General features: G+C 51.1%; 184 protein-coding genes, 1 tRNA gene, 1 other RNA gene and 33 pseudogenes (1 of these 219 only partly in view). 180 read left to right on the forward strand and 39 right to left on the reverse strand.

Annotated elements, in window-relative coordinates; translation table 11 throughout:
- Positions 1 to 23: 23 nt before the first annotated feature.
- The 7 genes and pseudogenes from A0V43_RS04060 to A0V43_RS04080 all read left to right on the forward strand — a co-directional run bounded on the left by A0V43_RS04060 (position 24) and on the right by A0V43_RS04080 (position 9,538).
- Positions 24 to 359, forward strand: coding sequence for a hypothetical protein (locus tag A0V43_RS04060; RefSeq protein WP_063192436.1), 336 nt, complete (start codon positions 24 to 26; stop codon positions 357 to 359).
- Positions 360 to 609: 250 nt separating this feature from the next.
- A complete protein-coding gene (locus A0V43_RS20165) occupies positions 610 to 1,461 on the forward strand; it encodes a phospholipase D-like domain-containing protein (protein WP_236930914.1) in 852 nt (283 codons plus the stop codon).
- Positions 1,458 to 3,689, forward strand: coding sequence for a DEAD/DEAH box helicase (locus A0V43_RS04065; RefSeq protein WP_236930915.1), 2,232 nt, complete (start codon positions 1,458 to 1,460; stop codon positions 3,687 to 3,689). The genes A0V43_RS20165 and A0V43_RS04065 overlap by 4 nt, the downstream gene beginning before the upstream one ends.
- Before the next feature lie 24 nt (positions 3,690 to 3,713).
- Positions 3,714 to 3,854, forward strand: a complete 141-nt coding sequence (locus tag A0V43_RS20170; protein ID WP_236930916.1) for a hypothetical protein — start codon at positions 3,714 to 3,716, stop codon at positions 3,852 to 3,854.
- Positions 3,855 to 3,859: 5 nt separating this feature from the next.
- Entirely contained in the window at positions 3,860 to 4,684 is an 825-nt protein-coding gene (locus A0V43_RS04070) for a DUF4391 domain-containing protein (protein WP_063192437.1), read from the forward strand.
- A complete protein-coding gene (locus tag A0V43_RS04075) occupies positions 4,635 to 6,581 on the forward strand; it encodes a site-specific DNA-methyltransferase (protein ID WP_063192438.1) in 1,947 nt (648 codons plus the stop codon). Before A0V43_RS04070 ends, A0V43_RS04075 begins: the two co-directional genes overlap by 50 nt.
- A 3-nt stretch (positions 6,582 to 6,584) precedes the next feature.
- Positions 6,585 to 9,538, forward strand: a pseudogene (locus A0V43_RS04080) (type III restriction-modification system endonuclease).
- Between the two features lie 612 nt (positions 9,539 to 10,150).
- On the opposite strand, the gene A0V43_RS04085 reads toward A0V43_RS04080, so the two are convergent.
- The 3 genes and pseudogenes from A0V43_RS04085 to A0V43_RS04095 all read right to left on the reverse strand — a co-directional run.
- Positions 10,151 to 11,899 (reverse strand): ABC transporter ATP-binding protein, encoded by a 1,749-nt coding sequence (locus A0V43_RS04085; RefSeq protein WP_063192439.1) that lies wholly within the window; start codon positions 11,897 to 11,899, stop codon positions 10,151 to 10,153.
- Complete coding sequence (locus tag A0V43_RS04090) at positions 11,889 to 12,719, reverse strand: MerR family transcriptional regulator (RefSeq protein WP_033004934.1); 831 nt, start codon at positions 12,717 to 12,719, stop codon at positions 11,889 to 11,891. The genes A0V43_RS04085 and A0V43_RS04090 overlap by 11 nt, the downstream gene beginning before the upstream one ends.
- Positions 12,720 to 13,355: 636 nt before the next feature.
- Positions 13,356 to 13,699: pseudogene (locus A0V43_RS04095) on the reverse strand (DDE-type integrase/transposase/recombinase); the annotation flags it as partial.
- Positions 13,700 to 13,865: 166 nt separating this feature from the next.
- Between A0V43_RS04095 and A0V43_RS04100 the strand changes: the two are divergent.
- From A0V43_RS04100 to A0V43_RS04125, 6 genes and pseudogenes are all read left to right on the forward strand, one after another.
- Entirely contained in the window at positions 13,866 to 15,707 is a 1,842-nt protein-coding gene (locus tag A0V43_RS04100; protein ID WP_060787979.1) for a sigma-54-dependent Fis family transcriptional regulator, read from the forward strand.
- Between the two features lie 227 nt (positions 15,708 to 15,934).
- Positions 15,935 to 16,859 (forward strand): annotated as a pseudogene (locus A0V43_RS04105) (thiamine pyrophosphate-dependent dehydrogenase E1 component subunit alpha).
- Between the two features lie 28 nt (positions 16,860 to 16,887).
- The gene (locus A0V43_RS04110; protein ID WP_020753733.1) at positions 16,888 to 17,922 is read left to right on the forward strand and encodes an alpha-ketoacid dehydrogenase subunit beta; all 1,035 of its coding nucleotides are present in this window, start codon (positions 16,888 to 16,890) and stop codon (positions 17,920 to 17,922) included.
- Between the two features lie 82 nt (positions 17,923 to 18,004).
- Positions 18,005 to 19,276 (forward strand): dihydrolipoamide acetyltransferase family protein, encoded by a 1,272-nt coding sequence (locus A0V43_RS04115; protein WP_063192441.1) that lies wholly within the window; start codon positions 18,005 to 18,007, stop codon positions 19,274 to 19,276.
- A gap of 79 nt (positions 19,277 to 19,355) precedes the next feature.
- A pseudogene (lpdA, locus tag A0V43_RS04120) lies at positions 19,356 to 20,776 on the forward strand (dihydrolipoyl dehydrogenase).
- Between the two features lie 288 nt (positions 20,777 to 21,064).
- Entirely contained in the window at positions 21,065 to 22,123 is a 1,059-nt protein-coding gene (locus A0V43_RS04125; protein ID WP_063192442.1) for a 2,3-butanediol dehydrogenase, read from the forward strand.
- Positions 22,124 to 22,168: 45 nt separating this feature from the next.
- Here A0V43_RS04125 and A0V43_RS20175 read toward each other — a convergent pair.
- Positions 22,169 to 22,379, reverse strand: a pseudogene (locus A0V43_RS20175) (IS1634 family transposase); the annotation flags it as partial.
- A gap of 119 nt (positions 22,380 to 22,498) precedes the next feature.
- On the opposite strand from A0V43_RS20175, the pseudogene A0V43_RS20180 reads away from it, so the two are divergent.
- The 9 genes and pseudogenes from A0V43_RS20180 to A0V43_RS04170 all read left to right on the forward strand — a co-directional run.
- Positions 22,499 to 22,630: pseudogene (locus tag A0V43_RS20180) on the forward strand (restriction endonuclease); the annotation flags it as partial.
- A 490-nt stretch (positions 22,631 to 23,120) separates the two neighbouring features.
- Positions 23,121 to 23,951 (forward strand): TetR family transcriptional regulator, encoded by an 831-nt coding sequence (locus tag A0V43_RS04135; RefSeq protein ID WP_164834590.1) that lies wholly within the window; start codon positions 23,121 to 23,123, stop codon positions 23,949 to 23,951.
- Between the two features lie 219 nt (positions 23,952 to 24,170).
- Positions 24,171 to 24,242: transfer RNA gene (locus A0V43_RS04140), tRNA-Arg, on the forward strand.
- 171 nt (positions 24,243 to 24,413) lie between these two features.
- Complete coding sequence (locus A0V43_RS04145; protein ID WP_128577970.1) at positions 24,414 to 24,929, forward strand: CDI toxin immunity protein; 516 nt, start codon at positions 24,414 to 24,416, stop codon at positions 24,927 to 24,929.
- Entirely contained in the window at positions 24,907 to 25,266 is a 360-nt protein-coding gene (locus tag A0V43_RS04150) for a hypothetical protein (protein WP_128577971.1), read from the forward strand. The genes A0V43_RS04145 and A0V43_RS04150 overlap by 23 nt, the downstream gene beginning before the upstream one ends.
- A gap of 303 nt (positions 25,267 to 25,569) precedes the next feature.
- Positions 25,570 to 25,767, forward strand: a complete 198-nt coding sequence (locus A0V43_RS04155) for a PIN domain-containing protein (RefSeq protein WP_236930917.1) — start codon at positions 25,570 to 25,572, stop codon at positions 25,765 to 25,767.
- On the forward strand, positions 25,733 to 26,425 hold the full coding sequence (locus A0V43_RS20185) for a hypothetical protein (RefSeq protein ID WP_236930918.1): 693 nt from the start codon (positions 25,733 to 25,735) through the stop codon (positions 26,423 to 26,425). The genes A0V43_RS04155 and A0V43_RS20185 overlap by 35 nt, the downstream gene beginning before the upstream one ends.
- Positions 26,426 to 26,817: 392 nt before the next feature.
- The gene (locus tag A0V43_RS04165) at positions 26,818 to 28,332 is read left to right on the forward strand and encodes a malate:quinone oxidoreductase (RefSeq protein WP_206501597.1); all 1,515 of its coding nucleotides are present in this window, start codon (positions 26,818 to 26,820) and stop codon (positions 28,330 to 28,332) included.
- Between the two features lie 201 nt (positions 28,333 to 28,533).
- Positions 28,534 to 29,168 (forward strand): annotated as a pseudogene (locus A0V43_RS04170) (YpiB family protein).
- 81 nt (positions 29,169 to 29,249) lie between these two features.
- Here A0V43_RS04170 and A0V43_RS04175 read toward each other — a convergent pair.
- Positions 29,250 to 30,377 carry an NAD(P)/FAD-dependent oxidoreductase gene (locus A0V43_RS04175; protein ID WP_063192447.1) on the reverse strand — a complete coding sequence of 376 codons (1,128 nt, stop codon included), beginning with the start codon at positions 30,375 to 30,377 and terminating at the stop codon, positions 29,250 to 29,252.
- Positions 30,378 to 30,630: 253 nt separating this feature from the next.
- Positions 30,631 to 31,470: an MBL fold metallo-hydrolase gene (locus tag A0V43_RS04180; RefSeq protein ID WP_063192448.1), complete on the reverse strand. Its 840-nt coding sequence runs from the start codon at positions 31,468 to 31,470 to the stop codon at positions 30,631 to 30,633.
- A gap of 356 nt (positions 31,471 to 31,826) precedes the next feature.
- Here A0V43_RS04180 and A0V43_RS04185 point away from each other — a divergent pair, with 356 nt between their 5' ends.
- Positions 31,827 to 32,084 (forward strand): hypothetical protein, encoded by a 258-nt coding sequence (locus tag A0V43_RS04185; protein ID WP_015374580.1) that lies wholly within the window; start codon positions 31,827 to 31,829, stop codon positions 32,082 to 32,084.
- Between the two features lie 131 nt (positions 32,085 to 32,215).
- Here A0V43_RS04185 and A0V43_RS04190 read toward each other — a convergent pair whose 3' ends face one another.
- Positions 32,216 to 32,974 carry an SDR family oxidoreductase gene (locus A0V43_RS04190; protein ID WP_020755091.1) on the reverse strand — a complete coding sequence of 253 codons (759 nt, stop codon included), beginning with the start codon at positions 32,972 to 32,974 and terminating at the stop codon, positions 32,216 to 32,218.
- A gap of 168 nt (positions 32,975 to 33,142) precedes the next feature.
- On the opposite strand from A0V43_RS04190, the gene A0V43_RS04195 reads away from it, so the two are divergent.
- The 4 genes from A0V43_RS04195 to A0V43_RS04210 all read left to right on the forward strand — a co-directional run bounded on the left by A0V43_RS04195 (position 33,143) and on the right by A0V43_RS04210 (position 35,437).
- Positions 33,143 to 33,613 (forward strand): DUF2935 domain-containing protein, encoded by a 471-nt coding sequence (locus A0V43_RS04195; protein WP_063192449.1) that lies wholly within the window; start codon positions 33,143 to 33,145, stop codon positions 33,611 to 33,613.
- A 65-nt stretch (positions 33,614 to 33,678) separates the two neighbouring features.
- Positions 33,679 to 33,996: a YbjQ family protein gene (locus A0V43_RS04200; protein ID WP_033017392.1), complete on the forward strand. Its 318-nt coding sequence runs from the start codon at positions 33,679 to 33,681 to the stop codon at positions 33,994 to 33,996.
- A 191-nt stretch (positions 33,997 to 34,187) separates the two neighbouring features.
- The gene (locus A0V43_RS04205; protein ID WP_011230902.1) at positions 34,188 to 34,496 is read left to right on the forward strand and encodes an ArsR/SmtB family transcription factor; all 309 of its coding nucleotides are present in this window, start codon (positions 34,188 to 34,190) and stop codon (positions 34,494 to 34,496) included.
- Between the two features lie 17 nt (positions 34,497 to 34,513).
- Complete coding sequence (locus A0V43_RS04210) at positions 34,514 to 35,437, forward strand: cation diffusion facilitator family transporter (protein ID WP_063192450.1); 924 nt, start codon at positions 34,514 to 34,516, stop codon at positions 35,435 to 35,437.
- Between the two features lie 31 nt (positions 35,438 to 35,468).
- On the opposite strand, the gene A0V43_RS04215 is transcribed toward A0V43_RS04210, so the two are convergent.
- On the reverse strand, positions 35,469 to 36,356 hold the full coding sequence (locus A0V43_RS04215; protein WP_063192451.1) for a LysR family transcriptional regulator: 888 nt from the start codon (positions 36,354 to 36,356) through the stop codon (positions 35,469 to 35,471).
- A gap of 241 nt (positions 36,357 to 36,597) precedes the next feature.
- Here A0V43_RS04215 and A0V43_RS04220 point away from each other — a divergent pair, with 241 nt between their 5' ends.
- The 9 genes from A0V43_RS04220 (at position 36,598) to A0V43_RS04260 (ending at position 47,541) form a co-directional block, all read left to right on the forward strand.
- A complete protein-coding gene (locus A0V43_RS04220; RefSeq protein WP_063192452.1) occupies positions 36,598 to 38,421 on the forward strand; it encodes an assimilatory sulfite reductase (NADPH) flavoprotein subunit in 1,824 nt (607 codons plus the stop codon).
- Between the two features lie 26 nt (positions 38,422 to 38,447).
- Positions 38,448 to 40,169, forward strand: a complete 1,722-nt coding sequence (cysI, locus tag A0V43_RS04225; protein WP_063192453.1) for an assimilatory sulfite reductase (NADPH) hemoprotein subunit — start codon at positions 38,448 to 38,450, stop codon at positions 40,167 to 40,169.
- 358 nt (positions 40,170 to 40,527) lie between these two features.
- Positions 40,528 to 41,994, forward strand: coding sequence for an alpha-ketoglutaric semialdehyde dehydrogenase GucD (gene gucD / locus A0V43_RS04235; RefSeq protein ID WP_063192455.1), 1,467 nt, complete (start codon positions 40,528 to 40,530; stop codon positions 41,992 to 41,994).
- A gap of 134 nt (positions 41,995 to 42,128) precedes the next feature.
- Positions 42,129 to 42,353: a PDDEXK family nuclease gene (locus A0V43_RS20685; RefSeq protein ID WP_250637084.1), complete on the forward strand. Its 225-nt coding sequence runs from the start codon at positions 42,129 to 42,131 to the stop codon at positions 42,351 to 42,353.
- The gene (locus tag A0V43_RS04240; protein ID WP_250637085.1) at positions 42,316 to 42,711 is read left to right on the forward strand and encodes a Uma2 family endonuclease; all 396 of its coding nucleotides are present in this window, start codon (positions 42,316 to 42,318) and stop codon (positions 42,709 to 42,711) included. Before A0V43_RS20685 ends, A0V43_RS04240 begins: the two co-directional genes overlap by 38 nt.
- Before the next feature lie 561 nt (positions 42,712 to 43,272).
- Positions 43,273 to 44,220, forward strand: coding sequence for an ABC transporter permease (locus tag A0V43_RS04245; RefSeq protein ID WP_044744720.1), 948 nt, complete (start codon positions 43,273 to 43,275; stop codon positions 44,218 to 44,220).
- On the forward strand, positions 44,213 to 45,163 hold the full coding sequence (locus A0V43_RS04250) for an iron chelate uptake ABC transporter family permease subunit (protein ID WP_063192456.1): 951 nt from the start codon (positions 44,213 to 44,215) through the stop codon (positions 45,161 to 45,163). Before A0V43_RS04245 ends, A0V43_RS04250 begins: the two co-directional genes overlap by 8 nt.
- Positions 45,157 to 45,912, forward strand: coding sequence for an iron ABC transporter ATP-binding protein (locus tag A0V43_RS04255; RefSeq protein ID WP_063192457.1), 756 nt, complete (start codon positions 45,157 to 45,159; stop codon positions 45,910 to 45,912). Before A0V43_RS04250 ends, A0V43_RS04255 begins: the two co-directional genes overlap by 7 nt.
- A 669-nt stretch (positions 45,913 to 46,581) precedes the next feature.
- Entirely contained in the window at positions 46,582 to 47,541 is a 960-nt protein-coding gene (locus A0V43_RS04260; protein WP_063192458.1) for a siderophore ABC transporter substrate-binding protein, read from the forward strand.
- A gap of 38 nt (positions 47,542 to 47,579) precedes the next feature.
- On the opposite strand, the gene A0V43_RS04265 is transcribed toward A0V43_RS04260, so the two are convergent.
- Positions 47,580 to 48,308 carry a coiled-coil domain-containing protein gene (locus tag A0V43_RS04265; RefSeq protein WP_063193802.1) on the reverse strand — a complete coding sequence of 243 codons (729 nt, stop codon included), beginning with the start codon at positions 48,306 to 48,308 and terminating at the stop codon, positions 47,580 to 47,582.
- A 171-nt stretch (positions 48,309 to 48,479) separates the two neighbouring features.
- Between A0V43_RS04265 and A0V43_RS04270 the strand changes: the two genes are divergently transcribed.
- The 6 genes from A0V43_RS04270 to A0V43_RS04295 all read left to right on the forward strand — a co-directional run bounded on the left by A0V43_RS04270 (position 48,480) and on the right by A0V43_RS04295 (position 60,774).
- Positions 48,480 to 52,241: a bifunctional RecB family nuclease/DEAD/DEAH box helicase gene (locus A0V43_RS04270; protein ID WP_063192459.1), complete on the forward strand. Its 3,762-nt coding sequence runs from the start codon at positions 48,480 to 48,482 to the stop codon at positions 52,239 to 52,241.
- 409 nt (positions 52,242 to 52,650) lie between these two features.
- Positions 52,651 to 54,597 (forward strand): MotA/TolQ/ExbB proton channel family protein, encoded by a 1,947-nt coding sequence (locus A0V43_RS04275; protein ID WP_063192460.1) that lies wholly within the window; start codon positions 52,651 to 52,653, stop codon positions 54,595 to 54,597.
- A complete protein-coding gene (locus A0V43_RS04280) occupies positions 54,594 to 55,265 on the forward strand; it encodes an OmpA/MotB family protein (RefSeq protein WP_055359051.1) in 672 nt (223 codons plus the stop codon). The genes A0V43_RS04275 and A0V43_RS04280 overlap by 4 nt, the downstream gene beginning before the upstream one ends.
- On the forward strand, positions 55,262 to 56,542 hold the full coding sequence (locus A0V43_RS04285; RefSeq protein ID WP_063192461.1) for a hypothetical protein: 1,281 nt from the start codon (positions 55,262 to 55,264) through the stop codon (positions 56,540 to 56,542). Before A0V43_RS04280 ends, A0V43_RS04285 begins: the two co-directional genes overlap by 4 nt.
- Positions 56,487 to 59,111 (forward strand): DEAD/DEAH box helicase, encoded by a 2,625-nt coding sequence (locus tag A0V43_RS04290; RefSeq protein ID WP_063192462.1) that lies wholly within the window; start codon positions 56,487 to 56,489, stop codon positions 59,109 to 59,111. Before A0V43_RS04285 ends, A0V43_RS04290 begins: the two co-directional genes overlap by 56 nt.
- 226 nt (positions 59,112 to 59,337) lie before the next feature.
- Positions 59,338 to 60,774 (forward strand): site-specific DNA-methyltransferase, encoded by a 1,437-nt coding sequence (locus tag A0V43_RS04295; RefSeq protein WP_063192463.1) that lies wholly within the window; start codon positions 59,338 to 59,340, stop codon positions 60,772 to 60,774.
- A 102-nt stretch (positions 60,775 to 60,876) separates the two neighbouring features.
- Here the strand turns inward: A0V43_RS04295 and A0V43_RS04300 are convergent, their stop codons facing one another.
- Positions 60,877 to 61,188: a hypothetical protein gene (locus A0V43_RS04300; protein ID WP_063192464.1), complete on the reverse strand. Its 312-nt coding sequence runs from the start codon at positions 61,186 to 61,188 to the stop codon at positions 60,877 to 60,879.
- 264 nt (positions 61,189 to 61,452) lie between these two features.
- Positions 61,453 to 62,961 carry an NCS1 family nucleobase:cation symporter-1 gene (locus tag A0V43_RS04305; protein ID WP_063192465.1) on the reverse strand — a complete coding sequence of 503 codons (1,509 nt, stop codon included), beginning with the start codon at positions 62,959 to 62,961 and terminating at the stop codon, positions 61,453 to 61,455.
- Positions 62,962 to 63,305: 344 nt separating this feature from the next.
- Between A0V43_RS04305 and A0V43_RS04310 the strand changes: the two genes are divergently transcribed.
- The 8 genes and pseudogenes from A0V43_RS04310 to A0V43_RS04345 all read left to right on the forward strand — a co-directional run bounded on the left by A0V43_RS04310 (position 63,306) and on the right by A0V43_RS04345 (position 73,734).
- The gene (locus tag A0V43_RS04310; protein ID WP_013523519.1) at positions 63,306 to 64,196 is read left to right on the forward strand and encodes a nitrilase-related carbon-nitrogen hydrolase; all 891 of its coding nucleotides are present in this window, start codon (positions 63,306 to 63,308) and stop codon (positions 64,194 to 64,196) included.
- Positions 64,197 to 64,270: 74 nt separating this feature from the next.
- Positions 64,271 to 65,620, forward strand: a complete 1,350-nt coding sequence (locus A0V43_RS04315) for an NAD(P)-dependent oxidoreductase (RefSeq protein ID WP_206501583.1) — start codon at positions 64,271 to 64,273, stop codon at positions 65,618 to 65,620.
- A gap of 19 nt (positions 65,621 to 65,639) precedes the next feature.
- The gene (gene preA, locus A0V43_RS04320) at positions 65,640 to 66,929 is read left to right on the forward strand and encodes an NAD-dependent dihydropyrimidine dehydrogenase subunit PreA (protein WP_063192466.1); all 1,290 of its coding nucleotides are present in this window, start codon (positions 65,640 to 65,642) and stop codon (positions 66,927 to 66,929) included.
- A gap of 18 nt (positions 66,930 to 66,947) precedes the next feature.
- On the forward strand, positions 66,948 to 68,363 hold the full coding sequence (gene hydA / locus A0V43_RS04325) for a dihydropyrimidinase (protein ID WP_033012436.1): 1,416 nt from the start codon (positions 66,948 to 66,950) through the stop codon (positions 68,361 to 68,363).
- 78 nt (positions 68,364 to 68,441) lie between these two features.
- A complete protein-coding gene (locus tag A0V43_RS04330; RefSeq protein ID WP_011230920.1) occupies positions 68,442 to 68,672 on the forward strand; it encodes a hypothetical protein in 231 nt (76 codons plus the stop codon).
- Between the two features lie 305 nt (positions 68,673 to 68,977).
- Positions 68,978 to 70,604, forward strand: a pseudogene (locus tag A0V43_RS04335) (PucR family transcriptional regulator).
- Between the two features lie 283 nt (positions 70,605 to 70,887).
- Positions 70,888 to 72,353 (forward strand): annotated as a pseudogene (locus A0V43_RS04340) (CoA-acylating methylmalonate-semialdehyde dehydrogenase).
- Positions 72,354 to 72,382: 29 nt separating this feature from the next.
- Positions 72,383 to 73,734: pseudogene (locus A0V43_RS04345) on the forward strand (aspartate aminotransferase family protein).
- Between the two features lie 228 nt (positions 73,735 to 73,962).
- Here A0V43_RS04345 and A0V43_RS04350 read toward each other — a convergent pair.
- Positions 73,963 to 74,532, reverse strand: coding sequence for a Uma2 family endonuclease (locus A0V43_RS04350; protein WP_063192467.1), 570 nt, complete (start codon positions 74,530 to 74,532; stop codon positions 73,963 to 73,965).
- A 212-nt stretch (positions 74,533 to 74,744) separates the two neighbouring features.
- On the opposite strand from A0V43_RS04350, the gene A0V43_RS04355 reads away from it, so the two are divergent.
- Positions 74,745 to 75,731 (forward strand): NADPH:quinone oxidoreductase family protein, encoded by a 987-nt coding sequence (locus tag A0V43_RS04355; RefSeq protein WP_063192468.1) that lies wholly within the window; start codon positions 74,745 to 74,747, stop codon positions 75,729 to 75,731.
- Positions 75,732 to 75,930: 199 nt separating this feature from the next.
- On the opposite strand, the gene A0V43_RS04360 is transcribed toward A0V43_RS04355, so the two are convergent.
- Complete coding sequence (locus tag A0V43_RS04360; RefSeq protein WP_063192469.1) at positions 75,931 to 76,842, reverse strand: glutamate biosynthesis transcriptional regulator GltC; 912 nt, start codon at positions 76,840 to 76,842, stop codon at positions 75,931 to 75,933.
- Between the two features lie 125 nt (positions 76,843 to 76,967).
- Here A0V43_RS04360 and gltB point away from each other — a divergent pair.
- From gltB to A0V43_RS04385, 5 genes and pseudogenes are all read left to right on the forward strand, one after another.
- Positions 76,968 to 81,526 (forward strand): annotated as a pseudogene (gltB, locus tag A0V43_RS04365) (glutamate synthase large subunit).
- A gap of 143 nt (positions 81,527 to 81,669) precedes the next feature.
- Complete coding sequence (locus A0V43_RS04370) at positions 81,670 to 83,154, forward strand: glutamate synthase subunit beta (protein ID WP_063192470.1); 1,485 nt, start codon at positions 81,670 to 81,672, stop codon at positions 83,152 to 83,154.
- 79 nt (positions 83,155 to 83,233) lie between these two features.
- Positions 83,234 to 83,830, forward strand: a complete 597-nt coding sequence (locus tag A0V43_RS04375; protein WP_060787954.1) for a phosphatase PAP2 family protein — start codon at positions 83,234 to 83,236, stop codon at positions 83,828 to 83,830.
- 176 nt (positions 83,831 to 84,006) lie between these two features.
- Positions 84,007 to 85,005: a coiled-coil domain-containing protein gene (locus A0V43_RS04380; protein WP_063192471.1), complete on the forward strand. Its 999-nt coding sequence runs from the start codon at positions 84,007 to 84,009 to the stop codon at positions 85,003 to 85,005.
- 417 nt (positions 85,006 to 85,422) lie between these two features.
- Entirely contained in the window at positions 85,423 to 87,516 is a 2,094-nt protein-coding gene (locus A0V43_RS04385) for a GDYXXLXY domain-containing protein (protein WP_063192472.1), read from the forward strand.
- Between the two features lie 24 nt (positions 87,517 to 87,540).
- Here the strand turns inward: A0V43_RS04385 and A0V43_RS04390 are convergent.
- Together A0V43_RS04390 and A0V43_RS04395 are read right to left on the reverse strand one after the other, a co-directional pair.
- A pseudogene (locus A0V43_RS04390) lies at positions 87,541 to 88,413 on the reverse strand (fructosamine kinase family protein).
- Positions 88,406 to 89,137 carry an NAD-dependent deacylase gene (locus A0V43_RS04395; RefSeq protein WP_063192473.1) on the reverse strand — a complete coding sequence of 244 codons (732 nt, stop codon included), beginning with the start codon at positions 89,135 to 89,137 and terminating at the stop codon, positions 88,406 to 88,408. The pseudogene A0V43_RS04390 and the gene A0V43_RS04395 overlap by 8 nt, the downstream one beginning before the upstream one ends.
- A gap of 347 nt (positions 89,138 to 89,484) precedes the next feature.
- Between A0V43_RS04395 and A0V43_RS04400 the strand changes: the two genes are divergently transcribed.
- Positions 89,485 to 90,036, forward strand: coding sequence for a DJ-1/PfpI family protein (locus A0V43_RS04400; protein WP_063192474.1), 552 nt, complete (start codon positions 89,485 to 89,487; stop codon positions 90,034 to 90,036).
- On the opposite strand, the gene A0V43_RS19685 is transcribed toward A0V43_RS04400, so the two are convergent.
- Entirely contained in the window at positions 90,005 to 90,427 is a 423-nt protein-coding gene (locus A0V43_RS19685; protein WP_164834591.1) for a hypothetical protein, read from the reverse strand. The genes A0V43_RS04400 and A0V43_RS19685 overlap by 32 nt on opposite strands.
- Between A0V43_RS19685 and A0V43_RS04405 the strand changes: the two genes are divergently transcribed.
- The 6 genes from A0V43_RS04405 (at position 90,396) to A0V43_RS04430 (ending at position 96,579) form a co-directional block, all read left to right on the forward strand.
- Positions 90,396 to 91,832 carry an NAD-dependent malic enzyme gene (locus tag A0V43_RS04405; RefSeq protein ID WP_063192475.1) on the forward strand — a complete coding sequence of 479 codons (1,437 nt, stop codon included), beginning with the start codon at positions 90,396 to 90,398 and terminating at the stop codon, positions 91,830 to 91,832. The genes A0V43_RS19685 and A0V43_RS04405 overlap by 32 nt on opposite strands.
- 146 nt (positions 91,833 to 91,978) lie before the next feature.
- Entirely contained in the window at positions 91,979 to 92,734 is a 756-nt protein-coding gene (locus A0V43_RS04410) for an SIS domain-containing protein (protein ID WP_063192476.1), read from the forward strand.
- 79 nt (positions 92,735 to 92,813) lie between these two features.
- Complete coding sequence (locus tag A0V43_RS04415; protein WP_063192477.1) at positions 92,814 to 93,044, forward strand: glycosyl hydrolase-related protein; 231 nt, start codon at positions 92,814 to 92,816, stop codon at positions 93,042 to 93,044.
- Positions 93,045 to 93,503: 459 nt separating this feature from the next.
- Positions 93,504 to 94,241, forward strand: coding sequence for a CAP domain-containing protein (locus A0V43_RS04420; RefSeq protein WP_063192478.1), 738 nt, complete (start codon positions 93,504 to 93,506; stop codon positions 94,239 to 94,241).
- Between the two features lie 190 nt (positions 94,242 to 94,431).
- Positions 94,432 to 95,697 (forward strand): MDR family MFS transporter, encoded by a 1,266-nt coding sequence (locus A0V43_RS04425; protein ID WP_015374630.1) that lies wholly within the window; start codon positions 94,432 to 94,434, stop codon positions 95,695 to 95,697.
- Positions 95,698 to 95,856: 159 nt separating this feature from the next.
- Positions 95,857 to 96,579, forward strand: coding sequence for a zinc ribbon domain-containing protein (locus tag A0V43_RS04430; RefSeq protein WP_236930920.1), 723 nt, complete (start codon positions 95,857 to 95,859; stop codon positions 96,577 to 96,579).
- On the opposite strand, the gene A0V43_RS04435 is transcribed toward A0V43_RS04430, so the two are convergent.
- Complete coding sequence (locus A0V43_RS04435) at positions 96,569 to 97,231, reverse strand: SIMPL domain-containing protein (RefSeq protein WP_063192479.1); 663 nt, start codon at positions 97,229 to 97,231, stop codon at positions 96,569 to 96,571. The genes A0V43_RS04430 and A0V43_RS04435 overlap by 11 nt on opposite strands.
- A 20-nt stretch (positions 97,232 to 97,251) precedes the next feature.
- Positions 97,252 to 97,380 (reverse strand): hypothetical protein, encoded by a 129-nt coding sequence (locus A0V43_RS20770; RefSeq protein ID WP_013145587.1) that lies wholly within the window; start codon positions 97,378 to 97,380, stop codon positions 97,252 to 97,254.
- Between the two features lie 160 nt (positions 97,381 to 97,540).
- Between A0V43_RS20770 and A0V43_RS04440 the strand changes: the two genes are divergently transcribed.
- Positions 97,541 to 98,185 carry a 5-bromo-4-chloroindolyl phosphate hydrolysis family protein gene (locus A0V43_RS04440; protein ID WP_013145586.1) on the forward strand — a complete coding sequence of 215 codons (645 nt, stop codon included), beginning with the start codon at positions 97,541 to 97,543 and terminating at the stop codon, positions 98,183 to 98,185.
- Between the two features lie 2 nt (positions 98,186 to 98,187).
- Positions 98,188 to 99,378: a toxic anion resistance protein gene (locus tag A0V43_RS04445; protein ID WP_206501585.1), complete on the forward strand. Its 1,191-nt coding sequence runs from the start codon at positions 98,188 to 98,190 to the stop codon at positions 99,376 to 99,378.
- 229 nt (positions 99,379 to 99,607) lie between these two features.
- Here the strand turns inward: A0V43_RS04445 and A0V43_RS04450 are convergent, their stop codons facing one another.
- Positions 99,608 to 100,120 carry a YndM family protein gene (locus A0V43_RS04450; protein ID WP_060788300.1) on the reverse strand — a complete coding sequence of 171 codons (513 nt, stop codon included), beginning with the start codon at positions 100,118 to 100,120 and terminating at the stop codon, positions 99,608 to 99,610.
- Between the two features lie 292 nt (positions 100,121 to 100,412).
- On the opposite strand from A0V43_RS04450, the gene A0V43_RS04455 reads away from it, so the two are divergent.
- From A0V43_RS04455 to A0V43_RS04480, 6 genes are all read left to right on the forward strand, one after another.
- On the forward strand, positions 100,413 to 100,607 hold the full coding sequence (locus A0V43_RS04455; RefSeq protein ID WP_020755559.1) for a YozQ family protein: 195 nt from the start codon (positions 100,413 to 100,415) through the stop codon (positions 100,605 to 100,607).
- A 260-nt stretch (positions 100,608 to 100,867) separates the two neighbouring features.
- Positions 100,868 to 102,232, forward strand: a complete 1,365-nt coding sequence (locus tag A0V43_RS04460) for an ISLre2 family transposase (RefSeq protein ID WP_063192480.1) — start codon at positions 100,868 to 100,870, stop codon at positions 102,230 to 102,232.
- 240 nt (positions 102,233 to 102,472) lie between these two features.
- Positions 102,473 to 102,880 (forward strand): VWA-like domain-containing protein, encoded by a 408-nt coding sequence (locus tag A0V43_RS04465; RefSeq protein ID WP_063193805.1) that lies wholly within the window; start codon positions 102,473 to 102,475, stop codon positions 102,878 to 102,880.
- A gap of 175 nt (positions 102,881 to 103,055) precedes the next feature.
- Positions 103,056 to 104,357: an ammonium transporter gene (locus tag A0V43_RS04470; protein ID WP_063192481.1), complete on the forward strand. Its 1,302-nt coding sequence runs from the start codon at positions 103,056 to 103,058 to the stop codon at positions 104,355 to 104,357.
- Positions 104,358 to 104,375: 18 nt separating this feature from the next.
- Entirely contained in the window at positions 104,376 to 105,428 is a 1,053-nt protein-coding gene (locus tag A0V43_RS04475; RefSeq protein WP_063192482.1) for a DUF294 nucleotidyltransferase-like domain-containing protein, read from the forward strand.
- Positions 105,421 to 106,149: a 3'-5' exonuclease gene (locus A0V43_RS04480; RefSeq protein ID WP_013523550.1), complete on the forward strand. Its 729-nt coding sequence runs from the start codon at positions 105,421 to 105,423 to the stop codon at positions 106,147 to 106,149. Before A0V43_RS04475 ends, A0V43_RS04480 begins: the two co-directional genes overlap by 8 nt.
- A gap of 160 nt (positions 106,150 to 106,309) precedes the next feature.
- On the opposite strand, the gene A0V43_RS04485 is transcribed toward A0V43_RS04480, so the two are convergent.
- Together A0V43_RS04485 and A0V43_RS04490 are read right to left on the reverse strand one after the other, a co-directional pair.
- Complete coding sequence (locus A0V43_RS04485) at positions 106,310 to 106,780, reverse strand: PCYCGC motif-containing (lipo)protein (RefSeq protein WP_442899719.1); 471 nt, start codon at positions 106,778 to 106,780, stop codon at positions 106,310 to 106,312.
- Between the two features lie 230 nt (positions 106,781 to 107,010).
- A complete protein-coding gene (locus A0V43_RS04490) occupies positions 107,011 to 107,985 on the reverse strand; it encodes an ABC transporter substrate-binding protein (protein ID WP_013145575.1) in 975 nt (324 codons plus the stop codon).
- A 200-nt stretch (positions 107,986 to 108,185) separates the two neighbouring features.
- Between A0V43_RS04490 and A0V43_RS04495 the strand changes: the two genes are divergently transcribed.
- From A0V43_RS04495 to A0V43_RS04530, 8 genes and pseudogenes are all read left to right on the forward strand, one after another.
- The gene (locus A0V43_RS04495) at positions 108,186 to 109,235 is read left to right on the forward strand and encodes a FecCD family ABC transporter permease (protein ID WP_128577974.1); all 1,050 of its coding nucleotides are present in this window, start codon (positions 108,186 to 108,188) and stop codon (positions 109,233 to 109,235) included.
- Positions 109,183 to 110,235, forward strand: coding sequence for a FecCD family ABC transporter permease (locus A0V43_RS04500; protein WP_020756817.1), 1,053 nt, complete (start codon positions 109,183 to 109,185; stop codon positions 110,233 to 110,235). Before A0V43_RS04495 ends, A0V43_RS04500 begins: the two co-directional genes overlap by 53 nt.
- Before the next feature lie 12 nt (positions 110,236 to 110,247).
- The gene (locus A0V43_RS04505; RefSeq protein ID WP_063192484.1) at positions 110,248 to 111,060 is read left to right on the forward strand and encodes an ABC transporter ATP-binding protein; all 813 of its coding nucleotides are present in this window, start codon (positions 110,248 to 110,250) and stop codon (positions 111,058 to 111,060) included.
- A pseudogene (locus tag A0V43_RS20980) lies at positions 111,060 to 111,795 on the forward strand (IucA/IucC family C-terminal-domain containing protein). Before A0V43_RS04505 ends, A0V43_RS20980 begins: the two are co-directional and overlap by 1 nt.
- Positions 111,792 to 113,897, forward strand: a pseudogene (locus A0V43_RS04515) (putative bifunctional diguanylate cyclase/phosphodiesterase); the annotation flags it as partial. The pseudogenes A0V43_RS20980 and A0V43_RS04515, both read left to right, overlap by 4 nt.
- Positions 113,898 to 113,983: 86 nt before the next feature.
- Complete coding sequence (locus A0V43_RS04520) at positions 113,984 to 114,286, forward strand: DUF5634 family protein (protein WP_033005359.1); 303 nt, start codon at positions 113,984 to 113,986, stop codon at positions 114,284 to 114,286.
- A 48-nt stretch (positions 114,287 to 114,334) separates the two neighbouring features.
- A complete protein-coding gene (locus A0V43_RS04525; RefSeq protein WP_020754740.1) occupies positions 114,335 to 114,796 on the forward strand; it encodes a GNAT family N-acetyltransferase in 462 nt (153 codons plus the stop codon).
- 135 nt (positions 114,797 to 114,931) lie between these two features.
- Positions 114,932 to 115,558, forward strand: a complete 627-nt coding sequence (locus A0V43_RS04530) for a histidine phosphatase family protein (protein ID WP_063192485.1) — start codon at positions 114,932 to 114,934, stop codon at positions 115,556 to 115,558.
- A 205-nt stretch (positions 115,559 to 115,763) separates the two neighbouring features.
- Here the strand turns inward: A0V43_RS04530 and A0V43_RS04535 are convergent, their stop codons facing one another.
- Genes A0V43_RS04535 through A0V43_RS04545 form a run of 3 tightly spaced genes read right to left on the reverse strand, consistent with a single transcriptional unit; the run spans position 115,764 to position 118,108 of the window.
- Positions 115,764 to 117,158, reverse strand: a complete 1,395-nt coding sequence (locus tag A0V43_RS04535) for a nucleoside recognition domain-containing protein (RefSeq protein ID WP_063192486.1) — start codon at positions 117,156 to 117,158, stop codon at positions 115,764 to 115,766.
- Entirely contained in the window at positions 117,127 to 117,861 is a 735-nt protein-coding gene (locus A0V43_RS04540; protein ID WP_015374649.1) for a FeoB small GTPase domain-containing protein, read from the reverse strand. Before A0V43_RS04540 ends, A0V43_RS04535 begins: the two co-directional genes overlap by 32 nt.
- Entirely contained in the window at positions 117,854 to 118,108 is a 255-nt protein-coding gene (locus A0V43_RS04545; RefSeq protein ID WP_013145563.1) for a FeoA family protein, read from the reverse strand. The genes A0V43_RS04540 and A0V43_RS04545 overlap by 8 nt, the downstream gene beginning before the upstream one ends.
- Before the next feature lie 237 nt (positions 118,109 to 118,345).
- On the opposite strand from A0V43_RS04545, the pseudogene A0V43_RS04550 reads away from it, so the two are divergent.
- From A0V43_RS04550 to A0V43_RS04585, 9 genes and pseudogenes are all read left to right on the forward strand, one after another.
- Positions 118,346 to 120,333: pseudogene (locus A0V43_RS04550) on the forward strand (acetoacetate--CoA ligase).
- A 176-nt stretch (positions 120,334 to 120,509) separates the two neighbouring features.
- Complete coding sequence (locus A0V43_RS20200) at positions 120,510 to 121,205, forward strand: GAF domain-containing protein (RefSeq protein WP_236930923.1); 696 nt, start codon at positions 120,510 to 120,512, stop codon at positions 121,203 to 121,205.
- A gap of 20 nt (positions 121,206 to 121,225) precedes the next feature.
- Positions 121,226 to 122,728 carry a helix-turn-helix domain-containing protein gene (locus A0V43_RS04555; protein ID WP_236931010.1) on the forward strand — a complete coding sequence of 501 codons (1,503 nt, stop codon included), beginning with the start codon at positions 121,226 to 121,228 and terminating at the stop codon, positions 122,726 to 122,728.
- 109 nt (positions 122,729 to 122,837) lie between these two features.
- Entirely contained in the window at positions 122,838 to 123,698 is an 861-nt protein-coding gene (locus A0V43_RS04560; protein ID WP_063192487.1) for a 3-hydroxyacyl-CoA dehydrogenase family protein, read from the forward strand.
- A gap of 68 nt (positions 123,699 to 123,766) precedes the next feature.
- Complete coding sequence (locus tag A0V43_RS04565) at positions 123,767 to 124,546, forward strand: enoyl-CoA hydratase/isomerase family protein (RefSeq protein ID WP_063192488.1); 780 nt, start codon at positions 123,767 to 123,769, stop codon at positions 124,544 to 124,546.
- Positions 124,547 to 124,699: 153 nt separating this feature from the next.
- A complete protein-coding gene (locus tag A0V43_RS04570; protein WP_013145558.1) occupies positions 124,700 to 126,052 on the forward strand; it encodes an MFS transporter in 1,353 nt (450 codons plus the stop codon).
- Between the two features lie 111 nt (positions 126,053 to 126,163).
- Positions 126,164 to 126,559 carry a DUF3237 domain-containing protein gene (locus A0V43_RS04575; RefSeq protein ID WP_236931011.1) on the forward strand — a complete coding sequence of 132 codons (396 nt, stop codon included), beginning with the start codon at positions 126,164 to 126,166 and terminating at the stop codon, positions 126,557 to 126,559.
- Between the two features lie 28 nt (positions 126,560 to 126,587).
- On the forward strand, positions 126,588 to 128,129 hold the full coding sequence (locus tag A0V43_RS04580) for a class I adenylate-forming enzyme family protein (RefSeq protein WP_013145556.1): 1,542 nt from the start codon (positions 126,588 to 126,590) through the stop codon (positions 128,127 to 128,129).
- A gap of 18 nt (positions 128,130 to 128,147) precedes the next feature.
- Positions 128,148 to 129,326, forward strand: coding sequence for an acetyl-CoA C-acetyltransferase (locus tag A0V43_RS04585; protein ID WP_013145555.1), 1,179 nt, complete (start codon positions 128,148 to 128,150; stop codon positions 129,324 to 129,326).
- Between the two features lie 155 nt (positions 129,327 to 129,481).
- Here A0V43_RS04585 and A0V43_RS04590 read toward each other — a convergent pair whose 3' ends face one another.
- A complete protein-coding gene (locus tag A0V43_RS04590) occupies positions 129,482 to 130,261 on the reverse strand; it encodes an IclR family transcriptional regulator (protein ID WP_013145554.1) in 780 nt (259 codons plus the stop codon).
- 215 nt (positions 130,262 to 130,476) lie between these two features.
- Here A0V43_RS04590 and A0V43_RS04595 point away from each other — a divergent pair, with 215 nt between their 5' ends.
- The 8 genes and pseudogenes from A0V43_RS04595 to A0V43_RS04625 all read left to right on the forward strand — a co-directional run bounded on the left by A0V43_RS04595 (position 130,477) and on the right by A0V43_RS04625 (position 137,897).
- Positions 130,477 to 131,571 carry a cupin domain-containing protein gene (locus A0V43_RS04595; protein WP_063193806.1) on the forward strand — a complete coding sequence of 365 codons (1,095 nt, stop codon included), beginning with the start codon at positions 130,477 to 130,479 and terminating at the stop codon, positions 131,569 to 131,571.
- A gap of 176 nt (positions 131,572 to 131,747) precedes the next feature.
- Positions 131,748 to 132,745 (forward strand): annotated as a pseudogene (locus A0V43_RS04600) (AMP-binding protein); the annotation flags it as partial.
- Between the two features lie 87 nt (positions 132,746 to 132,832).
- Entirely contained in the window at positions 132,833 to 133,237 is a 405-nt protein-coding gene (locus tag A0V43_RS20870; protein ID WP_335339943.1) for a class I adenylate-forming enzyme family protein, read from the forward strand.
- Positions 133,238 to 133,259: 22 nt separating this feature from the next.
- Positions 133,260 to 135,146 (forward strand): MFS transporter, encoded by a 1,887-nt coding sequence (locus A0V43_RS20210; RefSeq protein WP_236930925.1) that lies wholly within the window; start codon positions 133,260 to 133,262, stop codon positions 135,144 to 135,146.
- A 47-nt stretch (positions 135,147 to 135,193) separates the two neighbouring features.
- Complete coding sequence (locus tag A0V43_RS20215; RefSeq protein ID WP_335339944.1) at positions 135,194 to 135,592, forward strand: MFS transporter; 399 nt, start codon at positions 135,194 to 135,196, stop codon at positions 135,590 to 135,592.
- A 23-nt stretch (positions 135,593 to 135,615) separates the two neighbouring features.
- On the forward strand, positions 135,616 to 136,839 hold the full coding sequence (locus A0V43_RS04615) for an FAD-dependent monooxygenase (protein ID WP_063192489.1): 1,224 nt from the start codon (positions 135,616 to 135,618) through the stop codon (positions 136,837 to 136,839).
- Between the two features lie 15 nt (positions 136,840 to 136,854).
- Positions 136,855 to 137,281 (forward strand): annotated as a pseudogene (locus A0V43_RS04620) (acyl-CoA thioesterase).
- A gap of 25 nt (positions 137,282 to 137,306) precedes the next feature.
- Positions 137,307 to 137,897: a hypothetical protein gene (locus tag A0V43_RS04625; RefSeq protein WP_013523582.1), complete on the forward strand. Its 591-nt coding sequence runs from the start codon at positions 137,307 to 137,309 to the stop codon at positions 137,895 to 137,897.
- Between the two features lie 68 nt (positions 137,898 to 137,965).
- On the opposite strand, the pseudogene A0V43_RS04630 reads toward A0V43_RS04625, so the two are convergent.
- Positions 137,966 to 138,903, reverse strand: a pseudogene (locus tag A0V43_RS04630) (amidohydrolase family protein).
- A gap of 163 nt (positions 138,904 to 139,066) precedes the next feature.
- Complete coding sequence (locus A0V43_RS04635; protein WP_063192490.1) at positions 139,067 to 139,864, reverse strand: IclR family transcriptional regulator; 798 nt, start codon at positions 139,862 to 139,864, stop codon at positions 139,067 to 139,069.
- 228 nt (positions 139,865 to 140,092) lie between these two features.
- Between A0V43_RS04635 and A0V43_RS04640 the strand changes: the two are divergent.
- The 15 genes and pseudogenes from A0V43_RS04640 to A0V43_RS04700 all read left to right on the forward strand — a co-directional run bounded on the left by A0V43_RS04640 (position 140,093) and on the right by A0V43_RS04700 (position 152,589).
- A pseudogene (locus tag A0V43_RS04640) lies at positions 140,093 to 141,567 on the forward strand (aldehyde dehydrogenase).
- Between the two features lie 21 nt (positions 141,568 to 141,588).
- Positions 141,589 to 142,440, forward strand: coding sequence for a 2-keto-4-pentenoate hydratase (locus tag A0V43_RS04645; protein ID WP_128578074.1), 852 nt, complete (start codon positions 141,589 to 141,591; stop codon positions 142,438 to 142,440).
- A complete protein-coding gene (locus A0V43_RS04650; RefSeq protein ID WP_063192491.1) occupies positions 142,391 to 143,290 on the forward strand; it encodes an acetaldehyde dehydrogenase (acetylating) in 900 nt (299 codons plus the stop codon). Before A0V43_RS04645 ends, A0V43_RS04650 begins: the two co-directional genes overlap by 50 nt.
- A pseudogene (gene dmpG / locus A0V43_RS04655) lies at positions 143,287 to 144,311 on the forward strand (4-hydroxy-2-oxovalerate aldolase). The gene A0V43_RS04650 and the pseudogene dmpG overlap by 4 nt, the downstream one beginning before the upstream one ends.
- A 1-nt stretch (position 144,312) precedes the next feature.
- The gene (locus A0V43_RS04660) at positions 144,313 to 145,098 is read left to right on the forward strand and encodes a 2-keto-4-pentenoate hydratase (RefSeq protein WP_013145541.1); all 786 of its coding nucleotides are present in this window, start codon (positions 144,313 to 144,315) and stop codon (positions 145,096 to 145,098) included.
- A 16-nt stretch (positions 145,099 to 145,114) separates the two neighbouring features.
- Positions 145,115 to 145,309: a 4-oxalocrotonate tautomerase gene (locus A0V43_RS04665; protein WP_013145540.1), complete on the forward strand. Its 195-nt coding sequence runs from the start codon at positions 145,115 to 145,117 to the stop codon at positions 145,307 to 145,309.
- Positions 145,310 to 145,327: 18 nt separating this feature from the next.
- Positions 145,328 to 146,182 carry a DODA-type extradiol aromatic ring-opening family dioxygenase gene (locus A0V43_RS04670; protein WP_013145539.1) on the forward strand — a complete coding sequence of 285 codons (855 nt, stop codon included), beginning with the start codon at positions 145,328 to 145,330 and terminating at the stop codon, positions 146,180 to 146,182.
- Between the two features lie 229 nt (positions 146,183 to 146,411).
- Positions 146,412 to 146,615: a hypothetical protein gene (locus tag A0V43_RS20220; protein WP_236930927.1), complete on the forward strand. Its 204-nt coding sequence runs from the start codon at positions 146,412 to 146,414 to the stop codon at positions 146,613 to 146,615.
- 35 nt (positions 146,616 to 146,650) lie between these two features.
- Positions 146,651 to 147,247: an ABC transporter substrate-binding protein gene (locus A0V43_RS20690; protein ID WP_250637095.1), complete on the forward strand. Its 597-nt coding sequence runs from the start codon at positions 146,651 to 146,653 to the stop codon at positions 147,245 to 147,247.
- Positions 147,244 to 147,639, forward strand: a complete 396-nt coding sequence (locus A0V43_RS20695; RefSeq protein WP_250637086.1) for an ABC transporter substrate-binding protein — start codon at positions 147,244 to 147,246, stop codon at positions 147,637 to 147,639. Before A0V43_RS20690 ends, A0V43_RS20695 begins: the two co-directional genes overlap by 4 nt.
- A 155-nt stretch (positions 147,640 to 147,794) precedes the next feature.
- Complete coding sequence (locus A0V43_RS04680) at positions 147,795 to 148,655, forward strand: branched-chain amino acid ABC transporter permease (RefSeq protein ID WP_013523592.1); 861 nt, start codon at positions 147,795 to 147,797, stop codon at positions 148,653 to 148,655.
- A gap of 1 nt (position 148,656) precedes the next feature.
- Positions 148,657 to 149,646 carry a branched-chain amino acid ABC transporter permease gene (locus tag A0V43_RS04685; protein WP_063192492.1) on the forward strand — a complete coding sequence of 330 codons (990 nt, stop codon included), beginning with the start codon at positions 148,657 to 148,659 and terminating at the stop codon, positions 149,644 to 149,646.
- Positions 149,643 to 150,398, forward strand: a complete 756-nt coding sequence (locus A0V43_RS04690) for an ABC transporter ATP-binding protein (protein WP_013523594.1) — start codon at positions 149,643 to 149,645, stop codon at positions 150,396 to 150,398. The genes A0V43_RS04685 and A0V43_RS04690 overlap by 4 nt, the downstream gene beginning before the upstream one ends.
- Positions 150,391 to 151,101: an ABC transporter ATP-binding protein gene (locus tag A0V43_RS04695; RefSeq protein WP_013523595.1), complete on the forward strand. Its 711-nt coding sequence runs from the start codon at positions 150,391 to 150,393 to the stop codon at positions 151,099 to 151,101. Before A0V43_RS04690 ends, A0V43_RS04695 begins: the two co-directional genes overlap by 8 nt.
- Positions 151,102 to 151,128: 27 nt before the next feature.
- Complete coding sequence (locus tag A0V43_RS04700) at positions 151,129 to 152,589, forward strand: aldehyde dehydrogenase family protein (RefSeq protein ID WP_063192493.1); 1,461 nt, start codon at positions 151,129 to 151,131, stop codon at positions 152,587 to 152,589.
- A 119-nt stretch (positions 152,590 to 152,708) separates the two neighbouring features.
- Here A0V43_RS04700 and A0V43_RS04705 read toward each other — a convergent pair whose 3' ends face one another.
- Both A0V43_RS04705 and A0V43_RS04710 read right to left on the reverse strand, forming a co-directional pair.
- Positions 152,709 to 153,476, reverse strand: a complete 768-nt coding sequence (locus tag A0V43_RS04705; RefSeq protein WP_013145532.1) for an IclR family transcriptional regulator — start codon at positions 153,474 to 153,476, stop codon at positions 152,709 to 152,711.
- 181 nt (positions 153,477 to 153,657) lie between these two features.
- Positions 153,658 to 154,419, reverse strand: a complete 762-nt coding sequence (locus A0V43_RS04710) for an IclR family transcriptional regulator (protein WP_013145531.1) — start codon at positions 154,417 to 154,419, stop codon at positions 153,658 to 153,660.
- A gap of 175 nt (positions 154,420 to 154,594) precedes the next feature.
- Between A0V43_RS04710 and A0V43_RS20225 the strand changes: the two genes are divergently transcribed.
- The 9 genes from A0V43_RS20225 (at position 154,595) to A0V43_RS04750 (ending at position 162,175) form a co-directional block, all read left to right on the forward strand.
- Positions 154,595 to 155,305, forward strand: a complete 711-nt coding sequence (locus A0V43_RS20225; protein ID WP_236930929.1) for a phenylacetate--CoA ligase family protein — start codon at positions 154,595 to 154,597, stop codon at positions 155,303 to 155,305.
- A gap of 130 nt (positions 155,306 to 155,435) precedes the next feature.
- Entirely contained in the window at positions 155,436 to 155,870 is a 435-nt protein-coding gene (locus tag A0V43_RS20230; RefSeq protein ID WP_236930930.1) for a phenylacetate--CoA ligase family protein, read from the forward strand.
- A gap of 32 nt (positions 155,871 to 155,902) precedes the next feature.
- A complete protein-coding gene (locus A0V43_RS04720) occupies positions 155,903 to 157,129 on the forward strand; it encodes an FAD-dependent oxidoreductase (RefSeq protein WP_063192494.1) in 1,227 nt (408 codons plus the stop codon).
- 15 nt (positions 157,130 to 157,144) lie between these two features.
- A complete protein-coding gene (locus A0V43_RS04725; protein ID WP_063192495.1) occupies positions 157,145 to 157,573 on the forward strand; it encodes an acyl-CoA thioesterase in 429 nt (142 codons plus the stop codon).
- The gene (locus A0V43_RS04730; protein ID WP_063192496.1) at positions 157,573 to 158,520 is read left to right on the forward strand and encodes a fumarylacetoacetate hydrolase family protein; all 948 of its coding nucleotides are present in this window, start codon (positions 157,573 to 157,575) and stop codon (positions 158,518 to 158,520) included. The genes A0V43_RS04725 and A0V43_RS04730 overlap by 1 nt, the downstream gene beginning before the upstream one ends.
- Positions 158,511 to 159,011, forward strand: a complete 501-nt coding sequence (locus A0V43_RS04735; protein ID WP_063192497.1) for a DinB family protein — start codon at positions 158,511 to 158,513, stop codon at positions 159,009 to 159,011. The genes A0V43_RS04730 and A0V43_RS04735 overlap by 10 nt, the downstream gene beginning before the upstream one ends.
- Before the next feature lie 16 nt (positions 159,012 to 159,027).
- Complete coding sequence (locus A0V43_RS04740; protein WP_063192498.1) at positions 159,028 to 160,152, forward strand: cupin domain-containing protein; 1,125 nt, start codon at positions 159,028 to 159,030, stop codon at positions 160,150 to 160,152.
- A 74-nt stretch (positions 160,153 to 160,226) separates the two neighbouring features.
- A complete protein-coding gene (locus A0V43_RS04745) occupies positions 160,227 to 161,567 on the forward strand; it encodes an MFS transporter (protein WP_013523605.1) in 1,341 nt (446 codons plus the stop codon).
- Positions 161,568 to 161,593: 26 nt separating this feature from the next.
- Positions 161,594 to 162,175: a hypothetical protein gene (locus tag A0V43_RS04750; RefSeq protein WP_013523606.1), complete on the forward strand. Its 582-nt coding sequence runs from the start codon at positions 161,594 to 161,596 to the stop codon at positions 162,173 to 162,175.
- A gap of 466 nt (positions 162,176 to 162,641) precedes the next feature.
- Here the strand turns inward: A0V43_RS04750 and A0V43_RS04755 are convergent, their stop codons facing one another.
- Positions 162,642 to 163,070, reverse strand: a complete 429-nt coding sequence (locus A0V43_RS04755; RefSeq protein WP_063192499.1) for a hypothetical protein — start codon at positions 163,068 to 163,070, stop codon at positions 162,642 to 162,644.
- A 158-nt stretch (positions 163,071 to 163,228) separates the two neighbouring features.
- Between A0V43_RS04755 and A0V43_RS04760 the strand changes: the two are divergent.
- From A0V43_RS04760 to A0V43_RS04880, 27 genes and pseudogenes are all read left to right on the forward strand, one after another.
- Positions 163,229 to 164,199, forward strand: a pseudogene (locus A0V43_RS04760) (ABC transporter ATP-binding protein).
- Entirely contained in the window at positions 164,196 to 164,969 is a 774-nt protein-coding gene (locus tag A0V43_RS04765; RefSeq protein ID WP_063192500.1) for an ABC transporter permease, read from the forward strand. Before A0V43_RS04760 ends, A0V43_RS04765 begins: the two are co-directional and overlap by 4 nt.
- A gap of 2 nt (positions 164,970 to 164,971) precedes the next feature.
- Positions 164,972 to 165,760 carry an ABC transporter permease gene (locus A0V43_RS04770; RefSeq protein WP_063192501.1) on the forward strand — a complete coding sequence of 263 codons (789 nt, stop codon included), beginning with the start codon at positions 164,972 to 164,974 and terminating at the stop codon, positions 165,758 to 165,760.
- Positions 165,761 to 166,126: 366 nt separating this feature from the next.
- The gene (locus A0V43_RS04775; protein ID WP_063192502.1) at positions 166,127 to 166,516 is read left to right on the forward strand and encodes a MerR family transcriptional regulator; all 390 of its coding nucleotides are present in this window, start codon (positions 166,127 to 166,129) and stop codon (positions 166,514 to 166,516) included.
- Positions 166,513 to 168,061 (forward strand): annotated as a pseudogene (locus tag A0V43_RS04780) (class I adenylate-forming enzyme family protein). The gene A0V43_RS04775 and the pseudogene A0V43_RS04780 overlap by 4 nt, the downstream one beginning before the upstream one ends.
- Positions 168,062 to 168,156: 95 nt before the next feature.
- On the forward strand, positions 168,157 to 169,836 hold the full coding sequence (locus tag A0V43_RS04785) for an acyl-CoA dehydrogenase family protein (protein ID WP_063192503.1): 1,680 nt from the start codon (positions 168,157 to 168,159) through the stop codon (positions 169,834 to 169,836).
- A gap of 241 nt (positions 169,837 to 170,077) precedes the next feature.
- Positions 170,078 to 171,441, forward strand: a pseudogene (locus A0V43_RS04790) (ISLre2 family transposase).
- A gap of 353 nt (positions 171,442 to 171,794) precedes the next feature.
- Positions 171,795 to 173,629 (forward strand): annotated as a pseudogene (locus A0V43_RS04795) (monovalent cation:proton antiporter family protein).
- Between the two features lie 57 nt (positions 173,630 to 173,686).
- The gene (locus tag A0V43_RS04800; RefSeq protein ID WP_063192504.1) at positions 173,687 to 174,610 is read left to right on the forward strand and encodes an alpha/beta hydrolase; all 924 of its coding nucleotides are present in this window, start codon (positions 173,687 to 173,689) and stop codon (positions 174,608 to 174,610) included.
- Positions 174,611 to 174,753: 143 nt separating this feature from the next.
- Complete coding sequence (locus A0V43_RS20235; RefSeq protein ID WP_250637087.1) at positions 174,754 to 175,836, forward strand: GGDEF domain-containing response regulator; 1,083 nt, start codon at positions 174,754 to 174,756, stop codon at positions 175,834 to 175,836.
- A complete protein-coding gene (locus tag A0V43_RS20240) occupies positions 175,803 to 176,360 on the forward strand; it encodes a response regulator (RefSeq protein ID WP_250637088.1) in 558 nt (185 codons plus the stop codon). Before A0V43_RS20235 ends, A0V43_RS20240 begins: the two co-directional genes overlap by 34 nt.
- Positions 176,361 to 176,495: 135 nt before the next feature.
- The gene (locus tag A0V43_RS04810) at positions 176,496 to 176,885 is read left to right on the forward strand and encodes a response regulator (RefSeq protein WP_063192505.1); all 390 of its coding nucleotides are present in this window, start codon (positions 176,496 to 176,498) and stop codon (positions 176,883 to 176,885) included.
- A 25-nt stretch (positions 176,886 to 176,910) separates the two neighbouring features.
- On the forward strand, positions 176,911 to 179,298 hold the full coding sequence (locus tag A0V43_RS04815; RefSeq protein WP_164834605.1) for an ATP-binding protein: 2,388 nt from the start codon (positions 176,911 to 176,913) through the stop codon (positions 179,296 to 179,298).
- 183 nt (positions 179,299 to 179,481) lie between these two features.
- Positions 179,482 to 180,149: pseudogene (locus A0V43_RS04820) on the forward strand (SOS response-associated peptidase).
- 13 nt (positions 180,150 to 180,162) lie between these two features.
- A complete protein-coding gene (locus A0V43_RS04825; protein WP_063192507.1) occupies positions 180,163 to 180,567 on the forward strand; it encodes a thiol-disulfide oxidoreductase DCC family protein in 405 nt (134 codons plus the stop codon).
- A gap of 59 nt (positions 180,568 to 180,626) precedes the next feature.
- The gene (locus A0V43_RS04830) at positions 180,627 to 181,025 is read left to right on the forward strand and encodes a hypothetical protein (RefSeq protein ID WP_063193807.1); all 399 of its coding nucleotides are present in this window, start codon (positions 180,627 to 180,629) and stop codon (positions 181,023 to 181,025) included.
- Positions 181,026 to 181,260: 235 nt separating this feature from the next.
- Positions 181,261 to 182,781 carry a bifunctional ADP-dependent NAD(P)H-hydrate dehydratase/NAD(P)H-hydrate epimerase gene (locus A0V43_RS04835; protein ID WP_063192508.1) on the forward strand — a complete coding sequence of 507 codons (1,521 nt, stop codon included), beginning with the start codon at positions 181,261 to 181,263 and terminating at the stop codon, positions 182,779 to 182,781.
- A 314-nt stretch (positions 182,782 to 183,095) separates the two neighbouring features.
- The gene (locus tag A0V43_RS04840) at positions 183,096 to 183,539 is read left to right on the forward strand and encodes a GNAT family N-acetyltransferase (protein WP_033006629.1); all 444 of its coding nucleotides are present in this window, start codon (positions 183,096 to 183,098) and stop codon (positions 183,537 to 183,539) included.
- A 252-nt stretch (positions 183,540 to 183,791) separates the two neighbouring features.
- Positions 183,792 to 185,449: pseudogene (locus A0V43_RS04845) on the forward strand (IS1634 family transposase).
- A 143-nt stretch (positions 185,450 to 185,592) separates the two neighbouring features.
- Positions 185,593 to 186,312: an IclR family transcriptional regulator gene (locus tag A0V43_RS04850; protein ID WP_063192509.1), complete on the forward strand. Its 720-nt coding sequence runs from the start codon at positions 185,593 to 185,595 to the stop codon at positions 186,310 to 186,312.
- Positions 186,309 to 187,001 carry a 5-oxoprolinase subunit PxpB gene (gene pxpB / locus A0V43_RS04855; protein ID WP_063192510.1) on the forward strand — a complete coding sequence of 231 codons (693 nt, stop codon included), beginning with the start codon at positions 186,309 to 186,311 and terminating at the stop codon, positions 186,999 to 187,001. The genes A0V43_RS04850 and pxpB overlap by 4 nt, the downstream gene beginning before the upstream one ends.
- Complete coding sequence (locus A0V43_RS04860) at positions 186,994 to 187,965, forward strand: 5-oxoprolinase subunit C family protein (protein ID WP_063192511.1); 972 nt, start codon at positions 186,994 to 186,996, stop codon at positions 187,963 to 187,965. Before pxpB ends, A0V43_RS04860 begins: the two co-directional genes overlap by 8 nt.
- The gene (locus A0V43_RS04865; RefSeq protein WP_063192512.1) at positions 187,962 to 188,732 is read left to right on the forward strand and encodes a 5-oxoprolinase subunit PxpA; all 771 of its coding nucleotides are present in this window, start codon (positions 187,962 to 187,964) and stop codon (positions 188,730 to 188,732) included. The genes A0V43_RS04860 and A0V43_RS04865 overlap by 4 nt, the downstream gene beginning before the upstream one ends.
- The gene (locus A0V43_RS19690; protein WP_164834606.1) at positions 188,729 to 188,887 is read left to right on the forward strand and encodes a hypothetical protein; all 159 of its coding nucleotides are present in this window, start codon (positions 188,729 to 188,731) and stop codon (positions 188,885 to 188,887) included. The genes A0V43_RS04865 and A0V43_RS19690 overlap by 4 nt, the downstream gene beginning before the upstream one ends.
- Positions 188,888 to 188,998: 111 nt before the next feature.
- Positions 188,999 to 189,970, forward strand: coding sequence for a YbgA family protein (locus A0V43_RS04870; protein WP_063192513.1), 972 nt, complete (start codon positions 188,999 to 189,001; stop codon positions 189,968 to 189,970).
- 320 nt (positions 189,971 to 190,290) lie between these two features.
- Positions 190,291 to 191,973 (forward strand): long-chain fatty acid--CoA ligase, encoded by a 1,683-nt coding sequence (locus A0V43_RS04875; protein WP_063192514.1) that lies wholly within the window; start codon positions 190,291 to 190,293, stop codon positions 191,971 to 191,973.
- Positions 191,973 to 192,953, forward strand: coding sequence for a phosphotriesterase family protein (locus A0V43_RS04880; RefSeq protein ID WP_063192515.1), 981 nt, complete (start codon positions 191,973 to 191,975; stop codon positions 192,951 to 192,953). The genes A0V43_RS04875 and A0V43_RS04880 overlap by 1 nt, the downstream gene beginning before the upstream one ends.
- Positions 192,954 to 193,171: 218 nt before the next feature.
- On the opposite strand, the gene A0V43_RS19695 is transcribed toward A0V43_RS04880, so the two are convergent.
- Complete coding sequence (locus A0V43_RS19695; RefSeq protein ID WP_155467694.1) at positions 193,172 to 193,342, reverse strand: hypothetical protein; 171 nt, start codon at positions 193,340 to 193,342, stop codon at positions 193,172 to 193,174.
- Here A0V43_RS19695 and A0V43_RS04885 point away from each other — a divergent pair.
- The 5 genes from A0V43_RS04885 to thiE all read left to right on the forward strand — a co-directional run bounded on the left by A0V43_RS04885 (position 193,332) and on the right by thiE (position 198,504).
- Positions 193,332 to 195,011, forward strand: coding sequence for a DUF6044 family protein (locus A0V43_RS04885; RefSeq protein ID WP_063192516.1), 1,680 nt, complete (start codon positions 193,332 to 193,334; stop codon positions 195,009 to 195,011). The genes A0V43_RS19695 and A0V43_RS04885 overlap by 11 nt on opposite strands.
- Before the next feature lies 1 nt (position 195,012).
- A complete protein-coding gene (locus tag A0V43_RS04890) occupies positions 195,013 to 196,035 on the forward strand; it encodes a glycosyltransferase family 2 protein (RefSeq protein WP_063192517.1) in 1,023 nt (340 codons plus the stop codon).
- Between the two features lie 169 nt (positions 196,036 to 196,204).
- Positions 196,205 to 197,014, forward strand: a complete 810-nt coding sequence (gene thiM / locus A0V43_RS04895; RefSeq protein WP_063192518.1) for a hydroxyethylthiazole kinase — start codon at positions 196,205 to 196,207, stop codon at positions 197,012 to 197,014.
- Positions 197,015 to 197,032: 18 nt separating this feature from the next.
- Positions 197,033 to 197,833 (forward strand): bifunctional hydroxymethylpyrimidine kinase/phosphomethylpyrimidine kinase, encoded by an 801-nt coding sequence (gene thiD, locus A0V43_RS04900; protein ID WP_063192519.1) that lies wholly within the window; start codon positions 197,033 to 197,035, stop codon positions 197,831 to 197,833.
- Between the two features lie 5 nt (positions 197,834 to 197,838).
- Positions 197,839 to 198,504 carry a thiamine phosphate synthase gene (thiE, locus tag A0V43_RS04905; RefSeq protein ID WP_063192520.1) on the forward strand — a complete coding sequence of 222 codons (666 nt, stop codon included), beginning with the start codon at positions 197,839 to 197,841 and terminating at the stop codon, positions 198,502 to 198,504.
- A 90-nt stretch (positions 198,505 to 198,594) separates the two neighbouring features.
- On the opposite strand, the pseudogene A0V43_RS04910 reads toward thiE, so the two are convergent.
- Positions 198,595 to 198,780: pseudogene (locus A0V43_RS04910) on the reverse strand (acyltransferase family protein); the annotation flags it as partial.
- Positions 198,781 to 198,933: 153 nt separating this feature from the next.
- Between A0V43_RS04910 and A0V43_RS04915 the strand changes: the two are divergent.
- A complete protein-coding gene (locus A0V43_RS04915) occupies positions 198,934 to 200,043 on the forward strand; it encodes an RNA-guided endonuclease InsQ/TnpB family protein (protein ID WP_063192522.1) in 1,110 nt (369 codons plus the stop codon).
- Positions 200,044 to 200,132: 89 nt separating this feature from the next.
- On the opposite strand, the pseudogene A0V43_RS04920 reads toward A0V43_RS04915, so the two are convergent.
- Positions 200,133 to 200,486, reverse strand: a pseudogene (locus tag A0V43_RS04920) (acyltransferase family protein); the annotation flags it as partial.
- 107 nt (positions 200,487 to 200,593) lie between these two features.
- On the opposite strand from A0V43_RS04920, the gene A0V43_RS04925 reads away from it, so the two are divergent.
- The 4 genes and pseudogenes from A0V43_RS04925 to A0V43_RS04940 form a co-directional block, all read left to right on the forward strand.
- Positions 200,594 to 200,809 carry a hypothetical protein gene (locus A0V43_RS04925; RefSeq protein WP_236930932.1) on the forward strand — a complete coding sequence of 72 codons (216 nt, stop codon included), beginning with the start codon at positions 200,594 to 200,596 and terminating at the stop codon, positions 200,807 to 200,809.
- The gene (locus tag A0V43_RS04930; protein ID WP_063192523.1) at positions 200,755 to 200,934 is read left to right on the forward strand and encodes an H-type small acid-soluble spore protein; all 180 of its coding nucleotides are present in this window, start codon (positions 200,755 to 200,757) and stop codon (positions 200,932 to 200,934) included. Before A0V43_RS04925 ends, A0V43_RS04930 begins: the two co-directional genes overlap by 55 nt.
- A 108-nt stretch (positions 200,935 to 201,042) precedes the next feature.
- Positions 201,043 to 201,213 carry a twin-arginine translocase TatA/TatE family subunit gene (locus A0V43_RS04935; protein ID WP_011231011.1) on the forward strand — a complete coding sequence of 57 codons (171 nt, stop codon included), beginning with the start codon at positions 201,043 to 201,045 and terminating at the stop codon, positions 201,211 to 201,213.
- A gap of 167 nt (positions 201,214 to 201,380) precedes the next feature.
- Positions 201,381 to 201,950 (forward strand): annotated as a pseudogene (locus A0V43_RS04940) (YitT family protein); the annotation flags it as partial.
- 201 nt (positions 201,951 to 202,151) lie between these two features.
- Here the strand turns inward: A0V43_RS04940 and A0V43_RS04945 are convergent.
- A complete protein-coding gene (locus tag A0V43_RS04945; RefSeq protein ID WP_063192524.1) occupies positions 202,152 to 203,513 on the reverse strand; it encodes a S8 family peptidase in 1,362 nt (453 codons plus the stop codon).
- Positions 203,514 to 204,008: 495 nt separating this feature from the next.
- Between A0V43_RS04945 and A0V43_RS19700 the strand changes: the two genes are divergently transcribed.
- Positions 204,009 to 204,149, forward strand: coding sequence for a hypothetical protein (locus A0V43_RS19700; RefSeq protein ID WP_164834607.1), 141 nt, complete (start codon positions 204,009 to 204,011; stop codon positions 204,147 to 204,149).
- A gap of 74 nt (positions 204,150 to 204,223) precedes the next feature.
- On the opposite strand, the gene A0V43_RS04950 is transcribed toward A0V43_RS19700, so the two are convergent.
- Together A0V43_RS04950 and A0V43_RS04955 are read right to left on the reverse strand one after the other, a co-directional pair.
- Positions 204,224 to 204,580 (reverse strand): hypothetical protein, encoded by a 357-nt coding sequence (locus tag A0V43_RS04950; protein WP_442899708.1) that lies wholly within the window; start codon positions 204,578 to 204,580, stop codon positions 204,224 to 204,226.
- Positions 204,581 to 204,624: 44 nt separating this feature from the next.
- Complete coding sequence (locus tag A0V43_RS04955; RefSeq protein ID WP_063193809.1) at positions 204,625 to 205,728, reverse strand: histidine kinase N-terminal domain-containing protein; 1,104 nt, start codon at positions 205,726 to 205,728, stop codon at positions 204,625 to 204,627.
- Between the two features lie 224 nt (positions 205,729 to 205,952).
- Between A0V43_RS04955 and cysK the strand changes: the two are divergent.
- From cysK to A0V43_RS04980, 3 genes and pseudogenes are all read left to right on the forward strand, one after another.
- Positions 205,953 to 206,875, forward strand: a pseudogene (cysK, locus tag A0V43_RS04960) (cysteine synthase A).
- Positions 206,876 to 207,796: 921 nt separating this feature from the next.
- A pseudogene (locus A0V43_RS20875) lies at positions 207,797 to 208,415 on the forward strand (AbrB family transcriptional regulator).
- A 45-nt stretch (positions 208,416 to 208,460) separates the two neighbouring features.
- Positions 208,461 to 209,099 carry a Bax inhibitor-1/YccA family protein gene (locus A0V43_RS04980; protein ID WP_063192529.1) on the forward strand — a complete coding sequence of 213 codons (639 nt, stop codon included), beginning with the start codon at positions 208,461 to 208,463 and terminating at the stop codon, positions 209,097 to 209,099.
- 55 nt (positions 209,100 to 209,154) lie between these two features.
- Here A0V43_RS04980 and A0V43_RS04985 read toward each other — a convergent pair whose 3' ends face one another.
- Both A0V43_RS04985 and A0V43_RS04990 read right to left on the reverse strand, forming a co-directional pair.
- Positions 209,155 to 209,958, reverse strand: a complete 804-nt coding sequence (locus tag A0V43_RS04985; RefSeq protein WP_063192530.1) for an ABC transporter permease subunit — start codon at positions 209,956 to 209,958, stop codon at positions 209,155 to 209,157.
- Positions 209,939 to 210,841, reverse strand: a complete 903-nt coding sequence (locus A0V43_RS04990; RefSeq protein ID WP_063192531.1) for an ABC transporter ATP-binding protein — start codon at positions 210,839 to 210,841, stop codon at positions 209,939 to 209,941. Before A0V43_RS04990 ends, A0V43_RS04985 begins: the two co-directional genes overlap by 20 nt.
- Before the next feature lie 175 nt (positions 210,842 to 211,016).
- Here A0V43_RS04990 and A0V43_RS04995 point away from each other — a divergent pair, with 175 nt between their 5' ends.
- The 15 genes and pseudogenes from A0V43_RS04995 (at position 211,017) to A0V43_RS05065 (ending at position 227,433) form a co-directional block, all read left to right on the forward strand.
- Complete coding sequence (locus A0V43_RS04995; protein ID WP_063192532.1) at positions 211,017 to 211,604, forward strand: TetR/AcrR family transcriptional regulator; 588 nt, start codon at positions 211,017 to 211,019, stop codon at positions 211,602 to 211,604.
- Between the two features lie 63 nt (positions 211,605 to 211,667).
- Positions 211,668 to 212,464, forward strand: a pseudogene (hyi, locus tag A0V43_RS05000) (hydroxypyruvate isomerase).
- The gene (locus A0V43_RS05005; RefSeq protein ID WP_063192533.1) at positions 212,461 to 213,366 is read left to right on the forward strand and encodes an NAD(P)-dependent oxidoreductase; all 906 of its coding nucleotides are present in this window, start codon (positions 212,461 to 212,463) and stop codon (positions 213,364 to 213,366) included. The pseudogene hyi and the gene A0V43_RS05005 overlap by 4 nt, the downstream one beginning before the upstream one ends.
- Positions 213,354 to 213,632, forward strand: coding sequence for a hypothetical protein (locus tag A0V43_RS05010; protein ID WP_063192534.1), 279 nt, complete (start codon positions 213,354 to 213,356; stop codon positions 213,630 to 213,632). Before A0V43_RS05005 ends, A0V43_RS05010 begins: the two co-directional genes overlap by 13 nt.
- Complete coding sequence (locus A0V43_RS05015; RefSeq protein ID WP_063192535.1) at positions 213,610 to 214,932, forward strand: FAD-binding oxidoreductase; 1,323 nt, start codon at positions 213,610 to 213,612, stop codon at positions 214,930 to 214,932. The genes A0V43_RS05010 and A0V43_RS05015 overlap by 23 nt, the downstream gene beginning before the upstream one ends.
- Complete coding sequence (locus tag A0V43_RS05020) at positions 214,932 to 216,293, forward strand: (Fe-S)-binding protein (RefSeq protein ID WP_128577977.1); 1,362 nt, start codon at positions 214,932 to 214,934, stop codon at positions 216,291 to 216,293. The genes A0V43_RS05015 and A0V43_RS05020 overlap by 1 nt, the downstream gene beginning before the upstream one ends.
- Positions 216,290 to 217,735 (forward strand): FAD-linked oxidase C-terminal domain-containing protein, encoded by a 1,446-nt coding sequence (locus A0V43_RS05025; protein WP_063192537.1) that lies wholly within the window; start codon positions 216,290 to 216,292, stop codon positions 217,733 to 217,735. The genes A0V43_RS05020 and A0V43_RS05025 overlap by 4 nt, the downstream gene beginning before the upstream one ends.
- A 109-nt stretch (positions 217,736 to 217,844) precedes the next feature.
- Positions 217,845 to 220,028, forward strand: a complete 2,184-nt coding sequence (locus tag A0V43_RS05030) for a malate synthase G (protein ID WP_063192538.1) — start codon at positions 217,845 to 217,847, stop codon at positions 220,026 to 220,028.
- Positions 220,029 to 220,216: 188 nt separating this feature from the next.
- The gene (locus tag A0V43_RS05035) at positions 220,217 to 221,434 is read left to right on the forward strand and encodes an NAD(P)-dependent malic enzyme (protein WP_011231030.1); all 1,218 of its coding nucleotides are present in this window, start codon (positions 220,217 to 220,219) and stop codon (positions 221,432 to 221,434) included.
- A gap of 11 nt (positions 221,435 to 221,445) precedes the next feature.
- Positions 221,446 to 221,916: pseudogene (locus A0V43_RS05040) on the forward strand (fumarylacetoacetate hydrolase family protein); the annotation flags it as partial.
- A gap of 175 nt (positions 221,917 to 222,091) precedes the next feature.
- On the forward strand, positions 222,092 to 222,877 hold the full coding sequence (locus A0V43_RS05045; protein WP_033025320.1) for an IclR family transcriptional regulator: 786 nt from the start codon (positions 222,092 to 222,094) through the stop codon (positions 222,875 to 222,877).
- A 245-nt stretch (positions 222,878 to 223,122) separates the two neighbouring features.
- Entirely contained in the window at positions 223,123 to 225,399 is a 2,277-nt protein-coding gene (locus A0V43_RS05050) for a DEAD/DEAH box helicase (RefSeq protein WP_063192539.1), read from the forward strand.
- 83 nt (positions 225,400 to 225,482) lie between these two features.
- Positions 225,483 to 226,748: a ribonuclease H-like domain-containing protein gene (locus A0V43_RS05055; RefSeq protein ID WP_063192540.1), complete on the forward strand. Its 1,266-nt coding sequence runs from the start codon at positions 225,483 to 225,485 to the stop codon at positions 226,746 to 226,748.
- Between the two features lie 93 nt (positions 226,749 to 226,841).
- Positions 226,842 to 226,976, forward strand: coding sequence for a hypothetical protein (locus A0V43_RS20775; protein WP_011231035.1), 135 nt, complete (start codon positions 226,842 to 226,844; stop codon positions 226,974 to 226,976).
- Positions 226,977 to 227,187: 211 nt separating this feature from the next.
- Positions 227,188 to 227,433, forward strand: a complete 246-nt coding sequence (locus A0V43_RS05065; protein ID WP_025950050.1) for a CotD family spore coat protein — start codon at positions 227,188 to 227,190, stop codon at positions 227,431 to 227,433.
- Between the two features lie 42 nt (positions 227,434 to 227,475).
- On the opposite strand, the gene A0V43_RS05070 is transcribed toward A0V43_RS05065, so the two are convergent.
- Positions 227,476 to 227,670 carry a hypothetical protein gene (locus A0V43_RS05070; RefSeq protein ID WP_014195685.1) on the reverse strand — a complete coding sequence of 65 codons (195 nt, stop codon included), beginning with the start codon at positions 227,668 to 227,670 and terminating at the stop codon, positions 227,476 to 227,478.
- Here A0V43_RS05070 and gpsB point away from each other — a divergent pair.
- The 4 genes from gpsB to A0V43_RS05090 form a co-directional block, all read left to right on the forward strand.
- Positions 227,669 to 227,965, forward strand: coding sequence for a cell division regulator GpsB (gene gpsB / locus A0V43_RS05075; protein WP_063192541.1), 297 nt, complete (start codon positions 227,669 to 227,671; stop codon positions 227,963 to 227,965). The genes A0V43_RS05070 and gpsB overlap by 2 nt on opposite strands.
- Positions 227,966 to 228,064: 99 nt before the next feature.
- An RNA gene (gene rnpB / locus A0V43_RS05080) (RNase P RNA component class B) lies at positions 228,065 to 228,461 on the forward strand.
- Positions 228,462 to 228,608: 147 nt separating this feature from the next.
- Positions 228,609 to 229,751 carry a THUMP domain-containing class I SAM-dependent RNA methyltransferase gene (locus A0V43_RS05085; RefSeq protein WP_063192542.1) on the forward strand — a complete coding sequence of 381 codons (1,143 nt, stop codon included), beginning with the start codon at positions 228,609 to 228,611 and terminating at the stop codon, positions 229,749 to 229,751.
- 122 nt (positions 229,752 to 229,873) lie between these two features.
- Positions 229,874 to 230,686, forward strand: partial view of an ATP-dependent DNA helicase gene (locus A0V43_RS05090; protein WP_063192543.1) — the 5' end (the start) only. It continues 1,125 nt past the right edge of the window; the window shows 813 of its 1,938 coding nt (coding positions 1-813); it begins with the start codon at positions 229,874 to 229,876; its stop codon lies off the right edge, out of view.

Raw genomic sequence — 230,686 nt, forward strand, 5'->3', positions numbered from 1 at the left:
TATATAATAAGGGGATCGTATGAGTGAAAAAATTTTTTGTGGAGGTTTTGTGGGCGTTTGTCATGTTCACGTTTTCTCTCTCTTTGTTTAGTGATTTTGCCTTTGTCATTGCCATTTTACCGTTTGCGGCATTGGCTATTTTTCTTATATGCGCAGTGACAGAAGTGTTTGTTTCTTATTTTGAGAGAAGATGGGGAGTGAAGTGGGGGTGGACAGTTGTTTTAGGAATTGCAATGGTTGCGTCGCTTCCTTTTTATCCGTCTGTTGTCTTTATGATTCCCATTTATATTGGGGCAATGGGGTATTATGCAGGGAGGCGACTATTTCCTAAATTTTGTAGAATGCAAGGAAAAGCGTAATCATTCACTTTTTTGCACCCTCCCGACGAAAATCGGGAGGATTTTTTGCGCCCATCGTCGATGAAGAGGCTGGATCTCTTGCTCCTTGACGTCAAGTTCGATCAACTCGTTCCTAGATCGAAACAGAGCCCTCGTTCTTAAGCTGTGTCTATGATAATCAATCTATAGTTTCGACAAATTTCAACAACATCCTACCAGTTGTTTTCGTAAAATAAAACCATAAAGAAAAGAAACAAGGAGCCATTCGTGCATGAAGACAAAAGGGATGATTGACAACAGACAAAACGGTCTAGTCGGCGATGCGTTGAAAGCGCATATCACAAAAAGCAGCAAACTATCGATTGCGGCGGCGCATTTTACGTTATATGCGTTTGCAGAGTTGAAAAAAGAGCTGGCGCAAATCGATGAATTTCGCTTTATTTTCACAGAGCCTGCCTTTGTGAGCAGCGACCGCCCACTCAATGAATGGGTGAAGAAAAACGAAGCGGCGCTGTATGGAGTGGAGGAAGAGCGGAAATATAAAATCGAACTCAACCAAGCATATATAGCAAGGGAACTGGCGAAATGGCTGAAACAGAAAGCAAGGGTGAAATCGGTCGTCAACCAGCGCATTCAAGGCAGCTTATATCATGTACGAAATGAGGACGGGTCACAAATCGGTTTGATCGGCGGAGCGCCGTTTTCCAGTCCAGGGTTAGGCTACAGCAATTCCTCCCATTTTTATTTTACCCATGTGCTGGATGATCAAGATTCCAGCGCCCAGCTGCTTCGCCAATTTGAGGCGATTTGGCAAGATGAACAGGCGCTGCAAGATGTGAAAGAGGAAATGTTGCGGCGTTTGGAAATGATGCATCGAGAACATCCGCCAGAGTTGATTTACTTTGTCACACTTTATCACCTGTTCAAAGATTTTTTAAAAGAAGGAACAAACTACGAAACGTTGCAGATAAGAACCGGATTCCAAAATACGGTGATTTGGAACAAACTTTACGATTTCCAGCGCGATGCGGTCATTGGCGCCATCAATAAGATCGAAACGTATGGGGATGCATCATCGCTGACAGTGTTGGGCTCGGAAAAACGTTCGAAGCGTTGGCGGTGATTAAATATTACGAACTGCGCAATCACCGCGTTCTCGTGTTGGCGCCAAAAAAATTGCGGGAAAACTGGGCGATTTATCGGTTAAATGATCGGCGAAACATTTTAGCCGCAGACCGCTTTTCGTATGACTTGCTCAATCATACCGATTTATCGCGCGAACGCGGCTACAGCGGCGATATTAACTTAGAGCATGTCAACTGGGGAAACTATGACTTGGTTGTCATTGACGAATCGCATAACTTTCGCAACAACGATCCGCGCCACGATCGGGTGACGAGATACTCCCGATTGATGAACGATATCATGAAAGCGGGGGTGAAGACGAAGGTATTGATGCTTTCCGCCACCCCTGTCAACAATAAGCTTGATGACTTGAAAAATCAAATTGCCTTTATTACAGAAGGAAATGACAAAGCATTGGCGGAAACAGCGAACATCAAAAGCATCAGCCAGACGATCCGCCGCGCCCAGTCGCAATTTAACAAATGGAGCCGGCTTCCCGAAGAAGAACGGACGACCGAGCGGCTGTTGGATATGCTCGATTGGGACTATTTCGCTTTGCTTGATTCGCTGACGATCGCCCGTTCGCGCCGTCATATTGAAAAATATTACAACGTGGACGCTATCGGGCCGTTTCCGACGCGTCTAAAGCCGATCAATCTGAAAGAAAAAATCGACAGCAAAGATGAGTTTCCGCCGCTTGAGAAAATCAACAACGACATTTTGCGGCTTCGCATGGCGCTCTATTCGCCGATGCAATACGTGCTGCCGCACAAAAGAGCGGACTATAGCGAAAAATACGACACAAAGGTCGCAAACGGCCGAGTGTTTAAGCAAACCGACCGCGAGCACAACCTTGTTTATTTAATGAAGTCGAATTTGCTGAAGCGGTTGGAAAGCAGCGTTCATTCGTTTTCTTTGACATTGCAAAACATCATCCAACAAATCGACGAACATCTCGAGAAAATCGACCGTTGCGATGGGAGTTCTGGGACAATTGGCGAGATGGACGAGATCGATGCGGAAGATCCGGAATTGGAAGAGGCGTTGATTGGCTCGAAAGTCAAAATCTTTTTGAAAGACATGGATTTGATCCGTTGGAAACAAGATTTGCTATACGACCGGGAGATTTTGCTAAGGCTGCTTCACCAAGCGCGGAACGTAACGCCGGATCGCGATCAAAAGCTGTTGGCGTTGAAACGATTGATCGAACAGAAAATCAAGCACCCGATTAACGAACAGAACAAAAAACTGCTCATTTTCACCGCTTTTGCCGATACGGCAAACTACTTATACGAGAATTTGCATCAATGGGTGCAAACCCAATTTGGCTTGCACTGTGCGGTCGTGACGGGCGCTGATCGGCCGAAAACGACATTGAAGATGAAGAAAGTCGATTTCAACCATGTGTTGATGAACTTTTCGCCCGTCTCGAAAGAGCGCGATAAAGTGATGCCAGAAATGAAGGACGAAATCGACATTCTCATCGCCACCGACTGTATTTCCGAAGGGCAGAACTTGCAGGACTGCGATTATCTCGTCAACTATGACATCCATTGGAATCCGGTCCGCATCATTCAGCGGTTCGGCCGCATCGACCGCATCGGCAGCAAAAACAAACAAATCCAGCTCGTAAACTTCTGGCCATCGATTGAGCTTGATGAGTACATTCAACTTGTCAACCGGGTCAAGGGCCGAATGACCATTTTAGATATTTCAGCGACTGGCGAAGAAAACGTCATTGCCGACAACAGCAACGAAATGAACGACTTGGAATATCGCCGCAAGCAACTGGAAAAATTGCAAAATGAGGTCATTGATTTGGAGGATATTTCTGGAAATATATCGCTGACCGATTTTACTCTCGACGACTTCCGGATGGATTTGTTGAAATTTATGAAAGAACATAAGGAAAAACTCGAACAGGCTCCGCTCGGACTTTTCAGCATCACCGCCAATCAAAATGAAACACTGAAAGACGGAATTCAGACGGGCATCATCTTCTGCCTGAAACAAACGGCGCCGACGGCATCGGCGCATGAACAAAACGCGCTTCATCCGTATTACTTAGTGTATGTTCGGGAAGACGGCACGGTGTTGTATAACCATGTCCACGTAAAGAAAGTGTTGGATTTATACCGGTCGCTTTGCAACGGCAAAAAAGACGTTGAATGGGGCTTGTACAAGGCGTTTTACCAAGAGACGAAAAACGGAAAAGACATGGGGTGATACAAGGCCCTGCTGGAAAAAGCGGTGGAAGAGATCGTCGGCAAAATCGATCAGCAACTAACATTGAACATATTTAGCCTTGGGAACTTGGACAGCTTAGTCACGAACGCCAACACGAGTTTGCAAGATTTTGAGATCGTTTCGTATTTGATCATTAAAGGGTGAGGATCATGGCCGCATCCGCATTTTATGCTACAATAGGGCTGGACGAGCGCGTCCGCCCGTTGCATAAAAAGCTCGATAAAAAAATGTTTTACGATTATGCGGATTTGACGAAAAAAGAAAAGGACTATATGACGAAAGACATCGAGCGGATCGAGCTGACGTATTTGTTGACCTCAGGGATCATCAACATTCAGCCGTTCGTCAACGACGACTACCATTACGAAGGGGTTATGTTTATCACCGTTCGGCTGCGGACAAAATCAAAGGATGCGCACGTTTCCGTGATCGGGGAGATCATCCAAAAAACAGTGCCCAACCCAACCGTTATCGTGTTTGAAAAAGAAGGAAACGTTCGAATTGGGACATGCCGCAAGCGGCTGAACAAAAACGATCGGACTAAAACCGTGGCCGAAGAATGGGCGTATACCCCGTGGTTTTCACTCGATCATGATGACGAGACGGTCAAGCAGTTTCTTCGCGCCGTTCATATGACGAAGCTGTCGTTCGCCAACTTTTTTCGGTTTTATCAAGACATCCATCTGGCGGTGCAGGCGTTCCAGCACGCCAAAGCGGTCGGTGCGTTTTACATCGCCGCTGATGAACAATCCAAACAGCTCGTCGCGCAAATCGAACAGGCGGAAGTTGAAATCGCAAAATGGAAAAACGAAATCAAAAAAGAAACACAGTTTAATCGAAAAGTGGAATACCATATGAAAATTCAACAGCTAACGAAGCAAATCGAACAATGGAAGCAACAATTGCGCGGAAAGGAGCAGCACGATGGAGAAACTGGACGGAAAGTCGCTCGACCTTGTCAAAACAAACATTGAAGCGTTAAAGCAGCTATTCCCGGAAGTTGTCACGGAGGGGAAAATCGATTTTGACAAATTGAAGCTTGTTCTAGGCGAAGAGATCGAAACGCGCAACGAAAAGTACGAATTCACCTGGCACGGCAAAACACAAGCGATGAAACTCGCCCAAACGCCGTCCACTGGCACCTTGCGGCCGGACAAAGCGTCAAGCAAAAACTGGGAGACAACGGAAAACTTGTATATTGAAGGCGACAATTTGGAAGTGCTGAAGCTGTTGCAAAAATCGTATTTCGGCAAAATCAAAATGATTTACATCGACCCGCCGTACAATACGGGGAAGGATTTTGTGTATAAAGATGATTTTCACGATAACATTAAAAATTATAAAGAAATAACTCAACAAATGGCAAAGGCTAATACGGAGACGAATGGTAGATTCCATACAGATTGGTTGAATATGATGTATCCGAGATTGAAATTAGCAAGGAATTTATTAAGAGAGGATGGCGTTATTTTAGTATCCATTGATGATGTTGAATATGCAAATTTAAAAAAGATTTTGGACGAAGTATTTGGACAAGAAAATTTTGTAGGTAGTTTTATTTGGAGTGCAGGAAGAAAAAACGATTCTAAATATATATCAATCTCACATGAATATATTCTTTGTTACTTCAAAAATATGGAATTTGTAAGAGAACGTGAAATTGTATGGCGAGAGAAAAAAGAAGGGTTGAAAGAAATATATGATACTGCTCAAAAGCTACTAAAGGAATGTAATGAAGATTATAAATTAGCTTCTAGGTTATTAAAGGAATGGTATAATTCACTGCCAGATAATCATCCTTCCAAACAACATAAACATTATAATTGTATTGATGAGAGAGGTGTGTATTTTCCTTCAGACTTGTCTAAACCAGAAGCAAATGGTGCAAGATATGAAATTTTGCATCCTGTTACTAATAAACCTGTTAAACAGCCAGCAGGTGGCTGGAGATATATGAATAAAGAAAAAATGTTAGAGTTAATAAATAACAACCGTATTCATTTTGGAGAGGATGAAACCACTATACCATGTTACAAACGTTACTTATTTGAAAGTGAGTACCAAGTTCCATACAGTGTTTTTTATCAGGATAATAGAAGCGCTTCAAAGAGATTGAAAGATTTATTTGGAAAAAAAGTATTCGATTTCCCTAAAGATGAAAATATAATAAAAAAATTAATTAGTATTGCTTCATATGCCCAAGAAGGTGCAAATAGTTCGACTAATGATATCATTTTAGATTTCTTCTCCGGCTCCGCCACAACTGCCCATGCAGTCATGCAGTTAAATGCGGAGGATGGCGGCAATCGCAAGTTTATTATGGTCCAGCTGCCGGAAAAAACGGATGAAACGTCCGATGCGTATAAAGCGGGATATAAAAACATTTGCGAAATCGGCAAGGAACGCATCCGCCGTGCGGGGGAGAAGATCGTTCAAGAAACCGGAAAGACGGATTTGGACATCGGCTTTAAAGTGTTTAAGCTCGATTCCTCCAATATCAAAGAATGGGATCCGGACTTTGACAACCTCGAACAAACGCTTTTCGATTTGCAAAACAATATTAAGGAAGATCGGACGAAAGAAGATTTATTGTATGAGATTTTGCTGAAAATCGGGCTGCCGTTGACGGTGCCGATTGAGGAAATCGACTGCGGCGGCAAAACGATTTACAACGTTGCCTATGGTTCCGCACTTATTTGCTTGGAAGACGAAATCGATCTTGACCTTGTTCAGGAGATGTTGAAACACCGTTCTGAGCATATGCCGCCGAAAGTCATTTTGAAAGAATCCGGCTTTATGAGCGACGCGGTGAAAACGAATGCCTTGCAAACGTTGAAAAAGCACGGCATCACGGATGTTAGGAGTGTATAACCGATGAAGCTGAAGTTTCACGCGGATTTGGACTACCAACGGCGCGCGATTGAGTCGGTGGTGCAAATTTTTAAAGGGCAGGAGATGAGCCAGTCGAACTTCACCGTTTCATACGGCCCTGATGCGGGAATAGTTCAAACGGAATTGGGCGTTGGGAATCGCCTCGACCTGACGCCTGAGGAAATTTTAAAAAACGTTCAAGACGTCCAAGTGAGAAATGGCCTGCCGCGCAGCGAGCGGCTCGACGGCATGCATTTTACGATTGAAATGGAGACGGGGACGGGGAAGACGTACGTCTATTTGCGGACGATTTATGAGCTTCATAAACATTACGGGTTCAGAAAGTTTGTCATTGTCGTCCCGTCCGTGGCGATTCGCGAAGGGGTGTACAAGTCGCTGCAAATCACCCGCGACCATTTTGATGAACTGTATGACCGCACGCCGGTTGAGTACTTTATTTATGATTCGCAAAAGCTTGGAGAAGTGCACAATTTTGCGACGGCCACCACGATTCAAATTATGATCATCAATATCGATGCGTTTCGCAAAAGCTTCGAAGACCCGGAAAAGGAGGATAAAGCGAACGTCATCCACCGTCCGAACGACCGCTTGAATGGCTATCGCCCAATCGAATTTATCCAACAGACGAACCCGATTGTCATCATCGACGAACCGCAAAGCGTCGATACGACGCCGAAGTCGAAGGAGGCGATCGCGTCGCTCAACCCGCTTTGCACGCTGCGCTACTCGGCGACGCATGTGGATAAATACAATATGATATATCGCCTCGATGCGGTCGATGCGTACAATCAAAAGCTTGTGAAAAAAATTGAGGTCATGTCTGTCCGCTCTGAGCCGTCGTTCAATGTGCCGTACATCAAACTTGTCGAGGTGAAAGAGCGGAAAGCGAAACTTGAGCTCGATGTCGAGTCGCGCGGAAAGGTCAAGCGAATGACGAAAACGGTCAAATACGGCGATGACTTGTATGACGTTTCGGGGGAGCGCGAACTGTACCGCGGCTATATCGTCGAGCAAATCGATTGGACGGAAGGAAATGAAGCGGTTGAAATCAACGGCTATCGACTCGGTGTGGGCGACGCGATTGGAGATGTCGATGACGATGCCATCAAGCGGTATCAAATCCGCAAAACGATTGAAGAGCATTTAAATAAAGAATTGTGGCTTCGCCCGCGCGGGATTAAAGTATTAAGTCTGTTCTTCATCGACAAAGTCGCTCATTACCGTGATTATGATCAAAACGGCAATCCAATCAAAGGAAAATATGCGGCGATGTTTGAGGAAGAGTATCGGAATTTAATGCAAAAGCCGAAATACCGTCCCTCTGGGAAGATCCGGGCATTGACCATGATATTGAGAAAGTGCACAACGGTTATTTTGCACAGGACAAAAAAGGCCGGTTGAAAGATACGAAAGGGAATACAGAGGCGGATACGGACGTATACAACCTTATTATGAGAGACAAAGAACGGCTGCTCAGCCTCGATGAGCCGCTCCGCTTCATTTTCTCTCATTCCGCACTCCGTGAAGGATGGGACAACCCGAACGTCTTCCAAATTTGCACGTTGAAAGACTCGTCCGGCACGTACGTATCGAGGCGCCAGGAAATCGGGCGCGGATTGCGGTTGGCTGTCGATCAAAACGGAGAGCGGGTGCATGACGATCATGTCAACATATTAACGGTGATGGCGAATGAGTCGTATGAAGAATTCGTCGCTACGTTGCAAAAAGAGATTGAAGAGGATACGGGCATTCGGTTCGGCAAAATTGAAAAGCATGTCTTTGCGAAACTCATCTATTTGGACGAGGCGACGGACGAGCCGGTGCAAATGGGTTATGATTTATCATTGAAGCTGTATGAGGAATTAAAACAAAATGGCTATATTGACAAACAGGGCAAAGCAACGGAAAAGCTCAAGCAGGCCATTGAAGACTACGACCTCCGTTTAGGCGACGAATTCCAGCCGTGGCGGTCGTCCATCGTGAAAGAGATCAAACGCCATTTGCAAGCATTGCCGATCAAAGATGGGACGAAAAAGAAAAAAGTCCATGTCAATATGGCGGTTCTCAATCAAGAAGAGTTTCGGCAATTGTGGGACAAAATCAAATACAAAACCGTCTATTCAGTCGATTTTGACAGCGAACAGCTCATTGACTTGTGCATCGCCGCCATTCAGGAAATGAAGCCCATTGAAAAAATCCGCATTGTCAGCCGGAAAGGACGGGTGGAAATTGATCATGTGACAGGCGTACAGGCTCAGGTGGTCAGCGAAAAAGTGGAGGATTACGTGAGCTTGCACCATACTCTTCCCGATGTCATCACCGAGCTGCAAAACCGGACGAATTTAACGCGGAAGACGATCGTGCGCATTTTGACCGGCTGCAAGCGGCTCGATGATTTCAAAAACAATCCGCAAAAGTTTATTGAAGAAGTGGCGAACATCATCCAGCGCCAAATGAGGCTGTTGCTGAAAGATGGCGTGAAATATTACAAAATTGGTGATGATGCGTATTACGCGGTTGAGCTGTTCCAAAACGAAGAGCTGCTCGCCTATTTGAACGACAACGCCATCCCGAGCGAAAAATCGCCGTTTGACCATATCCTTTACGATTCCGATGTGGAAGAGCGGTTCGCCAAACGTTTTGAACACGATGAGAACGTAAAAGTGTACGTCAAACTGCCGAACTGGTTCAAAATTGACACCCCAATCGGCTCCTACAATCCCGACTGGGCGCTTGTCATTGAGAAAGACGGGGAAGAAAAACTGTACTTCGTCCTTGAGACGAAAGGGCAGGAATGGGAGGATGAGCTGCGTCCCGGTGAGGCAGCGAAAATTGCCTTCGCCCGCAAACACTTCCAAGCCATCGGAACAGACGTCGAATTTATCGGACCGGAGAATGATGTCGAGCGGTTTATGTTACGAGCCTTAAGCCGTTGAAGGTGGGGACAAAACAGAAGCCAAGCGGGCTTCTGCTTTGTCTTAGCATCACATTATGAATTGACCCGGTTGAATGCAAAATCTTTGAGACATCCAAGAGCACATTCCCGAGCAGCAACAGGGCGCTAGTGTATTGCACACTTAGAGAAATAGGAGTTGATAAAAAATGAGCTTCAAAGCGGAAGCGTTGCGAGTTTTCATCGCTTCGCCATCAGTGTAGAAAAGGGAGCGGCACCGCACCGCTCTTTTTGTATTTTTTGGTCGGTCGACAAAGTTCGACGGCAATGTTTTACAAAAATTGATACAATCAAATTGAACGTGTTGCCTATAGTGGGGAGCTGATTCATTGTTTCAGCTTCTGTTTTTGGAAGAATGGTTGCTTCACAGAATGAATCCTTGACACGCAAGGGGAGCAAAGAGGGTTGCACCTATGGACATCCGCATTCGTAAGATCTTGGTCTTCCACCATTGATTGACCGGCGGGGTGCGGTGGACTCTCAATGCCAACCTCCTGCTGGTGTTGGCGTTCAGTGGCTCACAAAGTCCTTTGTTCTTCCTCTTGTTAAGGTGCGAAATGTGAGCTGGAAAGTCGGTGAGTATATGGCTACCTAATTACCTTTTGCCTTGGGAAAACTGATGGGTGACCAGCTTTTGATATAAACGATGGGTAGCCAGCAATAATTCATGGTTTCCCTGTCCAGTAATGCGCCCGTCTTCGACAACGAAGATCGTGTCTGCATCGGTGACGGTAGAAAGCCGATGGGCAATAATCAACGTCGTTCGACCTTTCATCACGTTTTTCAGCGCTTCTTGCACTAGGCTTTCTGAGTCGCTGTCCAAGTTAGAAGTGGCTTCATCTAATAGCAGGAGTTTTGGGTTTTTTAAGATGGCTCGAGCAATCGCAATACGTTGTCTCTGCCCCCCTGAAAGCTTGATTCCTCGTTCGCCGACTTCTGTTTCATAGCCATTCGGCAATTTTTGAATAAATTCGTGAGCGTTGGCCAGCCGAGCGGCCTGTTCGATTTCTTCATGCTCAGGCATGCTTTCGAATCCATAACAAATATTTTCTCGAATGGTGCTTGACAAAATGGGAATATCTTGAGAAACGTAGCTAATCGCTTGTCGCCATTTTTGTAAATCGATTTCATGGATAGGTATGTTTCCTAACAAGATTTGTCCCTCGTCTGGCAGATAAAAGCGTTCAATCAGTGAAAAAATGGTGGTTTTTCCGCCGCCGCTGGGGCCAACAAAAGCGTAAATTTTGCCTGGCTCAATAGTAAAATGAATGCCTTTTAGCACCGGTTTATCTTGATGATAAGAAAAGGAAACATGTTTGAACTGCAATGTTTGATTGAAGTCGGGTTCTTTTTGTGAGCCCAGCAGTTCCCGTTGCTCTTGAAAGATTTCATTAATCCGCTCTGTAGCCCCCAATGCTTTTTGAAAGGTGGTGAAAAAGGAAGCTGTAGCAGTGAAAGGCATGACAATTTGAAAAATATAAATGATGATGGCCGCAAGCTCTCCCGCCGTCAAATGCCCAGATGCAACCCGGGCGCCGCCATAACCGACAATGATCACGACAACGAGCATCATGACGGTGGCAATCATCGGTGAGATGACCGCATAGACTTTCGCTTCTTTCAAACCGAAGTTCATTAAATTTTTGATCTCTTGATCTCCTTTTTCTGCTTCCATGTGTTGACCGTTATAAGATTTCACGAGACGGATATCTTGCAAGATCCGGCCAAGATGTCCCGAAAACTTGGCCAGTTCATCTTGCGTGCGCAAAGAAATTTGATGCATCTTTCTTCCCAACGGCATGATGATGAGCATAGCAGCGGGAACGGCCAAAAAGATAAAGAGAGTAATTCGCCAATCAATCATAATCAGTAAAATGATGGAACCGATCACAGAGACGATGCCACTAAAAAATGTGACGAGATGGTTGGAAATAAGCAATTTGATGACTGCTGTATCTTGAGTAATGCGGCTCATCGTTTCCCCCGATTCATAGCGGTCAAAAAAGGAAACAGGCAAATGAAGGATGTGGTTCCATAATCGACTTCGAATCTGGGCTACTAGAGCTTCTCCGGCATACGACATGAGATAAAACGAGATGCCGCCTGCCGCCGTTTGAACGAGAAAAGCAGATAAGAGCCAAAAAATTTGTTGCCACTTCATTCCGCCATGGGCTAAGAGATCAATAAAGTCTTTCGCAAACAGGGGGATGATCAACCCAGCCCCGCTTTCAATCAATCCAAGAATGAGGGCGAAAGCAATGAGCGATTTGTTCAATTTTCCTTGTTTGAGCAAATACCAAAATGGTTTTGGACTGCCTTGTTTCGTTTCGATCCTATTTTTCATATCCACTGTTCTCTCCTTCCTTTGATTCCTTCATATCTATACCCATGTGCTCAAGACGTTGCATGTAGTCATCCATCGCTTGTTCAAGCCACTGCGTCTCTTCTTTGGAAAAGGGGAGGGGACTAAGAACATCCCATTCTTCTTTCCACTCAAAAGAATCCCATTGGTTCTGGTTAAGTAGCTCGGTAATCTTTTCAACGGTCTCCAAGCTCAAAAGACCAAAAGTAGAGCGCAGGAACGTTTCAATCATGTGCTGTACGTCAGGGTGGTCGGCGGGGAGTCCGTACAGTTCGTGAACTTGTTTGACGAATTGGGCATAGGATTTGATCATTTCGTTCTCTTTTTGCTTGAGTTCTTCATTATGGAAAATGGCATCAACCGTTTCTTGGTCTAGGTAATGTGTCATCAATCGTTTTTGATCATCTTCTGTTTGAATGCTGCGGATTAAGCTCATCAAGAGAAGGCTGTCAATTTCTCCTTCTTCCTCTAAAAGGGTGATGGCATATTCAATGGCTTGAATGGATCTTTCTAACTGTCTTCGTTTCTGTTCTAGCATGTTTTTTTCCAGCATCAACGTTTCTTTTAAGGTAAGGTCGTATGTTGGTTGGTGAATATATTGTCGAATCTCTTCCAAGCTAAGCCCAATAAACTTCAAACTCATAATTTTGTGCAATTGAAGAATGTCCTCTTCCGTATAGATTCGATGTCCTGATGACGGATCTTTCGTTGGCTGCAGCAGTCCAATTTCATCATAATACCGCAATGTCCGGATGGATACACCTGTCTTTTTGGCGATTTCGCCGATCGAATACGTCTCCATGACAGTTGTCCTCCTTCTTTCTTTTGCTAGTCTCTCCCTTATCATACACCCTAACGCAACTGGAGGTTCAAGAGGGAATTGCTTAAAGGAAGGCGGATCGCTCCGCCTTTGTGAATGGATTGATACACTGGAGATCATGTTGCACGATATAAAATACCTGAATCCGTGATAAAGACGCGTTCAAACTGCCAAGAAAACTTGATCAATCAACAAATATTGCACTCGGGGTTCTTCACCTGATAGGTGAACATTCGGAATGGAGTTGATACTTTGGCATGATTGGGTTTTCCAACATTTTTAATACACTTCTGTCACGGATTCGGGACATGAAAATAGTGCAGGAAATCATCACAAAAAGGGATTGATGGATCATTCAATATAACTAACACCGAAATCAAAGTTGACTTCCATCCGTCACGAATTCAGGTTTAAAAGTCAAGTACATCTTTTGGTAATTAACTAATTTATGTATAATTTTACAATTTTCAACAATTTTTTTTGCAACGATTGGTACAATCGAATTGAATGAGATTTTTGTTGTAGGAACGAAAGAGGGGATGATCACCAGGGCAACGATTGCAAAGCGGATTTCGTGCCGGCATTGTTTGAAAAAGAAAACGACACAAATCTATGAAGTCCGCCATTGTTGGCGTACAGGTGTAGGAGTAGGGCACCTAGTAGCGAGGGCAGGTCAACGAATCCGGAGCACGGTGTTTCGCATTGGCGCGGCGCTCTATGGACCGCGAAGGACGGACGTGTTGCGACTCGTAGTCTGCCAACAGCTTCCGGTAATCAAGGATTGCCGGCACACCGATGATCGGAAGGTCATCGACCTGGAGTTTCCGGTACGGTTTTTGGATGGGTTCGTCCAAGTCCTCGAGATTCAAGGATTTTCCCAATATCACACCTATCAAATACACAATGATTTGATATTGGGTCTTGATGATTTCGAGCAAATAGGCTAATAATTGAGGTAACAAAGCTTGTCACTCCTTTGTTTTGGCTGTTTGGTGTCGTTGCTTCATGATGGCCGAAAATAACGAGGGGTGGCCAGCTTTTTTCTTCCGACCGTTGAAATTCAAAGAGAAAGCGTGAGTATGGAGGATGAACTTTTGACAATACCTAACGATATGCCGGGGGATGACGATGAATGTGATGGATCCATCGAAGCGGGAAATTTGGCGTCGGTTTGTCCAAGAGGGAACGTTAGATCAAGCGAGAATAAGCAAAAGAATTGAAGAGTCGTGGTATCTTTGCCGCCAGAAAAACGTGGATCCTTATGATGGGAAAGGGAAAATGTTTTTGACTGGCCGTTTATTGCTGGAAAGAAGGGAAAAAAATCAAAGGTTGCTCCGTTGTGCTGTTCCGATTTTGGAGAAGTTGCAACAATTATTTCAAGAAATTCCTGCGATTTTTCTCCTTATCGATCAAGAAGGGTATGTGTTGTGGGCTAAAGGACATCAACAGGCGATGAAAAAGGCGAAAGAAATCAATTTTTTAGAGGGAGTCAAATGGACGGAGGAGGAAGTCGGGACGAATGCCATTGGTACAGCCTTAAGGACGAGAGAACCGATTGCGGTTGTCGGACTCGATCACTATGCAGTTGCTTCCCAACAATGGGTTTGTTCCGCGGCTCCGATTTACGATGAAAACAAAGAGTTTCTTGGTATCATTGATATGTCCTACCCAATCTATCACGGTTTGTCCGACGCTCAAGACTATGTACTTGCCACGATTGTCGCCGCCTCCTACACCATTGAGCAGCAACTGCGAATCCAACAGAAAGAAAATCTATTGGAACTTTTCCGCCACGGTTTTCAAATGGAAGATTCGGCTTCTTACTCAGTTGTATGTGATGATCAAGAGAACATTGTGTGGGCCAATCATCGCTTGCGTTCATTCTGTTCCAGCATCATCGACCAGCCGTTGCAACAATTTTGCCAACGAACGTGGAAAGTCTTCTCCAAAGTTCCCATTTTTTCTTCAGTTTACGGTCATCTTATCGGCTATAAAGTAACTTTGCAAAAAGCACAAGACGAGGAGGCTTTTTTTTGCTCCCTGCCATCATTCCGCTTTGACGGGGTGATTGGAACAAGTCCGTCTTTTGCTGCTGTGTTAAGAAGTTGTTCTAAAGTAGCGAAAACGGATGCAACGGTTTATCTCTCAGGGGAAACAGGGACAGGAAAAGAGTTGATTGCTCGGGCGATTCATCAAAACAGCCTGCGGAAGGATGGCCCATTTGTCGCCGTCAATTGCGGAGCGGTTCCGAAAGAGCTCATCGGGAGCGAATTGTTTGGGTATGTGGAAGGGGCGTTTACTGGCGCAAAGCGGACAGGGTATATGGGAAAATTTGTCCAAGCTCACGGTGGAACGCTTTTCCTAGACGAGATCGGTGAAATTCCACTAGAAATGCAAGTAGCTTTGTTAAGAGTGTTGCAAGAAAGAGAAGTCGTGCCAATTGGCGGAACCAAACCGATTTCTGTTGATGTTCGGGTCATCACAGCCACACACCGCGATTTGTATGAGTTGGTAAAGGAAGGGAAGTTGCGAGAAGATCTGTTTTATCGTTTGCATGTATATCCGATCAAGCTCCCAGCGTTAAGGGAGCGGAAAGAGGATATCCCGTTTTTTGTTGACTACTATTGCCGAAAAAACGGTTGGAATGTTTGTTTGCCTAATTCAGTGATGAACTTATTGATGGACTATTATTGGCCTGGGAACATCAGGGAATTATTTAATGTGTTGGAACGAATGAGAATTGAGTATGGAGAGGCAGTCCCCCCGATTTCTGGAATAAAGTCAATGCTTGTAGCGTTGAAGAACGACGAGAAGGGAAGAGGCGAGCTTACCTATCGGGAGCAGGTGGAAAAAGAACAAATGATGAACATGCTTGAAGAGACGAAAGGAAATATTAGCAAGATGGCGGAGCTATTAGGCATTTCTCGCAGCACGTGCTATCGCAAGCTGAAAAAGTACAAATTGATTTGAAATAAAACAAAATGACACAGATTGATGCAAAGGGGTAAAAAAGAGGGATATGAAGCATTTAAGAAAGCGCTTACAACAAGGGGGTGTAAGCGCTTTTTTGTTGGCATGGAGTTTGCTTTAGATAAATAACGAAACTACTTAAAACAAAGGGAGGTTTCTGTATGGCTGTTGCTCGATCACAATCCATCGTTCTTACGAAAGAAAAGGCTAAATGGATGTATCAGAAAATGCAGGAAATTCGCCAATTTGAGGACAAGGTGCATGAAATTTTCAGCAGGGGAGTGCTGCCTGGTTTCGTTCATTTATATGCGGGGGAGGAGGCCGTGGCGGTAGGGGTTTGCGCCCATTTGACGGAAAAGGACTACATTACGAGCACCCATCGCGGACACGGACATTGCATCGCTAAAGAATGTGATGTCAACGGAATGATGGCTGAAATTTATGGGAAAGCGACGGGGTTGTGCAAAGGAAAAGGGGATCGATGCATATCGCTGACGTTTCCAAGGGGATGCTTGGCGCGAATGGCATCGTTGGCGGAGGATTTCCTCTCGCTGTCGGAGCTGGACTGACGGCAAAACTAAAGAAAACAGGATCTGTCGCCGTTTGCTTCTTTGGAGACGGGGCAAACAACCATGGCACCTTCCATGAAGGAATTAATTTGGCGGCCATTTGGAAATTGCCGGTCATCTTTGTAGCCGAGAACAATGGATATGCGGAGTCGACTCCGTTTGAATATGCATCCAGTTGCCGAAACATTGCCGACCGTGCTGCGGCATACAACATTCCGGGGGAAGTTGTCGATGGCAAGGATGTCATCGCTGTATACGAGGCGGCAAAAAGAGCCATTGAACGAGCTCGCAACGGCGAGGGCCGACCTTGATCGAATGCAAAACATATCGAAACTATGGGCATTTTGAGGGAGATGCACAAACATATAAGTCATTGGAAGAGAAGCAAAAACATTTGCAAGAGTTGGATGCCATTGTGAAGTTTCGCGAGTATCTCCTTGTCAATCAGTTATGTTCTGAACAAGAGCTCGCAGAGATCGAACAAAGCGTCGCCAAAGCGATTGAAAAAGCAGTGGAGTTTGCCGAAAACAGCCCGTTTCCGACGGAAGAAGATTTGTTGCGAGATGTCTATGTTTCTTATTAAAACAGAAACGGTTTAGGAGGGAAACAGAATGGCGAGAACGATTTCTTTCTCAGCGGCGCTGAACGAAGCGATGAGACTAGCCATGCGAAAAGATGAACATGTCATTTTGTTGGGCGAAGATGTTGCGGGAGGCGCAACAGTCGATCATTTACAAGACGACGAAGCTTGGGGAGGGGTCATGGGAGTCACGAAAGGGCTCGTGCAGGAATTCGGCAGGGAACGCGTATTAGATACGCCGATTGCCGAGGCCGGGTACATTGGAGCGGCGGTTACTGCGGCGGCAACGGGTTTAAGACCGATTGCGGAGTTGATGTTTAACGATTTTATCGGCAGTTGCTTAGATGAAGTAATGAACCAAGCGGCCAAACTTCGCTATATGTTCGGCGGAAAAGCGAAAGTGCCATTAACGATTCGGACGATGCATGGCGCTGGATTTCGGGCGGCGGCGCAGCACTCGCAAAGTTTGTACGCCCTTTTTACCCACATTCCAGGGTTGAAAGTTGTCGTTCCTTCCACTCCTGCCGACGCTAAGGGTCTTTTGCTTGCTTCGATTTTTGATGATGATCCTGTCATCTTTTTTGAAGATAAAACGCTCTATAACATGAAAGGAGAAGTGGAAGAAGGGTTTTATACGATCCCATTCGGAATAGCGGATATTAAAAGACAAGGCGATGATTTAACGATTGTCGCTATCGGCAAGCAAGTGCATACCGCCTTGAAGGCGGCAGCGATATTGCAGGAAAGAGGCGTTGAAGCAGAAGTAATTGATCCACGGACATTGTCCCCGCTTGATGAGAACACGATTCTGTCGTCTGTAGCGAAGACAGGACGGCTCATTGTTGTTGACGAGGCGAATCCTCGCTGCAGTGTCGCTGCTGATATTTCGGCTCTTGTAGCAGACAAAGGGTTTGACTATTTGGACGCGCCTATTAAAAGGATTACTGCTCCGCATTGCCCTGTGCCATTTTCACCGGCATTAGAGGATCTTTACTTGCCGACGCCGGAGAAGGTACTGCGTGCTGCGGCGGAAATTATAGGAGACGAAACGATTGTGCCAGTATAAATGATAGAGCGTGTTGCCTTGGTTGTACGCGGCAACACGCGTTCTTTGCATTGTATTTATTTGAAAAAGGGGGAGAGAAAACGTGGCCGTTGAGATTATTATGCCAAAGCTAGGAATGAGCATGGAAGAGGGAACGGTGGTAGAGTGGCTGAAGAAAAAGGGAGATCCAGTGAAAAAGGGAGAATCGATCGTCGTCATTAGTTCTGACAAAATCGAAAAGGATATCGAAGCGCCGCAAGACGGAGTATTATTAGAAATTATTGTTCAACAAGATGAAACAGCGGAAGTAGGGAAAGTGATTGGTTACATCGGACAAGAAGGTGAAGTTTTGAAGGAAGCTGACCGTGAATCGGTAGCAATCAGTATGAAAGAGGAAATCGAGGCAATATCCGAAACTATGTTACGGGTTTCTCCTGCTGCTCGAAAATTAGCACATGAAGCGGGAATAGATTTGCGTCGTGTTTCAGGTTCAGGACCAAAAGGGAGAATTACGAGAGCAGATGTAGAAAAGGCTATTCAAACTAGACAGGCGTCTTCACAACTAGAAAGCGAGGAGCAAAGGTTTACACAAATAAATAAGGAAGCCATCAACACATCAGAAAGTATAAACCTTAAGAAAAAAATGTCGGGACAAATAAGTGAGATGGCAATAGAACAAAAAGACGTTACGGTAAAACCGATAACAGGTATGCGGAAAGTCATTGCAACAAGAATGTTTGCAAGCCTTCATCAGACAGCTCAGCTGACCATTCATATGAAAGCAGATATTACAAAATTAATAGAAGTGAATGAAAATATAAAAAATGAATTGCGCGATGAGTCAACGATCAAATTCACGATTACTGATTTTATTGCTCGCGCAGTGATTTTATCACTGCGAACACATAAGCAAATGAACAGTCTTTATCAAGACGGACGTATTTATACGTATGATTCTGTTCATTTAGGAATTGCCGTTGCAGTGGAAAACGGCCTCGTTGTTCCAGTCATCCGCTATGCGGAGAAGCTTTCTTTAAAAGAAATTTCGCAAAAAATTAAGGAATTAAGTACCAGGGCAAGGGAGGGGGCATTAAGCAGTGAAGAAATGACAGGTTCGACGTTCACGATTACAAGTTTAGGAGCTTACGGTGTAGAGTTTTTCACACCAGTACTGAACCCTCCGGAAGTAGGGATTCTTGGGGTAGGGACTGCCGAAGATGTTCCTGTTTTGGTAGGAGACATTGTTGAAAAGAGAAAAAAATTACCGTTAAGCTTGACATTTGACCATCAAGTGATCGACGGAGCGCCTGCAAGTCAGTTCCTTGGTATGGTGAAGCATTATTTGGAGAATCCATATCAATTATTGTATTCATAATTTTGGGCGGCATGGCATGAGATATGGTGTTGAGAATGAAGCCGTTGGATGAGGAAATAGGAGATGGGAGAGTAGCGAAATGATAACTAGTGATTTTGCAATCGCAACGGAAACACTTATTGTTGGAGCAGGTCCGGGGGATATGTAGCAGCCATCCGAGCCGCGCAATTAGGTCAAAAAGTAACGATTGTAGAAAAGGGAAAACTTGGTGGAGCATGCTTAAACGTAGGATGTATTCCATCCAAGGCCCTTATTTCGGCAAGTCATCGTTATGTGATGGCAAAACATTCTGAAAAAACGGGGGTTAAAGCGGAAAATGTCACGGTTGACTTTTCAAAAGTCCAAGAATGGAAAACCAGCATTGTAAAAAAATTGACCGATGGTGTTGAGGGACTGTTGAAAGGGAATAACGTCGAAATTGTCTATGGCGAAGCATATTTTGTGGATGCGAACACGGTGCGTATTATGGCAGAAAACCATGTACAAACATATGAATTTCAAAACGCGATTATTGCGACAGGCTCGAGGCCAGTTGAACTGCCTAATTTTCCATTTTCGAAGCGTGTTATTGATTCCACTGGCGCTTTGAACTTGCCGGAAATCCCGAAATCGCTTGTGGTGATCGGTGGCGGTTATATTGGTACGGAATTAGGGACGGCATATGCGAACTTCGGAACGAAAGTAATCATTGTAGAAAGCGCAGATGAAATTTTACCGGGATTCGAAAAACAAATGAGCGCGATTGTGAAACGGCGATTAAAGCAAAAAGGAGTCGATATTTTCACCAATGCTTTTGCCAAAGGGGTTGAGGAGCGTGAGGATGGTGTGACAGTGACATTTGAGGTAAAAGGGAAAACAAAAAAGGTTGCTGCCGACTACGTTCTAGTCACAGTAGGCCGATGTCCGAATACAGATAAAATTGGTATAGACAGAATCGGTGTGAAAATGAACGACCGCGGTTTCATTGAAATAGACAAACAATGTCGTACGAGCGTGCCGAATATTTATGCGATCGGTGATATCGTACAAGGGCCACCGCTGGCTTATAAAGCCTCTTATGAAGGAAAAATAGCTGCTGAAGCGATTGCGGGTTTTCAATCGCAAATCAGCTACTTAACTATGCCGATGGTTGTCTTTTCGAATCCGGAGTGCGCATCTGTCGGTTATTTTGAACAGCAAGCGAAAGAGAAAGGGATTGATGTAATGACAGCGATCTTCCCTTTTGCAGCTAACGGTCGAGCTCTTGTTTTAGATGAAACGGACGGGTTTATGAAGCTTGTTGTCCGCAAGGAAGACAACGTCGTTATTGGGGCACAAATTGTTGGTCCACACGCCTCAGACATGATTGCAGAGTTATGCCTTGTAATTGAAGCAGGTATGACAGCAGAAGATATCGTTGTAACGATTCATGCTCACCCAACATTGGGGGAAATAGCGATGGAAGCAGCTGAAGCAGTTCTTGGTACGCCTATCCATATCATAAATCGTAGAATGAGTTAATGAATGATACTTATGAATAAAATAAAGGTTCATCACCAAATTTTGTGATTTAGTGACAAAAAAGAGAAGGCACTGACGAGATCCTGGCAATAATGTTAGCGGTGAAATCAACACCGTCAAGAAAGCACTTGACTGTTTCCATTCTACCAACTTCAAGGTCTGTATACGGAAGAAGGATGTTGACTGATGAACCCATTTCATCCAGATAACATGTTTCTAGGATTGATTGGAAATCACAGAAAATGGTGAAGACTCAAAATAAATTATACGAGGAGTGTTTTAATATAGATGAAAGCGGCAAGATGGTATAATGCCAAAGATATTCGAGTCGAGGAAATTCCAGAGCCGAAAGTGGCGAAGGGGCAAGTGAAAATTAAAGTGGCGTACTGCGGGATTTGCGGGTCTGATTTGCACGAATACTTGGTCGGGCCGATTTTTATACCTGTAAGTGAACCACATCCGCTTTCAAAAGATAAAGCACCGATTGTGATGGGGCATGAATATGCAGGGGAGGTAGTAGAAATCGGTGAAGATGTGACAAATGTAAAAGTGGGCGACCGCGTGTGTGTAGAACCAATTTACAGTTGTGGTGAATGTGTCTCTTGTAAAAAAGGACATTACAATGTTTGTGGAAAATTGGGGTTTATAGGGCTATCTGGAGGGTATGGAGGATTTGGGGAATACAGTGTTGTTCCTGTCAATATGGTGCATAAAATTCCCGAGCAAATGTCTTGGGAACAAGCGGCACTGGTTGAACCTACTGCAGTTGCTGTCCATGCTGTTCGTCAAAGCACGTTGAAAATTGGGGATACAGTTGCTGTATTTGGAACAGGCCCCATCGGTTTGCTTGTGATTCAGGCAGCAAGAGCGGCGGGTGCAAGTAAAATTATCGCAACAGAAGTTTCGCCTGAACGTCAAGAGTTTGCCAAAAAAATAGGAGCGGATATCGTCATCAATCCGCTAGAAAATGATGTTGTGCACGAAATCAAGCGCCATACAGATGGGTTAGGAGTAGATGTGTCATTTGAAGTTGCTGGAGTAAATTCAACGTTAAACACAGCAATTCAATCCACGAAAAGAGAGGGAAATGTAGTAAATATCAGCATTTGGGAAAATACAGCAAATATTCCATTGAACAATCTCATTTTGACAGAAAGACAAATGACAAGTATAATTGCGTACCGTAACATTTTTCCTAACGTCATTCAGCTAATTGCGAACGGTCAAATAAAAGCGTTGGACTTAGTCACCAAAATTATCAGTTTAGATGAAATCGTATCAGAAGGCTTTGAAGCACTAACAAAGAATAAAAATCAAATTAAAATTTTGGTTAATCCATTCTTATAATGAGCTGCAATAAAGGGGCAACTTGTGGCCGTTCGCGCACTTCTACGGGCGTTCTAGGGCGATGAACAGCCGCATCCGGCGCTGAAAAAACGGTAGATCACCAAGGACAAGGGAAGTAGACCGCCCAACACCCATCAACCCGTTCTAGTTTTTTGACATCAATCTCGTCGGTGAAGAAAGGCACTTTGAGAAATGAGCTCATTTCTACCGAGACTTGTGCTTTATACAACTTCAAGATTTCTTAGGCAGCCATCGTTGGACTTCCTATTTTCTCATGCCTGTTGGTCAAGATCGATGCTAGGCGCAACTGATAACAGCGTCTCCATCTCGGGTCTGTCCCTTTTTGTGGCCGCCCGCGCTGTTATGGTAAAATGGGTTGCTAGGTACAACTCCGTGAAACTGATTGATTTAGAAGAATTAGTAAACTTGCTTGTCCATTGGTACGAGAACATGCCCAGCGATGCGAGAGCGCTGCTTCCGCTGCAGAAAATGTATGTGCCTGAATAAAAGCCGTTTGGGGCCGATTTCCCGTTTGCTGGATGTTTTCCCTATTCAGGGGATTTCTGTTAAGGGCGAGGATTTCGTCGTATTGACTTGGATGGAACACACAAGCGAAAAACGGAGAGCTTTCCCAGCTCTCCATTTTTTCGTACATGCAGGATTTCGGCCTTATGTTCACGAATGATATCCCTTATTGTTGGTTTCCTCCGTGAGGAACCGTCCTTTCCACGATGGGAACGATTCCGCCAAGGATGTTGATGATGACAAACGGCCAACCGTTCGTCGTGCGGATGGGGCTCCCTAAGGACGCTGATCAAGTTGCGACGTTTGCAAAGGCGGTGGCGGGAGGGGCGTCTTGCCTGCGATCGGAGCGAAAGCAACTGTCAGGGGCCGCAGCGAACCTTCGTGTTGCCGTGCAGATGGGGCGCCTCGTAGAAATGCAGGGGCAATAGGCGGTGTGTGGCTGTAAAGATGACGTTTCTGTGGGGGATGAGTGGTGTCAATCGTCACCTATACGTTCTATTCCATTGCCTCGGAACGAGGCGGGATTCGGCTGATCGATGCGGATTGGAGCGATCAGTGGGGATGGATCGTTGTGCAAAGAAGCCGCCGACGGTTGGAGTGCGTCGTGAATGGAGCTGTTCTCCGTCCGGACGTCTCTGTGCGCTTCCCCATTATTCGCTGGGTCGACAGCGAGCGGTTTTTGCTGGCGGATGCGAGAAGCCAAGGGAAGCGTGATAATGTGTTTTTGCTCGATCTGCATGGCCGTATCCGACATTCCTTTTGCGGCGGCGATGGGATAGAAGACATTGCGGTGGGGAAGGAAGGGATATGGATCGGCTATTTTGATGAAGGAGTGTTTGGCAAAGGAGTTTCGGCGGAAGGATTGGTTTTGTTTCGCTTGGACGGTTCCTCAGCATTCAAGTATCATTCCCATTTGACGGACCGTCCAATGATCGTGGACTGCTATGCGATGTGCAAAGGAAAATCATCGACCTTGTGGCTTTTTCCTTACGACGATTTTTCGCTGATTCAGGTGGATCCTGGCCAAAAGACGGTGCAGAGATACAAAGCGCCCGAGCAGCTGCGCGGATCAACCGCTCTATGTGTGAGGGGGAACTATGCGTATTTTGGCCACAGCTATCGTGCAAAGGAGGAAGTGTACAGCTGGGATATCAGAAGCGGAGCGCTGGAGAAAATCGGGCGTCTTCATGGGGCGGTTCGAGGACTGGGGCCGAAGGAAACGAACCACTTTGTGAGTGTCGAGGATGATGCCGCGAGGGTGCATAGGATTCTCAATCCAGACGAATACGGGACGTCATGGTAAGATGATCGTGGCTGTTTTTCCGCATCGGGCAAGACGTTTTGGGCAGGCGATTTGAACGTTCCGCGGGAAAACGTGGGTCGATCCAAGCCGACGAATCCAAATTGCCGGGAGCGAAGAGCGAACTTTGGAGAGATCGGGGTTGGAGTTCTCTATTTTGTTTTTCTATCAGCTATTGAATTTTTAGGTGCAGATGGATAGAATGAAAAAGGAGAGCCATATGGCCCGTAGCTCAGTGGATAGAGCGTCGGTTTCCTAAACCGTGCGTCGGAGGTTCGAATCCTCTCGGGGCCGCTATGTGGATCCGACTCGTTTGGATCGGAATTTCTACATCTCTTGGTACGACTGCGTTTGCAGTCGTTTTTCATTTTTTGGGAATCCGATGGGGTGAACATCATTCTTATTGAGGCAAGGAATGTAGAGTGGCGCTCACGTTGAGTTCAATTCAATGCATGTGGAAAAGACATGAAAATATATACAGTACATACAGTGGCATCGAACAATATTGAAGCGGGGGCAAACATGACATTATTTGAAGAGTGTGTTTATGCAATAGGTCATGGGAACTTGAGGATTTTAACGAGCGGGGAAACCGAAACATATTTTGATTATTTATGCACATTATTCCCGATCTTGCCTTGGGGGAGAATCGATTGGGAAAAGGTATCGGAAAAGAAACACATAAAGCATGCATCGGAAGTAGTTGATTGGCTGCGGCAAAGGGGAATTGATCATTACGATGTGATTGTGCTATGGAATTATTCTGATAACCCTGGCATCCAGACGACATTAGAGAGAGTTCTGCATGCTATTGATGATGTGGTGGCAGTGGGGTCAGACACTTTTATTCTTTGCCAACATGGAGAGTATGCAATCGAATGTTTTCATGATGGTGTTGTGACGATCGGTGTTCCTGAAAAGAAGAGGCATTTTCATGCTGGAGAGGAGGGGGAGTCAAATGATCATTGCCAACAACTATAAAGAAATCAAAGACCATTTTGACTTCACAGATAGCATTATAACGGATATCAAGTGGAACAATCCGTTAGATTTGTCTATCACAATCGACTATTATTGGGATGTACAGGAGAATAGAGAGGAAAATAGAACATTCGTGTTGCATTTTACGGATTGCTTGGCTGTAGAGTACAAAATGTGGAAGGAAGTCATAGAAATGTCGAGGGAGGATCTCCATTTTGACAGCTTGTTTACCATGATTCGCTTCGAACATGCAGCAGCAGATTCAAGCGGATTTCAGCATTTTCGTATCTATACCTTTGATTATACAGAGCCGTTGCTGCAAATTATTTGCAAGTAGGTTCAGCTGGAAGAAGTGTAGGTCATTGTTGTCAGGGGGGTAATGATCGCTTTATTTTGGGTAAAGAAAAGGCGGATCGCTCCGCCTTTTTGCATGGATTGACGCACGGGACATAAGCTTCTCGGGGCCAACTGGCTCAATGCGAATGGCCTGTTCATCTCAACTGAGGGATTTACATGCACCGTTTTTCCAATTATAATGATATTTAGAATAACCGCTGCCGTTCGGATGGATGGCAGGTCAAGAGAGGGGGCGGCATCGCCGCTCCTTTTGTATTCATTGCCATGGACGGGAGGGAATGCTTTGTATTCGCGAATTGCCTTATTCGGGGACAGTGATTTTTTGCCCGCGTTGCAAATCGCCCAATCAGAAGGAGTGCATATCACCCTTTATTATTCCGACGGCAATGATGAGATTCGCCCGCACGATGAACTGTTAGATCTTGTCGATGACAGGAAAGTAATCGATGCGGAATTTCTCCACAGCATTCGACGGGAATGAGAAGGCGATTGTGTACAATTGTTATTTCCTAAGGGCGCTTTTTTTCGATTTCAGCCGCCTGTTTGAGAAATGCCACCGCAACATTGCACCAATTGCTCTCTTCAGCTGTGAGGCCCTCAGCAATGAACTTTCCGTGTTTTCAATGGTGTTTCCCTTTGGCGAAGTGTTGCAGTTTCGCTTTTCCCTGTGGAGCTGTGCAAGCAACACTATGGAAGTGATTCAAACGCATATACCGCACCAATGGATATACAACGCTGAACCATTCATCAACCCATACAACGGCAAGATCAGCTATGACTATTCCGGTGAAGTGAGGAAAATGAAGAAGGAAGAGTTTGCCGAGCTTGTCCGATCGTTGGGGAGAAGTAAGGGCTCGCGATTTTATTGTTCTCCGTTAGATGAGTTGTTAAACAACGTTTACATTGATCAATGGGTGCCGACGTATATGTCTAACTATGGAAAGCGTTGGGTGACATACTGTGACTTGCTTAGGGAAACATTTGATCAATGGAAGTACAGCCACTTTGAGATTTATGACGAGGACGGGAATGAGGTCAATGAAGATCTCAACTTGCAACTTGATGAAATATTCGAAGATTTTTTAGAGAATACTTCGCACGAGCCATTTGTTAGAGAAATTGAAAAAACGATTGCCTAATACGATGGATGTCACCTTGAAATGTTTCGGGTGTAGATGGCTTATATGACGCTTTGGCGGCATGGAGCCGTCTTTTTTGCTGCTATAAAATGTGTTTTTCATCAGCCTTCTTGAAAAATCTCTGCGTTTTTTCTCGAGATGGTGGCGAAATATTCAACGATTTTGTAAAATTATTATGAAGGGCGATGTTGGGATGGCTGTGTTGATGTCATGAATATGCAACGGTGCATTGAATTATATTAATATATTTTTGTTCAAATCAATAATAGTGATATACTATTAACCAATTGTGTTATAATAAATGTTGGAATCGCCCTCAAAACGAAAGGGGTATCGGCGACATTGTTTCGAGCGATCGCTCGATGCTCTTTTACAACTATTCATGGATAGGGATGGTAAATATGGGCAACAAACAAGGAAAAACGGATGTCATCTTAATCGGCGCCGGCATTATGAGCGCGACGTTGGGGACGCTCTTGAAGGAATTGGCGCCAGAGTGGGACATTGTCGTCTTTGAAAGACTGGAAGAGGCAGGAGCGGAAAGCTCCAACGAGTGGAACAACGCCGGGACCGGGCATGCGGCGCTTTGCGAGTTGAACTATACGGTTGAGAAGGCCGATGGGTCGATTGACATCGGCAAAGCGATTAAAATCAATGAGCAGTTTTACGTCTCTTTGCAGTTTTGGGCTTATTTGGTCAACAGTGGTATTCTTCGTGACCCGAAAGATTTCGTCCGTCCGCTGCCGCATATGAGCTTTGTGCAAGGGGAAGACAATGTGGCGTTTTTGAAAAAGCGGCACGAAACGATGGCGGCCAATCCGCTGTTCAAAGGGATGGAGTTCACAGATGATCCGAAGAAGCTGGCCGAATGGGTGCCGCTCATGATGGAAGGGCGGGTGGTGGACGAGCCGATCGCGGCGACCCGCATCGAATCGGGGACGGACGTGAACTTCGGGGCGTTGACGCGCCAACTGTTTGAACATTTGAAACGGAAGAACGTGGAGATCCGCTACCGCCATCATGTCGAGGATATCAAACGGACAAGCGACGGTTTATGGGAGCTGAAAGTGCGGAATTTGGATACGGGCGCCGTGGAACTTCATGCGGCCAAGTTCGTCTTCATCGGGGCCGGGGGAGGCAGCCTCCATCTGTTGCAAAAGTCCGGCATTCCTGAAGGGAAGGGAATCGGCGGCTTCCCGGTGAGCGGGTTGTTTATGGTGTGCAACAATCCCGAGGTCGTCGAGCAGCACCATGCGAAAGTGTACGGCAAAGCGAAAGTCGGCGCGCCGCCGATGTCGGTGCCGCATTTGGACACGCGGTTTATCGACAATCAAAAGATGCTGCTGTTTGGGCCATTTGCCGGATTTTCGCCGAAGTTTTTGAAAAACGGATCGATGCTCGACTTGTTCACTTCAATCAAGCCGCATAACGTCTTGACGATCTTGGCGGCGGGCGTGAAAAACATGTCCTTGACCAACTATTTGATCCAGCAAGTGCTGTTGTCCAAAGAACAGCGCATGCAAGAGCTGCGGGAATTCGTCCCGACGGCGAAAAGCGACGAGTGGGACATCGTCGTGGCGGGTCAGCGCGTGCAAGTGATCAAAGACACGGAAGCTGGCGGCAAAGGAACGCTGCAGTTCGGCACGGAGGTCGTCCATGCGGCAGATGGCTCGATCGCGGCGTTGCTCGGCGCTTCGCCAGGCGCATCGACGGCGGTTCATGTCATGCTTGAAGTGATGGAGAAGTGCTTCCCAGAACGGATGAACGAGTGGCGGGCGAAAGTGAAAGAGATGATCCCGTCTTACGGCGAGTCGTTGATGAAAAATGAAGCGCTGCTGCGGCAAGTGCAAGCGTCTACAGCGGAAGCGCTCGGATTGAACGGCCACTTTGCGATGCAGTTGGCGTAGGCCTATAGGTTTTAGCGGCTTAAAGAAAAGCTGAGTGCTCGTTGCTTGGAAGGAGCAGCCGCCTGGAAATGAAGGGCGGCTGTTTTTCTATTTCGTTTGCCGCTTGGTGTCGGAATGAAAGGGGCCTTGCCCTGTGGTTTTCAGATGCACGGCGGGGCGCAATCAAGTATACTGGAAAACAAAGACGTGAATGGAATAGCAATGGATCATCGAGGCTTGTTGAGACGATCTTGCGCTGCGGCCGCTGTTATCTTCCATGGAGAAGCAGTTGAAGGGGGTGAGGCTATGACGAGATGGGTGTCCTATTCAGAAAAGCGGCAGTTCTTAACAACGTTTTTGCAGCAGCATCGTTTGAAGCATCCCGATGCCCGATTTGTGCTGCAATACTTGCTTCAACACCCCATTTGCTTGAGAACGTCCATTTTACGGAAACCGAGCAAAAGCAGGCGCGGTGGCTGATCATTTCGACTGCGATGGCGGAGGAGGACGGGCTTGTGTTTTATCGGCGCGGTCAAAAAAGCACGAGCCTTGCCTCGATTATGGGTGATTTGGCGCTGCATCCGAACGAGCCGCTTTATTTGACGCTCCATTTTCCTGGAAAGGCAAGGAATTTTTCGTACCTTCGCCTCATTGATCACCAAGCGTTGGAAAATGTCAGGCGGCACGAGCGGCATGAGAAAATGGCGAAGGCGGCCGAGCAAGTGTTGGATGAGGCGCTGAAACGGCACGAACTGTCGAGGCTGAAGCTGCAAATCGATCAGGCGCTCGATCGCAAAGATATGGAGCTGTTTCATAAGCTGACGGAACAGCTGAAAAAATATGAAGGACAAAGCTGACGAAATGCAGTCCGCTTTGTCCTGAACCCCAGAAAGGGAAGTCAACGGCTGCAAGGTCTGTCGTGGGTTTCCCTGTCCTCCTCATGGAACGATCGGCGCGACGGCGCTTGCGACGTCGTAGTCGCTTTGGTCGAGTTCCGTCGGCAGGCCGATGACGAGTTTCGCCAACTCTTTTCCGACATACGGGCCGACGGTGAGGCCTGAGGAGCCGAGCCCGTTGGCGATATACACCTCAGAAAAGCCCGGAAGCGGTCCGAAGACAGGGAGAAACCCAGGCGTGCGCGGGCGGAACCCGACCCGCGTTTCCACGTAGGTGCAAGCCGACAGCCCTGGCGCGACGGCGAGCGCTTTGTCCAGTATTTCGTGGATGCCGCCTGCGGTGGCGCGGATGTCCATGCCTGCTTCATCTTCATGGGTCGTTCCGATGATGATTCGCCCTCCAGGGAAGGCGAGCATATACTGATTGTTCGGCGGCATGACGACCGGCCATCGGCCGGTCTCGCCTGCCAACCATTCGAGATGAACGATTTGTCCTTTTTGCGGGCTGACGGCAAACCGAACGCCCAGCGGTTCGAGCAGTTCGCCAGCCCACACGCCGGCTGTGACGATGACCGCTTCGGCCGTGTATTTCGCTCCATTGACTTCCACGCCGATGACGCGGGAGCCTTCAAACAGGATCCGGGCGTTTCCACGGATGTAGGCGGCGCCAAGCTTTTGGGCCGCGTTTGTGAGGGCGTCCCGCACCGCCCGGCCGTTCACTCGGGCGGCGCCGCTCACATATAGGGCATGATGCTCACCGCCAAGCGGCGGAAACAGCTCCTTCGCCTCATGGGGATGAAGCCGCACGATCTCTCCCATTTCCGGCGCGTCTTCGCGCCGTTTGCGAGCGCGCTCCTCCATTTGTTCCAGTTTCTGTTCGTCTGTATGCAGGCAAAGCGCCCCGACGCGCGCATAACCGGTGTCCGTTTCCCCGAGCGCTTGCAGTTCTTCGATGAGGGAGGGGTAAAACTTCGCTCCGTTTTTGGCCAATCGGTACCATTTTTGGTTGCGGCGCTGCGACAGCCAAGGGCAGACGATCCCCGCCGCCGCATCGGTCGCTTGGCCTTTGTCGCCGCGGTCGATGATGATCACGTTTGCGCCTTCCTTGGCCAAATGGTAAGCAGTCGAGGCGCCTAAAATGCCAGCTCCAATGACGATGTATGACTTCATTCCCTGACACCTTTTCTGCGTTTTTCTCTATTAGCATACCATACACAGCATCAATCGGGAACTGCAGCTGCCTGCCTGAACAGCCGATGGGCCGTTTAGCACCCAAAGATGCAACTGTTCATGGCAAGGGAAAAGGGCGACATGGAAGACAACGAGAGTTGGGGGAGGCGGCGGCAGAACAGAAAACAGCAACGCCAGGCGTAACAAGGCTGCCCCAAGACGCCATATCATAGCCATCTCGAGCAGCCCCGTCTCAGCCCGCTTGTTTCGTCTCATGTTCCTGAATGACCGACCGGATGATATGGAGCGAGTCCCATTCTCCACCCGAGAAGAAGACGATCGGGTATTTTTTCGGAAACAAAAGGGTCTGGATTTGTTTGGGCGGTGTTCCGTTTTCGTATAAATCGATGATCGTCCCTTGCAGTTCAAGCAAATAGTCAAGCTTCCGCTGCAAGGCCTCGCGCCCGTTCGGGAGATAGCCCGCATGGGCGCAGAAGACGTCGCCGAAATCGTATGTCAACACGTGTTGCAAGGAGGCGATGATCGCCGGGATGTTTTCCTCGCGCAAGATGACTTTCGTTTTCTCTTGACAGTACAAGTCGCCGCTGAACAATTGCCCCGTTTCGCGGTTCAAAAACGCCACATGGTCGATGGAATGGCCCGGCGTCGGGATGACGTCCCACGTTGCGCTTCGCGAGGAAAACGTCGCGCCGATCGGTTTGGCAACGAACGGGTCGCGCTTGCCCCAAAACACTTTTCGGTATAGCGGATAGTCCGCCTTTTGCTGGCAATAATGGATCATCGGTTCGTTCATGTAGATGGGCAGACCCATCTTTCGCTGCAAAAATGCCGCGCATCCGGTATGGTCTTCATGATAATGGGTAACGACGACTTGATCGATGTCTTGTTGTTGAAAAAATGAAGTGAATTCGTGTTCCATCGATTTGGCGCCGGTGTCAATCAGCACCCCATCGATGACAAAGCAGCGGACGGTGAGGCGGACGCCTTGAAACGTCGCCGTTCCTTTGGCGATATGCACGTTTTGAACCACTTCTGTTTCAAACCGTTTTTTGATCACTTTCTCGATCAGCATGGCGAACGGGCCTCCTTATTGGTGTGAGGATGTTGTTACCATTATACCACAACAGAATGAATGTTCATTCATTTGTTATTGGCGTTTCACACCCATCATGTGCTTGATGGGATGGAGAAAAGCGATGCTACAGTTAAGCTTACTTCAATCAAGCGTCTGTGAATATCCCCTCTTTTGGGGATTGAACGTTTGATCAAAAGGAACGATTCGGAAATATGCAGGGGATGGTTTTGCGCAACTTGTATGATAAAATGATAGAAGATCGTATCGGAATGCGGATGCAATGGATGGACATTTGCGCCGACGCCTCCAATGGAGGATCGTCCATATTTCCGACAGGTGAGAAGGGGATGTTCATGAAAACCGTTATTCACGCTTTCGTCATTTCGATCATCGTTCATGTGGTGTATTTGGCATCCACCATCGGCATAGGATATTGGAAAACGAAGCTTTACAAGCCCGATGTGGAGAATGCTTGGGAGAAAGCGGCCATGCTGCAAAATGAAGTGGTGTTTGGCCACACGGGGTCGCCGATTTTGTATTTGGTGTCGTTTGTTGGAGTGGCGGCGGTCGTTGCTTTGGTAATGCATGTGTACCAAATGGTTCGCGGCTGACAAAAAGGAAAAGGAAAAAGCCGGTCCCGAAGGGGAACGAAGCCTGTTGGGGCGGCTTTTCCTTTTCTGTTTTGTTTCTGAAAGATCTATCTCGCCTATAACCGAAAAGGTGGGTGGCAGCAGTGTCGTTGTCAATACGCTGTCCAGCCGGCATCGGCAACGATCACAGCGCCGTTTAGAAAACTGGCATCGTCGGAAGCTAAAAACAAGGCGATGCTGGCGATTTCTTCCGGCTCGCCTGCACGAGGGTTGAGAGCCGCACCTGCCATGGCCCTCTCCATTCCGAATGGATTGGGCGCAGTGATCGTGGCGCCGATGTTTGTACTGACGCCCCCCGGTGCGATGGCGTTGCAGCGGATACCTTCTTTTGCATATTGAAATGCCACGTTTTTCGTCAGTCCAATGACAGCATGCTTTGAAGCAGTATAGGCGGCTCCGGCTCGCGAGCCATAAAGTCCGCCAACGGAGGCGATGTTGATGATCACCCCGCTTTTTTGGGGGAGAAAAATGGATAGTGCTTTACGAGTCGTACGCATGACGCTTGTTACATTAACCGCAAACACTTTCTCCCACAGCTCGTCCGTCACCTCGGCAGCAGGAACAAAGTTGTCCATAATTCCAGCATTGTTGACTAAAATGTCGAGTGAGCCGAACGCTTGCAACGTCTCATCGATTAATCGTTCCACATGTTCCTTATTAGCGACATTGGCGGTGATGCCGATAGCTGTTCCACCGTTTTCTGTAATCTCTTTGACCACAGCAGACTGCCCTTCTTCGTGAATGTCTGAGACGACTACTTTTGCTCCTTCTTTGGCAAACAACAGTGCTATCGCTTTTCCCATCCCTGAGGCGCCTCCAGTAACAACGGCAACTTTTCCCTCTAATTTCATAGCGCAAGCTCCTCCCTAATTTCAAAACATTATCTTTTCCATTTTGTACCCATGCGCTTGTCTTTTGTCACAGGAAAGATCAAAATATTTTTCTAGTTTATATTAGTGCATACTTCCACTGATCGATCCATACATTGAAAGAAGAGGGGAAACAGGGAGGGAAAAAGCGTGCAATTCTACTACGGCCCACACATGCCGCTGCGCGTTTTGGATGAGATTGAATTCTGGAAGCACCAAGAGGAAGAACATACGGTCGTCATTCGCGAGCTTGCGTCTGGATTGGAAGCGCCATATGTAGAAGCGTTGAAAAAATGGGAGGAGGCGCTTTCGGCTACGCATCAGCACGCGGTCCGTTACATTGAATCGGTTATTCGGGCCGGCCATTATGTTCCGGAACAACTGCATCAACAAGTGCTCCATTTTGTGTCGTACTGCTTAGAGCAGAGCCTTCAGTTCATCGAATTATGCCGGCACATCAAAATCCGCAGCAAAGCCGTCAGCCAAAACCCGACCGCCAAGGTGGTGCTCGATCACATCATTCGCGAATCGGAGTATTTTGTCGGCATCGCGCAGTTGTTGCTGTACGGTGCTCATTCGGCATTGGCTGCAATGCGGACAGATTCATCGGCGACATCATAGATGCAATGTAGTATAATCGAATTGGGGTTTCTACCTATTATGATGAGCCACGAGGGGACATAGCTGTGATTGTCACGACCACCAATACCATTGAGGGAAAAGAAATTGAAGAGTATTTGGGCATCGTAGCGGGAGAGGTCATTTTGGGCGCCAATGTCGTCCGCGATTTTCTCGCCAGCATCACCGACATCATCGGCGGGCGGAGCGGAACGTATGAAAGCAAGCTGGCCGAAGGGCGGGAGATGGCGATCAAGGAGATGGTCAATAAGGCGAGAAGCCTTGGCGCCAACGCCGTCATCGGGGTGGATCTCGATTTTGAAACGCTGCGCGACGGCATGATGATGTGCATTGCGACTGGGACGGCGGTGCGGGTGAGATCGTAATGGGAAAGCAGCGGGTCTATCGGCCCCTGCTTTTTTTGCTTTGCTGGCTGCCGTTGTGGAGGTGTCAGTGCATCGGCTGTTGATGCTGATTGGGTTTTGCGGCTTGAAATAGGATTGACAGAAGAAAAAAAGCGGTTTATGATTCACATATATGAACAAATGCTCATATATTAAAATGTGAGGGAACAGCCATGAACGCAGAGGATCATTCGTTTTTAGATGAAAGTGTGATTGAGGAAGTGTCACGGATCTTTAAAGCGCTGGCGGATCCGACGCGGATGAAGATGTTGTATTTGTTGTCGCAGGAAGAATGTCATGTCGGCCATATTGCGGAAGTGCTCGGCATGTCGCAATCGGCGGTTTCCCATCAGTTGGCGCTGCTTCGGACGCTGCGGCTTGTGAAATATCGCCGTGAGGGGAAGATGTTGGTTTACTCATGTGATGACGAACATGTCATTTCGTTGCTAAAGCAGGCGATTGATCACGCACAACACCAATAAGTAAGGAGAGAAGATGGATGCATCATCACGCGCACGGCCATTGCGATCACCATCACGGGCATCATCACGGCAGAGAAGGAAATCAAAAAGGGCTGGCGATTGCCCTCGGTGTAACGGTCGGGATCATGGCGCTCGAGTTTGTCGGCGGGCTTGTGACGAACAGCCTTGCTCTTCTTTCGGATTCGGGGCATATGCTGAGCGATGCTGCTTCGCTTTTGTTAAGTCTGTTGGCGGTGTGGTTTGCGGCGAGGCCTGCGTCGCCGAAGAGGACATATGGATTTTACCGGTTCGAGATTTTAGCGGCGCTCGTAAACGGGGTTGCGTTGGTGGGGATTGCCGCTTGGATTATTTGGGAAGCGGTCGCGAGGTTTGTGAATCCACCTGCTGTCGCGAGCGGGCCGATGATGGCCATTGCTGTCATAGGGTTGCTGGCTAATTTGGCAAGCGCTTGGGTGTTAATGCGCAAAGGGGATGTCAAAGAGAACGTCAATGTCCGCAGCGCCTATCTTCATGTGCTTGGCGATGCGTTAGGCTCGGTCGGGGCGATCGCGGCGGGGCTTGTCATCTGGCTGTTCGATTGGTACGCGGCTGATCCGCTCATTTCCATTGCGGTGTCGGTGCTGATTTTAAAAGGGGCGTTGGCCGTGGTGAAACAGACGGTGCATATTTTAATGGAAGGAACGCCGGCGGCGATTGACCATGGGGAAGTAAAAGCGGCGCTCTCCGGCATTGATGGCGTGATCGATGTGCACGATTTGCATATTTGGACGATCACCTCGGGGCTTGATTCGTTAAGCTGCCATTTGCTCATTGAGGAAGGTTGCGATGGGCAGGCGGTTTTGCAGCGGGCGATTGATTTGGTCGAAACGCGCTTTCACATTCGCCATGCGACGATTCAAATCGAAATGCCGCATATTCGCCATGGGGAGATGGAAGTATAGGGGAGGGCTGCCAAGCTTCTCCCCGTGTTTTTTAGGATCTCCAATTGTGTTGCAACGTTTCAAGGAAGATACGTACATTTTGCTTGTTTTCCATAATCGGTGCACAAATATAGGAAAACATTCGGTAAAACGGCGGATGGTTCAGGTGAACAATGGACAGGTGGCCGTGCTCGATATCGCGGGCGACGACGCTGCGCGACAGCAAGGACAGGGCGTTGCCGTTGATCAGCGTTTCTTTAATGCCTTGGTTGCTGCTGATGATCATGAGCGATTGGATTTTCAGCCCGTTCGAGCGGATGAAATGGTTGAAATATTCCCTTGTTCCCGACCCGACTTCGCGCGCCACCCATGCTTCGTTTTGCAGCTCGGCGATCGTGACCTCCTCTTTTTGCGCCAGTGCGTGGCGGTTGGAGGCGACGATGACAAGCTCGTCTTGCATGAACGGATGAACGGACAGTTCTTTTTCGTTCGTTTGTCCTTCGATTAAGCCGATGTCGACTTGGTACGATTTGACGAGTTCGACAATTTCTTTTGTGTTGCCGATCATCACCTCAAGCTCCAACTCTGGATAACGCTTTTGGAAATCGGGCAAAAGCGGCGGCAAAATATACTCCCCAATCGTAAAGCTGGCGCCGATGGTCAATTTGCCTTTCACTGAGTGATGGTGCTCCAAAATGTCTTGCTTCGTTTGTTCATAAAGCGCCACCATTTGTTTGGCGCGGTCGTATAGGAGCTCGCCGGTCGGCGTCATGCGCAGCCGCTTCGGGGAGCGGATGAACAGTTTCGTTTGAAACTCTTTTTCTAAATTTTTGATGTGCAAGCTGACGCTTGGCTGCGACAAATGGAGAATTTCCGCTGTTTTTGTGAAATTTTTCACTTCCGCCAATGTAATAAATGTTTTCAGTTCGTCATAGTACATCTTCGTTCCTCCTGCCCATCGCTCGATCGTTGTTGCAGAGAGTATCTATTATAAAAATTAATAGTTTCAATAATTTATATTTATTTTACTAATGTTTTGTTTTGCGGTAAAGTGTAAATATGATATCTTCGATAAAGTATACTTGCCTTATAGGAATAATGGAGTTTGACGCTCGTTCTGTCGTTGAGACCGAAACGACGTCAATCGTTCCATTTTATTTTATATTGTGAGGTGGACACCGTTGCAGCTGCAAGTAACCAACAGTCCGTTTACCCAGGAGCAGATTGAGCTCTTGAATCGTTTGTTGCCGACGTTGACGCCGTCGCAAAAGCTTTGGCTGAGCGGGTATTTGGCTGCTGCCGAGGCGGCGGTTGCCGTTTTGGATGCCGAAGCGCCAGCGCTGTTTGCTGGAAGCAGCAAACCGGTTTCGAAAGAAGTGACGGTATTGTACGGCTCGCAAACCGGCAATGCGCAAAAGTTGGCTGAGAAAGCCGGCAAAGCGCTCAAAGAGCGTGGGTTTGAAGCGAAAGTGTTGTCCATGCTTGATTTTAAGCCGAATGAATTGAAGAAAGTCGAGACGCTGCTCATCGTCGTGAGCACGCATGGGGAAGGCGATCCGCCAGACAACGCGGTGTCGTTTTACGAGTTTCTCCACAGCAAACGGGCGCCGAAGCTGAATCATTTACGCTTTTCCGTCTTGGCGCTTGGCGATACGTCGTATGAACACTTTTGCCAGACGGGGAAAGATTTTGACAAGCGGCTCGAGGAGCTCGGGGGAGAGCGGTTTTATCCGCGCGTCGACTGTGACGTCGACTACGAGGAAGCGGCGGCGAAATGGCTTGACGGCGTGCTTGGCGTGCTGAGCAAAGGTGCCAATGCCGAGGCCGCGCCAGTGTTGTCGGCCGCTGCGGCCGTGCCGAAAGCCGAGCCGACAGTCGTCTATTCGCGGAAAAACCCGTTCCCGGCTGAGGTGCTGGAAAACATCAACTTAAACGGCCGCGGATCGAACAAAGAAACGCGCCATCTCGAATTGTCTCTTGAAGGATCGGGGTTGAAGTATGAGCCGGGCGATGCGCTTGGCATCTTCCCGAAAAACGATCCGGAGCTTGTCGATCTCATCATTCACGAAATGAAATGGAACCCGGAAGAAACGGTGACGATCGACAAAGACGGGGAAGTGCGGTCGCTCAAAGAAGCGCTCACGTCCCATTTTGAAATCACCGTGTTGACCAAAGCGCTGTTGCAAAAGCTGGCGCCGCTTTCGAAAAACAGCGAGCTTCAAGCGCTCGTCGCCCCAGGCAATGAGGCGAAGCTGAAAGAATACGCCAAAGGCCGCGACTTATTGGATGCGTTCCGTGACTTCGGCCCATGGGACGCCACTCCGCAACAACTCATCTCTATCTTGCGGAAAATGCCGCCGCGCCTGTATTCGATCGCGAGCAGCTTAGCGGCCTATCCAGATGAAGTGCACTTGACGATCGGCGCGGTCCGCTACGAGTCTTACGGCCGCCTGCGCAAAGGGGTGTGCTCGACGTTCTGCGCCGAACGCGTCCAAATCGGCGATACGTTGCCGGTCTTTGTGCAGCCGAACCCGAACTTTAAGTTGCCGAAGGATCCCGACACGCCGATCATTATGATCGGTCCAGGCACCGGAGTGGCGCCGTTCCGCGCCTTTATGCAGGAGCGCGAAGCGACGGGCGCGAATGGAAAATCGTGGCTCTTTTTCGGCGACCAACATTTTATGACCGACTTCCTGTATCAAACGGAATGGCTCGCTTGGCTGAAAAGCGGTGTGCTGACCAAAATGGACGTCGCCTTCTCGCGCGATACGGAGCGAAAAATATACGTTCAACACCGGATGCTCGAGCGAAGCAAAGAACTGTTCGGCTGGCTCGAGGATGGCGCTGTCGTCTACGTATGCGGCGACAAACAACACATGGCGCGCGACGTCCATCAGACGTTGATCGAGATTATCGAAAAAGAAGGCGGAATGAGCCGCGAACAGGCGGAAGCGTATGTCACCGAGATGCAAAAGCAAAAACGATACCAACGCGACGTCTATTAATCTCAAAAGAAGGAGTGGGATCGAAAATGGCGAAAGTCGTGTTAAAAGCGCCGGACGGACCGCCAAGCGATGTGGAGCGCATCAAGCAGGAAAGCCGTTACTTGCGCGGCACGCTCGCGGAAACGATGGAAGACCCGCTCAGCGCAGGAATTCCAGAGGATGACAACCGGTTGATGAAATTCCACGGCAGCTACTTGCAAGACGACCGCGACGTGCGCACCGAGCGGCAAAAACAAAAACTGGAGCCTGCATACCAGTTCATGGTTCGCGTCCGCACGCCGGGCGGGGTGGCGACGCCGGAACAGTGGCTTGTCATGGATGAACTCGCCCGCAAATACGCGAACGGCACGTTGAAGCTGACGACGCGCCAGGCGTTTCAACTGCATGGCATCTTAAAATGGAACATGAAAAAAACGATGCAAGCCATTAACAATGCGCTCATGACGACGCTTGCGGCGTGCGGCGACGTCAACCGAAACGTCATGTGCAACCCGAACCCGTACCAATCGGAAGTGCATGCGGAAGTGTACGAATGGGCGAAGCTGATCAGCGACCATTTGCTTCCGCGGACGCGGGCGTACTACGAAATTTGGCTGGACGACGAGAAAGTGGCGGGCACGCCGGCGGTTGACGGCGAAGAAGAGCCGATTTACGGACCGACGTATTTGCCGCGGAAGTTTAAAATCGGCATCGCCGTCCCGCCGTCGAACGACGTCGATGTGTTCTCGCAAGACATCGGGTTCATCGCCATTGTCGAAGACGGCAAGCTTGCCGGGTTTAATGTCGCCATCGGCGGCGGCATGGGGATGACCCATGGGGACAAAACGACGTATCCGCAACTGGCGAAAGTGATCGGCTTCTGCCGGCCGGATCAAGTGGTCGAGGTGGCGGAGAAAATTATGACCGTTCAGCGCGACTACGGCAACCGCTCATCGCGCAAACACGCCCGCTTCAAATACACCATCGATCGGCTTGGGCTGGAAGCGGTGAAAGAAGAAATTGAGCGCCGCCTTGGCTGGAAGCTCGGCGAAGCGCGCCCGTACCATTTCGAGCATAGCGGCGACCGCTATGGCTGGGTCGAAGGCGTCAATGGGACATGGCACTTCACACTCTTTGTCGAAGGCGGCCGCGTCAAAGACTACGACGATTACAAACTGATGACGGGCTTGCGCGAAATCGCGAAAGTCCATACCGGCGATTTCCGGTTGACGCCAAACCAAAACTTGGTCATCGCTAACGTCACGAGCGAGAAAAAGCCGGAAATCGAGGCACTCATCGCCGAATACGGCTTGACCGATGGCCGCCGGTACACCGCCTTGCGCCGCAACGCGCTCGCCTGTGTCGCCTTGCCGACGTGCGGCTTGGCGATGGCGGAAGCGGAGCGCTACTTGCCGAAGCTGCTTGATAAAATCGAGGAGATTATCGACGAAAACGGTTTGCGCGATGAGGAAATCACGATCCGCATGACGGGCTGTCCGAACGGCTGCGCCCGCCACGTGCTCGCCGAGATTGCCTTCGTCGGCAAAGCGGTCGGAAAATACAACATGTACCTCGGCGCTGCGTTCAACGGCACGCGCCTTGGCAAACTGTACCGCGAAAACATCGGCGAGGAGGAAATTTTGCGCGAACTGCGCGTCCTCCTATCCCGCTATGCGAAAGAGCGTCTTGACGGTGAACATTTCGGCGACTTCGTCATCCGCGCCGGCATCGTCAAAGAAGTGACGGATGGGACGAATTTCCATGATTAAGGTGGTCAGGGTGAAATGGAAACCAGCCTCTCCTGGTTTAGGGGAGGTTGGTTTTTTGTTGCTTTCATGCAATGGCTTCGGTGTTTTGTTCATTGTAGCCGCATTCAATCTATATGAGGTTGTAATAAAGGATTTCCGATCTCCATGTCCTATTCTTTATCACTTGAAAAGCTGGCACGGTGACAAAAAGAGCGAACAATGCCATGTAAAAAAATTGCAACTTATATAATTCACAAAATATTTCGACTATATTATAGTAGTGTTATGAACTTGTATTTTTCAGATCATGACCAAGGGCAAACATTTTTTCCGAGATCGTATGCAGCGATCACGTGAATGGAAAGGGGGAGAAGATATTATGAAGATGGGAACAGAAAAACAAACATACTTGAACTACATCAATGACGAGTGGATTCATTCCTCCACTGGAAAAATCGAAGCCAGCCTTAACCCAGCCAACATCGATGACATCGTCGGCTATGTCCAAGAGTCCGGTGCGGAAGATGTGAACGCCGCGGTGGAGGCGGCGCGGCGGGCGCAGGCGGCATGGCGGAAGCTGTCCGGCCCGAAACGCGGAGAGTATTTGTTCCGCACGGCGGATCTCTTGGAGAAACGGCTTGACGAGATCGCCGAAACGATGACAAGAGAAATGGGAAAAACGCTCCCGGAAGCAAAAGGGGAAGTGCAGCGGGGAGTCAATATTTTGCGCTACTACGCTGGGGAGGGGATGCGATCCATCGGCGAGGTCATTCCATCCACGGACAGCGAAGCGTTGATGTTTACGACGCGCGTGCCTCTTGGCGTGGTTGGGGTCATCACGCCGTGGAACTTTCCAGTCGCCATTCCGATTTGGAAAATCGCACCTGCCATCGTCTATGGAAACACGGTGGTGTTTAAGCCGGCGCAGGAAACGGCGGTCACGGCAGCGAAAATCGTGGAATGCTTTGACGAGGCGGGGCTGCCGGCCGGTGTGGTGAATTTGGTGACAGGCAAAGGATCGATCATCGGCAATGCGATCGCCGAACATCCCCACATTCACGGCATCACCTTCACCGGCTCCAATGAAGTCGGCAAAACGATCGCCCAAAAAGCGGTGGCCCGAGGGGCGAAATACCAGCTGGAAATGGGCGGAAAGAATCCGGTGATCGTGCTCGAGGACGCTGATCTTGATCGCGCCGTCGAGGCAACAATCAGCGGCGGGCTGCGTTCCACGGGACAAAAATGCACGGCGACAAGCCGTGTGTTCGTCCAGCGTACCATCTATGATCAATTTAAGGAAAAATTGTTGGCAAAAGTGAAGCAGCTGAACATCGGCAATGGACTCGAGGACGGCGTTTGGATGGGGCCGTGCGCCAGCCAAAAGCAGCTCGAGACGGTCCTTTCTTATATCCAAAAAGGAATCGAAGAGGGGGCGACGCTCGTTTACGGAGGCCAACGTTTGACGGATGGGGAACGGGCAAAAGGGTTTTATGTGCAGCCGACCATCTTTGAAAACGTGTCGCCCGACATGACGATCGCTCGCGAGGAAATTTTCGGGCCGGTGTTGGCGTTAATCAAAGTGGATTCGCTGGAAGAAGCGCTTTCTCTCGCCAATGACACACCGTTTGGATTGAGCGCCTCGATTTTCACGCAAAATATCGGCAAGATGCTCGCGTTCATCCAAGACATCGAAGCCGGGCTCGTCCGGATCAATGAAGAAAGCGCAGGAGTCGAACTGCAAGCGCCGTTTGGCGGGATGAAGCAGTCGAGCTCCCACTCGCGGGAACAAGGGCGCGCGGCCATCGAGTTTTTCACGGCGATGAAAACGGTGTTGGTCAAAGGATAAGAAATGGAGCAAAGTGCGCTGCCGTTTAGGCAGGGCGCTTTTTTTAGCGTCAAGCCATTGGCGAAGGCGATTGTCGGCGAGCAAACGGTTTGCTTACAATAGAAGAAAGAGCATGTGCAGGGAGGGAGAGCGGCATGAGCCAATCAGGCGAGCAACGCCGGTATACGCTCGGCGAGTTCTTTTCTTTAGCTGGAGACGAGCGGATGGAGCTGTACGAAGGAACGATTGTGTTGATGTCTCCAGCTCCTTATGAACATGAAGGTGTAGTGGCCAATTTGATCGCCGAGTTTCGCATGGCGTTAAAAGGAAACTCCTTGTCTTGTGTTCGGCAGCAACCTCCAAGTCGTCTTTTTGTTTGAGGATGAACAAAAAGGAACGAAAAATGTAACGGTGATGCCCGACCTATCCATTATTTGCGATCGAACGAAACTGCGCCAAGGTCGGTGTTACGGCGCCCCCGACCTGGTGGTGGAAGTGTTGTCGCCAAGCACCGCCCACAACGACCGGCTGCTGAAGCGTCATTATTATGAGAAAGCGGGGGTCCGCGAGTACTGGCTTGTCGATTATCAGCACCAGGTGATGGAAAAATACGTTTGGCAATCGGGGACGTTTCAGCTAGAAGACGTGTACGATGCAACTAACGGGGCGGCTGCATCGACCACGTTTCCCGAGGTGCGCTTTTCCGTGAAGGAGATTTTTGCGTTTTTGACGTCGTGAAGAGCGGTGAAGCTGCGTACAAAATAACAACAAACACGTTTCGCTCCAAAAGTCTGCTGTTGCTTGGCTGACAGAAACGCTTAGAAAAAGGGAGAAATAGCTTTTTTATTTGTGGAAGGTGCCTTGATAGATCAACATTTCTAGAGAGAGGGATATTCCAGTGGAAGAGCTTCCTTCTTTTTTTGTTGATATAATGAAAAGAAAATAAGAAATGGGTAAAAAAATATTGACAATGATAATTTTTATCAATTAGAATATGATATATGAAAATGATAATCCTTCTCTTTTTAGAGGTTTGGGCGGGAACATGGTTTTCAAAAGAATGGAGTGAGATGTGGTGGCCGCATGCGGACAGAATGGCTTGACTTGAAAAGAACAGCGATTGAGGAGATGCCAGCCATCTTGGCGGTGCTGGTTGCTTCTCAACACAAGCAGAATTTATCTTTTTAATTAGGAAAGATAATCAATATCATAATTGCGCCTGTAAAGCAATTGAGTCTGGACATGGCATCGTCATTCGACTTGTATGATGGGATAGAACGGAAGACAGGATGAGAAAACATGAAAAAATGGATGGTGCTCTTTGTTGTTTTGGCTGCGGCATCATTGTTTGTCGGTGTGCATGATTTATCGCCTCGCGAGCTGTTCGCCGGCGACCGTGAGGCGTGGGAAGTGTTTTTAATCAGTCGCTTGCCGAGGCTCATCAGCATTCTGATCGCCGGGTCAAGCGTGAGCATTTGCGGCTTGATCATGCAGCAGTTGAGCCAAAACCGATTTGTGTCGCCGACGACGGCGGGAACGATGGATTGGGCGCGGCTTGGCCTGTTGGTGTCCATGATTGCATTCGCTGCCGCAGGGCCGCTTGTGAAGGCGGCTATTGCCGTTGTGTTTGCGTTTGCGGGGACGCTGCTGTTTATGACGGTTTTGGATCGTGTGAAGTACAAAGATTCGATCTTTATTCCGCTCATCGGCTTGATGTTTGGCAATATTGTCGGTTCTGTCACGACGTTTTTGGCTTATAAATATGATTTGATTCAATCGATGTCCGCATGGATGCACGGCGATTTTTCCGTTATGATGCAAGGACGTTATGAAATGCTGTATGTGAGCGTTCCGCTCATGGCAATCGCTTATGTATACGCCAATCGGTTTACGATCGCCGGCATGGGGGAGGAGATGGCGACGAACTTAGGGGTTCGCTACCGTTCGATTGTCTACACTGGTCTCCTCATTGTCGCTGTTGTTTCTGCTGTTGAGGTGTTGACGGTTGGGACGCTGCCGTTTTTAGGGCTGATCGTTCCGAACATCGTCACGATGTATTATGGGGATCATTTGCGCAAAGTATTGCCGTTGACAGCCATATTTGGCGCTTTGTTTGTGCTGATTTGCGATGTATTTGGCCGAGTCGCCATTTATCCATACGAAATTCCGATCGGCTTGACGGTTGGAGTAATCGGAAGCGGTGTCTTTTTATATTTGCTCGTAAGGAGAACGAAGCAGTATGTCTAATCGGATGAAAGTGGTTGTGCTCGTGGTATTGGCGCTCGGATTGATCGTGTTGTTTTTGTTTACACACTTGCGAGGGGATTTTGACTATGTGTTGCGCTCGCGGAGCGAAAAGATTGTCGCGATGGTGCTTGTCGGTTGGGCGGGGGCGGTTTCGACCGTCTTATTTCAGACGATGACCAATAATCGTATTTTAACTCCAAGCATTATCGGGCTTGATTCCGTTTATATGCTTGTGCAAACCGCGGTGGTGTTTTTGTTCGGTTCGACGACGTTGACCATGATGGGCAACACCTTGCACTTTCTCTTGTCTGCTGGGTCGATGATCGGTTTTTCAGTTTTATTGTATTCGTTTTTGTTTCGCCGTGAAGGGCAAAATTTATATTTCATCTTGCTTGTTGGGATGATTCTCGGTACGTTTTTCCAAAGTTTGACGTCTTTCATGCAATATTTGATTGACCCAAATGAATTTTCCATCATTCAAGATCGAATGTTTGCGAGCATCAACAATATAAAAACAGACTTGCTTTGGCCGGCAGGCCTGCTCATTGCGGATGCGACATTGTATACATACCGTCATCTTCACGAGTTGGACGTGCTGTCGCTCGGCAAAGATCATGCGATCAATTTAGGCGTGGCGTATGAAACGGTCGTCAAACGGCTGCTGATGATTGTGGCGGTGTTGGTGTCGGTTTCGACCGCGCTTGTTGGTCCCATCATGTTTTTCGGATTGATAGTCGCCAATGTGGCGTATGCGTTTTTTCAAACGTATGAACATCGTTATTTGCTTGCAGGAGCGGCGCTGTTCGGCATCATCGCCCTCGTTGGCGGCCAGCTGGTAGTCGAGCGAGTGTTCACCTTTTCGACGACGTTGTCTGTCATTGTTAACATGGTCGGAGGCGTCTATTTTCTATACCTTTTGTTAAAGGAGCGAAAAGCATGGTAGAGGTGAAACAAGTATTGAAGCGATACGGCGGGAAGACCGTGATTGACCGTGTATCTTTATCTGTTCCGCGCCGCAAGCTCACATCGCTCATTGGCCCGAACGGGGCGGGGAAAAGCACGCTTTTGTCCATGATGAGCCGCTTAATTCCGAAAGATGGCGGGGAAATCTGGATTGAAGGAAAGGAAATTGCTCGTTATCGGACAGAAGAGTTGGCGAAAAAAATTTCCATTTTGAAGCAATCCAACCATATTACGGCTCGCTTGACGGTAAACGAATTGGTGTCGTTCGGTCGCTTTCCGTATTCGCGCGGCCGCTTGACGCGCCAAGATCGCGACTATGTGCGTGAGGCCATCCGCTATATGGAGTTGGAGTCATTGCAAGACCGCTATATGGACGAGTTGAGCGGCGGACAGCGGCAGAGAGCTTATATCGCGATGGTGTTGGCGCAAGATACGGATTATATTTTCTTGGACGAGCCGTTGAACAATTTGGATATGAAACACGCCGTGCAAATGATGAAAGTGTTGCGCAAGCTGGTCGATGAGCTTGGCAAAACGATCGTGATGGTGATGCACGATATTAACTTTGCCTCCTGTTACTCCGATTATATGGTCGCGTTAAAAGATGGAGCGGTCGTCTGTGAAGGGGATGTTTCATCGATCATGCGCGATGAAGTGCTTCGCGGCATTTATGATTTGGATGTGCGCGTGCAGACGATTGAAAATCGGCGCATCTGTGTGTATTTTTAGCAATTTTCCATGAGAAAGCGTCCATCTTGACTAGTGAAAAAGCGGGCTGTGGAAGCCTATGGGCCTGCTTGGTGAAGAGCTCCGTCTCGGATTCAAACATGGGACGGGGAGACGCGATCAAAGTCAAGTATGTCAACTACCCCCACTTAGCTAACGCTTGAAGTGGGGGCTTGCAACTCCCCAGAAGTACAAGCGGACTTCGTCCTCCTTCCTTGACTTGGGGTTGCATCAGGGCAGGTTGACAACTACCCAACGACGCAGGTCATGCCTGCATCGTTACCGATTCTCTCGGTGTGTCTGTTGGCAGTACTTGGCTTCCACACACAACAGACGGATCTACGCTCGATGTTTTACGGTTACAACGTTTCCTGTAACCAACTCCATACATCGAGTAGCAGTTATTGGAGTGCCTTTATTAAACGGTTTTCTCCACGCCTTTATTATATCATACACAAAAGAAAAGGGGAACGCGCATTCCTCTCCCACTTACTCCCTTTGGTCGTTGAAGTGGGAGTCTCCTGCGCGAAATAGGATGAAGAAGATTCCAATTAAGTAAAAAATGGTTGAGCCGGCTTTCATGTTGACATCGGCAAGAAAAGGCGCCCCTTGTCGAGTGAATACGAAAGCCGTCAACATATAATTTGAATTTCCAAAGGGGGGGTATAGCCAATGAAACAGCGTTGGCTGATGGTAGTGGTTGCTTTGCTTCTTGTCGTACTGGTTGCTTGCGGCAATAAGGAGAATACAAGCAACGGAGCAAGTGGGAAGAATGACGAGAAGAAAACGGAACAAGCCGAGGAAATGACGATCAAGCACCAGCTTGGAGAGGCGAAAGTCAAGAAAAATCCAGAGAAAGTGGTTGTCTTTGATTTCGGAGTGCTAGACACCCTTGATAAACTAGGCGTGAAGGTGACAGCTTTGCCGCAGATGAACGTGCCGAAATACTTGGAGAAATATAAAAGCAGCGACTACCAAAACGTCGGCAGCCTGATGGAGCCGGATTTTGAAAAATTGAGCGAAATCAAGCCGGATGTCATTTTTATTTCCGGTCGTCAAGCAAATTTGTATGACAAGTTGAAAGAGATTGGCCCAACTGTTTATATAGGGATTGACACTCAACATTATTGGGATTCGTTTACAAACAATATGAAGTTGATCGGGCAAATGTTTGGCAAAGAAAAAGAAGTAGATGAGGAACTGGCCAATATTGAAAAACAAATCGAAGAAGTGAAGGCGAAGGCTGCAGACAAAAAAGCGCTGATCATTTTGACGACCGGCGGGAAAGTGAGTGCGTATGGCAAAGGTTCACGCTTTGGGCTCATCCATGATGTGCTCGGCGTGCCAGCCGCAGACCCGAATTTGAAAGTGACGAATCCTCATGGACAAAGCGTATCATTTGAGTATATTGCCGAGAAAAACCCGGATTACTTGTTTGTCATTGACCGCGACGCCGTTGTAGAAGGAAAGCCGACAGCGAAGCAAACGATTGAAAATGCGCTTGTGAAAAAGACGAAAGCATATCAAAACGGTCACATTGTCTACTTGGATCCAAATTATTGGTATCTCTCAGGCGGCGGATTGACGTCGGTGTCGGAAATGATCAAACAGGTGGAAGAAGGATTGAAATAAAAGGACAGGCGGGCTTAGGCGGCCCGCCTGCTTTATCGTCATAAAATGATATTCTTAATTTTGTAGATTTCCCGTTCGTGTTCGATGACTTTGTTCGAGAGGAAGGTGATGTCAAGTTTGATGTTGTTCAACTGTTCGGTGAATGATTGGGCATGGGAATCGACTTTTTTCTCTAAGGCGTCGAGTCTTTGGTGGATGGAAGAGACTTCGCCGTGAAGTTTATGCACGTCCATCGCGAGGGCGTCGAGTGCGGCGTCGGTTTCATCCTGGCGGTGAAGAAGAGCAGACATCAGATCATACAGCTCTTTTTGGCCAGCTTTGATATGGGCTTGTTCTTCTTCCAACCGCTTTTGGCCTTCAAGGAGAGCTTGCTGGATCCGCCGGAATTCTTCTTGTTCTTTTCGCATTTCTTGCTGTTCTCTTCGGATCTCCTGCTGTTCTTTCCGCATTTCTTGCTGTTCTCTTCGGATCTCCTGTTGCTCTTTCCGTATTTCTTGCTGTTCTCTTCGGATCTCCTGCTGTTCTTTCCGCATTTCTTGCTGTTCTCTTCGGATCTCCTGCTGCTCTTTCCGCATTTCCTGTTGTTCTCTACGGATTTCCTGTTGCTCTTTCCGCATTTCTTGTTGTTCTCTACGGATTTCCTGTTGCTCTTTCCGCATTTCTTGTTGTTCTGCTTCCAGCCGTTTGTGGCTTTCGACGAGGAGGTGCAGCGTGTTCTCGATATGACCAAGGCGGTTGAACAACTGCAAGAGGATCTCTTCGCTCATGGTTGGCCCCTCTTTCATTCTAATTTCCTTCATTATAGCACATATGTTCTTGTCGAACAAGCACGAATGGTGTATATAGGAAAGCGTACAAACATATGATACAATGAATAAACAAACTGACAAGTCCCAGTGCGGATGTCGGGTAGTATGTTTTTAGAAAGGGATCGATGTATGCTTTACGTTTCTCCTGCCAAAATCGCAAGCTATTTTTATCATGAGTGCGAGCGGAATTTTTATTTTCAGTCGTTGGCGAAAGAACGACGCGGCGAGCTCGATGTGCCGGAAGAGCTGTTTGAGCGGCCCGCGGTGCATCAGAGCGTGCTGCGCCGAGGGGTTGAGTGGGAAGAGGAAGTGATTACGACCTATTTGGCCGGCCAGGTGAAGATGGGGAAGCGAGAGCCTGGCGCACCGATTTCCCACTGCTATTTGGATGGAGAGGAGACGATCCGCGAGCTGAAGCAGCCGAGCAAGCGCTATTTATACCAGCCGACATTGATCGCGCCGCCGCGCTTTTACGAACGGTACGGGTTGGATCTGAAAGTGATCCGATTTGCGGCGTGTCGTCCGGATTTGATTGAGTGCATTCCGGGGCAAAACGGCTTTGTGTTCCGCATCATCGACATCAAATCATCCGACGTGTTGAAGCTTTCCCACCGCGTGCAAACGGCGCTGTACGCGTTGATGTTGTCCTCGGTGTTAGAGGAGCACGGTGTTAAGGGCAGCGTCGATTTGCGCGAAGCCGGGATATGGACGTACAAAACCGAGCAGCCGCAGCTGACAGATATCGGACAGCTGCTTCCGTTTCTTGAGCAGTTTTTGGCTAGCGAATTGACGGCACTGGCCGAAAAGCAACTTGATGAGCTGTTTTGGCACTTGGATTACCGTTGCGAATGGTGCCCGTTTTACGATTATTGTTTAGACAAAGCGCGGGAACAGTCGCATATTTCCCTCGTTCCGTACTTATCGAGCCATGCGTCCCGCTTTATTCGCGAGCGGCAGCTGCCTGAGACGATCGACGAGTTTCGCCAACTTCTTGAGCGTCAAGAAACGAGACACGTCCTAAAACAAAACGCTGGATTGGCGCGTCAACTTCGGCGGCTTGAAGCGCAGCTTGAGGCGATTGCGGAGGAAAAGGTCGTTCCGTATGACCAGGCGGTGACGCATATGCCGATATGGGAAGACATCCGTCTGATTCTCACCGCGCAACGCGATCCGTTGACGGGCAAGATCGCGGCGGCATCGCTGTACCGTGTTGGTGGAACAGATGTGTTTGGAACAGGGTCGGAAATGCATCATGTTATCGCCGGTTCGTTTGAGGAATGCGACGCGGTCGGCCGAAAGTTTGCCGATGCGCTGGACCGCCTGCTTCAGACGGTGCACGATTACAACCGAGCGCGAGAGTGGCGGGCGCAAAAGTCCGTGCAGGCGTATGTCGCCGACAACTATGAATGGGACAATGTGCAGCAGCTGCTTCAAGCGCTTTTGTTGGATCCAGACTATAACGAAAAAGCCGTTCGGTTGCTGTCGTATTTCCATAGCAGCGTGCTATCAAGCGCCAGCGATCATCCAGATGAAATCGTTCCGCTTCCTGTCGTTGTGCTGACAACGGCTGTGAGCCAGCTGTTCGCCTTGCCGACGCATGTTGCGTACCGTCTTGAAGACTTGTCGCGGTATATTGCGGCCTACCATGATTCGCCGTTTCTGTACTCGGCGAGCGAGCGCTTTTCGTTCCGCTTGACAAACGCCATGAAACTGGATGTGCTACATGATGCCTGGCAAACAGGGGACATGGAAAAACGACAAGCGGTCGAGAAGGAGCTGAGCCGCCGCCTTTGGGCCGCTCACAGCATCATTCAAGGCATCCGTGCGTGGGCCGAGAGCGTCCATCCTTCACCGCTTATTGTCTGGCCGGAAAAATTTGCGTTTCCTCATTCGGCTGATTACCGTGATCCGCTTGTGTCCAAGCTGGCGTTTATGGCGCGCTACGAGGCGCTATTAAACTACTTGGATATTCGCCAAAAGCGCCTGCTTCCGCTTTCGGAGCGGCTTGAGAACGGAGTGACGCTTCATGTCACGTACCTTGGCGGCGATCGGTTCCGATTGAACAACCGCCAGGCGCTTGAAGCGATCGACCAGAAGGCGAGCTGGCTTTTGACGGAGTGCAATGAGGAAGGGGAAAAGGCGCAACAGACGTTTCCTGATCATAAGTACGCCAGTGAATGGAAGACGCCCCAACGGGTCAATTTGTACTTTACCCGCATTCGCGCCATCGAAGATAATGGCAAGACAGCTGAACTCGAGCTCGAGTTGCCCAAATGGCTCGACCGGTTCCCGCTTGTGGAAGGAGGGGAGTATTGGCTGTCGCTTCGGCATGCCGATTTTACCACCCAGCGCGTCTTGCAGGCGTTGCAACAGTTGGACGAGGACAATCATCGCATCTTGGACTTAGTTCGCGATCCGATTCGCTATCGGAAAACGTTTCGTCCCAACTGGGATGCAGAGGAAGTCAAGGCGCTTCTCCGCCGAAGCGGGTTGACAAAAAGCCAGCGTCAGGCGTTTCTCCACTTTCTCCGCCATACGTTGACGCTCGTCTGGGGGCCGCCTGGCACCGGGAAAACGCATTTTATTGCCGTTGCTCTTCGGTTGCTGATGGAAATGTATGAAAAACGGGGGCGGAGGCTTGCCATTCTTGTTTCGGGCTTCACCCATGCGGCGATCGAAAACGTTCTGCGCAAAATTCAGGAGCTTGCGCCGCGGCGCAGCGTCCATATCGCGAAACTTGGCGAGATTCAGACGGAAAACGCCAAAGGAATCGCCGAGGTGGCAGACCTTGACCTTCTCGGATGGTTTGGCAGCGGCGGCCATCGGGTGCTTGGCGCCACGCTGTACGGCATTCAAAGGGCATATGAAAAAGGCTGTCTAGAAGAGTTTGACGTCGTCGTTCTGGATGAAGCATCGCAAATTCGCGTCGCCGATTCACTGTTGGCGCTGCGCCATGTCAAAAAAGCAGGCCGGCTGCTCATTGTCGGCGACCATTTCCAGCTGCCGCCAATCATTCAAGGGGCGTATGCGGCCGCAGAAGGGGAGCCGCCTTTGTTCGACTCGATTTTCCGCCTGCTGTTTGACGCGGATGTGGAGAAGCGGTATACCCGCCAACTGACGGACAATTTCCGCATGAATGAGGCGCTTTGCCGCTACCCAGCCGAGCGGATCTACGGCTCCGAGTACACGGCGTTCAACCGGCAAATTGCCGAGCAAACGTTGGCGCTCGCCGATGCCCCAACTGCCGATGAATGGGTGGAAGCGGCGATCGACCCTGACTATCCGCTTGTCGTCTGCACGTATGACGGCGTGTACGGTGCCCAAGAAAACGAGGCGGAAGCGCGCTGGGTGGCGAGCATCGCGAAGGTGTTGCGGGAACGGCTTCTCGACAGCGAGGAAAAACGGTACGATGACTCATCAGAAGGCGACCAAGCGTTTTGGCGCCGCGGGCTGTTTATCATCTCGCCGCATCGGGCGCAAATCCGCGCCATTCGCCGTGAGCTTGAACACCAAGGACTGCGTCCGCCGTTTTTCGTCGATACGGTTGATAAAATGCAAGGGCAAGAAGTGGATGCGGCGATCATCAGCTACGGCGTCGCCGATCCGGAACTGGCTGTGATGGAAGGGGAGTTCATCTACAGTTTGAACCGCCTCAACGTTTCGCTCACACGGGCGCGGAAAAAGGCGATCCTCTTCCTCTCGCGCCAACTCATGTCGCCGCCGCTTCAGGTGATCGGCAACGAGGAATACCGTGAAGGAGTCAACTTTATGGTTGGGCTTGAGCAGTACGCTTTACGTCATGGGGAAGCGCAAACGTTTATGGTCGACGGTGTTGCGCTGCAAATGTACCGAGTCAGTCGTCCGAAGATGGAAAACATGGACACTCTATGAAGCTGCTGAGTTTGACAGGAAAAAAGGATGAATCAAGGCGCTGTTCAACTTGAGAAATTCTTTGATGCATCCGAGAATCCCCCATTTTCTTGCTCAAAAACCGCATAAACAGTCGCCATCCGCCATGTCGCCTTCTCCGTTTGTTGGCTCGTTTTGTTTTCTGTGCCGGAGGAGGGAGGGCATGGCGATTTTTTTTTGGACGGCCAAGTCATCTATATAATTGTTATTTTGTTACATATTGCCGATAGGTCGTAACGCCTGTAAAATGATTTTGTAAGAATCGGAGAGAAGAACGCTTTTTGCCATTCCAGTGAATAATCAGATGAACAGCGAAGGGGACGAATGGAACGGATTGGATTTTTCTTAGCAACAGATGACTTTACACAATAGAAAGCGCGGGTGAGGGACGTTGTATACCGTTTTTGAGACGTTGTTTTCCTTGATTAACAAAATCGGAAATGAAGGTTTTACTGATTTGTTTCTTTATTTTCAGTTTAGTTTGTTTTTGGTGATGGCTGTTTGGCAGTTTGTCCGCATTCAAAGGGAGATTGCGGTGATGAACCAGTTGAAGCCAAAGCTTTTGGAATTAAACCGTCCTTTAGATGGAAGCGTCTACGAGATTGATCAGGCCATTCACAATCTTTTTGCCCAAGTGAAAAAGTCGAAATATAAAGAACTTTGGGAGCGATATTATAATCGCGTATCGCAGAAAAATGAGGATGAGCGCATTAATGTAGAGCCGTTTTTTGGATTTGATGTGATGTACCATCATATGGGCTACCGAACATTGATGGACATGGGGGCGGGCATTCACGTCAGTCTCGGTGTTCTTGGCACTTTCGTTGGTCTCTCAGTAGGATTGGCTCAATTGCATGTCAGTGATACAGAAATGTTGCGGTCTGGAATTGATAGTTTAATAAATGGGATGAAAGTCGCCTTTTACACTTCTGTATGGGGCGTGTTGCTTTCTTTAATATGGACGATGTTCGACCGCTGGATCAGTGGCGTGCTTGAGCGCAATATCGACTGGCATTCCGAGCGGCTTGACTTTTTGCTTAGCACCGATGATGAGGAGCTGTTTCTTAACCGTTTAGAAAAGTTATCACGCCACCAGGCTGACCATCTGAAGACGCTGCTGACTGATGCGCTTGAAAGGGCGATGCAGCCGATCGCTCTATCGCTTCAGCAGTCGCACGGCAGCCTGCAGCAAGCGTTCGGTCAGCTTCATGACCAGTTCGCCCAGCTGCATGAAGGGATGGAGACGCAGGCGAAGCTGCTTGAGTCGCAAATTGAGTTGACAAAAAGTACAAGCGCCGATGTGACGAGTCGGCTTGTTGATGAGATTACAGGCGGGACACAACAGTCGATTGGAAAGTTTAGAGAGTTTGTCCAACAATCGCAAGTGCTTCACTCAGAAATGATGAAAACGATTGAGTCATTCACAAGCCGTTTTGCTTATACGGAAGAGCGGCAGGCGATGACGCTTGAGCGGACGGAAAAAATGTTTGCGCAATTTGAAAAGATGGTTGGAGAACTTGAGCTGATGAAGGACAGCTATCAAAAAACGGCAGGCATAATGAACGGATTAGGAGAAACGTTTTATCAGTTGCAGCAGCTGACAAAAGACCATCTCCCAGTCCAACAAGAAGTGATGCGGAGCAACCAGTTGCTCGCTCAAAAATACGACGATCTGGTGGAGCGTTTTACCCACTTTAATGCGCAGGTCGAAACGCATTACAGCCAGTTGCTCGAACAGCTTGTTCATGCTGCATCTTCCCTTTCCGCGTCCTTTCAAACGATGGCGAACAAGTTTGAGGAGTCTCTCCGCATTCAAAAAGAATCGCTGCATGATTCGCAGCAGCTGCTCGGCGATGTCCAGTCGGCTGTGGCGGCGCTGTCGCCGCTTGTTCCCGAGTTGCGTGAAACGTTTGACCGTGTTCGGGAGCTGAAGGAGCAGCTGCTTGAAATGCAGGAAGCGCAAAAACAGCTTCTTCCAGAGCTTGTGCAGCTGCGCACGCAAACAAATGAAACGGTGGAGGAAGCATTACAAACAACGAAAGTGTACATGCATGAGATGACAGAGCAAATCGCGACGCTGCAGCAAAACTGGGCGATGACGAAAGAACAGTTGGCGAAGATTACAGAAGCCCTTCATCTTTCAATGAAAGATTTTGCGGAGAACATTGACAGCGGTTTGAGCAAAACGTATCAACACTTTGATGAGACGTTGACAAAAGCCGTTCAGGAAGTGAGCGGGCTCGTTTATCAGTTCAGTGAAGTTCAGAGCGATTTCATTGAGAATATGGAAGACTTAGTCGATCATCTGGATAAATGGAAAGCAGGGGCTTCAACATGAAATATCGGAGACGGACGGAAGTTAATTATTGGATGTCCTATGCGGATTTAATGAGCGCCATGTTGATGGTGTTTGCCTTGTTGTTGATGTTTGTCATCCTTGACTACCGTGAATTGTTAGAAGAGAAAGAAAAACAAATTGAAGAGGTTGTCAGCGTCAAAACGGAGATCATTCGGGCTTTAACAGAAGCGTTTAAGAAGTCGAATCTAGCCATTGAGATTGATCAGCAAACAGGAGCCATCCGCTTTCCCGGCAGCATTTTGTTTGAATCGAACTCGGCGGAAATTTCTCCGGAGGGGAAGGCGTTTTTGCAACAATTTATTCCTAAGTATATGGGGATTTTATTGCAGGATCGGTTTAAAGATGAAATTTCAAGCATCATTATCGAAGGGCATACCGACCGAAATGGGACGTACATGTACAACATGTCTTTGTCACAGCGACGGGCATACGCCGTTTTAGAATATATTTATAGCAAAGAGTTTCCGAATTTTAAAGAGCGGGAGCTGTCGAAAAAGTACATTACCGCAAATGGCCGGAGCTTCAGCAATCCGCTGACGGATGAAAACGGCAAGTATGATCCTGACCGATCACGCCGGGTTGAATTTTTATTCCGTCTTAAGGACGATGAAGCAATTAAAGCCATTGAAAAGTTGGTGAACGAATGAAGTATGAGTATGAACCAGTATTGCTGAAACGATGGCTGCGCGAAGTGCGTCCACCTCTTTTGGGGAAAACAATGGAAAACAGCAATGAGAAATATCGGGGCGTGCTTGAACGGTTGTCGGACCAGTTTGCAGGGCTAGTCGATGCACCGGCTTCGGCATTCGAACAATGGGTCAAACAGTTGTCGAGGCGGGAAAAGCTTCTTTTGCCAAACTTATATAAAAAAGAGCTTCCGGAAGAGATGAAAAAAGCGATGATTGATGTGATCCAGCAACACGTTCGGCATGAGCGCCGCCTTTTTCGTGTGTTGGTCGATGTGGTGTATGAAACATGTGATTTGGATGAAATTTGGAAGCTTTTACGCTATGCTTATGCCTCTCATATCGAAAAAATTGAAAAAAGAATGGAAAAAGAAAAGAGCGAAAAATGGCGGCGTTATTTGTCAAGCAAAGACCCGATTGTATATTTGGCGACGACGGCATATGAAAGCGAGAAAGGCATTTTAGAGGAATTGGAGACGTTTTATTTAACGAAAAATTTCCCGTTGTTTAAACTCGTGCTGATGGAAATTTTCCAGCTGGCCGATGAATCGTTTTTTCTCAAAGAACAAGAGTTGTACCGGGATATGTTTGTTTCTTCGACAAATGAGCAGCAACAAAAAATGGCGAACGCATTGATCAAAAAGTGCAAACTGAATCATGTCAAGCCGCTCGGAAGATTGATATTTGAAAAGTTGCAAACGTATCACAGAAAACCAATGCTATGGAGATATGTCGGGGAAGAGGAAAAGCGGCGGTTTGCCCAGTGGATTATGAGGTTGGAATTGAAAGACTTTTTTGGCGGCGTGAATAAAAACCATGAACGGTTTCAATATTGGGAAAAGTTTATTCCAAAGCTAGAGGATGTCGTTGTGACGGATGAACGCACGACGTTGATTATGTATTTTCGTGACGTTGTCATTATGGAAGTGCTCGGAACTGGGGCGGTTTATATTTACCGCACCGACGTATTCCAGCGCCATTTTCAGCCAAAAATCGACCGGATGCTCGCCGAACGCGAGCGGTTTGCCAACAAGGCGTGGCGAAAAGTGCGGGAAGTGAAACGAACCGAGCTGATGGATAGAGATTTGACAATTCCAGGCGGCTGGCTGCGCCATAACGGTGGGTGGCAATGGAAATTTGATGAATGGCTTCGCCGCGAACTCGGCTGGGAGGTAAGAAGGGATGTTCTTCTTCAAAAAGAAACGGAAAATGATGAAGGCAGTTTTGACGCCGAATGAGGATGGGATTCATTTTTCGTTTCAGTTGCATGACGGCAAAACCATCGCCGAACTGAAGCTGCCTATGGCCAAAGAAGACATCGAAAAATATTACAAAGTGCAAGGATTTCAGCAGTATGTCGCTTGGGAGGAGCTTTACGACTCGGGCGTCCTTGTCGATTCGACTTTGCCGTACAGCGAGTATTATGAATTGCTTAAAGACGAAAGCGCCAAAGAAGTGCTCCAACATTTAGGGCTTCCCGTTGTCGAGGAGCACGTGAGCGGAAAGCTCTCACTTCGTTCGTTGCCGCATGAAGCGGACTTAGTTTTGCAACTGTTTGATGCAGGCGGGCGCAACTTAGATCGGGTTGGGAAGCAGGCCGGGGCGATTTATGTGCTGCCAGACCGTCTCATGCTGCTCCCGGAACGCGTATATCGGCTGAAACAAGCGCTTTTGGGATCGTACGAATCAGGATATGAAAAAATCGGCATTTGCCAACAGCTGGCCAACGAAGCAGGAATTGAACTTGAACACTTTTTACAAAACGAAACGTATCACGTCGTTGATGCGTACGATATAGACGTTGCTGTGCACCGCCATGACCATATCGAGCTTGTCGTTAAAGGACGAAATGAGGAGGAAACCCGCCATCTTCAACGACTGCAACGGGTCAGCAGCATAAAAAAAGGCCATGGGCGCAGCCGTTTCGTCAGCACGGAGCAGGTTCATGCTGATATGATGCATTTGCAGCAAAAACGGCATATTACGGGAGAAGAAGTGCCGCTGTTTTTGGAAAATCCGGCGGCCGTCTTGCCTGAGCATGATTATTTATTTGATTTGGACCAGTTTTCAGAACGTGTCCGCGGCCTTATCCCGATTGAACGGGTTCGCCCTTTTTTTCATGAGCGGACCGGAATGCAATGGTTTGATGAGGAGAGCGGGCATACCGTTCCGTACGATGAGACGTTTTTGCGCGAACTGATGGAAAAATATCCGGATCAGCAATATGTCGAATACAACGGCAAATGGATTTACCTAGATCCTTTATTGCGCCGGAAGTTGCTGCAGCTGCCGAAAGACGCCGATGAAGCGTTGAAGCGCCGGTATATTCTTGATATTAAAGATAACGAAGAACAACTTGAATACAAGATGGACAGCGCCCAAGGGGCACCATGCCGGCGCTATCCGGTTCCATCCGGGCTGCAAGCGGAGCTTTTTCCGCATCAAATCGAAGGCTTTGAGTGGCTCTGTCACTTGGCAGAGCAAGAAAGGGGCGGCCTGCTTGCCGATGATATGGGGCTTGGAAAAACAATTCAAGTCATTGCGTTTTTGCTGCATCAAAAAGCAAATGGGCGGTTGAAGCCGACGTTGATCGTCCTGCCGATAGCCCTTATTGAGAACTGGGTGGCGGAAATCGAAAAGTTTGCCCCAAGCTTGTTGGACGGTTTATATATTCATAAAGGAAGAGAGCGGTTGGCTTCGTCGCAGCTCATTTCACAGTTTGATATCGTTTTGACAAGCTATGACACGCTCAAAATGGACCAGCTTCTGTTGGGGAAAATTGAATTTCAGGCGATTATTTGCGATGAGGCGCAAAACATTAAATCTCATACTAGCCAGCGCTCACGCGCCATTCGCGCCATGCAAGGACGTTTCCGTTTAGCGATGACCGGCACGCCGGTCGAAAATAGTTTAGACGAACTTTGGGCGATTATGGACTTTGTCCAGCCCGGTGCTTTAGGCTCTCTAAAAGAATTTCGCTTCCGCTATGCAGAAACGTCGGACTATGATGCGTTGCTTGTGGCCCTACAACCGTACTATTTGCGCCGCACGAAGCAACAAATTCTCGATGGCCGTTTGCCTAAAAAACACCTTGTTCCGCCGATTTATGTTGAAGCTTCACCCATACAGAAGGAAATTGCCCGGTCAATGTTGGCCACAAAAGAGATGGGTCAGGTCGCCATTTTGAATATGATTACGAGACTTCGTCAACTGTACGGCCATCCGGGTGCGGTTATTCCGAAATATGAACAGCTCTCTTATCAAGAAGTGCCGAAGCTGAAAGAAACGATGCACATCATTGAAACGATTCGGCAAAAGGGAGAGAAAGTGCTCATCTTTACTGAATTTCGCAAACTGCACTTTCTTTTAAAACGAATCTTTATGGAGACATACGGCATTTCTGTTCCAGTGATTGATGGCGATGCGAAAAATCGGCAATTGATTGTCCGACGTTTTAATGAAATGCAAGGCTTTGGCATTATGATTTTATCCCCAAAAGCGGCCGGCGTCGGCTTGACGATCACAAGTGCCAACCATGTGATTCATTACACACGATGGTGGAATCCAGCGGTCGAAAATCAAGCAACTGACCGTGCATATCGCATCGGCCAGCAAAAGGACGTGTATGTCTACCATATTATTACGAGGGACAGTTCCCACTTTCCGCAGGGGACAGTAGAGGAATTGATGCATGAATTGCTTGAAAGCAAGCGCCATTTAGCCGAAAATGTCATTATTCCGTTTAATATGAGCGAGATCCAGCAAGCGGTCGCTGAGAAGGTGGTGGGGCGAAGACAGCTTGTGTAAAGAGCCGTTTTCGTGTCCGATCGGCGGATTTTCTTGTCTGACAAGGGAATCGCTCCGTATGAAACGTTCTACGCTCCGCTTCCGTTTGCAGGAGGCGGGGATATTTTTTAGCTAAGAGTTGTGGCAGGAAAACGGTTTGCCATGGCGAAATATTGGAAATACGATCTCTTTTTCGTGGACAAAAAACGTTGCGGACAAGATGGCGGAGGGGGAGGGAGGGCGTGCCATGGCAAACGTCGGTGGGAGAAGGAAACAGGTAGCGGATGCAAGGCTTGAAGCGGTAAAGAAGCTCTTTCCGGAAGCGGTGGTGGACGGGGACATCGATTGGGATCGGTTGCGGAAGGAACTCGGCTGTGGGAGCCGGGAAGAATCGTATGAGTTCACATGGCCAGGGAAGGCGGAGGCGAGGCGGCTCGCCGAAACACCTGCGTCCGGAGTATTGCGGCCGGATCAGGCAGCGAGCAAACAGTGGGAGACGACGAACAATTGGTATATTGAAGGGGATAACTTAGAGGCGTTAAAGCTGTTGCGAGCAACGCATGCAGGAACCATTCAAATGATTTACATCGACCCGCCGTACAACACCGGGAAAGTGCTGACGTATAAAGACCATTGGCGCCAAAAGAAGAGCGCGCCAGCTCGTAGGAAGGATATAGAGGAAGCGCGCGCTCATGCCGACTGGCTCAACATGATGTACCCGCGCCTTTGGGTGGCGCGGGAGCTGTTGGCTGAGACGGGGGCCATCTTTATCTCCATTGATGATACGGAGCAGGCGAATTTGAGAAAAATGTGCGATGAAATTTTTGGCGAGCGAAATTTTGTCGCCACGTTCATTTGGCAGCGGGCGTTTTCGCCTGTGAATATGAACAAGTTCGCCTCGCGCAACCATGACTTCATCCTCTGTTACGCGAAAAATATCGATCGCCTGGCTTGGTACGGCTTGCCGCGCCATCCGGAAGCGGACGGGCGGTATGCCAACCCAGACAATGACCCGCGGGGGCCGTGGACGTCAGGAGATTTGTCGGTCGGTCCGCCGATTCCGGAAAAAATTTATGACATCGTGACCCCGGGTGGCCGGGTCGTTTCTCCGCCGAACGGGTATTGCTGGCGGGTGACGAAGGAGCGCTTCACCGAACTGGTGGAAGACAACCGCATTTGGTTTGGCAAAGACGGCAACGGGGTGCCGCGCCTGAAGCGGTTTTTAAGCGAAGTGAAGCCGACGGTGACACCGCTTACGATTTGGACGCATGATGAGGTGTCCCATTCGCAGGAGGCGAAAAAAGAGCTGAAGGAGCTGTTCGATGGGCTGGCGGTGATGGATTACCCGAAGCCGGTGAAGCTCATTCAGCGCATGGTGGCGCTGACAACGAAGGACAATGACATCATCCTCGACTTTTTTTCCGGCTCGGCGACAACGGCCCATGCCGTCATGCAGCAAAACGCAGAAGACGGCGGCCGGCGGTCGTTTATAATGGTGCAGCTTCCCGAACGGCTTGCGGAAACGTCCGAGGCGTATCGGGTGGGGTTTCGGACGATTTGCGACATTGGCCGCGAGCGCATCCGCCGCGCGGGGGAGAAAATCGTTTATGAAACGGGGAAGACGGAGCTTGATATCGGCTTTAAAGTGTTTCGGATTGAGAGAACAAACCAGCCCGCTCGCTAGGCGAACGGGCTGCTTTTCGATTCGGCTGATGAAAAGCGCTTTGGTAAAGCAGGCGTTGCGTCTATGTTCCGAGTCCCTGATGTCCGTTGTTTCAGGCGCTTTTTACAATGACGCCGCAGCCCAACGGTCATTGACAAAGACGTCGTACTCCGCAGCGATCGTTTCTTTGAGCTCCGCTAAAGACGGGATGCCGTCGGCGAACATGTAGGTGTCAAGGCAAATGAGGGAGTATTCGTCGCCGGGATCAAATACGATGGTGACGACTTCTTCCGTTCCGGCGTCCACTTGCCGGACGGTGTCGCCGTCTTCCGGCTCAACGAGTACGTTTTGGTATGTTTCACGAATCACGTAGTAGCCTTCCCGCAATTGTTCAGTGAATAGATGTTCGATGTCCGTCAGTTCGTGGACGATCATTATTTAAGTCCTCCTAACTTGTGAAATCATTCTCAATGTCAGTATATAACGTAGTCGCTGTCGATATAATAGATGCCGTGGAAAGTTCGAAAAGTTGTCATGTTTGCATGCCAAGCGTAGATAAGGTTGGGTGCAGGATTGATAAGGGAAAATAGCAGCTTCCTGCAAAAAGAAAGCGCCCTCGTGGGAGGGCGATGTCAACGTTTAACCAGTGACACTGCTTGCCTTCTGTCATGGATAGGCTGTTTAGGTGTAAATGATTCATTATTTTGCGATTTCTGTCGGACTGTTATGTTTTGAATCGAAAAGGGTGATTTGTTCATACTCGCCTTCCTTTAATACGCTTTGGTCGTTTTTCATTAAGTAGGTGTAGACACCAATTGCAATGAACAATCCAAATGTCCACGCGTTGTCCCAAAGAAAACGAAGTGGCGGTATGAATAAACCAAGTACAGGAATAACGACTCCCACAATCAGTGCGTACACTCCGTTTTTGTTAAACCCATTTGCATAATTGTAACGGCCATTCGGTTTGTACAGTTCTTTTAAGTGCAACTGTCTTCGGCGAACGAGCCAATAGTCCGCAATAGCAATGCCGTCAATGGGTCCAAGCAAAGCGGCGTATGTGCCAAGCCAGCCGAATATATAATTCCCAAAGTTGGACATAATATACCATGGCTGCAATAAAATAGCGAATAGTCCTGTGATAATCGCGCCAATTCCAAATGTAATTCGCTTCGGATATAAATTTTCGATCGCTCGGGCAGGGGCAACCACGTTGGCACCCACATTAATAGTTACAGAAGAGATGACAATAATAATAGTCCCTAATAGAATGACAAATGGGGGAAATTTAGCTAACAGCTGCACGGGATCCCAAATGGCTTGACCAAAAATCACAATGGTTGCTGAGGTTACGGCAATTCCGATAAATGAAAAAACAGTCATTGTAATAGGCAAGGATAAACTTTGGGCGACCATTTGTGATTTCTGACTCTGTGCGTATCGGCAAAAATCAGGGATGTTTAATGCCAATGTGGCCCAAAAGCCGATGACGCCAGTTAAAGAAGGGAAAAAGACTTTCAAAAATTCACTGGTTGTTTCGAACTTAGAAGGAGTCTCTAAAATCGGTCCCCATCCTCCGGCGTTCGTAAATGCCCAAATGAGCAAAATGATGGAAGAAATCCCGACAACAGGTGCAGCCACTGCGCTTAGCTTTTTGATGCCTTCTGGGCCTCTATAAGCAACGCTGATATTTAAGATCCAAAATAATGCAAATACAATGGCTGTATGTCCCGGTAAATTCCCCCACGAAGAGAATGATGCCATGAGTAATGTGTCAATGGCTTCTGTTCCGATCCACGTATTGATTCCAAACCATCCGGCTGCTACAAGGGCCCGGGCTAAAGTGGGAATATGGGCGCCTTTATCTCCAAACCAAAGCCGAGCAAACACAGGATAAGGAATCCCGAATTTTGTTCCTGCATGAGAGTTTAATAAAATCGGAATAAGGACGATCACGTTCCCCAGAAAAATGGTACCAACAGCTTGCCACCAGTTCATTCCTAAAGCAATCATGCCGCTGGCCATGGTGTATGAAGGAATGCATAAACACATTCCAATCCACAATGTAGCAAAATTGATTCCTTTCCATGAATGTTCTTGCCTTGTTGTCGGACGCAAGTCATCATTCCATAAAGGACTTCCACTGACTTCTTGTGCGGCTTCCTCCGTCAAGACCACAATCCCATTGTGTTCAATTTGTGTTTTCATTCATATCCCCTTTTTTAAAAATCCAGTGTATAAAAGAGAAATTTAAGAAAATTCTATCTATAATATGTACATTTTTCATTATACGATTTGTCAAATAAGAAAAAGAGAAATCTATTCATTATGTAAAATGTGTAACTATTCCTCACATTTTGATGTTCTCAATCCTAGGGAGCAACTTCGTCTAGCTGTATATTTATTTCGCTGAAATTTACATAGTGAACAATCAATGTTTTCTATTATTTAACAAAGTGTATAATGAAAAGCTGGTGATTTACTATGTAGAATATTCTTAAAGTTCAGCCTAATTGTGAAACCAGATAAAATGAAGAAGGAGTGATTGGAGCATGGCTGATCAAGTGACCATTGGTTTGATCCAAGCTTCTCATAATGTGCATGGGGACGAGCCGGTCGAGGTTCATAAGGAAAAGGCGATTGAAAAGCACGTCAAGCTTGTCAAGGAGGCAAAAGATCGGGGAGCACAAATCATCTGTTTGCAAGAGATTTTCTATGGCCCGTATTTCTGCGCCGAGCAAAATACAAAATGGTATGAGGCGGCGGAAGAAATTCCAAATGGTCCGACGACCAAAATGTTTCAGGAAATAGCAAAACAGCTGGGGGTAGTGATCGTTCTACCGATTTATGAAAGGGAAGGAATTGCTACTTACTATAATACGGCAGCTGTCATTGATGCCGATGGAACCTACTTAGGAAAGTATCGCAAACAGCATATTCCGCATGTCGGGGTAGGAAACGAGGGCTGTGGATTTTGGGAAAAATTTTATTTTAAGCCTGGAAATTTAGGCTATCCGGTATTTGATACCGCATTTGCCAAGATCGGCGTTTATATTTGTTATGACCGTCATTTCCCAGAGGGAGCGCGAATTTTAGGACTAAAAGGCGCTGAAATTGTGTTCAATCCATCCGCTACGGTAGCAGGTCTCTCCGAATATTTATGGAAACTGGAACAACCGGCTCATGCCGTTGCCAATGGCTATTACGTGGCTGCCATCAATCGGGTTGGATATGAAGCACCGTGGAACATGGGAGAGTTTTACGGGCAGTCTTACTTGGTTGATCCTAGAGGGAACTTTGTGGCCATGGGCAGCCGTGATCAAGATGAAGTGGTGATTGGCGTCATGAATAAGAAGATGATTCGGGAAGTGCGCGATATTTGGCAATTTTACCGTGATCGTCGTCCGGAAACCTATAGTGAAATGACGGCTTTACTTCCATAGAAAGCAACGAGAAAGGGGAGGAGGGAATGACTCTATTCCCTTTCTTTAAAAATGACGCGTGGAGGGGGATGGAGATGGAGCAATCACGTTTGGAAAAGAACTTTGAAGAAGTAGAGCCTGGCTTGACAGATCGAGAAGCAATGGAAGAAGCGAATCGATGTTTGTACTGTTATGACGCTCCTTGTATTCGAGCTTGTCCGACAGGGATTGATATCCCCGCTTTTATCAAAAAAATTGCTTCTGGGAATGTAAAAGGGTCAGCGAAAACCATTATGTTGTCAAACCCGGTTGGCGCCAGTTGTGCAAGAGTGTGTCCGACAGAGGAATTATGTGAAGGGGCTTGTGTTTTAAATCATTCTACAAAACCCATTATGATTGGAAAATTGCAGCGATATGCGACCGATTGGGCGATCCGAAATAAAGAAGTGGTATTCCAAGCGGGACGAAAAAATGGAAAAACAGTGGCGGTTGTCGGCGGCGGCCCTGCTGGATTATCATCGGCCAGAGAACTAGCTCGTCTTGGGTATGAAGTGACCATTTTTGAAGCGGAGAACCAAGCAGGCGGGCTAAACACGTATGGCATTGTTTCTTTCCGCCTCCCTAAAAATATCTCGTTGTGGGAAGTCAATCAAATCAAAAGCTTAGGCGTGCAAATCCGCACGAATACAAGGGTTGGTAAGGATATTGAAGTAAACGAGCTCCTAGAAAATTATGATGCTGTTGTTTTAGCTGTTGGCATGGGGAAAGTGCCAAAGTTAGGAATCCCGGGAGAAGATTTGGACGGAGTATATGATGCCATTGAGTTGATTAAAGAGACGAAAACAAAACCGTTGACTGATCGGCTGGTGGGGAAAAGGGTAGTTGTGATAGGTGCGGGAAATACCGCGATTGATGCAGCTACCTGTTCGGTGCGTCTAGGAGCGGAAAATGTAAAAATTTTATATCGCCGGACGAAAGAAGAAATGACAGCTTATGAATTTGAGTATGAGTTTGCCAAACAGGATGGTGTCGAATTTCGCTGGCTAACAGCACCCAAAAGGATTATTGGCGACAGTAAGGGCAAGGTTACTCATGTTGAATGCGTTCGGATGGAATTGGGAGAACCAGACGCTGATGGCCGCCGCCGCCCTCTTCCGGTTGAGGGATCGGAATTTATTATGCCGGTTGATGTTGTCATTAAAGCCATTGGGCAAGAGCGCCATATCGAATTGATTGAAGCTTTTGGATTAGAGCATGATCATGGCGTAGTCAAGGTGAATCTTGAAACTTATCAAACGTCAAATCCGAAGGTGTTTGCTTGTGGGGATGTGATTTTTGAAAGAGGAAAAGGCGAAGCGATGGTGGTGGTGGCAGCGCAGCAAGGGAAGGAAGCAGCTTACGGGATTCATCGATATTTGACAAAGGCAGTAAGCGAAACGGCCTAAATGAGAGGAGGGAACGGCAATGGCTGATTTAAGCATTAACTTAGCGGGAATCAAGTCCCCCAATCCATTTTGGCTCGCTTCCGCCCCTCCCACCAATTCGGGGTATCAAGTGCAAAGGGCATTTGAGGCGGGTTGGGGAGGAGCGGTATGGAAAACATTAGGGGAACCTATTTTGAATGTATCGTCCCGATTTGCGGCAATCAGTTTTAACGGACAGCGAGTCATGGGCTTTAACAATATTGAATTAATCACGGATCGTCCTCTTGAGGAAAATTTAAAGGAAATTTATGAGACGAAAAAACGTTTTCCTGACCGGGCTGTCGTTGCTTCTTTGATGGTCGAGCCCAAGCGCGAAAAATGGCATGAGATTGTGAAGCGAGTAGAAGATGTGGGCGTGGATGGGTTGGAACTCAATTTTGGCTGTCCGCATGGAATGGCGGAACGGGGGATGGGATCGGCATCAGGTCAAGTGCCAGAATTGGTCGAACGACAAACATATTGGGTCAAAGAGGTGGCACGCACCCCTGTCATTGTCAAATTAACTCCTAATATTACCGATATTACGGCGACCGCTGAAGCGGCTGCCCAAGGCGGGGCAGATGCCATCAGTTTGATCAACACAATCAATAGTCTCATGGGGGTGGACTTAGATACGTGGAATACGATTCCACATGTAGCAGGAAAGGGGGCGCACGGGGGATACTGCGGTCCAGCAGTAAAACCCATTGCTTTAAATATGGTGGCCGAATGCGCGCGACACCCGCGTATCCGCATTCCGATTTCGGGAATTGGCGGGATCTCCAATTGGAGAGATGCCGTTGAGTTTATGTTAATGGGAGCGACAGGAGTTCAAGTGTGCACGGCGGTTATGCACCATGGGTTTCGGATTATCGAGGATATGATTGAAGGGTTGAATCACTATCTTGATGAAAAAGGAATTGCTTCCGTAATGGATATTGTAGGGAAATCAGTGTCAAAGTATTCTGATTGGGGAGATTTGGACCTCAATTATAAGGTTGTGGCGCGAATTCATCGTGAGCGCTGTATTCAGTGCAATAAGTGCTACATTTCTTGTGAAGATGCTTCCCATCAATGCATTGAGCGTCTCGTAGACGAAAACAGAAAAGAATATTTAAAAGTGCGCGAAGAAGATTGTGTAGGATGCAATTTATGTTCCATCGTCTGTCCGGTTGACGGAGCGATTGAGATGGTCGAAGTGCCAAGCGAACATCCCTCGATGACATGGAATGAACGGCAAGTGGCCCTTGGCCGGCTAAGCGGTTGCAGTGTGGATATCAAATCATTATAAATGAAGGAGGGTATCATGATGACAAAATTGATAAAAAATGGAACAATTGTCACCGCTACAGATATATATGAAGCCGATCTCCTCATTCAAGATGGGAAAATTGCAGTAATCGGGAGAAATTTAGATGAGAGCGGAGCGGAAGTGATTGATGCTACAGGTTGTTATGTGTTTCCAGGAGGCATTGATCCGCACACCCATTTAGATATGCCGTTTGGCGGCACTGTGACAAAAGACGACTTTGAGTCGGGGACGATTGCCGCCGCATTTGGCGGGACGACGACCATTATTGATTTTTGCTTAACGAATAAAGGTGAGCCCCTGAAAAAAGCGATTGAAACTTGGCATAACAAAGCGACGGGGAAAGCGGTGATCGATTACGGGTTCCATTTGATGATCAGTGAAATAACGGACGATGTGCTTGAAGAGCTTCCAAAAGTGATCGAAGAAGAAGGAATTACCTCCTTTAAAGTATTTATGGCGTATAAAAATGTGTTTCAAGCTGATGATGGAACCTTGTATCGGACGCTAGTCGCGGCAAAAGAACTCGGAGCGCTTGTCATGGTGCATGCCGAGAATGGAGACGTGATTGACTATTTAACGAAAAAAGCCTTGGAGGACGGGCATACTGATCCGATTTATCATGCATTAACGAGACCTCCAGAGCTAGAAGGAGAAGCGACGGGGCGCGCCTGTCAATTGACAGAACTCGCCGGTTCGCAATTGTACGTCGTTCATGTATCGTGTGCTCAAGCGGTAGAGAAAATTGCTGAAGCGCGCAATAAGGGGTTGAATGTATGGGGCGAAACTTGTCCCCAGTATCTGGTGCTCGATCAGTCCTATTTAGAAAAGCCGAATTTTGAAGGTGCTAAATATGTATGGTCACCGCCGCTTCGTGAGAAATGGCATCAAGAAGTGCTATGGAATGCCTTGAAAAACGGCCAGCTGCAAACGCTCGGATCTGACCAATGCTCATTTGATTTTAAAGGCCAAAAAGAATTAGGAAGGGGAGATTTTACCAAAATCCCAAATGGTGGTCCTATTATTGAGGATCGGGTGAGTATTCTTTTCAGTGAAGGAGTGAAAAAAGGGAGAATTACCCTCAACCAGTTTGTTGATATTGTATCAACAAGAATCGCCAAATTGTTTGGTCTATTCCCGAAGAAAGGAACCATTGCCGTCGGTGCGGATGCGGATTTAGTCATTTTTGATCCAACGGTTGAACGGGTGATTTCAGCCGAAACACACCATATGGCTGTGGATTATAATCCGTTTGAAGGGATGAAAGTAACAGGGGAACCTGTGTCGGTTTTATGTAGAGGAGAATTTGTGGTACGTGATAAACAATTTGTCGGGAAACCGGGGTACGGCCAATATGTTAAACGCGCGAAATATGGGGCGCTAATGGCCGACCAAGATGTGGTGAAAATGTCCTAACGTAAATAAATCATTGAACACTAACAAGCTGTGCCTGGCGGTAAGGATGCGGGTCACGACGAGAAGCGGGGGTGTGTGATGACTTACCATCAGTTTCTACGTGAGCGAGAAAAGATCGATTACTTAATTGAACAAGGATACTATATGAAAAGCGTAAAAGAAAATTTAAGCGGATCGTTTGTTGAATTTGAGAAAGAAGACTCTTTGTCAGAAACAAGAGATATCCAAACACTGCATATTACAAACGCTGATGCACGCAAATATTTTTCGTCATTATTAATCCGCCAGCTCAGAAAACACCACGAATAGAGAGAAGAGCGATGCACATCGCGATAAGCGCCGGAACGAGTTCCTCTATATATCCTCAATCATTATAGAGGCAGGGCCGGCGCTTTGATTTTCATGAAACAGAGCGCGAATCGCCTAAATGAATGTCACATCTCATAACATAAAACGAGATCGATGATGTTGCTTTTTGTATAATGAAACGTAGAAGGCCATATATAGCCAAGCCGTTACATAAAAATTTGTGATAGAAGCAGGAGCGACCGTTTACGCTGCCTAATATTAAAATGGCATTGCCATGATTGGTGTAAGGGAGTGAAACAAAGTGTATGAAGACTCCTACATTAACGGTTTCTGATATTCTAAAGCGGAAACATTTTGAACATGTTGAAGTGGTTGCAGGGCATAATGGGCTCAACCGCACTGTAAAATGGGTTCATGTTGTCGAGGTTGCGAAAATCCATCATCTGTTAAACGGAAAAGAGCTGATTTTATCTACTGGGTAGGATGGAAGGAAAATAAGGAACTGTTTCGATCGTTTGTAGAACAGCTTATCAACTGTGACGCTTCGGGATTATGTATTGAAATCGGTATGCATACTCCTTCTGTTCCGCAAGAAGTAATCGATTTAGCGAATGCGCATCACTTTCCGATCATTCTCTTTCTCAAAGAAGTGCCTTTCGTTGAGATCACCCAAGACATCCACACTTATTTAATTAACCAACACTATGAAATCATCTCCGGACTAGAATCATATTCACAGCAATTAAACAAAAAATTACTTTCAATGGACCATTATAGTGAAATTTTAAAACTATTGCACCACTATTCGGGACATCAAGTGGTTTTTAAAATAAACGGCAGAGAGGTGGAGATATTTCCTAAATATAGCAAAACATTTAAGGAAGAACAGTTGATAGTTGACGACAACGCAGCTTCCAAGAAAAGAGTGGCCACCCAACCGATCCAATTTCTCGGGAATGAATATGCCGAGCTATCCATTGTATCAACCGGAAAGGAAATCAGCGAATTTGATCTGCTGATTTTGGATCGTACGGCAACTGCGCTGGCACAGCATCTGCTTCGTGATTTGTATGTCGATGAAAAAAAGAGAGTAGAAGAAAATGAGTGGTTGAAAAGCTGGCTAGAGGGAGAGCATCCCATTGAAAATGTGTTTAGTTATTTGGCTGAGTATGGGCAGAGCCAAATCCAAAAGGAGGGACAGTGCTTGTTGTCCGTTTTAAATCTTCAATGAAGCAATGCTCGAATTTAGACATGATTTATTTTAAAATGCTATGCCGGACGATTTTTGAACAACAAGGTTTTTCGACATTTCCTGTCGATTTTCACAGCAGCATCGTATTTATTATGATCAATAACAGGGAAATGAAAACATGGAAAAGTCGAATGAAAATAGGACTGAATTCTTTGCTTGAATCGGATTATATTCAAAAGAAGAAATTACCTCAATTTGTTGTCGGGGTCGGAAAATTTATCGAAAATGTTTCTCATATGGACAAAAGTTATCGGACGGCTTTAGAGACGATCAAAATTCAACATCATCTTGGCGGCAGAGCCAATAGCTGTTTTTATGAGGATTTGCATATCTATCGAATTATTTCCCTTATTCATAAATACAATGATTTGTATGAAGTTGTCATGGAATACTTAGAGCCTGTTCTTCAATACGATGAAAAATATAATGGAAACTTGTTGGAAACGTTAAAGGTATATTTGGCGTGTAACGGTTCAAAAAAAGAAACCGCACAAAGACTATTTGTCGTTAGGCAAACGCTGTATCATCGAATCCAAAAACTAGAGTCGCTTTTAGGAGAGGATTTTATGAATCCGGAAAAACGGCTCGCTATTGAGTTTATGATCAAGGCATATGAATATTTACAATCGCAAAGTATGGAAAACAAATATGTGCAGCATGATCGGTTGCGAAGATTGTAAGTAAGAAGTCTCCCCCCTGAGAAGCGAAAAGCAGAAGATGCCGTAGGCTTCTAGGGGATTTCTTTCGTAAAAACATCCATGAGCAATTTTTTGCTCTCCACCGACATGAAAATCTCAGTCCAAGGCGCGCACATTTTCAAAATTTGGTCACATTGTGGAATAAATAGGCTAATCGCTTTTACGCTTTGTCTAGTGAAGGCAATCAAAAACTGGAGGATAATTTTGTGTAACAATACAAAATATTTAGATCATGAACAAAGATAGGAATAAGGAGGAGAATCTGATGTCCATCACCAAACCGGAAACAACGGTTCTCAAAAACTATATCGGCGGACAGTGGGTGGCATCGAGTGGCACAGAAACGCTAGAAGTCCCGAACCCGGCGACTGGGGAAGTGTTGGCGCGTGTTCCGATCTCAACCAAAGAGGATGTCGATCAAGCGGTGCAAGCAGCCAAGAAAGCGTTTGCGACGTGGAAAGATGTCCCTGTTCCCAAACGAGCGCGGATTATGTTTTCATTTCACCATTTGTTAAACCAGCATCATGAGGAATTAGCGGAGCTTGTCGTACAGGAAAATGGCAAAGCGTATAAAGAAGCGTACGGAGAAATTCAACGGGGATTGAATGCGTGGAGTTTGCGGCCGGCGCTCCGACTTTGCTGATGGGGGAATCGCTGTCGAATATTGCGGAAGAGATTGACTCGGAAATGTTTCGTTATCCGTTGGGAGTTGTGGCAGGGATCACTCCGTTCAACTTCCCCATGATGGTGCCGCTTTGGATGTTCCCGTTGGCGATTGTGTGCGGCAATACGTTTGTATTGAAGCCATCGGAACGGACGCCCATTTTGGCCAATAAGTTAGCAGAACTGTTTACGGAGGCAGGTGCCCCTCCTGGAGTGCTCAATGTCGTTCATGGAGCGCATGAGGTGGTCAACGCCTTGATTGATCATGAGGATATTCGTGCGATTTCATTTGTCGGTTCACAGCCAGTGGCCAAGTATGTGTATGAACGGACAGCAGCGCAAGGCAAACGAGTGCAGGCGTTGTCGGGGGCGAAAAATCATCATATTGTCATGCCAGATGCGGATGTAGAGACGGCCGTACAACATGTGATCAGCTCAGCGTTTGGCAGCGCGGGCCAGCGTTGCATGGCTTGCAGTGCAGTCGTGATTGTCGGGGAAAACGAAACGTTCGTCCGTCGGTTGAAACAAAAAGCGGATGAGTTGATTATTGGGAATGGTATGGATCCGGAAGTGTTATTAACCCCGGTCATTCGGCAGTCTCACCGTGAAAAGGTGCTAGGCTACATTCAGAAGGGGATTGAAGAGGGCGCGGTATTGCTGCGCGATGGGCGAAAGGAAATGGATGATAGACCCGAAGGCAATTTTTTAGGTCCCACGATTTTTGATTATGTCACCCCGGATATGACGATCGCGAAAGAAGAGATCTTCGCACCTGTATTAAGTTTGCTGAGGGCCAATGATTTAGATGAAGCGCTCAGCTATATTCGGAAGTCTCGGTATGGGAACGGGGCGACGATTTATACAAAGGATGCGAAGGCCGTCCGGAAATTCCGTGAAGAGGCCGATGCGGGGATGTTGGGCATTAACGTCGGCGTGCCGGCGACGATGGCGTTTTTCCCGTTCTCTGGCTGGAAAGATTCGTTTTACGGCGATCTTCATGTGAATGGAAAAGATGGCGTGAATTTTTACACGCGCAAAAAGATGATTACTTCCCGGTTTGATTTTTAACCTGTGTTGGATGAAAGGGGCAGAGAATCATGCAAACTGAACAAACCCACCAACTGTGGCTTGACAAAGACGACCGATATATCTGGCATTCGATGAAGCCGTATAACCCACAAGCAACGCTGATTGCGGCCGAAGCGAAAGGCTGCTGGGTGACGGATGCAGCTGGACACCAGTATTTGGATGCGATGGCCGGGCTCTGGTGCGTCAACGTCGGCTACGGGCGCGAGGAACTCGCCGAAGCGGCGTATGAGCAGCTGAAGACGCTGGCGTATTTCCCGTTGACGCAAAGCCACTTGTCGGCGATCGAGCTCGGGGAAAAACTCAATGAACTGTTAGGCGATGAGTATGTGATTTTCTTTTCCAACAGCGGGTCGGAAGCAAACGAAACGGCGTTTAAAATCGCCCGCCAATACCATCAGCAACGCGGGAGCATCATCGGTACAAAATCATTTCTCGCTACCGGGCGTACCATGGGAATTCGATGGGGGCGCTCTCAGCGACCGGACAGGCGCAGCGGAAATACAAATACGAACCGCTCGCCCCAGGTTTCATCCACGTGCCGCCACCGGATGTATACCGCGACCCGGATGCGGCGGACGATCCGCGCCGACTGCGGGCGGTAAAGGCCATTGATGATGTCATGACGTGGGAGTTGAGTGAAACGATTGCGGCCGTCATTATGGAGCCGATCATCACCGGGGGCGGTGTGCTCATTCCTCCGGACGGGTATATGAAAGCGGTCAAAGAAGTGTGTGAAAAACACGGGGCTTTGCTGATTGTCGATGAAGTCATCTGCGGCTTCGGCCGGACGGGAAAAGTGTTCGGATTTCAACACTACGGCGTCAAGCCGGACATCATCACGATGGCAAAAGGCATCACGAGCGCCTACTTGCCGCTGGCGGCAACGGCGGTTCGGAAAGAGATTTACGAGACGTTCAAAGGAACAGGCGAATACGACTATTTCCGCCATGTCAATACGTTTGGCGGCCACCCGGCTTCGTGCGCGGTGGCGCTGAAAAACATCGAGATTATGGAGGAAGAGCGGCTGTTTGACCGCTCGCGCGAGGCAGGGGAATGGCTGTTTGATGAGCTCAAAACGAACTTGGCCGGCCACCCGCATGTTGGCGATGTGCGCGGCAAAGGGCTGCTTGTCGGCATTGAGCTTGTCGCTGACAAGGCGACGAAAGAGCCGCTCGATGTGTCGCTTGTCAATCAAGTGATCCATCGATGCAAAGAGAACGGCCTCATCATCGGCAAAAACGGAACGACAGTCGCCGGATACAACAACGTACTCACGCTGTCGCCGCCGCTTTGCATCACGGATGATGAACTTTCGTTTGTGGTCCGCGTCTTGACCGGGGCGCTAGCGGCCATTCAATAAGAAGAACGACAAACGTCAGCCGGATCGACAGGCTGGCGTTTTGTTTGCTTTTGCACGGCCATTCGGAAACACATAGAAGCAGGCGGTTATTGCGAGGGCTGAACGTTCTTTTGCTTATGCGATGGTGCTTCGGGATGGGAGATTCTTAGGAGCACCTGCCCGATCATCGATTTCTGTGTGTTTGACACAAGACTGATGATGAGTATGTCATGCTGAACAAGGGCTGTTTTAACCCCATTCCAATACATGCGCTAATGGAATCGCTAAGTCTTGAAATTGTGCGGAATGCAGCGTGTCTTGTTGCCCGTATGTGGCATGCCGTTGATAGGCTCCTTCGTGCAAATAGTACACATGAATCATTTTATTGGCCGTATCAACGATCCAATATTCCGCAATGCCATAGTGTTGGTAAGTGTAAAATTTTTCGTTGTAATCTTTTAAAGCGGTTGAAGGTGATAAGACTTCAACAACCAGTGCAGGCGCTCCGTAACACCCTTTTTTGACAATTTGTTTTTTATTGCAAATGACGGCAAGATCGGGTTGGACAATGTCATCAGGGGTTTCATATGTTTCCTTTTTGCTAAGGAATACATCAAACGGCGCCATAAAGACATAACAATGTTTGTTTTGGAAAAAATGGCGCAAAGCAAAATACAATTCTCCGACGGCAAATTGATGTTCCGAAGATGGAGCAGGCGTCATATTATACGCTTTTCCATTTATCAGTTCCCAGCGGCCTTCCCACGTTTCCCAGTCAGCGTACGTGTAAATTTTGTTCGAGTCAGGGATATTGCCCATTGTTCCACCCTCTTTCATTTTAAAGATACGCTTGTTTACAGTGTACCAAAAGAAATCAAGGAAGTGTAGGGAGGACCTTTCATTAGACGTTTATTCATCGTTCGCTTACGCCCACAGGTGGAAGTGAGGGGCTTTTTGGTTCAGAAAAGGAATCTAGCGTTTGGTTGTCGAATGACATGAGAGAAGAATGCATGAAGAAAGGGAGAGGAATGATGTCCGCATTTCAAGCGTTTGTCGTCAACAAAACCGAAACAGAATTTACCGCCGGCGTGCAGACGATATCCATGGATGATTTGCCGGAAGGAGACGTCGTTGTCCGCGTCCATTATTCAAGCGTCAACTACAAAGATGGATTGGCGTCCATTCCGGACGGCAAAATTGTGAAAACGTATCCGTTCGTGCCGGGAATTGATTTGGCCGGGGTGGTTGTCTCGTCGCAACATCCGCGCTTCCGCGAAGGGGACGAGGTGATTGCGACTGGCTATGAAATCGGCGTGACGCATTTCGGAGGCTACAGCGAGTACGCCCGGCTGCATGGCGATTGGCTCGTGCCGCTGCCAAAAGGGTTGACGTTGAAAGAAGCGATGGCGATCGGCACGGCTGGGTTCACGGCGGCATTGTCCATTCACAGGCTTGAGGAGCATGGGTTGACGCCGGAACGCGGACCGGTGCTTGTCACGGGGGCGACAGGCGGCGTCGGGAGTCTGGCCGTATCGATGCTCGCCAAGCGCGGCTACACGGTGGAAGCGAGCACAGGCAAAACGGCGGAGCACGACTATTTGCGCGCCCTCGGCGCCAAGGAAGTGTTGACGCGCGAAGACGTCACGGCTGAACGCATTCGTCCGCTTGATAAGCAGCGCTGGGCGGCGGCGGTCGACCCGGTCGGCGGCCGGACGCTGGCGACGGTGTTAAGCCGCATCCGCTACGGCGGAGCGGTGGCGGTGAGCGGGTTGACAGGCGGCGTCGAGGTGCCGACAACCGTCCATCCATTCATTTTGCGCGGCGTCAGCTTGCTTGGCGTTGATTCCGTCTATTGTCCAATGGATTTGCGTTTGCGCATTTGGGAGCGGCTCGCTGGCGACTTAAAGCCGGATTTGGAGCGGATTGTTCAAGAAATTTCGCTCGCTGAATTGCCGCAAGCGCTTGAGCGCATTTTGCGCGGCGAGCTGCGCGGCCGGACGGTCGTGCGGTTAGGATGACGTTCGGACGCAATCTAACGGAAGCAGCGTCCGAACTTGGTGCTCTCCACATCTTCTTTATTGAATGATCCTTGATGAGTGAAGGCGCCGGAAAGGGTAAGTGTGTAAAAGAAGAAAGGAAAGACGCAGAGTGAAGCACCTGCGTCTTTTTTTTGTGATCTCGAACCCGTTTTTCGACGTGAGCGTAGGCGGGGAGCGTTCACCCCCGCAATTGATACCGCTCGAGCTCCGCGAAAAAGTCTTTCACAAACCGGTAAAACACTTTCACCGACGGAGCGAGTTCGTGGTGGTCGGAAATGATAATGCCGACGTTGCGCTTTACTTGCGGCATCTCGATTGGCACTTTGGCGGCGTAGCGAAGAAGGCTTTCCCACAAGGCGCTTTCCGGCAGGAGGGTCACGCCGATGCCAGCGGAGACAAGCCCTTTAATGGCATCGAGATCTTCGCCTTCCGATGAAATGTTGGGCGAAAATCCGGCTTGGTGGCAAGCGTCAATAACGATTTGATGCAAAATGTATCCTTTTGGAAACGTTACAAATGGATCATGGCGCAGTTCGTTCAATACGATCCGGTCGCGGCGGGCGAGCGGATGGCTGTTCGGCAGGAGGGCGGCAAACGGTTCGGAAAACAAAATTTCTCCTTTAATGCCGATTTCACGAACCGGAATCGGTCCGAGAAAGGCAAGGTCGATTTCCCGTTTTTTCACCGCTTCGATTAAATAATAGTACGACCCTTGGCGGAGATGGAACGAGACGTTTGGGTGTTCCGCTTTAAAGGCGGAGATGACCATCGGCATCATGTGGCTTGCCAGGCTTGTCGGAAACCCGATTTTAATCGTTCCGCGTTCCGGGTCCAAATACTCTTCGATTTGTTGCTTTGCATCCTCGACCGCCTTTAACACCGCTTCGGCGTGCGGCAAAAAATGGCGGCCGATCGGGGTGAGCTTCACGTTTCGCCCTTCCCGTTCAAACAGCTGCACGCCAAGCTCCGCTTCGAGGTTGGCAATTTGCCGGCTGATCGCCGACTGCGCGACATGGAGGGCGTCGGCGGCTTCGGAGACGTGTTCGCGCCGGGCGACTTCCACGAAATATTGCAGTTGCCGCAGCTCCATTTTTCTCCCTCCTTTTGATTGATCGCAAAAAGAGATGGATTTTATCTAAATTATATATTGTTTATATTAATTTTGAAAACTACAATGAATATTACAGACAATTCGGAACGGGAGGGGAAGGCAGCATGAAACACTACGGATTACCGGAAGCACAAGGGCTGTATCGCCCGGAATTTGAACATGATGCATGCGGGATCGGGTTTTATGCTCATTTGAAAGGAAAACCGTCACATGACATTATCGAAAAAGCGCTCCATATGCTTCGCCAGCTTGAACACCGCGGCGGACAAGGAAGCGATCCGGAAACAGGTGATGGCGCGGGCATTATGACGCAAATTCCGCATGAGTATTTTCAAGCGGTGTGCGGCGGGATGAACTTGCCGGAAAAAGGGCGCTACGGGGTCGGGATGTTCTTTTTGCCGGAAGAGGAAGCGAAACGGGCGTACTATGAATCGATGTTCAATGAGATCGTCGCTCAAGAAGGGCAACGGCTGCTCGGATGGCGGACAGTTCCAGTTGATCGTGAAAAGCTTGGCAAACTGGCGCGGCAAAGCCAGCCGTTCATCCGCCAAGTGTTTGTCGCGGCAAGTGATGACGTGGCTGATGAGTTGGCGTTTGAACGGAAGCTGTATGTGATCCGCAAACAATTCGAAAAATGTGTGGAACACAACGAGTGCTATGTAGCGAGCTTCTCGAGCCGGACGATCGTGTATAAAGGGCTTTTGACGCCGGAACAAATCGATGCGTTTTATTTGGATTTGCAAGATGAACGGTTCCGTTCGGCGTTTGCCCTCGTGCACTCGCGCTTCAGCACGAACACGTTTCCGAGCTGGGAGCGGGCCCATCCGAACCGCTACTTGATCCATAACGGCGAGATCAACACGCTGCGCGGCAACGTCAACTGGATGACGGCGCGCGAGAAGCAATTTGTGTCGGAAGCGTTCGGCGCGGATTTGGAAAAAGTCGTGCCGATTTTGGATACGAACGGCAGCGATTCGTCGATTTTGGACAATGCGTTTGAATTTTTCGTTCTCGCTGGCCGGAAGCCGGCTCATGTCGCCATGATGCTTATTCCGGAACCGTGGTTTTGGGATGAGCAGATGGACGGGGCGAAAAAGGCGTTTTACGAGTACCATAGCTGTCTCATGGAGCCGTGGGATGGACCGACGGCGATTTCGTTCACCGACGGCAAGCAAATCGGCGCCATTTTGGACCGGAACGGTTTGCGTCCGGCCCGCTATTACGTCACCAAAGACGACTACATTATTTTCTCATCCGAAGTCGGCGTCATTGATGTCGACCCGAACAACATTTTATATAAGGAACGGCTGAGCCCGGGGAAAATGCTGTTGGTTGACCTCGAGCAAGGGCGCATCATCTCCGACCAGGAAATCAAGGAAGAAATGGCTCATGAAAAGCCATATTGCCAATGGATCAACGAGCAAATGATCACGCTTGGCGATCTGGAAATTCCGGAGGACGTCGAAGCGCCGAAGCAGCTTGTCAAGCTGCAAAAAGCGTTCGGCTACACGTTTGAAGATGTGGAAAAAACGATTTTGCCGATGGCGGCGGAAGGAAAAGATCCGACCGGCGCCATGGGCATGGACGCGCCGCTTGCCGTGCTGTCGGAGCGGCCGCAAAGTTTGTTCAACTACTTCAAGCAGCTGTTCGCCCAAGTGACAAATCCGCCGATTGATGCGATCCGCGAATATGTTGTCACCTCGACGATGACGTTGCTTGGCAAAGAAGGGAACATTTTGCATCCGGATGCCAAAGCGGCGCGGCGCATCCGCCTTGAGACGCCGCTGTTGACGAACGAGGAACTGGCGGCGTTAAAAGCCAATCCGTATCCGGAGTTTGCCTGTGTGGTGCTGCCGACGCTGTTTACGGATGATTTGAAACAGGCGCTTGATGAGCTGTTTGCCAAAGCGGATGAAGCGATCGAAAACGGGGCGGCGCTTCTTGTGCTGTCCGACCGCGGCGTCGATGACACGCATGTGGCGATTCCGGTGTTGCTGGCGGTAAGCGGGCTTCATCAACACCTTGTCCGCAACGGGACGCGCACAAACGTCAGCCTGCTGGTCGAAAGCGGCGAAGCGCGGGAAGTGCATCATTTTGCGGCGCTCATCGGCTACGGGGCGGACGCCATCAACCCGTACTTGGCGCTCGAGACGATCCGCCAAGCGTCAGAAAACGGCACGATCGCCTTGTCTTACCGTGAAGCGGTGAAAACATATATCAAGGCGGCTGTTGACGGCGTCGTCAAAGTGATGTCGAAAATGGGCATTTCGACGGTGCAAAGCTACCGCGGCGCGCAAATTTTTGAGGCCGTCGGCATCGGCAACGATGTCATTGAGGAATACTTCACCGGCACGGCGTCGCAAATTGGCGGCATCGGGCTTGCGGAAATTGCAAAAGAAGCGAAAATGCGCCACGAAGCCGCTTTCGGCGCGCGGCATGAAGACGATGTGCTCGATACGGGCAGCGAGTTGCAATGGCGGCGCAACGGCGAACATCACGCGTTCAACCCGAAGACGATCCATTTGCTGCAGTGGGCGTGCCGGAAAAACGATTACAACCTCTATAAACAATATTCGAAACTGGCCAATGAAGAACAGTTGACGTTCTTGCGCAATTTGTTCGATTTCGATTCGAGCCGGCAACCGGTGCCGATTGAGGAAGTCGAACCGGTCGAGTCGATCGTCCGCCGCTTTAAAACAGGGCCATGTCGTTCGGTTCGATCAGCCAGGAAGCCCATGAGGCGCTGGCGATCGCCATGAACCGGATCGGCGGAAAAAGCAACAGCGGCGAGGGCGGCGAAGACCCGGCCCGCTATGTGAAAGATGAAAACGGCGACTGGCGCCGCAGCGCGATCAAACAAGTGGCGTCCGGACGTTTTGGCGTAAAAAGCCATTATTTGGTCAATGCCGATGAATTGCAAATCAAAATGGCCCAAGGAGCAAAACCGGGTGAAGGTGGCCAGCTTCCGGCCAATAAAGTGTATCCGTGGGTCGGCAAAGTGCGCGGCTCAACGCCGGGAGTCGAGCTCATTTCCCCGCCGCCGCACCATGACATTTACTCGATCGAAGACTTGGCCCAGCTCATTTACGATTTGAAAAACGCCAACAAAGACGCGCGCATCAGCGTCAAGCTCGTCGCCAAGGCCGGCGTCGGCACAATCGCGGCTGGCGTGGCGAAAGGGAACGCCGATGTCATCGTCATCAGCGGCTATGACGGCGGCACGGGTGCGTCGCCGAAAACGAGCATCAAGCATGCCGGCTTGCCGTGGGAGCTCGGATTGGCGGAAACGCATCAGACGCTCATGTTGAATGGTTTGCGAGACCGCGTCGTCTTGGAAACGGACGGAAAATTGATGACAGGACGCGATGTTGTCATGGCCGCTTTGTTCGGCGCTGAAGAGTTTGGGTTTGCGACGGCTCCGCTTGTCGTCTTAGGCTGTGTCATGATGCGCGTCTGTCATTTGGATACGTGTCCGGTCGGCGTGGCGACGCAAAATCCGGAGCTGCGCAAGAAATTTACCGGCGAGCCGGATCATGTCGTCAATTTCATGTATTTCGTCGCTCAGGAAGTGCGGGAAATGATGGCGGAACTCGGATTCCGCACGATCGACGAAATGGTCGGCCGCGTCGATATTCTGAAAGTGAGCGAGCGGGCAAAAGCGCACTGGAAAGCGAAACATCTTGACTTGTCCCGCCTCTTGTATCAAGTCGATGGCCCGCGCACAGGCAGCAGAGGGCAAAACCATCGAATGGAAGAGACGCTCGACTATACGGAAATTTTACCGGCGGTGCAGCCAGCGCTTGAGCGGCAGGAGCCGGTCGAACTTCACCTCGCCATCCGCAACGTCCACCGCACGGTCGGGGCGATGACAGGAAGCGAAATCTCGAAGCGCTACGGCGAGGAAGGGCTGCCGGATGATACGATCCGCCTCCATTTCACCGGATCGGCTGGGCAAAGCTTTGCGGCGTTTGTGCCGAAAGGGATGACGCTTGAGCTCGTCGGCGACGCGAATGATTACGTCGGCAAAGGGCTTTCCGGCGGCAAAGTGATCGTCCGTCCGCCGCATGAGGCGCCGTTTGCCGCGGCTGACAACGTCATCATTGGCAACGTGGCGTTTTACGGGGCTACAAGCGGCGAAGCGTACATTCGCGGCCGCGCTGGGGAGCGGTTCTGCGTCCGCAACAGCGGCGTCCATGCTGTTGTCGAAGGCGTCGGCGACCACGGCTGTGAATATATGACCGGCGGCCGCGTTGTCATCCTCGGTTCGGTTGGCAAAAACTTCGCCGCCGGCATGTCCGGTGGGATCGCTTACGTTCTTGCCGATGAAGACAGCTGGCAGCAAACCGCCAACCTTGAGCTCGTCTCATTTGAGCGGCTCGAAGACGAGGAAGAAATTCGCGACGTGCGCCGGATGATCCAAAACCATTACCGCTATACAGGAAGCCCGCGGGCTGCATTGGTGCTCGACGAGTGGGACGATTACGTCCGCCGCTTCGTCAAAGTTATTCCGCGCAATTACAAACTGATGATTGAGACGATCGAAACGCTCGAACAGTCCGGGCTTTCGCACGAAGAAGCTGTCATGGCGGCGTTTGAAACGGTGGCAAAACAGAAAAAAGCGGCTGTCGGCGGCGTCCATCAGCTGCAAGCGGTGGCGAAGTAACGCTGTGGCTTGCGATTGGCCGCGAAGTGACGACGCCGCTTCGGCTCCGCGGCTTCGCGGGGCCCGCTTTTTGATCGGCCAACAGGCGGGAAGGCCGCATGAGAGAAGAGAGGATACGTACGGAAAGAAGGAGGGGAACCATCGTGGGAAAAGCAACAGGATTTATGGAATATGCACGCGAGGAAGAGAAAAAGCGCGATCCGCTTTCCCGTCTTGATGATTGGAAAGAATACACGCAGCCGTTTTCCGAAGACGTGCTGGCCCGCCAAGGTGCCCGCTGTATGGACTGTGGCACGCCGTTTTGTCATATGGGATTGGAGCTAAACGGCCTTACCTCGGGGTGTCCGGTGCACAACTTGATCCCGGAATGGAACGATTTGGTGTACCGAGGCCGCTGGAAAGAAGCGCTTGATCGTTTGTTGAAAACGAACAACTTCCCGGAATTCACCGGCCGCGTCTGTCCGGCGCCGTGCGAGGGGTCATGCACGGTGGCGATTTCCGACCCGGCGGTTGCCATTAAAGGGATTGAACGGGCCATTATTGATAAAGGGTTTGCCGAGGGATGGGTGAAACCGCGCATCCCGAAGACGCGCACGGGGAAAAAGGTGGCCATCGTCGGCTCCGGTCCGGCCGGGTTGGCCTGCGCTGACCAACTCAACCAAGCCGGCCATTCGGTGACGGTGTATGAGCGGGCTGACCGCATCGGCGGCTTATTGATGTACGGCATTCCGAATATGAAGTTGGAAAAAGAAGTGGTCGAGCGGCGGGTGCGTCTGCTCGAAGAGGAAGGCATCACGTTTATTACGAACACCGAAGTCGGCAAAGATATTACGGCTGACGAACTGCGTGCTCAGTACGACGCCGTCGTCTTGTGCATCGGTGCGCAAAAGCAGCGCGATTTGGCCATTGAAGGCCGGGAGCTTGAGGGTGTCCATTTTGCGATGGATTATTTGACCGGCGTGACGAAAAGTTTATTGGATTCGAATTTTGCCGACGGCCAGTTTATCGATGCCAAGGGAAAACGTGTCATTGTGATCGGCGGCGGCGACACGGGGGCCGACTGCGTGGCGACCGCGCTGCGCCAAGGCTGCAAAAGCGTCGTCCAGTTCGGCAAACACCCTGCCTTGCCGGACAAGCGCCCGGACGATAATCCGTGGCCGCAATATCCGCTCGTCTTTACGCTTGACTACGCGTATGAAGAAGCAAAAGCGAAATTCGGCGCCGACCCGCGTCAATATTGCATTCAAACAAAGAAAATCGTTGGCGACGAGCACGGCCGCGTGAAAGAGCTGCATACGATTCAAATGGAAAAAATCATCGATGAAAACGGCAAAGCGATCTTTAAAGAAATTCCGGGGACGGAACAAGTATGGCCGTGCGATTTGGTGTTTATCGCCATCGGGTTTGAAGGGCCAGAGCAGCCGTTGTTGAAGCAGTTTGGCGTTGAAACGGCCAACAACAAAGTGAAAGCCCCATACGGCAAATATACAACAAACATCGAGGGCGTGTTTGCCGCCGGCGACGCCCGCCGCGGCCAAAGCTTGATCGTCTGGGCCATCCATGAAGGCCGAGGGGCGGCTCGTGAAGTCGATCGGTTCCTGATGGGAGAGACAAAGTTGCCGTGGTGATGGATCCCTCCTTAAAAAGCACCGCTTTTTAAGGAGGATTTTTTGTTTTTCTGGAAAAGAAGATATAAGGAGGAGAGTGATGCTCAGCATGAATCGACGATTATGGATCGCTGCGGCTATGAGTCTTGGCCTTTTTTTGCTTGTTTGGACAGGCGTGGCCGCTGGATGGACGGAGAGAATGGATGAAGAGGGGCTGCGTCTGTTTGATTATTGGAATTGGCTTGACCCGTTTACGTTTCTTGGCAATGGAAAGACGATTGGCACCATCAGCATTATGCTTGTCATTGGTTTATGGTTTTTTCGCCGCGACGTCTACGGAATGGCGTTGGTTGTAATCGCGGTCGGCGGGGGATATGGCATCAATGAGTGGCTAAAACATATCATTGGACGGCCTCGACCTCCTCATGCTGAAATCGGGGGATTTAGTTTTCCGAGCGGTCACGCGATGATCGGGACGATTTACTTGTTGCTTTTGGCGTACTTTTTGGCGCAAACACGCCCGAAGCGCGGCGAACGGGCCGCGATTTACGGCGTTTTTGGAGCGCTTGCCCTGTTGACTGGCTTAAGCAGGTTAAGTCTGCAAGTGCATTATCCATCTGATGTGCTTGGTGGGTTTTTGCTCGGGGTTGCCTATGTATCAGCCTGCCTGGCTCTTTACCGTAGGTTCACTCGCTGAAGCGGATTTTAGAACATGGACAAAAAACGATTTTTGTTTTGATTTCGCGCGGTGAAAAGCAAATTTTGCGGCTTTGTGTTGAGCTTTGCCGTTGTCGAAATTAGGGAGAAAATCTCTTTTTCTATACTATCGCGTTGACCGAGACAATGATACAATGGGGAAAAGGAGGTGAAACGATGGAGCAAGCCGAACTCGTGCAAATGATGGCCGAACTGCTTGACCAAAAGCTCAATCCCATTCACGTGCGGCTCGATCGGATCGAAGGAAATGTCCGAGCGCTTCAAGAAGGGCAGACGCGCCTCGAAGGCGAGGTGCAAGCGCTCAAGGAAGGGCAAGCGCGGCTGGAAGGAGAAGTGCAAGCGCTCAAGGAAGGGCAAGCGCGGCTGGAAGGAGAAGTGCAAGCGCTCAAGGAAGGGCAGATGCGCCTTGAAGGCGAGGTGCGGGCGCTCAAAGAAGGGCAAGCACGCCTCGAAGGAGAAGTGCAGGTGCTCAAGGAAGGACAGGCGCGCTTGGAAGGCGAGGTGCAAGCGCTCAAGGAAGGGCAGGCGCGCTTGGAAGGCGAGGTGCAAGCGCTCAAGGAAGGGCAGGCGCGTTTGGAAGATGAAGTGCAGTTGTTACAGAAGGGACAAGCCCGCTTGGACCAACGGCTTCACCGGGTTGAGGAGGATGTGCGCACATTAAAAGTGGATATGAACGCGGTCAAAGGCGACGTTCAAACACTGAAAGCCGACATGGACGCGGTCAAAGGCGACGTTCAAACACTGAAAGCCGACATGGACGTGGTCAAAGGCGACGTTCAAACACTGAAAGCCGACATGGACGCGGTCAAAGGCGACGTTCAAACACTGAAAGCCGACATGGACGCGGTCAAAGGCGACGTTCAAACACTGAAAGCCGACATGGACGTGGTCAAAAGCGATGTGCAAACATTGAAGGAAGGACGGCAACGGCTTGAAGGGAAAGTTGAACGGGTCGAAGAAAAAGTTGACAACCTCACACTAGAAATGCGGAGCCACTTTCGCTATATCGAGAACATGCTCCATAAGCATCAGGCCGCTCTTGACATGGCTTCGCGGCAGTTCTCTTCGCAACAGTCATCGATCAACTATTTGATCAAAAAAGTGGCAGAGCATGATATGGACATTTTCCACTTAAAAAATGATCTCCAACCATAGTGTCCTGTACTGCAATAAAGAAAACAGTCTAAAGGGTGAGCGGCAACTAGGAAAATGCGATGGAATAAGGCGTGTTTTCACTGGTCTTCTAGAAGGCCGGTGAAAAACGGCTGCCACGAGCAAATCAGCGGCATTTCACCAAAAAAAGAAGGCTGATTTCGCAAGGCTTCTCTAATTGAGAAAAAGATGGAATAGCGGTATTTTGTACTAAATCACCGGCCCTCTAGAGGGCTGGTGAAAAACGACCGATTTCGCCGAACCCGTTGCTTTCGGCTGAAAGAGAAGCGTTGATTTTACAGGACTTCTCAATTTGAGAAGAGATTCCGTTTTCCGCGATTTTTCACTAAATCACCAGCCTTCTAGACAGCTTTTTCAGCATATGTTATAGAAAAGATCAAGTCACAAGGGGGAAGCGATATGGCGGCCCGTATCGTAAAAACGGGGTATGCGTTGGCGTTTTTGTGCATCATTGCCGGCATTGTGTATTTTTTTGCCGCCAACTGGCCGGAGATGGGGCGAGAGGCGAAAGTCGGGATCAGCATCGGCGTGATGGCGGCATTTTACATCGCAAGCGCGGCGCTTTGGGGCCGCCATCGTTTCTTAGGGCGCTGGATGCTGATCGGCGGGGTGTTGTCATTTGGCATTGCGTTGGCGCTGCTCGGCCAAATTTACAATTCGCATGCTGACAGTTATTGGCTGTTTCTTGCCTGGCTTGCGCCGACTGCTGTGCTGGCGTCACTGACAAAAGAACGGGTGCTGTCCGTGATCGCGATTGGGTTGCTGCAGCTTGCGTGCTGGTTTTATTATTTTCCGTCCGCTTATCGGATTGAGTGGACGGAATGGTCTTCGTTTGGCGTGCTATCGTTATTCGTGATCGTAAACGGTGTTCTTTTTATTTTCGTTCGGACACCGCTCATGGCTTGCTTGGCTTACATGGCCATGCAAGGTTGGCTGCTTGTGATTGATGTAACCGGTTTTTCCTATGGGCGCGACGCATGGTGGCCATACGTTTATGCGGCGTTGCTTGCTGGGCTTCTTTATTATTTTCTTGTCATCGCCAAGCAGCGGCTGTATGTGTTGTTGACGAGTTTGTTTGCCGGGCTGTTTTTGTTGATTCAATACATTCGCCTGCTCGCTGATCATTTTGAAACGTGGTTGCTTCTTATTGGGCTTATGGCAGCCGCTGCAGTGCTATACGGCGGCGTTGTGCTATTGCGGCGGGCTGGGCTATTTTCAGCGGAGACGAAAGCTGGAAGGCGGTTTTTGGCGGTGTTTCAAGCGATTGTCACGCTCGCGGCTTCGGCGTTGGCCATACAAAGCCTGCTTGGCTTGTATTTCCTTTGGACAGAGTCATGGTCTCCTTACGTGCTCTTTTTCATTTCCATCTTTGGGTTTGTCGTTCCTGCCTCATTTGGTCGGCGTTGGAATCCGGTCGTTCGTTATACACTGCTGGCTGTTGGCTATGGGCTCGGGGTGGCGATGGCGTGGGAGGTCTCGCGGTCGGCTCTGTTCCTCTATGCCATTGGGCTCGCGATTGGCGTCATCGGATCATCAGACAGCGGAGTGCGCCGGTTGACGACGGTGGCGCTGACGGTCTATTTAGGGATCGCCTTAAGTTCGGTGATGGATGACGGCCGGAAGGTGTTGCTCACCTTGGCTTTGGTCAGCGGCGGGTTGTATGCGTATGGCCGTTTTCGCGGAACGCCGTTTCTCACTCCGCTTGTCTTGGCGTTCGGCGCGCTTGGGATCGCGACAAGCGTTGATGTGTTTGCGGCTGATGGACTGTACGTGACGTTGAATATCGCCATGATTTTAGCGCTTGCCTTCTTTCTTTTCCACGGTCGGCAACTGGAGCGGAAGACCGCTTGGGTGTACACAGCGCTTTATCTCGTGCTGAAATATTATGAACTGGCATGGAATTTGCTTCATAAATCGGTCAGTTTGTTGGCGGCGGGAGCAGTGTTGCTCGCATGGGCGGTATGGCTTGAGAAACGAAATGGCTTCACATGGGGGCGGGGCGTGCGCTGGGGGCGGCGCGTTTCGTTGTTGACGCTCATAGTCGTGATCGCTCAATTTTCATTTTTAGGCTATACCGTGTGGCAAAAAGAGCGATTGCTGCGATATGGTGACGTCGTAAAGCTGGAGCTTGAGCCGATCGATCCACGTTCCATGCTGCAAGGGGATTATATTCAGCTTCGGTACGATATTTCCACCATTCCGTCGCTTGACGGAAGCGGACGGGTGCAAGTCGGGCTGCGAAAAGGAGAGGACGGGGTGCACCGTTTGGCTGGCGTATATATGGTCAATGGGGAAAAAAGGCCGGGATACACGCCGCAACCGGGGGACGTGATCATCACCGGTACGTTTCACGGCCCGCAAGTCGTGTATGGCATTGAATCGTATTTCATTCCGGAAAAAACGGGGATGAAACGGCAAGAGAATGTTCGGTTTGCCTATGTGCGCGTGAGCGAAAACGGTGATGCGCTGCTCGAAGCGATCCGTGCTGAATAAGGATGGCGGGGGAAGCAGGAAAAACTACTCCCCCGCGTAACGATCCAGCACGCGGTCAACAGCGCTGCCGTATGTTTCGCCAAATAAATTGAGATGAACGAGCAAGTAAAACAGCTGGTAGAGTGGTTTTCGGTCATGATAATCAGCCGAGAGCGGCATAAGCTCGCGATAGCTGTCGTAAAATCGGGATGGGAAGCCGCCAAACAGCTCGGTAAACGCGATCTCAAACTCATGATGGCCATATAAAACAGACGGATCGATCAAATACGGCACTCCGTCTGGCCCTGGAATCCAGTTGCCGCTCCATAAATCGCCATGCAAAAGCGACGGAAAACAGTCATCTGGGAGCCATTGGTCAAGCCGCTCGAGCAGCCATTCGAGACGTTTGCGCTGCTTGGCGGGCAGGAGGCCTCTTGCCGCCGCTCGCGTCATTTGTGGTCTAAGGCGGGCGTCGCGGTAATAGTCGGGTCAGCGGCCGTACCAGCCGTTGCGCTGCGGCAGCGTCCCGATATAGGTATCGCGGTCAAGGCCAAACGCCGGTCCGCGGCATTGATGGAGGCGGGCAAGGCCGTGGCCGAGCTGTTCGGCCGTCTGTTCCGTTTCTGCTCCTTCGACCCATTCCAAGACGAGTCAGCTCCAATCGTCCGCTTCCCCGAAGCCGAAGGTATGCGGAACGTTGATGGCGCGTGCTTGCCTGATCAGCTCGAGGCCCATCTGTTCGGCAGCGAAAAATCCACTCGGCGGGAAACGTTGCATTTTGATAAAGTACGTTTGTTTGCCGCTTTGGACGCGATAGACGTCATTGATGTCGCCGCCCGAGACGCGGCGCCAATGGCGGATGGGGGAGTGGTCGCCGATCGATTCGAGCGCCATTTGCAACATGATTTCTTTAGTCATGGTTCACCTCCGCCAATTGCTCATTGAGCTCGTTCAGCACTTCGCCGATTTTCCGGCCGTGAATGACAGCGTCGGCGAGATCGTCCAAGTCAGTCGGCTCCCAATTGATGATGACAAGCTTCGCACCGTTTCGTTTGGCGACAAGCGGCAGTTGATTGGCCGGCGACACTTGCAGGGAGGAGCCGAGCACGAGGAATAGATCAGCCTGTTGGGCAACCTTCCATGCTTCCGTGATGGCTTTCTCCGGCAACGGCTCGCCAAACAACACGACCGACGGGCGCAAAACTCCGCCGCATTCGCACGTCAACACACCGTGCAAATAGACAAAGCTGGGCTTTGATTGCCCGCACCGCTGACAATGGACGGTGCGGAGCGAGCCGTGAAGTTCGATGACGCGTCGGCTTCCCGCTTCTTGATGAAAGCCATCGACATTTTGCGTTACAATCGTCTGCACGATCCCGCGCCGCTCCCAATCGGCCAACAAGCGGTGTCCGTCGTGCGGCTGGCACTGTTGCAACGTGCGAATGCGATATTGGTAAAACTCGACGAACGATTCACGGCGATGATGCAATGCATCGATGGTCGCGAGTTCGCTCGGATTGAAACGCGCCCACAGCCCGGTGCGCGGTGAACGGAAATCGGGCAGCCCGCTTTCCGTTGACATGCCGGCGCCGGTCAGCACGACGGTTCGGCGCGAGGCGGCCAGCCATGAAGCGATGGACATGTTTGTTTCCCCCTTCATTTTATGATGAAAGTTGAAGATTTCACATTTGTAGCTTTAATAGAGCTGTTTGATCGACTATCGGGAGATCGAATACCGCTGCCCCCCACATTCATGCATGGAACTGATAATCGGGAGGCGGGTGGTTGTTCGATCTCCCAGCACGCCAAGGCTTGCCTCGAGCAGCGGAGAAAATAGACAAACTGCTTTTTCTCTGTAGTAAAGCATCTTTTCGTTTCGGCAAAAGGGTGAATCCAATAATAAGAAGTTCGACAATCATTTTGCTTTTCCTTTCCGTCCATTTCCATTATGATAAAAGAGAAGGAAAAAATGGACAAGGAGGCAGGAACATGAGCAAAAAGGTGTTGATCATTACCGGCGACGCTGTTGAGGCGCTTGAAGTATACTATCCGTATTACCGCTTGCTTGAAGAAGGTTATGAAGCGACGATTGCCGCGCCGAAGAAAAAGAAACTGCATACGGTCGTTCACGATTTTGCTGACTGGGATACGTACGTGGAAAAGCAAGGCTATTTGATCGACGCCCATGCGTCGTTCGCCGAAGTCGATCCGGCGCAATACGACGGATTGGTCATTCCGGGCGGGCGCGCTCCGGAGTACATTCGCCTTGATGAGAACGTGCAGCGCATCGTTCGCCATTTCTTTGAGGCGAATAAGCCGATTGCCGCCATTTGCCACGCCTCGCTCATTTTTGAAACAATGCCGGATTTGCTGAAAGGACGGAGTTTGACAGCGTATATTGCCTGCAAGCCGGGGGTTGAGGCGCTAGGAGCGACGTATGTGTCTGACCGTACAGTCCACGTTGACGGCAACCTCGTCTCCGCCCATGCGTGGCCGGATTTGCCGACGTTTATGCGTGAATTTCTCCGCTTGCTTCAATAAGTGGAAGAGAATGGCCTCCCTTTGGGTGAAAGGAAGGGAGGCCGTTGTTTTGTTGTGTTCCCGACCGTTTGCCGTTCAGACCAACCGTGTGGGGCGGCAGGACAGATGGTTGCTTGGCGACCTCCATTTTGTTCCGTGCTTTGATTGCCCAATAGATGCCGAATGGGATGGCCGCACCGGTGGCGAATTCGAAAATGGACCGCATAGCCCCAAGCCTAAACGCAATGCGGCGGTAAGCAAGAAGCGGCCGCGGAAAAGAGGTTGATGGAGGATAAGGGTTGTCTTTTTCCCATTCATGAGATAACATTTGTACCATAGAGTGTCTTACCATGAAATAGAGAAAAGGAAGGCGGTTATCTATGGCATTACCAGGCGGGGCAGCCATGAACATTACGATTCGTCTCCAGTTCGAAAAAGATATCGTTTCGTTCAGCGATATCGCCGCCGCAATCGGCAAAGCGGGCGGGGACATTGTCGGGATTGACGTCATTTCGTCAAGCAAAGTTCACACGGTGCGCGATATTACCGTCAGCGCCCTTGACACGAAGCAGTGCGATTTGATCATTGAGGCGCTGAAAAAAATTCGCGGCGTCAAAATTGTGAACGTTTCCGACCGCACGTTTTTAATGCATATCGGGGGAAAAATTGAAACAAATTCAAAAATCCCAGTGAAAACGCGCGACGACTTGTCGCGGGTGTACACGCCGGGCGTGGCGCGCGTCTGCACGGCGATTGCCGAAGATCCGCGCAAGGCGTATTCGCTGACGATTAAACGGAATACGGTCGCCGTCGTCTCGGACGGCACGGCGGTGCTCGGGCTTGGCGACATCGGTCCGTATGCGGCGATGCCGGTCATGGAAGGGAAAGCGATGCTGTTTAAACAGTTTGCCGGCGTCGATGCGTTTCCGATTTGTTTGGATACAAAAGACACGGAAGAAATCATCCAAATTGTGAAAGCGATCGCCCCGGCGTTTGGCGGCATCAACTTGGAAGACATTTCAGCGCCGCGCTGCTTTGAAATTGAGGCGCGTTTGAAAGAAGAGCTCGACATCCCGGTGTTCCATGACGACCAACACGGCACGGCGGTCGTGCTCTTGGCCGGGTTGCTCAACGCGCTGAAAATTGTCGACAAAAAGCTCGAGGACATTAAAGTAGTTCTCACCGGCATTGGCGCCGCTGGCATCGCCTGCACGAAAATTTTGCTCGCTGCCGGCGTGCGCAACATTATCGGGGTCGATCGTCATGGCGCCATCCACCGCGATGAAACGTACGAAAATCCGTATTGGCAAGAATATGCGAAAATCACGAACCCGGATAATCTGAAAGGGAGCTTGTCCGATGTCATCGCCGGCGCAGATGTGTTTATTGGCGTTTCCGCTCCGGGCATTTTGAAAGTGGATGACGTGAAAAAGATGGCGCGCGATCCGATCGTGTTTGCGATGGCCAATCCGGTGCCGGAGATCGATCCGGAACTGGCTGAGCCGTACGTGCGCGTGATGGCGACCGGGCGTTCCGACTATCCGAACCAAATTAACAACGTCCTTTGCTTCCCAGGCATTTTCCGCGGTGCATTGGATTGCCGGGCGAGAGAAATTAACGAGGAAATGAAGCTCGCTGCCGCGAAGGCGATTGCCTCTGTCGTGACGGAGGATGAATTGAACGAAACGTACATCATCCCGAGCGTGTTTAACAGCAAAGTCGTCGAACGCGTCAGACAAGCGGTCATCGAAGCCGCTTACCGCACTGGGGTGGCGCGGAAGGACAATATCCCGGTTGGCGGATATACAGGGCAGTAAAGCAAGGAATGCGATGGAACCGACGGACGGCTTCCTTATATAGGGGAAGCCGTTTTTTTGGCTGCAGGAGCGGGTCTAACCGTGGCTGCGGCGGGCTAAATCTAGTTTAGGGATAGGAAACCAAGCGCTTAAGGGGCGAATGGCCGATGATCGATCAATATTTCCAAAAAATCAATGAACGTCTGGAACTCGTTTTAAGCCATGAAAAGGACAATCTAAAAAAGGCCGCCCATATGGTAAGCGAAGCGATTCAAAACGGCGGAATCGTTCAGTTATTCGGATGCGGCCATTCCCATATTTTGATGGAGGAAGTGTTTTACCGGGCGGGAGGGCTTGTTCCGGTGAAACCGATCTTTGTCGAGCCGCTGATGCTTCACGAAGGGGCGGTACGGTCGTCAATGTTGGAGAGAATGAATGATTTCGCACAACATTTTATCGATCATGAGGATATCCGTCCTGAAGATGTGTTTTTTGTGTTGTCCACATCGGGGCGCAATCCGGTTCCGATTGATGTGGCGTTGGCGGCAAAAGAGAAAGGAGCGTATACGATCGCGATTACATCTTTGGAATATTCGAAGAGTCAACCGTCGAGGCATAAGAGCGGTCGGTTATTGTATGAAGTGGTGGACTTGGTGATTGACAATCATTGTGTGAGAGGAGACGCGATTTTAGCTCATCCGAATGTTTCCGTTCCATTTGCCCCTACTTCGACCGTGATCGGCAGCGCGATTTTAAACGCGATTTTTGCCAAGGCGATTGTTCATATGGCGGAAAATGGAATAGAACCGCCGATCTTTTTAAGCGGCAACATTGAGGGGGCGGATGAACATAACCGCCGATGGGTGGAGAAGTATAAAGCGCGCATTCCGGTGTTGGTTGAGGGGCATCAACTATCGCAATAGAAGAGGCGCTCTATAGCCAATCGCCATCCGTTCTTGTTAAAATAGTAGCAAACGATGAGACGGTGGGGGATGGAGATCGATGCGCTTTGACGAACGGGTGCGGCTGTATGCCGATAAGCTCCTCTTTTACAATTCAACGCCAACGATAACGACGGCGGCGTTCCAATGGAACAAGCCGTTCTCGGGCGTTTTTCGCACGAATCTCAACGAGGAGCTGCTTGACTCGCTCGCGGCGGACGAATGCGGAACGTTTGCGGTCGAGGTGAAGCCGAACGAAGTGCAAACCGTGCTTGTCGTTGATAAAGAATAAAATGGTCATCAAAGCTGGGGCTTGCAACCCCGGCTTTTTCTGTTTGATACAACAGGAGAAACATGATCATCTGTTTTGTAACACAGCTGTAACAATTGTTAAATGAAATGGTTCAAAAAAGAGGCTGTCAACTCCCTTTTTCCTAGAAAAATGTGGGCGGCTAGAATAATAGAGGGGAAAAAGGAACGGCAATTAGTGAAAGGATGCCGCTTCCAATCGTTGCGGCCGCCGTGATGGGAAGCGAACTGGCAATGAAAACTAGCGCTTTGTTTTCCGGGTGTTGCCAGCCTGCGTGTTTTTCCATTTTAGCCCAAAAATATTACAAAAAACCCGTGTTATAATGAGGGCGAAGGCAAGGGAACAACGAAACCGTTCCTCTTCAAATCTCATCGTGTAGGCATGACTGACGGACGCAAGATCTCTGAAACTTTCAAATAGAGGATACAAGGAGGAATTCCGATGAAGAAAAAAACGTTAGCAACGATCGCCGCTTCGGTCGCGCTCGTCGGCGCTTCATTCGCGGCAACAGGAAAAACGGAAGCAGCTGGGACGACGTGTCCGACAGCGAATGCGTATCAAGTAAAATATGTCAGCACAAACGTTCAAGATTTTGAGAAATGGCTGCAACAATACTTCCCGTTCGTGTCGTTCCAACCGGTAAAACCGGCAACCCAACAACCGGCGGCAAAACAGCCAACGACAAAACCGCAGGCGCCGGCAACGGTCAAACAGCCAGCGACGAAACCGGCTGCGAATACGCAAGCATCGGCAAAAACGCCAGCAACGGCGCCAAAGACAACAACACAACAAACAACCGGCTTAAACGCCTATGAGCAACAAGTCGTTGAACTGACGAATAAAGAGCGGGCAAAATACGGCTTGCCGCCGCTTCAAGTTGACTTGGCCCTCAGCAAAGTCGCCCGCGAAAAATCGCGCGATATGGCGGTGAAACACTACTTCTCGCACAACAGCCCGACGTACGGTTCTCCATTTGAGATGATGAAAAAATTCGGCATCTCGTACACGGCTGCCGGGGAAAACATTGCCAAAGGCCAACGCACCCCGCAAGAAGTGGTCAATGCGTGGATGAACAGTGAAGGCCATCGGGCAAACATTTTGAACAAAAACTTTACGCATATCGGCGTTGGTTTTGAAGAAAATGGATATATTTGGACACAGCAATTCATCCGCAAGTAAGAGACAAACGAAATGCAAGTCGAGGGTGTCCCAACAGGATCGGGACACCTTTTTTATATAGTCATGAAACAAGAAAAACACCCTTTTGGGTCAGCCCTTTTTTATTTGAAAAATATTTCTCCGATCCCCTATCAAAATATGATATAATTTCCAAAGAAATTCGAAAGACGAAAGATTAGGGGGACAGCGGATGCGAATACGCGATTGGGACCGCAACCTAAAAGTGCGCCTGTTTGGCGAGGCGCTCATGAATACGACCTTTTGGATGTTTTTTCCGTTTATATCGATTTATTTTGCCGATGCCTTTGGCAAAGAGACAGCGGGGTTGTTGTTGATTGTTTCGCAGTTGTTCTCGGTCATCACCAATTTAATGGGCGGCTATTGTGCTGATGTATTCGGACGCAAGCGGATGATGGTGTTATCCGCCTACGGACAGGGGGCGGCGTTTTTCGTTTTCGCCTTGGCCAGCTCCCCTTGGTGGTCGTCGCCGTTTGTTGGATTTCTTAGTTTTACGCTGGCTGGCATTTGCGGGTCATTTTATTGGCCGGCGAGCCAGGCGATGGTGTCCGATGTGGTTCCGGAGAAAGACCGGAGCGATGTGTTTGCTGTGTTTTACACATCCATCAATATTTCGGTTGTCATCGGCCCGACAATTGGCGGTCTTTTTTATGCTGAGCATCGGTTTGCCTTATTGCTTTTGGCGGCATGTTCATGTTTTGCGATGGCAACACTGCTCTCCAAAACGTTGCGTGAGACGGCGCCTCTAGCCGCAGCCGGCCAACAAAGGAGAGGGACATGGCAGTCTTTTTTGCGCACGCAGTTCAAGCAGTATGCCATCATTGTCCGCGACCGTGTCTTTTTCCTGTTTATCGTTGCTGGAGTGTTGGTGGCACAAACGTTTACACAGCTTGACTTGCTGATCCCGGTATATACAAAAGAAACGGTCGAAGCCGAAACATGGGCAGGATGGACGATTGACGGCGCGAGCGCCTTTAGTTGGCTCATTGCCGAAAACGGTCTGTTGGTCGCACTATGCACGGTGGCTGTGACGCGTTGGATGTCTCGCTACTCGGAGCGGCAGGCGTTTGTCGGTTCATCCCTCTTATACGGCATTTCGATGTGGCTGTTTAGTCAAACGTCTTCGCTGCTCGGATTGATCGCGGTCATGGCGCTGTTTACGCTGGCTGAGCTGATGACAGCTGGCTTGCAGCAGTCGTTCATTTCCCGCTTGGCTCCGGAGGTGATGCGCGGCCAATATTTTGCCGCCGCCAGTCTCCGTTTTACGATCGGGCGGATGTTGGCGCCGCTGTCGCTCGTCGCTGCGGAATGGATCGGCTATGCATGGACGTTCGTTGTCCTTGGGATGCTGGCGCTAGGAAGCGCGGCCTTATACGCCTGGATGTTTCAACAAGTCGGGCGGCGAATGGAGCGACCGAACGCTTCGTTTTTGCGATAATGGGCGGTGCAAACGGCTATCCGTTTTTCGCTCAGGCGGGTATAATAAAAAGCGCACCGTTGTTCGTGTAACATATATTCCCTGTCTCTGACATAAAGTGGAACTAGACAGCGAGAAGGAGAGGGGAAGCGCTCATGAAACCGCGCGTGTTCGAACCGGATGCCATTGAGGGGAAACGGGAAGCCGCGGCGGTCAGAACGGCGCCGCGGCGTTGGCGCGCAGCGAAAAGAGGCAGCAAGCGCGCGTTTTGTCTCGGGAAAAGAGGAGAAAAAAGCAATACCGTCTCATCGGCTGGCTGCTTGTCGCCATCGTCGTTCTGTGGGGGCGAGCACGCTTCTTTGGAGCGGGTATGGGGCGTTGAAGACGGCCGCGAGCCGAGAAATGGCGATTATGCGCTTAAAAGATGCGATCGAAGACCGCGATGTGGCCGCTTTGCAGGCGATGCTGCGGGTGACGGAGGAAACAGTGCCGATCAACGAGAAAACGTTGGCGCCGTTGTTCGCGTATGTGGAACGGCACCCAGAAGCGTATGAACAGCTAGATCGGGAGTTTGCCCGCCAGCGCAAGAGCGGCCACGTGTATATTAAGGGATTGACATCTCACCCGCCGGTGTTTACGATTCACGTGTTTGAGGACCGGTATGTGTTTGAGCCAGCCCTCTATTTTCTCCATGTGCGCGTCGATGATCCGGAGGCGTTGCTTGTCGTCAATGGGGTGAAAACGGAAGAGGAGGCGACGAAAGACCCATTTGTCAAAAAAATCGGCCCGTATTTGCCGGGCGCGTACGCTGTAACCGTCGTCCATTCGAATGGGAAAAAGAAAACCGTCCGCGTCGAGCTGTTTGGCGGCGCCCGCGTCCATGAAGTCGATATCACGAAATGAACGAATAAGCAAATACCGCTTCCACGACGGCGGTAATGACAACATCTTGCGTCTGCACAGGCGGCGCTGATGAGGAAACGCTGAGAACAGCCGGACCGTATGGCGACGGCCGGATCGATGACTGTTCTTTCAGTTCAATCGGCGTGTCATAAAGAGGCAAGCTGAGAGCGCGGGCGATGGCCAGCGCTTTTTCTTTGGCGTTTTTCACGGCCAACGCCAATGCCTGCTGGTAATGGGCTTGTTCGTTTGCTAGACGGAATTCCAAGCCGCGAGCGAGGTTTGCTCCATGGGCAACGGCCGCCTCGTAAATGGCGCCGGCTTTTTTAGGGTCGCGGACGGTGATTTCAAGCCAATGTTCGACTCCATAGCTGGATAATACGTCGGCTCCATTGTGATGTTCGTATTGGGGATAGATGGAAAACGCCGTCGTCTCCAAATCTTCTGTTTGCACGCCAAGCGCCTTGAGTGCTCCAATGACTGCGTCGGTGCGTTTCGCGTTGTCAGCAAGCGCTTCTTGAATATGGACGTGTTCGGTGCGCACCCCGATCGCAATGAGGACGGTGTCTGGCTTGGCGCTGACTGTCCCTTGGCCGGTGACGGTCAGTGCGGCGCGGGAGGCGGTTGGCGGTGTGGGGCGGTGCCAAGGCTGCATCGTGTTCCCTCCTTCTGCTGTTAGGCAGTTTTTTTGTCATCATCCGCCGCCTGCCAATAGTAGACGCGCGGCAGTCCGGCATAGCACCAATATTCTTTCAACAGCGAGATCGCGACAAAGGAGACAAGCTGCCAATTGATCGCTTTCATCCCGATTCCCCTTTCGATGGCCCTGTTACTATAGCCTATTCGAAGCGGCCATTGTCCTATGCGCGCCGTCCAGTTGGCGATGAAACTTCTTTGGGCGCTTGTACGTATCATGGAATGGACATGCTATAATGAAAGAAAAGATTAAAGAAGGAGAGGGACCATGAAGCAGCTGCTTCGTACGATATGGCGTTGGTTTGTCTCATGGAACGCAGGGGTCATCGTCGCGGTGATCGTATTCATCGCTGCTGATTTTCGCTTTTGGCCTTCGATTTTATCCGGAATGGGGGCGATGTGGGGGGTGTCCGCCATCATGAAAAGGCGGCATCATCGCCTGCCGGCTGATGTGTCCGCTGAGGAGCTTGTCTACGTTCGCAGCCAGCTTGGCGAAGCGCGCGCGTTATGGAAGCGGCTGCGTCGCGCTCGCTATCGGCTTCGTTCTGTGGTGATGTGGCAAACGGTTTCCCGGTTGAGTGCCATCGTCGATCGAATCATTCGCGCCATCGAGCAACAACCACATCAACTGCGCCTCGCCCAGCCATTTTTCTTAAACGAATGGCCGACGGCGGTGGAGATGGTGGAGAAATACGTTTATTTGGCACAACAGCCGGTGCAAAGCGCCGATATGGCAAAAGCGTTGCAGGAGACGGAAAGAGTGCTTGACGAGCTGACTTCAGCGGCTGAACGGCAGTTGCTTGAGGTGTTATCGAACGACATCTGGTCGCTGCAAACGGAAGCGAAATGGCTCGAGCGATCGCTCCGACAATCGGATGGGCTTCGTCTGCCGCTGTCAAAGAAAGGAGAATGACGATGGACGAACGGAATCACGGGATGGAACCGACGGATTGGCTGCAAGGGCTGGAACGGACAAGTTCCCTTGATGAGCTACTTGCAAAGCCGTTTTCTTCGCCGGCCGAACCGCGGCTCAAGGAGGAAGAAAAGCCGGCGCGCGCGCTTGATGCGTTGAAGCCTGAGCATCGGGAAAAAGCGCTTGCGCTCGCCAAACAAATCGACCCGGCCAACCATCAGGCCGTCTTGCAATACGGTGTGGCGGCGCAAGCCGAGCTGTCGAAGTTTTCTCATGCGATTTTGCATCATGTGCAAACGAAAGACGCTGGGCCGGTCGGCGAAGTGATCAGCGAACTGATGGCCAAAATTAAGGAGGTCAACCCCGATGACCTAATGCCGGCGAAAAAAGGGTGGCTGTCCCGCTTGTTCGGCGCAGTGGCCAAGCCGCTGCAAGAGATGGTGGCGAAATACCAAAAAATCGGCGTTGAAATTGACAAAATCGCTGATCGGCTTGAGAAGCACCGGCATTTGTTGCTTCGCGACATCATGATGCTTGAGACGCTCTATGAAAAAAACAAAGACTATTTTGAAGTGCTCAATATTTATATTGCGGCAGCGGAATACAAACTCGAAGAGCTGCGGACGAAGACGATTCCAGAAAAGCAAGCGGAAGCGGAGCGCTCCGGCGACCAAATGGCATGGCAAGAGGTGCAAGATTTGCGGCAGTTTGCCGATCGGCTTGAGAAGCGGGTGCATGACCTAAAGCTCAGCCGGCAAGTGACGATCCAGACTGCGCCCCAAATCCGCATGATTCAGCATATGAACGAAACGCTTGTCGAGCGGATTCAATCGTCGATTTTGCATGCCATCCCTCTTTGGAAAAATCAAGTCGTGATTGCTTTGACGCTGTTTCGGCAGCAAAGGGCGGCTGCGGCGCAAAAGCAGGTCGCCGAAACGACGAATGAGCTGTTATTGCGCAATTCGGAGATGTTAAAAACAAACAGCATTGAAATCGCCAAGGAAAACGAGCGTGGCTTGGTTGATATCGAAACGTTGAAGCGAACACAAGAAAATTTGATCGCTACGCTCGAAGAAACGTTGAAAATCCAAGCGGAAGGTCGATTAAAGCGGCAGCAGGCCGAACGCGAGCTGGCGGCGATGGAAGCGGAATTAAAACAGACGCTGCTTGCGCTGAAACGACCGGAGCAATAAGGGCGGATAGGAGATTGCCCTGTTTCGGCTTGCGGCCAAGCGGTCGATGGATCCGTCCATGGCTGTAGAAGAAAGCGCCAGAAAATCAAAGAGCCTCATGCGAAACGGGTGTCTAGCGAACGAGAAGACACCCGTTTTTTTCACTTGCCATCCGTTTGGTTTTGAACGGGAGGAGGACGGACTGTCAACTGAAGCGGCCGGCATCCCGGCTGTGCAGCCTCCATTTTCTTTATAGAATAGGGGGATGAGGAGGCTCTTGACCGTACCGATCATTTTCTTGTTCCGCTCGTTCACGATCTTTGTCATCCGGACGGGCGGCGCGGACGTCAAACTCTTCCGCCGCCTCCGTTTGCCATTGGCGGCCGATGAGCGGAGCGTCTTTTTCACCGTGCTCGACAGTGACAAATCGCAGCACATAGGCGTGAAACAGCAATTCCCCCATCGCCGCAAGCAGGGCGGAAAAAAACGCCGCGCTTAATATGGCGGCGCCGGCGATGTCATAAAACGCGCCGATGCCGATCCATACCGCTACAAACACAAGCCCAAAATCGGCGATCGTCGCTGAGACGTTGCCAAGGCGCCGCAGAACGTACAAGTCGCCGAGCGCATAGGCGACAAGCGTCAGCCAAAGGCTAAACCATAAAATCTCTGCCGATGAAATGCGCAAAAACAGCGGTAAAATGGCAAACATCACCGTGGTGGTCAGCAAATATTTCAGCACTAACGCAAGCAAATGTCTCATTGGGATTCGCCGCCTTTATTCTGCTGGATGGTTTGGTCCTTCCAATTTTTTATCGCCGTATCCCGGCTGTTTTTCCCTGTCTTTGTCCGGTTGTTGTTTTTTTTCTTGTTGTTCAGGGCTGTTGTTTTGCTTTGGCTGTCTCATTAGCCATCATCCTCTCTTTCCATTTGTTTATCGTTAGTTTGCCGCGTTTGTCTTGATGTATACATACATGATCCATAAACTTCCTCTTTTTATTTCCCCCCCTGTTCTACATTAATATAATGAACGGCATGAACAAGGAGGAATACAGATGGCGGAAAACAAACAATCGCTTGAGATGGCTTTACAGCAGTATGTCCCGTCGAATGATGAGGCAGCTTCGTTTCTTGGTTCAGCATTGGCTGAAACACATGAACAAGTGAGCGATATGTACGCGGAGGGAACCATCGAGGCCACGATCGAACACAAAAATGGCTCAGACATCCCCCTTTCTCCGCGGGAGTAAGAAACGTCAAGGAGCTGTTCCTTGGCGTTTTGGTTGATGTTTGTGAAACGGGAGGGGAAAAAGGAAAGAAGTGTGAGTAAAATATTTGTGGGTGACATTCCGAAATGATCCCCGACGAGGGTTGCGAACTTTTGTTCGCGACGCTCGTCGGGGCCACCAAGCGAAGCGCGGTAGAACAAGCAAATGTCATGCAAAAAGGACTCTCTCCCTGCTATGATGGTGATTGTCAACATCAACCGAAAACAGGAGGGAGAGAGTCCATGAAACATCTTACCACAGAATGGCCTTTATTAAAAGAGTTGGAGGAACAATTGTTGAGAACTCTTCAAAAGGTGTTCGCTGTCTTGTTGGCGGCCCTTTTGGAGGAGATCGATCAACAACTGGCGGAAGCGCGGGACAAGCGCCGGTATCAGCTGAAAGACAAACGGCCGACTACGATCCAAACGCTGTTTGGGGAAGTGACGTTCCGACGGAACTACTACTATGATCGACAAACGGGGGCGTATACGTTCTTGCTGGATGCCGAACTGGGCTTTGATGGAGCGCAGTCGATCAGCCCTTGCCTCGAGGAAACGGCGGTCGAGTTGGCCGTCGAGTGCTCTTCCTACCGCAAAGCGGCTCGCACGCTGGAGTCGATCGTGGGGTATGCGGTCCTCAGCCACGAGGCGATTCGCCAACTGGTGCTGGAGGCCCCTGTCTCGCTGCATCACCCTGTTTCCAAACGGCACGGCCGGGTGCTGTTTGTGGAGGCCGATGGACTGTTTATTTCCCGCCAGGGGAAAGGGAAACGGGCGAAAGAAGAGAAAATCCTGGCGGTTCACGAGGGATGGAGACGAAACGGGTCGCAGCTTGAGCTGGTGAACCGGCGCCACTACCTCCATGAAGGGACGGGGGACGTGTGGGAACAGTTTGAGGAGTGGCTGATGAAGGAATATGCCTATGATCCGTGCCAAGACCTGTTGGTCATCAACGGCGACGCGGCGTCGTGGATCACGGCCTGCCGGGAGTATTTTGGGAAGCGGGCGTGCTTTCAGCTGGATCGATTTCATGTGGCGCGGGAGCTGCGTCAGTGTCTGTCCGGCCATCCGCGTTGGCGGGAGGTGCGGAAGAAGCTGGCGAAACAAGATGAAGAAGGGCTTCTCGTAGAGCTGAACAGCGCGGTCGGCACGTTGGAGGACGAAGCGAAAGAGAAGCAGCTGGCTGCCATGATCCGCCGGATCGAGTCGATGCCGGGATGCATCCGGGACTATCGGGGGTGGCTGTCGGAGCAAGGGGTGGAGACGACCGGCATGCGTCCGATGGGCCATGCGGAGAGTGTGATGAGCCGGTTTGCGCATCGGGTGAAATCCCGCCGCAGCTGGAAAGACCAAGGGCTTCGGGCGTTTCTGAGGGCGATGGCAGCCCGAATCGACGGGATCGGGTGGAGAAAGGGACGGTGGGAGGAGCAAGAGCCCCAGTCGACCGTCTCGGCCTCAACAAAGTCCAAGCGGATCGAACAGGCCAAACGGAAGGCCGGACAGTTGTGGGCGGATGTGGTGCGTCAGAATATACCGTGTCTGCAACAGTCATCCGGGACGCCGATCCATCAAGCGTTGTCGGCGCTCCGGGATGGTGGTTGGGTGTAAAAAAATGGAATATCGTATCATCGTCTCAAGATGAGGGATGAGAGTCCGAAAGCGCTTACGATATGAATTCCTGAAAATGGTTCGCTAACTAGTGATTGACAACGCCCGTAGTGAATCGAAAAAATGTTCTCCACAAAGTCTTGACTGACTCAGGAAAGAAAAACAGTTCGTACTTTCCCCCATCGTCGTCTATACTAGTAGTGCGCACGGCGATTCACCGATATAAGGGGGATGATCATCGTGAGATGGCAGCGGGCTTTATTGGCGTTGCTCAAAGAGCGGAAAGACCATTCCATCGCGTTGGCGATTGACACGTCGAACCGCCCGGCGCGGCCAATGCTCATTCAAAACATTGTGAAGCTGTTTGAAAAGCTGCGCCCGGACACGCTGCTCGTCCAAGCGGATTTTAAAATTCGCGATGTATCTCCGGTTGGCGTGGCGACGATTCAATATTTCAAGCACGGGAAATCGTCGTACACCGAAGTGCTGGAATGGGCCGCTGCGCAAAAAATCGATACGTTGTTTTACATCACCGATGTAACCGGCTATTTTTATGAAGAACTCGAAGTCGACTATGAAGTGTTTTGGCTTGTGCCGGACGATTATATGCCGCGCGTGCCGTTTGGCAAGCCGATTCGCGTGGCGTAACACTGTGAGGAATGCCCTTCGTGATGAAGGGCATTCTCTTTTTGTTAGGAAATTTAACAAGTTTTTTGTGAATGAAACCGATTACAACCAAAAACAGACATTGCTTTTGGTGTATTTGTGTTATATATTATGACATATAAAAGGAATGATAAATAACAAAAAGGGGGATGCGTAAATGGATGAAAAAACGTTGACGCTTGGGCTGGATGCCCTCTGGGTCATGCTTTCGGCGGTGCTCGTCATCGGTATGCAGGCAGGGTTTGCTTTGCTTGAGGCTGGATCAACGCGCATGAAAAACTCCGGGCATGTGGCTGGCAAACAAATTTTAAGCTTTGCCATCGCCTCATTGGCGTTTTGGGCGTTCGGCTTTGCTATTACGTTTGGGGCTGGGAATAGCTTCATCGGGACGGAAGGATGGTTTTTAAAAGAAGGAAAAGGAACGTTTGACTCGTTGTCGTGGGCGAATGTGCCGCTCGAGCTCAAATTTTTATTCCAGCTCGGCTTTGCCGGCGTGTCGCTGGCCATCGCTTGGGGCGGCTTCGCTGAGCGGGCGAAACTGTCTGTTTATTTTCTTTTCGGCACGATTTTTACGATCGCCATTTACCCGGTGATCGGCCATTGGGTGTGGGGCGGCGGCTGGCTTGGGAAAATGGGAATGCAAGATTTCGCTGGTTCGACCGTTGTCCACTTGCAAGGCGCGATTGCGGCGCTCATCGCCACGGTCTTGCTTGGCCCGCGCATCGGCAAGTTCAATAAAGACAAGACGCCAAACGTCATTCCGGGGCATAACCAAGTGTATACAGTCATTGGCGGATTGATTTTATGGATCGGCTGGTTTGGCTTTAACGCTGGCAGCACGATGGCGGTTGGCGACGGATTTTTCGGCTATGTCGCGCTGACGACGAATTTGGCCGCCGCGGCGGGAGCGATCGCCGCGATTGTGACGGCGAAAATTTTGGTCGGCAAAGCGGACATTCCAGCGATGGTCAACGGCGTGCTCGCGGCTTTGGTTGCCATTACCGCCGCGTGCGCGTTTGTCGAACCGTGGGCGGCGGTTGTGATCGGTGCAGTGGCGGGGTCGTTTACGTTCTGGACGTCCATCTACTTTGAACGCAAAGGGATTGACGATCCGATTTATGCTTTTTCCGTCCACGGTGTCGCTGGCATTATTGGCACGATTTCAACCGGGTTTTTCGCCTCGCCGCGTTTAGTCGAGATCACGGGCATCGGGAAGGCTGGACTGTTTTACGGGGGCGGATTTGATCAGCTGATTGTGCAAACGGTCGGGGTGCTCGGCGCTGCGGTGTATGTCGCTGCTGTTTCGTTTGTCATCTTATATGCCATGAAGAAAACGATCGGGCTGCGTGTCACGGCGGAACAAGAAATTTCAGGTCTTGATATTAGCGAGCACGGCTCTTATGGCTATCCGGAACAGCTCGATCCGGCATATCAGCCCAAGACCCTCGCCCAGCAGTAGCCAGGAGGGTAAAAGGTGATGGAATTATTGGCGGCACAGGTGGTCGAGCGGCTCAACCAAGCCGAGTCGGCCGCCGAACTTCGTTTTTGTCATGATGAACTGGCGCGCGAACTGCGGCGCTGTCTAGCATCTGAACAAATGAAGCAGCTTGCAGGCGACATCGTTTGTGTGCATGAAGCCATCCTTCGCCGCGCGTTTTTCCTTGCGGAGCGGGAGACGATGAAACGGTCGGTCGGCATTCGTCCCCCGGCGTGGTGCTGGTATGTGATGGGAAGCATCGGCCGACGTGAGCCGACGATTTGGACGGACCAGGACCACGGCATTTTATTCGACTGTCCTGAGGAAGAGGAGGCGGCTTGTTATGAATTCATCCGCCATATGGCGGAGGTTGGGGTGGACATGTTGCATGAGGCTGGGTATCCCTACTGCTCCGGTTACGTGATGGCGACGAACAAGCGGTGGGCGCAGTCGGTCCGCGGTTGGGAGCAACAACTTTCTTCCTATTTCGAAAGCGGGTGGCCGAACGACATTCGTTTTTTGTTGATCGCGATGGATATGCGGCCGCTTTATGGAGACGCCGAACTGGCCGAGGCGGGGAGGCGGACGCTGTTTGCCGAGATCGCTGACCGGCCGCCGCTGTTGGCGCGTATGGGGGAGCACGTTCAATTCCCTCCGGTTCCGCTCGGTTGGCTGGGCAACGTGCAAACGGAGCGATGGGGGCCGCACAGTGGGGCCGTTCATATGAAACAAAGCGGCTACGTGCAACTCGCCAACGCCTTAAAATGGTTAGCCTGTTTTGCGCGAGTCCCAGCGGCGGACACGGCAGAGCGGCGGCGGGCGCTTGAGGCGGCGGGCGTATTGACGGCACCGCTTTCCACCGCCGTTGGCGAGGCGCTGTCTGTTTACTATTCGATTCGTCTCAAGTACAGCACCGAGGCGAGGGATGGTCGTGAATATGTGTTATGGCGGACGCTTGAGCGGACAGAGCAAAAGCAGCTGAAGCAAGCGATGCGCACCGCAAAACGGTTGCAGCGCTTTGTCGCCCGGCGGGTGGCTCGCATTCATGCATGAGCGGCACCGTTTTTGGCAGCGGGCGCTCCGCTTGTTGTCGCTTGGCGTTCCGCGCGAGGCATCATCCGCCTTATTTGGGCATGACCATTCGCTGCAACAGGAAACATGGCTTCGCTCGCTGCAAAAGGAAAAACAGCACATCATCGATTGGCATGACCGTTTGACTGACATCCCGTTTGTCATCATCGATATGGAAACGACCGGCTTTTCCCCGGAGCAAGGCGATGAAATTTTGGCCATGGCGGCGGCGAAAACGGTTGGAGGAGTCGTGACCGATGCGTACATGACGCTCGTCAAGCCGGAAAAGCCGATTCCGGAACATATTTCCGCCTTGACCGGGATTGAGGCGAAGGATGTGGTGTTCGCTCCGCCGCTTGCCGAGGCGCTGCGCACGTTTGTGCCGTTTATTGCCGCCGGCGTCTTAATTGGCTATCATATCGGTCATGATTTGGCGTTTTTGCGCCATGCCCTTTGGCGTCATTATCGGCAAAAATGGAGCGGACGATTTGTCGACTTGCAGCCGATGATGACGCTGATCGGCCATTCGTGCCCGACGTTTGACGATGCGTTAGCTTGTTACGGCATCCGCTGCCCGCGCCGCCATACGGCGGATGGCGACGTCGAAGCGATGGCGAAGCTATGGGCGATCTTGCTCGATGAATTCCGACAGCGCGGCATCGACACGCTGCATGATCTGTACGCCGCGCTCAGCCGGTGTTGATGTTGCCCAAGCTGAGAAGCCTTTGGCGATTGTCTTTGGCAGGGAAACTCAAGTTTCAACAACCTGTATTGACCAATAAGCAATGAATGCTCGATGGAACAAAAAAAGAGGGATGGCTGCAACGAAAAAAGCGCCAAACTTGGCGCTTTTTTCGTTGGGATTAGAACGGCTTTGTCGGCGTCGGTTCGGCGTAGCCTTCTTTATATTTTTCATCGATCATATGCCGAATGTCTTTGATCGATTTCCCTTGATCGTAAGCGGCGATCGATTCAGCGGCGATGTCGAGGCAGACGCCACATTTGGTCGCATGATCATCCCAGACGACCGAGCCGTCTTTTTTATTTTCATACACAAAGCAGTCATAATTGTTCTTATGGCCAGCCGATTGCCCGCAGCCGCAATAGCAAGGGATATTCTCAAGCAGCTCGCGGTGTTCGGCTGCCTGCTGGTACAAGACCGCCATCTCTTCTTCAAACGCGCTCAAAAAGCTTGGCAAATGCTCGATCGATTTTGTTGTTTCGCGAATATCGCCAGTGGCGGTTTTCGTTATATGCGAATGGCTTTGTTCTTGGCTGTTGCCATCTGCGCAGCCTGACAGAAGAACGCTAAACGACAACATACATGCCGCCATCCATACTGGGCGTCTCAAATTTCTTCTTCCTTTCTTTTTGGTCGTTTCCTGGCTCGGTTATTGACAGTTTGAATGTATCATACTTTGTCTTGGGCGGCAACCATCTTGTAGCTAGGCGCGCTGTGCTCACCATTCCGGCATAAAAATGGCTGATCAAGGCAGTGCGTTTTCATAAGAAAAAAAGAAGACGATGCAAAGGAAGAAGAGGCTTTGCATCGCCTTTCACTGCATTACTGGCCTTGCAGAAAATATTTTTCAATATCATCCAACATCAAGTGGGCCGCAAGTACTCCGCCAGCCGTGTTCCAAATCGTGTCGCTCACTTTGTACACCTTGCCTTGTTTCGCGACGTTTAAGTTTTGAAAGAGCGGGTCGTTGATCCATTCTTTTTCAAGTTCGCTCGCTTTGCCGTCCCCCGTCTCATATGTAAAGTAGAACAGGATGTCGCCATCCATTGCTGGAATGCGTTCTTTCGTCACGCCGGTTTCCGCAAAGTCGTTTACGTTTTGCGATTCCGGGCGGGCGAAGCCAAGTTGATCCAAAATGACGCCGGAGAACGAGTCTTTATGGTAAATGCGCACGTCGCCGGCCATAAAGCGGACGATCGATACTTTCATCTTCAGCTTGTCGCCAAGTTTTGCTTTTAAGTCTTCAATGCGTTTGTCATATTCAGCAATGATTTGTTTCCCTTTTTCCTCTTGGTTCACAGCTTTCGCATACAGCATAAAGTTGTCTTTCCAGTTGCCGCGCAGCGTTTCTGAGAACACGGTCGGGGCGATTTGGTTCAACTGTTCATAAATTTTTTCATGGCGCAGTTTGTTGCCGATAATCAAATCTGGTTTCAAGGCGGCGATCGCTTCCACGTTCGGCTCTGACTCCAAACCGAGCTCTTTGACGCCTTCCATTTTATCTTTAATATGGTCGTACCACGGATCGCCCGTCCACGATTTGACGGCGCCGACTGGTTTCACGCCTAGCGCGAGCAGCGCTTCCGTTCCTTCGTTCGTTAAAATGACGACTCGTTTTGGCGTTCCTTTGATTTCGGCCGTGCCCATGGCGTGTTCGACCGTGTAGCTCACTTCCGCTTTCGCCCCATTGTTTTCCGCTGGTTTGGCTGTTTTTTCTTCCTGCTTTCCGCCGCAGCCGGCAAGAAGCAGGAGGGAAAGGATGAAGGCGGAAAGAAGGGTGAGATGCCTTGATTTCATTAGCTAATCCCCCTTTGAATTTGATAATGAATTTCATTTACGTTGATATAATAAATAAAATTGAGAATCATTGTCAACTATAAATGAAAAAAATGATAAAAAAATCATAAGAAAATGCGAAAAAACATTGACGATGAGAGTCATTATCAAATAGACTTGACGATAGAGATATAGAGAATGAAGCAAGGGAGATCTCAGAGATGCTGTCGACAAACCGTCAAAAAATGGTTGGCCTCATCGGTTTGCTGATTGTGCTGCTTGCCGCCATGTGGATGAGCATCGTTTGTGGATATACCGACACGAGTTGGCGGCAGGCGATGGCGGCTCTTATCGACAATAACGGATCGAACGCCCATTTAGTCGTGGCGACGGTTCGGCTGCCGCGAGCGTTGATTGCGGCAGTCGTTGGCGCAAGCCTAGCGATGGCTGGGGCGCTCATGCAAGCGCTGACGCGAAACCCGCTCGCTTCGCCAGGCATTTTCGGCATTAACGCCGGGGCCGGTTTTTTCATTGTTGTGATGGTCACCTTTTTTTCCATTTCTTCATTGCAAATGTTGTCATGGATCGCGTTTATTGGGGCGGCGGCCGCGGCGGCGATCGTGTTTGTGATCAGCGCCGCAGGGAAAGACGGGCTGACACCGCTGAAGATGACGCTTGCCGGCACGGCGGTCGCGGCTTTATTTGCCTCGCTGACGCAAGGAATGCTGGCGATGAATGAAAAAGCGCTTGAAGAAGTGCTCTTTTGGCTGGCCGGGTCGGTCGCTGGCCGGAAGCTCGAGTTGTTGACGGCCGTTTTTCCGTATTTGGCGGCCGCCTGGGCTGGGGCCATGCTGCTGGCGCGCCATGTCAACATCTTAATGATGGGAGACGATGTAGCGAAAGGACTCGGACAGCGAACGAATTTGATCAAGGCTGCCGCCGTTCTGTTAGTCGTGCTGCTGGCTGGCGGATCGGTCGCCGTCGCCGGTCCGATCGGCTTTATCGGTATCATGGTGCCGCATATGGCGCGGGCGTTGGCCGGCGTCGACCACCGCTGGCTGCTCCCGTATTGCGCCTTGCTCGGCGGGATTTTGCTTCTTATGGCCGATATTGGGGCGCGCTACGTTCTGATGCCGCGCGAAGTGCCGGTCGGCATCGTCACCGCCTTGCTCGGCGTTCCATTTTTCATCTACATTGCCCGCAGGGGATCGCCGCAAAATGAAAAAATACATCACGGTCCGAATGGGAAAACACATCTCGTTTTTCTATGACAAAAAAGCTGTTGCGGTGCTCGCCGCGCTCATAGCAGCGGCCGTCTTCCTTTTCGTTATCAGCATTGGCAGCGGCGAAATGCGCATGTCCCCGCTTGAGGCCGCTGCCGCGCTGTTCGGATACGGAGAGGAAATTCATCAGACGGTGATTGTGACGTTCCGCCTGCCGCGCGTATTGGTTGCCTGGATGGCGGGGATGGCGCTGGCTGTCGCCGGCGCGGTTTTGCAAGGAATGGTGCGCAATCCGCTCGCTTCACCGGATGTGCTCGGCATCACCGGCGGAGCGGTGGCCGCGGTTGTTGGCTTTTTGGCGCTGTTTAGCGATGAAAACAACTCTCTCACCGTCAGCATCCACTGGCTGCCGCTTGCCGCCTTTCTCGGCGCTACGGCCGCTGCTTGGCTCGTATATATGCTGGCGTGGAAAAACGGCCTCGCCCCGCTTCGGCTCGTGCTTGTCGGCATCGGCGTTTCTGCGCTCATGCAGGCGTTGACGACACTGTTGATGATCACAGGACCCATCTATCGGGCGAGCCAGGCAAACGTGTGGATTACGGGCAGTGTGTATGGTGCTTCTTGGCAACACGTTTCGCTCATGGCGCCATGGGTCATCGGACTGCTCCTTGTGGCGATGTTGGCCGCGCGGCATGTCAATGTGCAGGAGCTGGGCGATGAGCTGGCGATTGGGCTTGGCGGGGCGGTCGAACGGCAACGGCTAGGACTTGTTTTGCTTAGCACCGCGCTCACCGGCGGCGCGGTCGCTTTCGCCGGCGGCATCGGCTTTGTCGGGCTGATGGCGCCGCATATGGCGCGCCGCCTTGTCGGTTCGGCGTTTGGCGCGCTTCTTCCGACCGCTGCGCTGTTAGGCGGTGTGTTCGTCATGGGGGCGGATTTGGCTGGGCGGCTGCTTTTGGCGCCGACGGAAATTCCGGCCGGAGTGTTTACCGCGGCGATTGGAGCACCGTATTTCATTTATTTATTGTACCGAAGTCGGAAATTATAAGGAGGGATGCGCATGCATGGGTTGCAGGCGAAAGAGTTGACGCTATCCTATGGCGAGGCGATCGTGATTGACCGGTTGCATTTGACGATTCCGAAAGGAAAAATCACGGTGTTCATCGGCGCGAACGGCTGCGGCAAGTCGACGTTGCTGTGCGCCTTGGCCCGGCTGCTAAAACCAACAAGCGGCGCTGTGCTGCTGGATGGAAAAGAAATCGCCAAACAGCCGACAAAAGAAATCGCCCGCCGGCTCGCCATTTTGCCGCAGTCACCTGTCGCTCCGGAAGGACTGACCGTTTTGCAACTTGTGAAGCAAGGGCGCTACCCGTATCAAACGTGGTTCAAGCAATGGAGTGACGAAGATGAGCGCGCCGTTGCGCGCGCCTTGGCGGCCACAGGGCTGAAAGAGCTTGCCGAGCGGCCGGTTGATTCGCTGTCCGGTGGCCAGCGCCAACGCGCACGGATTGCCATGACGCTGGCGCAAGAAACAGACATCATCTTGCTTGACGAGCCGACGACGTATTTGGATCTCGCGCATCAAATTGACATTTTAGATTTATTGTTTGAGCTGAATGAAAAAGAACGGCGGACGATCGTCATGGTGCTTCACGATTTAAATTTGGCGTGCCGCTATGCGCATCATCTCGTCGCCATTCGCAACAAAACGGTGTACGCCGAAGGGAAGCCGGAGGATGTCATTTCCCGCCAGCTCGTGAAAGATGTGTTCCAAATGGATTGCCAAATCACGTATGATCCGCTCTTTGGCACTCCGCTTTGCATTCCGTACGGCAAAGGGCGGCGCATCCTACAGAAAGAAGGCGTATCGTGATGAGGTTAAGTGAAGAAGAAGTGAAAGCGTTGGAAACGTACCGTTTTTCGAGCGAAGCTGCTGATGTCTCGTCATCGATGTTGTTGGCCTGGCTGCTGAATGATGACGGGCAGCTCGCGAAGTATGTGGCGCACGTCCACGCCGAGATGGGGCGGCAAACGACGCGGTTGCCGCTTCGATGCTCGTCAAGCGCCTAAGCTTTTTGGCGCCGATGGCCTTATACGCCATGTCGGTGTGGAACAAGCGGCTTGTGCTCGATCCTGAGCGAATTTGGCTTGATACGGACGGCGAAGGGGAAATGTGGATGCCGCGCTTTCGCCTTGCGTCGCCGGAAGCGGAGATGTGCGGCATTGAGCGCAGCCGCTGGCGCGAGCAAGCCGTTCGCGACGTGTTCGCCGGCTTGTTCGCTCCGCTCATCGCTCGGTTGCGGCGTCTGACGCGCGTATCGCCGCTCGTCTTATGGGAAAATGTCGCGATTTACGTGTATTGGGTATATGAACGTTGGCTTGAGGATGAGTCGCTTGCCCCGGTCGCCGACCGGCTGCGCGATGATTTTTATTTCCTTGTTTATGACGCAGACGGCCGCCTGTTTGGCCAAAAAGACAATCCGCTCCGTCGCTTTTGGAAAGGCGCGAGCGGCATGCAGCGGACGACGTGCTGCCTGTACGTGAAAACAAATGGGGAACGTGCTGTCAAACGTGTCCCATTCGCGCCCGCCAACGGCAAACCGGGTGACCGGAAGGCCGCCGGCGGGCAGTTCCATATTTTTGACAAAATGTTTGCGAAATTTGTTGATTTTTGTCGTGATTTTCGTGAAAATGGAAGTGTGGACATCGCTTATTTTGGTGAAACGGCGAGGTAGCTTGCATGGACAAATATACGGCCTTTTTTCATCACTTCACAGAAGCAGTGGTCATCTTGAATTTGCAAGGCGTGATCATTTACAACAATCCGGCTTTTGCCGGCTTGGCGCTGAGTGAAGAAGAACAGAGGACGCTGTCCGTCGAAGGACGGGCGTTGGTTGAACGGGTGAAACAGCGCCCGGCTGCCTTTCGCTGGGAGTTGCTTGACGGCTTATTGGTTGCGGGCGTGTCGCCGATCATCGGTGAAAACGGACAGACGGCCGCTGTCCTATGCGTTCTTCGCCGCCAAGCGGAGGAGCGCGGCCTGCAAGCGCGGCTTGCCGAAGCGGAACGGCGTCTGCAGCTGATTGTTGAGCATTCGAACGATTACGTGTTGATTTTTTCTCCTAATCGTGAATTGTCATACATTCCGCCGTCATGGAAGCGAAAAACAAACAAGCGTCTTCCAGTGTCATACGAAGAGGTGCTGACGTTTGTCCACCCTGATGACGCCCCGGTCGTGGCACAAAAATTGGCTGAGCTGTACGATACATACGAAACGCAATCCGCCGAATTTCGCAAGCAAGGCGAGAAAGGCGAATGGGTTTGGATGGAGGCGCAAGGGAAGGCGATCATCGATGAAGCGGGGACGCTCGATTGCGTCATTGTGACCGTGAAAAACATCAGCGAGCGGAAGCGGTACGAAGAAAAGCTCCGTCAGCTTGCCTATTTCGATTCGCTCACGGGCATCGCCAACCGCAGCTATTTCGAGCGGCATATTCATGAGCTGATCGCGAGTCAGACGCCGTTTGCTCTTTGTTATTTGGATTTTGACAAATTCAAATGGATCAACGATCATTTTTCCCATCAAGCCGGCGATTATTTTTTGCGCGAGGCGGTCAAGCGCGTCGAGCGGGCGTTGCGTCCCGGCGACTTTTTTGCCCGCATCGGCGGTGATGAGTTTGTTCTCTTGCTGCCAAACATCACGAAAACGGAGATGACCACCTTGGCCGAGCGGCTTGTCAGTTCGTTTCACGAGCCGTTTTATTACGACAAACAGCTCATCCAATCGACCTTATCGATCGGCATCGCTTTTTTCCCGAAAGACAGCGATCGGATCGAGCAAGTGATGAAATACGCTGATCAAGCGCTGTACGAAGTGAAAGAGCGGGGGCGGAACGGCTATGCCTTTTATCGCCCGACCGAGCATCGGCAGGCGGTGATCGAGCAAGATTTGCCGTTTGCTATTATGCGCGGGCAGTTGTATTTATGCTATCAGCCGAAAGTGCAGCTCGCGAAAGGAAAGGCGATGGGGTTGAGGCGCTGTTGCGCTGGCGCCACCCGGCGCTTGGCGACATTCCGCCGCTCGATTTCATTCCGTTGGCGGAGGAAAGCGGGTTTATTTTTGAAATTACATTATGGGTGTTGGAACTGGCGTGCCGCCAAGTGAAAGAATGGGAAAGAAAATTTCCCGGACTGAAGTTAGCGGTTAATTTATCGCCGTTTTTGCTCAACCGCCCCGAACTTGTCGAGCATGTGAAGCGCATTTTGCGCGAGACGGGGCTTGCGCCTAACCGGCTCATTTTGGAAGTGACGGAGAGTGGATTGATGGAAAACATTGAGACCGGCAGGCACATTTTAACCGAACTGCAGCGACTTGGCGTACAGGCGGCGATCGATGACTTTGGAACCGGTTTTTCATCATTGGCTTACATCCGCAATTTGCCGGTGTCGCTGTTGAAAATCGACCGCAGTTTTATTCAAGGCATTGCGGAAAACTCGAAAGATGCCACGATTGTCGATACGATCATTCATTTAGCCAAAAGTTTGGATATTGAAGTGTTGGCGGAGGGAGTCGAGACGGAGTCACAAGTGGCGCTTCTTTCGCAAATGCATTGCGACTATGCGCAAGGATTTTATTTCAGCCGTTCGCTTGAAGCGGAAAAGCTGCAACAATGGCTGGAAGAACACAACCGCAACGCTTGCGGCGAACCGCCGGCGTAGCCGATCTTTTCCGTTCATTCTTTTCCTCGTTTTTCCGCACACTAACATTGAGCATGGGCAAAGAGGAGGAAACGAAGATGGAATTTGCGCCAAGAAGCGTTGTGATCGAGGAGTTCATCGACACGCTCGAGCCGATGATGGAAGCCTATGGACTCGACCAAGTCGGCATTTTTGAAGAGCATGGTGAAGGCAATCGCTATTATGTCGGCTATACGATCAACAAAGACGATGAGATGATCACCATTCACATGCCGTTTGTAAAAAACGAACGCGGTGAACTGGCGCTTGAGAAGCAGGAATGGACCGTTCGAAAAGACGGTCGGGAGAAAAAAGGCTTTCATTCGCTGCAAGAGGCGATAGAAGAAGTGATTCATTCATGACAAGCGGCCGGGCTCGGCCGCTTTTTCGCCATCGAAAGGGAGAGGAGCATGATTGCGGAACTTCACATAACAGACGACGAAACGGCTGCTGCGGTGCTGCACCTACAACGGCGCGCGTATACGATCGAGGCGCAGCTCATCGGCAGCAAGGCGCTCCCGCCGCTTCGCGATACGATCGCTTCTCTGCAACGATGCGGCGAGCGCTTTTTCGGCTATTGTCAAGGCGGGCGGCTCGTTGGGGCGATCGCCTATGAGCGAAGCGGCCCGACGCTTCACCTTTGCCGGCTGATGGTCGATCCGGATTGTTTCCGCCAAGGGATCGCCAGTGCGTTGCTTGCCTTTGTCATCAAGCAAGAGCCATCGGCATGCGAAATGGTTGTAACGACCGGCAGCGGCAACACGCCGGCCATTCGTTTTTACAAACGTCATGGGTTTCAAGTGATTGAGGAGAGGGAGACGCCGGAAGGAATCAGACTGACAAAGCTTGTGAAAAGGAATATCAAAAGCTGAACATTACTTGTGTCGAGGCGCTAGGTCCGGCGGCCGCGTTGCCAACGGCATTCAAGCGGCAGTGGAAACGGACAATAGCGAATCGGCTGCACTTCGTCTGTAGTAGATTGATAGAGGGGAGACGTACGGAAGGATATGACGACAACATTGTATTTAACAAGACATGGGGAAACAAAGTGGAACGTCGAAAAGCGGATGCAAGGCTGGCAAGACTCGCCGCTCACGGAAAAAGGGCGGCAAGACGCCATGCGGCTTGGAAAGCGGCTTGAAGCGGTGGAATTGGCTGCGATTTACACAAGCACAAGCGGCCGGGCGCTTGAGACGGCGGAGATTGTCCGCGGCGGGCGGCTCATTCCGATCTATCAAGACGAGCGGCTGCGCGAGATTCATCTTGGCGATTGGGAAGGAAAGACGCATGACGAGATTCGGCAAATGGATTCGGTTGCGTTCGACCATTTTTGGAACGCGCCCCACCTGTACGCTCCAAAGCGTGGCGAGCGGTTTTGCGACGTGCAGCAGCGGGCGCTTGAAGCGGTGCGGCGCATCATCGAGCGGCACGAGGGAGAAACGGTGTTAATCGTCACTCACGGCGTCGTGCTGAAAACGCTCGTGGCGGCGTTCAAAGGCGCGCCGCTTGACCAGCTTTGGGCGCCGCCGTATATGTACGGCACGAGTGTGACGATTGTGGAGGCGGATGGGAAGGGGTTTTGCGTTGTCGTGGAAGGGGACGCATCCCATGTGGAGGAAGTAAAAGAAGTATAGAGGGTTGGTGAGTTAGTTCAAAAGGTTGCTGATCTCAGGCATTTTGTAATGGGAGAAAGCTCTGTGAGATCGTCTTTCTTTTTGGCGAGATATCGCTTGGTTTGCACGTGACCGTCCATATTCATCGGCCTTATCATGGATGGAGGTTTCATTTAATTAAAAAAACAGCCCCGTTTCCCTCGATCGGGAAGCAGGGCTGCGTCGTTTATACGAGCCCGAGCCATCTCGCCAGCTGTGCGGTCGTAAAGGTGACCGCAATGGCAATCGCTGTCGGCAAGGCAAAGGCGACGAACGTCCATTTCGCGCTTTTCGTTTCTTTGTAAATGTTGACGAGCGTCGTGCCGCATGGGTAGTGAAGCAGGGAAAACAGCATCATATTGAGGGCGGTGAGCCACGTCCAGCCGTGGTCGAGCAAAATTTGTTTTAGAGAATGCAGGCCATCGACTTCCGTGAGCGCCCCCGCGGATAAATAGCCCATCAGCAAAATCGGCACGACAATTTCATTGGCTGGCAAGCCTAAAATGAACGCCATCAAAATGTAGCCATCCAATCCCAATGCTTTGGCAAATGGGTCAAGCCAGTCGGCTAAATACGCCAGCACGGTCGTATCTCCCACGTGAACGTTGCCGAGCACCCATGTCAGAATGCCGGCCGGCGCCGCAACCGTTACCGCCCGTTTCAGCACATAGAGTGATTTGTCGAGGGTGGCCCGGATGATCGTCTCCATGATTTTCGGGCGTCGGTACGGCGGCAGCTCCAACGTGTAATGGGTCGGAATGCCGCGCAAGGCCGTCTTGGATAAGACCCATGAAACGGTCAACGTGACGACGATGCCAAACAACACCATGGCGACGACCACACCCGCCGTAACGAACGTTTTCCATCCGCCTGTATAGCCGGCTGCCATAAATAAGGAGGAAAGCAGGATCAGCGTTGGCCAACGTCCATTGCAGGGGACGAAGTTGTTGGTCAAAATGGCCAGCATTCGTTCGCGCGGTGATTCGATAATGCGCGTCGACATGATGGCCGCCGCGTTGCAGCCGAAGCCCATCGCCATCGTCAACGACTGTTTGCCGTGTGCGCCCGCCTTTTTAAACAGCCGATCCATATTAAAGGCGACGCGCGGCAAGTAGCCATAATTTTCGAGCAAAGCGAATACGGGAAAGAAAATCGCCATCGGCGGCAGCATCACGCTGACGACCCAAGCCGTGCCGCGGTATAGGCCAAGTACAATGAGGCCGTGCAACCAGTCGGGGGCGTGAATCGCTTGAAAGGCCATGGTGAGATACGTTTCGATCGTTCCGAACAAGCGGGCGAGCGAATCGGAAAATACGTTGGCGCCGGCGATCGTCATGTAAAGGACAGCGGCGAGAAGCGCCAGCATAATTGGAAATCCCCACCGCTTCGACGTGACGATCCGGTCAATTTGTTCCGTTCGATCGCATTTTGCGACCGCTGTATGCGTGACACATTCTTGAGAAAGCGCAGCTGACGTTTGGAAAATGGCAGAAACGATCTGTTCACGCGTGTCAGCCGGTGCTAATGACTTGGCTTCTTTCATTAGCTGGTCAAACTGATTTGACAGATCCGCAGCAGGCATACGCGTTCCCCTCCTTGATCAATGGTTGCGGCGGTTGTTTCAGCGCTTGAAGCAGCGATGTATCGCCGTCAAGGAGACGAAGAGCGATCCAGCGAGCAGGATACGTGTCTCCCATTACGTCTTTCACGAGTGGAAGAAGTTTGGCAATGCCTCGTTCGATTTCCGGGCTGTACCGGATGGAAAGCGGATTGGTGTTGATGCGGCCATGCGCCATGGCATCCACTGTATCAAGCAGTGCATCGATTCCTTCCCGGTTGCGGGCCGAGATCGGCACGACCGGCACGCCGAGTTTGGCGGCTAATTTTTTTGTATGGATATGAATGCCTTTCTTTTTCGCTTCATCCATCAAATTGATAGCGATAATGACGCGGTCGGTCATTTCCAATACTTGAAGCGCTAGATTCAAGTTGCGTTCTAATGCCGTAGCGTCGACCACAACGATCGTAACGTCAGGACGTTGAAACAGGAGAAAATCCCGCGCCACCTCTTCATCGGCTGAATTGGAATAGAGCGAATACGTTCCCGGCAAGTCGACGATCCGGTACAATGTGCCGCGGTGGCGGCATTCTCCTTCGGCATGAGTGACCGTTTTCCCGGGCCAGTTGCCGGTATGTTGGCGCAGGCCCGTTAAGACGTTGAACAACGTGCTTTTGCCGGTGTTCGGATTTCCCATTAAGGCAATCGTATACGTCATATCAGTCATGGTGGATCTTCTCCCCGTAAATATAGTCGCTTTCTTCTTTCCTTAATGCGATCGTCGTTCCACAAACGCGATAGGCGGTCGGGTCGCCAAGCGGGCTTCTTTGTCCAACCTTCACTTCCCCGCCGGGTACAAATCCCAAATCAAGCAACCGCCTTTTTAACATAGGATCAGGAACATCAACCTTTTCGATGCGAAATCGATCGCCCGGTTTCATATCGGAGAGGCGGCAACGTTTTCCTTGTGCCATAAAAGTTTCCCTCCGTTTAATATTTTTTACTAAAGACATTTTTTTTGCTTAGACCAACTTTTGAATTTATCATATTCCAGTTGCCTCGCTGTTGTCAACAAATTTGTTTCATCTTTTTCTGACAGAGTTGTCGAACCAACAACTATTCAAAACAGTAGGAAATCATGTTATCATATGAATAGTCTGAACAAATTATCGGCAGAAAGGCGGTGACGGCGTCCATTGACGCACGATGAAATGAAAGCGATTACGGAAGGGACGATTCTTTGGCAGCCGACGGAGGAACAAATCAAGAGCTCCAACCTTTATCGATATATGGAGTGGTTGAGAGAACAGAAAGGGCTCTCCTTCTCTTCGTACCGCGAGCTATGGACATGGTCAGTCGAGGAGCTTGAGTCATTTTGGGAAACGGTTTGGGAATATTGTGGTGTTCAGGCGGCAACGCCATATGAGTGCGTGCTGCGGGAGCGGAAGATGCCAGGGGCGGAATGGTTTCCAGGCGCTGCGCTCAACTATGCGAAACATATTTTCCGGCATGCGCGCGCCGACCGCCCGGCCATCATTTTCCGCTCGGAACGCGTGCCGTACCGGGAAGTGTCCTGGCAGGAGCTCGGTGAAAAAACGGCGGCGATCGCCAAAGCATTGCGAGCGATGGGAGTGAAGCGCGGCGATCGCGTCGTCGCGTATATGCCGAATATCCCCGAGACAGTGATGGCGTTTTTGGCGTGCGCCTCGATCGGCGCCATTTGGTCCAGTTGCTCGCCGGATTTTGGCGCCGGCAGCGTCATTGACCGGTTCGCGCAAATCGAGCCGACCGTGTTGTTTGCGGTCGACGGCTGCCAATACAACGGCAAAGAATTTGACAAAATGCCGGTCGTATCCGAATTGCGCGCCAAGTTGCCGTCATTGAAAAAGACCGTGCTGCTTCCGTATTGGCGCGGGCAGATGGAGGCTCCGGATGAGGGCGTCGTGCTGTGGGATGATGTCGTGGCGGACAAGGCGGAGCTCGTCTATGAAGGCGTTCCGTTTCGTCATCCGCTTTGGATTTTGTATTCCTCGGGAACGACCGGCTTGCCGAAGCCGATTGTCCAAGGGCATGGCGGCATTTTGCTTGAGCATTTAAAAGCGCTCACGATTTCCGAAAACTTGACGAAAGACAGCACGTTTTTCTGGTTTACGACGACTGGATGGATGATGTGGAACTTTTTGATCGGCGGGTTGCTGGCCGGGTCGACCATCGTGCTTTATGACGGCAGTCCGACGTACCCAGACGGCAATGTCTTATGGGATCTTGCCGAGAAAGCAGGCATCACCCATTTCGGCACGAGCGCGGCGTTTATCAACATCTGCATGAAGCTCGGCCTGAAGCCGAAAGAGCAATATGACTTATCGAAGCTCAAAGCCGTGCTCTCGACCGGCTCGCCGCTGACGGTCGAAGGGTTCGCTTGGGTGTATGAAAATGTCAAGGACGATATTTGTCTCGCGTCATGCAGCGGGGGAACGGATGTGTGCACCGCGTTTGTCGTCGGCTCCCCCATTTTGCCGGTGCGCGCCGGCGTCCTCTCGTGCCGCGCGTTGGGCGCGGATGTGCAGGCGTTTGACGAAAACGGCCGGCCGCTTGTCAATGAAGTCGGTGAACTTGTCATCACAAAACCAATGCCGTCGATGCCGCTCTTTTTCTGGAACGATCCAGACGGCGAACGGTATCGGAACAGCTATTTTGACACGTACCCGGGCGTCTGGAAGCACGGCGACTGGATTAAAATTGACGAACAAGGGGATGCGTCATTTACGGCCGCTCCGACTCGACGATCAACCGCGCCGGCGTCCGCATGGGCACGAGCGAAATTTACCGTGCGGTCGAAGCGGTCGACGGGGTGCTCGAGAGTCTTGTGGTTGACTTGGAAATGATGGGCAAGCAATCGTTCATGCCGCTGTTTGTCGTCCTCAAGCCGGGCGCAGTGCTCGATGACGAGCTGAAAGAACGCATCCGCCAATCGATTCGGCAGCACGTCTCGCCGCGCTTTGTTCCAGATGAAATTTACGAGGTGAAGCAAATTCCGAAAACGCTAAACGGAAAGAAAATGGAGATTCCGATCCGGAAACTGCTCTTAGGCTTCCCGCTCGAAAAGGCAGTCAACCCAGGCTCAATGGCCAATCCAGAGGCGCTCGACTTTTTCCTCGAGCTGGCGAAGACGCTGGCAGCGAAGACGCAGATAAGCTGAAGTCCTTTTCTTGAAACGTGCGAAAGGTTGTTATTAAGTGACGGCGCTTAATAACAACCTTTCTATGTCTAAGACACTCCTTGGCTCATAAGATAAGCCATTGATGTTGCTGGAAGACTTTCTTGAGAGGACGCAAAAATGTAATGCATCAATATTTCTAGGAGGAGGCAAGCACCATGGACGAAAACAAGCGGCAAAAACTGATGAAAAAAATTGAAAATCATTTGCGGACAACAGCGCGGAAACTGGTGAAGTTTAATACGGAAGGGGAAGCGCTGCAATACTTGGTGAACTCGTTTCGTGAGGAACTAGAGTGCGACTTGATTGCGATTGTGCTAAAGGAAGGAGACCATGTTGTTCCGACGTTATATCAAGGAGATTTTCAGCGCGGAATCCCCCATCCCCCGATCGCAATGGCCAATTGTTTGCCGCGGCTGTTTGAAGGAAGCACAACATTTCAAGAGGTGGAAGAGGACAGCCCGTGTTTGCTGATCGAATTGTTGAGGAAAAACGGTATTAAAACGTGGTTCAGCGTTCCCATTAAGGATCAAGAAAGCGAATATGGCATTTGCATGATCGGATTTCGCCGTTATGTTTCTTTGCTGGCCGAGGCGAGGCAACTGTTTGACGATTTTGGCGAAGATGTCGCACTGGCCATTACGGTCGCTCGGAAAAAGGAAACGCAGCGGCGAAAAATGGTCGGTCTCGAGTGGCTTGCTCAACACTTTTCGCTCGATACGCCGCTTGAGCAGTTTGTCGACAAAATCGTTGAACGGGCGGGCAAGGGGACGAATGCGGGCGGCGCCTGTATGTATTTATACAGAGAAGAGGACAACAGCTTCGTTGTTCATCCCCTTTATACGGCAAAGTAGCGAGTCCGAAACAAGTGATGATGAAAAATAACTATCGGGTCAGCGATTATTTCCCCTTCTTGGAGAGACCAGGAGGGGATGAGTTAACGGTGCCGCTTGTTGTCAACTTCAAAACGATCGGCGTCTTGCACGTCGAACGGAAAAACGAAGGGACATTTACAAAAGAAGATGCCGAGGTCTTGGACATGCTGGCGAACTACGTGGCCGTGATGCTGGAAAATGTCCGGCTGTACCAACAGGAGCGGGATCATACCAACCGCTTGCGTTTCCTGCTTCAATACCAACAAAAATTGATGAAAGAAACGATTCGACATGAAGATTTTCACGGTATTACAAAAACAGTAAGCCACATGTTTGATAAAGCGGTCATCGTGTTTGACCGTTTTATGAGGCCAATTGCACATGAACGAAGTGGGCTGAGCGGGCAACAGCTGCAACAAATTGCGAAGCAGGCATTTAATCAAGTGCTAGGGCAAAGCCGTATGGGCGGGCATATCCAGCTCGAAGGATTATCAGATTTATCGATTGCGGTTTGGCCGATTCATAACGGCGGAGATGCGGTCGGCTATTTGGCCATTGAGGCATCTCCAAACGAAATGGATGATTTTTTTCTTCTTGGCGTCGAGTTGGCCCGCAATATTTTTTCGATCCAATTTATGAAACAAAAGCTCGTGTTTGAGACAAAAGAGCAGCTGAAAGACAGTTTTTTGCATAAGTTGTTGGCCGCGGAAATCGAAGATGAAGAGAGCATCATCCAGTACGCCAATGTATTTCAATGGAACATTTTCGAAGAGCATCGGCTTGCTGTGTTGCACTTGCAGATGGATGAATCGAACGGGACGGTTGATTTAGTCAAACAAAATGCGGAGAAGACGGTGCTCTGGAACCGGCTGAAAGTGCGAATTGCCGCCGAGGACTCCAGCTTGTTGTACGGAGCTGTTGAAGACCAATATATTTTGATCGCCCCAGCGGCAAGAGAAAGAAAGAAGCCGGAGAAATATTGGAGCGAATGGCATCAGCGGATAAGCCGATGGATCAACGAAGAGAAGACGTCGTACCGTGTCTTTTTAGGGATCGGTGGAAAGGCCTCGTCGATTGGAGATTATTATGTTTCCTACCGGCAGGCGATGCAGGCGCTGCAAGTGATGATCCGCAATTTTCCCGGAAAAAGCGTGGCGTTTTTTGATGAACTCGGGGCGTATACGGTATTGCACCATTTAAAAGAATTAGAGGCCGCGAAGCTTTTTGTCGACAAATACCTTGGTCCGTTGCTCCGGCATTCCGTGGGGCGGAATGCCGACTGGCTGCAAACGGTGCGCGTATTCCTTGATTGCAACGGCCATTTAACGGAAACTGCTGAAAGGCTGTACATTCACCGCAGCACCCTTCAATATCGTTTGGAAAAGATTGAAGAAATGCTCGGTTTTTCTTTGCAGGGTGCAGAGCAGCGGTTCAACTTGATGATGGCGTTGAAATTATACGACTTATACGGTCTACCTTCCGCCAAAATGCTGAAAAGATAAGCATGTTTTCCTGCATGATGCAGGTATTTTTTTATTTTCACCTTCTTTATAATCAATAGCAAAGATAGTATAGAAAATTCAAAAAAATAAATAAAGGAGGACTTGTTGAATGCTATCAACGATCGGAGTCGTAGGAGCAGGCACGATGGGAAGCGGCATTGCCAACTTGGCCGCTTTATCGGGATTTGACGTGATACTAGTCGATATTGATGAGCACATGTTGCAAAAAGCGCGCTCGCGAATGGAAGCGTTTATGGACAAAAGCATCGCCAAAGGGAAAATGACCGCCGAGCAAAAACATGAAGCGCTCGAAAAGGTGAAGGCGTCGACCGATTTGCATGACATGAAGCAGGTGGATGTTGTCATTGAAGCGGTCATCGAAAATATGGATGTAAAAAAAGAGATTTTCTCCCGGTTGGACAACATTGCACCGGAACACGCTATTTTAGCGACGAACACGTCATCGATGTCCATCACAGAAATCGCTTCTGCCACCAACCGTCCAAGCCAAGTCGTCGGCATGCATTTTTTCAATCCCCCGCAGCTGATGAAACTCGTTGAAGTCGTACGCGGATACAAAACAAGCGATGAAACGGTCGAACAGGCGAAAGAGCTTGCCCGAAAGCTGAACAAAGAACCGGTTGAGGTGAAGAAAGATTCCCCGGGATTCATCGTCAACCGCATTATGATCCCTCAGTTCATCGAAGCGATCCGCCTTGTTGAGGAGGGAGTGGCTTCGATGGAAGATATCGATAAAGCAGTGACGCTCGGCTTGAACTACCCGATGGGACCGTTTACGTTGCAAGATTTTGCCGGAGTCGATATCGGCCTTCATGTCATGGATTATTTTTATCAAGAGTTTAAGGATGACCGATTTGCTGCTCCTTTGTTGTTGAGACAACTTGTCCGGGCAGGAAGGCTCGGCCGAAAAACAGGAGCTGGGTTTTATGATTACGATGATGCTCCATAAGGGGAAACGGCGATGCTCGCTATACACCACAACTACATCGCTAAAAATTCTAGGAGGAGGAATGAGTCGTGAATTACGAATTTTTGCAATGTGAAATTGAAAACCGAGTGGCGATTGTATCCATCCACCGCCCTCCGCTCAATCCGTTGAATACAAAAGTGTTTCAGGAGCTATCTGCCTTGATCGATGAGCTCGAAGCCAACCAACAAGTAGGGGCGATCATCATTACGGGAACAGGGGAAAAAGCGTTTGTCGCTGGAGCGGATATTCATGAAATGATGAATCTCGATTTGGCTAGCATGATGGAAATGAACAAAATTTCGCGGACGACGTTTTCTAAAATTGAAAACGCATCCAAACCGGTGATCGCGGCCGTGAACGGATTGGCGCTCGGCGGAGGCTGCGAATTGGCGCTCGCGTGCGATTTGCGCATTTGTTCCGAGAATGCGAAGTTTGCGTTCCCGGAGATCAATCTCGGCATTATCCCGGGAGGAGGCGGGACGCAGCGGCTGCCGCGCATCGTCGGTCAGGGGGTGGCGAAAGAATTGCTGTACTTCGGTGAAATGATCGATGCCAAGCGGGCGCTTGCCATTCATTTGGTAAATAAAGTCGTTCCAGCTGACGAACTTTTGCCAGCAGCGAAAGAATGGGCTGAAAAATTGGCGCAAAAGCCAGCCATTGCCATGCGCATGTTGAAAGAAGCGGTCAACACGGGAGTCAATGTGGATTTGCAGTCAGGGCTGATCGTGGAAACGGCTTGCTTCGGGAACGCGTTTGCGACCGAGGATCGGAAAGAAGGAATGCGGGCGTTTGCCGAAAAGCGGAAGCCGGTGTTTAGTGGAAAGTAGATATGGTCAGTAACGGAGAACAGGGTTATTAAGCAAGTTCTGACCCGGATAGATGTTCATTGCCTTTGGGGAACGAATCCGGTCTTGACTAGCATCCCAAAGCGGTGGATGACAAGAGCAAAAACGTAAATATATTTGAGGGAGGGAACCCATGTGAAACAAATTCATCCGGCTGATGTGATTGACAATAGCCCGGTCCGTTCATTCCATATTTGGCTTATGATTTGGCTGTTTCTCGTGATTACGCTTGATGGGTATGATGTTGTCATTTATGGCGCTTCGGTTCCTTTATTGATTCAAGAGTGGGGGATTTCAGATGTCACAGCTGGTGCCATCGGTAGCTATACAGTCATTGGAACAGCTATTGGAGCGGTATTGTTTGGCATGCTAGCCGATCGAATGGGACGCAAAAAAATTATCTTGTTGACTACATTTTTATTTGGCTTTTTTACCTTCCTTGCCGGTTTCGCTCCAAATCCAATTTTATTTACCATCTCTCGGGTTATTGCTGGGCTTGGTCTTGGCGGCGTTATGCCCAATGTCATTGCGCTAGCGACAGAAATGTTTCCAAAACGAGTTCGCACAGCCGTTGTTGCCTCGATTTTTTGCGGTTATTCAGTTGGTGCTATTGCCGCTGCGTTGACGAGCCGGGCGCTTTTGCCGACGGTTGGGTGGGAGTCCATCTATTGGATCGGGGGTGTTCCGGTATTATTCCTTCCGTTTTTAATGAAAGGTGTTCCCGAGTCGGTTGGTTTTCTTCTAGAAAAGGGAAGGGAAGGGGAAGCACGAAAAATTCTTGCTTTGATTGATCCTCATATTAGTCATGATGGTGTGGTTGAACTAGTCAAGCCTGAAAGAAAGACTCAAGTCTCTTTGCCTATCGTGAAATTATTCACGGAGAATCGGGCGTTTAGCACCGTGATGTTTTGGTTATCTTGCTTCAGCGCATTTGTTCTCATTTACTCAATGAACACATGGCTTCCCCGGTTGATGATGAAAGCAGGGTATGATTTGAGTTCCAGCCTTGCATTCACCGCTGTAATGCAAATCGGGGCGATCGTGGGCACTATAGTTTTCGGTCCGTTAGTGAATAAATGGGGATTTAAGAGGGTGCTTGTTCCTTTGTTCTTCTGTGGAGCGGTCGCTTTATCGCTGATCGGTTTTATGAGCAGTACAATCGTTGCTTTTGCACTGATTGCCATTATTGGAGCTGCCTCAGTAGGTGTCCAAAACATTGCCAATGCATTTGTTTCTCAATATTATCCGGAAGCGATGCGGTCTACTGCTTTAGGGAGCACGATGGCGTTCGGCAGAATTGGTGGCATTGTTGCACCGACATTTGTTGGGGTTTTGCTGTCCCTTAACTTGCCGCCTCAATATAATTTTGCTGCTATCGCAAGCGCCGCGGTATTAGGGGGCCTTGCCGTGTTGCTCGTGCAAGAAAAGTATGCAATCTATCGCAACGAGCAAGCGAAGACAGAGAGTGGGCAAGTGACTGTTTCATGAACAAAACTGCTTTGTAGAGACGGAGAAGGCCAATTTCATAGAAAGAAGGGAACAACCATCCGATTTGAACATATATTTACTGCTCACATTAAGGTTGGAAAACCGATTGAAATAGGAGATGTCGGATATGGGCACCGAAGAGTGATCCCCATTCTCGGTGGAAGTTTTGAGGGACCTTTAATGCGGGGAAAGGTGTTGCCTGGAGGGGCGGACTATCAATTGATTCGGAGAGATGGGGTAGCAGAGCTGCTCGCCCATTATGTGATCGAGACGGATGATGGGGTGCCTATTTATGTTGTCAATAAAGGATACCGACACGGGTCGAAAGAAATCATCGATAAAATATTCCGCGGCGAAGATGTGCCGCGGGACTCTTATTATTTTAAAACGACCCCTATTTTTGAAGTGAAAAGCGGACGATATGATTTTTTGAATAAAATGGTGTTTGTTGGGGAAGGAATTCGAAAGCCAACGGAAGTGGAAATCACGTTTTATCAAGCCGGTTAACTTTTGAAAAACGGAGGGACGGGGAGAGATGGAAACCGTTCGTGTTTTGTCTGTTCCTCAACTATTGGAACGAGCTGCGGTGGACAATCCATCCAAAGAGGCCATCTATGACCTGCGGCGCCGAATCACCTACGGTGATTTGCACAAGGAAGTCCACCAGTTGGCATCAGCTCTAGTCTCGCTCGGCATCAAGCAAGGGGATCGGGTGGGCGTTTGTTTGCCGAACTGGTTGGAAACGGTCCAACTATTTTTTGCCATCTCCCAAATTGGAGCGATTGTTGTTCCTTTTAATCCGAAATATCGACAGCACGAAGTTGAACATATTATAAAAAATTCTGGAATGAAAGCTGTTTTTGTATGTGAGGAAATCGAAAAGCATATCGGATTGAGTTTCATTGGAACCAGTGTTGATCAAATTATTACGGTTCGGTTTGTCAAATCAGGCTTCCTTTCTTTGGAACAGCTTATGGCCTATGCAACTGATCAATCGTTTCCCATGGTGACGATTGATCCGCAACATGACCTGTTTTGTCTTTTATACACGTCTGGTACGACTGGAGCGCCAAAAGGAGTGATGATTACTCATCGCGGCATCGTCCAATCAGGTGTGGCGATTGCCGACAGCTTGAGGTGCAACCAAGATGATGTGTTTCTTATTTGTACGCCGATTTTCCATGTGTTCGGCATGGCGTGCAACTTGATGTCCGCTGTATACAGCCAGGCAAAAATGGTGCTGCAGGAAAGGTACAGCCCAAGAGAGGCGCTGCGGCTTATCGAAAAAGAAAAAGTAACGATTCATCATGCTGTGCCGGCAATGCTTCATATGGAGTTAAACGTATTGAATAGTGAGTCATTCGATTTGTCGTCATTGCGCGCAGGAATGACGGGAGCGGATGTTTGTCCGTTGGAGACGGTAAAAGCGATACGTGAGAAAATGGGAATGACGTTATGCATATCGTTCGGGACAACGGAGACTGGCTCTGTTACGATCACCCCGTTTGAGGCAGAAGAAGATCGAATATTTGAAACGGTCGGCAAAGCGTTGGAAGGAAATGAAGTGAAGATTGTCAATGAACGGAGAGAGACGCTTCCACCAGGGGAAATTGGGGAAATCGCCTGCCGAGGGTTTGGTGTCATGAAAGGATACTACAACATGCCGGAACAGACCGCCGAGGTGCTTGATGAGGACGGTTGGTATTATACTGGCGACCTTGGGATGATGGATGAATACGGATATATTCGATTTATCGGACGGAAAAAGGAGCTTATCATCCGTGGAGGGTACAACATTTATCCGAAAGAGATCGAAACGATTTTGCAGCAGCACCCAGTCGTTTTCGCCTCGGCAGTAGTCGGCTTGCCTGACCCAGTATTAGGCGAATCAGTTTGCGCTGTTATTCAACCCAAGGAAGGCGTTCATATAACCGAGGCAGACATCATCGAGTTTTTACGTCCATTGGTTGCGGACTATAAACTTCCAAACAAAGTTGTTTTTGTTGATCAATTCCCGACGACGGCGAGCGGAAAAATTCAGAAGGGGAAATTAAAAGAAATGTTAAAAGAATATTGAATATTTGGGAGGGAGAATATGTCTACGGATATTGTGTTGATTGAAGGAGCACGAACGCCATTTGCTAAATTTTGCGGTTCGTTTCGTGAAATCTCCGCGACCGATTTAGGAGCTATTGCGGCGCGGGAAGCGATGAAAAAAGCAGGAATCGAGCCAGAAGAAATCGACCATGTTGTATTTGGCAATGTCCAGCAGTCAAGCCGGGATGCTCACTTGCTTGCTCGCCACGTCGGCTTGAAGGCCGGGGTGCCCATCGACGTGCCGGCTGTGACGGTGAACCGGTTGTGCGGAACGGGACTCGAGACAATTATCATGGCGGCGCGCTTTATTTTAACCGGAGAATCGGAAGTGGTGTTGGCGGGAGGCACTGAAAACATGAGCCAAGTGCCGCACGTCATCCGAGGCATGCGCTGGGGAGCACCATTAGGCAGCCCAACGGTGGAGGACTGGGTGTGGGATGGTCTGTATGACACAGTTGGCGGCTGTAGCATGGCTATAACAGCAGAAAATTTAGCGAAAAAATATGACATTACGCGCGAAGAGGCTGACCAACATGCCCTCCGCAGCCATGAACGGGCGCTTACGGCAATGGCCAATGGGTATTTCCGCCAAGAAATTGTCTCCGTCACCGTGCAAGGAAAAAAAGGAGAAATGATCGTTGACACCGATGAGCATCCGCGGAAGACCAGTTTGGAGCAGTTAAGGGCGCTTCAACCGCGCTTTCTCGAAAACGGAGTCGTGACACCAGGCAATGCCAGTGGGATGAACGACGGTGCGGCCGCGGTTATTGTCGCCTCGGGGGACTATGCTGCCAAGCGCGGATTGAAACCGCTCGCCCGTCTCGTTTCGTGGGGCATCGTCGGAGTTGAACCGCAGTATATGGGGATTGGCCCTGTTCCAGCGATTCGCCAGGCACTCGACAAAGCGAATTTATCAATTGATGACCTCGACTTGATTGAAATCAACGAAGCATTTTCAGCCCAATATTTGGCTTGCCAGAAGGAACTGGGATTTGATGATGACAAAGGCAACGTCAACGGTGGGGCGGTCGCGCTTGGCCATCCATTGGCAGCTTCAGGAACGCGCATCACGTTGACACTCGTTTATGAGTTGAAAAGAAGAGGAAAGAAATACGGTGTTTCTTCACTATGCATCGGCGGCGGCCAAGGCATTGCGGCGATCTGGGAAAGACTGTAATGGGTTAAGAGATAAACACAAAAAGAACTGGACAGTGCTTTTACAAGGGAAGTCGAGGAGCAAATGATCGCAACGGCGGTTTTTCCATATGCAACAGGAAAAACCGCCGTATTTTATTGTTGCATTAATTTCGGGGACGAGAAACAGCTTCCTAATTAGGAAGGGGAATAGGAAAGATGCCCGAGTCGTTTCGATATATGTTGGGCTGTGCTGACTGTTTGGCGGATCAGCTCAGGCAGTGTTTCCACCATTTTAAATGTGGCGCCGGCCAGCCCGATGGCGCCGATGATGCCAGTTCGATCAAAAACGGGCGCGGCGACCGCCGTAAAACCGATAAATGTTTCGTCTTTATCGACAAAAAATCCGTCTTTGCGAATGAGACGCAAACGTTCAAGAAATTGATGCTTGTCCACGATCGTGTTCGGCGTATGGGCCTCCAATGGATATTTTTCGAGAATCGCCTTTGCCTCTTCATCGGGCAAGTATGCCATGATGGTTGTTCCAAGCGCCCCGTAATGCAGGACGCGCCGGCGCCCGATATATGAGCGTGGCTGAAAGCCTTCGTCGCTGTCAAGGCGGATGACGTATTGCAAGCTGTCTTGTTGGCGCACAGCAAATAAGACTGTATAGCCTGTTTGGGACTGCAAGTCATGCAAAAACGGTTCCGCCTCGCGTCGCATATCCAGGTTTTCGAGAACGATTCCACCGTATTCGAGCATTTTATAACCGAGGCGGTATACGTTTTCCTTTTGATCGTAATGGATCAGTCCTTGCGTTTCGAGCGTCCATAACAGGCGGTAAACAGTGGCTTTCGCTAGTTTTGTTTTCGTAACAATCTCTTCAATAGAGAGGTCAGGGCGTTCAAAACTAAAACAGTTCAAGATTTGAACCGCGCGTTCCACTGAACGAATCGTCTCCACATTTACCTTTCTCATGATTGTGCTCCTCTGTAGCGATTTCGTTTTCAACACTCATTGTAACATAAAGAGATAGCCGATGCCCAGGTTAGAGAGAAGATGAAGTGTTATTTATTTTTATATTTTAAATAGTTTGACAAATATCTGGTTTTGTTGTATTATTTAAATTGCAAAAATGAATTATTAATTCACTATACGAATTGAGGGGAGAGAGGATAATGGAGGACACAAAAATGAAAGCGTTTGACCGTCTTAATGAAGAATTGGAGAAAGTGTATTTAGGGCCGTTGTGGGAGAAGCTTGGCAAAATGGTGACGCCTGAGCCTGATCACGAGGTTATGCCGTATTTGTGGAAGTGGGAGACGATCCGTAAGTATTTGCTCGAGGCTGGAGAGTTGCTTCGCTTAGGGAGAGAGAGCGAGCGTCGAGTCATTTATTTGCAAAATCCATCGCTATTGAAACAAGGTCTAATTGGTTACTCGACCAACACACTGTACGTCGGAGTGCAGCTGTTGTTGCCAGGCGAAGTGGCGCCTGCGCATCGCCATAGTCAATCGGCGATCCGATTCATTATTGAAGGAGAAGGGGCCTATACGGCCGTCGATGGCGAACGAACATATATGGAGCGCGGAGATTTGATTTTGACACCGGCATGGACGTGGCACGATCACGGCCATGAAGGGACGGAACCGGTTATTTGGATGGATGGCCTCGATGTTGGGCTGGTAAGAAACTTTGCTGGTTCGTTCTTTGAGCCGTATTCTGAAGATGTATTTCCTGTTTCTGGTCCTCACAACGGTTCAACGTTTAAATATGCAACGGGGGTGTTACGTCCGGTTTCCGACCGGAAGCGAAAAGGCTATCCTTCTCCGTTGATCGCCTATAAATGGAAAACAACGAAACAAGTGCTTGAGAACTTGTCCAAGCTTGATCCTGATCCGTATGACGGCTATGCGGTTGATTACATTAACCCGTTGACTGGGGGATCAGCGGATTTGCGCATTGGAACGACGATGCAAAAATTAACCCCTGGCATGCACACAAAGGCGCACCGCCATGTTCACAGCGCCGTGTATCACGTTCTTGACGGTGAAGGATACACGATAATCAACGGAGTCAAATTTGAATGGGCGAAAGGCGATTTCTTCATTTTGCCGCCTTGGAGTTGGCACGAGCATGTCAATACAGGAGCGGGAGACGCCCATTTATTCTCCATTAATGATTTGCCGATCATGGAGCGCCTTGATTTGGAGAGAGAAGAAGCGTATGACAAAAACGGCGGCTATCAATCTATCATTGATGTATTCGAGCCTCTCTCTCGAGTTTAACATATATACCGTTTTTCCAAGGTGCGCCTGGCGATTTTAAATGATCCAGATGATTTGATTTGGCGTCTGTGTAAGCCAATCAAAAAGAGGGGGTTGTATAGGTGAAGGTCCAAATGCCGAATATGGTGCAGGACATTGTTGAGCATGCAGTGGCGCGTTATGGGGATAAGACCGCCATGATTGATGAGGAACATGCACTGTCTTTTGTGGAAGTGAACGAACGATCTTTGCAGCTGGCTGAGCGGTTGAGAGATTTGGGCGTGCAGAAAGGCGACGCCGTGGCAGTACAGCTACCGAACAGCTGGGAGTTTGTGGTGGTCCATTTAGCTTTGGCGCGCTTGGGAGCCGTCATGGTGCCTGTGAACTTAGTGTATCGGCAAAAAGAGCTGTCCTTTATGTTTTCGTTTGCCCATGTAAAAGCAGTCATTTCCATTGATCAATGGAAAGGATTCGATCATGCAGAAATGATGGAATCACTCCGTCAGATGATTCCGACGTTGCAACACATCATCATCGTTGGGGGAAGAAAGCAGCCCGATCATTATAGCTTCGATGCGATGCTGACAGGAAACGGACTTTCGGCGGATCACGGCGAGGTTTCCCCGGACGATCCAATGATGATGTTGTTTACATCGGGAACGGAGTCTGACCCGAAAGCCGTCATCCATACGTATGAGACATTTATTCCTGCCCATTTGCACAATGGGCAGGAATATGGATTGACGAGCGATGACGTCATGCTTTGTTTGACGCCGATGAGTCATATGTTTTCTTTGCCGATGATTTTAATGGGCCTTTATAGCGGAGCTACTCAAGTGATGTTATCGCAATTTTCGGTTGAGCGTGTTTTAGATGCTTTCAGCCAGCATGGAGTCACCTTTTGTGTAGCTGCACCTGCCCATTTGATTGATATATTAAAAGGAACGGATGAGACAAAGGTATATCCATCAAAACTACGTCTAGTCTTAACAGGGGGACAAAAATTCCGGCTTGGATGGTCGAATCGTTCCGTCAGCGTTTCCGTTGCAGCATCGTTGCCCAATGGGGGATGACGGAAATTGGAGCGGGATCGTTTACGCGACCGAATGATGCGCCACATCTCGCTTCTGATACGGTCGGCCGGGCGTGCCCGACGGGGGAAATCGGCATTTTTGACGAGAACCACAGGCCATTGCCAAACGGGCAAGTAGGGGAGATTGGTTTTCGCGGTCGTTCGCTGTTTAAAGGATATTATAAAAATGAAGCCGCAACTCAGCAATTCATGACGAAAGAAGGTTTTTTCCTCACTGGAGACTTAGGATGGAAAGACGAAAAAGGATACGTTCATTATGTCAGTCGAAAAAAGGACATTATCAACCGTGGTGGACTGAAAGTGCACGCCGCAGAAATTGAAGAAGTTTTGCTTTCACATCCGCATATTCGTCAAGCGGCAGTGATCGCAGTTCCAGACGAACGGCTCGGAGAGCGCGGCTGTGCGATCGTGTCCTTGAAAGAAGGAACAACGTTTTCACTTGAGGACATGCAGCAATATTTGCTTAAGGCGGGAATGGCAAAATATAAATTACCGGAATATTTAAAAATCATCAGCGAATTGCCGACGACAGCATCGGGAAAAGTAAGCAAAGGAATGTTGCGGAAGCAATATGCCCAGATGGAAGTCAAGTAGAGAAAAGGAGTGGATAAATGATATGAAACTAGCACTGTTTGATGACTTTCAGCTCGGAGTTATTGTCGATGATGTCATTTATGAGATTGGGAGCCGATTGTTCGGGCATCTTCATCAAGGTGTCAGTTTCTGTCCGATGACGCAGCTGATTGCTGAGTTTGATGTCTATCGTCCAGAAATCGAAAACCATTTGCACGAATGCCCGGCTTATGCACTAGCAGATGTTCGGTTGCGCCAGCCAGTGAAAAAACCAGGGAAAATTGTCGCCGCTCCCGTCAACTATGTGTCCCACCAAAAGGAAATGAAAGTGGAGCATACGGCAAGGGGGCTCGGTTTTTTCTTGAAAGCGCCTTCTTCTATCATCGGACCTGGTGACACGATTGTTTTGCCCGATCCGAACCGCCGTTTTGACCATGAGTTGGAACTCGCATTTGTTATCGGAAAGACGGCGAAAAACGTCAAGGCGGAAAATGCCTACGAGTATATATTTGGTTACACAGGGTTGATTGATGTCACGTTGCGCCCGGATGATGTGCATCATGAGGAACGTTGTTTGCGCAAATCGTTCGATACATTCACTCCGATGGGGCCGTGGATCGTAACGAAAGAGGAGATTGACGACCCGAACAACGTCAATATGGTGCTGACAGTCAATGGAGAAGTTCGGCAGAAAGTCAATACAAAAGAAATGATTTGTTCTGTTGCCGAGCTTGTAGAAATTTATTCGCACATTATGACGCTTGAGCCGGGTGATGTCATTACGACAGGGACGCCGGATGGCGTCGGACCGATTCATGACGGGGATGTCATCCGCATGGAGATTGAGGGGATCGGGGTTATTCCGTCCACGTCGCCTTGGCTTCCCGCACGGCTGCATTGCGATAAAGGTAAGGGGGGATTGTTCATGGAAAGAGGATGGGAGCGGTACCATACTGTGTGGTTAATGCTCTTTTTGGGATGGGTTGTTTCCTACATTGATCGAACATTGACGGGACCTGTCGTTACATGGATGATTGAAAACAAAGTTGAGTTTTTGGCGGAATCGTCCAATCCCCACGCGCTTGGAGGTTTGCTTGGCAGCTTGTTTTTCGCCGGGTATATGCTTACGCAATTCCCCGGCGGATATTTCGGCGACAAGTTTGGCTATCGTGTCATCGTCATCATCAGCATTATATGGGCCGGTGTGACGACGCTGTTGACTGGATTGGTCGGTGGTTTGGTGGCGTTTATCGCCTTGCGTGTGCTTACGGGGCTTGGGGAGGGTGTCTTTTATTCGAACGACCGTTCCTTGATCACCCAAGTGACGCCACCGGAAAAAGTCGGGCTTGGGATGGGCGTTGTGCTGACCGGCCTTACGCTTGGGTTAACGATTGCGACAATTGCTACTCCATATGTTATTCAACTGTTTCAGCCATCGATGGGGACGCATGCATGGAAAGCGCCGTTTTTGCTTATGGGAGCCATTACGCTTATCGTCGGCGCTATGATGTACAAATGGATGAGGCCGGACGGTTTTGCAGTGCAATCGGAGTCGTACGGTCCACCAGTGGGGCGACTGTTGCAAACTTCTTTCTTATTCTTGATCATCATTATGACTTTGTATTATGCCACGAATGCTATGCAATTATCGCCAGCGACGATCGGCCTCGTTTTGACGGCGCTGGCGGTGCTGTATATCGTGTATATTTATAAAGCAAAGAGTGAAGAAGTCGGGCCGATCCTAAAAAGCCGCAACCTATTGTTTCTATATCTTTCGTTCATTCCGGTATTATGGCATCTATGGTTTTATGGATTTTGGTCAGTGGCGATTGTGCAAGATTTTGGGGGAGGCACGCTCGTTTCAGCGGCGTTAATTGCTTCGTTTAATGCTGTTGCAGGTCTCATCGGCTTTCCACTTGGGGGAGATTAGCTGACCGATTTGCTGACGGAGTCAACGGAAAACGTAATGTATTGGCAGTGTTGACGGGGCTGCTGACTGTCTTCATTTTCATCTTTGCCTTTTATGTAATGTCAGGAGGCAGCAATCCGGTAATCATGTCTCTTATTTTATTTACTTCCGGGGTGTTCTTTTTTGCGCTTCAACCGGTCAACCATGCCCTTACAGCTGACTTTGCTCCGCCAAAATATAGAGGTGCGGCGTTTGGGATGCTGAATTTGTTCTCCGAAATTGGAGCGTTATTAGCGCCGGTGATTTCGGGAGCCATGCGCGATCATTCAGGAAGCTGGGGAAGTGCATTGTTGCTTGATGGTATTTTAATGGCAGCGAGCTTACTGCTTGTCATTGCTGTAAAGCCTAGTTTAGAAGGTAGACTAACTACTGTAATAAACGCCCAAGAAACAGATGTAAACCATTGAAGTTGACGAAAGGAGATATTTGCATGACAGAAAAAACAAATAAACGCCCTGTTCTCGTTGTCGGGGCAGGACCGATCGGATTAACTGCGGCCTTGGCATTGCGTCATTTCGGACTGCCGGCGACGGTGATCGAGGCGGAGCCAAAAGACCGCCTCCGGCCGGGGAGCCGTGCGATCTACTTCCATAAGGCGACGTTGCAACATTTAGAGGATATTTTCCCTGGGTTGGGCAGGACTTTTGCTGAACACGGCGTCGTATGGCCGATCAAGCGCACTTTGTTCCGCGGCAAGGAGGTGTATATGAAGCGGTATCCGGCTCCTGATCCGAATGCGCTTCCACCGTTTACAAGCTTGCCGCAAGTCGAGGCGGAGAAGTTTTTGTATCAAGCCTGCCTGGAGGCAGGGGTCGAATTCGTCTGGGAGACGCCGGTTGCCGATGCCAAAACCGATGAGGAAGGAGCCACTGTCATCACGGCATCTGGCGAACAATGGTCGTGCGATTATCTCATTGCGGCTGACGGGGCTCGTTCGACTGTCCGCCAGTCGGTCGGCATCGAAATGGAAGGGCCGCGGACGAAAGACTACTTTGTCGTCGTGGATGTCAAAGAAGATGAAGCCGATCCGCTGCCGCTTGAGCGGGTGTTTCATTACCAGCATCCGTCTGTGGGTGGACGCAACGTTCTCTTTGTACCGTTTGCCGGCGGGTGGCGCATTGATTTGCAATTGCTTGACGGCGATGATCCGGAGCAGTTCGGCAGTGTGGACGGCGTGAAGCAATGGCTGCCGAAAGTGATGCCGGAAAAATATGCCGACCGCATTACGTGGGTGTCGACGTACCGCTTTTTCCAGGTGGTTGCGAAGTCGCTCACTGACCGCCATCACCGTGTGCTGTTGGCTGGCGAAGCGGCCCACCTGTTTGCTCCGTTCGGGGCCCGCGGCATGAACTCCGGCGTGCCGGATGCGATTATGGCGGCCAAGGCGATTCAGACGGCGTTGCAGGCCAACACGCGCGAAGAAGCAAAAGCAGCCATTGCGGCCGCTGCGAATGAGCGCCTGATCGCGGCGCGATACAACCGCGATTGTGCGGGGATGGCGTTGGAGCACATTCAAGGAACGGATCCAGCGATCAATATGAAGCGGGAAGTAGCGGCTTCATTGGCGCCGATTTTGCCGCGTCTTGGCAAATGGCTTGATGAAGGGCCGTACGGGCCGAAATCGGGGCCGCCGCAGCTGTCAACGAAATATTGACGAGGAGGAATTGCGATGGAGTATTCTTTCCGAGTCCATTGGGGAGATACGGATGCGGCTGGCATTGTTTTTTACCCGAATTTTTATAAATGGATGGACGAAGCGACGCATCATTTTTTTGCTGAACTTGGCTATCCAACAACAATAACTATTTGAACAGAAGATAGGATTGCCGATTTTGGAGGCCAAATGCCAGTTTCGCTTCCCGTTAGTGTTTGGTGAAGAAGTCCGTATTGATTCATCGATTACGGAAGTGCGGGAGAAGGTATTTCAAATTGTCCACGAGTTTTATGAACATGAAACAGTGGTTGCTGTTGGGTATGAGATGAGAGCATAGGCATCATTTGCTGATGGGAGGCCAAAAGCTGTTCCGATTCCTACTAATGTGAAACAAGTGTTGGTTGAACAGTTGTCTTCTCGTTCAGTAGAGTCTCAGACATAGTTCTAAAACAACTAGGAGGAGAATCATGACTACGTTGTGGCAGATGGAAAAAGAGAAATATGGCCCGCGGACTGAGCAAGTGATTTCTGTCCTTTCTGGACTGTTAAACATAGATTGGTTTGTTAATGCAGGCACTCCACATTATCGGAAAGAGGCAGAAGAAGCGATTCGTGAATGGATGGCTAGTTTTGATTTGAAGCAGTATCATTATCATATCCATTGGCTAGAAGAAGGAACGATTGTCCCTTCTTTAGCAAAGATGAACTTGGCGAAAAGCCCGTTATGGCGCTCTTTGTTTCCCATCCCGGAGCACATGAAGCAAGCGACGGCTGTTGCAGGGAGAGAAGGATGTTTGACCAGGCTGGTCGACGAAGTTCCAGCCCGTTTATTTCATCATTGTTTTGATGCGGCGTATCGTGCTTTCCATCAATACGGCTCATCAGTGGTAAAGACGGCTGTCTGCTCGGTCATGTATATCGGTGGAATGGCTTGCGCCTGGGAATCTGTTGCCGACCTTGACGGATGGGGATCAAATCCGTTTCGGGCGCTTCTGCGCGTATTTGAATATGGGCATTGCCCGTTAGGCATGGGTGATGAACAATTATATCTATTTTAGGCTTTAGACGACGCATAGCCGCAGCACAAAAGGGGCGAGACGAACATCTGCCCCCTTTTGTTTTTTTACTATGACAAGCTTAAGAAAGCTTGGATGGATTCAAGGCTTGGCTGTACAGGCGGCCATTGTGATAAGTCGAACGGAAAATCCGAGCCTGGAAGCACCCGATCTTGGCCGACGAGGTCGATCAATAGCTGCAGCACGCGATGATCCCAAACAACGGTGTCAAACCAAAAGCGGCGCAAATAGTCGGTTGGTGGGGCTTGCAGTAAAGAAGCCACCGGTTGCCATACGTCATACCCTTTTTGTAACCGTCCAATTTGATAAGGAAGAAAGCCGCCGCCATGGGCCAATAAAATGCGGACGTGCGGGTAGCGATCGAGCCAGCCGCCAAGCAGCAAGTCAGTAGCGCAAATGGTCGTTTCCCAAGGGACGCCAATCAAATTTGCCATTCGCCGTCTTTTTAGGCGTGGGTCGTCGCAAAGAAGCGGATGAATGAACAGAATAGCGCCTAGTGCATTGGCTTCTTCCCAAAATGGAATAAACGAATCATCGGTGAGAAGCTTCTGTTCGACAGATGGTCCGATGATCGCCCCTTTTAACCCGTTTTTCATCGCTCGCCGTAATTCTAAAGCTGCCTGTTCTGGGTCATTGAGCGGCACGGTCGCCAAGGCCGATAAGCGATCAGAATGGGTTGCGGCCAATCGGCATAGCGCATCGTTGTAAAGGCGCGCCAGTTCGTTGGTGACGGCGGCTTCCGCGTCATATAAAAACAGCTGCGGAATGGGAGAGAGGAGCGAATGGGAAACACCCGACCGCCGTTGCGCCTCGAGATAAGCATGAAGATCGATGAATTCCTCCTTTAGGCGAAACCCCCACTGACGGTTGATGGTCAACATCTTTTCCTTGTCATCCCAATGAACAGAGATATGGGTTTGTTCCTCTTTCAGCCACCGCATCACTTCGGGGGAATGAAATGCGTATGGATATCAAAACATTTTTCCATTGCTTTTTCTCCTCTCTAGAAAGGCTGGCGAAAAACAATGATTTCTTGAAAATCATCGGTTCGTGAATACAACCAAAGGCTTTTTCTGCACTGTTTTTCAGTTATTAGAGAAATAGAGAAAGTATTTGATGGTTCTCTGTTAAATCATCGGCTCTCTAGACCATTATGTCGACTGCCTCGTTGACGAGGGCGGCGGCCAGTAGCCGATTTTTTCCGAAATCTCACTTGCTGCGCGTTTTACTTTGGCGATGACTGTAGGATCGTATGGATGAAAACGGTGAACTGGTCCGATTACGCTGAGAGCGTAGGCGACTTTTCCAGTGTAGTCGCGGATCGGCGCCGCGATGGAAGCGACCCCTTCGCGGAGTTCCTCGATGCTGATGGCATAGCCTTGCCGGCGAATGGCATGCAATGCCTCGCGCAATATGCGAGGATCTGTCATCGTGTTCAACGTGAATTGGGTCAATCCATGCTGGATGTAGGCCTCAATGTCCTCCTCTTTTTGGTGGGCGAGCAGCACTTTTCCTGAGCTTGTGCAATGAAGCGGATTTCGTCGGCCGACGTGTGAAAGAGCTTGGACAGGCTGACGGCTTTCGACCCGGTGGATGTAGATCACGCTCTGGTCGTCAAGCATGGCAAGGTGCGCCGTTTCCTGCAAGTCGTCAACCAGCTGTTCCAGTATCGGTTGCGCTTCCCGGTTGATTTCTAAATGAGATGTCAACACCGTGTTCAATTGCAAAATAGTCAAGCCCAGCCGATATTTTTGCGTTTCCGGATCTTTTGTCACGAACCCTTCGCTGGCCAATGTGTGAAGAAGACGGCTGACCGTGCTTTTTGACAATCCAAGGGAAGAGGCTAATTCCGTCACTTTTTTTTCCGGTTCATCCAGTGAGAAGCTGCGCAAAATGCGAAGAGCATTTTTGACGGATGAAAGCAAATAGTCTTCGGCAGTGTGCTTCATTGAGTCTATCCCCTTTTTGATAGTTTCATATAAAAGAACAATATTTCTTATATCATAACATATTAAGAAGGTATTTTCAGATATTTACGGAGAAAAAATAAAAAAATTTTTTGATAGTTTCATATATAAGAACATCAATGTTGTATACGGGACAATAGGTTGTTATGATGGGATAAAAGATTTCTAATTTTTCGATTTCTGCAGACTTGATGAAGGAGGAAACGATGAATGAAAACAGAAGTGGTAGCCAGCGAGAAAGTGAAGGCATTTGACTGCCAACATTTCATCAACGGGCGGTTTTTGCCTTCACAAAGCGGCAAGATGTTTCAAAACATTAATCCCGCTACGGGGGAAGTGATCGGCACCGTCTGTGAAGGGGGAAAGAAGAGATTGATTTGGCGGTGGCCGCTGCAAAAAGGGCGCTTAGCGGACCGTGGAAGAGAATGACGACTGGGGAGCGGATCGCAGTTTTGCGCCGTATCGGCGATCTCATTTTAGAGCGCAAAGAGGAACTGGCTCGCCTCGAGTCGCTCGATACGGGGAAGCCATACTCTCTCTCCCTCACGTTGGATATTCCGCGGGCAGCGTATAACTTCCACTTTTTCGCCGACTACTTGCGATCGGTCGGCACGGAAGCGTATCAGACCGATGAGGTGGCCATCAACTATTCGATCCGCCGACCGGTCGGGGTCGTCGGACTGATCAATCCGTGGAATTTGCCGTTGCTGTTGTTGACGTGGAAGCTCGCCCCGTGTTTGGCAGCCGGGAACACGGCCGTCATCAAGCCGGCGGAATGGACGCCGCTCACCGCAACTGTATTGGCCGAAATTTGCAAAGAAGCCGGGGTGCCGGATGGCGTTGTGAATGTTGTTCATGGCTTTGGTCCGGATTCGGCAGGGGCGGCGTTGACTGAGCACCCGGATGTTGACGCCATTACGTTCACTGGAGAGACAACAACTGGAAAAGTCATTATGGCGGCGGCGGCGAAATCATTGAAAAAGCTGTCTTACGAGTTGGGAGGGAAAAATCCGAACATCATTTTCGCCGATGCGGATTTGGACGAAGCGATCGAGACGACGTTGAAATCGAGTTTTATGAACCAAGGGGAAGTGTGTCTGTGCGGGTCAAGAATTTATGTAGAGCGGCCGCTTTATGAACAATTTTTGCAAAAGTTTGTGGCCAAAACGAAAGAACTCGTTGTCGGCGATCCGTTTGATCCGAGAACAAATGTCGGCGCGCTCATCAGCGAAGAGCATTACGAACGGGTGATGAGCTACATCGAGCTGGCGAAGGAGGAAGGCGGTCGTATTTTAACCGGTGGAAAGCGGCCGGACGGCTTGGATCAAGGATATTATCTTGAACCGACGATTATTGTCGGTGTCAACCGAAATTGCCGCATCGTCCGCGAAGAAGTGTTCGGACCGGTCGTGACGGTCATGCCGTTTGACGAAGAAGAGGAAGTGATCGCCCAAGCGAACGACACCCACTACGGATTGAGCGCGACGATTTGGACGAACGATTTGCGTCGGGCGCACCGGGTGGCGGCGCGCATTGAAGCCGGAATCGTTTGGGTCAATACGTGGTTTTTACGTGATTTGCGCACACCGTTTGGCGGTATGAAACAAAGCGGCATCGGGCGCGAAGGCGGCATGCATAGCTTTGAGTTTTATACAGAATTGACGAACATTTGCATTAAGCTTTAGCCGCGATGGACGAAAGAGGTGATGACGGTGAAGAAGTGGGATGATTGCGCCGAGTTGCTGCTGGCTGCTGAGAGGGAGAGACGTCCTCTCTCTCCTTTGACGACACTCGATTCGGCGCTGACCGTGTATGACGCCTATCAAATTCAATTGCGGACGATCAAACAAAAAGTAAAGGAAGGGCGCCGGATTGTCGGCAAGAAAATCGGATTGACCTCTAAGGCGATGCAGCAGCTGCTTGGGGTTGACCAACCGGATTACGGCCATTTGCTTGATGATATGGCGGTGGAAAACGGCGGGGTTGTTTCGTGGGAGCGGGTGCTGCAGCCAAAGGTGGAAGCAGAAATTGCGTTTGTCTTAAAACGTGACTTAGTTGGCCCGCGCGTGACTGTCATTGACGTGCTGCTGGCGACGGATTATATCGTTCCGGCGCTGGAGATCGTTGACAGCCGCATTGCCGATTGGAACATCCGTCTTGAAGATACAATCGCCGATAACGCTTCATCGGGACTTTACGTTTTGGGGGAAAAACGGTTGTCTGTTCATGCTGTTGATATTGCGCAAATCGGCATGGCGCTCTACCGAAACGGTAAGCTGGCCAACACCGGTGTTGGGGCCGCAGCGCTCGGGCATCCTGCGTTTTGCGTCGCTTGGCTGGCAAATAAGCTCTATGAATATGGAAAAGAGTTGAAGGCGGGAGAAGTGATCTTATCCGGAGCTTTGTCGGTAGCGGTGAGCGCCGAGCCCGGCGACGTGTTTTTCGCTCGCTTTGCCCATTTGGGGAAGTACGGGTCGAGTTTGCGCCATAAACAAGGGAGGAAAAACCGTGGAGAAGATCAATGTAGCAATTCTTGGTTCTGGGAACATCGGGACTGACTTGATGTTGAAGCTTGAACGTTCGGATGTGTTGCAGTTGACAACAGTAATTGGGATCGATCCTCAATCGGAAGGGCTGCGTCTAGCAAAAGAGAAAGGGTATCACGTCATTGACAGCGGCATCCAAGCGTTTTTGGAGCATCCCGAATGGGCTGATTTCGTCTTCGACGCGACGTCGGCGAAAGCGCACATCCGTCATGCCAAACTGTTGAAGCAGGCTGGGAAGGTCGTCTTTGATTTGACTCCTGCGGCCGTTGGACCGTTTGTTGTGCCGCCTGTCAATATAACGGAACATTTGGAAGAGACCAACATTAACTTCATCACATGCGGTGGACAGGCGACGATTCCGATTGTCCACGCCATTGGGCGCGTGCAGCCGGTTGCTTACGCTGAAATTGTTGCGACGATTTCAAGCAAAAGTGCAGGGCCGGGAACAAGAGCGAACATTGATGAATTTACGGAAACGACTGCTCAAGGGCTCGAAAAAATCGGTGGGGCGAAGCGCGGAAAAGCCATCATTATTCTCAATCCGGCTGAACCGCCCATTTTGATGAGAAACACAATATACGCACTTGTCGAAGGGGAGAAAGCAGCGGCGCGGGAAATTTGCGACTCGATCGAGGAAATGGTAGAAACGATCCGCTCGTACGTTCCCGGCTATCGGCTCCGCACGAGTCCGATCATTGAAGGAAATCAGGTGACGGTCATGGTTGAAGTGGAAGGAGCGGGTGATTATTTGCCGAAGTACGCTGGAAACTTGGATATTATGACCGCCGCTGCGGTGAAAGTGGCGGAGGAAGTGGCGAAGCATCGATTGTCGAAGTTGTTGGCTGAGGAGGGGAAACGATGAAGCGAGCCATTACCATTACAGAAGTGGCATTGCGCGACGGCAGCCATGCCATCGCCCACCAATATACAACAAAACAAGTGGCCACGATCGCCAAAGCGCTCGATGAAGCGAACGTTCCGTATATTGAAGTGTCACATGGAGACGGTTTGGGGGGATCTTCGCTGCAGTATGGCTTGTCGCGGACCGATGAATTTGAGCTGATTGAAACAGCTGTGGCGGTTTGCCGGCAGGCCAAAATTGCGGTGCTTCTTCTTCCAGGCATCGGGACGGTCAAGGAATTGAAACAGGCCGCCCGCTTAGGAGCGAAAATGGCGCGCATCGCGACCCATGTGACGGAAGCGGATATTTCGGCCCAGCATATTGCCGCGGCAAAAGAGCTTGGTATGGAAACGGTCGGGTTTTTAATGATGGCGCATACGGCGCCTGTGGAGGTGCTTGTTCATCAAGCGCAGCTTATGGAAAGCTACGGGGCGGACGTCGTCTATGTCGTCGATTCAGCCGGTGCTCTCTTGCCGCATGAAGTGAAAGAGCGCGTTCGTGCATTAAGGGAAAGCCTTGAAATTGAAGTCGGTTTTCACGCTCATAACAATTTATCATTGGCGATGGCCAATACATTGGCCGCGATTGAGGAAGGAGCGACGCGCGTTGACGGCAGTGTCCGCTGCCTGGGGCCGGTGCCGGCAACACACAGACGGAAGTGCTGGTCGCGGTGTTGGATCGGATGGGCATTCCGACCGGCATTGATTTGTATAAAATGATGGATTTAGCTGAGCAGCTTGTGGCGCCGATCTTGCCAAAAGCTCAGGAGATTACGCGTGACAGTTTGACGCTCGGATATGCTGGCGTCTATTCAAGCTTCCTTCTTCACGCGCAGCGCGCCGCCCGAATGTTTGGCCTCGATGCTCGCGATATTTTAATTGAACTCGGCCGGCGGAAGGTTGTCGGCGGGCAGGAAGATATGATCGTCGACGTCGCTGCGGAAATGGCGCGTCCAAAAGCGGCTGTAGGAGAGGGGGAGTAAAGTGACTTCTCTTGACTACGAAAAACTCGCTATGGAGCTTTTGAACGCTGAGCATGAGAAGAGAGAAATGGTTCGTCTCACAGTCCAATATCCAAATATGACGGTCGAAGAAGCGTACGCTATACAAGAACAACTCGTGGCGATGAAACAGAAAGACGGCTATCGGATCATCGGCCCGAAAATGGGATTGACGAGCGCTGCGAAAATGGCGCAAATGGGGGTGAACGAGCCGATCTACGGGTATGTGTTTGATTATATGGTCGTCCCTAACGGAGGGACGGTGGCCATGAACGAACTGATCCATCCGAAGGTGGAAGCGGAAATCGCCTTCATTTTAAAAGAGGATGTCCGAGGGCCGAATATTGACGCGACGGACATTTTAGCGGCAACGGAGTATATCATCCCAGCGCTGGAAATTATCGATAGCCGCTATGCTAACTTCGAGTTTGCCTTGCCGGATGTGATTGCCGACAACGCTTCCTCATCTAGGGTCGTATTCGGAAGCCGCCTCGTTCCTCCCGTCTCCCTTGAACTCGACTTGCTGGGAGTGAGTTTATCCATCAACGGTGAAGGGAAGGCGTTCGGCGCTGGCGCGGCGGTGTTGGGGCATCCGGCCAACGCGATTGCCATGCTGGCCAACATGTTGTCCAGAAAAGGAAAAGGATTGAAAGCGGGGGAAATCATTTTAGCCGGAGCGATGACAGAAGCTGTCCGTTTTGTGGCAGGGGATGTTGTGTTTGCCCAGTTTGAGCAATTAGGAACGGTTTCGTTCCGATCGACAGATTGATGAAAGGATGAGCCGCATGCCGATTGTTCATATTCATCTGCTCGAAGGAAGGCCGGAAGAAAAGATTAAAGAAGTGATTCGCGAAGTAACCGGTACAATCAGCGCTGTTTTAGGTTCGCCCAAGGAAAACGTGCGGGTGATCGTATCAGAAGTGCCGAAATCTCATTGGGGTGTCGCCGGCATCCCAATGTCAGATAAACAACGAAAATGAAGAGGGGGACAAATCACGATGAGTTTGGAATTAGCCATGCTTGTGCCGCATACGCCGAGAATGTGTTTTGAGGATCGAACTCCTGAGTTTCAACATGAACTCGTCAAAGGGATGCACGAAGTGGCGAAAATCATCGAGCAAGTCAAACCGGATACTCTTGTTTTGATTTCTTGCCATTGGATGTCAAGCTTCGACCATTTTGTCGATGCTACACCAAGACATAAGGGGGTATTGACCGCCGTAGAATGTCCTGATTTGATTGCCGATGTCCCTTATGATTATCCAGGGGATGAAGAGCTTGGCAAACAACTTGTAAAGGCGGGGAAAGAAGCCGGGCTTCGGGTCGTTGAAGTCAATGACCCGACCTACATTTGGGATTACGGGACGGTTGTTCCGCTCCGCTATTTAGCGCCGAATGAGGACATCGCCGTCATCAGCCTATCGGTGACGTGGGCGGCGAACTTGGAAGAAACGTACACATGGGGGCAAGTAATCGGTAAAGTGCTGCGCGAAAGCAAAAAAAAGACGATGTTTGTATGTAGTGGTGCACTGGCGCATAATCTCGTCCGTCGGCCCGAGGCGCTGCCGACATTGGCCGAGCAGGCATTGGATCGGCAATTTTTGCAATACTTACAAAGCAATAATGTGCAAGCCGCCTGGAACATGCTTCCACAGTACGCGCGTGCAGCGGGTGTTGAATCCGGAGGGCGCCACCTGGCCGCCTTGCTCGGTGTCATTCAGGAAAACTATCAAAGCCGTTATTATGGGTATGGTCAATCATCTGGCAGCGGGAATGTCGTGATGACGTTTGAACCTGCTCCTGCTCAGTACAAGATGGTGTACATTCCTCAACAGACTACACAGCACTCGTGAACGTAGCTTCATTAGGTTTTCTACTAAAAAAGCAAACTCATTTTGTTTCATATAGAGGAGTACAACGCTTTCATATGCAACAACTTTTGCATTAATATAATAGTTGTAATTTTTTAAATATTTACAATATATTACGTGGCATGCGCTAGGGAGGGATTCCGATTTTTTGATTGCAATCTATTCATTTGACAAAAAATGAAAACGCTTTAATAACAAAGGGGCGAGAAGAATGAGGAAAACGAAAGGGATTTGGAAACGGGCAGCGGGGGTGATGGCGATGGTCGCCCTGCTCATGACAACGGGATGCGCGCAAAGCAGCACATCGAGCGGATCCGGTTCGGATGACAAAGGAGGAGGTTCTGGGGGATCGGTCCAAATCGGTTTTATTCTTTCCCAAACCGGTACGTTTGCGCCTCTGTCCGAGGGATTGTAAACGGCTTCCGATTGTATTTGGAGCAACATAACGGGATGCTTGGCGGGAAGAAAGTCGAAATGAAGGTAGAAGATGATGAAGCGAACCCACAGGTGGCTTTGCGCAAATATCGGCAACTCGTTCATGGGGAAAAAGTTGATATCCTGGTAGGGCCGATTTCTTCAGCGGTTGCGTATGCATTGCGTGATGAAGTCGAAAAGGATAAAAAAGTGCTAATCGATGCCAACGCTGCTGGTGATGACCTTTCGTGGAGCAAAAAGAGCGATTACGTCTATCGTGTCTCGTTCTCGAACTGGCAAAACGGCAGCAGCACCGCGAAATATTTAGCAGAACAAGTAGGCAAAAAAGCCGTTATCCTTGCGCCGGACTATCCAGCCGGAAAGGAAGTGCTTCGGGCGTTCAAGGCTGCCTTTGAAGCGGCGGGCGGAAAAGTCTTGAAAGAAATTTATCCGAAATTGAACACGAACGACTTTGCTCCGTATCTTCAAGAGGCATCAGCGGAAAAGCCGGATTTCATTTACGCGTTCTTTACTGGAAGCGACGGTATTCGGTTTATTACCCAGTATAAAGAATTTGGTTTAAAAGGGAAGATTCCGTTGACAGGCCCCTGGAGTTTGGGGATGAGCTTTTGACTCAGCCGACTGGTGAAGCGGCTGAAGGAATCATTGCCGGCATCAACTATTCACCGTATTTGGATAATGAACAAAACAAACAATTTGTTGAAGCTTATAAAGAGAAATATGGGAAATTGCCAAATATTTTTGCCGTCGAAGGATATGACTCAGCGGCAGCGATTGATCAAGCAATAAATAAAGCTGGGAGTTTAAACTCTCAGGATTTGATTAAAATCTTGAAAGGCATTTCTCTCGATAGTCCGCGTGGCAAAATTACGATCGATCCGGCAACACATAACCCGATTCAAAATTTCTATATTTCAAAAAATGTTTTAAAAGACGGTGCAATTGTTCCTCAAATACTTGAGACGGTAGAGAATGTAAAGATGCCTGAGGCCTCGCCGTTTTAATTCATCAACAAGGAGGAGATGATCGTCTCCTCCTTGCTAAAAAATTAGTGATGGAACTTAATTTTTTCTGAACAAAGTATGACATATTTTGAAACAGTCAAGTACAACTTCTGAATGAAGATGCTAAAAATTTAGAGAAAAAGGTGGGATCAGGGGTGTCCGCCATTTCAGCACAGTTGTTGACAGGAGTGGCCTATGGGATGCTCTATTTCATGATTGCTGCTGGTTTGACGATTATCCTTGGGGTCATGAATGTCGTAAATCTTGCCCATGGAACGTTGTTTATGCTTGGCGCTTATATTGCGTTTACTTTTATCAATGAAGAACTAAATTTTTGGATTGCCTTATTTCTAGCTGTCTTTCTGACAGCTATATTCGGATTATTCCTGGAAAAATGGCTGATTAAGCATGTATATGGCAAAGAGCTTGAACAAGTGTTGCTGACCTTTGGGTTAAGTTTCATCATTGCCGATGCTGTTGAATGGATATGGGGAACGGAGATGCACACGCTTCCTGTACCAGATTTGTTGAGCGGATCATTATCCATTGGAGACACGGCGTTTCCGGTTTATCGGCTATTTGTTGTCTTTATTGGCTGCCTATTGGCTTTGTTGCTATGGTACTTGGAAACGAAAACGCGTATTGGGGCGATCATTCGTGCAGGTGTGGACGACCGTGCCATGGTTAGCGCCCTTGGCATCAATGTTGGGCTCGTCTTTACCGGGGTATTTGCGTTTGGGGCGGCGCTGGCAGGATTGAGCGGCGTATTGGGCGGGCCGTTGATCGGCATGTATACGGGAATGGACAGTGAGATTCTCGTCACGTCTCTCATTGTCGTCGTTATCGGCGGTTTAGGCTCATGGAAGGGCTCGTTTATTGGAGCGATTGCCATCGGAGTGATTGAAACGCTCGGAAAGGTATGGTTCCCGTCTTTATCGATGTTGACGGTGTTTCTCATCATGATGATTGTCCTCATCATCCGTCCGCAAGGATTGTTCGGAAGAGAGGTGGCATAGAGTGAAAAAGCTGTTGCTTGGCGTTGTGTTGCTGATTGCTCTTGTTTTCGCTATGCCGCTTGTTCTGTCCGATTTCGGGATCAATTTGGCGACGGAGATTTATATCATGGCGATTTTTGCAATGAGCCTCGGGTTGATCATGGGCTATGGGGGAATGGTGTCGCTTGGGCATGCCGGCTTTTTTGGCATCGGCGCTTATACGGTTGCGGTCATTGGTCAGCATGTAGCGAACACATACTTGCTGCTTCTGTTGTCCGTTGTCATTTCCGGGCTGATTGCCTTGGTCACCGGAGCTGTGTTTATCCGTACGTCCAAATTTTACTTTTTGATGATTACCCTCGCATTTGGACAATTGCTGTATGTTTTGTTTTGGCAATTAAAGCCTTGGACAGGCGGAGCAGATGGAATGTCCGTTTCCGCTGTCATGAATTTTGGTTTTGGAGAAATTGTGTCTCCAAATGCTCTCTATTATGTGATGGGGATCGCTTTTGTCATGTCTTACTTTCTTTTGTATCTGTTTGTGGGATCACCGGCCGGAAAGATTACGAGAGGTGTAATGGAAAATGAGGCACGGATGAGCGCTCTCGGTTATAACGTTCGAGTCTACAAACTTCTCGTTTATACATTGTCGGGATCATTGGCGGGACTGGCTGGTGCGCTTTATGCCTATTTTAACGTCTTTGTTTCACCGGATTTATCCAGCTGGATGTTTTCTGGGCAAGTGATGGTGATGGTGATTATCGGTGGAGTCGGCACGCTGCTTGGACCGGCGCTTGGGGCCAGCGTCTTTGTTTACTTGCAAAATTTTATGAGCACGTATACCGAACGATGGCCGATGATCATGGGGGGACTGCTTGTCGTTCTTGTTCTTGCTGGAAAAGGAGGACTTATTCATTGGCTGCAACACGGAAGGCGTTTTTTGGTTTTCCGCAAACAGACAGGTAAAGCGGTTTCGCAACAACCGGTAAAGAAGGGGGAGGCAGTCCATTGAGTCTGCTTAAAGTAGAAAACATTAGCAAATCGTTCAAAACGCTGCAAGTGTTGCGCAACGTTTCTTTGGAGGTGGGCCCTGGAGAGCGCCATGTCATCATCGGTCCAAATGGTGCAGGGAAAACGACTCTTTTCCATTGCATAACGAACATTCTGCCTATTGATGCCGGTGCTGTGTATTTGGACGGAAAAGAGATCAGCAAACTTCCTGCCCACCGCCTTGTCCATTTAGGGATATCGCGGACGTTTCAAAAAAACAACCTATTTGGCGACTTGACGGTGGAAGAAAATATTCATTTGGCGCTCGCAGCGAAAAAACCGTATCGGTACGATATTTTTTCGCCCCTGACCGTCCGGTCCGATATACGCAAGGAAACAAACGATATTTTGGAGCAATGGGAAATTGCCGATCGCCGTCATGTAAAGGTGAAACATCTTTCCTATGGGGAGCAGCGATTGCTTGAAGTGTTGTTGGCCATGGCCAGCAACCCGAAAGTTCTTTTGCTTGACGAACCGACATCCGGAATGTCGCCAGCGGAAACGGCGCAGACAGCGGCAATGATTCAAAAATTGCCCCGTTCTATAGCGCTAGTGGTGGTGGAACATGATATGGATGTCGTCTTTTCCATTGCGGACCGCATCACGGTTCTGCATCATGGGGAAGTTATCTTAAGCGGATCGCCAGACGAGATTAGAAACAATGAGATGGTTAAGAAAATTTACTTCGGGGGAGGAGCGAAACAACATGCTTGAGCTTCAAGATGTTCATTCTTATTACGGAACAAGCTACATTCTTCAAGGAGTGAGTTTTTCTGTTCCACAGGGAAAATGCGTCGCCCTGCTCGGGCGAAACGGAGCAGGAAAAACGACCACCATCCATACAATTGTCGGGTTGCATAAAGCAAAACAAGGAAGCATTCGGTTTAAAGATCAACCGATTGAATCGCTTCCTCCCCATCAAATTTCCCGCCTTGGCATTGGCTTCGTGCCGCAGGGGAGAAGAATTTTTCCGTCGCTGACGGTAAAAGAAAACTTGACGATGCCGGCGCGGAAACGAAAGCAGGAAGGCCGCGGCCATTGGGGGCTGGAGAGAATTTATGAATTGTTCCCTGTCTTAAAGGAACGGGAAAACAACTTCGGCACACAGTTATCAGGCGGCCAGCAGCAAATGCTGGCCATCGGGCGGGCGCTGATGACCAATCCAGAGTTTTTATTAATGGATGAACCATCTGAAGGATTGGCTCCGGTCATCATTGACCAAGTTGGGGAGATTATCGTTCAGTTGAAAGAGGCGGGGTTGTCGATTTTAATTGTGGAGCAAAACATCTCCCTAGCCTGCAAGGCAGCAGATGTAATCTTAATTATGAATAAAGGAAAAATCGTATGGAGCGGTTCGCCGGATGAATTGATGGTCAATGAAGATGTCCAGCATAAGTATTTGGGGGTTTCGGCTTGAGATAATTTGCTAAGGAGTGAAAGAAAAATGGAACGTTACGAACAATGGAACAAAAGCTTTATTAATGGAGAATGGGTAGAAGGAGAAAGCGGCCGCACCTATGATATTTTGAATCCGTATGATCGGTCGGTTGTTGCCTCTGTCCCGTTAGCGACAGTTGAACAGCTTCACCGTGCGTTTGAAGCGGCAGGTGAAGCGCAAAAGGAGTGGGGGCGCTCCTCAGCTGCTCAGCGAAAAGAAGTATTGCACAAAGCGATGGAATATTTACAAGCAAATCGTGAGGAGATCGTCGATTTGATTGTTCGCGAAACAGGGGGCACTTTATTGAAGGCGAATGTCGAGTTTCATTTGGCTCTCGAGCTCTTCGAAGAGGCGTTGCATTATGTCGATGAAGTGCGGACTGTGAGAGAGGTGCCTTCGAATATAGAGGGGAAAGTCAACTACATCTACCGATTGCCATTGGGTGTGATTGCTTCCATTTCTCCTTTCAACTTTCCATTAAACTTATCGCTGCGAACGATTGTGCCGGCGATCGCTCTGGGCAACACTGTTGTGCATAAACCTGATATTCAAGTCGGGCTTGTCGGGGGAGTGGTGATCGCCCGAGCGTTTGAGTATGCCGGGCTGCCGAAAGGGGTATTGAACGTTTTGTTAACCGACATTGATGAGATTGGTGATGAGATGTTGACCAACCCACACCCACGCCTCATCAGCTTCACGGGGTCGACGGCGGTAGGCAGACGAATTGGGGAGATCGCCGGCAGACAGTTAAAACGAGTGGCGTTGGAATTAGGAGGAAACAGCCCATTTGTCGTTTTATCTGACGCCGACGTAGATCAAGCGGTTAATGCGGCTATTTTCGGGAAATTCATTCACCAAGGACAAATTTGCATGATCATCAATCGCATCATCGTCCACGAGAGCAAGTATGACGAATTTGTTGAGAAGTTCGTGCAAAGAGCGGCTGTGCTCCCGTGCGGCGATCCGCGCGATCCGAGCACTGTGATCGGACCGATCATCAACGAAAAGCAAATGCAAAAGGCGTTGCAAATGATCGAAGAAGCAAAACGAGAAGGTATTCGAATGGCTTTGGAAGGAAAGCGAATCGGTAATGTGCTGACCCCGTATGTATTTGTGGATGTCGATCCAGCGAGCAAGCTCGCTCAAACAGAGTTGTTTGCCCCCATTGCTGTGGTGATTAAGGCGAGAACAGACGAAGAGGCGATCGCTATCGCCAACCAAACGGAATATGGGCTCAGTTCCGCCATTTTTACAAGTGATGTTGAAAAAGGAAAAGAATGGGCGCTGCAAATTGACAGCGGTATGACACATATTAACGATCAAACGGTCAATGACGCTCCGAACATTCCGTTTGGCGGCAATAAAGCAAGCGGCCTAGGCCGTTTTGGAAACCCATGGGTGGTCGATGAATTTACGACGGTGAAATGGGTGTCCGTGCAGACGAAGGCAAGAACGTATCCGTTTTAATAGAGAAAAGCCTGGGAGATCGGGTTTAGTCGGATCTTCCAGGCTTTTTGTGATGATACGGCAGCTGTTCATCTTTTGGTCATTGGTTGCACTTATTTAGCAGAGAGGGAGAGAACCCTTTAGTCATAATATCCGAGCAGCAATGAAATGTCTCGGGCGGCTTGGCAGGCGAGCTCAACCAGCCGGAGAATGTTTGTTTGAGTGATCCGCTGATTCGGCCCGACGATGCTGACGGCGGCGACAACATCACCGGAATAGTCACGGATCGGAGCGGCGATGCTTGTCGCTCCTTCATGCAGTTCGTCGATGCAGACGGCGTACCCTTGCTGGCGGATGGTGGCTAACTGGCGGATGAACTCGTTACGGTCAGTCACCGAGTTCGGTCCGTATTTTGGCAGCCCGCGGCGGAGAATGCTTTCTACTATCGATTTCGGACTGAACGCTAGAATGACTTTTCCTGAGCTTGTGCACGTGCACGGGTTGCTTCGGCCGATATGAGAGAGCAGGCGCACTGGGTGTGGACATTCGATTTTGTATAAGTAAACGATTCGGTCGTCTTCCAACACAGATAAATGAACAGCTTCATTAGCTTTCTTCATCAATGATTCCAGGATCGGAACAGCGTCCTTAAATATTTCAGTATGCAGATCAATCACTCCACTTAAATGCAAAATAGAAAGGCCAAGGCGGTATTTGCGTGTTTTTTTGTTTTGCTCGAGAAATCCTTCCTTTTCTAATAGGGTGGCTAGTCGGTGAACGGTCGTCTTGTGCAGCCCGAGTCGTTGAGCCATCTCTGTAACGCCCAGCTCCGGTGTTTCAACAGAAAATAAGCGTAAAATGCGCATCCCGTTTTTGACAGAGGAAAGAGTATCCGCCGCTTTTTTCAAGTAAGACACCTCCTCTTGGTTTTCATGCCAACTGTATAAGTTGCGATAAAGAGTTTCCGATTGTTCGATTCTGTTTTTCCTTCATACAAGTCGACTTTGATAGAATGCGGCGGGCGCTTTGCTGGATGTAAAACAAAGTTCAACTTATATGTGCTTGCTCTATAAAATTTGGAGGACAGCTTTACAGTTTGGCAGAAATCGCATGGGCTGTTTGCATGACAAGCTGTACGAGATGAGGGATGGAACGGTCGTTGATGCGTTGGATCGGTCCAGCGATCGAAACAGAATAGCGCACCTCCCCATTGCGGTGGCGGATCGGGGCGCTGATTGACGTCACCCCTTCATGAAGTTCTTCTCGGCTGATGGCATAGCCTTGTTGTTTGACTTGTGCGAGTTTTTCTAGAAGTGCAGACGGTGAGGTGATCGTTCTTGGTGTAAACGCTGGGAGTCCACGGGCGATGATGCGGTCGATCGTCTCTCTTGGTTGATAAGCGAGAATGGCTTGACCGGTACTCGTGCAAAACGCCGGGTTTTTTTTGCCGACGTAAGAAAGAAGACGAATCGGATGATCGCACTCTACTTTGTGCAAATAAATGACATCAGCGCCGTGCAGGGTGGCGATATGTGCGCTTTCTCCTGATAGCGAAACAAGTTCTTGCAAGAAAGGGAGAGCGATCTGGCAAATCGGAAATCGGGAATGAATGATTTTTCTCATTGCCAATAAAGAAGCACCGAGGGAGTATAGGTTGGTTTTCGCGTCTTTTTTGACAAATCCCTCGCTTTTTAACGTTTGCAGCAGCCGATGGGCGGCGCTTTTGCTGATATTCAGCCTTTCGGAAATATCGGTGATGCTAAGTTCTGTTTCATCCATCGAAAACAGTTGCAGCAGTCTTAAGGCATTTTCTAATGACGAAAAAGACGTTCGAGTTTTGCGAACTTCCATGAGTTGCTCTGCCTCCTTCGTTTAATAAGAAATCGTTTTCAAAAAATCTCACCATGTTTCGTATAGAGGAATACAAAACTTTTATACGGGACAATAATAGTATAACATAACTTTCAGAACGTTTTAAATATTGTAAATGTGATTAAAGAAAATAGAAAGAGGGATCGAAAAGCGAATGGAGTTGTCGGTTCGAGAGATGGAGCTGAGTTTGAAACAGTATCAGCTTCATAAAATCAATGAATTGCTTGTTTTTGTCACTCAGTTTAATGAGTTTTACAGGGAGAAGCTTCGCGATATTTGCTTGCCAATCCAAACCATGGATGATTTTCGGAAGTTGCCTTTTACAACGAAAGAAGAGCTTGTGCAAGACCAACATCTCTACCCACCGTTTGGTCGGAATCACTGCTACCCGGAAACGAGCTATGTCCGCTACCATCAAACATCCGGTACGTCCGGCAAGCCGCTGAAAATTTTGGATACGGAAGAAAGCTGGAACTGGTGGCGGGATTGTTGGGTGGAAGTATTGAAATCAAGCGGAGTGACAAACCGCGACCGCTTGTTTTTGGCGTTTTCGTTCGGACCGTTTATCGGTTTTTGGTCTGCCTATGAGGCGGCGAAAAAAATGGGAACGCTTGTCATCCCCGGAGGCGGCCAGTCGTCGAAGGAGCGGTTGTCCAGCATGATTGAAAACCGGGCGACCGTATTGCTTTGCACGCCGAGCTATGCCCTTCATTTAGCCGAGGTGGCTGAGGAAATGGGCATCGATTTGCCATCGAAGCCGATTAGAGCCATCATCACCGCAGGAGAGCCGGGCGGGTCGGTGCCGTCAACGCGGGAGCAAATTGAAACGCGATGGGAGCGGCCGTGTACGATCATGCCGGGATGACGGAAATGGGAGCGTACGGCTACTCATGTTCGGCTCGCAACGGGCTTCATATTAACGAAGCACAATTTTTAGCAGAAATTATTGATCCAGAAACATTGCAGCCGGTGAAGGAGGGGAGCGGGGGGAGCTCGTGCTTACCAACTTCAGTCGTTACGGTTACCCACTTATTCGGTATCGGACGAGAGATATCGTGCTTTGTTCGTCAGCGCCATGTTCTTGTGGCAATCCGTATCGCTTTTTGCCGGGAGGGATTATTGGACGGGCTGACGACATGGTTGTTGTTCGTGGCGTCAACATTTTTCCATCGTCGATTGAAACGATTGTTAGGGAATTTATGGAGATTAAAGAATTTCGCATTGTCTATTACACAGAGCACGAAATGAATCAAGTAAAAGTGCAAATCGAGTCGGAAGAGGATGTCGGGCGGCGTTTAGCTGACCGTCTCAGAGAACGGATTGGCATTCGAATTGATGTCGAACGCGTCCCATCGGGATCATTGCCGCGTTTCTCTATGAAAGCGAAGCGAATTATTGACGAGCGCACTCGTCCGCAACAAGTGAGCTGACCATGATAGGGAAATGGAAAGGAGAAGAGACGATGAACCAACCAAACGTTCAACGGCGCCCTGTTCTCGTTGTCGGGGCAGGACCGATCGGATTAACTGCGGCATTGGCATTGCGTCATTTCGGATTGCCGGCGACGGTGATCGAGGCGGAGCCAAAAGACCGCCTCCGTCCGGGGAGTCGGGCAATCTACTTCCATAAGGCGACGTTGCAACATTTAGAGGATATTTTCCCTGGGTTGGGCAGGACCTTTGCCAAACACGGCGTCGTATGGCCGATCAAGCGCACCTTGTTCCGCGGCAAGGAGGTGTATATGAAGCGGTATCCGGCTCCTGATCCGAATGCGCTTCCACCGTTTACAAGCTTGCCGCAAGTCGAGGCGGAGAAGTTTTTGTATCAAGCCTGCCTGAAGGCAGGGGTCGAATTCGTCTGGGAGACGCCGGTTGCCGATGTCAAAACCGATGAGGAAGGAGCCACTGTCATCACGGCATCCGGCGAACGATGGTCGTGCGATTATCTCATTGCGGCTGACGGGGCTCGTTCGACTGTCCGCCAGTCGGTCGGCATCGAAATGGAAGGGCCGCGGACGAAAGACTACTTTGTCGTCGTGGATGTGAAAGAAGATGAAGCCGATCCGCTGCCGCTTGAGCGGGTGTTTCATTATCAGCATCCGGCTGTGGACGGGCGCAACGTCCTCTTTGTGCCGTTTGCCGGCGGGTGGCGCATTGATTTGCAATTGCTTGACGGCGATGATCCGGAGCAGTTCGGCAGTGTGGAAGGCGTGAAGCAATGGCTGCCGAAAGTGATGCCGGAAAAATACGCGGATCGCATTACGTGGGTGTCGACGTACCGCTTTTTCCAGGTGGTTGCGAAGTCGCTCACTGACCGCCATCACCGTGTGCTGTTGGCTGGCGAAGCGGCCCACCTGTTTGCTCCGTTCGGGGCCCGCGGCATGAACTCCGGCGTGCCGGATGCGATTATGGCGGCCAAGGCGATTCAGACGGCGCTTCAGGCCGACACGCGTGAAGAAGCAAAAGCAGCCATTGCGGCCGCTGCGAATGAGCGCCTGATCGCGGCGCGATACAACCGCGATTGTGCGGGGATGGCGTTAGAGCACATTCAAGGAACGGATCCAGCGATCAATATGAAGCGGGAAGTAGCGGCTTCATTGGCACCGATTTTGCCGCGTCTTGGCAAATGGCTTGATGAAGGGCCGTACGGGCCGAAATCGGGGCCGCCGCAGCTGTCAACGAAATATTGACGAGGAGGAATTGCGATGGAGTATTCTTTCCGAGTCCATTGGGGAGATACGGATGCGGCTGGCATTGTTTTTTACCCGAATTTTTATAAATGGATGGACGAAGCGACGCACCACTTTTTCGCCAGCCTTGGGCGTTCGACGTGGAAGTTGTTTCAAGAAGAGCGAATCGGCATGCCGATTGTCGAAGCAAAATGCGTATTTCATGCCCCGCTCTTTTTCGAGGATCAAGTTTGTGTCAAATCGGCAGTCGCTGAGCTGCGGGAGAAATCGTTTCGCATCCACCATCAGTTTTTTCGAGGAGGCCAGCTTGTGGCTGAAGGATATGAAGTGCGCGTGTGGACGACGTTTGCCGGAGACAGACCGAAAGCTGCTCCCCTTCCAGCCGAGCTTCGCGAAAAGATGAAAAGAGAAGGGGCAATGATCGGATACAAGGAGGGATCATGATGAAAATCATCAACTACCGATTAGGGGATGTGGTGCGTGCTGGGTGCATCGTTGAAGACAAGGTCATCGACCTTCATCAAGCGTATGTGGCTCGGCTTCGAGCCAAGGGATGCCCGCGTGCCGAACAGCTCGCCGCGGCGCTCGTTCCGCCCAATACGATCGAGCTGCTCGAAGGCGGGGAAAAAAGTCTAGAAGAGGCGCAAAAGGCGGTGGAATTTGCTTTGGAAAACGGGCTGGTGATCGACCGGGCCAACGTCAAAATCGAAGCGCCGATATTAAAACCAAACAAAATTGTTTGCGTCGGTCACAATTACCGTGAACACATTTTGGAAATGAAACGGGAACTGCCGGAATACCCCGTCATCTTTGCCAAATTTAGCAACACGATCATCGGTCCGGAAGATAACATTCCATTGCCACCGATCACGAGTCAGCTCGATTACGAAGCGGAGTTTGCCTTCGTCATTGGCAAGCGGGCGCGGAATGTCAAGCAGGCGGATGCGCTCGAGTATGTAGCCGGATATACGATTGTCAATGATGTGACAGCAAGAGATCTGCAGCGGAGGACGATCCAATGGCTGCAAGGAAAAACGCTTGATGGGAGCGCACCGATGGGACCGTGGCTTGTTACGAAGGATGAAATTCCGGACCCACATTCGCTCGAAATTTCATTGAGCGTTAACGGGGAAGAGCGGCAGCGGTCGAATACGAAAAATTTGGTGTTTAACGTTCATTATCTTGTAGAGTTTTTGTCGCATATCATGACGCTTGAACCAGGAGATGTCATTTGCACAGGAACTCCGGGCGGTGTAGGGGTCGCCCGCAATCCGCAAGTTTTTTTGCAGCACGGCGATGTCGTGCGCATTGAGGTAGAGCGCATTGGCGTGCTCGAAAATCGCGTTGCCGCTGTGCCAAGTCAGGTGGAGGTGGAGTCGTCATGCCGTTGATTAAGCAATATCGGCGAGAAATCAAAGAAACCGTGGAGAGGATCATTCAAAAAGTCAGCTCATTGACGGAGGAGGTGATCCGCTGGAAGCCGTCTGCTGATGAATGGTCGATCATGGAAATTCTTTGCCACGTCGAAGAAGTGATCGGCTATTGGACAAGGGAGCTTGTACGCGTCATTCAAGCCGGCGGCGGGGAGTGGGGCCGGGGGCTCAATGATGAAGCGAGGCTGGCGGCGGTTCGTCAAGCAGACTCTCGCACTGTCAGCGACGTCATCCATGGGATTAAGAAAGCAGCGAAATTTGCGGATGAACAGCTGGAACGGTTGAGAGATGATCAGTTGGCTCTTGAAGCCCCACATCGCAACCCGAAATTTGGCGTCAAGCCGATGACGTTTTTAGTCGAGCATTTTTTGACCGAGCATTTGGCCGGCCATTTGCGGCAAATTGAACGAAATTTAGGCAAACATGAGGCCGCTCAATCAAAACAATGAGAAAGGGGAAATTCATGTGGCGGAAAAAAATCCTTTTTTCCAAAGCAAAGAAGTGAAAGAGTTTACGAAAAAAATTGAACAATACCATTTAGGTCCGCTTTGGGAAGCGATTCCGGACTTGATGCATAAAGAGCCGAGACCGGAAGCGGTGCCGTACTTATGGAAAGGAGAAACACTCCGCAAGCTTCTTTTAGAGGCGACGCAAATTTTCACGCCGGAACGGGGTGGCGAGCGGCGGGCCATTTACTTGCAAAACCCGGGGCTTAAGCAGCGCCAGCCGTGGGGATGGGCGTCAACGACTAACACACTATATGCGGCTGTCCAGCTTATTTTGCCAGATGAAACGGCGCCGTCCCACCGTCATACGCAAAATGCGATGCGGTTTATCACAGACGGAAAAGGGGCGTATTCGATCGTCCAAGGCGAGCGGTTGTTCATGGAAGAAGGCGACTTTCTCATCACCCCGGGCGGATTATGGCACGGCCATAGCCACCCGGGTGAGGAGCCGATGTTCTGGATGGATTGCCTAGATATTCCGTTTATTTACTCAACAGGTGGAACGTTCTTTGAACCGTATCCAGAAGGTATCGAGCAGCCATCGCTTCCAGATGACTACTCGGCGCGCAAGTATCGCGGCGGCATGGTTCGGCCGATCGGCGACCGAAAGCCGCAAGTCGCACCGCTTGGATTGTACAAGTGGAAACAGACCGAAGCGGCGCTGACAGGATTGAGCGATTTTGAACCGGATCCGTACGATGGCATCGCCGTCGAGTACATCAATCCGTCCAATGGTCAGACAGCCAATCCGAACATCGGTGCATGGATGCAAAAACTGCCGGTTGGCTATCATTCAAAGGCGCACCGCCACACGTATTCGGCGATTTACCACGTGTTCAAAGGCGAAGGATATACAGTCATCAACGGTATTCGGTTCAACTGGACAAAAGGCGATTATTTCGTCATCCCGAACTGGGCTTGGCACGAGCATGTGAACACATCGAATGAAGATGCACTCCTCTTCTGCGCCAACGATTTGCCGATTATGGAAAAGCTCGGGTTGCAGCGAGAGGAAGCGTACCCGAATAACAACGGATATCAATCGGTCGTCGGGGAGTTTGAGGCGGAGGTAGTGCGTAGCTAGATCATTGTTCCCCTGTGGTTGTGAATTGCTACAGGGGATTTCCCTTAATTTGTTTTGAAAGAAGGAATGGAAAGATGGCAAGGGAAATTCACATTAATCACTGGATTGATGAGCAACCGTTAAATCGGTTTCACATAAGTTTATTGTTTATGTGTATGTTGATTATCATTGCTGATGGTTATGATATGTTTATGTTTGGTGCCATCGTCCCGTCTCTCATGAAGGAGTGGGGGATAGGACCAGTTGAAGCGGGGGCGTTGAACAGCTATGCGTTGATCGGCATGATGATTGGGGCGATGATTTTTGGACCGTCAGCAGACAGATTTGGACGTAAAAATGTGATCCTTCTATGTTTTTGCCTCTTTAGCTTATTTACGTTTACGTCCGGATTTTCCCAAAGCAGCACATCATTTGGAGTTCAGCGTTTTTTTGCTGGGCTGGGATTAGGCGGGGTAATGCCTAATCTTATTGCACTAATGACAGAGTATACTCCAAGCAAATGGAAAAGTACACTAGTATCCATTATGTTTAGCGGCCATGCGTTTGGTGGCATTATTGCCTCTGCGGGAGCTATTTATTTAATTCCTCATCTTGGGTGGAGGGCAGTCGTCTGGTTAGGATTGATTCCTCTAGTTTTTCTTCCATTTTTCTATCGGAAGATGCCAGAATCTGTTTATTTTTATCTTCGCCATCACCAAACCGATCGGTTGCTCTCGGTATTTCGTCGCCTCACTCAACAAATGATATCGGATGATGAACAAATTCAATGGGTGGAGAATGGCGAGCAGAAAACAAGTTTTCCAGTGACTTGCTTGTTTCGCGAACATCGAGGATGGAGCACCGCGATGTTTTGGGTCTCGTTTTTTATGTGTTTGCTTGTCATGTATGGATTAAGCACATGGTTGCCTAAAATCATGCAAGAGGCTGGATATCCGCTTGGATCCAGTTTAACATTTTTAGTTACCTTGAATAGTGGTGCTGTAATAGGTGCTATTATTGGTGGAAGATTAGCTGATCTTTTCGGTGCACGCAAAATCTTAATTCTCTTTTTTGTTATCGCCTTTTTGACATTAATGTCATTAAGTCTAAAACCAAATGTGATCCTTCTTTATATACTTATTGGCATTGCTGGAGGAACAACAACAGGTACACAAATTGTGGCTAATTCTTATGTTTCTCAATACTATCCAACAGAGATGCGTTCGACAGGAATCGGTTGGGCGCTTGGTGTGGGCAGAATTGGTGGGATTGCAGGACCTGTGATGGGCGGTATTCTATTAAACCACCATCTTTCCTTATATGGAAACTTTTTGGCTTTTGCACTCCCTTGTCTTGTATCCGCTGTTGCAATTTGGCTCGTTCAAGAGAAGTATAGTCAGCGTTGGCTTGAACAGTCAAGTAATTATTTAGCGTAATGATGAGGTGTGGAGGAGGGAAATGGATGAGTTCCATTGCTGCAAACAATATAAATGTAATCCGTGAGGAGAATATGTCGCTCTGTTATTTACTTGACCGTCTTGAAGCAGTCAATTGGTTATCTTCTTTTGGTGGGCAAGGAGATGATCAAGTGGAGCAGGCGCTTCACAAGTTTGTTCATTTTTTCGGCCTTGATGGTATAGGAATCAGATGGTTGCAGAAAAACGAACTGGTTTCTTTCATTGAGGAGATCCGCCTTGAAAACGATGATAGTTGGAGAGTGTTAAGACACATTCCCGAACAATTGAGACAGCAAACTGAGCAAACAGGGAGGTCGAGATTGCTTTCGGCGATTGCTGATGAAGTTCCAGCTGTTATTTTCCAACATAGTTTTGATGCGATCTTCGAGGTGTTAAGACCGTATGGCAACAAGGTTGTGACCACTGCGGTTGGGTATATGATGTACATCGGTGGAATGGCTTGTGCATGGGAGGTATTATCTGATCTAGAAGGATGGAAGGAAAACCCATTTCTTTATCTTGTTTCTGTGTTGGAGAGCGGCCATTGGCCATTAGGGATAGTTAATCGAAAATTTGTCGTTATTTAGGTGGTTGTCGAACATGTTTGTGTACCCTTGCTACGGTGCAGTAGAGAGTAAACGCTGATATAGAACAACTAAAAACAGTTTTGACTTTTAACATTTTTCCAAAAGAAGTGTCCCACTTCGAAACGAAGTGAAAGCGGGAGATGAATGCCGGTTGGCTTTAGGCAACCCATACGATCGAATATGGTTCAAACGGACACCTTCGGAACGAAGGGAAGCATAGAGGGTTCTTGTGTGTGGCTTGCCATTGGGCGAACACGCACAAGTCGCTTGAAGCCCCCACCTCTAAGCGAAGCGTAGGTGGTGGGTAGTTCACGTAGAAAAGCCCTGGCTATTGTTTGGTAAGGCTGCCAGGGCTCTTTGCATGCCGAGTGTGGAGTTGCGCGTAGTAGTGAAAGTTTTGAGTAGGGGAAGGCAAGCTGATGGATCGTCGGGTAACGAAAAAGAAAATTCGACAAGACACGGGGTTTTAATACATATTCAATGCCGTTTTGCCCCGCTTGATCTCCTTTTTGTTTTCAAACAGCTCTTCGACCAAAATGTTTTGGCCGTTGGCGACATCGGTGAGCCGTTTGTCCATGTCGGCCACTTGCTGGCTGAATTGGCTGAGTTGTTCATTCGTTTGCTGCACTTGTTTGGCGAGCTGGTTGACTTGCTCATGAGTTTGCTGTACTTGGTGGTTCAGCTGCTGCACTTGGCTGTTAAGGTGTTGGATTTGTTGGCCCAGTTGCTGCACTTGCTCGTTTGTTTGTTGCACCTGTTGACCGAGCTGCTGCACTTGCTCGTTTGTTTGTTGCACCTGTTGGCCCAGTTGCTGCACTTGTCCGTTCGTTTGTTGCAGCTGCTCGGCAAGTTCTTTAATGGCTTGCCAAATCATTTCATTTGTAATATCCCCCATTCGACAATCTCCTTTCTCGTTCGATTCTCTCTCTATTATACATGACGAAAGATGGGAACGATAGAGAAAAGATGGCGAAATGTTTTTCTTTGCGGCGCGCCCCCTCGATGTGATATAACAAAAGAATGTCAACAGTACACTATTGGAGGATGGGCACTGTGATCCGTGTCAGCCATTTGCATAAATCGTTCCGCGTCCATCGCCGCGATGCGGGATGGCTTGAGGCGGTGCGTCATTTATGGCGGCGCGACTATCGCGTCATTGAGGCGGTGAAGGACGTTTCGTTTACGATTGAGAAAGGGGAAATCGTCGGCTTTTTAGGGCCAAACGGGGCGGGGAAAACGACGACGATGAAGATGCTTGCCGGCCTCTTGCATCCGACGTCAGGGGAGATCACGGTCGGCGGGTTTGTGCCGTTTGAGCAAAAGCCGGAGTTTAAAAAAATGATGAGCTTGGTGATGGGGCAAAAAAGCCAGCTCATTTGGGACATTCCGCCAATGGAGACGTTTTTGGTCAATAAAGCGATTTATGACATCGACGATCGGTCGTTCCGCCAGACGCTCGAGGAATTGACGGAACTGCTCGATTTGGCGCCGCTTCTTGACAAGCCGACGCGCAGTCTGTCGCTCGGGCAGCGGATGCGCTGCGAGCTAGCGGCGGCGCTGTTGCATCGGCCGCACGTGTTGTTTTTGGATGAGCCGACGATCGGGCTGGATGTCCATACGCAGGAAAATGTGCGCCGCTTTATCGTCGACTACAATCGGGAGCACGAGACGACGATTTTGTTGACGTCGCATTACATGGGGATGTCGCCGCGCTTTGCGACCGGGTGATGATCATTAACTACGGGCGATTGATTTACGATGGGGAGCTGTCGGTGCTGACGGAGAAGCTGGCGCCGTACAAGCGGCTTGAGGTTCGGTTTTCTCGGCTGCCGAATGTCGATTGGAGCGAGTACGGCGAAGTCGCGGAAATCGAAGAAGGAACGATTGTGCTCAGGGTGGCGCGCGAGGCGGCGGCGGAGACAGCAGCGCGGTTGTTGGAACGATTTGACGTCCGCGATATCAACATCGAAGACCCGCCGCTTGAAGAAGTGATTGCGCGCGCGTTTTGGGAGGATCGTGTATGATTCGCAAATACATGGCCCTGTTGCGGATGAAATATATCGAAATGCTCGCGTATCGACTCGCGACGTTCGTCTGGATGACGGGCGCCATCACGCAGCCGCTCATTACGATGTTTGTCTGGATGAACATTCATCCGGAAGAGAGCGAGTCGTTTCTCTTCTATTTTATGGCGGTCATTTTTGTCGAGCGGATGACGAGCGCGTGGGATGTATGGGAGCTTGACCGTGAAATCCGCGAAGGGACGTTTTCGAACTTGCTGCTTAGGCCGCTTCATCCGATCCATTGGGCGATCGCAGAAAATATCGTCTACAAATGGCTGTTTGCCGTCATTTTAGTGCCTGTCTGGGTAGTGGCAGCGGTATTTTGGCCGGCGCTTCGCCCGCATATGACGGCAGGTCAAGCAGTGCTGTTTTTGGCGGCAGTCGTATTGGGCGCGGCGCTTCGCTTTTTGCTTAGCTACTCATGCGGGCTGCTCGCGTTTTGGGTGACGAAGGTGGCGGCGGTGTACGGGGTGATCGATGTCATTTCGTTGTTTTTGTCAGGACGGATCGCGCCGCTTGAGTTTTTGCCGCCGATGCTTCGCGAATGGAGCGAATGGCTGCCGTTCCGCTATATGATCAGCTTTCCGATCGAAATCGCCACCGGGGCGGCGGATGGAGGAGAGTTGGCGCGCGGTTTTGCGGCGGCGGCCGGGTGGATGATTGCGCTGATTGGTGCTTTGCAATGGCTTTGGAAAGCAGGAATGCGAAAAAACCAGGCGGTAGGTGGGTGAACGTGCGGCGGTATGGACGAGTGTTCCGCGAGTTTTTCCGCGCTTGTTTGGTCGAGGAAATGGAATACAGGAGCGAATTTTTTGGCAATTTTATCGCCAGCTTTTTTGGCGTCGGCATCGCTCTGCTCACCGTCCATATCTTTTTTTACCAGACGGACCGCTTAGGCGGCTGGACGTATGGGGAAGTGCTTGTGCTGCTCGGCGTTTTTAATACGCTGCGCGGATTCATTGACTTTGCGCTCCGCCCGAACATGCCGCGGCTGCTTGAGCATGTCAGGCGCGGCACGCTCGATTATATTTTGACGAAGCCGGTCGACAGCATGTTTTACGTCAGCTTCCGCCACCTTGTCTTTTGGCGGCTGATCGATGTGGCGCTTGGCATCGGCGTCATCGGCTACGGCTTGTATGTCGAACGCTACGTGCCATCGGCGGCGGACGTCTTGATGTTTTTCGTCGTGATGATCGCGTCGCTCTTGCTTATTTATTCGTTATGGATGATGCTCATGACGACGTCGTTTTGGGTCGTGCGCATCGATGATTTGTCGTTTATTTTCGATTCATTTTTTGATACGGCCCGCTTTCCCGGCAGCATGTACCGCGGTGCAGTGCGGTTGGTGATTACCTACATCTTGCCGGCGGTGTTGATCACGAATACGCCCGCGCTCGCGCTGCTTGGAAAATGGCGCATCCCGACAGCGCTGGCGGCTTTGGCTGCGGCCATTCTCTTTTTATGGCTCGCCCGCCGCTTTTGGCGCTTTGCTTTGCGTTTTTACACCGGGGCGGGCGGGTGAGGGAACGGCTCCTTAGACAGGGGCTTTTTTCTTTTGTCATGGTGATTTCGCCAGGGAATCAGCGGCGCGTATATCGTCCCATGCCGTCCGATTCGCTTCTGGCCGCCATGAATAATGGAAAAGCGTTTCAGTGCTGATGACCGGTGCGTTCGGTTGACTGTCTCTTTCTTTGCATTAGCTTAGGATGTCTCCTTTCGCCGGCGACTCCCAGATCCATTTTTTCCATATTGATGGTTGGATGGCGGAGAGAATGGACACGGAGGAGGGGGAGGATGACTGTTTCTTTGCTTTTTCATATTCGTTGACTTTTACGTAAACGTCAATTAAAATAAAATTCAGAATATTGATTCTAGAAAAGGGATGGCCATGCACTATTTCACCATTTCCGATTTGGCGCACGAGTTTGATGTGAGCACACGGACGATCCGCTATTATGAAGAACGTGGATTGCTCTCCCCAATCCGGACCGAGTCAGGGCAGCGGCTGTATACGAAAAAGGAGCGGGCGAAACTCAAGCTCATTTTGCGCGGCAAACGGTTCGGCTTTTCGCTCGACGAGATTCATGAGATGATTTCGCTGTTTGATGAGGACCGAACGGGGAAGAAACAGCTGGAAAAAACGGTCGAATACGGGCGGCGGAAATTGAAGGAGGTGAGCGAGCGGATTGAGGATTTGCTGCAGCTGAAGGCGGAGATGGAAGCGCTGCTTTCTGATTTTGAAAGGAGATTGCGAGAGTGGGAGGAATCGGATGGATGAACATTTCAGAGCTGCTTGCCCGCAATGCGAGGAAATTTCCTGACAAGACGGCGATTATCGATGGGGAAACGGAGCTTTCCTACGCCGAAGTCAACCGAACGGTCAACCGTCTGGCGTCAGCGCTCGCGCGGCTTGGCGTCGGACGCGGCGATAAAGTCGCGCTGTATATGCCCAATACCAAGGAGTTTGCCGTTTCGTACTTTGCCGTTTTGCGCCTCGGCGCCGTGGTTGTGCCGATTAACGCGCGCTTGACGGCGGCTGAGGTGCAGTATATTCTCGGCCATAGCGAGGCAAAGGCGCTCATTGCGCACGATTCGGTGCATCAAGTGCTCGCTCCGCTTGTCGGTGGAAGCGATGGAATGTGGGTGAAGACAGGGAAGGCGGGAGTCGGCTGGCTGTCGCTCGAGGAGTTGATTGATTCGGGTGATTCCGACGAGATCGTCTGCCCAGCCAACGGAGATGATGAGGCGACGATTTTGTATACATCGGGGACAACGGGGCGGCCAAAAGGGGTGTTGTTCACGCATCGCAATGTGATCACGGTTGCGGACATGATCGTGATCGAAACGAAAATCGACCGTCAAAGCCGCCTGCTGCATCTCATGCCGCTCAGCCACTCAGCGCCGCTTCATCTGTTTTTTGTCGGCGGCACGTACGTCGGTGCGACCCATGTCCTAGCGCCTGCGTTTTCCCCGGATGCGTTGCTCGAACTGGTCGAGCGTCACAAGATCACCCACTTTTTCGGCGCGCCAGTGGCGTATTTGTTGACGGCGAAGCATCCGCGGTTTGACGAATACGACCTTTCTTCGGTCCGTTGCTGGATGTACGGCGGGGCTCCGCTGTCGCGCGAGGAAGTGAAGTTTGTCGCCAGCCGCTTTGGCGCTGGGCGGATGATGTGTTTATACGGTTTGACCGAAGCAGGCCCGAACGGCACGTACTTGTCCCTGAGGAGCATGCGGAGAAAGCCGGAAGCGTCGGCCGCTATGCCGCTCTTCATTGCGAGGTGGCCATCGTCGATGAGAACGGACAGGAAGTTGCGCCCGGCGAGGTCGGGGAGATCGTGTTGCGCGGGGAGAGCATCATGAAAGGATACTACAAGGACGAAGAAAAAACGAACGAAGCGATCAAAAACGGCTGGCTGTACACCGGCGATTTGGCGCGCCGCGACGAAGATGGCTACATTTGGATCGTCGACCGGAAAAAAGATGTCATCATTTCCGGTGGCGTCAACATTTATCCAAAGGAAGTGGAAGATGTGCTGCGGACGCATCCGGCGGTCTGCTGCGGACGCATCCGGCGGTCGCGGATGTCGCTGTGATCGGCGTGCCGCATCCGGAGTGGGGCGAAACGGCAAAAGCGTTTGTTGTATTGAGCCAACCGCTCGAACCGCTTGCGGAAGAGTGTAAGCGCTTCCTATCTGGTAAGCTGGCTGGCTATAAAATTCCGCGTCTGTATGAGGCGATCGCGGAGCTGCCGCGCAATGCGACGGGAAAAGTGTTGAAACAAGTGCTGCGGGCGTGGGAGGCGGCCGCGCAAGGAAGATAAGGAGCGTTAGGGGCGGCGCAATGGGATCGCCTAGCCGTCTTGATAGAGCTCCAAAAATTGTGAGGGGAACGAAAATCGAAGAAAGGGGAGAGACGATGAAACCGCTTTGTGAAGTCGATCCGAATTTGTTGGCGAATTTGAAACGGCATTTGGATGACGAATTGTATCGGTATGCGGAAGAAAAGCTCGCGTCGTTTTACGAATTTTGTTTGACAGACGTTGACCGCCGCGCTGTGCATACCGACCGCGAAGGGCAGCCGCGCCTCATTAAGTACGACCGGTTTGGAAACGACATTTCTGAAGTGTGGGTGAACGAAGGATACGAGCAGACGGCAAAACAGACGTACGAAACGGGGATTGTCGGCTATGTGCACAAGCCGATTCCCGAGCTTGGGAGAAAAGGAAACTATGTTTATTCATATGCCCAAGGGTATATCTTATCCCAAGCCGAGCCCGGGTTTTACTGCCCGGTGACGCTGACGATGGCGACCGCCTATGTGCTCGAGCATTTTGCCGATGAAAAGCTGAAGGCGACGTATTTGCCCCATGTCATCTCCACCGGGGAAGTCGAGTTGTACGAAGGAGCGACGTTTTTAACCGAGCGCCAAGGCGGGTCGGACGTTGGCGCCAATGCGGTGCGCGCCGTGCCGTGCGGCGATCATTATCAGTTATACGGGGAAAAATATTTTGCCAGCAACGCCGGCCGCTGCGGCGTAGCGCTCGTGTTGGCGCGCATCGACGGGAGCGGGCCGGGGACGAAAGGGCTGAGCTTGTTTCTCGTCCCATGGCGCAACGAGGATGGGACGTTAAACGGCATCACCATCCGCCGCTTAAAGGATAAATTAGGGGTGCGCGCCGTGCCGTCGGCCGAAGTCGTGTTTGACGGCGCCAAGGCGTATGTCGTCGGCGATCCGGCGAAAGGCTTCTATTATATGATGGAAGCGCTTAATCTCTCGCGCGTCTGCAATGCGGTCGCCTCGGTCGGCATCATGAAGCGGGCTCTTGAAGAGGCGAAACAATACGCTGAGCGGCGCACGGCCTTTGGCCATGTGTTGACGGATTACCCGATGGTGCGCGAGACGCTTGCCAATTTGACGGCGAGACAGGAAGTGGAAACGAGCGCCTGCTTTGACATGATCGCCTTGTTTGACCGCGTCATGGCCGCGCCGCATGAAGCGAACGAGGCGGAGAAAGCATGGCTCAGGCTGCTGATTGCGCTCCTTAAGATGCGCACCGCCGAAGAGGCGATCGCGTTCAGCCATGAGGCGATTGAAATGCATGGAGGCAACGGGTATATTGAAGATTTTGTCACCCCGCGCCTGCTTCGTGACGCCCAAGTGCTGACGGTTTGGGAGGGAACGGCGAATATTTTGGCGCTCGAGGTGCTGCGTTTGATGCGCAAATACCGCATTCACGAGCGGTTCATCGCGGAGATGAAGGAGCGGCTTGAGCGGTTGACGGCTAAGGTTAAGCCGCTTGCCCACCCGGCTGAAGAAGGGTTGAAGGAGTTGGTGGCCGCGCTCGCCCGTCTTGGCGGCCAAGCGGATGAGGTGCAGACGTTCCACGCGAAAGCGATTGCCAATCGGATGTGTGATCTGTATTTGAGCATCATCGCCCTTGAATGCGGACAGGAAAACGATCGGAATCAGCGGATCGCCGAGCTGTTTGTGCGTCATGTGTGGGAGCGCTCGCTTATTGATGAACAAATGGTGTCATGGAGCAATTTTGACATGATTGTTGGTCGGTCTATGTCATTGTCAAGCCGCAATCAGTGAATCAAAGGACTGGATGACTGTTGCAAGCTAGCTGTATTGGATATTTAAAGCGTGTGAGTAAAATATTTGTGGGTGACATTTCGACATGATCCCCGACGAGGGTTGCGAACTTTTGTTCGCGACGCTCGTCGGGGCCACCAAGCGAAGCGCGGTAGAACAAGCAAATGTCATGCAAAAAGGACTCTCTCCCTGCTATGATGGTGATTGTCAACATCAACCGAAAACAGGAGGGAGAGAGTCCATGAAACATCTTACCACAGAATGGCCTTTATTAAAAGAGTTGGAGGAACAATTGTTGAGAACTCTTCAAAAGGTGTTCGCTGTCTTGTTGGCGGCCCTTTTGGAGGAGATCGATCAACAACTGGCGGAAGCGCGGGACAAGCGCCGGTATCAGCTGAAAGACAAACGGCTGACTACGATCCAAACGCTGTTTGGGGAAGTGACGTTCCGCCGGAACTACTACTATGATCGACAAACGGGGGCGTATACGTTCTTGCTGGATGCCGAACTGGGCTTTGATGGAGCGCAGTCGATCAGCCCTTGCCTCGAGGAAACGGCGGTCGAGTTGGCCGTCGAGTGCTCTTCCTACCGCAAAGCGGCTCGCACGCTGGAGTCGATCGTGGGGTATGCGGTCCTCAGCCACGAGGCGATTCGCCAACTGGTGCTGGAGGCCCTGTCTCGCTGCATCACCCTGTTTCCAAACGGCACGGCCGGGTGCTGTTTGTGGAGGCCGATGGACTGTTTATTTCCCGCCAGGGGAAAGGGAAACGGGCGAAAGAAGAGAAAATCCTGGCGGTTCACGAGGGATGGAGACGAAACGGGTCGCAGCTTGAGCTGGTGAACCGGCGCCACTACCTCCATGAAGGGACGGGGGACGTGTGGGAACGGTTTGAGGAGTGGCTGATGAAGGAATATGCCTATGATCCGTGCCAAGACCTATTGGTCATCAACGGCGACGCGGCGTCGTGGATCACGGCCTGCCGGGAGTATTTTGGGAAGCGGGCGTGCTTTCAGCTGGATCGATTTCATGTGGCGCGGGAGCTGCGTCAGTGTCTGTCCGGCCATCCGCGTTGGCGGGAGGTGCGGAAGAAGCTGGCGAAACAAGATGAAGAAGGGCTTCTCGTGGAGCTGAACAGCGCGGTCGGCACGTTGGAGGACGAAGCGAAAGAGAAGCAGCTGGCTGCCATGATCCGCCGGATCGAGTCGATGCCGGGATGCATCCGGGACTATCGGGGGTGGCTGTCGGAGCAAGGGGTGGAGACGACCGGCATGCGTCCGATGGGCCATGCGGAGAGTGTGATGAGCCGATTTGCGCATCGGGTGAAATCCCGCCGCAGCTGGAAAGACCAAGGGCTTCGGGCGTTTCTGAGGGCGATGGCAGCCCGAATCGACGGGATCCGGTGGAGAAAGGGGCCGTTGGAGGCAGAAGAGCTCCAGTCGGCCGTCTCGGCCTCAACAAAGTCCAAGCGGATCGAACAGGCCAAACGGAAGGCCGGACGGTTGTGGATGGATGTGGTGCGTCAGAATATACCGTGTCTGCAACAGTCATCCGGGACGCCGATCCATCAAGCGTTGTCGGCGCTCCGGGATGGTGGTTGGGTGTAAAAAAATGGAATATCGTATCATCGCCTCAAGATGAGGGATGAGAGTCCGAAAGCGCTTACGATATGAATTCCTGAAAATGGTTCGCTAACTAGTGATTGACAACGCTCGTAGTGAATCGAAAAAATGTTCTCCACAAAGTCTTGACTGACTCATTTAAAGCCGCTTAGTTGCGTCATAGCTCAAAATCCGTTAAGATGAAAATCTTAGAAGACCGGTGTAGGAAGGGAATAGACGTTGTCCAAACAGGAAATGAAAGCAATGATGTCGCTTTGACTAAAAACGATGCGTTAGAAGAAACACGGCGATTGGTAACCGGTCTTGAAGAATTGGATTTGCGGAAAGGGGAAAGGGTTATGGCTGAACAGTCATCCATCACTTCGTTATTGATCGTTGTTGTCGTTGCTTTTTTGACACCAATTTTGCTGAACCGCCTTCGGCTGCAATTCATTCCGGTTGTAGTGGCAGAAATCATTGCCGGCATTGTGATCGGCAAAACGGGATTCAATCTTGTGCAATCGGATATGTGGATCGAAACGCTGTCAACGCTAGGATTTTTATTTTTAATGTTTTTAAGCGGTCTTGAAATTGACTTTTCGATGTTTGCCAAACGTCCAAAACAGGAGGGCAAGCGAGAGAAGGAGCCGAATCCATTCGTCATTGCCCCGTTGATTTTTATCGCCATCTTTGCGTTGTCTTATGGTCTTTCGTATTTGTTTGTCGTTCTAGGTTACGTAGACAACGCCTTTTTAATGACGTTGATCATATCGACCATTTCCCTCGGTGTCGTCGTGCCAACATTGAAAGATAGCCATTTAATGGATACGACGATTGGACAAACGATTTTGCTTGTAGCTGTTATTGCGGATTTGGCGACGATGATTTTGCTCGCCGTTTTCGTCTCTATTTATGAGCCGGGACACGGGAGCACATGGCTATTGCTCGGTTTGTTTGCGTGCGGGGTCGTCTTTTATTTTGTTGGAAAACATTTTAAAAAACGTTCGTTTGTCGAGACGATGGCGAAAGGGACGATTCAAATTGGCACCCGTGCGGTGTTCACGCTAATGATTGTGCTTGTCGCTTTATCGGAAACGTTCGGAGCGGAAAACATTTTAGGAGCGTTTTTGGCTGGGGTGCTTGTTTCGCTGCTTTCGCCGAATAAAGAGTTGCGTCGTCAGCTTGATTCGTTCGGGTATGGATTTCTCATTCCGATTTTCTTCGTTATGGTTGGTGTTGATTTGAACTTGCGCTCTCTTGTGGCGGAACCGGTTGTTTGGGTGATGATTCCGCTTCTCTTTTTGGTGCTAGTTGTATCGAAAGTGATCCCTGTATCCGTCCTTCGCGTTTGGTATGATATGAAAACGACATTGGCTGCTTCGTTTTTGCTTGTGTCGACGCTGTCGCTTGTGATTGCAGCGGCGGCCATCGCCAAACGGATTGGGATGATCGATGAGACGATGGAAGGGGCGCTTATTTTAGTTGCGGTGCTTTCAAGTATTGTTGCGCCGATTTTGTTTAAAAAGCTGTTTGTTCGAGTAAAGGACGAACGGAAGAAGACGGTGTCGTTCATCGGTGTCAACCAGTTTACATTGGGAGCGGCTCGGGAGCTTGATGTGGATCAGTACAATGTGCGATTGTTTCATATTCAACGGGAAAATATAGAGCGGGCTGGGACGGATGTTGTTTTTCCCATTGTGGAAGTTCCTGATTATATGAAAGAAACATTGGAAAAACACGATGCTTTCGCCGTCGATATTGTTGTTGCGTGGACTGGAAATGAACAAGTCAACGCGGAAGTTGCTTTGGCAGCGAAAGAGAAGGGGGTTCAGCGCGTTTTGGCGTTGGCTGAAAGTTCGCGGGAAATTCATCGGCTGGATGAAGCCGGTGTTGAAGTACTGTCCGTGCTTCGCTCATCGATTTCGATGCTGCGGGCTTCGATCGAATCGCCAAGGGTGGCTAAAATGATGGTGAATAAAGATACGGCGTTGCATGAAGTGATGATGAACACCCCTGCTTATCATGGTGTGATGCTTCGCCAGTTTCCGTTCATGGGTGACTGCATTATCGTCCGCATTTTTCGCGAAAATGAGTCAATTGTTCCCATGGAGACACTGCGCTGCAAATGGGTGACCGTCTTATTGTTACTGGTTCGAATGAATATGTGGAACAGTTGCGCCACTGGCTTGAATAAATGAGGCAATAAGAGGTTGGTCGAGACTATGAGTATACTTAGAGAAAGGGGAGGGCGATGGAATTAGACCGAAAACCGATTGCATCCGTCCGCCGCATATGGCTCCCATTGTCCATGGCCATTGTGTTGCTCGGGACATTGGTTTGCATTGGGCTGTCTGTTTACGTCGGTTGGCAACTAACGCATAAACCGCGCGCGCCGATTGTCGTCACGCCGAAAGACTACGGCATGCCGTATGAAAGTGCGACATTTGCAAGCAAAGATGGAAAAACGGCGCTCGAAGGCTGGATCATTCCGCCTAAAGGAGCGGCGAAGATGACGGTCATTTTTGCCCATGGGTATGCCGGCAACCGGATTCAGAAAAACGTGCCGTTTTTGCCGCTCGCCAAGTGGCTTGTTGACGACGGGTACCGCGTCATCTTGTTTGACTTTCGCGCCAGCGGCGAGTCCGAAGGCGATATGATTACGATCGGCGTCAAAGAGAAAGACGATCTGCTTGGCGTCATTGATTACGCGAAAAAGCACTTCGATGAGCCCATTGCCCTGTATGGTGTTTCAATGGGGGCGGCGACATCGATCTTGGCGGCGGCAGAGGACCAGGATGTGCGCGGGGTGATTGCCGACAGCCCGTTCAGCGACCTCGAATCGTATTTGCGCGCCAATATGCCGGTATGGACGCATCTGCCGAACGTGCCGTTTACGTACTTGATTTTGGCGATCGTTCCGGCGCTGGCTGATTTGGATTTGGGCGTGTCTTCGCCCATCCATGCCGTCGATCGTGTCGCGCCGAGGCCGATTTTGTTCATTCACAGCAAAGACGACCGTTCGATTCCGTATGAAGAAAGCGTAAAACTGTACAAAACCCATCCGGATGTGTTTCAGCTATGGCTGACGGACAAAGCGGATCATGTCAAAAGTTTCTCGTTGTACGGCGGCCAATATGTGAACCGCATGCTTTCTTTTTTACAATCGCTTGAGTGACAAAGGCTAGAAAAATAGATTTGATCGTGTACAGCACAACAAAAACTATATATAATGAAAAATAGTGGAACGGCTTCGGCGGTTCCTTCTTTTTTGTGCCGTTTAAGAAGAGGAGATGAAAACGGGAGGGGCAGCGTCCGGCCATGGACAAATACAAGGAGCATTTTTGGCGCAATATTCGTTCTAAATTGGAACAATGGGAGCGAGCGGAAACGATTACGTATGAAGATGTGCATCGGTTTTTCCATAATATTGCGGGTACGGCGGCGGTGATCGGCATGGAAGAGCTTGGGGAAAAAGCACGGCGTCTGCTGGAGCGACTTGAGTCAGAAAGGGAACAAGCATGGACGCCTGCGGCTTTGAAGGAGCATGTGTACGAACTGATGCATTGGTATTACGATGAGACGTATCGCGACATTTCACCCCATTTTTCACTTTCGAATATCGTCGTTGAGGAAGCACCGTTGATGTTGATGATTGACGATGACCCGCTTTTTCTCATGTTTATGAAAGAGCAGATGGAGAAAGCAGGATGGCAGGTGGCCACCGTTGCCCAGCCGGAAAAGGCAGTGGCGCAATTTTATGAGGTGAGGCCCGACTGTGTGGTGATCGATGTCCACATGAACGGCACGGACGGACTGACGGTCCTGAAAGAATTGAAAGGAGCGCTTGGCCAACAATTCGTTCCGACGGTCATCATCAGCGGCGATGACCGGGAAGAGGTGCGGGTGCAAAGTTATGCGCTGGGCGCCGACGATTTTATGGTCAAACCATTTTCTATATCCGAATTTCTCATTCGTGTCAATCGCTTGCTTGAACGGAAAAAGCAGTTGGAAGAACTTGTGCTTGTCGATGAATTGACGCGCTTATACAACCGCAAATATTTGTCCGAAGCGTACCGGCAGATGGAGAACGAGCGGGAGCGGCACGAGAAGCCGTATTGCATTGCCTTGCTTGATCTTGATCATTTTAAACAGATTAACGACCGATACGGCCACTTAGTTGGAGATGTGGTGCTGCGGGAATTTGCGTCGTTGCTTCGGAACAGGACGAGGCCGAATGATTTGGCGTTTCGGTTTGGCGGCGAGGAATTTCTTCTCTTTTTGCCGAAAACGCAGGAACAAGACGCCTTTGAGGTCATCGAGCGGCTCCGCAGCCAGTTTCGCTCCATCCCTTTTCTAGAGGAGATGAGGTGTTTTATTGCACCTTTTCTTGTGGAATCGTAGAAGTCAATATAGGTGGAATGCTGCTTGATGAATGGCTTGAGCAAGCGGACGCGGCGCTATATGCGGCCAAAAACGGCGGGCGCGATCGGACGGCGGTTGGGGGGAGGATCAGTGGTGGACAGCAACGGAGAACGGTTAAACTGGCGGTCGTTGATGATGATGTGATTGTCCGTACGATTGTGGTTGATCTTCTGGAACATATTGTCCGGGAACGGAAAGAGCAGTATGACGTGCAGGCGTTTGCGGATGGGGTATCGTTTGTCGAATCATCGTGGCATGAGGACCGTTCGCCGTGCCTTGTCATTTTGGATGGGGTGATGCCGAAAATGGATGGCCTTGAAGTATTGCGCCGTCTCCGAAGCCGTCCCGATGCTTCGCGCTATAAAATTATGATGTTGACGATGCGGCAGAGTGAAGAAGACATCGCGCGGGCGCTTCAGTTGGGGGCGGATGATTATATTACAAAGCCGTTTAAACGGCTGGAGCTCGAGGCACGGGTGAGCCGGTTGCTGAAACGAATGTAGTGCTGTGTCGGCCGCCCATGTCCGAGTGGGGTCATTCCCGTTGGGCATCGGGGAGAGTAGAGGAGGATTTGTCTTTGGCTGGCAAAGAGTAAAGCAAGCGGCGAACATGATGAATCAAGGGGGGAGGAAGAACGATTGAAACGGATTTTGCTTGTTGAGGATGAGGATGTGCTGCGCATGTTGGCAGTCGATTTGTTGACGGATGAAGGGTATGAGGTGGACGAAGCGGCCGATGGGGCCGAGGCGCTTGCACGGCTGCGCGAATGCGACTATGATTTGATTGTGTTGGATTATATGCTGCCCTTTTATAGCGGCCTTGAAGTGCTCGAACACGTTGATTGCCGCTGCCCGGAGAAACGTCCGAAAGTGATCATGCTGTCAGCGAAAACCGGGCCGGCTGATCAAGGGCGGGCGTTGGCTGCCGGTGTGGATTGGTTTATCGAGAAACCGTATCGCCCAACCGAATTTGTAAAGAAAGTGAATGAGATATTGCATGAAACCGGTGATCATGAGCTTTCGTCGTAGCCTCTCAGCCCGATTTGTATTCTTGATGGCTGTATGTACGGGGGTGTTTCTTGTTGGTTCGGCGTTGTTTTTGATGTATCAGCAGTCGCTCGTCCGTTCATTTGAGGCGGCGCAACAGAAGCTTGAACAAAAGGAAATGCTCACTCGACAGCTTGATCGGGCGTTTACGCAGGCGTTTTTTGATGTGCGGGGGTATTTTGCGTTCGGACGCCCGGTGTTTAAAGAAAGCGTTTTTCAACAGCAAGAAACGATCGATCAGTTGTTGAAGGAAATGGAACCATTGGCTTCCCTCCCGGAAGATAAACGGTTTCTTCGCGATGCCCGCGATTTTTTCATCCGCTATTTCGAACAACTCGTGCCGAAGGCGGTGGAGGCGTTTGAGCGCGGCGACCGCCGGGAAGTAGCGCTGATTGCCGAAAACGGCGGGACGGCGGCGGTGCAAAGTTTTCAAAAGCGAGTGGCTCGTTATCATGATGCGTTGATTGATCAAATGAAACAAGAATATGTGCAGTTTAAGCAAAAGCAACAATACAGTCAAGCCGCCTTTATCGCCTTGATCACTATCTTGCTCGTTTTGCTGCAGCGGCTTTTGCGGCTGGCGGCGAGGCAAATCGGGCGTCCGCTGCAGCAGTTTGCCGCTGCGGCGGAACAGTTCGCCAGGCAAGGGGAAGTGGCTGAATGGCCGACGTTTGATGAACGGGAAGATGAAATTGGCAAGCTGTCGAAAGCGTTCAAGATGATGATGGAGAGCATCCATGAAAAAGAGGAGCACTTGTTGGCGCAAAATGAAGAATTGCTTGCCCAACAAGAGGAGCTTGAGGCCCAGCAAGCCGAACTGGAGCAAGCGCTGGCGATGGCGGAGCGCCGCGAGCAGGAGCTGGCGCGGCGCAATGCCCTTATTAAAGGAATGGCACAATCCCTTGATAAGAAGGAAGTATTAACCAGCATCATCGATCATTTGTGCGCCATCATGAAGGCGGAACGGGGCATTATCGTCGCGATGGATGATGAGCGGAGGCATGCTTCGTTCGGTTTATCAGCGATGAGCGTCCAGCGGTTTTTGCACCAGCTGTACAACGGCCTTGAACACCGTCTGCTCGAGACGAAACGTGCATTTGCAGTGCGCCGCGAGCTGCCGATGTTTGAACGCGGTTACCATGATCGGCCGCTCTATTCGCACGATTTGTTTGTTCCCGTGTTATCGCCAGACGATGACATAGAGGCCATCATCGTCTTAAGCCGGTTTGGGGCGGCCTTTACGGATGAGGAAGCGGCTGAGGCAGAGCAGCTCGGCAGGCATATTTCGATTTCTTTGCAAAAACTCACTTTGTATGAAGAAGCAGAAAAAGACCGCCGTCTGACAGAAGAGATTTTCAATCATTTGCATGAAGGCATTCAACTTGTCGACCTTCAAGGAACAAATAGGCTTATGAACGGGCGGATGAAAGAATGGTTCGGCGCCGCGGCCGACGGGTGGGACGGGATGCCGTATGCCAAATGGAAGCAGCAGCTTTGCACGTTGGCCGTCGATGAGCGGACCCTTGGCGATTTTCTTGATCAAGCTGTGTTTGGATCAGCCGATCAGTTATCGGTTATGATGTATGAGCTGAAAGAAAAGCGAATGGTGATGGAAGTGTATGCGGCGCCCCTTTACCGTGGGGAGGCGAAATTTGGCACGATTTTCGTTCATCGTGATGTCACCAAGCAGGCGGAAGTGGACCGAATGAAGTCTGAGCTTGTCAGCACGGTCAGCCATGAATTGCGGACGCCGCTTGCGGGCATTCTCGGTTTGGCGGAGTTGTTGCTAAACAAACCGCTTGCGCCTGAACGACAGCGCAAATATGTGAACGCGATTTATCAAGAGGCAGAGCGGCTGACCGCTTTAATCAACGATTTTCTTGATGTGCAGCGTATGGAAGCCGGCCGGCAAACGTATCGTTGGGAGCCGGTTGATCTTGTTCCGATCATAGAAAAAATCATCGACGCCGAAAAAATGGGGACGGATATTCATACGTTTTCCGTCTTGGTCGAGACAAAGCGGACGATGATCCGCGGCGACGGCGAGCGGTTGCGGCAGCTGTTTGCGAACTTAGTGCATAATGCGGTGAAATATTCGCCTGACGGGGGGGCGATTGAGGTGCGGGTGTATGAACAAAAAGGTTGTCTGTGCGTCGATGTGCGAGACGAAGGGCTCGGCATCCCAGCCGAAGCGTTGCCGCATATTTTTGAAAAGTTTTTCCGCGTTGATAACTCGGATCGCCGCCGCATCGGCGGAACAGGACTTGGCTTGACGATTGTCAAAGAAATTGCGAAAGCGCACGGCGGTGAGGTAACCGTCGTTTCGGAAGAGAAAAAAGGAAGCACGTTTACGGTTCAGTTTCCTCTAGCACCGGTGCCGCAAGAGGTGAACTGATGCTTTTTTCATCAAGCAGCCGGATTTCCCTTCCGGCTGCTTTTTTTGTAAACTGATAAGGAAAGGAATGGAATCATCTAGAAAGATGGTGAAACATTTGTTTTTGCTCCAATGCGTTGTTGACAGTTAGAAGGTGGAAGATGGTCTGCTTCTATCGAGCTAATGAGAAGAAGGGGGAAAAGCATGTGCGGACGGTTTACCTTAACGGTTGATTTGTTGGCGTTGCAGGAGCGGTTTCACTTCCGTTATCAAGGCCTGCTCGCGCCCCGGTTCAACATCGCCCCGGGTCAAGATGTGTTGGCCATCGTCGCCGAGGAGGGAGAAAGAGTCGGGAAAATGATGCGCTGGGGGCTTGTGCCGTTTTGGGCGAAAGATGCCCGCATCGGCGCCAAGATGATCAACGCTCGGGCGAAAACGGTCGATGAAAAGGCGAGTTTCCGCCATGCGTTCAAACGGCGGCGCTGTTTGATTTTAGCCGATGGATTTTTCGAATGGAAAAAGGAAGGAACGAAAAAAGTGCCGTACCGGTTTACCCTCAAAACGGGCGAGCCATTTGCCTTTGCCGGACTGTGGGAGCGCTGGAAAGGGCCGAGCGGGCCGCTTGAGACGTGCACGATCATGACGACGAGGGCGAACGAGCTCATCGCCCCATTCACGACCGGATGCCGGTCATATTGCCTCCCGAGCGGCATGATGACTGGCTTGATGCAAGTTTTGATGACAGCGAGTATTTGAAATCGTTGTTGTTGCCGTATCCGAGCGGCGAGATGCGCATGTATGAAGTGGCGCCGCTTGTCAACTCGCCAAAAAACGATGTGAGCGCTTGCATTGAGCCGGTTGACAGCCGGTGAATGGGGGAATCGAATGCACCCGGTCATTTTGTTTGACGGCGATTGTTTGTTTTGTCATGCAAGTGTTCACTGGATCGCCGCCCGCGACCGGAAGGCGGTGTTTCGTTTTGCCGCACAACAGAGCGATGTCGGCCGGGCGATATTGGCGGCACAAGGTGCGGCGGGAGGGGATAGCGTCGTCCTTGTTGTGAACGGTCGTTGCTATGTGAAATCAGACGCCGTCTTGCGCATCGGACGACGTCTAGCCTGGCCGTGGAATGGGCTGGCGGCTGTTGGCTTTCTCGTTCCAAAGCCGTTGCGCGACTATATGTATGACGCGATTGCGAATCGCCGCCACCGTCTTATTCCCAAGCAAGACCGTTGTCCGTTGCCGCCTCCTGAACTGCGGGCGCGTTTTCTTGATGAATTACCGCAGTGAAGAAGGAAAATGCGGCCGTTTGTCGTATTGAAAAGGGAAAGAAACGTGGGGGGATGGACATGGCAAACGGAACAACACGGTGGCTTGATGATTGCACGCCTCGGGCGCTTGAGCATTTTGCCGATGAATTGATCGCTATGGCCGAACAAAGGGAGGACGAGGCTCGGCGCCGGTTTTACGAAGGCATGGCGGTGGCGGCGAAACTCATCGCGCTCCGTTGGGAAGGAAAATGTGCCTATATTGATGATCATTTGCTTGATAATGTATACGAGGCGTTGGCTGTCTTTTCATTGGAAAAGCTTGAGGAAACGCTGGCCGTGGAGACGGAAGAGGCGCATGGCGGCGGCCGCTGCTCATTTTGTCTCAAAGAAAAACCAAGGCTGGCCAAAGGTCCGCTGGCGGCCATTTGCGACGATTGCCTGCAGTTTGGGCTGCAAGTGATCGCCAAGCAGCCGTAATTGAGGCGGCGGTCATCGTGAAGGCGATGGCCGTCGTTTTTCTGCATAGCGGATAAGCGGGTAGGACAAGGCGAGCAACGCGGAGATAAAGTCGATGACGCCGCTCCAATGAAAATGCGCCCAGACGCAGCCGCTGAGCGATGTGCCTCTAATAAGAGAAAGCGGTTTTGCACGTCTTCTACTTGGAAAAATTGTACAATGGCTATAGGAAGAATAATGGAAAGGGGAAGCGCATATGATTCCGATCGTAACATCTGATGAAATGTATGCCATCGACCGAGAAGTGACGGAGTGGATCGGCATCAGCGCTGACTCGTTGATGGAAAACGCCGGACAGGCGCTGTTTTGGGCGCTGAAGAAGCGGATTCCGCCCGCTGCCAAGGTGGCGGTGCTCGCGGGCACGGGCAACAACGGCGGCGATGGGTTCGTCATCGCGCGCATGTTGAAAAGTTATGGCTATGAAACCGATGTCTGGCTCGTTCCGCCAAAGGAAAAGGTGAAAGGGGCGGCGCGCACGGCGCTTGAGGTGTACGAGCGGTCCGGATATTCGTGGATTCCGTATGAAGGGAATGAACGAGAGTTTGCGATGCGTGCGCCGCACTACGACGTGATCATTGATGCGCTCCTTGGCATCGGCGTCAAAGGGGATGTGCGCCAGCCGTACAAAGACATCATTGAACAAGTGAATGGCTCGCGGGCGGTTGTATATGCCATCGATGTGCCAAGCGGAGTGCCGGCCGGTGGTGGGGATGTGGCTGCAGCGGTACGTGCGGATGTGACATTTACCATTCAATGCCCAAAGCTTGGGGCGTATACGTTCCCAGCAGCCGATTATTACGGAGAAATCGCTGTTGTCGATATCGGCATCCCGCCGCTAGCGGTGCAGGCGAAGGCGGCTGCCCGGTTTTTGTGGGAAAAGAGCGATGTGGTGCGGACGATGCCGAAGCGAACACGGTCATCGCATAAAGGAACGTACGGCAAGCTGCTCATTGTCGGCGGGTCCAAGGCGATGGCCGGAGCGGTGACGCTCGCCGCCAAAGCGGCGCTGCGAAGCGGGGCCGGACTTGTGACCATGGCGGTTCCGGAAACGGTGTACGAGGCGGTTGCCAACCGCGTGCCGGAAGCGATGTGCCGACCATGGCCGGCCGAGGGCGGCGCGTTTGCCGGCGCGGCCGATTGGGATGGGCTGGATGTCGATGCGCTCGCCGTTGGACCAGGAATGGGGCGAACGGAAGGGGTTCGCCGCTTGGTCAATGAGCTTGTGCGCCAGCCGGTGCCGCTTGTCATCGACGCCGATGCCTTGTTTTTTTGGGGCGATTACGCCGAGCTGGTGCGCGAACGGAGCGCGCCGACGGTGATCACGCCGCATCCGGGGGAAATGGCGCGCCTCCTTCGCCGCCCGGTCAGCGAGGTGGAACGCGACCGGTTTGGCGTGTCGAAGCGGCTGGCGATGGAATATGGCGTGTATGTCGTGTTGAAAGGGCCGTATACGATTGTGACGGCGCCGGATGGATCGCAATATGTCAACACGACCGGCAACCCGGCTTTGGCGAAAGGCGGGAGCGGCGACGTGTTGACGGGCATCGTGGCGGCGTTTTTGCTGCAGCACGAGGCGGTGCAGCCGGCGGTGAGCAATGCGGTGTTCGTGCATGGAAAGGCTGCTGATAGGCTTGTTCAACACGGTCATTCGCCCTGGGATGTATTGGCGTCGGACGTTGTGGATGCCTTGCCGGCTGTGCTTGCTTCGCTGACGTGATCAACCGCTTCAATGAAAGGAGCGCTGGGGGATGAACACGATTCCAGCCGGTTTGCGATGACCGGCTGGCGTTGTCTTTTTCCTGCGCATAAGGCATGCGGTTCGGGCGCAAACCGCTGAGGCCGTATTTGCGGCTGCGGCTGTAATGGTTGGTTTATCAGCCGACATTCAGCTTTCGCTGATCGCTGGGTTGCGCCCTTCACGCGCTTGAAGCGGGAGTCTTCTTTCGAAACGATGATCAACGTTGCGGAAAGGCGGCAGTTCCATTTTTGGACAAACATGGCTATCATGAATGTAGAAATAGAAGAAGGGAGATGGGAATCGTGCCGCAATTCGTTTGGCTTGAAACGGAGGAAGAAGTGAGAAGCGCCTTTCCGGTGATGCGCGAGCTGCGCACCCATTTGGATGAGGAAACATACACGGCGCTTGTGCGGGAAGCGCAAGAAAAAGAAGGGTATAAGCTTGCGGCGTTATATGATCAGGACAAAATGGTTGCCGTTGTCGGATTCATGCCGATGATCACGCTCTATAACGGCCGCTTTATTTGGGTGTGCGATTTGGTGACCGCTTCGAGCGAACGTTCGAAAGGGTATGGAAAAGCGTTGCTGTCCTATGTACACGAGTGGGCGAAGGAGCACGGCTACGGGATTGTCTCGCTCTCCTCCGGCTTGCAGCGGATTGACGCCCATCGCTTCTATGAGGAAAAAATGGAATATGAAAAAGTCAGTTATGTGTTTTTGAAACGCTTATCGAGTTGAATCCAACGGCGTCTGTTCAGCAGACGCTTTTCATTTTTGGAGTAGAAAGTTGTCCCACTTTTCATTATAATACGAAATATATAGGTCGTATTTTGGAATTGATATTCTGATATTCGGAACAGAGGGGCGACGATGAACAAAACGGTGTTAAAACTCACATTTCGCACCCTCCCGACGAAAATCGGGAGGATTTTTTGTTCCGATGTCGAATGAATCCTTGACACACAAGGAATGTAAAGGAGTTTTTCTCTCATGAATGTGAAAGTCAAAGGGGTCTATCGTAATGATTATTTGAATATAATAAGTGTTCTAGTCAAAAAGCTGGACATCCCCCGCTTGATTGACCATCTTGTACCCGTCGATCCACAGTGCCAAACACGAGTCAGCGATGCCGTTCAGGCCATCCTTTACAATCTATTTGACGGCCGGCAAGCCCTGGTTCACTTAGAACGATGGGCTCAGGAGATCGATTTAGAGAAACTCATCCGTCCCGGTCTCCAACCTTCCTGGTTGAACGACGATGCCTTGGCTCGTCATCTCGATCGCTTGTATGAGGCCGATATTCACAAGGTCATCAGCACTTGCTTGATTCATATTTATCGCAAAGAAGGCCTTTCCCTCCGAGTCTTTCATGCCGATACGACGGACAAGACGGTTTACGGAGCCTATGAATCGGCCTCGTTGGAGGCTCTGCAGATCACACATGGCTACAACCGCCATCATCGTTGGCAAAAACAGATCGGCTTTGGACTGGTCGGCAACGAGGACGGCATCCCGTTTTACGGCGATGTGCACGACGGCAATCGATCGGATAAGGCGTGGAATCCTGAGGTGCTGTCGCGGATCCACGAACAGTTCAAACAAGCCAAGATCGACGATGAGTGGATTTACGTGGCCGATTCCGCCGCGATGACAAAAGACACCTTGGCGCAGACCAAAGCCGCCCGTGCCTTTTTGATCACCAGAGGCCCTTCATCGCTCCGGATCGTGAAACAGGCGCTCGCGGAGGCCGATTCGCCTCACATCCCGTGGAGCAAACCCTTTACCCTAGCGGAGAGAAACGGCGCTACGTATCGGGTATGGGAAACGGCCTCGACCTATGAAGGCCACTCGGTTCGGCTGATCGTCGTCGAATCGAGCGCCCTCGACCAGCGCAAAGGAAAGACGCTCGAAAAAGAACGAACCAAAGAAGCGGAGCTTCTTTGTGAGGAACAAGTCCGTTGGGAGCGCCACCCTTCTCCTGCCGCGAAGACGCCGAACAAGCCTTGACGTCCCTCAAGGCGTCCCTTCGCCCTCGGTTTCATCGAGTGGAGGCCGCGGTCGAAGAGATCGTGCGTCCGAAAAAACGGCGCGGACGGCCGAAAAAAGGGGCGGAGCCCGAGACGGAGACGCTGTACACCCTTCGCCTAAACGTCGAATTCGACCAACCGGCATGGGAACAGGCAAGACGGAAAGCGTCCCGGTTTGTCCTCGTCACGACCGTTCCGAAGGAATGGAAGGGCCAACCCATGGATGCCCAAGAGATCCTAAAGCTGTATAAAGGGCAAATCTCGGTGGAAATGAACTTCGCGTTTTTGAAAGATCCGTTTTTCACCGATGAGATTTACGTCAAAAAACCGGAACGGGTCGCCGTATTGGGCTATTTGTTTCTGTTGGCCCTAGCGATTTACCGCGTTTTTCAGCGCCGGGTGCGCCAGTTCATCACACCCGAACGTCCGTTAAAGGGTGCGGGAGGCCGCAAGTTGACACGGCCAACGGGACAGGCGATTTTTCAGCTGTTTCAATATGTGAACGTCATCCTGCTGGAGCTGCCAGACGGGCGCATCCAACGCGCACTCGATCGCCCCCTCAACCCGGACCAGCGAAGGATTCTGCAGGGATTGGGCATGGATGAGAGCATCTACGTGTAACGTGATACGGAACGACCAGCGATGGTAAAAAAAGGATTGCCATCGCTCGTTGTGTTGGCCAAAAAGTTATTCTGAAAAACTAAATAAAAAATCCTTCGTTTTGACCTTGTTAGGGTGCGAAATGTGAGTTAAAAACAAAAGAACTGCTTGATTTGTTTCTCGATTGCGAACGGTTGACATTGCCGGAGATGGTCGAACGGCTTCGGATGCCGAAAACGTCGGTGTATCGAATGGCCCAGTCGCTTGTTGTCCTCGGTTTTTTGCAAAAACGAGGCGATCACTATGAGTTGGGGCTAGCCTTCTTGACGTTTGGGTCGCTCGTTGCTGAGCGGCTTGATATTCGCCGGGCGGCGCTGCCCGTGATGAAGCGGCTGAAAGAGGAGACGAACGAAGCGGTGAATCTTGTCATTCGCGACGGTGATGAGGCGCTGTATATTGAAAAAGTCGAGACGTCCGAGCCGGTGCGCGTCTATACGAAAGTCGGGCGGCGTGCCCCTCTGTATGCCGGGGCGTGCCCTCGTGTCTTGCTCGCGTTTATGGACAAGGCGGATCGGGAACGTTATGTAGAACAAGTCGAGCTTGTCAAAATCGCCAAACATACGGTGACCGACAAAGAAGCGCTGCGCCGGTTGTTGGAAGAAGACCGGTGCCGCGGCTATACGGTCAGCTATTCTGAGCTGGAAAACTATTCGGCGGCTGTGGCCGTGCCGATTTTCAACCATGAAGGGGCGGCGGTCGCCGGGCTGAGCGTCGCCGGGCCGGAACAGCGCTTTTCGCCAGATGATGTGGCGCGCATCGTTCCGCGATTGAAGCAGGCGGCGATGGACATTTCGCGCGAACTCGGCTTTCGGGGGAAGGGATGACGGTGGAGTATACGTTGTTTTCATTATGCGAATATGCGGTGACGGTTCGGTTTTCAGACCGCATTGACGAGGACGTGAATGATATCGTCCACCAAACGGCCGCCCGGCTTCAGGCCGAGCGAAAAGAAGGCATCGAGGAGATCGTGCCGGCGTTTTCGTCGCTCACCATCTACTATGATCCATTGATGATCGATTACATCGGCATAGGCGCATGGCTAAGGAAAAACATCAGGCGGTCTGAACAAGCGGTGCGGCGTTCGGCGCGGACGGTCGTCATTCCCGTCTGTTACGGCGGCGAATTCGGTCCGGATTTGCCGGATGTCGCTCGTTTCCATGGGATGACAGAAGACGAAGTGGTAGCGCTCCATTCGGCCGGACGCTACCGAGTTTATATGATCGGCTTTTCTCCTGGATTTGCCTATTTAGGAGGGTTGTCGCCGCGCTTGGCGACGCCAAGGCGGTCGGTGCCGCGCACAAAAGTGCCTGCCGGTTCGGTCGGCATCGCCGGCGGACAGACGGGCGTCTACCCGCTTGCGACGCCGGGCGGCTGGCAACTGATCGGCCGAACGCCGCTGAAGCTGTTTGACCCGCACCGAGAGAAGCCAAGTTTGCTTGCGGCTGGTGATATCGTCGCGTTTCAGCCGATTGGGGCTGATGAATTTGCACGTTGGAGCGAGGAACATGATTGACGTCATCGAGGCTGGGTTGTTTACAACCGTGCAAGATGGCGGGCGTTTTGGCTACCGGCATGCCGGCGTGCCGGCGGGCGGGGCGATGGATGCGTGGGCGTATCGCCTGGCTAATGCGCTTGTCGGCAACAACGGTGATGAGGCGGTGCTTGAGGCGACGATGGCCGGACCGACGCTTCGGTTTCGCGTCGAGGCCGTCGTTGCGGTATGCGGCGGCGATTTCCCGTGTACGCTCAATGGGCGGACGTTTGCCCTTTGGAAGCCGATGGCTGTTGAGCCGGGCGATGTGCTCGAAGTAGGGGTGTGTCGGACGGGGTTTCGAGCGTATATCGCTGTATCAGGCGGCATCGACGTCCCGCCCGTGATGGGCAGCCGTTCCACGTACGTTCCAGCCCAGCTTGGCGGGCTTTCAGGCCGCCCGTTGCAGCGGGGCGATGCACTGCCGGTCGGCGTTACTCATGGGCGTCGTGTTATCGGCCGGATGCGTTGGGGTCTTGCTTCGGCCGCCCGCCGCTATATCGGTGGGAAAACGAAAACGGTGCGCGCGGTTCCCGGTCCGGAGTATGACGAATTTACGCCGGCGAGCCGCCGCCAGTTTTTCGCCGCCCGCTATGAGGTGACGACGCAGTCCGATCGGATCGGCTATCGGCTTTCCGGTCCAACGTTGGCGCTTGTGCGCGAGCGGGAGATGGTCTCGGAAGCGGTCGTTTTCGGCACGGTGCAAGTCCCAGCATCCGGCCAGCCGATCGTATTGATGGCGGACAGCCAGACGACCGGCGGCTACCCGCGCATCGCCCAAGTCGCGGCTGTGGATTTGCCGATTCTCGCGCAGGCTCGCCCGGGTGACTTTATCCAATTTCAGCCGATCGGGCCGGAAGAAGCGATGTGGCTTTATAAGGAACAACAGCAACGGCTGGCTCAATGGGTTGCGGCCATTCGCCGTCAATGGGAGGGAGAACGGTGAGGACGATTGATTTGAATTGCGATTTCGGCGAAAGCTTTGGGGTGTATAGGCTTGGGCAGGAAGAAATCTTATCGTACGTGACCTCTGTCAACATCGCCTGTGGGTTTCACGCCGGCGACCCGCTCGTCATGCGGCGGACGGTGCAGCTTGCCATCCAGCATGGCGTTGCCATCGGCGCCCACCCGGGGTTTCCGGATTTGCTTGGCTTCGGACGGCGGGCGATGGCCGTTTCGCCGGAAGAAGTGTATGCGTACGTCGTCTACCAAATCGGTGCGCTGGCTGCGTTTGTGAAGGCGGAAGGCGGCGTGATGACGCATGTGAAGCCGCACGGCGCCTTGTACAATATGGCGGCGAAAGACGCGGCGTTGGCCGAAGCGATTGCCAAAGCGGTGCATGATGTCGATCCGATGCTTGTCTTATACGGCTTGTCGGGAAGTGAGCTGATCCGAGCGGGTCGCGCCTACGGCTTGTGTACGGCAAGCGAAGTGTTCGCCGACCGGACGTATCAGGCGGACGGTTCGCTCACCCCAAGAAGCGATCCGCGCGCCATCATCGCGGATGAAGACGAAGCGGTCACGCAAGTGCTTATGATGATCCGCGATCGGCGCGTTCGCTCGGTGCAAGGGACTGACGTGGCGATTGAAGCCGACACTGTCTGTCTCCATGGGGACAATGAACAGGCGGTGCGATTTGCCAAGCAGCTCTATCAAGCCTTGCAAAACGAAGGCATCGCCATTCAGGCGCCGCGCCGAGAGGAAAGACGATGAAGAAAGCCGAAACACTATATTTGGCGCCCTTGCCGTCTTCTTTAATGGTGTATATGGGCGTGTGCACTGCCATGCAGCAGCTGCCGAATAAGCGCCTTAAGCAGGAAACTCGCTTAGGGCGCTGTTTTCATTTGGAGCTGTTATGGCTTCTTTGACATCGATAATTGTATTTTTTGAATGGCTTGATGAAATGTCATTCATGACAGTTGAACATCAATTGGTTACAATAACATAAAGAGATGACGGAACGAGAAAGGAGAAGAAAGATGCATTACGCCATTCCGACAGTGGTGGTGAGCGAATGCCTCGGCTTTTCTGCCTGCCGGTATAACGGCGATATCATTCACAATTCGTTTGTCTCTCGGTTGGGGGAGTTTGCTCGGCTTGTGCCTGTATGCCCCGAAGTGGCCATTGGTCTTGGGGTTCCGCGGGAGACGGTCCGACTTGTGAAACGAGGCGGGGAAAGGCGGCTTGTGCAGTCGTCGACGAACCGAGATTGGACGAGGGAAATGAATGAATTTGCCACCTCCTTTTTCGGTCAAGTCGGAGAAGTCGATGGATTCATTTTAAAGGGGCGCTCCCCGACGTGCGGCATCAAAGATGTGAAAGTGTATGATGACGAGGAAAGCGGCATGGTGGTTGAGAAGGGAGTCGGACTGTTCGCCGAGCATGTTTTCCGACGCTTCCCTAATGCCGCCATTGAGGAAGAAGGGCGCTTGACGAATGCCGCCATTCGCGAACACTTTTTGACGAAGGTGTTTGCGTTGGCTTTATTTCGCGAAGTGAAGGCAAAACGGTCAATGAAGGCGCTCGTGCAATTTCATTCTGAACATAAATATTTATTTATGGCGTACAGTCAAACGTGGCTGAAACAGCTGGGCCGCTTGGTGGCGAACCGCGACCGCCTCCCAGTTGAACAGGTGCTTGGTCAGTATGAACAAGGATTGCATATGTTATTTGCCCGCGCTCCACAGCGCCGCTCCCATGTGAACGTTTGCCAACATTTGATGGGCTATTTCAAAAACGAGATGTCGGCGAAAGAAAAACAATATGTTTTGGAACTGCTGGGGCAATACCGGGCGCAGCAGCTGCCGCTCAGCAGTGTGACAAGCGTCTTGAAATCATGGGCCATTCGCGAAGAAAATGAGTATTTGCTGCAACAGCGGTACTTCACCCCGTATCCGCCTGTTCTCTTAGATGTCCGTGACTCGGGCAAAGGACGGGAAACGGCGGTGTGATGGGAATGTGCATAAAAGCCAAAGGGTGAACTGGCGCCCCTTTGGCTTTGAACAAGATGAGGCGCGGAGCAGACATTAAAGCGCTTGTCTTTGATTTAGATGGAACGTTTCCAGCGTGTGTGCCGGTGCTGAGCCGCCTGTTGTAGACGGTGTATTTTTGTTTTGTATATTCAGAAAATTATTGAAAATATTTATGAAAGCGTGTACAATAAAAAACAACCGGCTATATACCAACCGGTCAGTAAAAAAAAGCTATCCAATGCTGCTTGCGCGGCGGTTGCCGCAGTGAACGATCGCGTGAAAAGGAGGAGGGGAACGGAATGAATACGAGACATTACCCGTATTGGCCGAAACGGCTCTCAAAAACGCTGGCTGTGCCGGAGACGACGCTGGTCGACCATTTGGAAACAACGGCGAAGCGCTATCCGAACAAAACGGCGATTTACTATTACGGCGCAGCATATTCGTACAAGCAGCTGCTTGATGACGTCAACGCGCTCGCCGGCTATCTCCAGCGAAAGCTGTCCGTCCAACCGGGCGACCGTGTGTTGTTGTACATGCAAAACTCTCCGCAGTTTGTCATCTCCTACTATGCCATTTTGCGCGCTGAAGCCATTGTCGTGCCGATCAACCCGATGAACACCTCAGATGAGCTTTCCTTTTATGTGAACGATTGTGAGACGAAAGTCGGCCTCGTTGGCCAAGAGCTGCTGGACAAAGCGGCGCCGCTCCTTGGACGAACGGCGTTGGAACAAATCATCGTCGCCGCGTATTCCGATTATGCGTCCGATGAATCGCCGGTTTCGCTTCCGGCTGAAGTGGCGGCGCCGCGGCGGGCCATTGGGGATGAGCGCATTCTTTTATGGTTGGACTGCCTCAGCGCCCAATTGCCGCCGCTTCCATACAACGGCCATGTTGATGACATCGCCGTCTTGCCGTACACGTCCGGGACGACCGGGGTGCCAAAAGGCTGCATCCATCCGCACCGGACCGTGAACGCCAACATCGTCGGCGCCTATTATTGGGGCAACGTGACGAGCGATTCCGTCGCCTTGGCGACATTGCCGTTTTTCCATGTCACGGGGATGGTCCATAGCATGCATACGCCGATTTTCGCCGGCGCCGCCATGGTGTTGATGACGCGCTGGGATCGGGACGCGGCCGCCCGGCTGATTGAATTGCACCGCTGCACGCATTGGGTGAACATCAGCACGATGCTGATCGACTTTTTGGCCAACCCGGCGCTTGGCCGGTATGACATTTCCTCGCTTTCGAGCATTTCCGGCGGCGGAGCGGCGCTTCCGGAAGCGGTCGGGGAAAAATTGTTCCAGCTTACCGGCGTCCGTTATTTTGAAGGCTACGGGCTGACGGAGACGATTTCGCAGACGCATTTCAATCCGCCGGACCGGCCGAAATTGCAATGTCTCGGCGTTCCGTCGTTTGACGTCGACGCGCGCATCATCGACCCGGCGACGGGGCGGGAGCTTGGCGTCGGCGAAGTCGGGGAGATCGTCGTTTGTGGTCCGCAAGTGTTCCGCGGCTATTACCGGCGTGAAAAAGAAACGGAAGAAGCGTTCATCGAGCTCGACGGCAAGCGGTTTTTCCGCACCGGCGACATCGGGCGGATGGATGAGGAAGGCTACTTTTTCATCGTCGACCGCGTCAAACGGATGATCAACGCTTCTGGATACAAAGTGTGGCCGACCGAAGTCGAGTCGCTTTTGTACAAACATCCGGCTGTTCAGCAGGCGTGCGTCGTCGGCGTGCCGGATCCGCGCCGCGGCGAAACGGTGAAGGCGTTTATCGTCCTTCATGACGAGTATGTCGGCAAAGTAACGGAAGAAGAGATCATTGAATGGTCCAAGACGCAAATGGCGGCGTACAAATATCCGCGCCTCGTTGAATTCCGCTCGTCGTTGCCGATGACGTCAAGCGGCAAGTTGCTTTGGCGAAAATTGCAGGAAGAGGAATATGAAAAAGCGGGGAAAGGGGTGAACGCCTGATGGCGAAGACGGTCGAAACCGTCCTTGGCCCAGTGCCGGTGGAACAGCTTGGCAAAACGCTCATCCACGAGCATTTCCTCTTCGGCTATCCAGGGTTTCAAGGCGATGTGACGCGCGGCACGTTCCGCGAAGACGAGGCGCTTCGCGTCGCAGTCGAGGCGGCGGAAAAGATGAAGCGGCACGGCATTCAAACGGTTGTCGATCCGACGCCGAACGACTGCGGGCGCAACCCGGCATTTTTGCGGCGCGTTGCTGAAGAGACGGGACTGAACATTATTTGCGCCACCGGCTATTATTATGAAGGGGAAGGGGCGCCGCCGTACTTCCAATTCCGCCGGCTTCTCGGAACAGCGGAAGATGATATTTACGACATGTTTATGGCCGAGCTGACCGAGGGCATTGCCGATACCGGAATCAAGGCGGGTGTCATCAAGCTCGCCTCGAGCAAAGGGCGCATCACCGAGTACGAAAAGATGTTCTTCCGCGCTGCCGCCCGCGCGCAAAAAGAGACGGGTGCGGTCATCATCACCCATACGCAAGAAGGAACGATGGGGCCGGAACAAGCCGCCTATTTGCTTGAGCACGGCGCCGATCCGAAAAAAATTGTCATCGGCCATATGTGCGGCAACACGGACCCGGACTATCATCGAAAGACGCTTGCTTACGGCGTTTACATCGCGTTTGACCGCTTCGGCATCCAAGGGATGGTCGGCGCGCCGACTGATGAGGAGCGGGTGCGGACGCTCCTTGCTCTGCTCCGCGATGGGTACGAGAAACAAATGATGCTGTCGCATGACACTGTCAACGTTTGGCTCGGTCGTCCGTTTACGCTGCCGGAGCCGTTTGCGGAAATGATGAAAAATTGGCATGTCGAGCATTTGTTTGTGAACATCATCCCCGCGCTGAAAAATGCAGGAGTCCGCGACGAAGTGCTTGAGCAAATGTTCATCGGCAATCCGGCGGCGCTGTTCTCGGCTTGACGCCGTTTGCAAGGTCGGTAAAAACCGCGCTTTCTGCAAAATCGTTGTTGCGAACGCGCGGAAAAGCGGTTGTTGATCATCCTGAACCGAGAAGACCCCACTTCCACGCGTGAGCGTAGGTGGAGAGCGTTCAAGAGCGAAATCTCCATGGTCCGAGCGTTTTTTTCGTTCCATCACCAGCTTTTTTGGGCAACGTTGTGTTGCCTGCAAAAGGCTGTTCAAAAGGTGAATAGAAAACCGCCGTCATCAGGCTTCAATTGGCCGACGGCGGTTTTTTTGTTTGGACGGGAGTCCGTTTTTTTCCATTCCCATGAATAATTTTCCTGTTGGGTTGAACAATAAGGAAAGACATGAGTAAAAGCGAAAGGGGGAGAAAAGGTGCCGTCCATCGAAAAGAGACTCCTGCTCTTCTCTTTCGTTGCCATCGCCTTGTACGTGTCGCCGTACTTTGTGCTCGGTGAAGATGCGCATATGCGCGTTCATGACAATTTGGATTCCAACATCGCTTGGTATAAGGTGCTCACTCGAAGCGGTGAGCTGTTCGGACCGGTCGATGGGGTCATCCCGCAAATCATCAACGGACTGCCGCGCAACGCGTTCGGGACGGAGTTCAGCGGCATTGTCTGGCTTCACGCTTTGTTTCCGTCCATTTACGCCTATGGGCTCAGTCAAGCCGCAACCCGCGTATTGGCGTTCATCGGTATGTATTTGCTGCTGCGAAAACATGTGCTGCCGGGCGAGCGCTGGGGATGGATTCGCATCGGCTCTTCGTTGACGTTTGCCTTGACGCCGTTTTGGCCATCGGGAATGTTAAGTACGCTCGGGATGCCGCTTGCGCTTTGGGCGTTTTTAAACATTCGGGGCGGCGAGCGTTCATGGGTGAACTGGGCGGTGTTGACGCTTTTGCCGCTCTATTCGAGCTTCGTGCTTGGATTTTTCTTTTTCTTGAGCGCGCTTGGGATTTGGTGGCTCATTGATGTCATCCGCGGCAAGGGTTGGAATTGGCGGTTTTTGGCGGCCATCGTCTATATGACGATGCTCTATTTGGCGGTCGATTACCGGCTTGTCCATTCGCTCTTGTTTTCCAATGAGCTGACAAGCCGCGACGAATATTTCCACGCCCGTCTGCCGCTTTGGCGCGTCATACGGCTGACGTTCAAAAACTATGTGCTCGGCCACACCCACGTCATGACCGTGCATGGGCTCGTCATTTTACCGGTGACGCTCATCGCCTTGTACTTCGTGTGGAAGCGGAAGCGCTGGCGGCAGGAAATGCCGTTTCTTGTGCTGCACGTATTGAACTTCGCGCTGTCGACATGGTATGCGTTTTGGTTTTACAAAGGATGGCTGCCGCTCACCGAACGGTTTGATTTGCTCGATAAGTTCAATTTCGCCCGCTACCATTTTTTGCGGCCAATGGTGATTTACGTCTTGTTTGCACTGGCGCTGAAAATTTTTTGGCAGGAAGGCCGAAGGTGGCGGGCGGTCGGTGCGGCGGCCATTGTCTTGCAGCTTGTCGTGCTTGCTTTATGCAATGAGGAAATCGTCTACCGCGACAAGCCGTCGTTTCGCGAGTTTTACGCGGAAAAGCAGTTTGCCGCCATTCGCCGCTATATCGGCCGCCCGGTGCATACATACCGTGTCGCCAGCATCGGCATCCACCCGGCGATCGCCCAGTACAACGGTTTTTACACGCTTGATACGTACAACAACTTTTATCCGCTCGAATACAAGCATCGGTTTCGCCGCATCATCGCCAAGGAGCTCGCGAAAAACAAAAAACTGCGCCAGTATTTCGATGAATGGGGCGGGCGTTGCTATTTGTTCGTCGATGAGCTGGGCAAGCGGTATATGTTTCAGAAAAACTCGAAGCGGACGATTCGCAACTTGGAATTGAACACAAACGTGTTTTATGACATGGGCGGGCGCTACATTTTTTCAGCGCTGCCGATTGAAAATGCCAGCAAAAACGCCTTGAGCCTTGAGCGGGTGTTCCGTTCCAAAGAGTCCGCGTGGACCATCTATTTATACAAAGTCGTGCCGGAGGGAGGAAGGTGACATGTTCGAACCGACGTTGGCTATTGTTGTGCCGTGTTACAACGAAGAAGAGGTGCTGCCGGAGACGATCCGCCGCTTACGGGAGTTGCGCGAACAATTGATTGAAGAGCAGCTCATTTCATCCAACAGCGCGCTTTTGTTCGTCGATGACGGCAGCTGTGATGACACATGGAAGATCATATACAAAGCGAGTTTGCGCCACCCGGAAGTGAAAGGGCTGAAACTGGCGCATAACGCCGGGCATCAAAACGCGCTGCTTGCTGGGCTGTTCGCCGCGAAAAGGCATGCCGATTGCCTCATTTCGATCGACGCCGATTTGCAAGATGATGTAGCGGCGATTCGGGAATTTGTGCAAAAGTTTCGCGAAGGCTATGACATCGTCTACGGCGTGCGCCGGCGGCGCGATACGGATACGTGGTTTAAACGCCATACCGCCCAAGGATTTTATCGGTTAATGAAGATGTTTGGCGTTGATCTCGTGTACAACCATGCCGACTACCGTCTGATGAGCCGGCGCGCGGTCGAGGCGCTCGAACAGTTCGGGGAAGTGAACTTGTTTTTGCGCGGCATCGTTCCGCTTCTAGGTTTTCGCTCGGCGGCCGTCTATTACGACCGGAAAGAACGGCTGGCTGGAAAAACAAAATACCCGTTAAAAAAAATGATCGCTTTTGCGCTCGACGGGGTCACATCGTTTAGCGTCACCCCGATTCGCTTTATTTCGCTCATCGGCTTTCTCTCGTTTGTCGTCAGCCTCATCTTCGGCGCCTATTTTCTCTTTTTAAAGTGGGCTGGACATACCGAGACGGGATGGACGTCGCTCATTACCTCGATTTGGCTGCTAGGGGGGCTGCAGCTCATCGCCCTTGGGCTGATCGGGGAATACGTTGGAAAAATTTATAAGGAAACGAAACGGCGGCCGCGCTACATCGTCGATTTGGATTTATGGAACTGGCCACTGCCGCAGCGGCTATCGCCATCGGCTTCGTCCGAGGAGGAGGAAGCGGCGAAGCGGCTGCGGCCATAAGGAAACGGCAGGCGTGCACAAGCGCGCCGTTTTTCTTTGTCTTGCAATTCAAAAAAAGAAAGAGTAGACTGATGGATGGGAATGATATGGCGGATTGGCGGGGGATGCAGAGAAGGCGGTCTTTCGCCGGCTGGCAAAGGGTGTTTGTCGAGAAAGGGGAGGGTAAGCGATGGCCGATTGGCGTGAATGGGCGGAACTGCGCGAGCGGGTGAGAGAGGCCAATCCGCTCGTCCACAATATGACGAATGTCGTCGTGACGAATTTTACGGCGAACGGATTGCTGGCGCTTGGCGCTTCGCCGGTGATGGCGTATGCGAAAGAGGAAGTGGCAGAGATGGCGAAGCTTGCCGGCGCGCTCGTATTGAACATCGGGACGCTGAACGCTGAGGAAGTAGAGGCGATGTTGATCGCCGGCCGGGCGGCGAACGAAGCCGGCGTGCCGGTCATTTTCGACCCGGTCGGGGCCGGGGCCACGCGCTACCGGACGGAGACGGCGCGCCGCATCGCGGAACAAGTCAAGCTCGCCGTGATCCGTGGCAATGCGGCGGAGATCGCCAATATGATCGGTGAGGCGTGGGCGATTAAAGGAGTCGATGCCGGCGGAGGAAGCGGCGATCGAGTGGCGTTGGCCAAACGGGCGGCGGAGCAGCTCGGCGCCGTTGTCGCGATTACTGGAAAAGAGGACGTCGTTGCGGACGGACAGACGACGTATCTGATTCAGAACGGCCATCCGTTGTTGACAAAAGTGACCGGAGCGGGTTGCTTGCTGACATCGGTTGTCGGAGCGTTTGCGGCCGTGGAGCGCGATGCGGCGGCAGCGGCGGTGGCCGCGCTTGTGTATTACGGCGTCGCAGCGGAGCAGGCGGCGGCCAAAGCCGGGGAGCGCGGACCGGGCAGCTTCCAGACGGCGTTTTTGGACGCGTTGGCGTATACAAGCGTCGATGATGTCAAACGGTATGGCCGGGTGGAACAACGGTAAAAGGGGAGGAGAAACACGATGGTGTACAAAGCGTTGACGATTGCCGGGTCGGACAGCAGCGGCGGCGCCGGCATCCAAGCCGATCTCAAAACGTTCCAGGAGCTCGGCGTCTTTGGCATGTCAGCGATCACGGCGGTGACGGCGCAAAACACACTTGGCGTGCAAGGCGTCTTTCCGCTGTCGGCGGAAGCAGTCGCCGCCCAGATCGAATCGGTGGCCGCCGATTTAGGCGCGGATGCGGTGAAAACCGGCATGCTCTTTAGTGCCGAGATCATTCGTACGGTTGCTGAACAAGTGAAAAAACAGAAATGGGAGCGGCTGGTCGTCGACCCGGTGATGATCGCCAAAGGCGGCGCTCCGCTGTTGCAAGAGGAAGCGGTGGCCGCGCTGAAAGAAGAGCTGCTGCCGATGGCGCTTGTCATTACACCGAACATTCCAGAAGCGGAAGCGTTGACGGGCGTTGTCATCCGCACGATGGATGACCGCCGTGAAGCCGCGCGCCTCCTCCACCGGATGGGCGCCCGCTATGTCGTCGTGAAAGGCGGCCATGACGATGATGGCGAAGAAACCGTCGACTTGCTGTATAACGGCAGCGAATTTTCCTATTTTAAAAGCAAGCGAATTGACACGCGCCATACGCACGGAACCGGCTGTACGTTTGCCGCGGCGATCGCCGCTGAGCTGGCGAAAGGGCGGCATCCTGTCGACGCTGTCGCGACGGCGAAGGCGTTTGTGCAATCGGCGATTGCCCATCCGCTCGGCATCGGCCAAGGCCATGGGCCGACGAACCATTGGGCGTACCGCCAATACGGAGAGTGAGAACGATGGCGCGCATCGCGAGCGGTGAAATGAAGGAGCGGCTGGCTGTTTACTTCATTATGGGAAGCCAAAACAGCGAACGTCCGGCCGCCGATGTGCTGAAAGAAGCGCTTGACGGCGGTGTGACGTTGTTTCAATTCCGCGAAAAAGGGCCGGGCGCTTTAAAAGGGGCGGACAAAGAGGAGCTCGCCCGGCAGCTGCAGCACCTTTGCCGCGCTTATGGGGTGCCGTTTATCGTCAACGATGACGTCGAGCTGGCTCTCGCCATTGATGCCGACGGCGTCCACGTCGGTCAAGACGATGAGGACGCGCGGCGCGTGCGGGAAAAAATCGGCGATAAAATTTTGGGCGTCTCAGCGCACAACGTCGAAGAAGCGATGGCGGCCGTTGAGGCGGGCGCCGATTACCTCGGCGTCGGCCCGATTTACCCGACCAGTTCGAAAGAGGATGCAAAGGAAGCGCAAGGACCGGATGTTCTCCGCCGCTTGCGCGAAGCCGGCATCACCATTCCAATCGCCGCCATTGGCGGCATTACGGCTGCGAACGCCAAAACCGTTGTGGAAGCCGGGGCGGATGGGGTATCCGTCATCAGCGCCATCGCTTCGGCTCCGTCGCCAAAGGCGGCGGCCGCCGCCTTAGCGGAAGCGGTGCGGGCAGCTCGCACGCGCTGAATGAAAAAGTCGGTTTCCACTTGTAGGCAAAGCGCCATAAATGAAAAAAGGTGTCCCGTTGATAGTTCGGGACACCTTCTTTTTTGACGGCTAGGTCGTTGTCTGCCGCCAGTTCGGCCATCGCCATTCCAACAGCGGCCGCACGAGCCGGACGACCGGCTTGCTTCCAAGGATGAGCATCATGGCAACCGACAGTGCAAGCAGAAGCGGATAGCCGTGCACATCCATAATAAAGTCTGGGAATGGCGTCTCGTGTAAATATTTTAACATCTTTCCGAAAGAAGTCTCCCACTTCGAAACGAAGGGAAAGTGGGAGATGAATTTTGGTTAGGTATAGCCTAAAGTTGTCTCTTTTTTTGTGTGTTATGATACAATCAGTTTTAGAAAAAATATATCGAAAATCAAGGTATGAAGTGATGTGGTGTCGATATGGCAAACAAAGCCTATCAGTTCCGTCTATACCCAACAAAAGAACAAGAACAACGGCTCACCAAAACCTTCGGCTGTGTCCGTTTCGTTTACAACAAAATGCTTGAAGAGCGCATACAAATGTTTGAAAAGTTCAAGGACGATCAAGAATCCTTGAAACAGCAAACATTTCCGACCCCTGCCAAGTACAAAAAGGAGTTTCCTTGGCTAAAAGAAGTGGACAGCCTTGCGCTGGCAAATGCTCAACTAAATTTGCAGAAAGCGTTTCAACACTTCTTTTCTGGCCGCGCTGGATTTCCCAAGTTCAAAAACCGCAAGGCGAAACAGTCGTACACCACAAATGTGGTGAATGGCAACATCAAGCTTTCAGATGGCTATATCAAGCTGCCCAAACTGAAATGGATCAAGCTCAAGCAACATCGGGAGATTCCTGCCCACCATATCATCAAGTCTTGTACGATCACGAAAACCAAAACAGGAAAATACTATATTTCTATTCTCACAGAGTACGAACATCAACCTGCCCTAAAAGAAGTGCAAACGGTTGTTGGGCTTGACTTTTCCATGAGTACGCTGTATGTCGATAGCGAGGGTAAGAGAGCCAATTATCCTCGATTCTATCGCAAAGCATTGGAAACATTAGCGAAAGAACAGCGTAAATGGTCTCGTAAAAAGAAAGGCTCGAATCGTTGGCATAAACAGCGTCTGAAAGCAGCGAAGCTGCATGAGAAAATTGCCAACCAGCGCAAGGACTTTCTGCATAAGGAGTCGCACAAATTAGCGAAACGGTATGATTGCGTGGTCATCGAAGACCTCAACATGAAAGGGATGTCACAAGCCCTCCATTTCGGTCAAGGCGTTCATGACAACGGCTGGGGCATGTTCACCACTTTCCTTCAGTACAAGCTGGCCGAACAGGGGAAGAAGCTGATCAAAATCGACAAATGGTTCCCCTCGTCCAAAACGTGTTCGTGCTGCGGTCGAGTCAAGGAGTCTCTATCGCTTTCTGAGCGTACATTCCGCTGTGAATGTGGATTCGAGAGCGACAGGGACGTCAATGCGGCCATCAATATCAAACATGAGGGCATGAAACGATTGGCGATCGTCTAATTTGTCCTCGAACCGTGGGGCACACGGGGATCGCTCGGTCAACTTCCCATCATGAGATGGGATTACCCGAGAAGCCCCCACCTCTAAGCGAAGCGTAGGTGGTGGGAGTATGTCACAATAAACCCGTGCAAGATATAGATGTAAAACGTGCGCGCCCCGAGCACGGAAAAGGAGAAGCGACGGCTCGGGATGAGCGACAGAAAGCCAAACATCATGAGCAGGCTCGCCCCATAAATGGCGAGGCGGCTCGCAATGCCGGCTGGTTCCGAGACGCCGAGCGTATCGTACGATTTCGAGCCGTACAGCCAATCTTGCGGCAAATCCGGAAACCCGAAATGGATGACGAAAAACATGCCAACAAGCACAAATAGCGAAACGAGGCGCACTGGGGCGGCAAACAAGCGCTCGATCGCCGACTTTTGAAAGAAAAATCCAAGCAAATATACACACCAATTCGAATCATACTCCTTCTTTTTGAGGGAGTCAACGCAGGAAACGAAGCGATGGGATGGCCGCTGTCATCAGTTTGCCAAAGAAAGGGGATGATTCGGTGAAAAACGATCGGCGCGAAATGGACGATATGACGCAGTTGCTTGAAATCATCAACGCCAAAGGAGACGAAGGAGAGCTTCATGAGATCGTCTTTAGCGACGAGTTGTTTTGGAAAAGCTTGCGGGCGCAGGCGGAGGACAGTGCGAAAGGAGGGAGTAGATGGAACTGTTGCGGGCGAAGCGAATGGCTGAAGCTGGGGAGATCGTTCCGGTGATGTATAAAGGGAAACAAGTGGTGATTCAGCACGTCGATGATGAGCGCGAAATGGCTCGCGTTTATTTCACCGATGAGCCGGAACACGAACCAGACGTACCGGTGCGACTGCTTGAGGAACAATGAGAGATGGGCAAATTGTCGCCGTTTTGTCAAGGGAAAGACGATGACACCGTCCGTTCTTCTATGGTATAATGATTCAAGAAACGACGCTTGAACATTGGAGTGACAAACATGAACATCGGCTTTGGAGAAATTGCGCTCATCGTCTTTTTCGCTTTGCTCATTTTCGGACCGAAAAAGCTGCCGGAGTTAGGACAAGCGGCCGGGAAAACGCTGCGCGAATTTAAGAATGCGACAAAAGGCATCATCGACGATGACGAGACGACAAAAGCGCAAAAATAAGAGGTTGGGCATAGAGGCCTGGCCTCTTATTTTTGTATTTCGTCCGTGACTAGCCATTTCCTCCGCGATGCGGCAAAAAAGAGACAAGCTCTGTCAAGGGGCGCCATATACATATATATGGAGGTATGTTGGCTCGTTGGGATAAGCCGTGGCGGAGGGGTTTCGTGATGATCAAAAAAATGGCGGCGGTGATTGTCGGCAGTCTGCTTCTTGGCGTTGGCATCAACGTCTTTTTCGTCCCTCACCATTTGCTTGATGGGGGGATGATCGGGCTCGGGCTGATCGCCAAATACGTGTGGCACGTTCAGGTTGGGTTGACGATGATCGTCTTAAGCGTTCCGCTTTATGCAGCTGCATGGTTTTACTACCGCCCGTTTTTTTACAACAGCTTGCACGGACTTTTATTTTCCTCATGGATGATTGACGTATTGTCCGTTTTGCGCGGCGTGGTGGTGTTGGATTCGCTTCCAAGCGCGGTCATCGGCGGGGTGCTGGTCGGCGCGGGCATCGGCTTGATGCTGCGCGAGGAGACGAGCACGGGCGGGACCGACCTGCTCGCCCAGTTTATCGCTAGATGGACGAACTGGAACGTCGGGATCATCATTTTTGTCATTGACGCCTGCATTATTTCAGCTGGGAGCATGATCATCGACTCAGTGCCGTTTGTCCACTCGCTTGTCGTTGTCACGGTCGTCGGGGCGGTGACGACGATGTTGACGCGCGAAAAAACGATGGGGTATAGCCCGAATCCCCATCGTTTTTCGTTTCAGCAGATAGGCGCTCCTCTATGGGAATGCGGCACCGAAGGCGCCGTTTCCGGCTGTTTGCTGATTGATGCTGTGGGGAGTTTTAACATCGTTCGCACAGGAGATGAGAATTTTGTCCATTTGACCTTTCCCAGCGACGAGTTCCCCAATCATTGGCGGAAGGAGCATCGGTTATCGCTTAGCCAGCTCGAGCGCGCGGTAGATGTTAATCAGCCCATAGCCGTAATACGGATCTTTTCCTCTCTCGCCTAAGTCATCAGCGCTTTCGAGAATAATGTCGCGCACTTCATCGTTCGAAAGCCGCGGGTTGACGGAGCGGATCAAAGCGGCGAGTGCGGTGACGTGCGGCGCGGCCATCGACGTGCCGGAAAGGGCGGCGTACCGGTGGCCGGCAAACGTGCTGGCAATGTTCGTTCCAGGCGCGACGACATCCACATAGTCGCCGTAGTTGGAATAAAGTGCATAGGAAAGATCCGGATTGACAGCGCCAACACTGATCACTTCTGGATACGCGGCCGGAAAGCTCGGCTGTGATGTGCTGTCGTTGCCGGAAGCGGCGACAAGCACGGCATCATGGGCGTCGGCGTAGCGGATCGCCTCTTCAAGCACCGAGGACGGTTGGTAGTTGCCAAGGCTTAAATTGATGACCTTTGCCCCGTGGTCGACCGCCCAGCGGATGCCTTTCGCCACGTCGATGCTCGTTCCATAGCCGTCCGCATTTAATGCTTTGACGGCCATGATCGGGTTGAACCATGTTATGCCGGCGACTCCTTCGTCGTTGTTCGGCTGTGAGGCGATAATGCCAGCGACATGGGTGCCATGGCCATTTTTGTCATTCGGAGAGCGGTCGTCGGCCAATACGTTGTATCCGGGACCAAGGCGGCGGATTAAATCGGGATGGGTCAAATCGACCCCGCTGTCAATGATGGCGACAGGCACATTCCGCTTGCCGCGCGACAGCGTCCAACCAGCTTCCGTATGAATGGCCGGCAAGTTCCACTGGTAGCGGGCGTAAAACGAATCGTTCGGGATCGGCACCGGATTGTTCCACTCATTTTGCATGTAAATGTAGTGCGGTTCGCAATAATCAACCATCGGAAGGGATCGGAAATAGCGGCGCATCTCTTCGTACGTTTGCCCGCGCGAACGGAATACAAACACGTGGTCGACCTGCTTGATGAGCTGGCCGGCGATGGCTGCCTCCATTTGTTGAAGACGGCTTTCCGATGGCAATGCCCGAAAGCGGACGACGATCTCATTGGCGAAATAATGGCTTCGGTCACCGCGGCGATTATGGAGGATTTCCCGAATGCGCGGGTGCTTGTTCAACTGCTGTTTCAGCTGCTCGCCTGCGCTTAAGCTGTCTAAGGCGACAACGGTTGGATGGGTGGGTGCGACCTCGGCGTCAAACGGCTTCAGCCGCGGTGGAGCCGGGGCGTTTTCTTCTAGAGCCGGTCGCCCCAAGGCGGCTGCGGCAACGAGTAGGGCAACAACCGCGCTGGCCGCGGCCCATATTTGGTATCGGCGTTTCACGCTGTTCACCTCCTTTGTTGTTAGGATGGGCGATTGACCGACAAATCATGAAAAATGGGATTCACCTTTTGCCATGGCGAATCCCATTTTCTTCTTCAGCGGCCGATCGATTGCATACAGATGCAATTGGAAATTTTTACATTTGCCGCTTTTGCCGAGCATTTGATCGATTGTCGGGAGACCGAACAACACCGCTTTCAGCCCCATGTATGGGTCTAGGAAGCGGGTGGTTGTTCAGTCTTCCGCCACGCCAAGGCGTGACGGGGGCAAGCCTGTGGCTGGCCCTCGACAGTCGAAAAATCGATAAGCGGCTTTTCTGTCCAAGATATGTTAAACGTTTTGATTGCATCTAGACAGCACTTGCTGCGCTGCTTGCAAATCGAGGCGCAGCTGCTCTTGAACGTTGGTCGGATGGTAGTATCCTTTGTTGATCATATTTTCCTTGCAATGATGTTCCTCGGATTGTCCACACTAACGGACAAGGAGGGACAGTCGATGAGCGAAACGTGCTTCTATTGTCAATGTGAGTGCGACGACAACGTGCATTACGTATCGTTCCATACGAATGGCGAAGAACACGAAGAAACGCTTTGTCCGGAATGCTACCAAGAATGGCTGCAGGGCATGAAGGGTTGACCTTTCTTCCTGCTTTCGTTTCGCTCGGAAGCGGGACTTTTTCGCGAAATGATGATGAAAAAACCGCACCGTGGTCAAACCGGTGCGGTTTTTTGGGACAGCGGCGGAGTGGCGATGATGTCCGCCAAATCGCCGTCTTCGTCATAGGCGCGGTAGACAGCGGCTTTCGTACGCGGAGCATGGACCGATAAAAAGAGAATGCGCTCCTTGCCTTCACGGGCGACTTTCGTTTCCATTTTCAATGACACTCCGTTTATCGTGAGCGAGTAGAACCGGTACGTCAAGCCAAGCCATGTGCGTTCTTGTCGAACGGTATCCGGATGATGGCGGATGAACGCAGCGAGCTCGGCGAACGAATGCATCTCCCGCTCGAGCCATTCGCGGATGGCACTTGCCGCCTGCTCCAACCAGCCTTTCCAAAATGATTTCATCGGCATCACCTTTTTTCATCCATCATGCCCATTTCCGCTGTTCATTATGCAGGGAGGCGGATGGAAAACGTCGTCATGTCTTCATCGGATGAACAGCGGATATCTCCGCCATGGTCTTCAATCACTTTTTTGCAAATGTACAACCCGATGCCGGTTCCGAGTTTTTTCGTCGTAAAAAACGGCTCGAAAATCGTTTCCACAATGTCGGCCGGAATGGACGGACCGTTGTTAGCGATTTCGATGATGGTGCTTCCGTCTTGGCAACGGGCGGCGATGTTGATCCGCCGCGGTTTTTCCCTCTCTTTCAACGCTTCGATCGAGTTGAGCAAAATATTTACCAGCACCTGGCGCAGCTGATCTTTATAGGCAAATATATGTATGGATTCATCGATCGCCACCGAAAGGTCGACATCGCTGTCGACGATCGTGGCGTATAAAAACTCGATAATTTCCTCCAACAGCTGGCAAAGCGAAAACGTTTCCTTTTCGCTTTCAACAATTTCTTTGCGTGAGGCATGCAAAAATTGCGAAATGCGAAATTTCAGCTGCTGCAACTCATGGTCGATAATGTCTAAATAAGGAAGATGCGGATGCTCAAACTTCAATAATTGAATAAAACCAATAATAGCCGTAAGCGGATTGCGAAACTCATGGACAAAACTCGATGACATTTGCCCAAGCAGCGTCAGCCGGTCTTGATGCGATCTGGCAATGAGCGCATTTTTCTCATGCAGCTCCTTTTCTTTTAACTCATTGTATTTGGTGACCGCATGAAACAAAAACTGGTCAAACAACTCGTTCATATGGTCAATGAGCGGGGCGAGCTCATCGACGGACAGCGGTGCGGCCAACGCATGGTTGATGATCAGGCGCCGTCCCAAGTTTACGTTGTAAACAAGGGCGCCGATGCCGGCGTTCATCTCCGCCCGTTCTTTGGCGATTTTGTTCGCCAGCCGTTCAACCATCTCGCCGGGCCGCGACTGCAGCAGCGCCTCTTTGACCAAGGTGAACACCGCCAAGCCGTTTTGTTCGACATGATCGATGTATTTGTCATCGTCGGCAATTTTCATATGTTGCCGCCAATAGGCGAGAAAGTTCGGCAAATGGGCTTCTAAATGGGTGACGAGCTGCTGTGCCGCAGATGCCAAAAAAGCCACCTCGCTTTCCATCGTTTATTTTTTATTATAAGGGGGAATATCGGACTAGAACAGAGGAAAAATCGCAATCGATCCGGCTAAATGAACGTCCTTTTGCGAAAAGCAATCCAAAAACGCCTGGTGCTGCGGACCGGACAGACTGTTTGAATGAAAAAGGAAAAATCATTTATAATGAATGGGATGAACAAATATTTTGCAAAAGGTTGGGGACGATCGTGAAATTGTATGACTCGATTTTAGATTTGATCGGCGGCACGCCGATTGTCAAGTTGCGCCGCCTTCCTGATCCAAACGGGGCAGAGGTATACATAAAGCTCGAATCGTTCAATCCGGGCGGCAGCGTCAAAGATCGGCCCGCTTGGGAAATGATCCGACGCGCGGAGGCGGAAGGGAAAATTACACCGGGAAAAAGCACGATCATCGAACCGACGTCCGGCAACACCGGCATCGGCCTGGCCATGGTGTGCGCCGCCAGGGGTATCGCTGCATCATTACGATGCCCGACAATGCGACGGTCGAACGGGTGAAAATTTTAAAGGCGTACGGAGCCGAAGTCTATTTGACGCCGGCGGAGAAGCGGATGCAAGGGGCGATCGATGAGGCAAACCGGCTTGCTAGCGAAATCCCTGACAGCTTTATTCCGATGCAGTTTGAAAATCCGGCCAATCCGGATGCACACCGGCATACAACAGCGGTGGAAATTTATGAAGCATTTGATGGACGGCTCGATGCGTTCGTGTTAACCGCCGGCACCGGCGGGACGGTGACCGGAACAGGGGAGGAGCTGAAAAAACGCATCCCGAATTTGCGCATTTACGTCGTTGAACCGTACGGTTCGCCTGTGTTGTCGGGCGGCAAGCCGGGGCCGCACAAAATTCCCGGCACGGGTCCGGGGTTTATCCCGAAAATTTTAAATCGCTCGATTTATGATGACATTTTTTTGATCAAAGATGAGGATGCCCAACAGATGGCGCGCGAACTGGCGGCGAAGGAAGGAATTTTGGTCGGCGCTTCGGCCGCTGCCAGTGCCTATTACGCCATCAAAGTGGCGAAACAGCTCCCGAAAGGCGCACGCGTCCTTTGCATGGCGCCCGATTCCGGCGAGCGGTATTTGTCATCCGATTTATTTGCTGATTAAGCGGACGTCGATCGACGAAAAAAGCGGGGATTTCTTGCCTTTCATGGGAAGGGAAACATTCCTCTCTGCAAAACGAAGAGGAATGCTTTTGTTTGATCGTTCGCCGGTGTGGAGAACAAAAAAACCGACCGGTCGTTCTTGATGAAGGATGACAATCGGCTTTCTTTCTGGTTCCTTGGCGCATGCGTTGAGCGCCTCAGCGGGGAGTGCAGTGAATTGTTGCTGTTCTTTTGGCAGATCGAACGAGCGCAGCGCTGCGTCATGGTCGGAATGATAAAAACAGAGACGGATTTCGTCAACTACCCCCACTTAGCTAACGCTTGAAGTGGGGGCTTGCAACTCCCCAGAAGTGCAAACGGACTTCGTCCTCCTTCCTTGACTTGGGGTTGCATCAGGGGGCAGGTTGACGACTACCCAACGACGCAGGTCATGCCTGCATCGTTACCGATTCTCTCGGTGTGTCTGTTGGCAGTACTTGGCTTCCACACACAACAGACAGACCTACGCTCGATGTTTGACGGTTGCAACGTTTCCTGCAGCCAACTCCATACATCGAGCCGCCGTTATTGGAGTGCCTTTATTTAACGGTTTTCTCCACGCCTTTATTCTATCATACACAAAAGAAAGAGGGAACGCGCATTCCTCTCCCATTTACTTCCTTTGGTCGTTGAAGTGGGAGTCTCCTGCGCGAAATAGGATGAACTATTTCGAATTCCTCCGTTTTTAATGAATCAGACAATATGATATCAATGATCCTGTTTGTTTTCCATCTTTTTTTCTTGTTGGCACGGTCTCATCGCTGTGTGTTGACTATAGATTGACGATGGACGGCTGAAGGCTTTCGCTATGTGCATGAGGGAGAGCACAGAGAATGGTTGATTCGGTGAAAGTCGTTGTGAAAGGAAGAGAGAAGGTGTTCGCTTGGCCTCGAAAAGACAAGAGAAGTGGAACAACATGGCGCGCATCGCGTTGACGCTGGTGATTGGGGCGCTCGGCGGCTTTATTTTCGCCTTGTTCCGCATTCCGCTCCATTGGATGCTCGGTCCAGCCGCCGCGTTGCTTTTGGTCGGCCGTTTTTGGAAGGGAACGTTGTATTGGCCGGTCGGCATTCGCAACGCTGTGTTGGATATCGCGCAAATCGCGATGGGGCTTACCTAGGCGTCATGCTGAAACCGGCCCGCATCGCGGAAAAAGGAAGAGCGGTGCTGGCCGCGATGGCCACCGGCCTTGCGCTCATTTTGTTTTCCATGGCTTCCGCATTTGTCTTAACGGTTTTGCATGGCGTGCCGTATTTGACAGCGTTCATCGCTTTGGCGCCGGGGGCATGGATCAAATGGGGATTTTGGCGCGGGAGGCGCATGCCGATCTTGCTGTTGTGACAAGTTATCAAATGTTCCGCATTTTTTTCATTTTGCTTGTCGTTCCACCGGTGCTGAAAAAATGGTTTGCCGCCCGCTGGTTTCGATGGATCGAACGATGGGCCATGCATCATGATGGACGGTTCATGCAGTCTGTGTCAATCAAAAAGAAAGGGCTGTAACAAGAAACGAATATATGCTAAACTAGAAAAAAAGGAGGGGTTGCCATGAACCATTCGACCGTTTATCGTCCGCACAGCCCGGTGGCGAAGTTGGCGGTTTCCTTTTTAGCGGCGCTGGCTGTTGCGACCGCAGGGCTGTATGCCGGGCAATGGGTGCCGGCCGGTATGTACTTGCCGCTCTATGGCCTGGAACTCATTTTGCTTTTGGTGATGATCTTCGCCCGCAGCAAAAAAGCGGTCGGCTATCCGCTGATGTTTGCGTTTATGTTTGTCTCGGGGGCGACGCTTTATCCGCTCATCGGCTATTACCTGTCCGTCATCGGCGCAGCGGCGGTGTTCAAAGCGTTTGCGTTGGCCGTTGTATCGTTTTCCGGCGTTGCCATTTACGCGGCGAGAACGAAAGAAGATTTTTCGTTCCTTGGCGGATTTTTGATGCTTGGGGCGTTTGCGCTTCTTGGCTTGCTGATCATGCAATGGTTCATTCCATTTTCCAGCGTCGGGCAAATGGGAGTGGCGGCGCTGGGGATTTTGATTTTCCTTGGCTTTACGATTTACGACATCAACCGTTTGGCTCGCTATGGCTTTACGGAAGCGGACATTCCGATGATTGTCGTCAATATTTACCTTGATTTCATCAACTTGTTTGTCTACATTTTGCGCTTTTTCGCCAGCGATGAGGATTGAGCATCGAAAAGGGCTGCCAAAAGGAGCAGCCCTTTTTCTATGACGATGGCACAGATCAAAGCGGCAAGTCGCGCTTGGCAAACAGGCCAATCCCTGCCGTGTAGCCGAGGACGCCGATCGTGAATAACAGCAAAGAGACAGGGAGCCATTCGACTTGGCCTTGGGCGATTTTCCCGGGTTCAAAGGCGGCAAAGATCGACCCATACCGGAGCCATTCCGCTTTCTCCGCCAGCTTGCCGATAAGGTCGAAGCTGTAAAACAGGATGGTGATCCCGCCAGATAAAGACAGCGCGCGTTTTTCATCATGGGCTGTCGACGAAAAGAAAAACGAATAGCCGCTGATGGCGAAAAAGAGAAGGAATCCAATGACATTGATTTGGAGAAACCGTTCTCGATCAAGGGAATCGTTGGTCACGAGCCATGCATCGGCGGCAAAACCGGCTGCGGTTGTCAAGATGACGATGGCCGCTAATCCTGTGAGCAGCACGAGCGCCTGGGTGAAGGCGATCGTTCGCCGGGAATTGGGCGTCGCCAGCAAATACGCCATCGAGCCGCGGTCAATGGGCCGCGCCATCAGTTGATTGGCGGCGGTGATGCAATAAATCGAGCCGATTAAAAGAAACAGCAGCCCGTAATACTCCCCGGCGATGAATTCGAGCAGGTTGTCCATACCGGTGATGTTGAACACTTTCAGAAGCTCATCCGGTAGCTGTTGGAGATAGTGATTGATGGCTTTTGAATCAGCCAACGATGGGTAGACGCCCGCAATCAGCGCGATATAAAAGGCCGACCCGACCGAATAGCTGATAATGGTTTTAGCTTGTGTTTTGACCATATGTTTATATAAAGCGGTGTTCATCGTTCATCCCCCGGTGCTCATAGTAATGCAGAAAAATATCTTCTAAGCTTTGCGCATGGATATCGAGGCTTTGCACCTTGTATTGAGCCAGCTCGCGAATGAAAGCATCGTAGTTTCCTTGCACGGCGATGCAGACGCGGCGGCCGGCATGGTGGACGACCTCGAGCGGCGAGGCGAGCAGTTTCGCGACATCCTCTTGGCGGGACAAGATGACGTCAAACAGTTTCCGTTGCATCGATTGCAGTTCGTGAACATCATTGACTTCCATCAGACGGCCGTCTTTCATGATCGCCACTCGGTCGCACGTCCGCTCGATTTCAGGAAAAATGTGTGAAGACAAAAAGATCGTTTTCCCTTTTTGTTTTTCTTCTCGGATCAGGTCGATGAACGTTTGCTGCATGAGCGGGTCAAGACCGGATGTCGGCTCATCGAGAATGATCACTTCAGGATCATGCATGAGCGCGGCGACAAGGCCGACTTTTTGCTTTGTCCCCTTGGACATTTTCCGGATCGGGAGGCGGACATCCAACTGCAGCCGTTCAATCAGCTCGTCACGGTAACGGGTCGTATTCATTCGCCGCATCCCGGCCAGCAGGTCGAGCAATTCCATCCCGGTCATTCCTTCGGGGAAGGCGATTTCACCAGGCAAATAGCCGATTAACGCCTGCACCCGGACTGACTCGCGCCAACAGTCGAACCCTTTGATGGCGGCGCGTCCTTTCGTCGGTTTCAGAAATCCAAGCAAGTGCCGGATCGTCGTCGACTTTCCGGCGCCGTTCGGCCCTAAAAAGCCGAATACTTCCCCTTCACGGACGGTTAAGGTGACATCAAAAATGCCCTTGCCGTTTGGAAAGACTTTGGTCAACTGTTGCAGTTCGATCATGGCATGACCTCCCCTAGAGCCGACTTTTTGAAATATTAATGTTTAAATATTTCATTTTTATTATACGTCATTATTTGGTGCATCATCAATAAATTTTGTAATTTGTTTTTATTTATATTTCATTATAGTTAGCGGTAGAATAGATAAAGAAAAACGGAGCGGAAGGTGGTGCTGGATGAACGGCTTTGCTAGGCGGACAGAACAAAAAAAGCAGGCGATCAAGCAGGCGGTGCTGGAGCTGCTCCAAAAAATAAGGGACCCGCGCGAGGTGACGATCCAAGAGATCGCGAGACAGGCTCATGTATCGCCGGTAACGATCTACAATTATTTCGGAAGCAAGGAAAATCTCATCCGCGAAACGCTCCTCGATGACGTGGTCCGGCAAGTGGATGAATACGAGGCGTTTTTGAAACAAGCGGGATCGTTTGAGGAAAAGGTGAAGCATACGATTTTCCAAGAGGTGAAATTGTTTAAAGAAGGTTGGGCAGATGTGATGCTGAGCTGGATGCAGGAGGATGAAGAATTTCGCCGCTCGATCGAGCTGCTAAATGAAACGCGGGTGCTGCCGTTGGTGGTGGACATGATTCGCGAAGCCCAGCAAAAAGGGGAAGTTGACCCGCGTTTATCCATCGAGGCGTTGTTGCTTTACTTGAACGGATGGCGGGAGCTGTCGGAAAAAATTCCGGCTTCGCTGTATAATGAGCGATTGGTCGAAGACATGGTGCGGCTGTTTTTTTACGGCATTAAAGGTGAAACGCGGTGAGGCAGGAATCGGCGAAGGGTGGGGCGAATAAAAGAAAGAAATGGAGAAGAAAGGGGCCTCATGATGAAGTTTGCCGTCAATGTCTCGACGATTTTCACGGAAGCGCCGTTTCTCGCCCGGTTTGCCAAGGCGAAGCAGCATGGGTTTTCGCTCGTTGAGTGCCAGTTCCCGTACGCTGCGGCGCCTGAGGCGGTTGCCGCTGAGCTGGAGGAATGCGGGCTGTCGCTTGTTTTGCTGAATTTGCCCGCTGGCGATTGGGAAAAGGGGAGCGCGGACTGGCGATTCTTCCCGGCCGTCATGACGATTTCCACCGTGCGCTCGAGGAAGGAGTGCGCTATGCGCTCGCGCTTGGCGCGCCGCGTCTTCATTGCATGGCCGGAGTGGTTCCGGCCGATTTGCCGCGGGAACGGGCGAAAGAAATATACATGCGCCGCTTGGATGAGGCGGCCGCTGCGCTCGGCGTCCACGGTTTGACGCTGACGATTGAACCGATCAATCCGTTCGATATGCCCGGCTACTTTTTAACCGATATTGAGGAAGCGGCGGTGATCATCCGCGATCTCGGCCGGACGAATGTGAAATTGCAATATGACGTCTATCATATGGCTCGGCTCGGACGCAATGTGACAGCGACGTTTGCGGCCTATGAACCATTGATTGACCATGTGCAATTTGCCGATGCCCCTGGGCGGCATGAGCCGGGGACGGGAGCGCTTCCGTATCGCGAGATTTTCGCATTTTTGCAAGAGCACGGCTACAATGGAGCGATTGGACTTGAGTACATTCCATCAGGGAAAAGCAGCGAAAGTTTTGCCTGGTATGAGGAATACCGCGGAATGAAAGGGGGAGGCGGACGATGACACGCGTCGGCTTTATCGGCTTGGGCGTGATGGGATCGCGCATGGCTAGACGGCTGCTTGAAGCGGGATTCAATGTTACGGTGTACAACCGTACGACAGAAAAAGCGGTTCCGCTTGTCAACCTTGGAGCCCGACAGGCCGCGACAGTGGCAGAGCTGGCTGGCGAGGCGGATATCATTTGCACGTGCTTATCGATGCCGGATGATGTCATCGAGGTGTATACAGGTGAAGGCGGCGTCCTCAGCGCGGCCCGTCCGGGGACGATTTGTCTTGATTTTACGACCGTCGGTCCGAAAACAAGCCGGTTTGTCGCCCGGCGCGCCGACGAGCACGGCGTCGCCTATTTGGATGCGCCAGTAAGCGGCGGTCCGGAAGGGGCGGAGCAAGGGGCGCTGACAATCATGGTCGGCGGAGCGAAAGAAGCATGGGAGCAGGTGCGCCCGTTGCTCGGTGTGTTGGGAAAAACGGTCGAATATTTAGGGGAAAGCGGCGCCGGCAGCGCGGCGAAAGTGATCAACCAGTACTTAGTCGCTGTCCATTCTGTCGCCGCGGCGGAAGCGATGGTCGCTGGCGTCGCTTATGGGCTTGATGCCGGGAAGCTGTATCGGCTGTTAAAAGAAAGCTACGGAGACAGCCGGATGCTGCGCCGCCATATGGAGCAGTTCGTGCTGCCGCGTCAATTCACTCCTGGCGGGGCGGTCAAGTATGTGCACAAGGACGTGCGCCTGGCGAACGAGTTGATGGACGAGATCGGCCTTGGCCGCCGCCTCGGAATGCAGGCGGAAGAAGCGTTTGCCGCAGCGATCGCCGCAGGCCTTGCCGACTTGGATATGGCCGCGGTCATTCAGCCACTCGAGCAGCAGGTCGGGGTGGTGGTAAAAGAGACAGAATGGACAAAATGATCGTCAAATTCAAAAAATTCGTTGAAAAAATGGAGGAGCGATGGTTTAATAGAAGTAGCAGGGAGGGTTGGCTCCAAAGGTTGTTTTGCGCTAAATCACTTGTATATATGACGGTGATCAGAAAAGGTGTCCTGATTCTTTTGGGACACCCTCCGCCTGATAAAGAAAGCGGTTCGAGCGGTTCGCTTTATTTACTGATAAAAAGAAACGATGTTTCTTATTACGAAACAAAGGAGGGTGCTCATGCTTTCATTGACATGGATTGAGGAGCTGCAGGCGTTTTTGCATCCAGAACAGATCAAACGGAATGAATCGTTCCATCCCCTCGGCAATGATGGGGCGGTGGCTGTCTATCCACGAACAGAGGAAGAAATCGCTGCGGTGCTCCGCTATGCCGACCGCCATGGCAAAAAAGTCGTCATCGCTGGACGCGGCACAAAACGGGGGTTTGGCGGGCAACGGGAACAGGCGGACATCTTGTTGTCGTTGGAACACTACGCCAGCATTGTCGAACATGCGGCCGCTGATATGACGGTCACCGTCAAGGCAGGAACGAAATTTGGCGATTTGCAGCGCGCGCTCGCCCCGTATCGGCAAAAGGTCGCCTTAGATCCGTTTTGGCCGGAGGAAGCGACGATCGGAGGGGTGATTGCGGCCAACGACAGCGGCCCGAAGCGGCTCGGCTATGGGTCGGCGCGCGATTCGGTCATCGGGCTGCGCGTCGTCTATCCGAACGGGACCGTTATTCGTTCCGGAGGCAAAGTGGTGAAAAACGTCGCCGGCTACGATATGAACAAGCTGTTCATTGGAGCGATGGGGACGCTCGGGGTGCTGAGCGAGATTACGCTCAAGCTTCGACCGCTCGCGAAATATGAAAGCGTTGTGTTGCTGTCGTTCCCAAGCGGCGAGCTTCATGACATTCGCTCGTTTGCCGTTTCGTTCCTTGATACTATGATGGAGCCGATTTGTTTTGAACTGCTCAATCCGGCGCTTTCCGAGCGGCTGACGGGACGGCCGGTTTATACGCTTGTGATCGGGTTTGAAGATGTGGAAAACGCCGTCCATTACCAAGAGCATTGGGTTGAACGACTGCGGCCGAAAGCGGTGGAAATGTCCATTTTAGCCGGCGAAGAGACAGCGGCGTTTTGGCGGACGTTTTACACGATTGCACCGAACGGGCGTCTGGAGCAGGCGGAAAACGGTGTTGAAGCGGCAGTGAAAATCGGGGTTGTCAACTTGGATGTACTCTCCATCTTGCGTGAAAGCGTTTTAATCGCTGACCGTTGCCATGTCCGCATCGAGGCGCACGGCGGATTGGGCCACGGGCTTTGTCAGGCGTATGTACACGGAAGTGAAGAAGGAGTGTTGGCGGCAATAGAGGAGCTGCGTCAGGCAGCGGTTCGCCTGGGCGGCTATGCGATCGTGAGACATTTGCCATTTTCGCTGCGCCAGCGCGTTGACGTCTGGGGCGGAAAGCCGTCGTACTTTTTCCTGCTTGAAGGGATTAAGCGGAAAGTGGATCCAAACAAAACGGTCAACGATCAACGCTTTATTGGGGGGATTTAATGATGAGCACGATGACCAATGAGCGGGCGGACAGCCCGGCGTGTGCGACCGCGAGCCTCGGCAACTATCGGTTTCCCGATTTGCCGGACCCGAGCAAATGGGCTGATTGCGTCCACTGCGGCATGTGTTTGGAGTCGTGTCCAACGTATGAACAAACCGGCCAAGAGCAGCACTCCCCGCGCGGCCGCGTCCATTTGATGAAGTCCGTCGGCGAAGGGAAGCTTGAGTTGACGCCTGATTTGCTCGATCCGATTTTTACGTGCTTGGATTGCCGTGCATGCACGACGGCTTGCCCGGCCGATGTCGATGTCGGTGGGCTTATTGAACAAGTGCGCGGCCAGCTCCGCCAGGCGGTGCCGCTTACCGGTTGGAAGGCGTTTGTCAGCGACTTCTTCTTAAAAGGGGTGTTTCCGCATCCGTCGCGTCTTGATTGGCTCGGCCGCCTGCTGAAATGGTACCAAAAAAGCGGGCTGCAGACAGTGGCGCGCAAAACGGGGCTGCTCAAGGTGATGCCGGACCATTTAACCGAAATGGAGGCGGTTTTGCCGCGGGTCGGCACGCCGGTGCGGAAAAAGTATCGACACCAGCCGCTCATTAAGGCGAAGGGGGAAACGAAGCGGACGGTTGCCATTTTGACCGGCTGCGTGATGGATGTGATGTTTAGCGGCATTAATGAGGCGACGATCCGCGTGTTGACGCGAAATGGAAACGACGTCGTCATCGTGCCGAATCAGACGTGCTGCGGGGCGCTCCATGTGCACGCCGGCGACCGGGAAACGGGCCGGAAACTCGCCAAGCAAAACATCGAGGCGTTTCGAGACGTCGATCATGTCATTGTCAACGCCGCCGGCTGCGGCTGTATGTTGAAAGAGTACCCGGAATTGTTCCGCGATGACCCGGAATGGCACGAAAAAGCAGAGCAGTTTGCCGCGAAAGTCGAGGATGTGTCGAAGTTTCTGCATGATACAGGGTTTGAGCCGCCGAAAGCGGAATTGAACGTGCGCCTCACCTACCATGATGCGTGCCATTTGGCCCATGGCCAGGGCATCCGCCAAGAGCCGCGCGCTTTGATTGAAAGCATTCCGGGGGTGGAAATGGTCGCTATGCCAAACGCCGATCGCTGCTGCGGCAGCGCGGGGATTTACAACCTCACCCATCCGGAGATGGCGCAGGCTGTGCTTGAGAGCAAAATGCAAAACGTGCCGCAAGAGGTGGAACTCATTTCCATGGGCAATCCGGGCTGCATGCTGCAAATGGCGCTTGGCGTGAAAAAATACGGGCGGAGCCAAAAAATCGTCCATACGGTGCAGTTGTTGGATTGGGCGTACCAAAAAGAAGAAGGGAAGGACGTGCGCATATGAGAAAACGGCCGATTGCAACGAACGACCCGCACATTCAGGCGCTCGCCCGCATCGTTGGGGAACAGGCGATTTTATACCGGAAAGAAGATTTAATGGCGTATGACTGCGACGGCTTTACCGTTCACCGCCATTTGCCAAGGGCGGTTGTCTTCCCGAACAGCACGGAAGAAGTGGCGGCGGTCGTCAAATACTGCCATGAGCACGAGCTTCCGTTTCTCGCCCGCGGCGCCGGCACGGGGCTAAGCGGCGGGGCGATTCCGTTAAACGGCGAAGTGGTGATCAGCCTGACGCGGATGAAGCGGCTTTTGCACGTCGATTTGGAAAACCGGCGCGCCGTCGTCGAGCCGGGGTTTGTCAACTTGAAGTTGACGAACTCGGTCGCCCACCGCGGCTACTACTATGCGCCCGATCCGTCAAGCCAATACTGCTGCACGATTGGCGGCAACGTCGCGGAAAACGCTGGCGGCGCCCACTGCTTAAAATACGGAGTGACGACGAACCATATTTTAGGGCTTGAAGTCGTCTTGCCGAACGGCGAAGTGATTGAAATCGGCGGAAACGGCGTTCCCGATCCGCCCGGCTACGATTTGCTCGGGCTGCTGACCGGGTCGGAAGGGACGCTTGGCATCGTGACAAAAATCACCGTCCGTTTGTTGAAAAATCCCGAGGCCAAACAAACGGTGCTCGCCTATTTTGACGAAGTGGAAGATGCAAGCCAAACTGTTTCCGACATTATTTCCGCCGGAATCGTGCCGGCAGCGCTCGAGATGATGGACCAGACGGCCATCGAGGCGGTTGAAGCGGCCGCGTTTCCGGTCGGTCATCCGAAAGACATCGCCGCGCTGTTGCTCATTGAAGTGGACGGCATTTCCGCCGGGATCGACGAGCAAATCGACGATATTTTAACGATTTGCCGCCGCCATCATGTGCGCGAAGTGAAAGTCGCCCAGTCAGAGGAAGAACGGGCGCGTTGGTGGGCGAACCGGAAAACCGGCTTTGGCGCCATGGGGGCGATTTCGCCTGATTATTTAGTGCAAGATGGCGTCATTCCGCGCAGCCGTCTGCCGGAAGTGCTGCGGGAAATCGCCGATATCAGCCGCAAGTATGGACTGAGAATCGCAAACATTTTCCACGCCGGCGACGGCAATTTGCACCCGCTTGTGCTGTTTGATGCGAGCAAGCCCGGGGAGACGGAGCGGGCGCTTGCTGCCGGAAGCGAATGCCTCAAGGCGTGTGCGGCGGTCGGCGGATCGATCACCGGTGAACATGGCGTTGGCATTGAGAAAAAAGAAGAGATGCGCTTCATCTTCACTGACGAGGAAATTTTGGCGCAAACGGCCATCCGCGACGTGTTTAACCCGAAAAACTTGCTCAACGCCGGCAAGCTGTTCCCGACGCCGGGGCGGTGTGTAGAGACAAAGACGTCGCCGACAGTGAAATGAAAATTTTTTGAAAACGATTGTCAGTCATTTCGTTTCATGATATCATCTTTTTAGAGAAATTCAGAAACGATGTTTCGTAATAAGAAACAAGAGAGAGGGGAAGAGAATAATGGGCGAATACGTACAAAAAGGGAACATCCAAGTCGCCAAAGTGTTGTACGACTTTGTCAACGAGGAGCTTCTGCCGAACAGCGGATTGGACCAAGACAAGTTTTGGCGCGATTTCGCCGCGCTCATCACGGATTTGACGCCGCGCAACAAAGAATTGCTCGCCCGCCGCGACGAAATTCAAGAAAAATTGAATGAGTGGCATAAAGCGCATCGCGGCCGCTTCGATTTTGGCGAGTATAAAGCGTTTTTGACCGAGATCGGCTATTTGGAGCCGGAAGTCGAGGACTTTGAGATTACGACCGACAATGTCGACGATGAAATTGCCGTGCAGGCCGGGCCGCAGCTCGTCGTGCCGCTCACAAACGCCCGCTATGCCTTAAACGCCGCCAACGCCCGCTGGGGCAGCTTATATGACGCGCTGTACGGCACCGACGCCATCAGCGAAGAAGACGGCGCCGAGCGCGGTTCGTCGTACAACCCGGTGCGCGGGGCGAAAGTCATCGCCTACGGGCGGCAGTTTTTGGATGAAGCAGTGCCGCTTGCAGAACACTCCCATCAAGACGCAGTCCAATACGCGGTCGTTGACGGGCGGCTCGTCGTGACGATAGAAGGCGGGGCGACGACAGGGCTGAAAGAGCCGGAAAAATTCGTCGGCTTCCAAGGCGACCCGCAACATCCGACAGCGGTGTTGCTGAAGAACAATGGTCTTCACATTGAAATTCAAATCGACCGCGAGCATGCGGTCGGAAAAACGGATAAAGCCGGCATCAAAGACATCGTGTTGGAGGCGGCGGTCACGACGATCATGGACGGCGAAGATTCGGTGGCGGCCGTTGACGCCGAAGACAAAGTGCTCGTTTACCGCAACTTGTTTGGTCTCGTTAAAGGCGATTTGACAGCGACATTTGAGAAAAACGGCAAAATCATGACGCGCTCCCTGAACCCGGATCGCGTATACAAAACGCCGGATGGCGGGGAGCTTGTGCTGCCGGGCCGTTCGCTTATGTTCGTGCGCAACGTCGGGCACTTAATGACGAACAACGCGATTTTGCATGCGAATGGCGAAGAAGTGCATGAAGGGATCATGGACGCCGTCATGACAAGCTTGATTATGAAACATTCGCTCATCGGCAATACACGCTACTTGAATTCGCGCAAAGGTTCCATCTACATCGTCAAGCCGAAAATGCACGGATCGGCGGAAGTGGCGTTTGCCAATGAGCTGTTTGACCGCGTCGAAGACATGCTCGGCCTCGAGCGGAACACGATCAAAATCGGCGTCATGGATGAAGAGCGGCGGACGTCGCTCAACTTGAAAAACTGCATCTACCAAGTGCGCGACCGCATCATTTTTATCAACACCGGCTTCCTCGACCGGACGGGTGACGAGATTCATACATCGATGGAAGCGGGTCCGATGTTGCGCAAAAACGAGATGAAATCATCGACTTGGCTGCAGGCGTATGAAAAATCGAACGTCGCCGTTGGGCTTGCCGCCGGCTTCCGCGGCCGGGCGCAAATCGGCAAAGGAATGTGGGCGATGCCGGATTTGATGGCAGAAATGCTGAAGCAAAAAGGAGCGCAGCTCAAAGCAGGCGCCAATACGGCATGGGTGCCGTCGCCGACAGCGGCCACGCTCCATGCGCTTCATTACCATCAAGTGAACGTCTCCGCTGTGCAAAGCGAACTGGCGAACGATCGGAACGATTATCGCGACGACATGTTGCAAATCCCGGTCGTTGACCATCCGCAATGGACAGCGGAAGAGATTCAAGAAGAGCTCGACAACAACTGCCAAAGCATTTTAGGCTATGTCGTCCGCTGGATCGACCAAGGGATCGGCTGCTCGAAAGTGCCGGACATTCACAACGTCGGACTGATGGAAGACCGGGCGACGCTTCGCATCTCGAGCCAAATTCTCGCCAACTGGCTCCATCATGGCATTTGCACGAAAGAGCAAGTGCTTGAGACGCTCAAGCGGATGGCGAAAGTCGTCGACGAGCAAAACGCCGGCGATCCGAACTATCGTCCGATGGCGCCGAATTACGATGATTCGGTGGCGTTCCAAGCGGCGTGCGATCTCATTTTCCGCGGCTATGAACAGCCAAACGGCTATACCGAGCCGATTTTGCACCGCCGTCGTCAAGAAGCAAAAGCGAAATTTGCCGCCATTCAGCAATAAACGCCAAAAGTTGTATAAGGAACAAGGGATGGATGACCTTGTTCCTTCCTATCTATTATGATCAGAAAATTAAGAAAATAAATAGAGAAAGGAGGCAGCTCCTAGTTACTATTGGCCGGTTGTCAAACGCAAAGCAGCACAAAAGGCGGTACAAGGGGATGGGGAAGGCTAGTAGCTAGGGATCAGTGATGGAACATTTGCGAGAACGAGCGTTGCTTGTCCATCGGCAGGCAAGAGGAAAGCTGTCAGTTGAAGTGAAAGTGCCGGTCGTGAATGCCAATGATTTAAGTCTCATTTATTCGCCGGGAGTGGCTGAACCGTGCAAAGAAATTTACGTCGACCAAGACGAAATGTACAACTATACAGTGAAGGGAAATTTTGTCGCCGTCGTCTCGAATGGCACGGCGGTGCTTGGGCTTGGCAACATTGGCGCGCGGGCGGCGCTTCCGGTCATGGAAGGGAAAGCCGCCTTGTTCAAAGCGTTCGCCGGGATCGATGCCGTGCCGCTTTGCCTCGATACTGAAGATCCGGAACAAATCATTCAAACGGTCAAGTTGCTGGAACCGGCGTTTGGGGGCATCAATTTGGAAGATATCGCCGCCCCCGCCTGCTTTGTCATTGAAGAGCGTCTTCGCCAAGAGATGGCGATCCCGGTGTTTCATGATGATCAGCATGGCACGGCGATTGTCGTGGCCGCTGGGCTGACGAACGCCTTGAAAGTGGTTGGCAAACAGCTTGCCGATTGCCGGGTTGTCATCAACGGCGCCGGCGCTGCCGGGGTGGCGATCGCCAAATTGCTGCTGTCGATCGGAGTCGGCGAACTGATCGTTTGCGACACAAAAGGAGCGATTTATGAAGGGCGCTCGCATGGGATGAACGCCATCAAGGAGGAAATCGCCCGGCAAACGAATCACCGCCGTATCTCCGGGACGCTTGCGGACGTCATTCAAGGCGCGGATGTGTTTATCGGTGTCTCGGTTGCTGGGGCGTTGACGCCGGCGATGGTTCGGACGATGAACCGCGGGGCGGTCGTATTCGCCTTGGCCAATCCGGTCCCTGAGATCATGCCGGATGAGGCAAAAGCCGCCGGCGCCGCCGTGGTCGCGACCGGCCGGTCGGATTTGCCGAACCAAGTGAACAACGTGTTGGCGTTCCCTGGCATTTTCCGCGGCGCGCTCGATGTGCGGGCGACGCAAATTAATGAGGCGATGAAAATTGCCGCTGCCGAAGCCATCGCCGGGCTCATCCAGCCGGAAGAGCTGACGGAAGAGTATGTCATCCCGAACCCGTTTGACCGGCGCGTCGTCGAGGCCGTCGCTTCCGCCGTCGCCCGTGCCGCCATGGAGACCGGGGTGGCTCGAGTCAAGGAAAAAGTTGAGGAACAAAATCGTGTCAGAGAGGGGTAGCCATCGATGAAGAATCCGAGCTGGCGGTTGTGATCAGCAAAGAGGCAAAGCAGGTGAGCGAAGAAGACGTGTGGTCGTATATTTTCGGCTATACGGTCGCCAACGATGTCACCGCGCCGCAGTTTTTCCACCCGGACGGCCATTGGACGATCGGAAAATCGTTCGATACGTTTACACCGCTCGGCCCGGTCATTGAAACAGAGCTCGATCCTCGGGCTGTATCGGTGAAAGCGCGGGTCAATGGTGAAGAAAAGCAGAACAGCTCGACCAAGCTGATGATCATTTCCATCAGCAAAATGATTTCGTATTTGTCTCATGTCATGACGCTGCAACCGGGCGACGTCATTTTGACGGGAAGCCCGATCGGCGCCGAGCTTGTCGGCCCGGGGACGGTCATTGAATGCGATGTGGACGGCATCGGCACGCTCCGCAATACGTTCGTCGCCGCCAAAGCGCCAGCCGTTTCCATCCGACGTTCATAACGAACGTGCGGCATCTCTGGGCCAAACAAGGCATCAGGCGCGTCCTGACGGTGAATACGTTCCGTCCGTTAAGGCGGCGCTCGCTGCCATGCGCGCCTGTGCTGCTCTCCCGCCTGCAAAAGCCCGGCTGTTCGTGTATAATGGCGAGCGGAGAGAACAAATCGAGGTGAATGCGATGGAACGAGAAAACACGGTCAAATCGGTCCGCCGGGCGCTGCAAATTATCGAAATCGTCAGCACGAAAAAGGACGGGCTGGGCGTGACGGAAATCGCGAAACAAATGGACATCAACAAAAGTTCGGTGTACCGCATTTTAACGACGCTTGCCCAATACGGCTATATCGAACAACATCCGGAAACGGAGCGGTATAAGCTCGGCTACAAGTTTTTAGAGCTCAGCTCAAGGCTGCTTGATTCGATCGATTTGCGCCAAGAGGCGAAGCCATATTTGCGCGTGCTCGAAAAAGAAACGAACGAGGTCATCCACCTCGTCGTCTATGACCAAGGGGAAGTCATTTATATTGAAAAATTGGAAGGAACGGAGACGCTGCGCATGCACTCCAAAGTCGGCAAGCGGGCTCCGATGCATTGCACGGCGGTCGGCAAGGCCATTTTAGCCCATTTGCCGCCCGCGGTGGCTGCAGAGATCATCGATCGGAAAGGACTGCCGAAGCATACCGATTGGACGATCACCGACCGCGAGGCATTTTTCCGCGAACTTGAGACCGTCCGGCAAAACGGGTATGCGCTTGACTTGGAAGAAAACGAGTACGGTATCCGATGTGTTGCCGTTCCGATTTTTGACTATACCGGCGGCGTCGTCGCGGCGATCAGCGTTTCCGGCCCGACGATCCGCATGACGGACGACCGCATCACATCGCTCACTGTGCGCATGCGGCAGATCGGCAAAGAACTGTCGGCAAGGCTCGGCTATCGTGGAGCCCATTCCGTCCAGCTGTAGCGGCTGGACGTTTTTTTGTGCCAAGAAGAATGACCCATGTGGATGCCGCCTTGGCGGGGAAGATGAGAGGAAGGCATCCTTTTTCCAAAACTGTTCAGATACAATCGAACGTTCTGTCGTTCGGCCGGCTCCGATATATCGGTTGTCTGCCAGTTTGAAACGAGAGAGGACTGCCTCTGGGTGGGCGTTTTTTGTAGTGCAAACAAACGGAATGCATGTAAAATAGAAACGAGGTGATATGCGACGTGAGAAAACAGACGCTTTCGGAATGGATCGAACAGCTTCGCCAAGATCCGAATGTCGTGTATTGGCATGAAATCGAACCGAAAGAAGCGAATTTCGTTCCGTTTCCAGACGAACTCGATCCGCGGCTTGGCGCGGCGCTCAAAGCGCGCGGCATCGCTTCGTTGTATACGCACCAGGCGGCCGCTTATGACGCGGTCCAAAGCGGGCGGAACATTGTCGCCGTGACGCCGACCGCTTCAGGGAAAACGCTTTGCTACAATTTGCCGGTGCTCGATGCCATTGCCAAAGAGCCATCGAGCCGCGCCCTGTATATCTTTCCAACGAAGGCGCTCGCTCAAGATCAAAGAAATGAACTAAACGAGATCATCGCCGAGATGGGGGTGTCGATTTACAGTCATACATACGACGGCGACACGGCGCCGGCGCTGCGGCAAAAAATCCGTCAAGCGGGCCATATTGTCATCACCAACCCAGATATGCTCCATACGGCCATTTTGCCGCACCATACGAAATGGATTTCTCTTTTTGAACAGCTGCGCTACGTCGTCATCGATGAACTGCATACATACCGCGGCGTATTCGGCAGCCATGTGGCGAACGTCATCCGCCGCTTAAAGCGCATTTGCGCCTTTTACGGGAGTCGACCAACGTTTATTTGCACGTCGGCGACGATCGCCAATCCGAAAGAGTTGGCGGAGCGGCTGATCGGCGAACCGGTGACGCTTATTGACAACAATGGGGCGCCGCGCGGGCGGAAATATTTCGTGTTTTACAATCCGCCGGTTGTCGAGCGGACGATGAACATCCGCCAAAGCGCGACAAAAACGGCCGTTGAGCTCGCAAGACAGCTGCTTGTCAACCGCATTCCGACGATCGTTTTCGCCCGCAGCCGCGTCCGTGTCGAGTTGATTTTAAGTCATTTGCAGGCGGTGGTGAACGAACGAATCGGCGCTACGACGATCCGCGGCTACCGCGGCGGCTACTTGCCGAACGAGCGGCGCGCCATTGAAAAAGGGTTGCGCAGCGGGGAGATTATCGGTGTGGTGAGCACGAATGCGCTCGAGCTCGGTGTTGATATCGGCCAATTGCAAGCGTGCATCTTAACAGGGTATCCGGGAACGATCGCCAGCACGTGGCAGCAAGCCGGGCGCGCCGGCCGGCGCCAGGGCGATTCGCTCGTTGTGATGATCGCAAGCGCAAGCCCCCTCGATCAGTACATCATCTCCCATCCAGAATACTTTTTCGCCCGCTCGCCGGAGGCGGCGCGCATCAACCCGGACAATCTGCTCATTTTGGTCGATCATATCAAATGCGCCGCCTATGAGCTTCCGTTCCGGTGCGGCGAGACGTTCGGCGGCGTCGAGGTCGAAGAGGTGCTCGACTTTTTGGCCGAGCAAGGGGTGCTCCATGAGCGAGCTGGGCGCTGGCATTGGATGAGCGACGCGTTTCCCGCGCATGATATCAGTTTGCGCTCCGCAGCTCAGGAAAACGTCGTCATCATCGATATTTCCGACACCGCCCGCCATCGCGTCATTGGCGAAATGGACCGCTTCAGCGCGATGACGCTGCTTCATGATGAAGCGATTTATTTGCATGAAGGAGCACAATACCAAGTCGAAAAGCTCGACTGGGAGGAGAAAAAGGCGTACGTCCGCCAAGTGGATGTTGAATATTTTACGGACGCCAATTTGGCTGTCCGGCTTGATGTGCTGTCGGAAGACCGGAGCGAAACGCGCGGACAAATGGCGGTGCGTTACGGTGATGTATCGGTCCGAGCGATGGCGACGATTTTTAAAAAGCTGAAGCTGTCGACGTTTGAAAACATCGGATCAGGGCCGATCCGGCTTCCCGAGGAAACGCTGCATACATCGGCAGCGTGGATCGAGTGGGAGGCGGTGCCGTCACGGTTTTCCCCGGCGCTGTTTGAACAACTCCTTGTCGGCATCGCCAATGTGCTTGGTCATCTCGTGCCGGTGTTTGTCATGTGCGACCGCTCCGATCTTCACGTCGTGCCGCAGCTGAAGGCGCCGCATTCCGGACGGCCGACGATTTTCCTTTATGATCGCTATCCAGGCGGAGTCGGCCTGTCGGAGGCGGTGTTTGAACGGTATGAAGAGATCATGAAACATGTGAAAGAATGGGTCGAACGCTGCCCGTGTGCGGACGGCTGCCCATCGTGCATCGGCATTTCAAGCGCTGACGGACCGTCGTTGAAGCGCGAACTTGTCCAGTTTTTGGACGAACAACTTGCTGTTTGGGCCGGTCCGTCCGTTTAAGCGTCGTCATGCGTGTTTTTGCCGAGTGTGGGAGAATCAACTTATAGAAGCAAGCCGACGTCAAGCAAGGAGGGGGTGAACGGATGAAGCCGAAGTTGGCGCAATGGAAAGAATTGCTTGCCGCCCGGCATAAAAAGGAGAACGATGAAGAAAAAGAAGAAGAGAAACCGGACGGACGACCTGTGACGGACGTGCCGTATGCCGACGTTTGGCGGGAGTACGGCGCCAAGCCGTATTGGTTTGCCGGCGATTACTGCCTCATTCGGGAAACGGTGTATCCGCTTGACTATCAGCACGGCCGCTATCGGCTCGGAGCGCTGTATGAAGTGCACGAAAGATGGCAGGAAGCGCCGTTTTCCCATCCGCTCTCCTGCCGCGGCTTTGCCGTTCGCGACTTATTCTTTTTTGACACGGAGACGATGGGACTTTCAAGCGGGGTGGGAAACATCATGTTCTTGCTTGGCCACGCCCGCATTCTTGGCGATTTCGTCACCATCCGCCAGCATCTTCTGCCATACCCAGGGGCGGAAGTGGCGCTCTATCAAAGTTTTTTGTCTGACGTCGATTATACGACGCTTGTTACCTATAATGGAAAAGCGTTCGACTGGCCGCGCCTGAAAACGCGCCATGCGCTTGTCCGCAACATGGTGCCAAAATTGCCAGCGTTCGGTCATTTTGATTTGTATCACGCCGCCCGCCGCTTATGGAAAGACAAATTGGATTCGCTGCGCCTTTCGGAAGTGGAGCGGCACATTCTCCACGTCGAGCGGGGCGATGATGTGCCGGGCTTTTTGGCGCCGATGATGTACAAGGAGTTTTTGCAAACGCCCCATCCAGACCGGCTCATGCCAGTATTGCGCCATAACGAGCGCGACGTGTTGTCGCTCATTGCTCTCTACATTCACCTATCCGTTCAGCTGCTTGAAGCGGACCGGCTCGCTGACCCCAAGGAGCAGTTGGCCGCCGCCCGTTGGTTCGAAGCGGTCGGGGAAACAGCGGCTGCAAGGGGGGTGTACGAGGAGGCGAGCGGCAAAGGGGCGAAGGAAGCGCAGGCGGCGAAATGGCAGCTTTCGCTTTTATACCGAAAAGAAAAACGATATGAAGAGGCTGCTCTCCTTTGGCGCGACTTGTTGATCCACGGAAATGGCTATTGGAAGGCGAAGGCCGGGCTTGAACTGGCGAAGGTGTATGAACATTATTTCCGGGATGCGGCCGAAGCGCACCGTTATGCCGTTATGGCATATGAAGCGTGGAGGTCGCTCGCTAGGATGAGCCGACAACATAGCGAGAAAGAAGAAGCGGAATGGCGCAGGCGGCTCGCGCGGCTTGAACGCAAGAAAAACGGGTGAGAACTCGTCCATTTCCCTGGCAAGCGCAAAATATGACAGAAAACGAAAATGTTTCGTCTTTTTGTTGTGAATCTTGTAGAAAAAAGAAAAAACGTGTACAATGGCATCGGAATGAACGAAAACGATGGCAGGGAGAAGAAGACGATGCGGAGCATGTACAAAAAAATTTTGTATCTCTTTTTTATTGTCGTCGGTTTGACGTTTGTCGTGTTCAATTATATCTATTAATGAACGTCAGAGAGGCCGGCGCCGCATAACGGATTCAAAAAGACGAATGACGATGCCAAAACGTCCGAAGCACCGGGGGCGGGAGAGCCGGTAGATTGTTGGCGCGAATGGCTCTTCAAAATGGGTGTTTATACTAGTACGAGTCCACTCCGTTCATCATAGGCTAGTATTGTCAAGCAACAGCCTAAATTGATGAAAGGAGAGGAATATGATGCATTGCCTGCCGAATGTAACGGCGCCGATCGTTCATCCGCCTCGTTGCAACGTTTTGCATCATTTCGAAGCAACGATTGTGCCGCATATCCATCCATCGCATACGACGCATGTTTATCATCACCTGTATGAACATCAACATTATTTCCCGCATACGGAATCGGCGGTGGCTCAGGCTGCCAATCGCCATCTGTACTGCCCGGGTCCGGGACCGATGCCATTTCCGCCGTTTCCGTTGCGATAGTAAGGGCCAAAAACAGAAGCCGCTTTGTCGGCTTCTGTTTTTTTACGGATGGAAAACGCCGGCAGCCGGCGGCGTTTGGGCGGGAGGACGGCGTTTCGGCGCCGCCGGGAAGTCTGCGTGGGCGCCATGCGGCTTCCCGATCGATGCGGCAAGCCAACCGTCAATTGACAACCGGCTGAATTTCTGAAAAAATAAAGAGAAGATGATCGTTGAATGCGGATTGAGGTGAAAAGCCATGTCAGCCCATCAAGTAAAACTGACGCCGAAGGACATTTTAGAAAAGGAATTTAAGGTAAGCATACGGGGGTACAACCAAGACGAAGTGGATCAATTTTTGGATCTCATTATTAAAGATTATGAAGCATTTCAGCAAGAAATTGACGAGCTGCGCCAGGAAAACGCCCGGCTGAAGCGGCAAGTCGAGGATCTTCAAAAACGGCCGGCGATGTCGGCGGGAACGACGAACTACGACATTTTGCAGCGCCTTTCCAACTTAGAAAAGCATGTGTTTGGCCGGAAACTGTATGAATAACCAGCCGGCAGGGCGAAGTTGATGCAGGGATTTCTAATTTTTTCTTCTTGATTCTCACACCAAGATCAGCTATACTGTAAGATGCTCGCAGCGTTAATCATGTTCGGGTAATCGCTGCGGCCGGTTTCGGCCGTAGAGGAAAGTCCATGCTCGCACGGTGCTGAGATGCCCGTAGTGTTCGTGCCTAGCGAATCCATAAGCTAGGGCAGTCTGGCTTCGGCTGGGCTGACGGCGGGGAAAGAACCTACGTCCGCATGCGGATATGGTTCGATTACCCTGAAAGTGCCACAGTGACGCAGCTCTAAGGGAAACCTTAGAGGTGGAACGCGGTAAACCCCACGAGCGAGAAACCCAAATGATGGTAGGGGCACCTTCCCGAAGGAAATGAACGGAGGGAAGGACAGGCGGTGTACGCTGCCTGTAGATAGATGATTACCGCCGGAGTACGAGGCGAAAGCCGCTTGCAGTACGAAGGTACAGAACATGGCTTACAGAACATGATTAATGCGGTGATTGGAATCGTGGGAAAGCCCTCCTGCAGGAAGGAGGGCTTTCTCTTTTGTGTGTTTTCCTTCCATATGACTATAATGGAAGTATAGGCCATGAATGAGGATGCATACACCTATCCGATAGGGGGAACAGGATGACTTCGTTTTCGCTGATTGCCACGGCCGCGATGGGGCTCGAATCAGTCGTCGCGGAAGAAGTGCGCCGGCTTGGCTATGAGTGCCAAGTGGAGAACGGCAAAGTGACGTTTGAAGGCGATGCGCTCGCCATTTGCCGGGCCAACCTTTGGCTGCGCACCGCTGACCGCGTGAAGCTGAAAGTCGGTGAGTTTCGAGCGACGACGTTTGAGGAGTTGTTTGAACAAACGAAGGCGTTGCCATGGGCCGATTACTTGCCGAAAGATGCTGAGTTTCCGGTGATCGGGAAGTCGGTCAAATCAACGCTGTTCAGCGTTTCCGACTGCCAAGCCATTGTGAAAAAGGCAGTCGTCGAAAGCTTAAAAGCGCGCTATCATTTGTCGTGGTTCCCGGAAACCGGGCCGTTGTATCGGATCGAGGTGGCGCTTCACAAAGATATCGCTACGTTGACGATCGATACAAGCGGCGCCGGGCTGCATAAACGCGGCTACCGTGCTCGCCAAGGGGAGGCGCCGCTAAGAGAGACGCTCGCGGCCGCCTTAGTGTTGCTCACCAATTGGACGCCCGAGCGCCCGTTCGTCGATCCGTTTTGCGGGTCGGGCACGATTGCCATTGAGGCGGCGCTGATCGGCCAAAACATCGCCCCAGGGTTTAACCGGGATTTCGTCTCGGAGCAATGGCCGTGGATCGGGGAATCGGTATGGGAAGAGGCGCGCCAAGAGGCGGAACAGATGGCGCGTTACGACCAACCGCTTGATATTTGCGGGATTGACCTTGACCCGCACATGGTCGAGATTGCCAAGATGAATGCAGCCGAAGCGGGGCTTTCCGATCTCATTTCTTTTCGGGAGGGCCGCGCCGAGCAGTTTCGGACCGATGCACAATACGGGGTGATCGTCGGCAACCCGCCATACGGCGAACGGCTTGGCGAACAACGGGAGGTCGAAGCGCTCTATCGCGCCATCGGCCGCGCCTTCGCCGCCTTGGATACGTGGTCGGTGTACATTTTGACCGCCCACCGCGGTTTTGAAACGTATTACGGCCGCCCGGCGACGAAGCGGCGCAAACTGTTTAACGGCTTTATTGAAACGCATTACTACCAGTACTGGGGGCCGCGGCCGCCGCGCGAAGCTCGAAGTTGACTTCTCGGCGGCCATCGATCATAATATTGTTTTGTTACTAGCGATCGGGCGCGCAACAAACTTGTTGCGCGCTTATGCATGATATGCCGGGGGAGTTTATGCCAATTGGAGGGGTGGCGACGATGGGCCATGAGCGTTATCCGTTTGTTGTAGAAAAAAATGAAAACTTTTTTGATAAGTTGAGCCAGTGGATCGGCGATGTTTTTTATGACATTTTGCCGGAAGCCGGCTTTGAGCTGCGCGACGAGCAAATTTATATGGCGTTTCAGCTCGAGCGGGCGTTTCGAGAAAAAAAGGTGATCTTCGCCGAAGCGGGAGTTGGCACAGGGAAAACGATCGTGTATTTGTTGTATGCGATTTGTTACGCCCGTTATACAGGCAAGCCGGCCATTATCGCCTGCGCCGATGAGACGCTCATTGAGCAGCTTGTCAAAAAGGAAGGCGATATTGCGAAGCTATCCAACGTGCTCGGGCTGGAAATCGACGTCCGGCTGGCGAAATCGCCGGATCAATATTTATGTTTGAATAAACTGGAAGAAGTGACGACGTATGACGATGACGACATCGAGCTGTATGAGCAAATTTACGATGAACTTCCGGCTTTCGTCCATGACAACAAACCGCTGCAGTCGTTCTACCGCTACGGCGACCGAAAAGAATACGCCCACCTGACTGATGAACAGTGGAAAAAAATCGCCTGGGATCCGTTTCAAGACTGTTTCACGTGCGAAAAGCGGCATCGCTGCGGACAGACGCTTTGGCGCGACTATTACCGGAAGGCGGCGGATTTGATCGTCTGCTCGCACGATTTTTATATGGAACATGTTTGGACGTATGAAGCGCGCAAGCGGGAAGGACAGCTGCCGCTGTTGCCGGAAGCGAGCTGTGTCGTGTTTGACGAAGGGCATTTATTGGAGTTCGCTGCGCAAAAGGCG

Source organism: Geobacillus sp. JS12, assembly GCF_001592395.1.
Taxonomy (GTDB): domain Bacteria; phylum Bacillota; class Bacilli; order Bacillales; family Anoxybacillaceae; genus Geobacillus; species Geobacillus zalihae.

What these genes read in the sequence shown, in the direction of transcription:
- A0V43_RS04750 (WP_013523606.1), top strand. Translation starts at nt 161,594, where the DNA reads ATGAGTTCCATTGCTGCAAACAATATAAATGTAATCCGTGAGGAGAAT.
- A0V43_RS04835 (WP_063192508.1), top strand. Translation starts at nt 181,261, where the DNA reads ATGATTCCGATCGTAACATCTGATGAAATGTATGCCATCGACCGAGAA.
- A0V43_RS04435 (WP_063192479.1), bottom strand. Translation starts at nt 97,231, where the DNA reads ATGCAGCCTTGGCACCGCCCCACACCGCCAACCGCCTCCCGCGCCGCA.
- A0V43_RS04625 (WP_013523582.1), top strand. Translation starts at nt 137,307, where the DNA reads ATGACTACGTTGTGGCAGATGGAAAAAGAGAAATATGGCCCGCGGACT.
- A0V43_RS04205 (WP_011230902.1), top strand. Translation starts at nt 34,188, where the DNA reads ATGAACGCAGAGGATCATTCGTTTTTAGATGAAAGTGTGATTGAGGAA.
- A0V43_RS04985 (WP_063192530.1), bottom strand. Translation starts at nt 209,958, where the DNA reads ATGAACACCGCTTTATATAAACATATGGTCAAAACACAAGCTAAAACC.
- A0V43_RS04785 (WP_063192503.1), top strand. Translation starts at nt 168,157, where the DNA reads ATGAAACCGCTTTGTGAAGTCGATCCGAATTTGTTGGCGAATTTGAAA.
- A0V43_RS05045 (WP_033025320.1), top strand. Translation starts at nt 222,092, where the DNA reads ATGGAACGAGAAAACACGGTCAAATCGGTCCGCCGGGCGCTGCAAATT.
- A0V43_RS04535 (WP_063192486.1), bottom strand. Translation starts at nt 117,158, where the DNA reads ATGCCTGCTGCGGATCTGTCAAATCAGTTTGACCAGCTAATGAAAGAA.
- A0V43_RS04185 (WP_015374580.1), top strand. Translation starts at nt 31,827, where the DNA reads ATGAAAACCGTTATTCACGCTTTCGTCATTTCGATCATCGTTCATGTG.
- A0V43_RS04710 (WP_013145531.1), bottom strand. Translation starts at nt 154,419, where the DNA reads ATGGAAGTTCGCAAAACTCGAACGTCTTTTTCGTCATTAGAAAATGCC.
- A0V43_RS04755 (WP_063192499.1), bottom strand. Translation starts at nt 163,070, where the DNA reads ATGGGGGATATTACAAATGAAATGATTTGGCAAGCCATTAAAGAACTT.
- A0V43_RS04375 (WP_060787954.1), top strand. Translation starts at nt 83,234, where the DNA reads ATGCTCAGCATGAATCGACGATTATGGATCGCTGCGGCTATGAGTCTT.
- A0V43_RS04100 (WP_060787979.1), top strand. Translation starts at nt 13,866, where the DNA reads ATGAATGTGATGGATCCATCGAAGCGGGAAATTTGGCGTCGGTTTGTC.
- A0V43_RS05025 (WP_063192537.1), top strand. Translation starts at nt 216,290, where the DNA reads ATGAGAAAACGGCCGATTGCAACGAACGACCCGCACATTCAGGCGCTC.
- A0V43_RS04415 (WP_063192477.1), top strand. Translation starts at nt 92,814, where the DNA reads ATGCGCTTTGACGAACGGGTGCGGCTGTATGCCGATAAGCTCCTCTTT.
- A0V43_RS04890 (WP_063192517.1), top strand. Translation starts at nt 195,013, where the DNA reads ATGTTCGAACCGACGTTGGCTATTGTTGTGCCGTGTTACAACGAAGAA.
- preA (WP_063192466.1), top strand. Translation starts at nt 65,640, where the DNA reads ATGGCTGATTTAAGCATTAACTTAGCGGGAATCAAGTCCCCCAATCCA.
- A0V43_RS04555 (WP_236931010.1), top strand. Translation starts at nt 121,226, where the DNA reads ATGAAAAATAACTATCGGGTCAGCGATTATTTCCCCTTCTTGGAGAGA.
- A0V43_RS05065 (WP_025950050.1), top strand. Translation starts at nt 227,188, where the DNA reads ATGCATTGCCTGCCGAATGTAACGGCGCCGATCGTTCATCCGCCTCGT.
- A0V43_RS04580 (WP_013145556.1), top strand. Translation starts at nt 126,588, where the DNA reads ATGGAAACCGTTCGTGTTTTGTCTGTTCCTCAACTATTGGAACGAGCT.
- A0V43_RS04990 (WP_063192531.1), bottom strand. Translation starts at nt 210,841, where the DNA reads ATGATCGAACTGCAACAGTTGACCAAAGTCTTTCCAAACGGCAAGGGC.
- thiE (WP_063192520.1), top strand. Translation starts at nt 197,839, where the DNA reads ATGGCGCGCATCGCGAGCGGTGAAATGAAGGAGCGGCTGGCTGTTTAC.
- A0V43_RS04110 (WP_020753733.1), top strand. Translation starts at nt 16,888, where the DNA reads ATGGCGAGAACGATTTCTTTCTCAGCGGCGCTGAACGAAGCGATGAGA.
- A0V43_RS04540 (WP_015374649.1), bottom strand. Translation starts at nt 117,861, where the DNA reads ATGACTGATATGACGTATACGATTGCCTTAATGGGAAATCCGAACACC.
- A0V43_RS04310 (WP_013523519.1), top strand. Translation starts at nt 63,306, where the DNA reads ATGGCTGATCAAGTGACCATTGGTTTGATCCAAGCTTCTCATAATGTG.
- A0V43_RS04150 (WP_128577971.1), top strand. Translation starts at nt 24,907, where the DNA reads ATGATCATTGCCAACAACTATAAAGAAATCAAAGACCATTTTGACTTC.
- A0V43_RS04305 (WP_063192465.1), bottom strand. Translation starts at nt 62,961, where the DNA reads ATGAAAACACAAATTGAACACAATGGGATTGTGGTCTTGACGGAGGAA.
- A0V43_RS04595 (WP_063193806.1), top strand. Translation starts at nt 130,477, where the DNA reads ATGAAAGCGTTTGACCGTCTTAATGAAGAATTGGAGAAAGTGTATTTA.
- A0V43_RS04995 (WP_063192532.1), top strand. Translation starts at nt 211,017, where the DNA reads ATGAACGGCTTTGCTAGGCGGACAGAACAAAAAAAGCAGGCGATCAAG.
- A0V43_RS04430 (WP_236930920.1), top strand. Translation starts at nt 95,857, where the DNA reads ATGCCATTGAGGGGAAACGGGAAGCCGCGGCGGTCAGAACGGCGCCGC.
- A0V43_RS04445 (WP_206501585.1), top strand. Translation starts at nt 98,188, where the DNA reads ATGGACGAACGGAATCACGGGATGGAACCGACGGATTGGCTGCAAGGG.
- A0V43_RS04410 (WP_063192476.1), top strand. Translation starts at nt 91,979, where the DNA reads ATGATCGATCAATATTTCCAAAAAATCAATGAACGTCTGGAACTCGTT.
- A0V43_RS04875 (WP_063192514.1), top strand. Translation starts at nt 190,291, where the DNA reads ATGAATACGAGACATTACCCGTATTGGCCGAAACGGCTCTCAAAAACG.
- A0V43_RS04840 (WP_033006629.1), top strand. Translation starts at nt 183,096, where the DNA reads ATGGGAATCGTGCCGCAATTCGTTTGGCTTGAAACGGAGGAAGAAGTG.
- A0V43_RS04775 (WP_063192502.1), top strand. Translation starts at nt 166,127, where the DNA reads ATGCACTATTTCACCATTTCCGATTTGGCGCACGAGTTTGATGTGAGC.
- A0V43_RS04935 (WP_011231011.1), top strand. Translation starts at nt 201,043, where the DNA reads ATGAACATCGGCTTTGGAGAAATTGCGCTCATCGTCTTTTTCGCTTTG.
- hydA (WP_033012436.1), top strand. Translation starts at nt 66,948, where the DNA reads ATGACAAAATTGATAAAAAATGGAACAATTGTCACCGCTACAGATATA.
- A0V43_RS04075 (WP_063192438.1), top strand. Translation starts at nt 4,635, where the DNA reads ATGGAGAAACTGGACGGAAAGTCGCTCGACCTTGTCAAAACAAACATT.
- A0V43_RS05015 (WP_063192535.1), top strand. Translation starts at nt 213,610, where the DNA reads ATGCTTTCATTGACATGGATTGAGGAGCTGCAGGCGTTTTTGCATCCA.
- A0V43_RS04425 (WP_015374630.1), top strand. Translation starts at nt 94,432, where the DNA reads ATGCGAATACGCGATTGGGACCGCAACCTAAAAGTGCGCCTGTTTGGC.
- A0V43_RS05005 (WP_063192533.1), top strand. Translation starts at nt 212,461, where the DNA reads ATGACACGCGTCGGCTTTATCGGCTTGGGCGTGATGGGATCGCGCATG.
- A0V43_RS05010 (WP_063192534.1), top strand. Translation starts at nt 213,354, where the DNA reads ATGGACAAAATGATCGTCAAATTCAAAAAATTCGTTGAAAAAATGGAG.
- A0V43_RS04500 (WP_020756817.1), top strand. Translation starts at nt 109,183, where the DNA reads ATGAAAAAATACATCACGGTCCGAATGGGAAAACACATCTCGTTTTTC.
- A0V43_RS04190 (WP_020755091.1), bottom strand. Translation starts at nt 32,974, where the DNA reads ATGAAATTAGAGGGAAAAGTTGCCGTTGTTACTGGAGGCGCCTCAGGG.
- gucD (WP_063192455.1), top strand. Translation starts at nt 40,528, where the DNA reads ATGAAGATGGGAACAGAAAAACAAACATACTTGAACTACATCAATGAC.
- A0V43_RS04735 (WP_063192497.1), top strand. Translation starts at nt 158,511, where the DNA reads ATGCCGTTGATTAAGCAATATCGGCGAGAAATCAAAGAAACCGTGGAG.
- thiD (WP_063192519.1), top strand. Translation starts at nt 197,033, where the DNA reads ATGGTGTACAAAGCGTTGACGATTGCCGGGTCGGACAGCAGCGGCGGC.
- A0V43_RS04215 (WP_063192451.1), bottom strand. Translation starts at nt 36,356, where the DNA reads ATGTACTATGACGAACTGAAAACATTTATTACATTGGCGGAAGTGAAA.
- A0V43_RS04560 (WP_063192487.1), top strand. Translation starts at nt 122,838, where the DNA reads ATGCTATCAACGATCGGAGTCGTAGGAGCAGGCACGATGGGAAGCGGC.
- A0V43_RS20165 (WP_236930914.1), top strand. Translation starts at nt 610, where the DNA reads ATGAAGACAAAAGGGATGATTGACAACAGACAAAACGGTCTAGTCGGC.
- cysI (WP_063192453.1), top strand. Translation starts at nt 38,448, where the DNA reads ATGGCGAAAGTCGTGTTAAAAGCGCCGGACGGACCGCCAAGCGATGTG.
- A0V43_RS04450 (WP_060788300.1), bottom strand. Translation starts at nt 100,120, where the DNA reads ATGAGACATTTGCTTGCGTTAGTGCTGAAATATTTGCTGACCACCACG.
- A0V43_RS19685 (WP_164834591.1), bottom strand. Translation starts at nt 90,427, where the DNA reads ATGTTCATGGCTGCCCCGCCTGGTAATGCCATAGATAACCGCCTTCCT.
- A0V43_RS04670 (WP_013145539.1), top strand. Translation starts at nt 145,328, where the DNA reads ATGAGTTTGGAATTAGCCATGCTTGTGCCGCATACGCCGAGAATGTGT.
- A0V43_RS04830 (WP_063193807.1), top strand. Translation starts at nt 180,627, where the DNA reads ATGGCAAACGGAACAACACGGTGGCTTGATGATTGCACGCCTCGGGCG.
- A0V43_RS04800 (WP_063192504.1), top strand. Translation starts at nt 173,687, where the DNA reads ATGGAATTAGACCGAAAACCGATTGCATCCGTCCGCCGCATATGGCTC.
- A0V43_RS04145 (WP_128577970.1), top strand. Translation starts at nt 24,414, where the DNA reads ATGAAAATATATACAGTACATACAGTGGCATCGAACAATATTGAAGCG.
- A0V43_RS04175 (WP_063192447.1), bottom strand. Translation starts at nt 30,377, where the DNA reads ATGAAGTCATACATCGTCATTGGAGCTGGCATTTTAGGCGCCTCGACT.
- A0V43_RS04330 (WP_011230920.1), top strand. Translation starts at nt 68,442, where the DNA reads ATGACTTACCATCAGTTTCTACGTGAGCGAGAAAAGATCGATTACTTA.
- A0V43_RS04520 (WP_033005359.1), top strand. Translation starts at nt 113,984, where the DNA reads ATGGAATTTGCGCCAAGAAGCGTTGTGATCGAGGAGTTCATCGACACG.
- A0V43_RS04440 (WP_013145586.1), top strand. Translation starts at nt 97,541, where the DNA reads ATGAAGCAGCTGCTTCGTACGATATGGCGTTGGTTTGTCTCATGGAAC.
- A0V43_RS05030 (WP_063192538.1), top strand. Translation starts at nt 217,845, where the DNA reads ATGGGCGAATACGTACAAAAAGGGAACATCCAAGTCGCCAAAGTGTTG.
- A0V43_RS04950 (WP_442899708.1), bottom strand. Translation starts at nt 204,580, where the DNA reads ATGAAATCATTTTGGAAAGGCTGGTTGGAGCAGGCGGCAAGTGCCATC.
- A0V43_RS04485 (WP_442899719.1), bottom strand. Translation starts at nt 106,780, where the DNA reads ATGGCGGCATGTATGTTGTCGTTTAGCGTTCTTCTGTCAGGCTGCGCA.
- A0V43_RS04270 (WP_063192459.1), top strand. Translation starts at nt 48,480, where the DNA reads ATGCTTTACGTTTCTCCTGCCAAAATCGCAAGCTATTTTTATCATGAG.
- A0V43_RS04350 (WP_063192467.1), bottom strand. Translation starts at nt 74,532, where the DNA reads ATGGGCAATATCCCTGACTCGAACAAAATTTACACGTACGCTGACTGG.
- A0V43_RS04590 (WP_013145554.1), bottom strand. Translation starts at nt 130,261, where the DNA reads ATGAGAAAGGTAAATGTGGAGACGATTCGTTCAGTGGAACGCGCGGTT.
- A0V43_RS04300 (WP_063192464.1), bottom strand. Translation starts at nt 61,188, where the DNA reads ATGATCGTCCACGAACTGACGGACATCGAACATCTATTCACTGAACAA.
- A0V43_RS04090 (WP_033004934.1), bottom strand. Translation starts at nt 12,719, where the DNA reads ATGGAGACGTATTCGATCGGCGAAATCGCCAAAAAGACAGGTGTATCC.
- A0V43_RS04645 (WP_128578074.1), top strand. Translation starts at nt 141,589, where the DNA reads ATGACGGTGAAGAAGTGGGATGATTGCGCCGAGTTGCTGCTGGCTGCT.
- A0V43_RS05085 (WP_063192542.1), top strand. Translation starts at nt 228,609, where the DNA reads ATGACTTCGTTTTCGCTGATTGCCACGGCCGCGATGGGGCTCGAATCA.
- A0V43_RS04180 (WP_063192448.1), bottom strand. Translation starts at nt 31,470, where the DNA reads ATGCTGATCGAGAAAGTGATCAAAAAACGGTTTGAAACAGAAGTGGTT.
- A0V43_RS04380 (WP_063192471.1), top strand. Translation starts at nt 84,007, where the DNA reads ATGGAGCAAGCCGAACTCGTGCAAATGATGGCCGAACTGCTTGACCAA.
- A0V43_RS20225 (WP_236930929.1), top strand. Translation starts at nt 154,595, where the DNA reads ATGGAGTTGTCGGTTCGAGAGATGGAGCTGAGTTTGAAACAGTATCAG.
- A0V43_RS04720 (WP_063192494.1), top strand. Translation starts at nt 155,903, where the DNA reads ATGAACCAACCAAACGTTCAACGGCGCCCTGTTCTCGTTGTCGGGGCA.
- A0V43_RS04880 (WP_063192515.1), top strand. Translation starts at nt 191,973, where the DNA reads ATGGCGAAGACGGTCGAAACCGTCCTTGGCCCAGTGCCGGTGGAACAG.
- A0V43_RS04585 (WP_013145555.1), top strand. Translation starts at nt 128,148, where the DNA reads ATGTCTACGGATATTGTGTTGATTGAAGGAGCACGAACGCCATTTGCT.
- A0V43_RS04085 (WP_063192439.1), bottom strand. Translation starts at nt 11,899, where the DNA reads ATGAAAAATAGGATCGAAACGAAACAAGGCAGTCCAAAACCATTTTGG.
- A0V43_RS04870 (WP_063192513.1), top strand. Translation starts at nt 188,999, where the DNA reads ATGCATTACGCCATTCCGACAGTGGTGGTGAGCGAATGCCTCGGCTTT.
- A0V43_RS04285 (WP_063192461.1), top strand. Translation starts at nt 55,262, where the DNA reads ATGAAGTATGAGTATGAACCAGTATTGCTGAAACGATGGCTGCGCGAA.
- A0V43_RS04490 (WP_013145575.1), bottom strand. Translation starts at nt 107,985, where the DNA reads ATGAAATCAAGGCATCTCACCCTTCTTTCCGCCTTCATCCTTTCCCTC.
- A0V43_RS04070 (WP_063192437.1), top strand. Translation starts at nt 3,860, where the DNA reads ATGGCCGCATCCGCATTTTATGCTACAATAGGGCTGGACGAGCGCGTC.
- A0V43_RS04765 (WP_063192500.1), top strand. Translation starts at nt 164,196, where the DNA reads ATGATTCGCAAATACATGGCCCTGTTGCGGATGAAATATATCGAAATG.
- A0V43_RS04505 (WP_063192484.1), top strand. Translation starts at nt 110,248, where the DNA reads ATGCATGGGTTGCAGGCGAAAGAGTTGACGCTATCCTATGGCGAGGCG.
- A0V43_RS04525 (WP_020754740.1), top strand. Translation starts at nt 114,335, where the DNA reads ATGATTGCGGAACTTCACATAACAGACGACGAAACGGCTGCTGCGGTG.
- A0V43_RS04315 (WP_206501583.1), top strand. Translation starts at nt 64,271, where the DNA reads ATGGAGCAATCACGTTTGGAAAAGAACTTTGAAGAAGTAGAGCCTGGC.
- A0V43_RS04615 (WP_063192489.1), top strand. Translation starts at nt 135,616, where the DNA reads ATGACAGAAAAAACAAATAAACGCCCTGTTCTCGTTGTCGGGGCAGGA.
- A0V43_RS04210 (WP_063192450.1), top strand. Translation starts at nt 34,514, where the DNA reads ATGCATCATCACGCGCACGGCCATTGCGATCACCATCACGGGCATCAT.
- A0V43_RS04745 (WP_013523605.1), top strand. Translation starts at nt 160,227, where the DNA reads ATGGCAAGGGAAATTCACATTAATCACTGGATTGATGAGCAACCGTTA.
- A0V43_RS04395 (WP_063192473.1), bottom strand. Translation starts at nt 89,137, where the DNA reads ATGTCCATCGCTTCATGGCTGGCCGCCTCGCGCCGAACCGTCGTGCTG.
- A0V43_RS05020 (WP_128577977.1), top strand. Translation starts at nt 214,932, where the DNA reads ATGATGAGCACGATGACCAATGAGCGGGCGGACAGCCCGGCGTGTGCG.
- A0V43_RS04405 (WP_063192475.1), top strand. Translation starts at nt 90,396, where the DNA reads ATGGCATTACCAGGCGGGGCAGCCATGAACATTACGATTCGTCTCCAG.
- A0V43_RS04455 (WP_020755559.1), top strand. Translation starts at nt 100,413, where the DNA reads ATGGCGGAAAACAAACAATCGCTTGAGATGGCTTTACAGCAGTATGTC.
- A0V43_RS04695 (WP_013523595.1), top strand. Translation starts at nt 150,391, where the DNA reads ATGCTTGAGCTTCAAGATGTTCATTCTTATTACGGAACAAGCTACATT.
- thiM (WP_063192518.1), top strand. Translation starts at nt 196,205, where the DNA reads ATGGCCGATTGGCGTGAATGGGCGGAACTGCGCGAGCGGGTGAGAGAG.
- A0V43_RS04260 (WP_063192458.1), top strand. Translation starts at nt 46,582, where the DNA reads ATGAAACAGCGTTGGCTGATGGTAGTGGTTGCTTTGCTTCTTGTCGTA.
- A0V43_RS04125 (WP_063192442.1), top strand. Translation starts at nt 21,065, where the DNA reads ATGAAAGCGGCAAGATGGTATAATGCCAAAGATATTCGAGTCGAGGAA.
- A0V43_RS04460 (WP_063192480.1), top strand. Translation starts at nt 100,868, where the DNA reads ATGAAACATCTTACCACAGAATGGCCTTTATTAAAAGAGTTGGAGGAA.
- A0V43_RS04290 (WP_063192462.1), top strand. Translation starts at nt 56,487, where the DNA reads ATGTTCTTCTTCAAAAAGAAACGGAAAATGATGAAGGCAGTTTTGACG.
- A0V43_RS20185 (WP_236930918.1), top strand. Translation starts at nt 25,733, where the DNA reads ATGCGGAATTTCTCCACAGCATTCGACGGGAATGAGAAGGCGATTGTG.
- A0V43_RS04475 (WP_063192482.1), top strand. Translation starts at nt 104,376, where the DNA reads ATGGAATTATTGGCGGCACAGGTGGTCGAGCGGCTCAACCAAGCCGAG.
- pxpB (WP_063192510.1), top strand. Translation starts at nt 186,309, where the DNA reads ATGACGGTGGAGTATACGTTGTTTTCATTATGCGAATATGCGGTGACG.
- A0V43_RS20770 (WP_013145587.1), bottom strand. Translation starts at nt 97,380, where the DNA reads ATGAAAGCGATCAATTGGCAGCTTGTCTCCTTTGTCGCGATCTCGCTG.
- A0V43_RS04930 (WP_063192523.1), top strand. Translation starts at nt 200,755, where the DNA reads ATGGAACTGTTGCGGGCGAAGCGAATGGCTGAAGCTGGGGAGATCGTT.
- A0V43_RS04635 (WP_063192490.1), bottom strand. Translation starts at nt 139,864, where the DNA reads ATGAAGCACACTGCCGAAGACTATTTGCTTTCATCCGTCAAAAATGCT.
- A0V43_RS04495 (WP_128577974.1), top strand. Translation starts at nt 108,186, where the DNA reads ATGCTGTCGACAAACCGTCAAAAAATGGTTGGCCTCATCGGTTTGCTG.
- A0V43_RS04255 (WP_063192457.1), top strand. Translation starts at nt 45,157, where the DNA reads ATGGTAGAGGTGAAACAAGTATTGAAGCGATACGGCGGGAAGACCGTG.
- A0V43_RS19700 (WP_164834607.1), top strand. Translation starts at nt 204,009, where the DNA reads ATGAGCGAAACGTGCTTCTATTGTCAATGTGAGTGCGACGACAACGTG.
- A0V43_RS04725 (WP_063192495.1), top strand. Translation starts at nt 157,145, where the DNA reads ATGGAGTATTCTTTCCGAGTCCATTGGGGAGATACGGATGCGGCTGGC.
- A0V43_RS04245 (WP_044744720.1), top strand. Translation starts at nt 43,273, where the DNA reads ATGAAAAAATGGATGGTGCTCTTTGTTGTTTTGGCTGCGGCATCATTG.
- A0V43_RS04165 (WP_206501597.1), top strand. Translation starts at nt 26,818, where the DNA reads ATGGTAAATATGGGCAACAAACAAGGAAAAACGGATGTCATCTTAATC.
- A0V43_RS04360 (WP_063192469.1), bottom strand. Translation starts at nt 76,842, where the DNA reads ATGGAGCTGCGGCAACTGCAATATTTCGTGGAAGTCGCCCGGCGCGAA.
- A0V43_RS04355 (WP_063192468.1), top strand. Translation starts at nt 74,745, where the DNA reads ATGTCCGCATTTCAAGCGTTTGTCGTCAACAAAACCGAAACAGAATTT.
- A0V43_RS04385 (WP_063192472.1), top strand. Translation starts at nt 85,423, where the DNA reads ATGGCGGCCCGTATCGTAAAAACGGGGTATGCGTTGGCGTTTTTGTGC.
- A0V43_RS19695 (WP_155467694.1), bottom strand. Translation starts at nt 193,342, where the DNA reads ATGGACGGCACCTTTTCTCCCCCTTTCGCTTTTACTCATGTCTTTCCT.
- A0V43_RS05070 (WP_014195685.1), bottom strand. Translation starts at nt 227,670, where the DNA reads ATGGCTTTTCACCTCAATCCGCATTCAACGATCATCTTCTCTTTATTT.
- A0V43_RS20235 (WP_250637087.1), top strand. Translation starts at nt 174,754, where the DNA reads ATGGACAAATACAAGGAGCATTTTTGGCGCAATATTCGTTCTAAATTG.
- A0V43_RS04295 (WP_063192463.1), top strand. Translation starts at nt 59,338, where the DNA reads ATGGCAAACGTCGGTGGGAGAAGGAAACAGGTAGCGGATGCAAGGCTT.
- A0V43_RS20690 (WP_250637095.1), top strand. Translation starts at nt 146,651, where the DNA reads ATGCTTGGCGGGAAGAAAGTCGAAATGAAGGTAGAAGATGATGAAGCG.
- A0V43_RS04470 (WP_063192481.1), top strand. Translation starts at nt 103,056, where the DNA reads ATGGATGAAAAAACGTTGACGCTTGGGCTGGATGCCCTCTGGGTCATG.
- A0V43_RS04665 (WP_013145540.1), top strand. Translation starts at nt 145,115, where the DNA reads ATGCCGATTGTTCATATTCATCTGCTCGAAGGAAGGCCGGAAGAAAAG.
- A0V43_RS04815 (WP_164834605.1), top strand. Translation starts at nt 176,911, where the DNA reads ATGGCTGTATGTACGGGGGTGTTTCTTGTTGGTTCGGCGTTGTTTTTG.
- A0V43_RS05055 (WP_063192540.1), top strand. Translation starts at nt 225,483, where the DNA reads ATGAAGCCGAAGTTGGCGCAATGGAAAGAATTGCTTGCCGCCCGGCAT.
- A0V43_RS04980 (WP_063192529.1), top strand. Translation starts at nt 208,461, where the DNA reads ATGAACCATTCGACCGTTTATCGTCCGCACAGCCCGGTGGCGAAGTTG.
- A0V43_RS04400 (WP_063192474.1), top strand. Translation starts at nt 89,485, where the DNA reads ATGAGCAAAAAGGTGTTGATCATTACCGGCGACGCTGTTGAGGCGCTT.
- A0V43_RS04480 (WP_013523550.1), top strand. Translation starts at nt 105,421, where the DNA reads ATGCATGAGCGGCACCGTTTTTGGCAGCGGGCGCTCCGCTTGTTGTCG.
- A0V43_RS04700 (WP_063192493.1), top strand. Translation starts at nt 151,129, where the DNA reads ATGGAACGTTACGAACAATGGAACAAAAGCTTTATTAATGGAGAATGG.
- A0V43_RS04530 (WP_063192485.1), top strand. Translation starts at nt 114,932, where the DNA reads ATGACGACAACATTGTATTTAACAAGACATGGGGAAACAAAGTGGAAC.
- A0V43_RS04730 (WP_063192496.1), top strand. Translation starts at nt 157,573, where the DNA reads ATGAAAATCATCAACTACCGATTAGGGGATGTGGTGCGTGCTGGGTGC.
- A0V43_RS05035 (WP_011231030.1), top strand. Translation starts at nt 220,217, where the DNA reads ATGGAACATTTGCGAGAACGAGCGTTGCTTGTCCATCGGCAGGCAAGA.
- gpsB (WP_063192541.1), top strand. Translation starts at nt 227,669, where the DNA reads ATGTCAGCCCATCAAGTAAAACTGACGCCGAAGGACATTTTAGAAAAG.
- A0V43_RS04545 (WP_013145563.1), bottom strand. Translation starts at nt 118,108, where the DNA reads ATGGCACAAGGAAAACGTTGCCGCCTCTCCGATATGAAACCGGGCGAT.
- A0V43_RS20220 (WP_236930927.1), top strand. Translation starts at nt 146,412, where the DNA reads ATGAGGAAAACGAAAGGGATTTGGAAACGGGCAGCGGGGGTGATGGCG.
- A0V43_RS19690 (WP_164834606.1), top strand. Translation starts at nt 188,729, where the DNA reads ATGAAGAAAGCCGAAACACTATATTTGGCGCCCTTGCCGTCTTCTTTA.
- A0V43_RS04860 (WP_063192511.1), top strand. Translation starts at nt 186,994, where the DNA reads ATGATTGACGTCATCGAGGCTGGGTTGTTTACAACCGTGCAAGATGGC.
- A0V43_RS20200 (WP_236930923.1), top strand. Translation starts at nt 120,510, where the DNA reads ATGGACGAAAACAAGCGGCAAAAACTGATGAAAAAAATTGAAAATCAT.
- A0V43_RS20870 (WP_335339943.1), top strand. Translation starts at nt 132,833, where the DNA reads ATGACGAAAGAAGGTTTTTTCCTCACTGGAGACTTAGGATGGAAAGAC.
- A0V43_RS04825 (WP_063192507.1), top strand. Translation starts at nt 180,163, where the DNA reads ATGCACCCGGTCATTTTGTTTGACGGCGATTGTTTGTTTTGTCATGCA.
- A0V43_RS04265 (WP_063193802.1), bottom strand. Translation starts at nt 48,308, where the DNA reads ATGAGCGAAGAGATCCTCTTGCAGTTGTTCAACCGCCTTGGTCATATC.
- A0V43_RS04915 (WP_063192522.1), top strand. Translation starts at nt 198,934, where the DNA reads ATGGCAAACAAAGCCTATCAGTTCCGTCTATACCCAACAAAAGAACAA.
- A0V43_RS20210 (WP_236930925.1), top strand. Translation starts at nt 133,260, where the DNA reads ATGAAACTAGCACTGTTTGATGACTTTCAGCTCGGAGTTATTGTCGAT.
- A0V43_RS20685 (WP_250637084.1), top strand. Translation starts at nt 42,129, where the DNA reads ATGAGCCAATCAGGCGAGCAACGCCGGTATACGCTCGGCGAGTTCTTT.
- A0V43_RS04420 (WP_063192478.1), top strand. Translation starts at nt 93,504, where the DNA reads ATGAAGAAAAAAACGTTAGCAACGATCGCCGCTTCGGTCGCGCTCGTC.
- A0V43_RS04280 (WP_055359051.1), top strand. Translation starts at nt 54,594, where the DNA reads ATGAAATATCGGAGACGGACGGAAGTTAATTATTGGATGTCCTATGCG.
- A0V43_RS04250 (WP_063192456.1), top strand. Translation starts at nt 44,213, where the DNA reads ATGTCTAATCGGATGAAAGTGGTTGTGCTCGTGGTATTGGCGCTCGGA.